Genomic DNA, 229,386 nt, shown 5'->3' on the forward strand with positions numbered 1-229,386 from the left:
TCGCCCTGGTCGAGGCCTATGCCAAGCAGCAGGGCTTCTGGATCGATCCGTCGGTCGAGCCGATCTTCACCGATACGCTGGAGCTGGACCTGTCCACCGTGGTGCCCAGCCTCGCCGGTCCCAAGCGCCCGCAGGACCGCGTTGCGCTGCCCGAAGTGGATGATGTGTTCAACGCCGACATGGTCAACACCTACAAGAAGGCGCAGACCCGCGTTCCGGTCGAGGGCAAGGATTATGACATTGGCGACGGCGACGTCACCATCGCCGCGATCACCAGCTGCACCAACACCTCCAACCCCAATGTGCTGATCGCCGCCGGCCTGGTCGCCAAGAAGGCGAACGAGCTGGGCTTGAAGCCCAAGCCCTGGGTCAAGACCTCGCTGGCGCCGGGTAGCCAGGTCGTCACCGACTATCTGGAAAAGGCGGGCCTTCAGGCGCATCTCGACGCGATCGGCTTTAACCTCGTCGGCTATGGCTGCACCACCTGCATCGGCAATTCCGGCCCGCTGGCCGAGCCGATCAGCAAGGCGATTAATGAAAATGGCCTGGTCGCGGCCGCCGTCATCTCGGGCAACCGCAATTTTGAAGGCCGCGTGTCGCCCGACGTGCGCGCCAATTTCCTCGCCTCGCCGCCGCTGGTCGTCGCCTATGCGCTCAAGGGCACGGTGATCGAGGATTTCATCACCACCCCGATCGGCACGAGCAAGGATGGCGAAGCGGTCTATCTCAAGGACATCTGGCCGACCAATGACGAGGTCGCGACCACCCTGGCGGGGGCGGTCGACCGGGAGATGTTCCGCGCCCGCTACGCCAATGTCTACAAGGGCGACGCCCATTGGCAGGCGATCGAGGTGACCGGGTCGGACACCTACAAGTGGCGTGCCGGGTCGACCTATGTCGCCAACCCGCCCTATTTCGAGGGGCTGACCATGACCCCGGCGCCGGTCACGGACATCATCGGCGCCATGCCGCTGGCGATCTTCGGCGACTCGATCACCACCGACCACATCTCGCCGGCCGGTTCGATCAAGGCGACCTCGCCCGCAGGCAAGTGGCTGAGCGAGCATCAGGTCGCCCAGGCCGACTATAACAGCTATGGCTCGCGCCGTGGCCATCATGAAGTCATGATGCGCGGCACCTTCGCCAATATCCGCATCAAGAATCTGATGCTCGACGGCGTCGAAGGCGGCATGACCAGCTATCAGGGCGAAGTCATGCCGATCTATGACGCGGCGATGAAGCACAAGGCCGACGGCACGCCGCTGGTCGTGATCGGCGGCAAGGAATATGGCACCGGATCGTCGCGCGACTGGGCGGCCAAGGGCACCAACCTGCTCGGCGTGCGCGCCGTGATCGTCGAAAGCTTCGAGCGCATCCACCGCTCGAACCTGGTCGGCATGGGCGTGTTGCCCCTGGTGTTCAAGGACGGCCAGACCCGCGACACGCTGGGCCTCAAGGGCGATGACAGCTTCACCATCACCGGCGTCGCCGACCTCAAGCCGCGCCAGGATGTCGAAGTGCAGGTCACCCGCGCCGACGGTTCGACCTTCAGCTTCACCGCGCTCTGCCGCATCGATACCGTCAACGAGCTGGAATATTTCCTCAATGGCGGCATCCTGCAATATGTGCTGCGCAAGCTCGCCGCCTGAGCGCTTGATCGGTTGACGCGCTGAGCTAAGGAATGAGGGCTCTCTCCGTGAGGAGGGAGCCCTTTTCATTTGGGGGTGGATGGTGGCGCTGTTCGTGGAGATCGTCGGCTGGGCCGGCGCGATATTGGTGCTGATCGCCTATGTCGGCGTCTCGACCGGGCGGCTGTCGGGCGGGTCGGCGACCTTTCAGTGGCTCAACGCCGTGGGCGCCGCCTTCTTCATCCTCAACACCTGGTGGCATGGCGCCTTTCCCTCGATGGTGCTCAACATCATCTGGGCGGTCGTCGGCTTTTCCACCCTGTGGCGCATCTTCCGTAGGAGAATGTCCCCGTCATGACCCGCTTCATCGATCTCAGCCACGCCATCGAACATGGCATGACCACCTATAAGGGCGTCGCCGCGCCGCATATCTGCGATTACTGGACCCGCGAACAGTCGCGCGCCAACTATGCCGATGGCAGCGCGTTTCAGATGGGGCGGATCGACATGGTGTCAAACACCGGCACCTATCTCGACGCGCCCTTCCACCGCTTCGAGGATGGCGATGATCTCTCGATGCTCGATCTCGACCGGCTGGCCAGCCTGTCGGCGATCGTGGTGCGCAGGCCGTTCGACGCTATGGGCCTGGCGACCGACGCCGCCGATCTCGACGGCATCGACGTCGCCGGCCGCGCGGTGCTGGTCCACACCGGCTGGGACCGGCACTGGCGCACGCCGGCCTATTATGAGGATCACCCCTTCCTGACCGAAGCGGCGGCGCAGATGCTGGTGTCGCGCGGCGCCCGGCTGGTCGGCATCGACAGCCATAATATCGACGATACCCGCCCCGGCACCGGTCGCCCGGTCCATCGCGAACTGCTCGGGGCCGGCGTGCTGATCTGCGAACATATGACCAATCTGGGCGCGCTGCCGGATGCGGGCTTCGCCTTCACTGCCGTGCCGCCCAAGATCGTCGGCATGGGCACATTCCCGGTGCGGGCCTTCGCGCAAGTCGATCCGGCATGATCTTGTGATGTCGCGCTGAAGCATGACATCGCTGTTAGGCTTCGGCTTTCACTTGAACTGAGAGGCGTTAGCGCCGATACTATGGCGATCGGCCGAGAAAGGCCGTCCAAGGAGATTTTACACATGGCCAATTGGTCCGACCCCCGTTCCGATATCGCAGGCTTTGGCAGTGCCAGCGCCGCGCGCAGCGAGGCGTTCGATGCCGGGCTGCGCAAATATATGCTGTCGGTCTATAATTATATGGCGAGCGGCGTGCTGCTGACGGGCATCGTCGCGCTGCTGTTCGCGCAGAGCGGCCTTGCCTATCAGGTGTTCGCCGGCCCCGGCATCCTGAAATATATCGTGATGTTCGCGCCGCTGGCCTTCGTCATGGTGCTGAGCTTCGGCATCAACAAGCTGTCGACCTTCGCCACCCAGGCGCTGTATTGGGCCTATGCGGCGGTGATGGGCGTGTCGCTGTCCTACATCTTCCTGGCCTATACCGGCACCTCGATCGCGCAGACCTTCTTCGCGACCGCTGCGGCCTTCGCCGGCCTCAGCCTGTTCGGCTACACCACCAAGAAGGATCTGTCGGGCTTCGGCACCTTCCTGATCATGGGCGTGGTCGGCCTGCTGGTCGCCAGCCTGATCAACATCTTCCTGCGGTCCAGCATGATGGATCTGGTGATCAGCGCCGTCGGCGTGCTGCTGTTTGCGGGCCTCACCGCCTATGACACGCAGAAGATCAAGAGCATCTATGCCTATGTCGCCGGCACGGAGATGATGGGCAAGTCGGTGGTGATGGGGGCGCTGAACCTCTATCTCGACTTCATCAACATGTTCCTGTTCCTGCTGCGCCTGTTCGGCGATCGTCGCTGATAGCGGTCGAACGGCAAGTCAAAAAAGGCCCGGCGGACATCTCCGCCGGGCCTTTTGCTTTGTGGGTAAGGGGCAGGCTCAGCCCTGTTTCTGCATCTCGGCGATCAGGGCGTTGTCGATCTCCTTCTGCCTCTTATAGGCTGGGCGTTCGCGCAACCGGGCGGCATAGGCCTCGAACGCCGGGCGGCTGGGGATGGTGCCGAAGGTGAGCCCCCAGTCGATCTGCGCGCCGACATAGACGTCCGCTGCGGTGAAGGTGCCGCCGCAGATCCAGCTGCGGCCGGTGACCGCCGTTTCCAGCGTGTCGAGCGTGTCATCGAGCGAGCCATAGCCCGCGCTGCGTTCGCGTCCCTCTGGCAGGACGAAGCCCATCGCCTTGTTGGTGACCGCGGCCTCCACCGGACCGGCGGCGAAGAAGAGCCAGCGATAATAGTCGGCCCGATCATCGGTCCCCGGCGCCAGGCCCGCGGCCGGGAAAGCATCGGCCAGATAGGCGCAGATGGCGGCGCATTCGGTCACCACCTTGCCGCCATGGACGATCGCCGGCACCTTGCCCATCGGGTTGATCGCGCGATAGTCGGCGGTCTTCATGCCGCCGGCATAATCCAGCACCACCGCCTCATAGGGCGTGCCGACCTCCTCCAGCATCCAGCGGGCAATCTGCCCGCGGGACATGGGGTTGGTATAGAGAAGAACCGGGTCCGCCATCATGCATTCTCCTTGGAAAGTGGCCGGAACATATCATGAACGATATGCTCCGGCCAGCCGGATCATTGGGCCGGTGCGGTGGCCGCCGCCGCAGGCTTGTCGCGATAGCGATCGAACCAGGCGATGATCGCCGCCGCCTTGGCCGCCGATTGCGACGGGCGGGCGGCGATGCCGCCATGGCTGGCGCCCGGCACCTTGACCAGCGCGGTCGGAACGCCCCGTATCTGCAACGCGCCATAATATTGCTCCGCTTCGCTGACCGGGGTGCGATAATCCTCGCTGCCCACGACCACCAGGGTCGGCGTCTTGACGTTGCCGACCAGGCTGAGCGGCGAGCGGTTCCAATAGCCCATCGGATCTTCCCAGGGCTTGGCCGGGAACCAGTAGCGCGAGGTGAAGAGGGTATTGTCCATGGTCAGCGCCTCGCTGATCCAGTTGATCACCGGCTTCTGCGTCGCGGCACCCTTGAACCGGTCGGTCTTGCCGATGATCCAGCTGGTGAGCACGCCGCCGCCCGAACCGCCGGTGACGAACAGATTGTCCGGATCGGCCACGCCGGCGGCGATCGCGGCGTCGACCGCGGCCATCAGGTCGCCATAGTCGTCGCCGGGATATTTGTGATGGATCAGCTGGGCGAATTCCTCGCCATAGGAGGTGGAGCCGCGTGGGTTGGTGTAGAGCACGGCGTAGCCGGCGGCGGCATAAAGCTGGTCGTCGGTCGAGAAATGCGGGCCATAGGCGGTGTGCGGACCGCCATGGATTTCCAGCAGCAACGGCACGCGGGTGCCGGGCTGATAGCCGGGCGGTGTGACGAGCCAGGCCGGCACGGTCCGGCCGTCGGGCGCGGTGACGGCCAGTTCCTTCACCTGTCCCAGCGCCTTGTGCCCCAGGAAATCCTCGTTGAGGCGGGTGAGCTGGCGGCTCTTGCCGCCGCTGCTGACCGACAGGTCGGCCGGGCGCAGCGCCGATCCGCTGGTGAAGGCCAGCGTGCCATTGGCCGCGACGCTGAAATCGCCGCCGCTATAGGGCCGGTCGAAGGCCGTGCCGGTGAGGCCGCCCGCCAGTTCGGTGACTTGGCCGTCGAGGCTGATACGGGCAAGGCGATTGACGCCGCGCTCGTCATATTGGGCATAGAGCGCCTTGCCGTCGGCCGCCCAATAAGCGCGATCGATGCTGCGGTCGAGACTGGCAGTGATCGCATGGGCGCCGCTGCCGTCGCGATTCATGACGTAGAGGTAAGTGTTCTGGTAGGACAGGCGCTTGTCGTCATAGCCGAGATAGGCGATCTTGCTGCCGTCGGGCGAGACGACCGGCGCGACATCGGGCCCGTCGCGGCTGGTGAGCGGGCTGATCGCGCCCGAAACGATATCGAGCACGTAGATTTCCGGATCGAATATCTTCTGCTGCCAGTCGGGCTTGCGCACCGCGCTGAACAGGATGGCGCGGCCATCGGGCGTCCAGCTCAGTGGGCCGCCATCCTGATAGTCGCCAAAGCTCAGCTGCCGGGCCGGGCCGCCATCGGCCGACACCAGGAAGATATGGTCATAGCCGGCCTGGACATAACCGCCGCCATCATTGCGATAATCGACCCGGTCGATCACCTCCAGCGGCTTGGCCCAGTCGGCGCCCTCCGGCTTGTCGGGCGCCTTGCCCAGCTTCATCGGGTCGGCGGGCACGCGCATGATATAGGCAAGGGACTTGCCGTCGGGCGACCAGGTGACCGACTGTGGGCCGTCGGGCAGGGTGGTGACGCGCACGGTGGCGCCGGTGTCGAGCCAGCGCACGAACAATTGCGGCTTGCCCGCATCGGCGGCGATATAGGCCATGCGCTTGCCATCGGGCGACCAGCGCGGCTGGCTGGCGTCGGTGATCAGCGGGCGCTGCGCGCCGGTGGCGGTGTCGACCAGCCAGATCGCGCCCTTCTGCCGGTCGGTCATGATGTCGCCCTGGCGGCGGACATAGGCGACGCTCTTGCCGTCGGGGCTGATCTGCGGATCGGTGGCGACCTGCAGCGCGAAGATGTCGCGCCCCTCGAACCTGGACGACGGGGCGGCCGACTGGGCGGCGAGCGGCAGGGGGGAGAGGGCGGCGCCGAGCAGCAGCGCGGCCAATAGCTTGTGTCGCATGAAAACCTCGAAACGGAAGAATGGCGCGAGACTTGCCGGATTTTCCTTTCGTTTCAAGTGCAAGTCGTGGCCGGGGCGCGACTGGTGTCGCGCCCCGACCGGAGCTTCAGCAGCCTGCGCCCATCGCGCCGGCCAGCATGCCGCCAAGGCCGCCCTTGCATTTCTTCTTCTTGGGTGGCGGATTGTCACCGGAGGCGTCGGCGCTGTCGTCACTGCCCTGGCTCATCATCGATCCCATGTCCGGGCCATTGAGCATCCACATGGTATTGGAGCGATAGCGCACGCGGGCGATCCATTCCGGTTTCCAGGCGATCTTGGGATCGGCCGGGCGCGGCGGATAGGCGAAATTGGCTTCCGGGCCATAGGCATAGAGGCTGCCCATCAGCATCTCGCCGCCGGACTGCACCACCTGCGACGGCACGGTGCAACTGGTCTGGCTGGGCGGCATGACGATCTTGTCGCCGATCAGCTTGCGCACGGCACCGGGCGAAAGCCAGTCCCACACCGGCCCGCCAAAGGCCTGACTGGCTGATGACGCCCACCACACCATGTCGCCGCCCTGCTTGGCCGCGAACACCCAGGCATAATAGCCGGTCGCATTGGGCACCGCGTTCCAGCTCAGCTGGGTGGCGCCGCCCGCCACCGGGCTGGCACGGCCCGTGATCGGCGGCATGAAGTCCTGGTTCAGCGCGAACTTGATCTCGGGCGAATAATTGCCGGCGATGCGATGGTCGCCGATCAGCGAGGAATTGCCCGACAGCGTCTTGCGCGTCTGGCCATTGGGCCATTCGCCATAGGTCTTGCTGTTGGTGAAGCGGACCTGCCATTCCTGCGGGATCGCCGCGCCGGTCATATAGAGGCCGGGCGGGAACTGGCCGCGCGCGACCTTGGCGAAATCGATCACCACCGGCTGGTTCGGCCCGGCGGTCGCGCCGCAGCCCCAATAGATGAGCAGCCGCCCCTTGGGCTTCTCGCCGGGCAGCGCCGGCTCGTCGCTCGGCGTGACCTTTGGCGTGACCAGCGGGACGGAGGCGCCCAGCCGGGCGCCGGCGGGCATATAATGCTCGGCCGCCGGCGAGCCGCTCGCGGCCTGGGTCGATCCCAGGCGCAGCACCAGTTCATGGATCGGCTGGTTGCCGCCGCCCATCATCATCGACATGGCCCCGCCCATGCCACCGCCGCCCGCCATTGCGGCCATGCCGGACATGGTGCCGGCATCCATCGAATAGCGGGCGATCGGTCCGCCGGCCTGTTGGCTGGCGCCGGGCGTGGCGAGAAGGACGAAGCTGAAGCTGAGCAGCGCGGCGCGTGGCGCGGCGGACCGCAGATGAAGCGAAGTGGACATGCATTCCCCTATGAAAGCGTGGAAGACATGCGACCTTTCTGTTCTGGAGTCGGCTTAGCAGAATTTGCGGGGGGCGGGGAGAGGGGGGGGCTAAGTGCGCGCGAATTGCCCATGGCGCAGGAAATGCACGACCTGATCGGCGACGGGGCGGGTGTAGATCATCGCGGTATGGGCGACGGGCAGGGTGATATGGTCGCTTTCGCCCGGACAATGGGTGGCGGCGACGCTGACCTTGCCGTCATTGGGTGCGCGGAAGATGCGGCTGGGGAGCAGGCCGTTCATCGGCCGGTCGCCCGCGATGATGCCGAGCGGATAGTCGACCTTGCCCAGCGCCGCCAGCGTGGCCGCATCGCGACGGGTGCGCAGCAGCGCGCCGGCCTGGTTCAGGATCAGCGGATGGAGGCGCAGGCGGTAGAGAAGGTCGGCAATCTCGCTGCCGCCATTGGGCGTGCCGAGCATGACGACGCGGCCGAGATGATCGGGGCGATGGCGCGCGAGCCAGGCGCGCAGTATCAGCCCGCCCATCGAATGGCCGACGCAATGGGCGGTCGTGGCGGCATAGGCCGGGCTGGCGATGATGCGGGCGTGGAGATGATCGATGACGCGGGCCAGCGGCCAGCGCCAGCTGGGATAGCCGATATTGGCGACATCATACCCCGCCCCGCGCAGCCGCCGGGCAAGCAGCGCGGTCTGCACCTGATGGCCGCCAAAGCCGTGGAGGAGGATGACGGATTGGGTGTGGGGCAGCATGGTGGCATGGGTGTCATGCAACGCTGACGCAGGCAAGGGCATGTGGGTGTAGGGGGAGGGGGCTGACCACCAGAAGCTACCTTCACCATCTTCGTCATCCCGGACTTGATCCGGGATCCATTCAGCGCTCCCCATCCGCCGTAGCGCAGAATGGATCCTGACTTCCGTCAGGATGACGGTGGCTGTGACTGGCAAGTAACGACCAACATTTGCCATCCACGCGGCTCTCGCGGTTCTCCATCTGCGGACATTGCAGTTTGCGGAAACCGATCTTAGCATCATCAACTATGTTCAATTGGTTGCGCGACAAGTTGAAATGCATTCGGCCCGTTTCATCGTGGATGGTTACAATCTCAGGTGAAGCGATCGTTACCACCGATGGGCAAGGCACTGAACGCCAGCTACCCATTGTCGATCTTAAACGCGTCGTTGTCGCGACTGACGACAGTGGACCTTGGGGCGACGATGTAGTGTTTCTGCTCTATTCTGATGGATCAGAGCCTGTCGGTATTTTCCCGCTTGAGGCCGGTGGATGCCAAGACTTTGTCGATTGGCTGAGTACGTTAGACGGCTACAAAGACCGCGAAATGGCCAAAGCCATGTCATCCACCGAAGTGGCAAGATTTGCCGTTTTTTCGGCTGAAAGCTGACAGTCTCCTAATCACCCAAGTTGGCCTTCCCTTTTCTTCTCCGCGCCTCCGCGTGATTCATTTTCGCGCGGAGCCGCGGCGGCACGGAGATAGTGGATGAGGGCTAACCGCCTGTGCGGCAATGACGGCAAAAGAGGGGGGAGTAGCGGCGCGGGGATGCGGCTCTTTGTGGCGCGTGCCCCTTCACACCGTGCTGCGTACGGTCCCCCTCCCCGTGCCGGGGAGGAATAAAAAAAAAAGGCGGCCCTCTCGAGCCGCCTTTCCCATGGGTTTGTGAAGCCGCTTATTTCGTGCCTTCCGGCGCCTTGGCCTTGCCGCCCTTCTTGCCGCCCTTCTTGGGCGCGGCGGGGGTGATCTGGAAGGCCAGGGCCTCATCCTTCATATGGACATGGACCTCGCCGCCATGGACCAGCTTGCCGAACAGCAATTCCTCGGCCAGCGGCTGCTTGATCTTTTCCTGCATCAGGCGGCCCATCGGGCGGGCACCATAGAGCTTGTCATAGCCCTTCTTGGTGAGCCAGGCCTTGGCGTCCTCGTCCAGGGTGATGTGGACGTCGCGGTCGGCCAGTTGCAGTTCCAGTTGCAGCACGAACTTGTCGATGACGCGGGCGACGATTTCCGGCGGCAGATAGCCGAACGGCACGATCGCATCGAGGCGGTTGCGGAATTCGGGGGTGAAGAGCTTCTTCACCGCGTCTTCCTGCACATCCTCGCGGGTCAGTTCGCCGAAACCGATCGATTCCTTGGCCATGTCCGACGCACCGGCATTGGTGGTCATGATGAGGATGGTGTTGCGGAAATCGACGGTCTTGCCGTGGTGATCGGTCAGGCGGCCATTGTCCATTACCTGCAACAGGATGTTGAACAGGTCGGGATGCGCCTTCTCGATCTCGTCGAGCAGCAGCACGCTGTGCGGCTGCTGGTCGACGGCGTCGGTCAAGAGGCCGCCCTGGTCATAGCCGACATAGCCCGGAGGGGCGCCGATCAGGCGGCTGACCGAATGGCGTTCCATATATTCCGACATGTCGAACCGCTGCAGCGGGATGCCGAGCAGGGTCGCGAGCTGGCGCGCCACCTCCGTCTTGCCGACACCGGTCGGGCCGGAGAAGAGATAGTTGCCGATCGGCTTGTCGGGGTCGCGCAGGCCCGCACGCGACAGCTTGATCGCGGACGACAGTACCTCGATCGCCTGATCCTGGCCGAAGACGACCCGTTTCAGATCGGTGGTCAGCGATTCCAGCACGCTCTTGTCGTCCGACGACACGGTCTTGGGCGGGATGCGCGCCATGGTGGCGATGACCGCCTCGATCTCCTTGGGCGTGATCGTCTTCTTGCGCTTGGAGGGCACCACCAGCATCTGCATCGCGCCGACTTCGTCGATCACGTCGATCGCCTTGTCGGGCAGCTTGCGGTCGTTGATGTAGCGGGCCGACAGCTCGACCGCCGCCTTGATCGCGTCCGGCGTATATTTGACGTGATGATGTTCCTCGAACGCGGTGCGCAGGCCGGTCAGGATCTTGATCGTATCCTCGACCGAAGGCTCGTTCACGTCGATCTTCTGGAAGCGACGCAGCAGCGCGCGGTCCTTCTCGAAATGATTGCGGAATTCCTTGTAGGTGGTCGAGCCGATGCAGCGGATCGTCCCGCCCGACAGGGCCGGCTTCAACAGGTTCGAGGCGTCCATCGCGCCGCCGCTGGTCGCGCCGGCACCGATCACGGTGTGGATCTCGTCGATGAAGAGGACGGCGTGCGGCATCTTCTCCAGTTCGGTGACGACCGCCTTCAGCCGCTCCTCGAAATCGCCGCGATAGCGGGTGCCGGCCAGCAGCGCGCCCATGTCGAGCGAATAGATGACCGCTTCCTTGAGCACGTCGGGCACTTCGCCCTCGACGATCTTGCGCGCCAGGCCTTCCGCGATCGCGGTCTTGCCGACGCCCGGATCACCGACATAGAGCGGGTTGTTCTTCGAACGGCGGCACAGGATCTGGATGGTGCGGTCGACTTCCGACGACCGGCCGATCAGCGGATCGACCTTGCCGCGTTCCGCCTTCTCGTTGAGGTTGACGGTGAACTGCTCCAAGGCACTGTCCTTCTTGCCCTTGCCGTCCTGCACCTTCTTTTCCTCCTCGGCTGCCCCCTTGGTCTCCTGACGCTCGGGCGTGGGCGTGCCCTTGCCGACGCCGTGGCTGATATAGCTGACGGCATCGAGGCGGCTCATGTCCTGCTGCTGCAGGAAATAGACGGCATAGGATTCGCGTTCGGAGAAGAGCGCGACGAGGACATTGGCGCCCGTCACCTCATCCTTGCCGGACGACTGGACATGGAGGATGGCGCGCTGCACGACGCGCTGGAAGCCGCTGGTGGGCGAGGGGTCGCTGGCGCCCTCTACCTTCAGGCTGTCAAGTTCGGTGTCGAGATACTGGGTGACGGCATCGGCCAGTTCGCCCAGTTCCACGCCGCACGCCTGCATCACCTTCGACGCATGTTCATCGTCGATCAGCGCGAGAAGCAGATGCTCCAGCGTCGCATATTCATGCTTGCGCTCCGACGCATGGGTCAGCGCATTGTGCAGGGTGGTTTCAAGGGCGGCTGCGAAAGATGGCATGTCTTTTCTACTCCTGGCCCCGGTTAGGGGCTGACTTGAACCTTATGTCGGCATTGCTCGACGACGGTTCAAGGGAGAGGCCCTGACCGCCGGAATTGCCAGACTGCCCATGCCCGGTGGAGCCCTTGGTCGGGCCGTCAGGGGCGAGGCGCGGGTTCATCGCTTGAATAACGCCTCGGCAGTTGCCTTATGGTTAACGGCGCTTTCAATTTTTGTTCGAGTGCGGGTGATTTCGGTTTCCAGCGCCCTGATGCGCGCTTCCAGTTCCGCAACGGACAGGGGACCCAGATCCTGTCGGAGCAGTTGGGCCAGCGGATCATCGGCCTTTCTCGGCAGATCATTGTCCATGTCCATAAAGGGTAATGTTGACCCTGTAGGCTAGTCTGTCAATAAGAAGCGAAGCTCCGTCCGTCGATTTTGGGTGCGGCGCAATATCTCTGGCCCGGGGGGGCGCATATGATCCTCGACAGTTTCACGATTCCATCGCAGATGACGGCCATCGGCATCCCGGTGCCGGGCGGTCCCGACGCCCTGGTGCCCGAACAGCGGCCGGTGCCGGTGCCGGGCGAGGATGAGGTGCTGATCCGCGTCGCCGCCGCCGGCGTCAACCGGCCCGACGTGCTGCAGCGGCAGGGCAAATATCCGCCGCCGCCCGGCGCCTCCGACGTTCCCGGACTCGAGGTGGCGGGCACGATCGTCGCCGCCGGCCGGTCCGCCGACATGCTGGTGGGCCAGCGCGTCTGTGCGCTGCTGCCGGGCGGGGGCTATGCCGAATATGCGATTGCCCCGGCCGGCCAGTGCCTGCCGGTGCCGGCGGACTATGACCTGGTCGAGGCGGCGGCGCTGCCCGAAACCCTGTTCACCGTGTGGACCAACCTGTTCGAGCGCGCCTATGTGGTCGGCGGCGACCGGGTGCTGGTCCATGGCGGCACCAGCGGCATCGGGACCATGGCGATCTCGCTCTGCCGCCTGTTCGACATAGAGATCATCGTTACCTGCGGCAGCGACGACAAATGCGCGCAGGCGCTCGAATGGGGTGCTGCCCATGCGATCAACTACAAGAGCCAGGACTATGTCGCCGAGGTGAAGCGCATCACCGGCGGGCAGGGGGTGCAGGCGGTGCTCGACATGGTCGGCGGCGACTATGTCCCACGCAACATCGAATGCATGGCGGAAGATGGCCGCCATGTGTCGATCGCGGTGCTGGGCGGGGCCAAGACCAGCATCTTCCTGCCGACGGTGATGTCCAGGCGACTGACCCTGACCGGATCGACGCTGCGGCCGCGCTCCTCGGGCTTCAAGAGCCTGGTCGCGGACGAGATCATGCGCACCGTCTGGCCCTTCGTCGAACAGGGCAGGCTGCGCCCGGCGATGGACCAGCGCTTTGCCCTCGCTGACGCGGCCAAGGCCCATGCCCGCATGGACGCCGGCGAACATTTCGGGAAGATCGTGCTGACGGTGTGAGGGGCGTTAGGTTGCGTCAACCGCGCCGATAGAGGGAGGCAAGCGGGCATGGGCAACCATCCGGCATAGAGGCCGGGCTGTTATTTTTGCAGCAGCAGTTTGATGCCCGCGATGCCCATCTCGCTCCAGCGAAGATGATCTGCATGTTCCGGAGGGCAAAAAGTGGGCGTCATTAACTCGACGCGCACAGCTCTGAAATTTGCGGCGAGGCATGCTCTTTGCAGGTCATCGATGGAGGTTCGCGCACAACTGTCGTAGGAGGCGTGAGCCTGCCAGATGCCCTCCCATCGGGAGAGGATTTCGCTGCGTGAGCGAACTAGGTGCTCCCAAGGGGCTTGTCGCTCGAACAGATGGGCGCCCCATTCGGAATGCCATAATGGCCAGATTTGAACGCAAAATGTTCCGCCTGGCTCGAGTACCCGGTGCACTGCTTTGAGTAATGTGACCGGATCGAAAACATGCTCGAAAACGTCGCGACTAAATGCATGGTCGAAATATGCATCGGGAAACTGAAGCAACCCATCTGCGGAAAGCGAAAAATCCAGTGATCCCCGATCGAGGGTGATGCCATGCTCTCTTGATCCGGCAATAAGAGCATCTCGATCTGTCATGATTATGTCGATGCCGAAAACACGGCTGCCGGTTCTTTGGGCGACGCCCAAATCAATGATCCCATCACCGCTACCGACATCCAGTAAGCGGCAATTGTCATAGGTGATTCCTGCTTCCGACGCAAAGGACAAGATGTCGTTCACGCAATCATCGTACCGTGCGTAAAAGCTGTCCCGCTCGAAAATTTGGCCATGTCTTACGATGCTTACGACATGTGACACCGGATTGCTCTCCCGGAGAATCAATATTATGATCAAGTATGTCGCTATTGAAATGCTCTGTCGATAGGGAAATTCGAGGCATTAAGTTCCGCCCGTTGACCACATTTGAATTTGCTGGAGAAAGTCGCGGTAAAGGTCTCAAGTCAATCGTTATGGTATGTTTTCTTGCTTGCAGGGGAGGTGTGGGCCGGCGGCAGGTCATTATTTTTGCCGCTTAGTCAATGTGTTTCGCAATGTGCGTTATGAATGAAACGTAGCATTTCCGTCATATTCGGTGCGGAGTTGTAACAGAGCGGCGCTAAGGATTCGGCCTCAAGGACAACAGCCCTTGAGGACGTAGACATGGACGCCATCACGCGCTTGCCCTTCCTGAGCGAACTGGAAGAGGGGGCTGACGACCGCTTCCACATCCCCGAACGGGACGGCGCGCGTCGCCGCTATCGCACCATCTGGATTTCCGACATCCATCTGGGCACGCGCGGCTGCAACGCGACGATGCTGATCGATTTCCTGGACAGCGTCGACAGTGACACCATCTATCTGGTCGGCGACATCATTGATGGCTGGCGGCTCAAGAAGCGCTTCTACTGGCCCGCCGCGCATAATGACGTGCTGTGGCGGATCATGAAGCGGGCCAAGCGCGGCACGCGCGTCGTCTATATTCCCGGCAATCATGACGAGATGTTCCGCCAGTTCACCGGCATGAACTTCGGCGGGGTCGAGATCCGCCGCAAGGCGATCCACGAGACCGCCGACGGGCGCAAGCTGCTGGTGCTGCATGGCGACGAGTTCGACACGATCATGCTGGCGCATCGCTGGCTCGCCTTCGTGGGGGACGCGGCATACACCACCCTGATGCGCCTCAACGTGGTGGTCAACGCGGTGCGCCGGCGCATGGGCCTGCCTTATTGGTCACTGTCCAAGATGGCCAAGCACAAGGTCAAGAATGCCGTGTCCTTCATCTCCCGCTTCGAGGAAGTGGTGGCGCATGAAGCTGGCGCGCGCGGCGTCGACGGCGTGGTGTGCGGCCATATTCACAATGCCGAGATGCGCGAGATTGAGGGCATCGAATATTATAATGATGGCGACTGGGTGGAGGGCTGCACCGCGCTGGTCGAACATGCCAGCGGGGCGATGGAGGTACTGCACTGGGCAGACGAGATCGCCAAGCGCGGCGAAAAGACGCCGGCGCTGATGGCGGCCTGACGCGGAGAGGGGCCATGCGGATCGCGATCGTCACCGACGCCTGGACGCCGCAGGTCAATGGCGTGGTGCGCACGCTGCAGACGATCCAGGCCGAACTGGAGCATATGGGCCATGAGGTGAAGGTGATCTCGCCCGATCTCTATGGCTCCATTCCCTGTCCGACCTATCCGGAAATCCGGCTGGCACTGGTGCGATCGGGCGTGGTGGGGCAGGCGATTACCGCCTTCCGTCCCGATGCCGTCCATCTGGCGACCGAAGGACCGCTCTGCTTTGCCGCCCGGCGCTGGTGCCTGCGCGGCAATGTGCCCTTCACCACCGCCTATCACACCCATTTCCCCGATTATGTGTCGCAGCGCACCGGCCTGCCGGCGGCCTGGTTCTGGCGCTATATTCGCTGGTTCCATGGCCCGGCGCAGGCGGTGCTGGTGTCGACCCGGTCGGTGCGGCAGCAATTGCGTGCCCATGGCGTCGCCAATGTCCGCAAATGGGGCAGGGGCGTGGACCTCAACACCTTTGCCGGGGATGTCGCCCCCTCGGCCCTGCTGGCGGACTTGCCGCGCCCGATCCAGCTCTATGTCGGCCGGGTCGCGGTCGAGAAGAATCTCGAGGCCTTTCTGGCCAGCGAGCATCCCGGAACCAAGGTGATCGTGGGCGACGGCCCGGCGCGCGGGGCGCTGGAACGGGCCTATCCCGATGCCCGTTTCCTGGGTGCGCAGTTCGGTGCCGATCTGGCGGCGATCTATGCCGGCGCGGATGTGTTCGTCTTCCCCAGCCGCACCGACACGTTCGGGCTGGTGATGATCGAGGCGCTGGCCGCCGGTACGCCGGTCGCGGCCTATCCGGTCACCGGGCCAATCGATATCGTCACGCCGGAAACCGGCGCGCTGTCGGAGCGGCTGGAAGATGCCATCGCCGCCGCGCTGCTGTGCGATCGGGCGGCCTGCGCCGCCTACGGCCGCAGCTTCAGTTGGGAACGCAGCGCGCAGGAATTCCTGGCCGGATTGCATCCGATCGATCCGGTGGTGATGGACAGCGCCGCCTGACGCTTTTCCTTGCCGCAAGCCCCGCGATGCTCTATCCCTGACATGTCGTGGCCGCCCTGCTTGGGCGGCCCTTATCGTTTTTAGAGCCGGAGAAGACCCCGTGTCCCAGCCCCTCATGCCCCATGCGACCGCCAGCTGGCTGGTCGACAATAGCGCTCTGAGCTTCGACCAGATCGCGGAATTTTGCGGGCTCCACATCCTGGAAGTCCAGGCCATCGCCGATGACACTGCCGGCATCAAATATACCGGCCGCGATCCGGTGCGCGCCCATGAAATCACCATGGACGAAATCCACAAGGGCGAGAGCAATCCCGACTATAAGCTCAAGATGCTGAAGGGCCCCGAGCCGGTCCGCCGCACCAAGGGCCCGCGCTACACCCCGGTCAGCAAGCGCCAGGACAAGCCCGATGGCATCGCCTGGATCCTGCGCAACCATCCGGAGATTTCGGACGGCGCGATCGGCAAGCTGATCGGCACCACCCGCACCACCATCGCCGCGATCCGCGATCGCAGCCACTGGAACATCAGCAACATCACGCCCAAGGATCCGGTGACGCTGGGCCTGTGCTCGCAGCGCGAACTGGATGCGCTGGTCAGCAAGGCGGCGAAGAAGGCCGGCATCGAGATGCCGACCGATTCGCGTCTGGATGGCGATCGCGAGGCGCTGATCGAGGAACTGCGCCGCGAGCGCGAGGACAATGCGCGCCGCATCGAGCAGGCGCTCAAGAGCGAGTCCGAGCTGATTTCGGGCGCCGCGACGATCCTCGATCCGTTCAGCAGCAACAAGGGCGAGGTCTGAAGACGTAGCGTCATCCGACGCTCTTTCTGACCCGCTGCAATGCAGCATTTTCAAGGGCCGCGCCGGCTTTCCGGCGCGGCCTTTTTGCTACAATCCAGACACAGGTTGACGCTTGCGTAAAGCGCTCGGGCCACTTACACTTCTGTAAATGGAGAGCAGAGAAAAGATCTGGCGCGAGCATTATCAGCACCCTACGCCGTGGGAGCAGACGTTCCCGCCGATGTCGATGGGGGACATGGTAACGCAGAGCGCCACCGCCCACCCGCAAGCCCACATGATCGACTTCATGGGGCGCAAGTTCAGCTATGGCGCGATGATGGACGACATCAGGCGCATCGCCTGTGGTTTGCAGGCCATGGGCGTGAAGAAGGGGGATCGGGTCGGTCTCTACCTGCCCAACACCCCCCATTATGTCGCGGCCTATTATGGCGCGCTGCTGGCCGGCGCGATCGTCGTCAACTTCTCCCCCCTCTACACCGCCGCCGAACTGGAGCACCAGGTCGAGGATAGCGGCACCAAGATCCTGTTCACCCTGTCGGCCAAGGCACTGCTGCCGACCGCGCTCAAGGTGCTGGACAATAGCAGCCTCGAAAAGCTGGTTGTCGGTTCGATCGCCGAGGTGCTGCCGACTGCCAAGAGCATCCTCTTCCGCCTGTTCAAGCGCGGCGAGACGACGCCGCTGCCGCATGATCCGCGCGTCATCCGCTACGACCGGCTGATCGCCAATTCCGGCGAATGCATCGTGGCCGACATCGATCCGGTCAATGACGTCGCGCTGCTGCAATATACCGGCGGCACCACCGGCACGCCCAAGGGCGCGATGCTGACCCACCAGAATCTGACCGCCAATGCGCGCCAGGCGCAAGGGATCGACCCGCATGCGGGCGAGGGTGACGACCGCATCATCGCGGTGCTGCCCTTCTTCCACGTCTTCGCCAATACCTGCACGCTGAACCGGACCGTGATGAATGGTGGCGAGATGGTGATGCTGCCCCGGTTCGAGGCGGTGCAGGTGCTCTCGGCCGTGCAGCGGACCAAGGCGACGTCGCTGCCCGGCGTGCCGACCATGTATCAGGCGCTGCTCGATCATCCGGCCCTGCCGAACATCGATTTCTCGTCGCTGCGCACCTGCATCTCGGGCGGCGCGCCGCTGCCGATGGAGGTGAAGCAGAAGTTCGAGGCGGTGACCGGCGCGCGCCTGATCGAGGGCTATGGCCTCACCGAAACCAGCCCGATCGTCTGCGCCAACCCCTATGAGGGGTTGAACAAGACCGGCACCGTCGGCCAGCCCGTGCCGGGCACCCGCGTCAAGATCGTCAGCCGCGAGGATCCGACCCAGCCCCCGCCAGAAGGCGAGCCGGGCGAACTGATGTTCGCTGGTCCGCAGATCATGAAGGGCTATTGGAACCGGCCGGATGCGGATGCGCAGGTGTTCGTGGGCGAGTTCCTGCGCACGGGTGACGTTGGCGAGGTTGATGACGACGGCTATGTGCGGATCGTCGATCGGCTCAAGGACATGATCGCCGTCGGTGGCTTCAAGGTCTTCCCGAGCCAGGTGGAATCGGTCCTCTATCATCATGAATCGGTGAAGGAGGCGTTGGTGATCGGCGTGCCCGACCGCTATCGCGGCGAGCAGCCCAAGGCGTTCGTGACCCTGAACGAAGGCGCGACGATCGACGGGCCGGGCCTCAAGGACTGGCTCAACCCGCAACTGGGCAAGCATGAGCGGGTCTGCGAGGTCGAGGTGCGGGCCAGCCTGCCCAAGACGCTGGTCGGCAAGCTGTCGCGCAAGGAACTGGTCGCCGAAGAACGGGCCAAGGCCGAACAGGCGATGGCGCAGAATGCGGCGCAGACTGGAACCGCGGCCTGATTGCGCCTATCTAGCGCGCCAAAGCTGGATAAGGATTATCGATATATGGCGCAGGAAATCGCAACGCTGGCTGGTGGCTGCTTCTGGTGTACGGAAGCAGTCTACCAGACGCTCAAGGGCGTGGAATCGGTCCAGAGCGGCTATATCGGGGGGACCAAGGTCGATCCGACCTATGAGGAGGTCTGCACCGGCAACACCGGCCATGCCGAAGCGATCCGCATCGCCTTCGACCCGGCCGTCATCAGCTATGCCGACCTGCTCGACATCTTCTTCGCCACCCACAATCCGACGACGCTGAACCGCCAGGGCAACGACATCGGGACGCAATATCGTTCGGCGATCTTCCCCCATTCGGCCGAGCAGCAGGCCGAGGCGCTGGCCGGCATCGCGCGGGCGCAGGTGGACCAGGTCGATCCGGTCGTGACCGCGATCGAGGCGGACGCCCCCTGGTATCCGGCCGAAGACTATCACCAGAAATATTGGGAGCGGGTCGGCGACCAGAATCCCTATTGCATGGCGGTGATCCCGCCCAAGCTGGCCAAGCTGCGCAAGGGTTTTGCCGCACGTATCGAGGAATAATCCTCGGCCTGGCCGATTTCCCGACGGCTCGTCCCGTTTCGCCGCGTTCTTAGCTTATGGTTAATGTCGACCATGGCAGATGCAGCGCAACGGATGAGTCGGGGGACTTTGAGAATGACCAGGACGATCATGCTGCTGGCGCCGGCGATGCTACTGATGCTGCCGGGCTGTATTGCCAGGACCGCGGTGGATATCGTGACCCTGCCGGTGCGCGCAGGCGCGCAGGCGGCCGACTGGGCGACGACCAGCCAGGACGAGGCCGACCGCAATTATGGCCGCAAGATGCGCAAGCAGGAGGCCGAGGAAGGCAAGGCGCGCAAGAAGGCCGACGAACAGCGCCGCCGCGAATGCCGCAAGGCCGGCTACGACAATTGCGACTGAGCCGGATCGATCGGTCAGGCCGCGGCGCGGCGTAACCGGTCGTTGATGGCGGTGCCGATCCCCTCGTCGGGGATGGGCGCGACCGCGATCCGCTCCTGGGTGCTGGCGTCGGCGACGTGCAGCGCCGCGAACAGATTGGCTGCCGCCTCGCGCAGATCCGCATCGACGCTCAGGTTCAGATGGCAGGGCATCAGCCCGAAGCCGATCAGATATTCATCCTTCTCCGCCCGCAGCGCGTTGAGCCGTACCGGCTTCGATGGCGCATAATGGCTTTCGAGCTGGCCGGGCGCTTCGATCTTCGCATTGTCCTTCCCCGTGATAACCGGCAGGCCGCTGGCCTCCTCCAGCATCGCGGCCGTGACCGGGCCGGGGCGGAGCAGGCGGATGCGGTCCGCTTCGGGGGCGGCGATGGTCGATTCCAGCCCTTCGCTGGTCGGGCCTTCGTCCAGGATCATGCGGATCTTGCCGTTGAGGCTCGCCAGCACATGCTCGGCCCGGCTGGGGCTGATCGATCCGCTGCGATTGGCCGAAGGCGCCGCCAGCGGCCGGCCACTCTCGCGGATCAGCGCGCGCATCGCGGGATGGGCCGGCAGGCGCAGCGCCACGGTCGGCAGGCCGGCCATCACCAGCGGCGACAGGCCGCTATCGGCCCGCACCGGCAGCACCATGGTCAGCGCGCCCGGCCAGAAGCGGGCGGCAAGCTGCTCCGCCTGGGGCGAGAAATCGGCCAGCCGCCGCGCCATCTCCATGTCGGCGACATGGACGATCAGCGGGTTGAAGCTGGGCCGCCCCTTGGCGCTGTAGATGCCCGCGACCGCCTGGGAATCGGTGGCATCGGCCGCCAGGCCATAGACGGTTTCGGTAGGAACGGCGACGGGCTCGCCGGCGCGGATCAGCAAGGCTGCCTCGCGAAGCGCTTCCGCGCCATAGCGGCAGACCCTGGTGGAAAAGGCTGGATTTGGGATAGTCACGACCCCCGCGATATAGACCCCGGAACGCTGCAGTAAAAGGCCATTGCGACAGTGACATGACATTGTTGGCAAAGCTTGCCGCAACGGCGCGGCCCGGCTAATCCCGCGCCATGAACGACGCCCTGCTGACCCGTATCGCCGAAGCGCTGGAACGGCTTGCGCCGCCGCCGGCTTCCTCTGCCGACCTTGCGGCTGCTCCTGCCTATGTGTGGGACGGAGTGGCGATCCGCGCGGTGGATGCGTTCGACCCGGTGGATTATGATCTGCTGACCGGCATCGATGCGCAGAAGAGCGCGCTGCTGGACAATAGCCGCCGCCATGCCGCCGGCCATGCCGCGCATGACGTGTTGCTGTGGGGCGCGCGCGGCACCGGCAAGTCGGCGACCGTGGCCTCGGTGGTCGGCAAGCTGCAGGCGGAAGGGCAGGACATCGCCCTGCTGCAATGCGCGATCGACGAACTGGCCAGCCTGCCGGCGCTCTTCACCCTGCTGCGCAGCACGACCCGGCCCTTCATCCTGTTCCTTGACGATCTGGGCTTTGACGAGGGCGTGGGCGATGCTCGTGCGTTGCGCTCGCTGCTCCAGGGCGGCACCGCCGCGCGTCCGGCCAATGTCCGCCTCTATGTGACGTCCAACCGCCGCCATATCGTGCCGCGCAACCTGTCGGAACAGGATGATCCGATCAATCCGCGCGACGTGGTCGATGACAAGATGGCGCTGTCGGACCGGTTCGGCCTCAGCCTCGGCTTCCATGCGCTCGACCAGGATGCCTATGTCGCCATTGTTGAGGGCTATGCCCAGGCGCTGGGTCTCAGTGTCGAGCCGCTCGACGCGATCCAGTGGGCGACGCAGCGGGGCAGCCGCTCGGGCCGTGTCGCCTGGCAATATGTGGTCGAACTCGCCGGCCGTCACGGCCTCTCGGTCTGATTCTCAGTCGCCATCCTTTTCGGCCAGGCTCAGAAATTCGTCGACCAGTCGGTCCAGTTCCTTGCGGCAACGCGGCGGATCGACGGCGGTGTCGCACAGCGGCGCGGCATCGGCCATCGTCTTGATGACGCGGGCCAGGCTCAGCGTGTCGCTGTGACGCTGTCGGTGGGCGAGCGCGGCGAAGGTGTTGAAATACATTTCCGCCAGCCGGCGGTCATGCTCCAGATCATAGCCTTGTCGTCGGTCCGGCTGGCCCAGCGCTTCCATGCGCAAGTGATGAAGGGATCGCCGCGCGCTGTCCGCCCGCAGCTGATATAGCTCCGCCGGTTCGATCGGTTTCATCTTGGACGCCTGTCGCATGACGCATCAGCGCGCGAACGGGGCAATATATCCCGGCTGTTGCCCGGCCGAAATTAAGCGTCTGGTCTTGCGAACAAGTTTTTTCGACGCATCGGCCGGGCGAGCCATGATTATTGTGCGCGGGTCACCCGCCAGACGACACCGCCGACATCGTCCGCCACCAGCAGTGCGCCCTTGGCGTCCACGGTCACGTCGACCGGGCGGCCACGCGCCGCGCCCTGCGCGTCCAGGAATCCGGTCAGCACGTCGGTCGGCTTGGCCTTGCCGACTTCGCCATTATCCTCGAACGGAATGAACACGACCTTGTAGCCGGCGGCCGGCTTGCGGTTCCAGCTGCCATGCAGGCCGACAAAGGCGCCATTGCCATAGGCGGCGCCAAGCTGCGCATCCTTGGAGAAGCTCAGGCCCAGCGGCGCGACATGATTGCCCAGCGCATAGTCGGGGCGCTTGGTATATTCGCGGATTTCCGGCCGCTGCGGCTGGACCCGGCGATCCTCATAGCCGCCCCAGTAATTCCACGGCCAGCCATAGAAGGCGCCGAATTCGACGCGGGTCAGATAGTCGGGGACCAGGTCGCCGCCCAGCATGTCGCGCTCATTGACCACGCCCCACAGCACACCGCTCCTGGGTTCGAACGCCAAGCCGACCGGGTTGCGCAGGCCCGACGCATAGATGCGATAGTCGCCGGTCTTGGGATTGACCTCCAGCACGGCGGCGCGGTTCGCTTCGCTTTCCAGGCCATTTTCGCCGATATTGCTGTTCGATCCGACGCCGACATAGAGCAGCCCGTTGGGGCCGACGGTCAGGCTGCGGGTCCAGTGCATGTTTGGCGCCTGGGCGGGCAGGTTCAGGATCTTGCGCCCCTTGTCGCTGATCTTGGTTTCGCCTTCCTTATAGGGAAAGGCCATCAGCGCATTGGTGTTGGCGACATAGAGGGTGTCGCCGATCAGCGCCATGCCATAGGGCGAATAGAGGCCGCTCAGGAACACCGTCTTGGTGTCCGCCTTGCCGTCGCCATCGGTGTCGCGCAGCAGGCTGATGCGGTCGGGCGAGGGGACGCCGGCGCCGGCCTTGTTCATCAGGAAATTCATCACCCGGCTGACGATGCCGGTCTGCGGGCGGGGCTGGCTGTTGGTCTCGGCCGTCAATATGTCGCCATTGGGCAGGCGCAGCAGCGATCGCGGATGGCTCAGCCCCTCGGCAAAGCGCTCGACCACCAGACCCTTGGCCGCGACCGGCTTCTCTCCAGCCTTCCACGGCTTGACCTCGGCGATGTTAACGGTCGGGAAAAACTCGTTGCGCGGCGTGGTGAAGCGCGGTTCCCGGCCGACATCGGCACCGGCCGGCAACTGGGCCGTGTCGCCCTGCGCGAAGTAGAGGAAGGCGCCGCCGGCAATGACCAGCGCGCCGAGGGGGATGGCGATGAAATGCTTCTTCATGTCGCCACATCTATGCGGCGATGCGACGCCCGGCAAGGCGCTCCGTTGCGCGGGTGGTTAGTTAAGCCTTTCGTTCGCGCAGCCACAGCAGCAGGGCGATCAGGATGCCGGCTCCGGTGCCGACCAGCAGGCCGATGCTGGGCTGTCCCAGCAGGCCGCCGCCGATCGCCCCGGCCATGATCAGCAATGCGATGATGGCGCCCGCGCCGGTCGGATTCTTCGCCTTGTTCATGGTCCATCCTTGCCATGGCCCGCCGCCCATGGCCAGTCGCTTGTCGCCTGCGTCTCCCCTGTCCCGGATCGGAACGGCGGGCGTCCCGAAATGGCGCGCCTGTCCCGCTGCGGGACTTGGCTAACCGGCTGTTCACCTTCGTTCTCGGCCTGCTGCGCCAAAGCACCAAACTGGCATAGGGGTTGATAGGGGAGGGGAAAGGGCGCGCAAAAATCGGGGGTCGCATGCACATGCCATATCTTTCGGATCGAAAGAGCTATGAGGATGCGACGGAACTGATCGCGACCTTCGGCGCCAATGCCGGCTATGAGGCGGCGGCGCGGGCCGATCGCAGCCGCGACCTCGGCAACCACATCCATTTCTGCCACTGGCGCCAGATCGAGCGGCTGATCGTGCTGCTCGCCCATCACCAGCCGCTCGGCACGATCCACTGATCGCCTGAACGCAAAAGGGCCGGAGCGTCATGGAACGCGCCGGCCCTTTTTGCTGTCTGGCTGAAGGCGCTTTAGAGCCGCATGCCGGCAGTTTCCGGCAGGCCGGCCAGGATATTGAGATTCTGCACGGCGGCGCCCGCCGCCCCCTTGCCCAGATTGTCGAGCGTTGCGACCAGGCGGGCCTGTCCGCTCTGCGCATTGCCGAACACCGACAGAGACAGGCTATCGGTCGCGCCGACATGCTCGACCTCAATCTGTGCCATGGCGCTGCTGTCGGCCAAGGGCGTCACGCTGACGATCGGCGATCCTTCATAGGCGGCGGCCAGCGCGGCATGGATGTCCGCCGGCGATGGCGTGCCGGGCATGGCGCGCAGCTGCAGCGGCACTTCCACCAGCATGCCGCGATAGGCATTGGCGACGGCCGGCGCGAACAGCGGCGGATGGGCCAGACCCGAATAGCGGGTCATTTCCGGCACATGTTTGTGCGCCAGGCTCAGGCCATAGGCGCGGAAGGCGGTCGGCGCGCCCTCGGCGCCCTCATATTCCGCGATCATCGCCTTGCCGCCGCCCGAATAGCCCGATGCGCCCGATACCGTCACCGGCCAGTCGGCCGGCAGCAGGCCGGCCAGCACCAGCGGACGGACCAGGCCCAGAAAGCCGGTCGGCCAGCAGCCTGGATTGGCGACGAAGCGGCTGTTGGCCAGTCGCTCGCGATGGCCCGGTTCCAGTTCGGGGAAGCCATAGGTCCAGCCGTCGGCGACGCGGTGCGCGGTCGATGCGTCGATCACGCGGGTGCGGTCATTGTCGATCATCGACACGGATTCGCGCGCGGCATCGTCGGGCAGGCACAGGATCACGATGTCGGCCGCGTTCAGCGCGTCGCGCCGGGCCGCCATGTTGCGGCGATCCTTTTCATCGACCGTGATCAGCGACAGTTCGGGCCGGTCGGCCAGCCGATCGGCAATCTCGATGCCGGTGGTGCCATGGCCGCCGTCGATGAAGATCTTCGTCGTCATGGGGCAATCCTCCGCCGCGCGATGATCGGCTGTTCATGGTCGGGCGCCAGCCGGGCGACGACATCGGCCAGCGGCTCGACCACCACGGCCATCCAATGGGCGTTGGCGTGCAGCATATGGGTGGCGTCGGTCATGATCCCGACATGGCCGGGGAAGAAGATCAGGTCGCCGCGCTGCAACGGCGCGCTCGCCTCGATCGGCGCGCCAATGCCCTCGCACTGCAGGTCGGTGTCGCGCGGCACGGCGATGCCGCATTCGCCCAGCGCAACCTGCACCAGGCCCGAACAGTCGATGCCGCGATGGCCACGGCCGCCCCAGACATAGGGCTGGCCCAGATAGCGCTGCGCCACCGCGACCCAGTCGCTTTCCCGCGAGTCGAGCGGGGCGGCATGGCGGCCATGGATGAAGCCGTCGCCGGTCGCGAGGAAGCTGTCCTCGGCCTCGCCGCCGAAGCGGGCGCCCAGCGGCCAGTGATCGGCGATCGGCGCCTTGATGTCCGCGCGGCTGAACAGCGGCGCGCTCTGGTTGACGATGCGGTGGCTGACCGCTTCCTTCACGTCCAGCGCGTCGCGGCGGATATAGCCGACATAGCCGTCATGCCCGCAAAAGCCCCAGGCCCAGTCGGTCGTGACGTCGAGCGCATGGAAGCTTTCGCCGCGCAGCAATTCGCTGACCGCCTCGGCATTGTGCGAGGGTTGGGACAGGATCGGCGCGCCGGGCGCCACGCAGGTCAGTTCGACCGCGCGTGCATAATGGGCGGAAAAGAGCACGCCGGCGAGCGAGATGTCCGCAAGGTCGCCACGCGCCGCATGGACGCGGTGGTCGAGCGCTACGGATCTGCCGTCCAGCTTGAACCGGGTTCTTTCAGGCGGTGCGTTCCGCGTGGTGTTGATCTGGCCTGTCATCGCGCGCGGTTCCTGCGATGAAATGGTGAAAGGCGTCAAGGAATTCCGCGCCCTTCGACGTGCGGGTGATGAAAATATTGCGCCGATCGGCCGCATCCCGCTCTCGTCGGAGATAGCCGAGCGCCGAAAGCTTGTTCAGCGCGCGAGTGATGACCGGCTTGGACACATGCAGCTGTTCGGCCAAGCCGCGCACGGTATGCGGGCCATCGCCGATATAGACGGTCAGCATCAGGGCCATCTGGCGGTTGGTGAGGTCGGGTTTTCCCGACCGCACATAATCCACCAGGGTCCGCATCCACTGGCTGAGCGGCTGTATGCCGGGACGGTCGATCTGGGCGGCCTGTTGCGGGGAAGCGAGCGCGTTCATGCCCCCCCTAACGCATGATAGCCAATCCGGTTGCGTAACGGATCGCAGGATATTGCAGTTTGGCTATCGTGCGCCGTCATAGCGTTGCTGGAGCAGGCGGAAGACCGCGCGCAGGCCCAGGGCCTCGCCGCCCTTGGGCCGGCCCGGACGGGCCGCCGGTCGCCAGGCGAAGGTGTCGAGGTGGATCCAGGCCGTGTCCTCGGGCACGAAGCGCTGCAGGAACAGGGCGGCAGTCACGGCGCCGGCAAAGCCACCTTCGCCGGCATTGTTCAGGTCGGCGATGTCGGACTTCAGCATGTCATAATAGCCGTCCCACAGCGGCAGGCGCCAGGTCGGGTCGTCGACCGCCGTGCCGGCCGCCGCGATGTCGGTCGCCAGCGCCTCGTCATTGGTGAACAGCGCCGGCAGGTCCGGGCCGACGGCGACGCGCGCCGCGCCGGTCAGGGTCGCGAAATCCACGATCAGCTCGGGCTTTTCCTCACCCGCGCGGGTCAGCGCGTCGCCCAGCACCAGCCGCCCCTCGGCGTCGGTATTGCCGATCTCCACCGTCAGCCCCTGCCGGCTGCGCAATATGTCGCCGGGGCGGAAGGCATTGCCGCTGATGGCATTTTCGGCGGTCGGCACCAGCAGGTGCAGCCGCACCGGCAGGCGCGCGCCGATGATCAGCCGGGCCAGCGCGATCGCATGGGCCGCGCCGCCCATATCCTTTTTCATCAGGCGCATGCCCGATGATGGCTTGATGTCGAGGCCGCCGCTGTCGAAGCAGATGCCCTTGCCGACCACGGCGATGCGCGGCGCACTGGGATCGCCCCAGCTCATTTCGATGAGGCGCGGGGCAAAGCTCTTGTCCGCCGCCTTGCCGACGGCGTGGATCATCGGGAAACCCTGCTCCAGCGCGTCGCCGCGCGTCACCTGCACGTCGCCGCCATGGGCCTGCGCCAGCTGGCGCACGGCATCTTCCAGATCCTGCGGCCCCATGTCGGCGGCCGGCGTGTTCACCAGGTCGCGGACCAGCGCGACCGCCTCGGCCTGCTGCACGATCGCCTCGATCCGGGCGACGTCGCCGGTCAGCAGCACGCGCGGCCCGGCCGCGCCCTCATCCTTGCGATAGCGTTCGAACCGATATTGCGCCGTCAGCCAGCCCAGCGCCGCCGCGCCGGTGCTGCCCTCGGCCAGGCGATAGTCGCCCTCTGGCAGGCTCTCGGCCAATCTGGCCAGGCACCAGCTGCCGAGCGCGTCGCGCTTGGCCACCCCGGCCACGACCGACCAGTCGCTCTGCCCCTCGCCGGGGACGATCGCATATTCGTTCGGCTTGGCGTGGAATTTCTGGGCGCTGATCAGGGCACGGACCCGCTCGGGCTGGGCAGTGAACCAGGCGTCCAGTTCGGCCGCTTCGATCAGCTGGATGGAACGGGCGGGCTGGCCATTATCGGCTTTGAGCAGGTCGGCAAATTCGGTCATGCACAGGGATGTAGGAGAAAGCGCTCCACATGGGAACGGGCCATTTTTTGCATCTTCTTTCGTCCCGGTGGAAACCCGGCCGGCCGTCAGGGCATTTGCCTATTGTGGCCCGAGTGCCTAGGTTTCAGATCATAACAGACGACAAGGAGAGTAGCCATGATCCGTTCCGACAATAGCGGCCTGCAGGCGCTGCGCGCCCGCGCCTACGCGCTGGCCGAAAGCGGCCAGTTCGCCAACGCCCATGCTGTCGAGCAGGCGCTGGTGGCCGAAGGCTGGCCCAATATCCATCGCGCGCTCGCCGGCGACTATGCGCGCAAGGCGATCAGCGAACGCTGCCTGACGGCCAAGCCGCACTGATGCGGGCAGGGTGGGGGAACGGGACGACGGGGCTGCTGCTCGCAGCCCTGTTGCTGTCCGGCTGCTCGAAATCGACTGAGGACGACACGCCCGGCGGCAACATGCCCGCCAATGCGACGATGCGCGCCTTCGTCGACCGCATGGCCGGGACCACGCGACCCGCTGTCCCACCCGCCAAACCATTTGAGCAGTCGGACAAGACCGAGCTGCTGGAATTTCTCTACGCCTATCCGGCGCAGGCGGCGGCAATCCCGACGCTGGTCGATCGCTTTGCCCGCGCCATGGCCGAGAACAAGGCCGATGCGCTCAAGATGGCGACGCAGGACCGGGACTCAGCCAGGAAGGCGGGCTTCCCTTTTCACGCCCATAGCCGCGAGACGCGCTGGAGCGTGATGGCCGATACGCCGCGCTTCTTGGCGCTCGAATCCGCCAATTACATGTATACCGGCGGCGCCCATGGCATGACCGGCTATGAAGCGCTGCTGTGGGACAGGGAGCGGCGGCGCGAAACCGATTTCGGCGCGCTGCTGACCTCCGAAGCGGCCTTTGCAGCGGCGATCCATGACAGTTTCTGCAAGGCGCTGGACCGGGCGCGGGCGGAAAAGCGCGGCGCGCCGATGGTGCCGGGCGATGACGACTTCACCAAATGCATCGATCCGATGAAGCAGGTGCTGGCGCCGACATCGCGCGACGGCAAGTTGATCGACGGCATCCAGGTGACGATCGGCCCCTATGGCGCCGGCCCTTATGCCGAGGGCAGCTATGACATCAAGCTGCCGGTCGATGCGGCGATCTACAAGGCGATCAAGACCGAATATCAGGACGCGTTCGTCAGGCCCTGAGAATAGCCGTCATTGCGAGGCGCGAAGCGCCCCGGCAATCCATGGATTGCGTCGCTGCGCTCGCAATGACGATCCTGTTCAGGCCGGCACGCCATACAGGTCGTGATCGTCGGCATCCTCGATCAGCACGTCGAACATGTCGCCCGCCTTGCGGCCTTCGCCGACGTCGCGCAGGAAGACATTGCCGTCGATTTCCGGCGCGTCGGCCTGGCTGCGCGCGGTGGCGCCGATGCTGCCATCTTCCTCGTCGGGCTCGCCGACCTCGTCGATGATCACCGGCATGACCCGGCCGACCTTGGCCTGCAGCTTGGCGGCGCTGATCGCGGCGGTCTTTTCCATGATCCGCTGATAGCGTTCTTCCTTGACCTCTTCGGGCACGGCGCCGGGCAGGTCATTGGCGGCAGCGCCCTCGACCGGCTCGAAGCGGAAGGCGCCGACGCGGTCGAGCTGTGCCTCGTCCAGCCAGTCGAGCAGATACTGGAAGTCTGCCTCGGTCTCGCCGGGGAAGCCGACGACGAAGCTGGAACGGATCGCGATGTCCGGGCAGATGTCGCGCCACTTGCGGATGCGATCCAGCACCTTGGCCTCATTGGCCGGGCGCTTCATTGCCTTCAGCACGCTCGGTGAAGCATGCTGGAAGGGAATGTCGAGATAGGGCGTCAGCAGCCCTTGCGCCATCAGCGGGATGACATGGTCGACATGGGGATAGGGATAGACATAGTGGAGGCGGACCCAGGGGGCGACGCCGTCCGCGGTGCGCAACTGGCCCAGTTCGCGCGCCATGTCGGTCATATGGGCGCGGACCTCATGGCCCTTCCACATGCGCGGTTCGTGGCGGGTGTCGACGCCATAGGCCGAGGTGTCCTGGCTGATGACCAGCAACTCCTTGGTGCCGGCCGCGACCAGCTTTTCCGCCTCGCGCAGCACCGCGTCGATCCGGCGCGACACCAGGTCGCCACGGATCGACGGGATGATGCAGAAGGAGCAGCGATGGTTGCAGCCCTCTGAAATCTTCAGATAGCTGTAATGGCGCGGGGTGAGCTTCAGCCCGCCTTCGGGCACCAGGTCGACAAAGGCGTTGGGGATGGGCGGCGATGCGTCATGCACCGCATTGACCACCTGCTCATATTGATGCGCGCCGGTGACGGCCAGCACCTGCGGGAATTTCGCACGGATCACGTCCGCTTCGTCACCCATGCAGCCAGTCACGATGACGCGGCCATTTTCGGCCATGGCCTCGCCGATCGCCTCGAGCGATTCCTCCTTGGCGGAATCGAGGAAGCCACAGGTGTTGACCAGCACGACGTCGGCGCCGGCATAGTCGGCGGACATCTGATAGCCGTCGGAACGCAGCTTGGTCAGGATACGTTCGGAGTCGACCAGATTCTTCGGACAGCCGAGCGAAACCATGCCGATCTTCGGCGCGTCTGGGATTTTGGTTGCCATGATCGGCGCGCACATAGGGATTTTTGCGCCAAATGTCACGGGGTAGCCGAAAAGACAAAGGGCGCGCCCGGATGGACGCGCCCTTCGCCATGGCTAAGCGACTAATCTATCACATCTTGTAGGACAGGCGGATGTAGCCGAACTGGCCCGGCACATCATAGGTGGTCGGGTCGAAATTGGCGCTGTCGCAGGTGAAGCAGGCCGGCGGATCCTTGTCGAACAGGTTGTTGACGCCGATCGTCAGCCGGGTGCGATGGTCGAGCCAGGCCGGCGAGAAATAGGCCTGCATGTCGCCATAGAAGGTCGATCCCATGACATGGCCGTCGCTCTCGGTCACCTTGCTGATATAGCGGCCGGTGAAGGAAACGCCCCAGGTATCGGCCGAATAGTCGAGCGTGGTGGTCGCCTTGAAGCGCGGATAGGCCTGGTCGACCGAACCGCAGCGTTCGGTGCCGGCGCATTTGATGGTCGGTGCATTCAGCTCGGCCGGAGCCTTGATGTCATAGCTCAGCAGATAGGCGGCATTGACCGTCAGGCCGACCGTGCCGTCGCCCACCGGCTTGGAGCGATAGATCAAAGATCCGTCGATGCCGTCGGTGTTGATGGCGTTGAGATTCTGCAGCGTGGCGTCGATGCCGGCGACCAGACCGCTGGGCGTGCGGCTGATCGATGCGCAACTGACCGGATCGGCATCGAAGGCGCAGCGGCGCAGCGTCAGCGTCGCAGGCACCGAGTCGATCGCGTTCTTTAGGCGGATATTATAATAATTGACCTCAAGGCTGAGTGCGCTGGCAAAGCCGTTGCGTGCCCAGGCCGGGCTGTAGACCATGCCGGCGGTCCAGGTCTTGGCGGTTTCCGGCTTCAGGTTGGTCGAGCCGCTGGAAAAGACGCCCAGCTGGCCACCGGTCGGCTCGTCATAGCTGCCATCGGCCGGCACGCCATTGGCGATGCAGTTGGCGCGCACGGTCGGATTGTCCCAGGATCCGCCCGCTGCGCTGGTGCAGGGGTCGTTGATCGTCTGATCGGTGCGCGACCGGCCGGCATGCATTTCGCCGATGCTGGGCGCACGCAGGCTCTCGGCATAGCCGCCGCGCAGCAGCAGGTCGCTGACCGGTTTCCACAGGCCCGACACGGTGAAGGTCGTGTTGCTGCCAAAGCTGCTATAGTTGGAATGGCGCACCGCGCCGTCCAGTTCCAGCTTCTGGAAGAAGGGCACGTCGGCGAGGATCGGGATGCGGATTTCGCCATAGACTTCATCGACATTGAAGCTGCCGGCGGCCGGGCTGGTCGGCACGTCGGCGCCCAGGCCCGCGGTGATGATCGGGTCGGGGGTGTAGCTGGCGCGCTGGTTGCGATGCTCGTAGCCGACGGCGAAGCCGACCGCGCCGCCCGGCAGGTCGAACAATTCGCCCGACAGGTTGGCGGTGGCGTCCCACAATTCCTGCGTGCTGCGATCCTTCTGGTCGAAGGTCACATAGTCGAGCATGGCCTGGGTGATCGACCCGGCCCCGCCGAAGATGTTGAACGGTACGCAATCGCCGGTGCAGCCCGCTACTGGCCCCAGCGCCTGGGCCAGCTTGGCGGCGTTCAGGTTGCCGGTGAACACCTGATGCGCGTCATTGCTGCCATACATGCCGTTGACGTCCCAATACCATGTCTTGTCGCCGACCCCGAAGGAGCCTTCGAGCGTCGATTGCATGGTGAAGGTGTCGACATCCTGGCTGAAGATACGCGGGCCGCCCTCGACGAAGCGACGGGCGATCAGCGAATAGGTCGCCGGCTCGCCATTGGCACCCGACGACAAGGTGAAGCCGAACGGATTATAGGGATTGGTCGCATCGATGCTGATCGTGTCGAGCAGATTGCCGTTGCCCGCATCCGGGCCGACGAACAGCGGCAGCGGCGCGGCCTGGGTGGTCGAACTGCGATGCTGATAGACCAGCCGCGTGCGCAGGCTGACATTGTCGGAAAATTCGAATTTGGCGTTGAGGAAGCCGCCATAGCGTTCCGACGGCGTCAGCAGATAATTTTCCGGCGCGAAATTATAGCGATCGGCCGAAGTGAAATTCTTGAAGTCCCCCGGATAGGTCGGGCGCCCGCTGACCGGCGCGATCAGCGTCAGATCCTCGTCGCCGATCATGAAGCGGCCGTTGGGCGTCGCACCGGAACAGCCGCCGATCGGGTCGGCGCAGCTCGTCTGGCCCGGATTGGGGAAGCGGGAGATGGAACGATCGGCGGTGCGGACGCTCTGCTGCTTCACATAATTGCCGCCAAAGACGATCGACACCCTATCGGACTGCAGGCCATAGCTGGCGTTGAGGTCATAGGTTTCGCCATCGCCCTGTTCATAGGTGCCGAACTGGGCGGACAGGTCGAGGCCCTTCTGCGACTGCTTGGTGATGATGTTGACGACGCCGGCAACCGCGTCGGAGCCATAAAGCGGGGAGGCGCCCGACTGCAGCACCTCGACCCGTTCGATCATGCTGGCAGGGATGGAGTTCAAGTCGACCGAGGCGGGAATGCCGCCGGCGGCCGATCCGTTCACATAGCGCATGCCGTCGACCAGGATCAGCGTGCGTTTGGCGCCCAGGTAACGCAGGTCGATTTCGGCCGAGCCGGAGCTGACGCCGGTGCCGTCGGGCGGACCGCCGATATTGCCCGCATTGTTGACCTTGGTGTTGAGGCCGCCGCCAGCGCTCGGGATGCGCTGCAGCACGTCGGCGATCGAGGAAAGGCCGGTCCGCGCGATCGCTTCCTGATCGACCGTGACGATCGGCTTGTCCTGGTCCAGCGGGCTCTGGCGGATGCGCGATCCGGTGACGATGATGGCCCCGGCATCCTCGGCCTGCGGCGCGGTGGATTGGGCGAAAGACGGTACATTATAAAGGAAGGCGGACAGCAGAACGCCGGTTTTCAGGACATTTTTCAAGCGCATATTCTACCCCTCAAAAATCAGACCTGAGGGGGAGTGTTGCCATTCTATGACAGCAAGGCAATTGGCCTCATGCTGCGCTGCACCGTGGGTAGCACGAATTTTGCCATATGTTGCTGTGACGCAACAAACATGTTCAGTCTGTCGCTGATTTGAACCTATTGATCGTCAGCGCGGGGCGTGGCGCCGGTTTCTTCCACGATCTCGATGATGCAGTCGCCGGTCTGGAGCGCTCGCGCGCCTTCCTCCCAGAAGCCGATCGGATGGTCGCCGCGATAGATGCGCACGCCAAGCCCGGTGCCGATCGCCGAAAGCGGCTGGCCGATTTCCTGCGGCAGCACTGGCCGTTCGTGCAGCTTCACCCGGCCGCCCGATGCGGCAAGATCGGCCATATAGTCGGCGATATGCTTGCCGCTGGTGCTGCCGGCCAGCAGCAGCCCGGCAAAGCTGACCGGGTTGATGACCGTGGTGGCGCCGGCCTGGCGCGCGGGCACTTCATTATCCTCGTTGCGCACGACGATGCTGATCGGCAGGCGCGGGGCCAGGTGGCGCGCGGTCAGCGTAATCAGGATCGACGTGTCGTCGCGCCCGGCCGACACGATCATCGTGCGGGCACGGTGGATGGCGACATCCTTCAGCGTCTTGTCGCGCGTGCTGTCACCGCACAGCACGTTGCAGCCCAGCGCCTCGGCATGGTCCAGCGCCTTTTCGCTGCCGTCGATCACCACGATCTCGCGCGGGTCGGTGCCGCGCGCCAGCAGTTCGTTCACCGCCTCCTGGCCGCTGGTGCCGAAACCGGTGACGACGATATGATTGTGCAGATCGGCCTGAATGCGTGCCATGCGCCACCTGTAGAGGATGTTGCGGAAGAAGAGATTATAGGCGGTGCCGAGGAAAATGATCCAGACGAACAGCCGGATCGGCGTGACGAAGATGGATTCGAACAGGCGCGCTTCGGGCGAGACTGGGACGATATCGCCATAGCCGACCGTGGTGACGGTGACCGTGGTGAAATAGAGCACGTCGATGAAGCTGATCTGGTCGTCATAATTGTCCTTGAGACCGTCGCGCCCGAACCAGTGGAGCGCCAGCACGATCGCGATCAGGCCAAAGACCAGCACCACTCGCCAGGCGAGGTCCGCCCAGACCGGCAGCGCCGATCGCCGCCTCAGAAAGCCGGCCATGGGCGATGCCGAAGGCGGCGGCGCGATCTTCATGGGGTGGGCAATTGGGTCATGGGATTGATCGGCACCCGGTCCTTGCGCAGCTCGAAATGCAGCTTCGGCTTGCTGGCATAGCCTGTGTCGCCGCTGAGGCCAATCACCTGGCCCTTCGTCACCTTCTGCCCGCGCACCACGTCGATCCGGTTGGCATGGCCATAGGCGCTGACCCAGCCGCTGCCATGGGTGATGAGTATGAGGCCGCCGAACACCGCGATGCTGTCGCCGGCATAGGCGACGACGCCGTCGGCCGCGGCCCGGATCGGCGTGCCGATCGGCGCGGCAATGTCGATGCCGTTATTCTTGGCGCCGCTTTCGCCGGGGCCGAAGCGCGAGATTATATTGCCCTTGAGCGGCCAGGCGAATTGGCCGGAAAAGCCGCCGGGCTGGGCGATCGGCACATTGGAGGGCAGGGGGCGGGGCTGGGCCTTGGCCACCGTGCGGGGCTTCTCCTCCGCGACGGCAGGCTGGCCGCCGGTCAGCACATCGTCGATATCGATGCGGAAGGCGGCGGCGCGCTGCTCCAGGCTGGATGCGGCCGGCCGCACCGGCTGCGCCGCCACCGGCGCGGCCGGCATCTCGCCATCGGGCAGCAGCAGTCGCTGCCCGCGCCGCAGCACATAGGGTTCGGTCAGGCCATTGATGTCGACAATGTCGCTCCAGCGCACGCCATAGGCCACGGCGATGGCGATGCCGGTCTCCCCCTCTGCCACCGCATGATAGCGCCCGCCGGGGATCGACAGGCTCTGCCCCGGCCGCAGCGCATAGGGCGGCGCCAGCCCATTGGCCCGCGCGATCGCGTCCGATCCCGCGCCGGTGCGGTTGCCGATGCCGCGCAGCGTGTCGCCCGGCTGCACGCTATAGGTGCTGGCGGCCACCGTCCGCGCATTCGCCGTCACCTGCTGCGCCGTCCAGACCGGTTTGCGCTCGATCATCTGCGGTTCGGGCTTGACCGGTTGCGGCGGCATGCTGGGCGATGGCGGAATGGCGGGCGCCGGCTGGGCCGGGGGCAGGGGGGCGGCATAGGGGGCGCTGTCCTGCACCGGGGCAGGGATGCAACCCGCCAGCAGCAGCGGCAGCGGCGCCATGGGCAGCCAGCGCCGCCCCCTTGAATGTCCAGCCATATGGTCTCCCCCCGGAGCGTAAGTCAGTCCGAAAATGCCTGCGCCGTCGCCGCCAGCGCGCCATCCTGCGTCAGATCATAATGGAGTGGCGTCACCGCGATATACTCATCTGCGATGGCCGCCAGATCGGTTCCCTCGGGCGCGGAATCGCTCCGCCCCAGGCCAAACCAGTAATAGCGATAGCCGCGCGGATCGGTGCCCTCGATGATCTTCGTCCGATCGATGTCATGGAAGCCCTGCCGCACCACGCGCACGCCCTTCACCCTGTCCGGGGCGATCGCGGGGAAATTGACGTTGAACAACAGACGCGGGCTGGCCGGCATCGCGATCAGCGGGCGCAGCACCCGCTCGCCCCAGGCTTCGGCGGCGGCAAAGGGCACGGCGTCGCCCATCGCCTCACGGGCATAGACCTGGCTCAGCGCGATCGACTTGATGCCCGATATCGCACCCTCCATCGCGGCGGCGACGGTGCCTGAATAGGTCACGTCCTCGGCCAGGTTGGCGCCGCGATTGACGCCCGACAGGACCAGGTCGGGCTTGGCGTCCTTCATCAGATGGCCGACCGCCATCATCACCGCGTCGGTCGGCGTGCCGGTGACGCTATAATGCTTCTCGCCATGCTTGCGGATGCGCAGCGGCCGGGTCAGCGTCAGGCTGTGGCCCGCGCCGGACTGCTCCTCGCTTGGCGCGACGATCCAGATATCGTCGGACAGGGTGCGGGCGATCGCCTCCAGCACCTTCAGCCCCGGCGCATGGACGCCATCGTCATTGGTGAGGAGGATGCGCATCGCCCGTTTCCTTGCTTGAGGCCTTTTCTTATCGCGGCTCCAGCTTGGTGATGCCGCCCATATAGGGGGCCAGCACCTCGGGAACGATCACGCTGCCGTCGGCCTGCTGGTAATTTTCCAGCACCGCGACCAGCGTGCGACCCACCGCCAGGCCCGATCCATTGAGGGTATGGAGGAAGCGTGTCGCCTTCTCTCCCTCCGGCTTGTAGCGGGCGTTCATCCGCCGCGCCTGGAAATCGCCGCAGTTGGATACGGAGCTGATCTCGCGATAGGTCGCCTGGCTCGGCAGCCAGACTTCCAGGTCATAGGTCTTGCGCGCGCTAAAGCCCATGTCGCCGCTGCACAGCAGCATCTTGCGATAGGGCAGGTTCAGCGCCTGGAGGATGCCTTCGGCCGCCTGCACCATCCGCTCATGCTCGGCGTCCGATTCCTCGGGCGCGCAGATCGCGACCAGTTCGACCTTCTCGAACTGATGCTGGCGGATGAAGCCGCGCGTGTCGCGCCCGGCCGACCCGGCCTCGGACCGGAAACAGGGGGTCAGCGCGGTCAGCCGCACCGGCAGGGCGTCGGTCGGCACGATCTGTTCGGCGACCAGATTGGTCAGCGACACTTCGGCGGTCGGGATCAGCCAGCGGCCATCGGTGGTGCGGAACAGATCCTCGGCGAATTTGGGCAACTGGCCGGTGCCAAACAGCGCCTCGTCGCGCACCAGCAGCGGCGGGTTGGTTTCCTCATAGCCGTTGGTCGCGCTCTGGGTATCCAGCATATATTGCGCCAGCGCCCGGTGCAGCCGCGCCATCTGGCCACGCAATGCGGTGAAGCGCGCGCCCGACAGCGCCGCGCCGCCCTCGAAATCCAGCCCCAGCGCCGGGCCGAAATCGGCATGGTCCTGCGGTGCGAAATCGAATGCGCGGATATTGCCCCAGCGGCTCAACTCGACATTGCCGGCTTCATCCTCGCCTTGCGGCACGTCGTCGGCGGGCAGGTTGGGGATCGCCGCCAGCATGGCGTTGAGCGCCGCACCGACCTCGGCCTCTTCCGCGTCCAGCGCGGGCGTGCCTTCCTTCAGCGCCGCGACCTCGGCCTTCAGCGCCTCGGCCTTTGCCATGTCCTTGGCCGCCATCGCCTGGCCGATCGCCTTGCTCGCTTCGTTGCGGCGGGCCTGCCCCTGCTGCAGCTCCGTCTTGAGCGCGCGGCTCTTTTCGTCCAGCGCCAATATGTCGGCGGACAGCGGGGCCAGGCCACGGCGCGCCAGGGCGGCGTCGAAAGCGGCGGGATTTTCGCGGATGAAGCGGATGTCGTGCATCGCTGCCCTATGCCGTCGTGAACGAGGCCACGCAACCCTGTGCGCCTTCGCCCGTTGGTGATGCATCCACAAAATGAAGGAGAAGGCGATGCAGATCGATCATGATGCGATGGTGCTGGTGGCGGACGGGCGCAAATTGCTCTTCTTCCGCAACAAGGGCGACCGCGCCTTTCCCCAGCTGGAGGCGGAAGAAGTGAAGGTGCAGGATAATCCGGCCGACCGGGACCAGGCATCGGACGCGCCCGGCCGCGCCTTCAATTCGGTTGGCAGCCATCGCAGCAGCATGGAACAGACCGATTTCCATGAACTGGAGGAGGCACGCTTCGCGGCGGAGGCGGCAGACCTGCTCAAGCGCCGCGCCTTTGCCCAGGATTATGAGAAGCTGATCATCGTCGCCCCGCCCACGGCATTGGGCGAGATGCGCAAACATTATCACAAGGAAGTGCAGGACCGGCTGGTCGGCGAGATCGCCAAGGATCTGGCCAATCATCCGGTCGGTGAGATCGAGAAGATCATCGCCCGCAGTTGAGCGGGAGAGCTTATCCGATAAAAGAAAAGGGCGGCCCCAGGGCCGCCCTTTTCTTTTATCAGATATTGCCGGTGCGGATGATCGGGATCGGCTTGGCCGGGCCGTGGCCCTCGATCGACAATTCCGTATTGCGATCGGCCAGGCGCTTGCGCATCAGCAGCGCGGCGGCACCGGCGCCGAACAGCAGCACCATTGGCGGCGCCGGCACATCGGTCGGCGGCGGCGGCGCGGGCGGCGGCGGCGTGCCCGAAGAGGTGCCCGACGACGTCGAGGTCGACGTGGAACTGCTGGTCGAGCTGCTCGACGACGTGCTGCCGAAGCTCGACGATCCGGTCGAGGTCGAACTGGACGTGGAAGTCGATGTCGCGCCCGACGAGGAAGAGGTAGACGTCGATGTGGACGTAGAGGTCGATGTCGATGTGGAGGTCGACGTCGAGGTCGTCGTGGTCGACGTCGTGCCGCTGGAGGTCGACGTCGGCGGGGTCGGCGAATCCGAACCGCTGGTCGTCGATGTCGGCGGCGTGGGCGAGTTGGAACCGCTCGAACCGGTCGAACCGGTGGTGGAGATCACCACCGTGCCGCCACCGCTGCTACCGCCACCAAAGAAGCCGCCGATGAAACCGCTGCTGCCGCCAAAGCCGCTGCTGCCGCCGATCGGTGCTGCGGTCGGGGTCGGCCCGCCAGCCATCAGGGGCAAAGCGGCCTGCACCGGCGGCGGGGGCAGCGGGATGGGCGGCGACGGCGTGGTCACGGTCAAGCGGATCGGGGCGGGCTTCTTGGCCGGCGGGCGCTTGGCCGTGGCCAGGACGCGCTGGCGCGGCTTGGCCTTCACACTCTTGGTGCTGTAGACCGTTGCCGGACGCGCATTTTCCGCCACATGGACGGCGCCCCCGCCAATGATGGCGCCGCCACAAGTGCAGGCGCACAATTTTGCCAAAGCCATCCGAACCGACATAGGATCTTCTCTAGTCCTGTTTACCCATTCGCGCCATCGGACCCTTCCGTAGCGTGAACCCTGCCATTCCCTACTGCATACCAACGCAAAATAAAGCGTTAACTGCAAGGGCATTAACCATCTTTGCGCCGTAAAAGGTCCGAAAAATCGGGCGTTTGAGTCAATTGGAAAGGTTAACGTGTCATTGTGGAACGTTAAGGATGGGCTGCGTGGACATCCCGATGGCCGGATCGGGGAAAACCCGGATGGAGTCGCGCCGTCCGTTCCGGGCGGGTTAGCCGACCTAGGGGATGCGCCGGAGTGCGCATTGTCCGCTTGTATCGCCTCGTCGCGGTGGCTATGAGGCCCGCTCAAACAAAAGTCATGGGCGCCCGGAACTTACAGCGCCGGGGCCTCTCGAGTCGGAGAGCCAGATGGCATCGGTACTGAATTCCGATAAAGACGGTGTGAAGCCGCCAAAATCGACCGTAACACTCCCGGACGATTATCGTCCGTCGGCTGACGAAGAATTCATGAACCCCCTGCAGCAGGAATATTTCCGGCAGCGTCTCTGGGACTGGAAGAAACAGATATTGTCGGAAGCGGAAGGCACGCTCGCCGTGCTGCAGAATGAGCCGCTGCGCGAACCCGACCTCAATGACCGCGCATCGAGTGAGACCGACTGGTCGATCGAACTGCGCACCCGCGACCGCCAGCGCAAGCTGATCTCCAAGATCGACGCGGCGCTCCGCCGTATCGATGAAGGCGAATATGGCTATTGCGAAGTCACCGGCGAGCCGATCTCGCTGGGCCGGCTGGAAGCCCGTCCGATCGCGACCATGACGGTCGAGGCACAGGAGCGGCACGAGCGTCAGGAAAAAGTCTCCCGCGACGATTAACCCCCTGTGGCGGTTAACCCTTTCTCCACGTCGCATGACTATCCTGTTGGCCAAGTGTCATTTTGCGGGAATAGTCATGGACAAGGAAACGGGAAATTCTGATCGGGGACCGGCTCGTTCCGCGCCGCGCGACAGCCTGTTCCTGCTCACCAGCCTCAGCACGCTGGATGGCGTCGATCTGGGAAAGGCGCGCGTGCGCAATCTGTCGGCCACCGGCCTGATGGCGGATTGCGAACGCGCCATCCCGGCCGGCACGCGGCTTCGTCTCGAACTGCGCGGCGTTGGTCTGGTCGAGGGTTCGGTCGCCTGGTCGCGTGATGACAAGATCGGCTTTGCCTTCGACGCGCCGATCGACCCGCAACTGGCGCGCAAGCCGGTCGCCAACGGCGTGTCGCGGCAGGCCCTGCCGGACTATCTGCGTTCCGCGACGATCACGCGCCGCTGATACCGATGATATAAATGGGCTGGCAAAAGGCCCCGCCGGTTCGCCGCGCGGGGCTTTTCATATGCGGCCTGTTCCACGCCGCCGCGACGCCTCCACTTGGGGCGAGCGCTAGGCGAAGGCTGCCACGCTGAACGCCTGTCATCGCCAGGTCATCTTCCCCGGCTAGGCGTCATCCGTTGCACTATGTCGAAAATCTGGCCGGCGTTCCGGCTGGACCGATGCTGTGCGTCCCGCTGGCAGGAAAATGGCCGGTCCGGTGATCCGGCCCCGGCCTTTTCCGTGCGGAACGGGCTTAATGTCGGCCCTGCATCTCTTCCTTGACCCGCAATTTCTGCTTCTTCAGCGAGGCGACGAGAATGTCGTCGGGCATCGGCCGACTCGACTCGGCCTTGATCCGGGCTTCGAGCCCGGCATGCTTTGCGGAAAGAGCTGAAACGTGGGAATTTTCCATGACATTCTCCTTACGAGGGTGATGGATGACGAAGTAGATCATGATTCGGCGGACCTGTCTCGCGATGATTCGCGCTTTGCGATGGGCCGTCGGTAAAATTGCGATGGCCCGCGCGTCCGCGCCGGGCTATCAGGAGAGGCTATGTTGGGTTCAGAAGGCGGGGGCTTGGTGAGCCGCGAAGACATTATGCGCCGGTTGGAGCTGCTGCGGGTCGAGCATCGCGATCTCGACGCTGCGATCGCGGCGCTGGTCGACGGCGGGGTGGGCGACCAGATGCAGGTCGCGCGCCTCAAGAAACGCAAGCTGCGGCTGCGTGATGAGATCGTTGCGCTCGAAGATGCGCTGGTCCCGGACATCATCGCCTGATGCGTCCGCCGCGTCGCAAAATTGCGGGACTGCGGCGTAAAGCGATCCCAAATGGGACAGGCGGGCTTCCGGCGCCATCCACGGCCCTGACAATCGCACCGCGATATGTCAGCTAGGCCTATGCGCAACGCAGCCGCCCTTGATCCCGGCCTTCATCGCCGCCTCGTCGATGGCCTCTATATGGAGGCGATGGTGATGGCGGATGAGGCGCGCTCCTATTTCGACGCGGAAGAGGCCGGGCAGTTTGCCGCCGACGATCCGCTGCGCCGCGTCTCCTTCGCCTGTGAATCGCTGAAGGTCACGACCCGGCTGATGCACATCATCGCCTGGTTGCTCAGCCAGCGCGCCTGGCAGCGCGGCGAGATTGGCGATGCGGACGTGGCCGATGAGAAATATCGGCTCGGCCGCGCCACCGCCACCGATCCGGGCATTGCCGGTGACTTCCCCTTCGCCGCCCGTTCGCTGATCGAGGCGAGCCAGGAGCTTTATGGCCGGGTCGCGCGGCTGGAGGAACGGATGCTGTCGCCGGACGCGCCGCTGGCCGACAGTCCGGCCCGTGCACTCATGGATCGGCTCAACACCGCCTTCTGACCATTGGGCCATCGCCATCTCTTGGCTGGCATAATCGCCCCGACTTGGTCTAGACCGGTCGCATGACCCATGGCTTGCGGACAGGGCGCCGCTTTCCCGTTGATCCGCGCGCCGCAGGGCTATGTCTCTTGTCCCTGGCGCTTTGCACCGCCGGCACTGCGTTCGCGCAGGCGGCCCAGCCTGCGCCTGATCCCGCTGCCGATCCCGCCAGCCCGCCGGTCGATCCCTCCGCATCGCTCGATGCCATGCCCGACATCGGCATCGACTGGCCCGACATGGGCCAGCCCGATACGGTCGCCCCGCTGCCGGAGGATCCGGTTGCAGCCAGCGAACCCGATACCCCCGATCAGCCGGCACAGCAGGCCGCCGACGCCGCCGATACAGGCCCGGCCGAGGAGGTCGTCACCTTCACCGACGCCGGGGAGGAGCGCAAATATGGCGTCACCCTGCGCGGTATCGACGCGATCGGCGACAATCAGATCGCGACCCGTTTCGACAGTCTCTCGGTGCTGCACCAGTCGGAGGGGAAGGCCGCCAACCTTGCCCAGATCAACCGCCGGGTGAAGGAGGACAGCGACCTGCTCGACCGGTTGCTGCGCGCCGACGGCTATTATGCCGCGCGGGTGCGCGGCAGCGTCGCGCCGCCGCCCGCCGGCAGCGACAAGCTGTCCGTCATCTTCGATGTCACGCCGGGCCCGCTCTATCTCCTCGACACGGTGGAGATTGCCGGCCTCGCCGAAACCGGCCCGCGGGAGGAGACGCTGCGCGGCGCCTTCACGATGAAGTCGGGCGATCCGATCAACGCCGACCGCATCCTGGCGGGCCAGACCGCGCTGGCGACGGCGCTGGGCGAAAATGGCTATCCCTTTGCCAGGGTGGACGAACCCGAAGTGCGGATCGACCATGAAGCGCGCAACGGCGATCTCGACATCATCGTCACGCCCGGCGGCTATCGCAGCTTCGGCCAGATATTGCTCGACAATGATGATGTGTTCAGCGCCCGCCATCTCCAGCGCATGGCCCGCTTCGAACCCGGCGAAACCTACCGCGCCACCGATGTGGAGGATCTGCGCCGCGCCATCGTCACCACCGGCCTCGTCTCCTCCGTCACCCTGACGCCGAAGGATGCGGGCGATGGCGAACATGTCGACCTGGATGTCGATCTGCGCCCGGCGCCGATGCGCACCATTGCGGGCGAACTGGGCTATGGCACGGGCGAAGGCTATCGCGCGGAGGTCAGCTGGCAGCATCGCAACCTCTTCCCGCCCGAAGGATCGCTCACCCTGCGCGGCGTTCTCGGCACCCAGGAACAGACGGCGCAGGCGACCTATCGCCGCAACAATTTCCGCGAGCGCGACCATGTGCTGACCGGGCTTGTTTCCTACAGCAATATCCGCCGCGACGCCTATGACGCGCGCACCATCACCCTGTCAGGCGGGCTGGAGCGGCAGACCAACATCCTGTTCCAGAAACATTGGGTCTGGCGCGTCGGTGCCGAACTCATCGCCTCGGACGAAGCCGACGCCTTTTCCGGCGGCAGCCGCCGTACCTTCTTCATCGGCGCGGTGCCGCTCAGCCTCACCTATGATGGCAGCGACGACCTGCTCAACCCCAGCAAGGGCTTCCGCCTCGGCGGCCGCCTCAGCCCCGAACTCTCCTTCCAGGGTTCGACCTTCGGCTATGCCAAGGCGCAGGTCGACGCCAGCGCCTATCAGCCGATCAATGATCGTGTCGTGCTCGCCGGGCGCACCCGGCTCGGCACCATCCTCGGCTCCACGGTCGATCGTATCGCGCCCTCGCGGCGCTTCTATGCCGGCGGCGGCGCGTCGGTACGCGGCTATGGCTATCAGGCGATCGGCCCGCGCTACGGCCCGGACGATGATCCGGTCGGCGGCAAGAGCCTGATCGAATTTTCCGCCGAAGCACGCATCCGCTTCGGCAATTTCGGCGTCGTGCCCTTCCTCGACGCGGGCAATATCTCCACCACCTTCCTGCCGCGCTTCCGCGACCTGCGCGTCGGCACGGGGCTTGGCGTGCGCTATTATAGCAGCTTCGGCCCGATCCGCGTCGATGTCGGCACGCCGATCAATCCGCAGCCGGGCGATGCCAAGGTCGCCGTCTATGTCTCGCTGGGGCAGGCCTTCTGATGGCCACGCCGCCGCCCGACAGCCAGCCGCCCGTGCCGCCGCCACCCGCCGCGCCGCCGCGCCGCCGCGCCTGGGACGGGCGCTGGCAGCGCTGGTTGGCTGGCGCACTGGCGCTCGCGCTGCTGGTCGTGGTGGCCACGCTGGCCTGGCTCGACAGCACGCCCGGACACCGCTTCCTCGTCTCGCGTATCGCCGCCGTCAGCCCGCCCTCGGGCCTGCGCATCCATGTCGACCGGATCGAGGGCAGCATCTATCGCAAGGCGGTGCTGCGCGGCCTCGTCCTGTCCGATCCCAAGGGCCGCTTCTTCGACGCGCCGCGGGTGGAGCTGGACTGGTGGCCCTTCGCCTGGCTTTCCAACCGGCTCGACATCGACCGGCTGGTGATCCCGCAGGCGACCCTGCACAAACTGCCCAAGCTCAATCCCAGCGAGCGGCAGGGGCCTATCCTGCCGGGCTTCGACATCCGCCTGATGCAGTTCTCGGTCGATCGGCTGACGGTCGCGCCCGCCGTCACCGGCAAGGTCGAACTGGCGACCCTGTCGGGCGATGCGGACATTCGCGGCGGCCGCGCGATCATCGACCTGTCGGCCCGCGTGATCGGTGCGGAGGATGCGCTGAACCTCACGCTCGACAGCCGGCCCGACGATGACAGGTTCAACCTAGCGGTCACCGTCAACGCGCCCAGGGGCGGCGTGCTGGCGGCGATGGCCGGCCTCAATCAGGACGGGAATCTGCGCATCAGCGGCAAGGGGCGCTGGACCAGATGGGATGGCCGCCTCGCCGCCACCCTGGCCGGCAACCCCGTCGCCGACCTGAAACTCGGCGCGCGCAGCGGCGCCTACACCATCCAGGGCACGATCGAGGGCAGTGCCATTCCCGGCAAGGGCCTGCTGCCGCGCCTCGCTTCGCCGCGCCTGACCATCGGTGCGCAGGGCACGCTCGCCGACCGGGTGGTCGATGGCAGGCTCACGCTGCGCTCGGCGGCGATCGACCTGATCGCCGACGGCGCCATCGACCTGCGCAACAACGCCTTCGACAATCTGCGCCTCGACATGAACCTCGCCCGGCCTGAAGCGCTGCTCAAGGATATGCGCGGCCGCGACGTGGTGGCGAAGGTCCGGCTCGACGGTCCGTTCGCTGGCTTTGGCTATGAATATCTGCTCACCGCGCGCCAGCTTGCCTTCGGCAAGACCCAGATCAACGATGTCCGCATCGACGGCAAGGGCCGTCAGGCAAAAAGCGGGCCGGTGCTGCTGCCGGTCCGGCTGCGCGCCCGCAGCCTCGACGGGCAGGGCGATCTGGTCGCCGGCATCGTCCGCAATTTCGCGCTCGACGGCGTGCTGCAACTCAAGGGGCAGCAGATCGTCAGCAACCCCATGCCCTTCCGGTCGGACCGCCTGAACGGCAAGCTGCTGGTCATGGCCGACCTCAAGAGCGGCCGTTATGATGTCGGCATCGACGGCCGGATCAGCGGTCTCTTCATCCGCGGCCTCGGCATCGTCGATCTGGACTCGAAACTGCGTGCGGCCCCCGGCGCCAATGGCGCCTTCGGCCTGTCGGGCAATGCCGTGGCCAAGGTCCGCCGGCTCGACAATGCCTTTCTCAGGGGGCTGGGCGGCGGCCTGCCCACGGTCCGCAGCGCGCTCGCCCTATTGCCCGGCGGCGAGATCGGCTTCTCCAACATGAAGCTCGACGCGCCGCTCATCAGCCTCAATGCCAAGGGCGTGCGCCACCGCGACGGCACCGTCCATCTCGAAGGCAATGGCAGCCACAAGCAATATGGCCCGGTCAATGTCGTGCTCGATGGCAAGATCGACCGGCCGATCGTTCATGTCCAGCTTGCGCGGCCGATGGATGCGCTCGGCCTGCGCGACGTGCGCGGCGAATTTCTGCCCGGCGCCGACGGCAATTACAGCTTCACCGCCAATGGCGGTTCGACGCTCGGCCCGTTCACCGGCGAAGGCCGCATCTTGCTGCCGCCCGGCGGTCAGGCGGTGGTCCGCGTCGCGCGCATCGCCGTCTCGGGCGTCACCGCCAGCGGCGACATCCGCCCCGTCACCGGCGGCCTCGACGGCCAGTTGCTGGTCGCCGGCCCGGTCAGCGGCACGATCGGCTTCCAGCCGGTCGGCGGTATCCAGCAGTTGAAGCTCGATCTCGACGCCAATGATGCCAGCTTCGACGGCCCTTCGACCATCGCCGTGCGGCGCGGCTCGCTCGACGCCACCATCCTGCTCGATCCTGATGGCACCTCGATCAACGCCACCGCCCAGGCACGCGGCCTTCACGTCGGCGGCATGCTGCTCGGTCGGCTCGACGCCACCGCCGCGCTGGTCGACGGGCGCGGCAAGGTCTCGGGCAATCTCTCGGGCCAGCGCGGCCGCCTGTTCGACCTCAAGGGCGAGGCCCAGGTCGATCTCGACCGGGTCCGCCTGTCGGCCAGCGGCACGATCGACAAGCGGCCGATCCGCCTGACCCGCGCGGCGCTCTTCACCCGTGCCGAGGATGGCTGGCGCCTGTCGCCCGCGACCATCAGCTATGCCGGCGGCACGCTGCAACTGGCGGGCGAACTGGGCGGCGAAACCACCCGGATCGAGGCGCGCGCGCAGAAGATGCCGCTCGCCCTGCTCGACATCGCCTATGACAATCTGGGGCTGGGCGGCATGGCCACCGGCACGCTGAGCTACAGCCGCCCGCGCGGTGGTCTGCCGACCGGCAAGGCGGAATTGCGCATCCGTGGCCTGTCCCGCTCGGGCCTGTCCTTGAGTTCCCGCCCGGTCGATGTCGGCGTCAACGCCGTCCTTACCCTCGACCGGCTCGCCACCCGCATGGTCTTCGTCGCCGACGGCCAGACCATCGGCCGTGGCCAGGCGCTGCTCACCCCGCTCATCTCGACCGGCAGCCTGGTCGAACGGCTCAACGGTGCGCCGCTGATCGCGCAGCTGCGCTTCAACGGCACCGCCGACACGCTCTGGCGCCTCACTGGCGTCGAGATTGTCGACATTGCCGGCCCGGTCAGCGTCACCGCCGACGCGCATGGCACGCTTGCCGATCCGGTCATCACCGGCTCGCTCGCGACCGACAATGCCGCACTCAACAGCCCGGTCACCGGCATGCGCCTGCGCAACGTCAAGGCGCGCGCCCGGTTCGCCGGGGCGCAACTGGTCTTCTCCAGCTTCACCGCCAATGCCCAGAATGGCGGCAGCGTGACCGGCACCGGCAATTTCACCTTCAACGGCATTGGCGGCGTCGGCATGGACCTCGCCTTCCAGGCGGACAATGCCGCGCTGCTGGAGCGCGACGATATCGCCGCCACCGTCACCGGCCCGCTCACCATCCGCTCCGACGGCAAGGGCGGGGAGATTGGCGGCGACGTCACCCTCAACAGGAGCCGCTTCACCATGGGTCGCGCCGCCGCCGTCGCCCAGATCCCCGAACTCAAGGTGATCGAGATCAACCGGCGCGGCGAGGAGATCGAACGGCCACGCACCACCGTCCCCTGGACCATGGCGGTCAAGGCGCGGGCGCGCAATCGCCTGACCGTGACCGGCCTGGGCCTCGACAGCGAATGGCGCGCTGATCTCAATATCGGCGGCACCGTCACCAATCCGGCGATCGCCGGCCGGGCCGAACTGGTGCGTGGCAATTATGAATTTGCCGGCCGCCGCTTCGAACTGCGCGAAGGCCGGATCCAGTTCGACGGCAAGACCCCGGTCAACCCGACGCTCGACATCGATGCGGAGGCGGACGTCAGTGATCTCACCGCCACCATCCATGTCGGCGGCACCGGCCTCAAGCCCGACATCAGCTTCAACTCCGTGCCCTCGCTGCCGCAGGACGAACTGCTCTCGCGCATCCTGTTCGGCACCTCGATCACCAACCTGTCCGCGCCCGAAGCGCTCCAGCTCGCCTCGGCGGTCGGCTCGCTTCAGGGCGAGGGCGGGCTTGATCCGATCAATGCGGTGCGCAAGGCGGCTGGCCTGGATCGTCTGCGCATCATCGCGGCCGATCCGACCCAGGGGCAGGGCACTTCGCTCGCCGCCGGCAAATATCTGACCCGCAAGACCTATGTCGAACTGATCAGCGACGGGCAGGGCTATAGCGCCACCCGGATGGAATATCAGGTGACACGCTGGCTGTCCCTGCTAGGCGCCATTTCCACCCTCGGCCGCCAGAGCGCCAACCTGCGTATTTCCAAGGATTATTGACGTGACCAAATCGCGCATCGACAGCGCCGCCGCGATCAGCGTGATGGACCTGTTCACCATCGGCATCGGCCCGTCCAGCTCGCACACGGTCGGGCCGATGCGCGCCGCGCTGATGTTCATGGATACGCTGCCCACCTGTCCGGTGCGGGTGCAGTGCGAACTTTACGGGTCGCTGGCGCTGACCGGCCGGGGCCATGCCACCGACAGCGCGATCCTGCTCGGCCTGTCGGGTCACAGCCCTGAAAATGTCGATCCCGATGCCATCCCCGCCATCCTTCAGGCGATCCGCGACGATGGCCGCATTCGCGCCGGCAGCGCCCATCTCGACTGGGTGCCGTTCGAGGAAGCGCGCGACCTCGTCTTCCGCATGGGCGAATTTCTGGAGGCGCACAGCAACGGCATGCGCTTCACCGCCTGGCTGCCGGGCCGGGACGAACCGCTGGTGCGCGACTATTATTCGATCGGCGGCGGCGCGGTGCTGCCTGGCGCCATTCCCGCCGACCCGGATATTCCGCTCGGCCATAATGTGGTTCAGCCCTTTCCCTTCTCGTCCGGCGCCGAACTGCTGGCGCAGGGGGAGGCGACCGGCCTTAGCATCGCCACGCTGGTTCTCCGCAACGAGGGCGCCTGGCGCGCCCAGGGAGAGACCGAGGCCTTCCTCGACAGCGTGATCGACGCCATGTCCGCCTCGATCGATCGCGGCCTGAAAGAAGAAGGCCTGCTGCCCGGCGGGCTCAAGGTGCGCCGCCGGGCCAAGGCGATCCATAACAAGCTGCGGTTGCAGGGCGCCAGCGTCGGCCCCGCCCAGATCTTCGAATGGGTCAGCCTGTTCGCACTCGCCGTGAATGAGGAAAATGCCGCCGGCGGCCGGGTCGTCACCGCACCCACCAACGGCGCGGCCGGCGTGATCCCGGCGGTGCTCCATTATTATCGCCGCTTCGTGCCCGGTGCCGATCGGGAAGGGGAACGCCGCTTCCTCCTCACCACCGCCGCCATGGGCTTCCTCTACAAGAAGCGCGCCTCCATCTCGGCCGCCGAAATGGGCTGCCAGGGCGAAGTCGGCGTCGCCTGCTCGATGGCGGCGGCTGGCCTCGCCGCCGTGCTGGGCGGCACCAACAGCCAGGTCGAAAATGCCGCCGAGATCGGCATGGAACATAATCTGGGCCTCACCTGCGATCCGATCGGCGGCCTCGTCCAGATCCCCTGCATCGAACGCAACACCATGGGCGCGGTGAAGGCGATCAACGCCGCCTATCTCGCCCTCCAGGGCGATGGCCGTCACATCGTCAGCCTCGACGCGGTGATCGAGACGATGCGCCAGACCGGTGAGGACATGGCCAGCCGTTACAAGGAGACATCGCTTGGCGGCCTGGCCGTCAATGTCGTGGAATGCTGAAGGAAGGCGGCCTCATTTCGTCGCTCCCGGCCCACGGGAACGCGCCGAACTGAGCGGGTTTCGTGGCATTAATGCCACATTATCAGCTGTTTATCTGAGGTTCATGAAACAAATATGACCGCTCCGGCTTGAGCGTCTCACCCCCAAGGGGAAGAGAAAGACAACGGAGTGATGTTTATGCGTAAGTTGATGGTCGCCACTTTGCTGGCCGGTGGTGCAGTCGCCGCGCCGGCGCTCGCACAGGATGCCACCCCGACCTTCACCGGCCCGCGCGTCGAAGCGATCCTGGGCTATGATCATACCGGGGCCGGCAGCTCGATCGACAATGACAATGGCAGCGACGATCAGAAGATCGACGGCCTGCTCTATGGTGTCGGCGCGGGCTATGACGTGAATGTCGGCGGCGCCGTCGTCGGCGTCGAGGGCGAGTTCACCGACTCCACCGCCAAGAGCAGCCGCAACGACTTCACCGACCAGTTCGGCTATGGCCGCGTCAAGCAGGGCCGCGATCTCTATATCGGTGCCCGCGCCGGTATCCTCGCCGATCCCTCGACCCTCATCTATGTGAAGGGCGGCTACACCAACACCAAGCTGGGCGTGCTCGCCGGTGACACCAACCAGGTCACCGACACCTCGTTCAAGCTGGACGGCTGGCGCGTCGGCGGCGGCGTGGAGCGCGCGCTCAACGCCAACACCTTCGCCAAGATCGAATATCGCTACTCCAAATATGACAGCGCCCATATCGACTTCATGGACGGCTCGACCAGCAGCGAATTCGACGTCGACACCGACCGCCATCAGGTCGTCGCCTCGGTCGGCTGGCGCTTCTAAAACGATACGGAAAAGGGGCCGGTCACCGATCGGCCCCTTTTTTGCAGCATCCGCCCATAGCCTCTATCAGCCGCCCTGCGGGGATGTTACTTACATGGTTGTGAGTAACGCGATTCCCCACCTGTACCCGGTTGGCATCCAGCCCGACGACATCGACTTCATGGGTCATGTCAACAATGCCAGCTATCTGAAGTGGGTGCAGGATGCCGTGCTCGACCATTGGCGCGCGCTCGCCCCGGCCGAGGCGGTGGCCCAGCATCTCTGGGTCGCGCTCAAGCATGAGATCACCTATCGCAAGCCCACCTTCCTGGATGATGAGGTGATCGCCACCGTCCTCCTCGAAAAGGTGCAGGGCGCCCGAGCCTTCTACGAAACGGTGATCCGCCGTGGCGAGGAAGTGCTGGCCGAGGTCAAGTCGAGCTGGTGCTGCGTCGATGCCTCCACCCTGCGCCCGGCCCGCATTGCCCGCGAAGTGATGCAGCATTTCTTCGCGCCCGACGACAGCGGCACCACCGCCGACTGATCCCATCCCATGAATGGCAGGGTTGCAGCGCGGGAACGCGCTTGACCCATGCGCGGATGTTTGCATTAGTCCGACAAATAAAGGGCCGGTGACGGGGCGGCGAAGAGCGCCGTCCGCTGCGGCCCTGTCGGCGAAGCGCGTCTGTCGATCATCATGCGCTCGCCCGATGGATGAGGGAGAGGGCGTTGATGCGGTGGCAGTCGGGAATGACATATCTGGGGTTTGGCCTGCTGCTGGGCAGCGCCACCATGGCGATCGCGGCCCCCGCCACGCCGCCGCGCCAGCTCGACATCGTCAAAAGCATCGCCAAGGGCAAGCCGGAAGCGAAGGACGAAGCCAGCGTCCGGACCTCCTATCTCCTCGTCTATTTCAAGGACGAGACCCACTCGCTGCATTTCGCGACCTCGGCAGACGGCTACAGTTTCACCGACGTTAATGACGGTGCGCCGGTCCTCAATGGCCGCGACGTCGCCGAACAGAAGGGTATCCGCGATCCCTATATCATGCGCGGCCCCGACAATGCCTTCTATCTCGCCATGACCGACCTGCATATTTTCGCCAGGCGCGAAGGGTTGCGCGATACCGACTGGCAGCGGCCGACCGACAGCTATGGCTGGGGCAATAACCGCTCGATGCTCTTCATGAAATCCTATGATCTCACCCACTGGACGCTCGCGTCCGTGACCATCGATCAGTTGTTCAAGTCGACCGCCAATGCCGGCACCGCCTGGGCGCCGGAAATGATCTACGATCCCGACAAGCGCAAGATCATGGTCTATTTCAGCACCCGCAACGGCAAGGAGACCGACCATATGGTCTATGCCTATGCGGACGACGCCTTCACCACGCTGACCAGCGAACCGCGCGACCTGTTCACCTATCCCAAGCCCGGCATCGGCACGATCGACGGCGACATCACCAAGGTCGGCGACCGCTACCGCCTCTTTTATGTCGCGCATGACAAGCCCGGCCATCTGCGCCAGGCGACCTCATCGCGCATGGATGGCGGCTATGTCTTCGATCCCGCCAAGATCGACCCGGAAACGGTCGGCACCGAAGCGCCCAATCTGTGGCGGCGCCACGGCACCGACACCTATGTGCTGATGTATGATGTGTTCGGTGCCAAGCCGGTCAACAATATGGGCTTTTCGGAGACGGAGGATTTCGTCCATTTCCGCGACATCGGCCATTTCAACGCGCCGGGATCGCCGATGAAGGCCACCAACTTCACCCAGCCCAAGCATGGCGCCGTCATCCCGATCACCCCGGCGGAAGCGGAGCGGCTGAAGACGTTTTTCCAGAAATAAGGGGCAGGGGAGGATCGCACCGGACCGGCGCAGCGCCGCCGGTGCGATCCGCCATCCCTACAGCGTCGCTTCGATCGCGCGCGCCGCCTGGTCGGGATCTTCGGCCTGGCTGATCGGGCGACCGATCACCAACATCGACGCCCCCCGGTCCAGCGCCTCGCGCGGGGTCACGGCGCGCTTCTGGTCGCCCATGGCGCCGCCCGCCGGGCGCACACCGGGCACGACGAAATAGCCGTCGGGCCAGATTTTCTTGACCAGCGCGACCTCCTCGCCGGAACAGACGATGCCGTCCAGGCCCGCGTCCCGCGCCAGTTCGGCGAGCCGCGTCACTTGCTCCTCCGCCGCGCCATTGACGCCGATGTCATTGAGGTCGCCATTGTCGAGGCTGGTGAGCACCGTCACCGCCACCACCTTGGTCTTGGTGCCGGCCGCCGCCTTGGCGTCCTCCAGCATCGCCCGGCCGCCGGCGGCATGGACCGTCAGCACCGCCGGCTCCAGCCCGTGCAGCGCCTGCACCGCCTTGGCCACCGTATTGGGAATGTCGTGCAGCTTGAGGTCGAGGAAGATCGGCAGGCCGAACTTCATCATCTCATGCACGCCATGATGGCCATTGGCGCAGAAGAACTCCAGCCCCAGCTTCAGCCCGCCGACATGGTTGCGGACCTGCCCGGCCAGATGCTGGGCCTTGGCAAGGTCGGGCGTGTCGATGGCGACATAGATCGGGCTGCTCATGCTTGTCCTGTAGGGGTAAGGGGCGACGGCGTGGCGTCGGGCAAGATCGGGGTTGTCACCGTCGCAGGCGTCACGGGTGTAGCCGGCGCGGCGGAAGCGGTCGCGGCGACCAGCGCACGCTCGGTGCTCTCCAGCCGGCGCTTCATGCGCCAGCGCGTTGCGCGGGCCATGATCCAGAAGGGCATGGCGCCCAGCAGGAATGCGCCGATCAGAAGCACCGGCAATTTGGTTTCCATCACCATGTCGCCCCACAGGCGCACGGTCACGGGGACATAGTTCGCCATGCAGAAGAAGGCGAGGGCGACGGCGATGACGACCCAGAAGGCAGTCCGCAGAAATTGCATCGGCGATCCTCTCGCTGCTGATAGGGCGGTCAGCCTAGGCGATTTTGGCGAAAGGCGAAAGCGCCTGTTCAGATTTCGCGGACGGCGACCATCATCGACAGGCTTTGCGTGGCGCCCGGCGCCAGCATCGCCATGCCTTCAGGTCCGTTGATCGCGTCCGGCATATGGCTGACCGGCTCCAGGCAGAAGAAGTCGCCAGCGGGTGGACGGAAGACATGCAGCCAGTCCGCACCCTCAGCCGTCAAGGTCAGGCGGATGCCGTCGCCGCGATCGACCACCGCCACATGATCCCAGCCGCCATGGACATTGTCGATCAGGCTGTCGCCGGTCACGCACGCACCCTGCGACCAGTCGCCCAGCGTATCGGCAGGCACTTCCCGTTCGGGCAGCATGTCGGGGGAGGAGAGCCAGAGCGTGTCGGCGTGGAAGCGCAGCATCGTGTCCGCGTCCAGCGCGAAATAGGGATGGAAGCCAAGGCCGCAGGGCATCGGGTTGTCGCCCAGATTCTGCACCAGCAGCGTGACCTCCAGCGCATCCTCGCTCAGCCGCACATGCTGCTGCGCGCGCCAGGCCCAGGGCCAGCCGGCTTCGCCTTCATGATCCTGTTCCAGCCTGACGTCATGGCCCGACTGCTCCAGCACATGCCAGGGCCGCTGCCAGCCAAAGCCATGGATGCTGTGGGGATGATCGCCGAAATTGAGCGGCAACTGATAGCTTTGCCCGTCCACGCTATAGCGCCCATGGGCGATGCGGTTGGCATAGGGCACCAGCGGGAAGCTGGCCATGTCCAGCGGATCATGGCTGTCCTGCGGCGCGCGGCGCAGCAGGGCCACGCCGTCGCGATCGAAGGACAGGATCGACCCGCCAATGTCCGGGGCGAGCGCGCAGTTGAGCGCGCCCGCCTTCAGGGTGACGATCTTGCTCAGCCGACCATGTCCTCAAGCTCGCGGCCCTTGGTCTCATGGACCATGGCGCGCACGAAGAAGAAGGAAATGGCGGCAAACAGGGCGTAGCCGGTATAGGTCACGACCAGGCCCGGCGACACGGCGAGCGAGGGGAAGCTGACCGAGATCGCGGCATTGGCGATCCACTGGGCAAAGCCGGCGACGGCCAGGCCCGAACCACGGATCTGGTTGGGGAACATCTCGCCCAGCATCACCCACATGATCGGACCCCAGCTCAGGTTGAAGAAGATCACGTAGAGGTTCGCCGCGATCAGCGCCATCAGGCCATTATGGCCCGGCAGCACCACGCCGCCATCCGCGCCGGTGACGGCGGTGGAGAAGGCATAGGCGACGATCGCCAGCGTCACCGCCATGCCGGCAGAGCCGATCAGCAGCAGCGGCTTGCGGCCGATCTTGTCGACCAGCATGATCGTGCCCAGGCACGCGCCGATCGACAGCACGCCCGACAGGATGTTGATCTGCAGCGCATTATCCTCGGAAAAGCCGACGGCTTCCCACAGGGTGGCGCCATAATAGAAGACGACGTTGATGCCGACCAGCTGCTGGAACACGGCGAGGCCAATGCCGGCCCACACGATCGGGCGCACCTTGCCGCTGGCCTTGTCGATCAGGTCGCTCAGCTTGGGGCGGTGATGATCGGCGGCCAGGCTGGCGCGGATCTCGGTAACCTTGCGATTGGCTTCCTCGGCACCGAACAGCTTGGTCAGGACCGCGCGGGCGCGTTCGTCCTGGCCGCGCGCGACCAGATAGCGGGGGCTTTCCGGGATCACCAGCAGCGCCAGGAAATAGATGGCGGCCGGGATCGCCTGCAACCAGAACATCCAGCGCCAGGCCGGGAAGTCGAGCCACAAGGGCGCGGTCGAACCGCCGGCATAGCGGGCCAGCACGAAATTGGCGACGAAGGCGCCGGTCAGGCCGGAAATGATCATCACCTGCTGCACGCTCGACAGCCGGCCGCGGATCGAGGCGGGGGTGACTTCGGAGATATAGACCGGCGAGATGACGCTCGCCGCGCCGACGCCCAGGCCGCCGATGATGCGGGCAATGATGAAGATGGCGGAGGAACCGGCGGCACCGGCCAGCAGCGCGCTCACCAGGAACAGGATCGCCGCCAGCATCATCACGCCGCGACGGCCGATGATGTCGGCCATGCGGCCCGCGCCGAACGCGCCGATCGACGACCCTACCAGGATCGCACCGACATTGACGCCGATGCCCAGCTTGCCCAGGTCGAAGGCGGCTTCCAGCCCCTTCTGGGTGCCGTTGATGACGCCCGAATCATAACCGAACATGAAACCGCCGATCGTGGCGACGGCCACGATCGCTGCGATGAAGGCCATATTGACCTTCCCGGCGCTCCCCTCACTCATCTGCTTGTCCTTCCAGCTCTCTATTTCTTCTATATCGTGGCGACATGGCCCGGCAGCCCCGCGACGCCGGCGTCGAAGGCGAACAGATCGCCTGCCAGGGGCTGTTCTGTCAACGCTGTCACATCCAGTCCCTTGCGCGCCGTCGTGGCATAGGCCGTCATCAGGTCCGGGCCGCCAAAGGCGATCTTGGTGATGTTGGCGACGGGGAAGCGGATTTCCCGCATCAGCCGCCCGGCGGGGTCATAGCGGCGCACCGCCCATCCGCCGAACAGTCCGGTCCACAGGCAGCCTTCGGCATCGACCGTGGGGCCGTCGGGATAGCCTGCGCCATCCTCGATCCGCGTGAACAGGGTGGCGGCGCCGGCGACGCCATCGACATCGACCGGGCATTGCCAGATGGCGCGGCCCAGCGTGTCGGTATGATAGAGGATGCGCCCGTCGGGCGAGAGGGCAGGGCCGTTGGTGATCGACACGGCGGCCAGCCCGCTTTCGACCAGATCGCCGCGATGCAGGCGATAGAAACGGCCGCTTTCCTCTGCCTCGGCATCGTCCATCGACCCGAACCACAGGGCACCGCCGGGCGCCACCGTGGCGTCGTTCAGCCGGTTGCCCGGCCGATGCGCCTCGGGCGCGTGGAGCAGGGTGAAGGCGCCGCTCTTCGGATCGAAGCGATGCACGCCCGATTGCAGGCCGACCGCGAACAGCCCGTCGTCGGTCGGCACGATCCAGCCGACCTGGCCCGGCGTGGTCCAGCTCTTGGACACGTCCAGCGCCGGGTCGAAGCGGTGGATCGCATGGCCCTTGATGTCGACGAACCACAAGGCCGCCTCGCGTTCGACCCAGATCGGCCCTTCGCCCAGTATCGCCCCGACCGACAGGACGCTGCGCGGTGCGGAGTCGCTCATCTCAGCGCCAGCCGGCGTCGATGAAATAGTCATGGCCGGTGCAGTAGCGCGCATCGTCCGACGACAGGAACATGGCCAGCGCGGCGACATCGACCGGCAGGATGCGGCCGTCCAGGCACTGGGCCGCGACGATCTCGGCCTCGCCTTCGGGCGTGTACCATTTTTCCTGGCGCAGCGTCTTCACATTGCCCGGAATGATGGTGTTGACGCGGATATTGTCGCGGCCAAGGTCGCGGGCCAGGCTGCGCGTCAGCCCCTCGATCGCCGCCTTGGCGGTCTGGTAGAGGATGAGGTCGGGCAGGGCCAGGTGCCAGCTGATCGAACCGAAGTTCAGGATCACGCCGCCGCCCGCGCGCTTCATCGCCGGGATCGCCGCCTGCGCCGCGAAGAACTGGTGGCGCAGATTGACCGCCATCCGCTCGTCCCAATAGGCCTGGGTCACGTCCTCGATCGTGTGGCGATCGTCATTGGCGGCGTTGTTGATCAGGATGTCGATCCCGCCCAGTTCGGCCTCGACCCGCGCCATCATTGCCTGCAGCGCGTCGATGTCGCGCAGGTCGCAGGCGTGGAAGATCGGGGTAAAGGCACAGCCGCTCAGCCGTGCGGCCAGCGCCTCGCTCTCGGGGATGGCGATGTCGCAGAAGGCGACATGCGCGCCCTGCATCGCATAGGCTTCGACCAGCCCTTCGCCGATGCCGCTGCCGCCGCCGCTGATGAAGACCCGCTTGCCCTTCAGGCTCGGGTAGATGGCGCGGCTCATGCAGTTTCTTTCTGGTCGACGGCCGAGAGCAGACCGCGCCCGGCAAGATTGGTCATCAGCGCGGTCAGGCCAAAGGTCCAGGGTGCGGCGTCCTTCGACGTCACCACCGGGTTGATCAGCTTGCCCAGGCGCGGGGTGGAGATGGCAACGATGTCACCGACCTTGTGCGTAAAGCCGCGGCCTTCCTCGTCACGGTCCTGCACGGGCGCGAACAGCGTGCCCAGGAACAGGGCGAAGCCATCGGGATATTGATGTTCCGACAGGGTCTGGCGCACCAGTTCCAGCGGATCGCGGCTGATCTGGTCCATCCGGCTCGTGCCTTCGAGCATATAGCCTTCCGGCCCCTCGATGGTCAGGCCGACTTCGGCATTGCGCACATCGTCGATGGTGAAATCGCCGTCGAACAGGCGAACCAGCGGGCCGAGCGAGCAGGACGCATTATTGTCCTTCGCCTTGCCCAGCAGCAGGGCGGAGCGGCCCTCGAAATCGCGCAGGTTGACGTCATTGCCCAGCGTCGCGCCCACGGCCTGGCCATCGGCATTGACCAGCAGCACGACTTCGGGCTCGGGATTGTTCCAGGTGGAATCGGACCGGATGCCGATTTCCGCCATCGGGCCGACCGTCGCCAGCACCGGCGCCTTGGTGAAGACTTCCGCGTCCGGGCCGATCGCGACTTCCAGATATTGCGACCACAGGCCGTCCTCGATCAGCGCGGCCTTGAGCGCTGCGGCTTCCTCGGTGCCCGGCACCACGGCGCGGATCGATCCGCCGACCCGCTCTTCCAGGCGACCACGGATTTCGGCGGCAGCGCCGGCGTCGCCGCGCGCCCGTTCTTCGATCACGCGCTCCAGCGCCGACAGGGCAAAGGTCACGCCACAGGCCTTGACGCATTGCAGGTCGACCGGGCTCAGCAGCGCCGCCTCGATCGCGCCCAGATCGCCGATCTTCTCGCCATCTGTGGCGGCGACGAAGGGCAGCTTCTCGACCAGCTGGGCGCTGGTCGGCGCGATCGCGCTCATGTCGTAAACGACGCCCTGCGACACCAGGATCGGGCTCGGGCCCGCGTTCGTCTGGATGCGGCCCAGGAAAAGCCCGGTCCGCCAGTCATGCGGCAGACAGTCAAGCAAGGCGGTATCCCCCGGCATCATCTTCTCCTATGCACCTGGTTGTTGATTGATAGCGCTACCAACATGGAAGGGCGGTGCAAGTCAAGACCCCCTGATGAAAATCGCTCGCAGCGACGGGGCGTCGGACCTTTGTTGGCCGCGGGCCAGGCGTCATGGCGTGCGCGTGGCACGGCGAATTTCCGGCCTTGCCGCTACGTCAGCCCTTTTCAGTCCCGCCGGGCTGCGGCATAGAAGGGGGACTATGAAGAAGAACCAAGAGAGCGTGCCGGACGCCGGCGCAGAAGCCCTCCAGCCAGAGGATAATGCCCCCGATCTCGCCGATGCGGCGCGCAAGTCCGCCGGAAAGGCCGTGTGGATGGGCACGGCCGTGGGCATCGGCTCGGCCGCGATCGTCGCTGCTTTGCTCTATACCAAGAAGCGTCGCTGAACCCGTCGGGGCCTCTTCCCGGCCCCGCGGCCATCCGCCATCAAAAAAAAGGAGGCGGCATGTTCTGTGACATGCCGCCCCGGTGCGACCCGCTTGGGGTTCTGTATTTTCCCTGCCTTCGTGACGGGAAGGGAAATATTTATGCGCCCGCGCTGCCGCTCAGATAGCTGATCAGTTCGGGCTTGCTGACCGATATGCTCTTGTCGGCATCGGCAGTGGTGAAGGCGCCGCTGGCCCAGGCGGTGACTTCGGCCGGCGGCAGCGTCTTGCCGGTGGCCTTCATCTCCTGATCCTTGAGGGCCACCATCCAGCGCGAAAACTCGCCCTGGTCCAACTGTCCGTCCTTGTTCGTGTCATAGGCCGGGAATTCCGACTCGACGATCGCGGCGACCGAATTGGCCGGGTTTGCCGGCTGCGCGGCCTGCGGTTCGGCCGGGCTCGCGGGCGCGGCCGGTTGTGCGGCCTGCGCTGCCGGATCGGCCGGCGCAGCCTGCTGCGCCAATGCGGGCGCTGCGACCAGCATGGCGCTCGTCAGAAGCAAGGTGCGGATCATGGCGACATCCTTTATATCATTGAAACGCGCAGGGCCTGCATTGGGCGCCTGCTTTGGCTTCATGCCTTAATTGCCATCACATAATACATGAAGACTAGGAAAAGTTCCTGAACATCGGTTCATCTACGCATTTGGACTTATGAAATGCTTCGGTTCGACTGTCTTTGCTTGGATAATTGCGGCCGGATGAGGCGCGCGCGGGGCAGGGGAGCCTCCTCAATTGCCCCAACGGGCGCGGGCTGCTAGGCGGCGCGGCAATATCCACCCTCCAGCCGCAGGATTCGCCCATGGTCCCCCGCTATTCCCGTCCCGCAATGACCGCCCTCTGGGAGCCGGAAGCCCGCTTCAAGATCTGGTTCGAGATCGAGGCGCACGCGACCGAGAAGCTGGGCGAACTGGGCGTCGTCCCGCCGTCGGCCGCCAAGGCGCTGTGGGACTGGTGGGCCACCAACCCCGCGATCGACGTGCCCGCGATCGACGCGATCGAAGCCGTCACCAAGCATGACGTCATCGCCTTCCTGACCTGGGTCGCCGAACAGGTGGGCGACGAAGCCCGCTTCATGCACCAGGGCATGACCAGCTCCGACGTGCTCGACACCTGCCTTGCCGTGCAGCTGACCCGCGCCGCCGACCTGCTGATCGAGGATCTCGACAAGCTGCTCGACGTCATCAAGCGCCGCGCCTTCGAGCATAAGCTGACCCCGACCATCGGCCGCAGCCACGGCATTCATGCCGAACCGGTCACCTTCGGCCTCAAGATGGCAGAAGCCTATGCCGAGTTCAGCCGCTGCAAGACCCGCCTGGTCGCGGCCCGCGAGGAAGTCGCCACCTGCGCCATTTCGGGCGCGGTCGGCACCTTCGCCAATATCGATCCGCGCGTCGAGGAGCATGTCGCGCAAAAGCTCGGCCTTGCGATCGAGCCGGTCTCGACCCAGGTGATCCCGCGCGATCGCCACGCCATGTTCTTCGCGACCCTGGGCGTCATCGCCTCCTCGATCGAGCGCCTCGCCGTCGAGGTCCGCCACCTGCAGCGCACCGAAGTGCTGGAGGCCGAGGAATATTTCTCGCCCGGCCAGAAGGGCTCGTCGGCGATGCCGCACAAGCGCAACCCGGTCCTCACCGAAAACCTCACCGGCCTCGCCCGCATGGTGCGCAGCTATGCGCTGCCCGCCATGGAAAATGTGGCGCTCTGGCATGAGCGCGACATCTCGCACTCCTCGGTCGAGCGCTATATTGGCCCCGACGCGACCATCACCCTCGACTTCGCGCTCGGCCGCCTGACCGGCGTGATCGACAAGCTGCTCGTCTACCCCGAGCGGATGATGAAGAATCTCGACAAGATGGGTGGCCTGGTCCACTCGCAGCGCGTGCTGCTGGCCCTGACCCAGGCCGGCGTCAGCCGCGAAGACAGCTATCGCTACGTCCAGCGCAACGCGATGAAGGTCTGGGAATCCGACGGCCAGCTCTCGCTGCTCGAACTGCTCAAGGCCGACGAAGACGTCGCCAAGGCATTGAGCGCGCAGGAAATCGAGGACAAGTTCAACCTCGACTATCATTTCCGCCAGGTCGACACCATCTTCGCCCGCGTCTTCGGCGAAGCCTGACCCGACGCGCGAACAGCGCCGCGCGACAGTAAAGAAGAGGGCGCCCGACCACCCGGTCCGGCGCCCTTTTGCTTCCTTGCGAGCATGGCGAAGTCACGACGATAACGGGTTTTGCCCGCTGACGACCATTCTTGGACATGAGATCGTCTGCACCCGATCTTACTTGCAGACATTTACTCGTATCGCCACAAAGCCATCATGACGGACAATGAAATTGAGGCCGCCACTGTCGCAAAAGGCACATGGCAATACGGGGGATCAGGCCTCATGCCGGTCCGCATCATCGGCCTCACGTTCGACTATGGCTACGCCATCGCGGAGGCAGACCAGCAACTTATCGAGGGCGAGCAGCCGGAACCGTTGGGCGAACAGGGGCTGCTCTATTATGCCTACTTCAGTCAGATTAGCGGACCAGCTTTCCCTACTGTCATTCAGGCCAAAGGGTTCGCGCAATCAATGGTGCGGTCTGAAATCAACTGGAGTTGAAGGCGCATAAGCGACGATTGCGGTCGAAAGCCGCCGTTCCCCTAACCACCCAAACCTGTCCTACACCCCGCACACCCTGCTACACCGGGCCAAGGCTCTTTCCCATCGTCCGCGCACCATCCATCCTCGCATGAAGATTTCCAACGTGCGCACGAAAATGTCGCAATGTGCAGGAAATATGCGAAGTTAAGCGCGGCCGTTCCTATTTTCGGCCCTTGTGCTTGGGGCGCAATCGCGGCGCCGCGTCGGACTGGCGGCGGACCAGTTCATAGTCCAGCAGCATGTGCGGCGGGCCATCCTCGCTCTGGGCGCGGCGGCCCTTGATATGGCGCACCAGCAGGTCGACCGCCGCCCGCGACATGGCGCTGATCGGCTGGCGGATGGTGGTCAGTTCCGGCCAGATCGTGGTGGCGAGCGAGGTGTCGTCGAAGCCGCAGACGGTAAGGTCGCCCGGCACGTCCAGCCCGTTGCGATGGGCGATCGCCACCGTCGCGGCGGCCATGTCGTCATTGCTGGCGAAGATGGCGGTCGGCGGATTGTCCCGCGCCAATATATGCTCGGCCGCGTCCAGGCCGGAACGGTAGGTGAAGAAACCCTGTTCCACCAGCGCATCGTCCAGCGCGATGCCGGCCTCGCCCAGCGCGCGGATATAGCCCTGATAACGTTCCTCGCTGGCGCTCAGGTTCGGATGCCCCTTGATGAAGCCGATGCGGTTATGGCCAAGGCCAATCAGGTGCCGGGTCATTTCATAGGCCGCGCCCCGGTCGTCGATGCTGACCGCGGCCAGGCTGGCCGGCGCATGGCCGGTCGCCACCACGACGGCGGGGATGCCCGCCTCGCGCAGGGCATCGATCATCGCTTCATGGTCGCACAGCGGCGGCGGCAGCACGACGCCGTCGATCCGGCCGCGCACCAGATGGTCGACCACCGCCTTGATCGCGGTCTGCTCGTCCCATTTCTCGACGACCAGGTCGATGCCGGCGCGGCTCGACTGGTCGAGGCTGCCGACCAGGAATTCCGACAGATAGGATGCCGACGGGTTGGAATAGAGCAGGCCGATCCGCGTCTCGTCGCCGCCCGCCAGGCTGCGCGCGGCGGCGCTGGGGGAGTAGTTGAGCGCAGCGATCGCCGCCTCCACCTTTTCCTTGGTCGCCGCCCGCACCACCTGTTCGCCATTGATCACCCGCGACACCGTCATCGGCGACACGCCGGCATGTTTCGCCACATCGTTGATGGTGGGCGCGTTGCGCTGGCGGCGGGAACTTCTGGCTTCCATCAGTTTTTCGGGGCCTTCGACATGGGACTAAACTTCTCTGCTAGCGGGATCATTGCGCAAGCTTAAGTAAAATCTCATTTCGGATGCCCCGGCGCATAGGGGAAGCTCAGCGCCTTGTACCAGTCGAGCGGATGGGCGGGCGCCGCGCTGCCGGCGGGCAGGGGGCGGCCGGACACCGACTGGAAATAGGCGATGCAGGCGTCGCGCCACCATATCGCTTCGCGATGCTGGATCGCCAGGAAGGTCTCGACCTGCGCGAAGCGCTCGGCATCGACCTGGGGCTTGAGCTTGGCCCAGTCCCGCTGCATCGCTGCCACCGTTTCGACACCCCGGTCATAATTGTGGATCAGCCCATCCCACAGCGTCTCGCCCGATTGCAGGCGATAGTCCCAGGGCAGATGATGGAACCACAGCAGCTCGCGCTCCGGCGTGGTCTTGGGATTGTCGAGCAGCTTCGCCAGCGCCGGCGCATATTGGCCGGTGGCATTGCTCCCCGTCCTGGTCCGGTCAAAGCCGATGCCCTGCTTGTCGGCCTTGTGATAATAAACCGGGTTCCATTCGGGCCGCGCCAGTTCGGACACCCAGGGGGCGGGGCCATAATGATGGCCAGTGCCCATGATATGCGCGAGGCCCAGCGGCGTCATATAATCGACCGCCGCCTCGCGCGATCCCATCATCATCGCGACGATCGGTGCAACCACCCTGGGATCGGGGGAGAAGGTCTGCGCCGCCCATTCGCGCGCGACAGCCTCGGCGGTCAGGTCGGTGTCCCACGCCATGCGACCGAACGCATACCAGTCTGCCTGGTTGAAGATCGACCCGCTCCAGTCGCGGTCGACGCCGATATTGGCGACCCCGGCGATGCCGGTCAGCTTGTGGCCTTCCAGCGATCCGTCGATCACCTTGGCGACGGTCGATCCCTTGCCCCTGGCCAGCGTATCGCTCTTCAGCGTCTCCTCGAACAGCGTGCCCAGATAGGTAAGGTGGGTCGACTGGCCCAGATATTCCTTGGTGATCTGGAATTCCATCATCAGCGGCGTCTTGGGCATCGCGCCGAACAGCGGGTGGAAGGGTTCGCGCGGCTGGAAGTCGATCGCGCCATTCTTCACCTGGACGATGACATTGTCGGCGAACTGGCCGTCGAGCGGCTTGAAGTCGCTATAGGCCTGCTTGGCGCGATCGTCGGGATTGTCATGGGCATAGACGAAGGCGCGCCACATCACGATGCCGCCATGCGGCTTGACCGCAGCCGCCAGCATGTTGGCGCCGTCGGCATGGGTGCGCTTGTAATCCTGCGGGCCGGGCTGGCCCTCGCTGTTCGCCTTCACCAGGAATCCACCGAAATCGGGGATCGCCTTGTAGATCTCGTCGGCCTTGGCCTTCCACCAGGCGGCAACCGCCGGGTCGAGCGGATCGGCGCTTTTCAGGCCATCCAGTTCCATCGGCGCGGTCCATTTGACCGACAGATAGACCTTGATGCCATAGGGGCGGAACAGGTCGGCCAGCGCCGCCGCCTTGGCGATATAGGCCGCGGTCAGGCTGTCCGACTTCGCATTCACATTGTTGAGCACCGTGCCGTTGATGCCCAGCGAGGCATTGGCGCGGGCATAGTCGGTATAGCGCGGCCCCTTATAATCGGGCAGGCGCCACCAATCCCAGATCGACTGGCCGGCATAGCCACGCTCCACCGTGCCATCCAGATTGTCCCAATGGTTGAGCAGGCGCAGACCGATGCGCGGCGCGCTGCGGATATCCAGCCGGTCGAGCGCCGCGCCGGTGCGGGCGAGCCGCAGCCAGGCATAGGCGCCGTGCAGCACGCCGACATCGGTTGCGCCGGCAATCACCGTTACCGGCTTGCCCGCGATCGTCATGGTGCGAATCGCATAGCCGTCAGGCCCTAGGCCGTCGGTAGGCACCGCTGGCTTGTCCTGCTGCGCGGCCGATTGCAGCAGGATCGCACCTTGCTGCACTGTTGCTGTCAGGGGTACGGTGGCGCCGGTCAGCCCGGCTATGCCGCGCTGCAATTCCCGCCGGGCGATCATCAGGGTAGGGCTGGCCCCGCCGACAATGCTGCGGGCGTTGGCCCCGATCCGCTGGGCGCCGGCGGCGTCGGCCGGCGCATTGCGCAGCCACAGATCATAACCGTCTTCCGCCAGCGCGCGCGGCGCGCCGATCAAAAGGGCGCTGGCCATGATCCAGCAAAATAGGCGCGCAAACATTCGGTCCTCTCCCCCTTGGCCCGCAGGCAATTTTTTGGTGCGCATTGCCAACGGTGGCATTGACAAGCTGCTCTTGGGTTGTGATGGTAACGCTATCAGTTGATCGGCGGCAAGCAAAAAGGAAAGCCGCGATAAAATTGGAGAGGGGCGTCGTGATCCGGTCAGTTCAGTTTTTGTGCGCAGCATCGGCGCTGTCGCTGGTGATGGCGGCGCCGCTCACGCCCGTTACGGCGGCGCCGGCAACCGGCCAGTCGGCCCGCCCGCTCTACAAGGATGCGTCCGCCCCGATCGAGGCGCGCGTCGATGATCTGCTGGCGCGCATGACGCTGGATGAAAAGATCGCCCAGATCACCACCGTCTGGACCGACAAGGTGAAGCTGCTGGACGCGCAGGGCGAACTGGACCCCAGCAAGCTCGGCCCGACCTTCCCCAACGGCATCGGTCATTTCACCCGTCCGTCGGACGGGCGCGGCAGTTTCAGCCCGCGCGTCGTGCCCGGTCGCGATCTGCGCCGCACCGTGGCGCTGGTCAACGGCCTGCAGAAATGGGCGATGACGCAGACCCGGCTCGGCATCCCGATCCTGTTCCATGAGGAAGGGCTGCACGGCTATGCCGCCGTCGGCGCGACCAGCTTCCCCCAGTCGATCGCCATGGCGTCGAGCTGGGATCCGGCCATGCTGCGCCAGGTCAATCAGGTGATCGCCCGCGAAATTCGCGCGCGCGGTGTGCCGATGGTGCTCTCGCCCGTGGTCGATATCGCCCGTGACCCGCGCTGGGGCCGGATTGAGGAAACCTATGGCGAGGATCCCTATCTGGTCGGCGAAATGGGCGTTGCGGCGGTGGAGGGGCTTCAGGGTATTGGCCGTTCGCGCACGCTCCAGCCCAATCATGTCTTCGCCACGCTCAAGCATCTGACCGGCCATGGCCAGCCCGAAAGCGGCACCAATATCGGCCCGGCGCCGGTGTCGGAACGCGAACTGCGCGAGAATTTCTTCCCGCCCTTCGAACAGGTGGTGACGCGCACCGGCATCGAGGCGGTGATGGCCAGCTATAACGAGATTGACGGCGTGCCCAGCCACGCCAATCGCTGGCTGCTGGAAAATATCCTGCGGGAAGAGTGGGGCTTTCGCGGCGCCGTCGTCTCCGATTATTCGGCCGTCGACCAGCTGATGAGCATCCACCATATCGCCGCCAATCTGGAAGAGGCGGCGATGCGCGCGCTCGATGCCGGCGTCGACGCCGACCTGCCCGAGGGCCTCTCCTACGCCACGCTCGGCAAGCTGGTGCGCGAGGGCAAGGTCAGCGAGGCGAAGGTCGATCTCGCCGTGCGGCGCATGCTGGAGCTGAAGTTCCGCGCCGGCCTGTTTGAAAATCCCTATGCCGACGCCAATGCGGCCGCCGCGGTCACCAATAATGAAGATGCCCGCGCGCTTGCCCGCACCGCGGCCCAGCGCTCCATCACCCTGCTCAAGAATGACGGCATGCTGCCGTTGAAGCCCGAAGGCACGATCGCGGTGATCGGCCCCAGCGCGGCGGTCGCGCGGCTGGGCGGCTATTATGGCCAGCCGCCGCACAGCGTCTCCATCCTCGAAGGGATCAAGGCGAGGGTCGGCACCAAGGCGAACATCGTCTTCGCCCAGGGCGTCAAGATCACCGAGGATGACGATTGGTGGGCCGACAGCGTTACCAAGTCGGACCCGGCCGAAAATCGCAAGCTGATCGCCCAGGCGGTCGAGGCGGCGCGCAATGTCGACCGCATCATCCTGACGCTCGGCGACACCGAACAGTCGAGCCGCGAGGGCTGGGCCGACAATCATCTGGGCGACCGCCCTAGCCTCGACCTGGTCGGCGAGCAGCAGGAGCTGTTCGATGCATTGAAGGCATTGGGCAAGCCGATCACCGTCGTCCTCATCAACGGCCGTCCCGCTTCCACGGTGAAGGTCAGCGAACAGGCCAACGCCATCCTCGAAGGCTGGTATCTGGGCGAGCAGGGCGGCAATGCCGTGGCCGACATCCTGTTCGGCGACGTCAATCCGGGCGGCAAGCTGCCCGTCACCGTGCCGCGTTCGGCCGGCCAGTTGCCGCTCTTCTACAATATGAAGCCCTCGGCCCGGCGCGGCTATCTGTTCGATACCACCGACCCGCTCTATCCCTTCGGCTTCGGCCTCAGTTACACCAGCTTCAGCCTGTCGGCGCCGCGCCTGTCCGCCACCAGGATCGGCACCGGCGGCAAGACCAGCGTTTCGGTCGATGTCCGCAACACCGGCGCGCGGGAAGGGGACGAGGTCGTCCAGCTCTATATCCGCGACAAGGTCAGCTCGGTCACCCGCCCGGTCAAGGAGTTGAAGGGCTTCCAGCGCGTGACGCTGAAACCCGGCGAGAGCCGCACCGTCACCTTCAGCGTCGGTCCCGAGGCGCTGCAGATGTGGAACGACCAGATGCACCGCGTCGTCGAACCCGGCGATTTCGAGATCATGACCGGCAACAGCTCGGTCGCGCTCCAGTCCACCACCCTGACGGTGCAATAAGCCATGATGACGACCCGTTTCGCCCGCCGCCAGGCGCTCGGCCTGCTCGCCTCTACCTCCGCGCTCGCCGCCGCCCCACTGGCGGCGAAGGGGAAGGGCGGTCCGCTCTACAAGGATGCTTCGGCCCCGATTGACCTGCGCGTGCGCGACCTGCTCGGCCGCATGACTCTGGAGGAAAAGGTCGGCCAGATCATCGCGCTCTGGGCAACCAAGGCCGACATCATGGATGATCTCACCTTCTCGCCTGCCAAGGCGAGCAAGGCCTATCCCGCCAGCTTCGGTCAGATCACCCGCCCGTCCGACCGGCGCGGCGCGCCCAATGGATCGACCCAGGCCGGCGGCGTCGGCGCGCGCTGGCGCACTCCGGCCGATACCGTCGCCTTCATCAACGCCGTCCAGAAATGGGCGGTAGAGGACACCCGCCTCGGCATCCCGATCCTCTTCCACGAGGAATCGCTGCACGGCTACATGGCGACCGACGCCACCATGTTCCCGATGGCGATCGGCCTTGCCGGCAGTTTCGACCGCCAGCTGATGACCGATGTCCAGTCGGTTATCGCTCGGGAGGTCCGCGCGCGCGGCATCCATCTCGCCCTTTCGCCGGTGGTCGACATCGCCCGCGACCCGCGCTGGGGCCGGATCGAGGAAACCTTTGGCGAAGATCCCTATCTCTGCGGCGAGATGGGCGTGGCCGCCGTGCTGGGCCTGCAGGGGGAGGGCAAGCAGATCGGCCCGGACAAGGTCATGGCCACGCTCAAGCATATGACCGGCCATGGCCAGCCGCAGGCGGGCGAGAATATCGCGCCCGCGCCGATCAGCGAGCGCGAACTGCGCGAGAATTTCTTCCCGCCCTTCCGTCAGGTGGTGAAGCGCACCGGCATCGCCGCCGTCATGCCCAGCTATAACGAGATTGACGGTGTCCCCAGTCACCAGAATAAATGGCTGCTCGGCGACATTTTGCGCGGCGAATGGCATTTCGATGGTGCCGTGGTCAGCGATTATGGCGCCGTCCCCGAACTCGACACCATCCACCATGTCCAGCCCGACCTGGAGGCGACGGCCCGTGCCGCGCTCCGCGCCGGGGTCGATTGCGAGCTGCCCGATGGCCTGGCCTATCGCACGCTCGTCGAACAGGTCCGCGCCGGAAAAGTGCCCCTTGAGGCCGTCAACCTCGCCTGCACGCGGATGTTGACGCTCAAGTTCCGCGCGGGCCTGTTCGAAAATCCCTGGCCACGCGCCGATTATGATGCGCTCACCGGCAATGCGGAGGCGCGCGCTCTGGCGCTCAAGGCGGCGCACAAGTCGATCGTTCTGCTGAAGAATGACGGTATCCTGCCGCTCAAGCCCGGCGCCCATCGCAAGGTGGCCGTGATCGGCCCCAATGCCGCGATCGCGCGGCTGGGCGGCTATTCCTCGATCCCGCGCCAGGCGGTTTCGCTGCTCGATGGCATCAGGGCGAAGCTCGGCAACCGGGCGGACATCGTCCATGCCCAGGGCGTCTTCATCACCCAGAGCGAGGATCGCTCGGTGGACGAAGTGCTGCTGGCCGATCCGGCGAAGAACCGCCAGCTGATCGCCGAAGCGGTCGAGGTCGCGAAGACCGCCGACATCATCCTGCTGGCCATCGGCGACACCGAACAGACCAGCCGCGAAGGCTTTGCCAAAAACCATCTGGGCGATCGCACCAGCCTCGATCTGGTCGGTGAGCAGAATGATCTGTTCGCCGCAATGAAGGCGACCGGAAAGCCGGTGGTGGTGTGCGCCATCAACGGCCGCCCGCCCAGCTATCCGGCCGTGGTCGATGGCGCCAATGCGCTGATCGAATGCTGGTATCCGGGGCAGGAGGGCGGCACGGCCATGGCCGACATATTGTTCGGCGACGTCAATCCGGGTGCCAAGCTGCCCGTCACCGTCGCGCGCGACGCCGGCCAGATCCCGATCTTCTACAACCGCAAGCCATCCTCGCGGCGCGGCTATCTCTTCGCCGACGCCAGCCCGCTTTTCCCGTTCGGCTTCGGCCTCAGCTACACCAAATTCGCCTTCGGCCCGCCGCGCCTGTCGGCCAGCCGCATCGGTGTGGGCGGCGACGTGACGGTGGAGGTCGATGTCCGCAATGTCGGCAATGTCGCGGGCGAGGAGGTGGTGCAGCTCTATGTCCATGACCAGACCGCCTCGGTCACCCGCCCGCTCAAGGAGTTGAAGGGCTTCGAGCGGATCGCGCTGGCGTCCGGCGAAAGCCGCACCGTGCGCCTGACCATCGGCCCGGAAGCCTTCGCGCTGTGGAATCTCGACATGCAGGAGGTGGTCGAGCCCGGCCTGTTCGACATCATGGTCGGGCCGGACAGCGCCACGCTTCAGACCGTCACATTGGAAATCGCCTGACGGTATTGGCCTGACCAATATCGTTGAAGGAATTTTGATTATCGCCTATGGCCATGATTGGTCATACCAGTTTTAGGGGAGCATCCATGCCCAAGATTACCGGCGCCAAGGTCATTGTTACCTGCCCTGGCCGCAATTTCGTCACCCTCAAGATCGAAACCGAAGAGGGCGTCTATGGTCTGGGCGATGCGACCCTCAACGGCCGCGAACTCTCCGTCGCCTCCTATCTGCAGGACCATGTCATTCCCTGCCTGATCGGCCGGGACGCGCACCAGATCGAGGATATCTGGCAATATCTCTACAAGGGCGCCTATTGGCGCCGCGGCCCGGTGACGATGTCGGCCATCGCCGCCGTTGACACCGCGCTCTGGGACATCAAGGGCAAGATTGCCGGCCTGCCGGTCTATCAGCTACTCGGTGGCGCCAGCCGCGAAAGCGTCATGGTCTATGGCCATGCCAATGGCACGACGATCGAGGATACGGTCAAGGTTGCGCTGGAATATCAGGCCCAGGGCTACAAGGCGATCCGCATCCAGTGCGGCGTCCCCGGCATGGCGTCGACCTATGGCGTGTCGAAGGACAAATATTTCTACGAACCCGCCGACGCCGACCTGCCGACCGAAAATGTCTGGAACACCAGCAAATATCTGCGCGTCGTGCCGGAACTGTTCAAGGCCGCGCGCGAAGCGCTGGGCTGGGACGTGCATCTGCTGCACGACATCCATCATCGCCTGACCCCGATCGAGGCCGGGCGTCTGGGCAAGGATCTGGAACAATATCGCCCCTTCTGGCTGGAAGATGCGACGCCTGCTGAAAATCAGGATGCGTTCAAGCTGATCCGCCAGCACACCACCACGCCGCTGGCCGTGGGCGAGATCTTCAACTCGATCCATGATTGCCGCGAACTGATCCAGAACCAGCTGATCGACTATATCCGCGCCACTGTGGTCCATGCCGGCGGCATCAGCCATCTGCGCAAGATCGCCAACCTCGCCGATCTCTATCAGGTCCGCACCGGCTGCCACGGTGCAACCGACCTGTCGCCGGTCTGCATGGCCGCTGCGCTGCACTTCGACCTGTCGGTGCCCAATTTCGGGGTGCAGGAATATATGCGCCACACGCCCGAGACCGATGCGGTCTTCCCCCATGCCTATACATTCGAAAACGGCGCCATGCATCCGGGCGACAAGCCGGGCCTGGGCGTCGACATCGACGAGGAACTGGCAGCGAAATATGAATATAATCGCGCCTTCCTGCCGGTGAACCGGCTCGAAGACGGCACCATGTTCAACTGGTGATCGCTTGACCTGCTTTGGCCACTCCACTCCGTCATCCCCGCGAAAGCGGGGATCCATCTCCTGTCATAGCCCCAATCGCGAGGTCCGGAGGTGGATTCCCGCGTTCGCGGGAATGACGAAACATTGTCGGAGTGGCCAATGACCACGATTCCCAAACCGTCCGGAAAGGTCCGCTGGATCGTCTGCGGCCTGCTCTTTGCGGCGGTGGTGCTGAGCTATATCGACCGGCTTGTCCTGCCGACGCTCAAGCCCGATCTGCAGGCCCGCTATGGCTGGAGCGAGAGCGGCTATGCCGATCTCGCCATCTGGTTCCAGGCCGGATACGGCATCGCCTATGTCGCCTTCGGCCGGCTGATCGACCGGATCGGCGCGCGGGCCGGCTATGCGCTGGCGGTCGGCCTGTGGACCGTCGGCCATGTCATGCACATCTTCTTCACCTCGACCGCCGGCATGCTGTTCGCCCGCATTCCGCTGGCGATCGGCGAGGCCGGCACCTTCCCGGCGGCGATCGCCGCCACCAATGAATGGTTCCCCAAGAAGGAACGGGCCTTCGCCATCGGCATCTTCAATGCCGGCTCCAATGTCGGTGCGATCCTGACGCCGCTGATCGTCCCGGTCATCGCCGTGACGCTGGGCTGGCGCTGGGCCTTCATCCTCACCGGCCTGCTGACGGTCTTCTGGCTCGCCGCCTGGCTGGGCTTCTACCGTCGCCCGCGCGAGAAGAAGGGGCTGAGCGCCGAGGAACTGGCCTGGATCGAGGCGGACCCGCAGGAACCGGCCCGCCCGGTCAAGTGGCGCACCCTGTTCCGCTATCGCCAGACCTGGGCCTATATGACCTCGCGCTTCCTGATCGATCCGGTCTGGTGGACCTTCCTCTTCTGGCTGCCCGATTTCTTCAACAAGCAATATGGCGTGAAGATGCTGGACTTCGGCCCGCCGCTGATCGCCGTCTATCTGCTTGCCGATGTCGGTTCGGTCGCGGGCGGCTGGCTGTCGTCGCGCCTGATGGGCCGGGGCATGGCCATCAATCGCGCCCGCAAGACGGCGATGTTCTGCGCCGGGCTTTGCGCCCTGCCGATCGCCTTCGCTGCGCAGGCGCCCAGCATGTGGATTGCGGTCGGCCTGATCGGCCTCGCCTGCGCCGGGCATCAGGGCTTCTCGGCCAATGTCTATGCGCTGCCGGGCGATCTCTTTCCGCGCTGGATGGCGGGGTCGGTGGTCGGCCTTGGCGGGCTGGCCGGCGCGATCGGCGGCATGCTGATGGCCAAGTTCGCCGGCATCATCCTGGAAACCGTCGGCAGCTTCCAGCCGATCTTCATCGTCGCATCCTGTGCCTATCTGCTGGCGCTGCTGGTGCTGCACCTTATCGTCCCGCGCTATGCGCCCGTGACTCTCTCGCAAGAGGCTGCCTGATCCTGTGACCCGTCTATCGTCCGCCACGCTCGCCGGCCTGCCCGCCGATATCGTCCGTCCCGGCTATGATCGCGCGGCGGTCCGTCCCGGCGTCGTCCATCTCGGCATCGGCGCCTTCAACCGCGCGCACCAGGCGGTCATCTTCGATGATGCCCTGACCGCCGGCGACCTGCGCTGGGGCGTGATCGCCGCGTCGCTGCGGTCGCCCGGCGTGCGCGACCAGATGATGCCGCAGGATTGCCTCTACACCATGCTGGTGCGCGATGGTTCGGCCGAGCAGGCGCGCATCATCGGCGTGGTCAGCCAGGTACTGGTCGCCCCGGAAGACCCGGCCGCATTGGTCGCCGCGCTCGCCGCGCCCGACACCCATATCGTCACCCTCACCGTGACCGAGAAGGGCTATAAGCTCGACCCTGCGACCGGCGCCCTGATCGAGGGCGATCCCCAGCTCGCCGCCGACCTCGCCTCGCTCGCCGCGCCACAGGCCGCGCCCGGCTTCCTCGTCGCCGCGCTCGCCGCGCGCCGGGCCGCGGGCCTGCCGCCCTTTACCGCGATCAGCTGCGACAATCTGCCGCACAATGGCACCCGGCTGCGCAACGCCGTGCTGGCGCTCGCTGCCCGGCACGATCCGGCGCTGGCCGACTGGATCGCGGCAGAAGGGGCCTTCCCCGAAACCATGGTCGACCGCATCGTCCCCGCCACCACTGACGCCGACATCGCCGCGCTCGCCGGCCGGCTCGGCGTCGAGGATCAGGCCATGGTCAAGACCGAACCCTTCCTGCAATGGGTGATCGAGGATAAATTCTGCGGTCCGCGCCCGGATTTCGGCGCCGGGGTTCAGGTGACCGCCGCCGTCGCCCCCTGGGAGGAGGCGAAGCTGCGCCTGCTCAACGGCGCGCATAGCGGCATCGCCTATCTCGGCGGCCTCGCCGGCATCGACCATGTCCATGAAGTGCTCGCGCTGCCCGAAGCCCGGCATTTTGTCGAAACCCTGTGGGACGAGGCGCAGACCACCCTGTCGCCGCCGCCCGAACTGGACGTCGCCGCCTATCGCCGCGAGCTGATGGCGCGTTTCGACAATCCGACCCTGCAGCATCGCACTCGCCAGATCGCGATGGACGGATCGCAAAAGCTGCCCCAGCGCCTGCTCGCCACCATCGCCGCGCGGCTGTCGGCAGGGCAGGGGATCGATGCCCTGTCGCTCGCCGTCGCCGCCTGGGTCCGCTGGCAGGCCGGCGTTGATGACCGGGGCGAAGCGCATGTCGTCGATGATCCGCTCGCCGCCGCCATCGCCGCCCGGCTGGCCGGTGCATCCTCTACGCCAGCACGGGTCGACGCGATCCTCGCCTTCGACGCCGTGGTGCCCGCCGACCTTGCCGGCAATGCCGCCTTCCGCGCCGCGCTGATCCGCTGGCTCGCCATCCTCGAAGCCGACGGCGCCCGCGCCGCGCTCGCCCAGCTCTGACGGAGCCCCTGATGAAGACCCTGCGCACCATCCTGCTCGCCACCTGCCTGCTCAGCCCCACGACGCTGCTGGCCGCGCCGCGCGACAGCGTCTCGATCAGCCGCGACTGGCGCTTCACCAAGGGCGATCCCGCCGGCCTGACCGAGGATTTGCGCTATGATGTCCGTCCGCCGATCGAGGATGCCGGCGACGGCAAGGTGGCCGACGCCCGTCCCGACGCGGCGGTGCAGGTGGACGACAGCGGCGCGCGGGTGCTCAAGCCCTGGATATTGCCCAGCGCCAATCCCTTCATCGCCGATCCCGCCAAACATCACACCCGTCCCGCCGGCAATCCGGGCGGCACCGTCTCCTATGTCCAGCCCGGCTTCGACGACAGCGGCTGGACCCATGTCGACCTGCCGCACGACTGGGCGATCGCTGGCCCCTTCATCAAGGACGGCCCCTATGGCGGCATGGGCCGCCTGCCCAGCTGGGGCATTGGCTGGTATCGCAAGGCGCTGACCATCCCCGCCAGCGACAAGGGCAAGTCGATCTTCCTCGATGTCGAAGGGGCGATGTCCTACGCCACCGTCTGGCTGAATGGTCGGCTCGTCGGCGGCTGGCCCTATGGCTATAACAGCTTCCGCCTCGACCTTACCCCCTATGCGGTGCCGGGCGGGCAGAACCAGCTGGTGATCCGGCTCGACAATCCCCAGGCGTCGGCGCGCTGGTATCCGGGCGGCGGCCTCTATCGCGACATCTATCTCACCACCACCAACAAGGTCCATGTCGGCCAGTGGGGCAGTATCGTCCGCACGCCGCAGGTCAGCAAGGCGCAGGCCAGCGTGGACCTCAGCCTCACCCTCGACAATGACGGCGACACCCCGGCGCAGGTCGAGGTGGCGACTGCCCTCTATGCGATCGACGCGACTGGCAAGCGCGTCGGCCGCCCGGTCGCCAGCATCGCCCGCCAGTCCACCAGCATTGCTCCCCATGGCAAGGCGGAGCTGAAGGGCAGCACGATCCTCAGCAACCCGCGCCTCTGGGGGCCGCCGCCGACGCAGGCGCCCAACCGCTATGTCGCCGTCTCCACCGTGACCCAGGGCGGCAAGCTGATCGACAGCTACGAGACCCGCTTCGGCGTGCGCGACATCAAGTTCGATCCCGACAAGGGCGTGATCGTCAATGGCGAGCAGATCCCGCTGCGCGGCGTCAACAATCATCATGATCTCGGCGCGATCGGCGCCGCCTTCAACGCCCGCGCGGCCGAGCGCCAGCTCGAAATATTGCGCGACATGGGCACCAACGCCGTGCGCATGAGCCATAATCCGCCCGCGCCCGAACTGCTCGAACTCACCGACCGCATGGGCTTCCTGGTGATGGACGAGGTGTTCGACAGCTGGGAGAAGAAGAAGACCCCGCACGACTTCCACCTGATCTTCCCGGATTGGCATGAGGCCGATGCGCGCGCCATGCTGCGCCGCGACCGCAACCATCCCTCGATCATCATCTGGAGCATCGGCAACGAGGTTGGCGAACAATATGATGGCGAGGCGGGGGCGAAGATCGGCCGCGAACTGGTCGCCATCGCCCATCAGGAAGACCCGACCCGTCCCGCCACCAGCGCGATGAACTATGCCAAGGCGGACATGCTGCTGCCGACCACCGTGGACGTCATCAGCCTCAATTATCAGGGCGCCGGCATTCGCGGCATCGTCGGCCAATATCCCGCCTTCCGCGCGAAATTCCCGGACAAGCTCATCCTGTCCACCGAAAGCGCCTCGGCCCTTTCCAGCCGCGGCGAATATATGTTCCCGGTCGCCGGCGCGATCAGCGGCCCGGTCCGTCCCTGGTCGGGCGGCAATCCCGACACGCATCAGGTGTCGGCCTATGAGATGCATGCCGCCGATTTCGGCTCCTCGCCCGACCGGGTCTGGGCCGCCGATGACCAGAACCCCTATGTCGCGGGCGAGTTCGTCTGGACCGGCTTCGACTATCTCGGCGAACCGACCCCCTATTACACGTCGCGCAGCAGCTATTCCGGCATCCTCGATCTCGCCGGTTTCCCCAAGGACCGCTTCTGGCTCTACCAGGCGCGCTGGCGGCCGGACCTCAAATTCGCGCATATCCTGCCGCACTGGACCTGGCCCGACCGCGTCGGCCAGATCACGCCCGTCCATGTCTTCTCCTCGGCCGACGAGGCGGAACTGTTCGTCAACGGCAAGTCGCAGGGCAAGGTCAAGAAGCGCGATTATGAATATCGCTTCCGCTGGGACTATGTCGTCTATGAACCGGGCGAGGTGAAGGTCGTCACCTGGAAGAAGGGCCAGCCCTGGGCGACCGAGACGATCCGCACCGTGGGCGAGGCGGCGAAACTGTCGCTGACCGCCGATCGCAGCGCCATCGCCGATGACGGTCGTGACCTCAGTTTCGTCACGCTCAAGATCCTCGACAAGGACGGCAATGTCGTCCCTGCCGCCAAGCAGGACATCCGCTTCTCGATCGAGGGACCGGGCGAGATCATTGCCACCGACAATGGCGACCCGACCGATCTGACCGCCTTTCCGTCGCATGATCGCAAGGCTTTCAACGGCTTGGCGCTAGTGATCGTGAAGGCCAAGCCGGGCGAGAAGGGGCGGGTAACCGTCCGCGCCAGCGCACCGGGCCTGACCGCGGCGCAGGCCGTCATCAGCACAAATGCCACAGTCCGCTGAAAATTAATAACGTTACCATTTTCGCCCGTCCCATATCTTGACAATTGGGACGGGCACTTTATTGGTCTGCATCTGATAGCGCTACCAGATACGCCCACCGGATAGTCGGGGGCAGCGCTCGGGGAGAGGTTGTATGAACGTTTCACGCCATCATAATATCCGTGCGGCCCTGTTCGCCGCATCCGCCTTCGGTGCGCTGGGCCTGGCCCAGGCCGCCGCTGCGCAGGATGCCGCCGCACCGGCCGAAACCGCCGCCGCGCCGCAGGACAGCGAAACCGCCGACATCGTCGTCACCGGTATCCGCGCCTCGCTGGAAAGCGCCACCAACGCCAAGAAGAATGCGGTTGCCTTCGGCGACTCGATCTTCGCGGAAGATATCGGCAAGCTGCCCGCCACCAACCTCGCTGAAACGTTGAACCGCATGCCCGGCGTGCGCCTCAACCGCGACATCAACGGTGAAGGCACCCAGGTCGCGATCCGCGGCCTTGGCCCCAGCTTCACTCGCGTGCTGCTCAACGGTTCGCAGCTTCAGGTCGCATCGGATGGCGGCACCAACGGCGGCAGCGCCAACCGCGAAGTCGATCTCGACTTCTTCCCGTCGGAACTCTTCACCCGCCTCGACCTCGCCAAGAGCCCGTCGCCCTCGACGCTCGAAGGCGGCATCGCCGGCACCGTCAACCTGCGCAACGCCCGTCCCTTCGACAAGGAAGGCACCCATGTCACCGTCGTGGCGCAGGGCCAATATACCGACAATAACGACAAGTTCAGCCCGCGCGGCGCGATCGTCGCCAGCCACACCACTGACACGTTCGGCATCCTCGTCGGCGTTGCCGGCGTGAAGACCAAGACCCGCGTCGATGGCTTTGAATCGGTCGGCTGGACCGACGGTAATCTCGGCACCGGCGACGCCGGCGGCAATAATTTCTCCTGGGCCTCGGTCGTTCCCAACAATACCGGCCATGGCCTGGTCGCCGGCCAGCCGGTCGATGTCGTCGCCACGTCGGGCCTCACCCGCGACCAGCTCAGCACCGCGCTGATCCCGCGTCTCGGCCGCAAGAGCCTGACCGAAGGCGATCGCTCGCGCATCTCGGCGCTGGCCTCGCTCGAATGGCGCCCGTCGGATGAGCTGCATTTCGCCCTGGACGGCATCTGGGCCAAGTCCAAGCGCGACTACAGCAAGGTCAACATGAACTGGCAGGTCCGCAACTCGGGGCCGGGCACCAGCGCCCAGTCGACCGGTGGCATGGTGCCGATCGACCTGACCGTCGATGACAATGGCGTCGTCACCAGCGGCACCTTCGCCAACTCCTCCTATTTCCTCGAAGCCAGCCTGTTCAAGCAGACGACCAAATTCTGGAACGTCAACCCGAGCGTCAGCTGGCAGCCGACCGAGGATCTGAAGGTCGACCTCAGCGCCAACTGGTCGAAGAGCCGCTTCTTCCGCGAACAGCCGACCTGGGCCTTCCAGACCACGCCGCAGTCGGGCGTCGAAACCTATTATGACAATACCGGTGGCGACTATCCGTCGATCACCAGCAATCTCGACCTCAACGATCCCAACAATGGCAGCTGGCAATGGTATCGCCAGAATATCCAGCTGGTCCGTCGCAAGACCGAGACCAAGGGCGCGCATCTCGACGTGACCTATGGCGATGACATGTTCAACGTGAAGGTCGGCGGCGCCTATGATCAGGCGACCCGGTCGATCCGCGCCTATGACAACAGCACCGCCTATCAGCTGTCGGTCTGCGGCACTGGCTGCACCGGCGCCGCCGGCACCGTGCCGACCAGCGCCATCGCCCAATATCTGCGCAGCTCCTCGACCGCCGGCTTCATCGTGCCGGACTTCGATGCGCTCAAGCAGGCCACCAACTATGCCAGCTATCGCGACAGCGCGCCCGAAGCACGCGGTGCTGTCACCGGCGGTGCGACCGGCGACATGGATGAAAAGGTCTGGGGTGCCTATTTCGAACTGAACGGCGTCACCACCATTGCCGGCCGCGACCTGCACATCAACACCGGCATGCGCTACGCCCACACCGACCAGCTGGTCGTCGGGCCGAGCCAGGTCGGCACGGAGATCGTCGACATCACCTCGTCCTCGACCTACGAGAATTTCCTGCCGTCGATCAACCTGACCTATGATGTCGCCGACAATGTGAAGCTGCGTGCGTCGGCCTCGCGGACGATGACCCGCCCGGATGCCGGCGCGATCCTGCCGGGCATCACCTTCTCCGATCCTTCGGCGCTGACCGCCACGGCGGGCAACCCGAACCTCAAGCCCTACACCTCGGACAATTATGACCTGGGCGGCGAAATCTACACCGGCGGCATCGGTTATGTCGGCGTGTCGCTGTTCATGAAGAATATCCAGGGCTTCACCGTCACCACCTCCGAACAGGTTGCCTTCGGGTCGCTCAACATTCCGTTCGACAGCCTGATCTCGACGCAGCAGAACGCCCTCAACGACCGGTCGCTCCAGACCGGCATCCCGGTCGCTCAGCTGCCGATCACCGTGAACCGTCCGGTCAACCTGCGCGATCTCAAGATCAAGGGTATCGAAGCGACCTGGGTGCAGCCGCTCGACTTCCTGGTGAAGGGCCTCGGCTTCTCGGCCAACGGCACCTATCTCAAGCAGTCCTCCTCGTCGGGTCTGGTCGCGACCGGCGTGTCGCCCTGGAGCTACAACCTGCAGGGCTTCTATGAAAATGGCGGTCTGTCGGTCAGCGTGAACTATGTCTGGAATGACGAGGCGATCGCCGTGAACGGTCCGCAGAACGGCATCAACGGCGCCGACCTCAAGTCCGACGCCCGTGGCCAGCTCGACATGTCGGCCGGCTATCAGCTGCCCTTCTTCAACAAGGCGCTGCGCCTGACGCTCGATGTGCTGAACATCACCGACGAGCCGATCCGCACCACCTTCGAATATTCGAACGCGGCCTATTCTGTCTATTATCCCGGCCGCACCGTGCTGGCCGGTATCCGGGCCAACTTCTGATCCTCCCCCAGGGATGCACTGACAGGGCCGGCGGCAACGCCGGCCCTTTTTCTTGGGAGTCGTTGGGAGCGCGGTTCGGCGTAGGGCAGGGCCTTCCAATGTTGGAGGATATTTGGTCTACCCTTGGCCATGAACCCGTCCTCGCTGATCCCTTTGCCATGACCTTGTCGTGACCCGGTCGTCGCGTCCCTGTCGCCTCATGGGTGCGTCACTGGCGCGTGGCCGTGACCCTGGTGTCGCGTCACCGGCGCGTCGCAGGTCGCGGCCGGCCCGGAAAGGCGCGGAAATGCGTCAACGCCTGCCGCACGACACTGTGAACTTCGATAGTGTGACCCTCATATGCCCATTTGGGGGACGTGCTGCTCGCCATCCCCGACCGAAAGGAAGCCGATGATCCGCCCCTTGTTCGCCAGCCTGCCGCTGGCCCTGCTGCTGGCCCAGCCCGCCATGGCAAAGACCTGCACGCCGACCTGGGTGTCGGGCTGGGCCTCCTCGCAATTCCGCCCGACCGGCGACGCCGCGCTGCCCGCCGGCACGCTCAAGGACCAGTCGCTGCGCCAGATCGTCCGCCCCTCGATCGCCGGCGAACGGCTGCGGGTGCGCATCTCCAACCTCGCCGGCACGGCGCCGCTCCATATTGCCGGCGTCAGCATCGCCCGTGCCACTACCAGCTCATCGCCGGCGATCGATCCCGGCACGCTCATTTCGCTGCGCTTCGATGGCAGCCCGGACCTGACCGTGCCCGCGGGTGCCGATTATCTCTCCGACCCGGTATCGCTCCCGGTTGCCGCGCTCGACAATATCGCCGTCACCATCCGCTATCAGGGCGAACCGGAACAGACATCGCATCCCGGCTCACGCGCCACCTCCTGGCATCTGCCCGGCGATCATCTGACCGACACGGTGATGGCAGGGGCGTCGAGTTTCGACCATTGGTTCAATCTAGCCGCGCTGGAGGTCGAGCGCTGCGCGCCCGCACGGCTGGTTGTGGCGCTGGGCGACTCCATCACCGATGGCAAGGGTTCGACCACCAACGGCAATGATCGCTGGACCGACCGGCTCGCCCAGCGGTTGCAGGCGGACCCCAAGCGCCGCGACATCGCCGTCGTCAATCAGGGGATCGGCGGCAACCGGCTGCTGAATGACGGGCTTGGCCCCAATGCGCTCGCCCGGCTCGACCGCGATGTGCTGGCCCAGCCCGGCGTCACCCACCTGATCCTGCTGGAAGGGGTCAATGATCTTGGCACCCTGACCCGCGATGCGCCCGTCAGTGGCGAGGACCACAAGGCCCATGTCGCCCGCATCATCGGCGCCTATCGCCAGATCATCGCCCGCGCCCATGCGCGCGGGATCAAGGTGATCGGCGCTACCATCATGCCCTTCGTCGGCAACGATTATTATCATGCCGATGCCCAGAATGAGGCGGACCGGCAGGCGGTCAATGCCTGGATACGCACGCCGGGTCATTTCGACGGGCTGGTCGATTTCGACCGCGCCACCCGCGATCCCGCGCGCCCCGACCGGCTGCTGCCCGCTTATGATGGCGGCGATGCGCTCCATCCCAATCCGGCCGGCTATCGCGCTATGGGCGACGCCGTGCCGCTGGCCCTGTTTGATTAACATGCCTTAACCGCGTGATCGCCATCACGCGGCTTTTACGTAAAATCCGCTACGTCTCCCGCGAAAGGGATGACGGGTGATCGAAAAAGCGCCGAGGAAATATCGTCTGCAGGACTATGCCAATGCAGAGGCTGACGTCGCGTTTCGCAGCGATCAGGACGTGCTGGAGATCTGGCGTTCGACCACCGACTATCAGCGGCTGACCCCGCATCAGAAGGCGGCGCGAGCCGAACTTCAGCGGCGCGGCATCCGGGTGGAAGGGGCTTCGGTCCCGCGTTAACGGCGCGGCCGCTTGCTGCCGGATTCCAGCACCGTCTCCATCGCCACGAAGGTCGATGTGCTGGCGACGTGGGGCAGGGCGGAAATCTTCTCGCCCAGCACCATGCGATAGCGGCGGATGTCGGACGTGCGGACCTTGAGCAGATAGTCGAAATTGCTCGCCAGCATATGGCATTCCTCGACCTCCGGGATGCGCCTTACCGCCGCATTGAACTCGCGCAGCGCGCTCTCCCGCGTGTCGCTCAGCTTCACCTCGGTAAAGGCGACATGGTCCATCCCCAGCTTGGCCGGATCGACGATCGCGCGAAAGCCGCGAATGACGCCACTCTCCTGCAACCGCTTCAACCGCACCTGGCAGGGCGTCTTGGACAGGCCGACGCTGGCGGCCAGATCGGTCACGGTCATGCGGCCATCCTCGACCAGCGCGGCGATGATACGGCGGTCGAACTCATCCATTTCGACCATGGCAGGCTTGTTGCTCATGCAATTTGCCTATCATGCCGCCATTAATAAGTCACTTTGGCATTTATCGGGGCATTCATAAGACGGAATGAAATGCGCCGATCGGATATTCTGGTCGCATGACCGACCAGCATCCCTTTGCCGCCTTCGCCCCCGCCATCCGCGACCAGTCGCCGCTGCGCCGGGCGATCACCGCCGCCTATCGCCGGGACGAGGCCGAGTGCCTTGCCCCGCTGCTCGACGCGGCGACCCTGCCCGACGCCACTCGCGCCGCCGTGGCGGACACGGCGCGCCATCTGGTCACTACCCTGCGCGCCAATCACAAGGGCACCGGGGTCGAAGGGCTGGTCCAGGAATATTCGCTCTCCAGTCAGGAGGGCGTGGCGCTGATGTGCCTTGCCGAAGCGCTGCTGCGCATTCCCGACAACGACACGCGCGACGCCCTCATTCGCGACAAGATCGCCGACGGCGACTGGAGTTCGCATCTGGGCGGCGGCAAGTCTTTGTTCGTCAACGCCGCGACCTGGGGCCTGGTCGTCACCGGCAAGCTGGTCGGCAGCGTCGACGATCGCGGCCTGGCGGCGGCGCTCGCTCGCCTGGTCGCCCGCGCTGGCGAACCGGTGATCCGGCGCGGCGTCGATCTCGCCATGCGGATGATGGGCGAACAGTTCGTCACTGGCGAGACGATCAAGGAAGCGGTCAAGCGCGCCAAGGAACTGGAGGCCAAGGGCTTCGCCTACAGCTATGACATGTTGGGCGAGGCGGCGACCACCGCCGCCGACGCCGCACGCTATTATGCCGATTATGAAAAGGCGATCCACGCCATCGGCAAGGCGTCGGCCGGTCGCGGCATCTATGCTGGCCCCGGCATCTCGATCAAGCTGTCGGCGCTCCATCCGCGCTATGTCCGGGCGCAGGCCGACCGGGTGATGGGCGAATTGCTGCCGGCGGTTAAGCAACTCGCGCAGCTGTCGAAGCGCTACGACATCGGCCTCAACATCGACGCGGAGGAAGCGGATCGCCTCGAACTCTCGCTCGACCTGCTCGAAAGCCTGGCGCTCGATCCCGACCTTGCCGGCTGGGATGGCCTGGGATTCGTCGTCCAGGGCTATGGCAAGCGCTGCCCCTTCGTCATCGACTGGATCATCGATCTCGCCCGTCGCGCCGATCGCCGGATGATGGTGCGTCTGGTCAAGGGCGCCTATTGGGATGCGGAGATCAAGCGCGCGCAGGTCGATGGCCTCGCCGATTTTCCGGTCTATACCCGCAAGGTCCATACCGACGTCGCCTATGTCGCCTGCGCGAAAAAGCTGCTGGCCGCGCCCGACGCCGTCTTCCCGCAATTCGCGACCCATAATGCCCAGACGCTCGCCACCATCTACCAGATGGCCGGGCCGGACTTCGCGATCGGCAAATATGAGTTCCAGTGCCTGCACGGCATGGGCGAGCCGCTCTATGAACAGGTCGTCGGCAAGGACAAGCTGGACCGCCCGTGCCGCATCTATGCGCCGGTCGGCACGCATGAGACCTTGCTCGCCTATCTCGTCCGCCGCCTGCTGGAAAATGGTGCGAACAGCAGCTTCGTCAACCGCATCGCCGACCCCGATGTCTCGATCGAGGAGATGATCGCCGACCCGGTCGAGATCGTTCGCGCCATGCCGCATCCCGGCGCCCGGCATGACCAGATCGCCGCGCCCGCCGGTCTCTATCCCGATCGCCGCAATTCCGATGGCATCGACCTCAGCGATGAAGGCGCGCTCGCCGCGTTGACGCAGGCGCTGCAGCATAGCGCCACCATCGCCTGGACCGCCGCGCCCGAGGGCGGGGAAGGGGAAGCCCGCCCGGTCTGCAACCCCGCCGACCATCGCGACATTGTCGGCACCGTCTGGGAAGCGAGCGCCGACCACGCCCGTGCCGCCGCGATCCGCGCCGCCAACGCCTGCTGGCCCAACACGGCCGTCGCCGATCGTGCCGTCCTGCTGGAGCGGGCGGCCGACGCGATGCAGGACCGGATGCCGGTGCTGCTCGGCCTCATCATGCGCGAAGCGGGCAAGTCGCTGCCCAACGCCATCGCCGAAGTGCGCGAGGCGATCGACTTCCTGCGCTATTATGCGGCGCAGGCACGCGGCACCTTCGGCCCGGATCAGGCGCCGCTGGGGCCGATTGTCTGCATCAGCCCGTGGAACTTCCCGCTCGCCATCTTCACCGGACAGGTCGCGGCGGCACTGGTCGCCGGCAATCCGGTGCTGGCCAAGCCCGCCGAGGAAACCCCGCTGATCGCGGCCGAAGCCGTGCGCCTGCTGCATGAAGCCGGCGTGCCCGGCGATGCGCTGCAACTGCTGCCCGGCGACGGCCGGATCGGCGCCGCGCTGGTCGCTGCGCCGGAAACGGCAGGCGTCATGTTCACCGGCTCGACCGAGGTCGCCCGGCTGATCCAGCGCCAGCTCGCCACCCGCCTCTCGCCCGCCGGCAAGCCGATCCCGCTGATCGCCGAGACCGGCGGCCAGAATGCGATGATCGTCGACAGTTCGGCGCTGGCGGAACAGGTGGTGGCCGACGTCATCGCCTCCGCCTTCGACAGCGCCGGCCAGCGCTGCTCGGCACTGCGCATATTGTGCCTGCAGGAGGACGTCGCCGATCGCACCCTTACCATGCTGAAGGGCGCGCTCAGGGAATTGCGCATCGGCCGCACCGATCGGCTCGCGGTCGACACCGGCCCGGTCATCACGGCCGAGGCGAAGGCGGGAATCGAACAGCATATCGCCGCGATGCGCGCGCTCGGCCGGAAGGTCGAGCAGCAGGAACTGCCCGAGGAGGCGGCGCACGGCACCTTCGTCGCGCCGACCATCATCGAACTCGACAGCATCGCCGACCTCACCCGCGAGATATTCGGCCCGGTGCTGCACGTCATCCGTTTCCGCCGCGAGCGGATGGATGCGCTGGTCGATGCGATCAACGCCACCGGCTATGGCCTGACCTTCGGCCTGCACACTCGTCTCGACGAGACGGTGGCGCGCGTCACCGCGCGGGTGAAGGCCGGCAATATCTATGTGAACCGCAACGTCATCGGCGCGATCGTCGGGGTTCAGCCGTTCGGCGGGCGCGGCCTGTCGGGCACCGGACCCAAGGCGGGCGGGCCGCTCTATCTCGGCCGCCTGACCCGCACCGCGCCGGTCTTTGCCGAGCGGGTCGGCTATCTCGCTTCGCCGATCCATGATTTCGTCAGCTGGCTGGAGGCGCAGGACGATCATGAGGCGGCGGCGGTCGCGCGCCATTATGGCGATGCGTCGGCGCTCGGCGTCGAACTGGCGCTGCCCGGCCCGGTCGGCGAGACCAACCTCTATGCGCTGCATCCGCGCGGCCTGCTGCTGCTGCGTCCCGGCACGCGGCGCGGCCTGCTGGCCCAGATGGCCGCCGTGCTGGCAACCGGCAATCGCGCTGTGATCGAAGGGGCGCCGCTGCCGCAGGGCCTGCCCGCCAGCGTCGCCGCTCATTTCCTCGCCCAGCCCGACGCGCCCTTTGCCGCGATGCTGGTGGAGGGGGATGCCGACCAGATCCTCGCCGCAACCCAGGCGGTGGCCGAACTGGACGGGCCGATCGTCACCGTCCATGCCGCCGCGCCCGGCGACGAGCGCGCCTGGCATCTCGACTGGCTGCTGGAGGAGGTATCGACCTCCATCAACACGACCGCCGCGGGCGGCAATGCCAGCCTGATGATGATCGGCTGATAATGAAAAGGGCGGCCCGCAAAGGCCGCCCTTTTTCTTTGTGCCGGATTGCCGCGCGTCAGGCGACGCTCAGGCGCACCTCGATATTGCCGCGCGTGGCGTGCGAATAGGGGCAGATCGTGTCCGCTTCGGTGACCAGCGCCTCGGCAGCACCCTTGTCGACGCCCGGCAGGCTGATTTCCAGCGCGACGTCCAGGCCAAAGCCCTTGTCGCTGCGCGGGCCGATGCCGACCGTGGCGGTGACGCTGGCGTCGGCGGGCACGCGGGGCAGGTCCTTGTCCTGGCTGGCGGCGAACTTCATCGCGCCCAGGAAGCAGGCGGCATAGCCCGACGCGAACAGCTGTTCGGGATTATTGCCCTGGCCATTGCCGCCCAGTTCCTTGGGCGTGCCCAGCGTCACCGCGAAGCTGCCGTCGGTGGTTGCGGCCTTGCCGTCACGGCCGCCGGTTGCGGTGGCGCTGGTGGAATAGAGGATCTTGCTGCTCATCGATCGGTCCTTTCATTTAATCATCTACGATTAAATCGTGTGCGATATATATGTGCCTGCCGATGTGAGTCGTCAACCCTTGCGATCATATCGCGTGCGATTTATATTTCCGGGCAAGGAGCATCGCCATGACCACCCCCGCCATGACTACCCAAGATGCCGCGCGCGGCGCGCTCGATGATTTTCTCTGCTTCGGCGTCTATTCGACCGGGCTCGCCTTCAACCGGCTCTACAAGCCGCTGCTCGATCGCTACAGCCTCACCTATCCCCAATATCTGGTGATGGTGGCGCTGGCCCGGCGCGACGATCAGACGGTCGGCGAACTGGGCGGTCAGCTCTTCCTCGAATCCAATACGCTGACCCCGCTGATCAAGCGGCTGGAGGCGTCGGGCCTCGTCACCCGCCAGCGCGACATCACCGACGAACGAGTGGTCCGCGTGCGCCTGACGCAGCAGGGTCAGTCGGTGGCGCAGGACGTGTCAACCTGCGTCCCGGCCGAACTGATGGAGGCCGTCGGCATCTCGATCGAGGAAATCGCTGCGCTCAACCAGTCGCTGGTAACGCTGCGGGAGAAGCTGCAGCGCGCGGCCTGACCGGGCGCGCTATGCCCTCGGACACTGGGCGTTATCGAACATCGCCAGATATTGCTCGATGGTCTGTGACATGCCGATCGCCTGGCGGCGCGTATTCACCGCATCGGGGGCTTCCAGGTCGGTCGGCTGCCATCGGCCGTCGACACAATTGACCTGGGTGCCATAGCGCTGCGGCTTCTTGTCGAATGTCATCGCCACCCGATCATAGAGCATCGCATAGGCCTGGCCCTCGGCCTCGCCGTCCGGCAGCAAGGCCTCCATCCGGTTCAGTGTCCCGCGCATCAGCGCCGGATCGTCGACGGCATGCTGGACGATCAGGAAGGCGGCGCGGGCCGCTTCCTTGCCGTAGACGCTGATCCGGAACCATCCTTCTTTCGGGATCATCGTTTTCAGCCGTTCCTGATTCAGCCTGTCATGGCGACTGATCTCGGCCAATATGGCTCCGCGCCATTTCGGTTGCTGGTCGGCGGGCACCGACGACCAGTCCAGTTTCATCATGGCGATGCGACCGACCTGATCCAGCGTGCCCAGCCGGATGATCTTCTCGGCGTCGTCCTTCGCCGGTGGCAATGCGGCCTGTCGCGCCTCCTCCTGGCGATAGGCATCGGTCACCTGCTGGCGCATGGCGTCCATCGTCGGGGCCGGGGCGACGGCGCCGGTGGCGGCCTGCAGGAAAAGAAGCGCTGCCTTCATGCTTCACCCATTCACATGACTCCAGATGCGCGAGATCACGACCGATCCTTCGCCCACGGCCGAAGCGACGCGCTTCACCGATCCGGCGCGCACGTCGCCGACCGCGAAGATGCCGGCGCGGGAGGTTTCATAGGGGGAGGGGGCCTCGACCGCATCGCCGGTCAGCACGAACCCCTTGTCGTCCAGCGCCACCAGTCCCGACAGCCAGCCGGTATTGGGCGCCGCGCCGACCATGATGAACAGGGCGCAGCAGGCGATCTCGCGCGCGCTGCCGTCGGCGTGACGGATGGTCACCGCATCGAGCTGCGCATCGCCATGCAGACTGCCAATTTCGGTGTCATAATGGATGGTGATCGCCGGGTCGGCCTCCAGCCGGCTGGACAGGTAACTGGACATCGACAAGGCGAGCGAAGGCCCGCGCACCAGCAGATGGACATGGCGCGCGCTGCGGCTGAGGAACATCGCCGCCTGGCCGGCGCTGTTGCCGCCGCCGACCACGACGGCTTCGGCCTGGCGGCAATAGCGGGCCTCATTCTCGGTCGCGGCATAATAGATGCCGGCCCCCTCCAGATCGGCGAGCCGCGCGATCGGCAGGCGGCGATATTCCACGCCGGTCGCGACCAGCACCGCGCGGGCGCAGATGCGCTGGCCATTGTCGAAGACGCCGCAATAATGGCCGTCGCCGGTTTCCTCCAGCGCCGTCACCCGGCGGGGCATCAGGAAACGGGTGCCGAATTTCATCGCCTGCACCTCGCCGCGCCAGACCAGATCGGCGCCCGAAATGCCGGTGGGAAAGCCCATATAATTTTCGATCCGGCTCGACGTGCCGGCCTGGCCACCGATCGCGATATCCTCCACCACCAGCGCATTGAGCCCTTCGGCCCCGGCATAGACGGCGGCCGCCACGCCGGCCGGCCCACCGCCCACGATCAGCAGGTCGACCGTCTCATTCTCGGTAAAGCCGCGATCGAGGCCGAACAGCCGGGCGACCTTCTCGGGCGTGGGATCGGCAACGACATTGTCGCGACCGAAGATCACGGCAGGCTGGTCCGCCTGCGCCCCGCAACTGGCCGCCACCCGCCGGGCATCGTCGCTGCCCAGCGCATGGGATGTGTAGGGCAGGCGGTTGCGGCTGGCGAATTCGGCGATGCAGCGCACCGCCCGATCCTCATCCTCGCCGATCAGCACCAATGTGCTGTCGCCCATGTCGAGCTGCCGCCGGCGCCGCGCCGCCAGCACGGTGATGATGATGTCCGACATTTCCGGAATCGCCGCCATCAGCCGCAGCATCGCCGGGCGCGGCACTTCCAGCACGCGGGTGTCACGCGCCGCCCGCATCGGGATCGACCAGCTGCTGCCGCTCAGGAAGGATATCTCGCCCATGAACTGGGTCGGGCCGATGGTGGAGGGGACATGCCGTTCCTCGCCGAACGGATTGACCACCTCGATCTCGCCATCCTCGACATAGATGAAGCGGTCGACCGGGTCGCCGGGCCGGACGATATAGGTGCCGGCGGGATAGATGGCCTCGCTGCCTTCGGCGCGCAGCGCCGCGACATGCTCGGCCGTCAGCGGCACACGCTGCATCTCCCGCAGATCGCGCCCGATCGTCTCCATCCCCGGCCTCCCGCCACTCCGTGTCGCGCGATGATGGCGATGGTGCAGCCTGTGCGCAATGGTCGCGGGCGCTCGGGATGCGATCAGGCGCATCAATAGGTTGATCTCGATCAGCCCTGGCGCTCCGGCGCAAGGTGGCGCTTGCTTTCGTGCGGAAATGCCCCTTAGTCGGCACCTCCGTCACGGCAACGACAACAGGATGATAATGGGCAAGGCGAAATTTGGCTCCGTCAGCGGGCGCACGGATGCATGGGCGGCGCTGGGCCTGTTCCTCGGGATTGCCTTCTTCCTGGTAAGCGGCGCTGTCGCCTATCTCAATATTCAGGGCCTGGGCGAGAGCGACCGGGCGATCCGCCATACCCATAATGTGCTGATCGCGCTCGACGAACTGCTTTCGACCGCGCAGGATGCCGAGACCGGCCAGCGCGGCTATCTGCTGACGAGCGACCGCGGCTATCTGGAGCCTTATGAGAATGCGGTGGCGACCATGCCCGGCCGGCTCGATGCGCTGGCCAGGCTGACCCGCGACAACCCGACCCAGCAGAATAATCTCGCCCGCCTGCGGCGTCATGTCGATGCCAAGTTTGCCGAACTCAGGGAAACGATCGAGGCACGGCGCAACCAGAGCATCATCCAGGCGCTGACGATCGTCAACACGGGCCGCGGCAAGCAGGAAATGGACGCCGTCCGGGCCCAGCTCGACACGATGGCCCGTGAGGAATTGCGACTGCGGGAAATCCGCCTCGCCGACATGGCTTCGGCCTCGCAGACCGCGATCATGTCGGGCCTTGTCACCGGCCTTCTGGGCGTGGTGCTGACCATCGCCGTCTATCTGCTGGTGCGCCGCAACAGCAAGGCGCGTGCGCGCCAGGCCTGGTTGCAAGCAGGACATCTGGGGTTGGCCGACGCGATGCGCGGCGACCAGAGCGTCGAGCAGCTGGGGGAGGCGATCCTCGCCTTCCTCGCGCGCTATCTCGGTTTCCAGGGCGGGGCGCTGTTCAAGGGGGAGGAAGGCCAGTTCAACCGCGTCGCGACGCTCGGCGTGCCGGCCGATGCCGACTTGCCGCAGCGCTTCGTCGCCAAGGAAGGCCTGCTGGGTCAGGTCGCGGCCGAAGGGCGGGCGCAACTGCTGCATGATGTACCCGATCATTATCTGACGATCGGCTCGGCCTTTGGCCGCGATCGTCCCCGCCATCTGCTGATCGTGCCGACCGTGACCGACGGCGTCGTCAATGCGGTGCTCGAACTGGGCGCCTTCGATCCGGTCGACGACCGCGTGCTCGAACTGCTGGAGGAAGCAAGCGCCGGCATGGGCATCGCGCTGCGCTCGGCCCGTTTCCGCGCCCGGCTGCAGGACGCGCTGGAGGAAACCCAGCGCCAGGCCGAGGAATTGCAGGCCCAGGGCGAGGAACTGCGCGCCAATAATGACGAGCTGGAAACCCAGAGCCGCCAGCTTCAGGACTCCGCCTCCCGCCTGGAGGCGCAGCAGAGCGAACTGGAACAGACCAATGTCCAGCTGGAGGAGCAGGCCCGCCATATGCAGGCGCAGCGCGACGATCTCGCCCGCGCCCAGCTGTCGCTCCAGCAACAGGCCGCCGAGCTGGATCAGGCCAGCCGCTACAAGTCCGAATTCCTCGCCAATATGAGCCATGAGCTGCGCACGCCGCTCAACTCGCTGCTCATCATGGCACGCCTGCTGGCGGAAAATCGTGCCGGCAATCTCAGCGCTGATCAGGTGCGCCATGCCGAAACGATCGAGACGTCGGGCAATGATCTGCTGACCCTGATCAACGACATTCTCGACATTTCCAAGATCGAGGCGGGCAAGCTGGAATTGCAGCCGCGTTCGGTGCGGATCGCGCCGATGCTGGACAAGCTGCAGGCGATCTTCGCGCCTTCGGCCCAGGCCAAGGGCCTGTCCTTCCGCCTCGCCGCCGGCGCCGATCCGGTCGAGATCGAAACCGATCCGCAGCGCGTCGAGCAGGTGCTGAAGAATTTCCTGTCCAATGCGATCAAGTTCACCGATCGGGGCGAGGTCGCGCTGACCGTCGGCCGGCATGCGGATGGCCGGGTGGCCTTCACCGTGCAGGACAGCGGCGTCGGTATTGCGGAAGCACAGCAGAAGCTGATCTTCGAACCTTTCCGCCAGGCCGATGGCACGATCAGCCGCAAATATGGCGGCACCGGCCTTGGCCTCTCCATCTCGCGCGAACTGGCGCGGCTGCTCGGCGGCGAACTGCGCGTCGAAAGCCAGCCGGGTGAGGGCAGTGCCTTCTCGCTGCTGCTGCCCGATCGCTTCGATCCCGCGCTCAGTCATCTGCCTTCGATCAGCCTGGCCGAAGCGCCGCGGCCCCAGCCGGTGGCGCCCGCGCGCCAGCGTGTCGCCAGCCTGGTCGATACCCAGGATGATCGCGAAACCCTGTCCGGGGATTCGCGCCTGATCCTGATCGTAGAGGATGATCCGGTCTTTGCCCGCATCCTGTGCGACATCGCGCATGAACAGGGCTTCCAGTGCCTGATCGCCGGCACCGCCGACGAAGGCGCGCTGATGGCCCGGCAATATCTGCCCCATGCCGTGATCCTCGACATGAACCTGCCCGACCATACCGGCCTGTCGGTGCTCGACCGGATCAAGCGCGACATGCGCACCCGCCACATCCCGGTCCATGTCGTGTCGGTCGATGATGACAGTCAGGCGGCGCTGGCCAGCGGCGCGATCGGCTATCTGTTCAAGCCGGTGAAGCGTGACGCGCTGATCGACATGCTCGAAGGGCTCGAAGCGCGCATGGCCCAGCGCATGCGCCGGGTTCTGGTGGTCGAGGATGACGCCCAGCAGGCCGAGAGCATCAAGCTGCTGCTCGCCTCACGCGAGGTGGAGACGCTGGAGGCCCATTCGGCCGCCCAATGTTTCGAGATGCTGGGCCGCGAGACCTTCGACTGCATGGTGCTCGATCTCAACCTGCCCGACGCGTCCGGTTTCGACCTGCTCGAACGGTTGAGCGCGGACGACAGCGTCGGCTTCCCGCCGGTCATCGTCTACACCGGCCGCGACCTTGGCGCGGAGGAGGAACTGCGCCTGCGCCGCTATTCCAAGTCGATCATCGTCAAGGGCGCCAAGTCGCCCGAACGGCTGCTCGATGAAGTGACGCTGTTCCTGCATCAGGTGGTGTCGGAACTGCCCGAACCCCAGCAGCAGCTGATCGCTCGTTCGCTCAGCCGCGACGAGGCGCTGGAAGGCAAAAATATTCTGGTTGTCGAGGACGATATACGGAACGTTTATGCCCTCACGAGCATTTTCGAACCCCATGGGGTTCATGTCCGTATCGCACGCAATGGCCGCGAGGCGCTTGTCGCGCTCGAAGAGGCTGCGCGCGCCGATGCGCCCAAGGTCGATCTTGTGCTGATGGACGTGATGATGCCCGAAATGGACGGGCTGACTGCGATGCGCGAAATCCGCAAGCAGGGCTGGGGCGTGGGCCTGCCGATCATCGCGCTCACGGCCAAGGCGATGGCGCAGGACCAGCAGGAATGCCTGGCCGCCGGTGCCAACGACTATCTCGCCAAGCCACTCGACGTCGACAAGCTGCTCAGCCTGGTGCGTGTATGGATGCCGCGCTGATGGAGGAGCATTTCGGGCCGCGGGACGAGCTGGAGCTTGACCTGCTACTCGAAGCGATCTTCCGCCATTATCATTACGACTTTCGCGGCTATTCGCGCGGATCGCTGCATCGCCGGCTGGCCCGTGCCCAGCATCAGCATGGCTGCGACAGCCTGTCCCAGCTTCAGCATCTGCTGCTGCGCGATCCTGCCGTGTTCGCCGACCTGATGGGCTTCCTCACCATCCAGGTGAGCGAGATGTTCCGTGATCCCGCCTATTTCCGGGCATTGCGTGAACAGGTCGTGCCGCATCTCAAGACCTATCCCTCGCTCAAGATATGGATCGCCGGCTGCGCCAATGGCGAGGAATTCTACTCGCTCGCGATCCTGTTCCGCGAGGAAGGGCTGGAGGATCGCACGATCTTCTACTGCACCGACATCAGTCCGGCCGCGCTCGAAAAGGCGGAAGCGGGCATCTACGCGATCGATCGCCTGCCGCAATTCAGCGAAAATCATCGGCTTGCGGGCGGGAAGGCCTCGCTGTCCGATTATTATACTGCCGCCTATGGCGCTGCCGTCTTCGACAAGACGCTGCGTCGCCGCGCGGTCTTTGCACAACATAATCTGGCGAGCGACCAGGTCTTCGGGGAGGTACAGCTGGTGTCCAGCCGTAATGTGCTCATCTATTTCGATCGCGAATTGCAGGACCGCGCGCTCGGCCTGTTCGGGGAATCGCTGGTCCGCGGCGGCTTCCTCGGGCTGGGCTCGAAGGAAACGCTGCGCTTCTCGCGTTATTCCGATGGCTTTGCCGATTTCGACGAGGGCGAGAAAATCTATCGCCGCAACCTTCAGGATCTGAAGGCGCTCGACCATGCAGCCTGAACCCACCAAGATCCTGGCGGTCGACGATGTCGAGGAAAATCTGACCGCGCTCGAAGCGCTGCTGGCGGACGAGGGCGTGACCCTCATCAAGGCGCGGTCGGGCATGCAGGCGCTCGAACTGCTGCTGGTGGAGGATGTCGCGCTGGCGCTGCTCGACGTGCAGATGCCGGGCATGGACGGGTTCGAGCTGGCCGAACTGATGCGCGGCACGGAACGGACCCGGCGTGTGCCGATCATCTTCCTGACCGCAGTTGCGACCGACGAGCGACGCCAGTTTCGCGGCTATGAAAGCGGTGCGATCGACTATCTGTTCAAGCCGGTCGACCCCCATATCCTGCGGCACAAGGTCGCCTTGTTCGTCGAACTGTTCCAGCAGCGGCAGGAACTGGCGCGGGAACGTGACAGCCATGCTGCGGCCCTGGCCCGCATCCAGGCCCATGGCGACAACAGCCCGTTGGCGATCGTCGAAATCGACGCCCAGCGCCATGTCGTCGCCTGGTCCAAGGGAGCGGAGCGGCTGTTCGGCTGGCGTGCGGCAGAGGTGGCGGGTTTTGGCGCGTCCGAACTCAAATGGCTGGACGACAGCCAGCGTGGCGACTTTGCCGGCCTGATGGACGAAATGATCGCCGGCACCGTGCCGCGTACCAACCGCCTGCTGCGCTTCCACACGGCCGAGGGGCTGACCCTCGATTGCGAATGCTATTGCTCGGCGCTGCGCGATGCCGCCGGCCGGCTCTTCTCGATCAGCCTGCAGATCCTCGACGTGACCGACCGCAAGCGGGCGGAAGCAACGCAGAAGCTGCTGATCGGCGAACTTAACCACCGGGTGAAGAACACGCTGGCGTCGGTCCAGGCGATCGCCACCCAGACCTTGCGCCATTCGTCCGGCCCGTCCGATTTCGCCCCGACCTTCATCGGTCGCATCCATGCGCTGGCCAGCGCCCATTCGCTGCTGAGCGGCGAAACCTGGCAGGCCGCGCGGCTGGGCGATCTGATCGAGGGGCAGGTGACGATCGGCGCGATCGACGGAGAACGCTTCCATTGGAACGGGCCGGAGGTCGACCTGCGGCCCGAACCGGCGCTGCACCTGGCGCTGGTGCTGCACGAACTGGTGACGAACGCCCATAAATATGGAGCGCTGTCGGCGCCGGCCGGCCGTGTCGAGCTGGAATGGCGTCTGACCAATGACCAACTGGTTCTGGATTGGCGCGAACGCGGCGGCCCACCGGTTGCGCCGCCCAGCCGTCGCGGTTTCGGCACCGCGCTGATCGAGCGCAGCCTGCGTTCCGACGGCGGCAGTGCCCAGCCCCATTACGGCCCTGATGGCATGGGATGGACGCTGACGCTGCCCTATGCCTCCAGCCCGCGCCTGCGCAAGAAGGCGCGTCCGGTGCCCCGCGAACAGGGCGCGAGCGCCAGTGGCAGTGACGGCAAGGCGCATCTGGGCGGCCGCCGCCTCCTGCTGATCGAGGATGAGCCGCTGGTCGCCTTCGAACTGGCCGCGACGCTGGAGGATGCGGGCGGCCATATCGTCGGGCAGGCTGCGACCGTGGCCGATGCGCTGGCCCTGATCGATCAGGCGGAGTGCGATTTGGTGCTGCTTGACGGCAATCTCCAGGGTGAGGGCGTGGAGCAGGTTGCGCGCGTCCTGGCGGACCGGGCCATGCCCTTCCTGTTCGTCAGCGGCTATGGGCGCGATCATCTGCCCGAGGCGTTCGATGCGGTGCCGGTGATCGAAAAGCCCTTCAAGGTAGCCGACCTGATCGACGCGATTGCCAAATTGGCGGTGCCGGCAACCCAGAGGTGATAGGCTCTTGAAGTCAGGACAGGGGGCGTACCGAACCGGGTTCGTTATGCCCTCGGTCGGTCCGCGGTCCGAAGGGCATGCAAGGAAACAGAACGCAAAAACCCCGGACTTCCGATGGAAGTCCGGGGTTTTTCTGCTTATCGTCCCGAACCGAAGTCCAGGCGAATAAGTTGGTCGGGGAAAGAGGATTCGAACCTCCGGCCCCTGCCTCCCGAAGACAGTGCTCTACCAGGCTGAGCTATTCCCCGACCGGTGCCGAAGCCGCTTTTGGGGCGGCCCCGTAAGGCAGGAGTGCGCCTATAGAGAGGGGTTTGAGGGCTGGCAAGCCACCTGATGCGCTTTTTTGAAAATTCTACAAAAGACCCGCATCGCGGAAGCTGAAACAGCCGGTTGGCGTGTCGATCCGATGGTCGGCCAGGTGGATGTCGAGCGCTCGCAGCCGGCGGTGCAGGCTACGGGTCAGGGCGATATCGACCGGCTGCGGCGCCGCAGTGTGCCGCCGCTGGTGCAGGATGACCCGTCGCGCATCGCTGGCCAGCAGATGCGCGACCAGGCAGGGCCAGTTGCCATCGGGGTGCAGCCGGTCGCGCGGCTGGCCGTCCTCGTCGAGAATCACCAATGTCAGCATTGCACCCCCTGGGCACGCAGCCTGTCAGCAATGGGCAGGGATCGGAGGTGAGGAATGATCCGTAGTGGCGGAACGGGGCAGGCCCGGCGGGCAGTCGCATCCGTTATGGCGCGACCTTTGGTCGGGACAGCGGGGCAGGGGGGATGCTACATGGACGGGACGCCCAGATTCATTCCCATCCCAGGATCATTGACCTTGCACGCCATGTCGCCGCAGCCGCCCCATTATGAAGAGCAATATCTCGACCTGATGCGCCATATCTGGCGCCATGGCGACGAGCGGATCGACCGCACCGGCGTTGGCACCCGATCGATCCTGGGCGCGACCCTGCGATTCTCGCTGGCCGACGATGCGGTGCCGCTGCTCACCACCAAGCGGGTCTATTGGAAGGTCGCCGCGCGCGAGATGCTGTGGTTCCTGACCGGCGACACCAATATCCGCGAACTAGTGAAGCAGAATGTCCATATCTGGACCGACTGGCCGCTCGACAGCTACCGCAAGGCGACCGGCGAGGATATCGACCGCGACGCGTTCGAGGCGCGAATCATCGAGGATGAAGCCTTTGCCCGGCAATGGGGTGATCTCGGTCCGGTCTATGGCGCCCAATGGGTGAACTGGCCGCGCTACGAGCCGGCCGGCGACGGCCTGTTTCGCCGGGCAGCACAGGGCCACAACCAGATCGCCGCGCTGGTCGATGCGATTCGCACCAACCCCGGTTCGCGCCGCCTGCTCTTCACCGGTTGGAATGTCGCGGAAGTCGCGCAGATGGCCTTGCCGCCCTGCCACATGACCTATCAGTTCCAGGTGTCCGATGGCCGCCTCAACGGCCTGCTCTTCCAGCGCAGCTGCGACCTGGGATTGGGCTTTGCCTTCAACATCTTCGGCCTGTCGATGATCACCCGGATGCTGGCCCAGCAATGTGATCTGGAGCCGGGCGAGGCGGTCTGGCAGGGCGGCGACGTCCATCTCTACCTCAACCATGCCGATCTGGTGGAGGAGCAGATCAGCCGCACCCCGGCTGGCGCGCCGAAGCTGCGGATCAATCGCCGGCCTTCGAGCATTTTCGACTATAAGATCGAGGATTTCGAGGTGCAGGATTATGCGCCGCAGGCCCATATTTCCGCGCCCGTTGCCGTCTGAGGTGACAGCGAAGGCGACAGGCGAAAAGGAATTGGGTCAGTAAGGCTTGCCTTGCGCGGCGTTGAAATATAATAATTGCCACAAGCAATATTATTGCAACGCACAATAGGAGGCAGGATGACCGATTCGATCGAATCCGGCGCTGTGACGGACGGGCAGGGACGCAACCTGCCGCCGCTGCAGCTGCATGTGCCCGAGCCGCCCGCGCGGCCCGGTGAGAGCGCGGACTTCACCCATTTCGACATTCCCGCGGCCGACGCGGCGCCGCGCCCGGACGAGGCGACCCACCCGTCGCAGATGCGCGACTTCGCCTATGGGCTGGTCCGCGTTCTGGACGAGGATGGCCATGCGGTCGGCGCCTGGGATCCCAAGCTGCCGGCGGACACGCTGCTGCGGATGCTGCGCTACATGGCGCTGACCCGCGCCTTCGACGGCCGCATGTTCCGCGCCCAGCGCCAGGGCAAGACCAGCTTCTACATGAAGTCGACCGGCGAGGAGGCGGTATCGATCGGCGCCGCGCTTGCCCTGTCGCGCGACGACATGTGCTTTCCCTCCTATCGCCAGCAGGGCATATTGATCGCGCGGGACTGGTCCATCGTCGACATGATGAACCAGATCTACTCGAACAAGGGCGACCGGATGAAGGGCCGCCAGCTGCCGATCATGTATTCGGCGCGCGAGGCGGGCTTCTTCTCCATCTCCGGCAACCTCACCACCCAATATCCCCAGGCCGTGGGCTGGGCGATGGCAAGCGCGGCCAAGGGCGACACCCGCATCGCCGCCACCTGGTGCGGCGAGGGCTCGACCGCAGAGGGCGACTTCCATTCGGCCTGCACCTTCGCCAGCGTCTATCGCGCGCCCGTCATCATGAATGTGGTGAACAACCAGTGGGCGATCAGCAGCTTCTCCGGCTTTGCCGGGGCGGAAGCGACCACCTTCGCCGCGCGCGCGATCGGCTATGGCATTGCCGGGCTGCGCGTCGACGGCAATGACGTGCTGGCCGTCTATGCCGCCACCCGCTGGGCCGCCGATCGCGCCCGCGCCAATGGCGGTCCGACCCTGATCGAGCATTTCACCTATCGCGTCGAAGGACACAGCACGTCCGACGATCCGACCGCCTATCGCTCGGCCGAGGAAAGCAGCAAATGGCCGCTCGGCGATCCGATCGCGCGGCTGAAGCAGCATTGCATCACGCTGGGCATCTGGGACGAGGAGCGGCACGCCGCGATGGACCAGGAACTGGCCGAGATGGTCCGTGACGCCGCGCGCGAGGCCGAAAAGAACGGCATATTGGGCCATGGCCTCCACCATCCGATGGAAAGCATGTTCCAGGACGTGTTCGAGGACATGCCCTGGCACCTGAAAGAACAGCAGCAGCAGATGCTCGACGAATGGAAGGCGGCAGGGCTGTGAACGACATGCGCATGGAAACGGTCGCCGCCGGCGGCCAGGACGAACCCGTCCAGATGAACATGATCCAGGCGATCAACAGCGCGCTGGACGTGATGATGGGCCGCGACCCCGATGTCGTGGTGATGGGCGAGGATGTCGGCTATTTCGGCGGCGTGTTCCGCGCCACCGCCGGCCTCCAGCAGAAATATGGCAAGAACCGCGTGTTCGACACGCCGATCACCGAATGCGGCATCATCGGCGTCGCGGTCGGCATGGGCGCCTATGGCCTGCGGCCGGTGCCCGAAATCCAGTTCGCCGACTATATCTACCCCGCGCTCGACCAGTTGGTGAGCGAGGCGGCGCGGTTGCGCTATCGTTCGGCCGGCGAGTTCATCTCGCCGATGACGGTGCGCTCGCCCTTTGGCGGCGGCATCTTCGGCGGCCAGACCCACAGCCAGAGCCCGGAAGGCATCTTCACCCATGTGTCCGGGGTCAAGACGGTGATCCCGTCCACCCCCTATGATGCCAAGGGCCTGCTGATCGCGGCGATCGAGGATAATGACCCGGTCATCTTCTTCGAGCCCAAGCGCATCTATAACGGCCCGTTCGATGGCCATTATGACACGCCGGCCAAGAGCTGGGCGGGCCATGCCGATGCGCAGGTGCCGCAGGGCTATTATCGCATCGACCTGGGCAAGGCGCGGATCGCCCGTCCCGGCGAGGCGCTGACCATCCTCTGTTATGGCACGATGGTCCATGTCGTCGAAAATACCGTGGCGAAGCTGGGCATCGATGCCGAGATTGTCGACCTGCGCACGCTGGTGCCGCTCGACATCGACACGATCGAGGCGTCGGTCAGGAAGACCGGCCGCTGCCTGATCGTGCATGAAGCGACGCGGACGTCCGGCTTTGGCGCCGAACTGTCGGCGCTGGTGCAGGAACGCTGCTTCTACCATCTCGAAGCGCCGATCGAGCGCGTCACCGGCTTCGACACGCCTTATCCGCACAGTCTGGAATGGGCCTATTTTCCCGGCCCCGTGCGCATCCGCGAAGCCATCAACAAGATCATGAAGGACTGAGGGCTATGGTCGTTACACCTCCCTGTTCCGTTCGTGCCAAGCACGACATTTGCCAGATCATTCCTACGCCCCTGCACGAACGGGGGAGGATGTAATGGCTCTTTTTACATTCAAGCTGCCGGACATCGGCGAAGGCATTGCGCAGGCCGAAATCGTTGGTTGGCACGTCCAGGTCGGCGATCGGGTCGAGGAAGACCAGCCGATCGCCGACATGATGACCGACAAGGCGACGGTCGAGATGGAAAGCCCGGTCGCGGGCACGGTCGTCCGCCTGGCGGGAGAGCCGGGCGATCAGGTGTCGATCGGATCGATGCTGGTGGAGATCGAGACGGAAGGCGAGGGGGCTGCTGCCGCGCCCGCGCCGTCGGTCGAAACGGTCGAGGCCTCCACTGATACTCCCCTCCCTTCCAGGGAGGGGCCGGGAGTGGGTGGCGAGCAAAGCGAGCTGCCTGCCGTTGAGCCAGAGGCACCGGCTTCGCCGGTACCCACCCCTAACCCCTCCCTGGAAGGGAGGGGGACGGATGTTGCCGCGCCCATCCTCGCCTCCCCCGCCGTCCGTGCGCGCGCCAGGGAACTGGGCGTCGACCTCGCGCTGGTGAAGCCCAATGGCGACCATATCCGCCACGCCGATCTCGACGCCTATCTGCTCTACGGTGCGGGGCAGGGCTATCGCCCGGCCGGCCGCACGGCACCGCGCGCCGACGAGCAGGTGAAGGTGATCGGCATGCGCCGCCGCATTGCCGAGAATATGGCCGCGTCAAAGCGTCACATTCCCCACTTCACCTATGTCGAGGAAATCGATGTCACCGCGCTGGAGGAAGCGCGGGCACAGCTCAACGCGCATCGCGGCGATCGGCCCAAGCTCACCATGCTGCCGCTACTGATCGTGGCGATCTGCAGGACGCTGCCCGACTTCCCCATGCTCAACGCCCGTTATGATGACGAGGCGGGCGTGGTGACGCGTCATGGCGCCGTCCACCTCGGCATGGCGACGCAGACCGATGCGGGGCTGATGGTGCCGGTGATCCGCGACGCGCAGGACAGGAATGTCTGGCAGCTGGCGACTGAGATCCGTCGCCTCGCCGACGCCGCGCGCAGCGGCAAGGCGACCTCGGCCGAACTGTCGGGTTCCACCCTGACCCTGACCTCGCTCGGGCCCTTGGGCGGCATCGCCACCACCCCGGTCATCAACCGGCCCGAAGTGGCGATCATCGGCCCCAACCGCGTGATCGAGCGTCCGATGTTCCGGGGGAAGGAGATCGTCGCGGCAAAGCTGATGAACCTGTCGATCAGCTGCGACCATCGCGTCGTCGACGGCTGGGATGCGGCCAGCTTCGTCCAGGCCGTGCGCAAGCTGCTGGAAACGCCGGTCCTGCTGTTCGAGGGCTGAGCATGATGGGGTCGGGCGGACCGCCGCCCGGCCCTATTTCGTCAGGACGACGATCGCCCCGCGCCGCAGGTCGGGGCGAAAGATCAGCCGCAATATGCGGCCGACCCGGCGCCAGTAGCGCTGGCTCAGTCGCTGCCGCAGATAGCGATTATCCTCGTAGAACAACTGATGGAGATATTCGGGCAGGGGCAGCACCCGCGACCGGGTGAAGCCAGCCTCTTTGCCCCGCGCAATGATCAGGTGCGGTGGCATGTCGCGTTCGGTGACGCCATAAAGGCGCATCGCCTCGATCGAATCGGGATGGGTGGCATGGCCTTCGCCCGGCTCATGGGTGATCAGCAGGCCGCCCGGCTTCAGCGCTGCCCAGGCCGCCCGGATCGCCAGCGCCTCATCCTCGGCATGATGCAGGGAATCGAAGAAGATCGCGGCGTCGAACTGGCCCTGGTCGCCGATCTGCTCGAAATCGCCGCAGACGAAATCCAGCCGATCGTCCAGGCCATGGCGCGCGGCATTTTCCCGCGCCAGATCGATCATGTCGGGGGCAATATCCTGCCCCGTGACGCGATAGCCATGTTTGGCGAGGAAGATGCTGGTCCAGCCGCCGCCACAGCCCAGGTCGAGGATGCGGGCAGGGGCCGGCGGTAACAGCGACATGACATAGCCGATGGAGGCCAGGTTCAGGCCGCATTGTGGGTCGGAAAAGGGCTTTTCCAGTGAATGCTGGCGGCCGATGTCGCCGGTATTGGCGAGATAGGCGAGTTCCCCTTCTTTGGGCACTATGATGTCTCCGTTCCTCCCCGTCTCTATGGGGATGCACGGATCAACTCAAGCCTTTGCCGGATCAGGGATTTAGCGGGCTATCAGGCGATAGCTCAGCCGGCCGCTCTCGCCCGGCGGGATTTCGTTGGCGAGCAGCCAGCGTATATGGGTGATGTCGGCCGCAATCGCGCGGCGCGAGCCGCCCAGGGGTGTCGGCAGCCAGAGCTGGTCGATCCGGCCCCAATGTTCGCCGCCATCGGCCGAAACCAGCATGGTCGGATCGGACAGGTCGAGCATGGTGCCGCGGGGCACGGCCCGGACCAGGCTATAGCCGCGCACCGGTCGTGGGCCGGTGTTGCGCCAGTCGACGATGAAAATCATCTGGTCGCCGGGCTGACGGCGATCGGGGCTGGCGACGATGCGCCGGGCGCGGCCGTTGATGTCGGTCTGCACCCGCTCCACGAACATGCGGCTGTCCAGCCGCATGTCGGGATGCTGGGCGATCAGGGCGGACGGCGTCGTCCATGCCGCCAGCAAACCGATCCAGGCCAGGCGTCCCAATGCCATGCGATATCCCCCTTATCGTCTGGGTCGCTATCTTGGCTGGCATCGCCGAATATTTGGTTAAGGCGTCATTTGCTGTCTCTGGCAGCTTGTCGGTCGATGTCATTTGACCCGTCATGGCCTCGGGTGCAGAGCAACATGGCGAATGCACAGGGGACGGATCGGGCGTGACCACCAACGAGGAACTGGAAGTCAATCGGCGGCGCGACCGTTTGCTGGCATCGATCGCCTTGTCCTCGGGCGTCGGTCTGTTGCTGGCCTTGCCCTTCGCCCTGCGTGCGGGCGCCGAATTTTTCCTGCCGCTGACGGCTGCTCTGGTGATCGCGATCGCGCTGGTGCCGCTGCTCGAATGGCTGGAGCGGCGCGGGCTGCCCTCGGGCCTGTCGGCGCTGCTGGCGGTCGTCGCCTTCCTCAGCGTCGCCAATACCGCGCTGGTGCTGATCGTGGTGCCGGCGACCGACTGGTTCCGTATTCTGCCCCAGCGCCTGCCCAAGATTCAGGCGACGCTGGCGCCGCTCATCGATTTCTATTCCCAGGCCCAGCGATTCGTCGACGAAACCGTCCAGATGCTGGTCGCGGGTCCGGCATCGGTCGCGCATCGGGCGGCGGTGGAAACGCCCGGATCGCTGCTGCAGTTCGCGGCTGCCTCCGCCCCGTCGGCGATCATCCAGATGGTGTTCGCGCTGCTCATCATCTATTTCTTCCTGGCCGGCTGGACCCGGCTGCGCCGCCGCACGATCAACAGCCGGGGCAGTTTCGACGGCGCCATGGCGGTCGCGCGGGTGATCCAGAATGTGGTCGACGCAACCTCTGCCTATGTGATGACGATCGCCACCATCAACCTGTGCCTCGGCCTCGCCGTGGCGCTGGCGCTCTGGCTGATCGGCATGCCATCGCCCTGGATGTGGGGCGGCATCGTCGCCTTGCTCAACTTCATTCCCTATTTCGGGCCGATGCTGGCCGCCGTGCTGCTGGCGCTGGGCGGCCTCATGGTGTTCGACGATGTCTGGACGGCGCTGCTGCCCGCCTTTCTCCAGATCGGTTTCCATCTGGTGGAGGCCAATGTCATCACGCCCACCATCCTTGGCCGTCGCCTGACGATGAACCCGCTGCTGATTCTCGTCTCGCTGACCTTCTGGGGCTGGGTCTGGGGCACGCCCGGTGCGCTGCTCGGCGTCCCGTTGCTCATCATCGTGCAGACCGTTGTGGCCGCCGCCGGCACGCCCGACATCGCCGGTTTCCTGTTCGAACAGGGAACGCTGACGGTCAGCCGTCGCAAAGAAAATGCAACAAGTGAAGAAACTGATGGCGAGGACGGTTGACAGCTTGGCCGGACCCGCATAGACGGCCGCCCACACCGAACGCGGGTGTAGCTCAGTTGGTTAGAGCGCCGGCCTGTCACGCCGGAGGTCGCGGGTTCGAGCCCCGTCACTCGCGCCACTTTCCTTGACCGGAAAGTCGGAAGGTAGACAGATTTGCATCATCTGGTGACCATGGGTCACGATAGGATGCCGCCCTGCGCGGGTGTAGCTCAGTTGGTTAGAGCGCCGGCCTGTCACGCCGGAGGTCGCGGGTTCGAGCCCCGTCACTCGCGCCACTTCATCCCCGAAGTGATCCGATCGCCAAGCGATCCTTTACCCCTCACATCGATACAGGCCAGCGGGCCGACACCAGCGGCATCGACCCGTGACGATTCGTGTCAGAGATGCTCGCCCGTCACATGCGGCGGCAGCGGTTCGTTGGCGAGCCAGCGATAGACGCCGCCGGCAGCCAGCGCACCGATGATCGGCGCCACCCAGAACAGCCAGAGCTGATGCAGCGCCAACCCGCCGACCAGCAGGGCAGGACCGGTGCTGCGCGCCGGATTGACCGACGTGTTGGTGACCGGGATGCTGATCAGGTGGATCAGCGTCAACGCCAGGCCGATCGCGATCGGGGCAAAGCCCGCCGGCGCGCGGCTGTCGGTCGCGCCTAGGATGACGCTCAGGAAGCCGAAGGTCAGCACCATCTCGATCGCCAGCCCTGATTCGAGCGTGTAGCCGCCCGGCGAATGCAGGCCATAGCCATTGACCGCCAGGCCGTTGGGCGCCAACTCATAGCCCGGCTGGCCGCTGGCGATGAACAGCAGCAGGGCGGCTGCGATCACCGCGCCCACCAGTTGCACGACGATATAGGGGGCGATGTCGCGGGCCGGGAAGCGTCCGCCGGCCCACAGGCCGATCGTTACCGCCGGATTGAGGTGGCAGCCCGAAATATGGCCGATCGAAAAGGCCATGGTCAGCACCGTGAGGCCGAAGGCCAGGGCCACGCCCAGCAGGCCGATGCCGACATCGGGAAAGGCCGCCGCCAGCACGGCGCTGCCGCACCCGCCAAACACCAGCCAGAATGTGCCGAAACATTCGGCAAACAACCGCTTGCTCAATGGAACCATCAACGCCTCCTGTTGCACTGTGCGCCTGCCACCGGACATGGCTTGGGACCGGTGCGGGGTGGCGCCGCCCGGAGAATGCAGGATGATCGAAGGGAGCGGTCCGCGGCATGGGCGGCCGATGCTGGTGACTGGCGCATGGACATGCCGTTGCCCCCGTTTCCGGCGAGCCGCCGGCATCGCGCATGGCCGCGATGCGTCCGCTATGGTCGCCTAACGCTCAGGGATAAGGCGAAACACCATGGGCTGGGCATCGGGATTAACCCTGACGCCAGCGCCCCGTTTCCATCCAGGCGAGCAGCCGCCGCAGCGGCAGGATCCAGATCCAGATCAGGCCCAGGACAATATAGACCGGCACCTGGCCCCACATCGGCAACTGGCCGATCAGCGGCGACAGGCTGCCGACCAGCACGGCCCAGCCCAGGATCAGCCCCAGGATCGCGAACATGCCAGCGGGCTTGCGCCAGCTGGGCTGATGATAATGGCGCGGGTCGATGCTCATCGGGGTCAGGCTGCCTCGATCACGGCGGTTTCGGTCAGGATCATGTCGAGCGGCAGATCCCATGGGTCGGCCGGCACATCATCCAGTTCCTGCGCCGACCAGGCAAGGCCGACGCGCAAGGCGTCGGGATGGCGGGCAAAGGCGCGGTCATAATAGCCGCCACCCTGGCCAAGGCGGTTCATCCGCTGGTCGAAACCCAGCAGCGGCGCGATGATGACATCCGGCACCACCGCACCGCCTGACGGCTCGGGGTGGCTGGTGCCGAACAGGCCGGGGAACAGCTGGTCCTCGGGACGCCAGAGCAGGAAATCCATGCTGCCCAGTCGATCGAGCACGCGCGGCAACGCCACCTGCTTGCCCATCACGCCCAGTTGCGGGGCCAGACGCTGCGCCGGCGCCTCGTCATCCAGCGCCATGTAGAGCGCGATCACCTGCGCGTCGGCGATGCGTTGGGCGAGCGGGGAGGGGACGGCCTTGAACGCCAGCCTGTGGGTCAGCGCGTCGAGCGAGGCGACGAAGTTGCGCCGCCGCTGCCGGGCGATCGCGCGCAGGGTCGACTTGTCGGCGGCATCACTGTCGTCGGGCATGGGGTGCCTTTGCTGGTAGGGGCAGGGTGACGGGACCGCCTTGGCCGTTTGCTGGAATATCCTCTGACGCCTCAACGTCAGGTGGGGACCATGTAGATCGGGCCAGAGCCCGCCCAGGGACAGCCCCCGTGGATGTGATTATCGCCTCAGGGATGTTCGCTAAAGCTCGCACCAGGCAGTGCCCGTCGCCGCCAATCTAGGCGTCGGCGGCGCGGGCGGCAAGAGCCTCGCTCAGCTTTTCTACGCGGGCGGCCAATGCCTCGACCGCGCGGGCGGCCGGCTCGTCATCGCCATCCAGCGCCAGTTGCTCTTGTCGGCCCGCCGCGGCGCGCTTCAGTTCGTTGAGTTCGTCCGCCATGAACAGCGCCGCGAACAGCAGCGTGCGCACCTCGGTCAGGCCCGGCGTGCTGCGCTGCGCCTGATAGGCCTTGTCCTCGATGATCTGGGCCAGATGCGCCATATGCGCTTCCTCGCCATCGCGGCAGCGCAGCTGATAGGGGCGGCCGGCGATCTGCAACATGATTTCAGCCATCGGCGCGCCCTCGCAATTCTCCGATGAGATCGTCCAGCGATTGCAATGCCGCCTGGGCGGCCATCTGGTCGATGCCGGAATTGGCGTGGGGGACAGCCTGCGAAAGGCTGGCCACATTCTGTTCAAGCCGACTGATCGCGCGCTCCAGCGTGCCGATCGCCTGCATCATGCGGTCGCTTGCCATATTTTCTGCATAGCCAATGTTTTCGCCTTGCAAAAGCGCTGTTTGGACGGCTTGCCGCGCGCCACGCCCCGCCTGCGGTTGACGCATGGGGATTGACGCGACAAAGGGAACCCAAATCGACTCGCCCGTTCGCGCGGGCCGTTCCATGCCAGTCATGAAAGACATCTTCCCGCTATGACCGTTTCCGACACGCAGCTCGCCAACGCCATCCGGGCGCTTTCCATGGACGCCGTGCAGGCTGCCAATAGCGGCCATCCCGGCATGCCGATGGGCATGGCTGACGTCGCCACTGTGCTGTTCAAGGATTATGTGAAGTTCGATCCGGCCGCGCCGAAATGGGCCGATCGCGACCGTTTCGTGCTGTCGGCCGGCCATGGCTCGATGCTGATCTACTCGCTGCTGAACCTGACCGGCTATGCCCGTCCGACGATGGACGACATCCGCAACTTCCGCCAGCTCGGTTCGCCCTGCGCCGGCCACCCGGAGAATTTCGAGCTGGCAGGGGTCGAAGCGACCACCGGCCCGCTGGGTTCGGGCCTTGCCACCGCCGTCGGCATGGCGATTGCCGAGCGTCACCTGAATGCCGAGTTCGGCGACGATCTGGTCGATCACCGCACCTGGGTGATCGCCGGCGACGGCTGCCTGATGGAAGGCATCAACCATGAGGCGATCGGCCTTGCCGGTCACCTCAACCTCTCGCGCCTGATCGTGCTGTGGGACGACAACAAGATCACCATCGACGGCGCCGTCGACCTGTCGAGCAACGAAGATGTCCGCGCCCGCTATGCCGCCACCGGCTGGCATGTCGTGTCGTGCGACGGCCATGACGTTGCCGACGTGCGCCGCGCCATCGACGAAGCACTGGCCGATCCGCGTCCCTCGCTGATCGCCTGCGCCACCAAGATCGGTTATGGCGCGCCGAACAAGGCCGGCACTTCGGGCGTCCATGGTTCGGCGCTGGGCGAGGCCGAAGTCGCCGCCGCCCGCGAGTTCCTCGGCTGGACCGCCGAACCCTTCGTGGTTCCCGCCGACATCGACGCCGCCTGGAAGGCAATCGGCGCCAAGGGCGGCGATGTTCGCGCCGCTTGGGAAGGTCGCCTGGCAAATGCTTCGGAGGGCGCTGAATTTTCGCGCCGCATGGCGGGCGAACTGCCGGCCGGCTTCTCGCTGGACGCCTATATCGACAGCCTGATCGCCAACCCGCAGAAGGTCGCCACCCGCAAGGCTAGCGAACTGGCGCTGGGCGCGATTAACGATCTGCTGCCCGAAACCGTCGGCGGCTCGGCCGACCTTACCGGCTCGAACAATACCAAGACCAAGTCTACCGGTCCGCTGACCCGCGACGATTATGCGGGCCGCTATGTCTATTATGGCATCCGCGAATTCGGCATGGCCTGCGCGATGAACGGCATGGCGCTGCATGGCGGCGTGATCCCCTATGGCGGCACCTTCCTGGTCTTCTCCGACTATATGCGCGCCGGCATCCGCCTCGCCGCGCTGCAGGAACAGCGCGTGATCCACGTCCTTACCCATGACTCGATCGGTCTGGGCGAAGACGGCCCGACCCACCAGCCGATCGAGCATGTCATGTCGATGCGCATGATCCCGAACCTCGACGTCTATCGCCCGGCCGACATCGTCGAGACGGCGGAATGCTGGGAACTGGCACTGAAGGATGCAACCGGTCCGTCGGTGCTGGCGCTGACCCGCCAGAACCTGCCGCAGCTGCGCCTCGAAAAAGCTGAGAATCTGTCGGCCAAGGGCGCCTATCGCCTGGTCGCCGCGACCGCCGATCGCAAGGTCGTGCTGCTCGCCACCGGTTCGGAAGTCGAGATCGCCGTCGCCACCGCAAAGGCGCTGGAAGAACAGGGCATCGGCGCCGACGTCGTCTCGATGCCCAGCTGGGCCCATTTCGACGCGCAGGACGCCGCCTACAAGGCCGACATCCTGCCCGCCGGCGTGCTGCGCGCTTCGATCGAGGCCGGCACCACCTTTGGCTGGGAACGCTATACCGGCCTTGACGGCCTGCGCTTCGGCATCGACAGCTTCGGCGCGTCGGCCCCCGCCGAAGTGCTTTACGACCATTTCGGCCTGACCGCCGCCAAGATCGCTCCGCAGATCAAGGCCGCGCTCGGCGCCTGAGCCCAAGACCTACACGCAAACCGGGAGACAAGTGCAGTGGCAACGAAGGTAGCAATCAACGGTTTCGGCCGCATCGGTCGTCTGGTGGCGCGCGCCATCCTCTCGCGCACCGACCATGATCTGGAACTGGTGAGCATCAACGACCTGGGCGATGCCAAGGCCAATGCCCTGCTGTTCAAGCGCGACTCGGTCCATGGCAACTGGGCTGGCGAAGTCAGCGTCGACGGCGATTTCCTGGTGGTCGACGGCAAGAAGATCAAGGTGACGGCGGAGCGCGATCCCGCCAACCTGCCGCACGCCGAACTGGGCGTCGAAATCGCCCTGGAATGCACCGGCATCTTCACCAGCAAGGACAAGGCCGGCGTCCACCTGACCGCCGGCGCCAAGCGCGTCGTCATCTCGGCACCGGGCACCAACGTCGACAAGACTGTCGTCTTCGGTGTCAACCATGACGAACTGACCGCCGACGACATCATCATCTCGAACGCCAGCTGCACCACCAACTGCCTGGCGCCGCTCGCCAAGGTGCTGAACGATTCGATCGGCATCGAACGCGGCTTCATGACCACGATCCACAGCTACACCAACGACCAGAACACGCTGGACCAGATCCACAAGGACATGCGTCGCGCCCGCGCCGCTGCCCTGTCGATGATCCCGACCACCACCGGTGCCGCCCGCGCCGTGGGTGAGGTTCTGCCCGCGCTCAAGGGCAAGCTGGACGGTTCGTCGGTCCGCGTGCCGACCCCGAACGTCTCGGTCGTCGACCTGAAGTTCATCCCCAGCCGCGCCACCACGGTCGAGGAAGTCAACGGCCTGCTCAAGGCTGCGTCGGAATCCGGCCCGCTCAAGGGTATCCTCGGCTATTCGGACGAGCCGCTGGTCTCGATCGATTATAATGGCGATCCGCGCAGCTCGACCGTCGACAGCCTGGAAACGGCCGTGATCGAGGGCAACCTGGTCCGCGTGCTCAGCTGGTACGACAATGAATGGGGCTTCTCGAACCGCATGATCGACACCTCGGGTGTCATGGCGAAGTTCCTCTAAGCCTTCTCAGCCCCGCCGGATCAACCGGCGGGGTTTTTCTTCTGACATAATTCCAAATTCTAGGAGCGATCATGGCAAAGCCGTTCAAGACACTCGACGACATGGGCGACATCACCGGCAAGGTGGTGCTGGTGCGCGAGGATCTGAACGTGCCGATGCAGGACGGTTCGGTCAGCGACGACACCCGTCTGCGCGCGGCGATGCCGACCATCCTGGAACTGGCCGATCGCGGTGCCAAGGTGCTGATCCTCGCTCATTTCGGCCGGCCCAAGGGTCAGAAGAACCCGGAATTTTCGCTGAGCAAGATCACCCGTCCGCTGACCCAGGTGCTCGGCCGCGAGGTGCAGTTCATTCCCGACTGCCAGGGTGAGGCCGCGACCGACGGTATCAAGGTGATGCGCAACGGCGACATCGCCATCCTCGAAAACACCCGCTTCCATGCCGGCGAGGAAAAGAACGATCCCGCGCTGGTCGATGCGATCGCCGCGATCGGCGATCTCTATGTCAATGACGCCTTTTCCGCCGCGCACCGCGCCCATGCCTCGACCGAGGGGCTGGCCCACAAGCTGCCCGCCTTTGCCGGCCGCTCGATGGAGAAGGAACTGGACGCGCTCGAAGCTGCGCTCGGTGCCCCGGTCAAGCCGGTCGCGGCCGTCGTCGGCGGCGCCAAGGTGTCGACCAAGCTCGACGTGCTCAACAATCTCGTCACCAAGGTCGATCATCTGATCATCGGCGGCGGCATGGCCAACACCTTCCTCCACGCCCGCGGCGTCGATGTCGGCAAGTCGCTGTGCGAAAAGGATCTGGCTGATACGGCCGACGCCATCTTCGACAAGGCGGAAGAAGCCGGCTGCATCATCCATCTGCCCTATGACGTGGTCGTGGCGAAGGAATTTGCCGCCAACCCGCCGTCGGTCCGGACCTGCAACGTCCATGAAGTCGCCGAGGACGAGATGATCCTCGACGTCGGTCCGGCCGCGGTCGAGGCGCTGGGCGATGCGCTCAAGAATTGCCGCACCCTGGTGTGGAACGGCCCGCTCGGTGCGTTCGAGATCGCGCCCTTCGACGCGGCGACCGTCGCCCTCGCCAAGACCGCAGCGGCGCTCACCAAGGAAGGCCAGCTGGTCTCGGTCGCGGGCGGTGGCGACACCGTCGCCGCGCTCAACCATGCCGGCGCGGCCGCCGACTTCACCTTCATCTCGACCGCCGGCGGCGCCTTCCTCGAATGGATGGAAGGCAAGGAACTGCCGGGCGTGAAGGCCCTCTACGCCTAAGCCTTTTGACGGCAGGGGCGTCAGCGCGTGGCGCTGGCGCCCCGGTCGAACAGGATGAAGACCAGCGCGGCCACGCCGCCGATCGCCGCACCGGCGATCGCGCTCAGGCTCCAGCCGCCCGCTTCATAGGTGGTCGATCCGATCACCGATCCCAGCGCGCCGACCACGAACATCACCGTCATATAGGCCGCGTTGATCCGGCCGCGGGCATGGGGATCGAGCGAGAAGATCAGCTTCTGCCCGGTGATCTGGCTGACCTGCACTGCCGCATCGATTAGCACCGCCATGATGGTGAAGCCGATCAGGCTGCCGGCCGCCACCGTCCAGTCCGCCAGCAGGAAACCGATCGAAAGTGCGATCAGCGCGCCGAGCGAGGCCGGGCCTGTCAGGCGCCGGTCGGCCAGCCAGCCCGCCACCGGCGCCACCAGTGCGCCGCCCGCACCCGCCAGCGCAAAGGCGCCGATGCCATTATGGCTCAGGCCAAAGTCATGGATCAGGCTCAGCGGCGCAGCGGTCCAGAACAGGTTGAACGCCGCGAACATCGACGCCTGGTAGAAGGCGCGCATCCGCACGACGCGATATTTGCCGAGCTGCGAGAAGGTCGAGGCCAGCACTTCGCCATAATGCATGCCGCCCTTGGGCCGGCGCTGCGGACAGGCGATCAGCAGCGCGATCGCGACCAGCGCGATCACCCCGGCCGACAGCAGGAAGGTCGCACGCCAGCCCATCGAACCAGCAAGGAAGCTGGCGATCGGCCGCGACAGCATGATGCCGAACAGCAACCCGCTCATCACCGTGCCGACCACGCGCCCCTGCCGCTCGGGTGGGGCGAGGTGAGAGGCCAGCGGGATCAGCACCTGCACGCCGGTCGCGCCGACGCCGGTCATGACCGACGCGATCAGGAAGGTCGCGGGACCATTGGACAGGGCGATGGCGATACAGCCCAGCACCGTCGCCACCGCCGATATCAGCACGATCCGCCGGTTCTCGAACAGGTCGGCCAGCGGCACCACCAGGATGATGCCCAGGCCATAGCCAAGCTGCGTCAGCGTGGTGATAAGGCCCGCGACCCCTGCCGACATGCCGATTTCCGGCCCGATCACGTCGATCAGCGTCTGGGCATAATAGAGGTTGGCGACCATCGTCCCGCACGCGACCGCCATCAGCAATATGGCAAAGCGGGACAGGGGCGCATCATCGCGCGGCAGGGGCAGGGCGGCGGAACTAGTCATGCCGCCCTAATGGTCCCGCCATGGCCGGCTTTCAACCGGATGACGGAAATTTCATTGTGCAATGCAACGGAAATCGGCCTCAGGCGGGCGGCTGCTCGTTGAGCAAGGGCACCAGCAGCGCGTTGAGATCATCCAGTTCGAACGCGCCGGACTTGGCGTAGCGCAGCCGGCCCGCCCGATCGATGACGAAATTGGTCGGCACTCCGGTCAGCGGGCCATAGGGGCCCTTGATCCTTTTGGCCGACGGGATGTGCATCGCCGCGAACAATTTCTTCAACTGCGCGACCGGCACCGATCCCTCGGTCGTTATCGCAAATACCCTCAGCCCATGTTTTCGGTTGATGCCATAATAGCTGTCGAGCGTCGGCAATTCCTTGCGGCATGGTACGCACCAGGTTGCCCAGAAATTGAGCAGCACCACCTGGCCCTTCAGTTCCGCCAGTGACACCGTGCTGCCGTCGATCAGCGTCAGCTCGAAATCCGGCGCCATCTCGCCCACGACCGGCTTGGTCGCCGCCTGCGCCACCCCGATGTCGAGCAGCCCCAGCATCAGCGCGGCCGCCATGACGGTCCGCATCGTTCCGATCCCCATTCATCCCCCAATTCAGACCTTTGGCCAACAGCCTATCAGCCGCCGTCCCACGCGCCAACGATATTGGCGGCCGTCCCGTCGCCGTAACGATCCAAGCATCTTGCGGTGCGACATGGGACTAGCTAACAGCCCGGATACCGGCGGGCCTGACAGCCCGCTACAGTCATGCCCTCGGGTTTGCCCGATGGCTTCCATCTTTCCGCGCTGCCGAGGGGGTGGCGCGCCCCAAGAGAAGGTATGTGCAGATGCTGGATCAGGACATGGTCAAGAAGGTTTCCGAAGGTCAGGGCTTCATCGCCGCGCTTGACCAGAGCGGCGGTTCCACGCCCAAGGCGCTCAAGGGCTATGGCGTCGAGGAAAGCGCCTGGAGCAATGACGAGGAGATGTTCGGCCTGATCCATGGCATGCGCAGCCGTGTCATGACCTCGCCCGCCTTCACCGGCGACAAGGTGCTGGGCGCGATCCTGTTTGAGCGCACCATGGACGGCACCGTCGACGGCAAGCCGACCCCGACCGCGCTGATCGAACGCGGCGTGGTGCCCTTCATCAAGATCGACAAGGGGCTGGAGGATGAGGCGAACGGCGTGCAGCTGATGAAGCCGATGCCCGAACTCGACGCGCTGCTCGCCCGCGCCAAGGGCCTGGGCGTGTTCGGCACCAAGGAACGCTCGGTCGTCAACCTCGCCAACCGCGAGGGCATTGCCGCCGTGGTCGCGCAGCAGTTCGAAGTTGGCAAGCAGGTGCTGGCCGGTGGTCTGATGCCGATCATCGAACCCGAAGTGAACATCAAGTCGCCCGAACGCGCCGAGGCCGACCAGATCCTGCTGGAGGAAATCCTCAAGCAGCTCGACGCCCTGCCCGAAGGCGAGCAGGTGATGCTCAAGCTCTCGCTGCCCGCCAAGGCCGGCCTGTTCGATCCGCTGGTCAATCATCCCAAGGTGCTGCGCGTCGTCGCCCTGTCGGGTGGCTTCAGCCGCACCGAAGCCTGCGCCGAACTGGCCAAGAATCGCGGCATCATCGCCAGCTTCAGCCGCGCGCTGCTCAACGACCTGCGTCACCAGATGAGCGACGACGAATTCAACGCGTCGCTGGGCGGTGCGATCGACGAAATCTACGCCGCTTCGGCCACCAAGACCCCGGTCGCGGCCTGACGCATATGGACGGCGCCGGGCAGGGGGAAGTCCCGCCGGCGCCGCCTTTTCCATTTGACACCCGCACCCCGGCCCGTTCGCTTCGAGCCTGTCGAGAAGCGGATAGCGCGGCACTCCCGCTTTACGGCCGGGCCTTCAGCATAGGCAGCACCTTGTCGAGCGGCAGGGCGTCCACCGTGCCGCGATTGCCGACCACCGTCTGCGCCTTGAACAGCGCGTTCAACACCGCTTCCTCGGTCGCCTCGATGGTCGCCTGGAACAGCGGCGAGATGCGGTCATTGGGCAGGTCGTCAACCGCTGCCACCGCATTGCGCTTCGCCGCCGTGCGCCGCACTGCGTCGCTGGTCGAGAAAGCGATGGCATAGTCGCCAGACCCGTTGGAGAAGCTGGACCCGGTCCGCGCAATGCCGCCAAAGGCGCGCTCGGCGACGCGGCGCAGATTGCGGTCGGACAGCGGCGCGTCGGTCGCAATGACGATCACGACCGATCCGTCCGCCTTCTTTTCCTCGACCTGCTGGCGATAGTCGTAGCGGCCAAGCTTCACCCCCACCGGCACGCCCGCGATCGTCAGCACGCCACCATAATTGGCCTGCACCAGCACGCCCACCGTCCAGCCGCCGAGCGATACGGGCAGCTTGCGGGAGGATGTGCCGATCCCTGCCTTGAAACCAAAGGCCACCGTGCCGGTGCCCGCGCCCACCCCGCCTTCCTCGACCGGGCCGGCCCTGGCGCTCTCGATCGCGCGCCGCGCGTCGGCGATGGTGACATGCCGGCCGCGAATGTCGTTGAGCATGCCGTCATTGGTCTCGCCGACCACGGCATTGACCGACCGCACCTCCTCATTGCCGGCCTGCGCCAGCGTCCATTCGACCGAGGCCGCGCCGGCCTCCGCCACGTTCAGCGTATTGGTCAGCAGGATCGGCGTCTCGATCTCGCCCAGTTCGGCCACCTGGGTCGATCCCATGAACTTGCCGAACGCATTATAGGCGACGAAGCCGGCCGGCACCTTGTCCTGGAACAGGTTGCCGCCGTGGGGCAGGATCGCGGTGACGCCGGTGTTGACGTCCTTGCTGCGCGGCAGCGTCACCTGGCCCACCTTCACCCCCGCGACATCGGTGATCGCGTTGAGCGGGCCGGGCTGGAGGATGCCGACGGTCACGCCAGCCTCCCGCGCACGCGGCCGCGGCGCCTCCTGCGCCAGCACGGGCGCGGCGGACAGGAGCAGCAGGGCGGCGAAAGCGTGGCGCATGGAATATCCTTCGGTTCTTTGCTTGCGGTCATAGCCGCACTTGGCGCGGCCGCGCGAGCGGCTATAAGGCGCGCATGACCGATTTCACTGACGAAGAACTGGCGCTCGACCCCCATTTTGCCGAGCAGTTCGAAAAGGGCTTTCGCCCGGCCTGCCAACTTTACCTCATTTCGCCGCCGGCGATCGACGAGACTTTCGTCGATCAGCTCGCCCAGGCGTTCGACGGCGGCAAGGTGGCCGCCTTCCAGCTGCGCCTGAAGGGGATCGACGATCATGCCATCGCGGCGCTCGCCGGGCCGATCCAGGCGCTCTGTGCCGAGCGCGAGGTCGCCTTCATCATCAATGACAGCATCGGCCTTGCCAAGCGGCTGAACGCCGATGGGGTCCATCTGGGGCAGGAAGATGGCGACCCGCGCGAGGCGCGCAAGCAGCTTGGTCCCAAGGTGCAGATCGGCGTGACCTGTCACGACAGCCGCCATCTGGCGATGGAAGCGGGCGAGGCGGGGGCCGACTATGTCGCCTTCGGCGCCTTCTACCCGACCACGACCAAGGAAACGACGCACCGCGCCGAACCGTCGATCCTGGGCTGGTGGACCACCCTGTTCGAACTGCCCTGCGTCGCGATCGGCGGCATCACGCCGGACAATGCCGCCCCCCTGATTGCGGCAGGTGCCGACTTCCTGGCGGTCAGCGGAACGGTGTGGAATCACCCCGAAGGGCCCAAGGCCGGCGTCGCCGCCTTCGCGTCGGTGCTGGGCGGGGCCTAATCGCGGGTTTATCCCGATAGGCAAAGGGCCGCCACCGGGCCAGCATCCCCGCAATCGGGCAAGGGGTGCTGGGCATGGTGTTGGAAGAATTCGTCCATCAGTTGGCGGAATATGTCGCGCTGCTGGTCAATCTGCTGGCGATCCTGGCGATCGCCATCGGTTCGGTTCAGGGCGCGATCGGCCTGACGGGGCTGCTATTGTTCAAGGCGGACGAATCGAAGCTCATGCCGGTCTGGATGAGCTTTGGCCGCTGGGCGGTCGCCGGGCTGAGTTTCCAGCTTGCGGCCGATATCGTCGAAACCAGCATCGCCCCGACCTGGGCGGAAATCGGCAAGCTCGGGGCGATCGCGGCCATCCGCACCTTCCTCAACTATTTCCTCGATCGGGATCTGGAGGGGATACGCGAGCGCGAGAAGGCCAAGGCGGAGGCCGAAGCTATCTGATCGCAGCGGCACAGGCAGCTTTCCGCCGCCTGCTGCGTTGTCTCTTCCATGATGTGGGAGAGTATCGCCTTGAAATATCGTCTTCTCGGCCTGCCGCTGCTGTGCGCGGCCTGCAATGTGTCGACCACCGACGCCAATGAAAGCCAGCCAGCCGCTCCAACCAACCAGGCACCGATCAACCAGACACAGGCCGCGCCCGATCCCTCGGCCGCCTATGCTTTCCAGGTCGTGGAGGAACCCGGCGGCAAGCCCTGGCAGCCCAACCAGATATTGCAGGCGCAGGTGGCGCTCGATCGCTGGGGCTTCTCGCCCGGCGTGATCGACGGCAAGGACGGGATGAGCTTCAAGGCGGCCTTGCGTGGCTTCCAGGAGGCGAACAAGCTGCCGGTCACCGGCGATTATGACCAGAAGACCGCGGCCGCACTGCTGGAGGGGGAGGCGAAGCCGACCACCTGGCTGGTGCGCATTCCTGATGGTTTTGCCCGCGGGCCCTTTTTCGACATTCCCAAGGGGCTGAACAATCAGGCGAGCCTGCCCGCGCTCACCTATCGCAACCTGCTCGAAAAGCTGGCGGAGCGCTTCCACACCACGCCCGAAGTGCTGACCGGCATGAACCCGCCCGATACGAAGGTCGCCGCTGGCGCGACCATCCGCGTGCCGGCGATCGCCAATCAGCCGGTGGCACGGATCGAGGGCGACGAGCGTGGCTGGGGCGAAACGCTCGCCAGCCTCGGCGTCGCCAGGGACCAGCCACAGGCCGACCATCTGGTGGTCGACAAGTCGGAAGGGCTGCTCAAGGTCTACGGCGCGGACAACCGCCTGATCGCGCAATTCCCGGTCACCACCGGGTCACAGCATGATCCGCTGCCGCTGGGCGAATGGACGATCAAGGGCGTCAGCCGCAATCCCGACTTCCATTATAATCCCGACCTCTTCTGGGATGCCGCGTCGAAGGATCAGAAGGCGGTGCTGAAACCCGGTCCCAACGGCCCGGTCGGCGTCGTGTGGATCGATCTGTCCAAGGATCATTATGGCATCCATGGCACGCCCGAGCCGCAACTGATCGGCCGCACCGAAAGTCATGGCTGCATCCGCCTTACCAACTGGGATGCGGCGCGGCTGGCGCAGATGGTGAAGAGCGGCGTCAAGGCGAAGTTCCAGGCATGAACGTCCGGTTGTGGGGCGGTGTCGCGGTCGCGCTGCTGCTCTGCATCGCCTTCGCCCGCTATTGCGTGCGGATCGTCCCGGCCGATGCGCCGGTGCGATCCGCTGCATCCGCGCCGCCAACCGTCAGCGACGGTGCGCTGCTGATCCCGGTGGAGGGTGTGCCGGCCTCCGCGCTCACCGACACCTTCACCCAGGCGCGGGCAGGCGGCGCCCGCCCGCATGATGCGATCGACATCATGGCGGCGCGGGGCAGGGCGGTGCTGGCCGCTGCCGACGGCCGGATCGAGAAGATCTTCTGGAGCGAGGCGGGTGGCCGCACCCTTTATGAACGCGCGCCCGACGGGCACACCCTCTATTATTATGCCCATCTCGACAGCTATGCGCCGGGCCTGCACGAAGGGCAGGCGATCAGGCGCGGGCAGCGCATCGCGACCGTGGGCAGCACCGGCAATGCCGATCCCGCCGCGCCGCACCTCCATTTCGCCGTCAACCGCATGGCGCCCGCTGATCCCTGGTATGGTGGCCAGCCGGTCAATCCCTATCCGCTGCTGGTCGGCCAATGACCTGTCCTATCGGCCCGCGATCGGTTATCATCGGGGCCAGCCGCGATCGAAAATTGCTCAAGTAGGAAAGCGAATTTCAAAATGTGCGGGAAATGTGCGAAGTTAAGCGGAAACGCCGCCCTCTTGCCCTTGGCGCCGTCTCGCGGTAAAGGCGCGGCCAGCCTCGCAGAGGCCGGCTCTTTTCCACATTCAGACATATAGGCAGGCTCTTCCCATGAAGATCAGCGGCGTGGACATTCGTCCCGGCAACAATATCGAATATGAGGGTGGCCTGTGGCGCGCCGTCAAGATTCAGCACACCCAGCCCGGCAAGGGCGGCGCCTATATGCAGGTGGAGCTGAAGAACCTGATCGATGGCCGCAAGAACAATGTCCGCTTCCGCTCGGCCGAGAGCGTCGAGCGCATCCGCCTCGACACCAAGGATTTCCAGTATCTCTACCCCGAGGGTGACATGCTGGTGTTCATGGACACCGAAACCTATGACCAGATCAACCTGCCGATGGACCTGGTCGGCGATGCCGCCGCCTTCCTGCAGGACGGCATGATGGTCATGCTGGAAATGTATGAAGAACGTCCGATCAGCGTCCAGCTGCCCGAGACGGTCGAAGCGACCATCGTCGAAGCCGACGCCGTGGTGAAGGGCCAGACCGCATCGGCCAGCTACAAGCCGGCGATCCTCGACAATGGCGTCCGCGTCATGGTTCCGCCGCACATCGTCACCGGCACGCGCATCGTGGTCGATGTCTATGAGCGCGAATATGTGAAGCGGGCCGACTGATGCGGTTCGGGCGCAGCACGGCATTGGCCGCCATCCTCGCGATCGGCGCCCTGCCGGCTGCGCTCCCTGCCCAGACGGTCAACAAGCCGTCAAAGGCGCAGATCGACAGTGCGGCCTATGTGCTGCAGGTCATCAGCAGCGCGCTGGAGTCGAAGGACGTCGAACAGCCGGTCAAGACCGCGCTGTTCGAATGCCTCTACAGCAATTCGCTGTCGCAGATCAGTGCGGCGACCGACAAGGTGATCGCGGGCAATCCGGGCAAGGTGAACCGCAAGGATCCCTCGCAGATGCTGGCGGTGATCGCCGGCACCTGTGGCTATCGTCCGGCCGCCGCCAAGCCCGCCCCCAAGAAATAAAGCAAAGGCCGCCCACCGGGGCGGCGGAGATTTTACATGGTATCCCATTCCGGCCTTCTCACCGTCATGGAACGCGCCGCCCGCAAGGCCGGCTCCAAGCTGCGCCGCGACTTCGGCGAGGTCGAGCATCTGCAGGTGTCGCGCAAGGGGCCGGCGGACTTCGTGTCCAAGGCCGACAAGCAGGCCGAACAGACGCTGGTCGAGGAACTGCAGAAGGCGCGTCCCGACTGGGGCTTCCTGCTGGAAGAGGGCGGGGTGATCGAGGGCGATCCCAACAAGCCGCGCTGGATCATCGATCCGCTCGACGGCACCACCAACTTCCTGCACGGCATCCCGCACTTCGCCATCTCGATCGCGGTCGAGGAGCCGCTGTTCGGCGGCAAGCGCGAAGTGACCTCGGGCCTGATCTACCAGCCGGTCACCGACGAAAGCTATTGGGCGGAAAAGAATCGCGGCGCCTGGCGTCATGATCAGCGTCTGCGTGTCTCAGCCCGCCGTGATCTCGCCGACTGCCTGATCGCCACCGGCATTCCGTTCATGGGCCATGGCAATATGGCCGAATGGACCCGAATCTTCGGTGCGGTGGCGCCTTCGGTCGCTGGCCTGCGTCGCTTCGGTGCCGCCTCGCTCGACCTCGCCCATGTCGCTTCGGGCCGCTATGACGGCTTCTGGGAAAGCGGCCTCCAGCCCTGGGACGTGGCGGCCGGCATCCTGATGGTGCGCGAGGCCGGCGGCTTCGTCAGCGACTTCCGTGGCGGCGACCAGATGATCGACCGCAAGGAAGTGATCGCGGGCAATGACGCGACCCACAGCAAGCTGCACAAGCTGGTGGCAGGCGCGCTGCGCTAAGAGCCTAGTCGCTATTGGTGGTGGCGCGCGGCACTTCCGCTGATGGCGTGAATCAGGCTCGGCTAAGCTTCTGATTTAAGAGCAAAGGGCGTCGGCCCACCGCGGCGAGTCTTCGGGCTTCCAAAGGTGGTCCGGCGCCTGTTTTTTTGTGTCTGCGGCAATCGTCTCTTGCGCTTTTGGTAACGCGATCAAGCCTTTGCAATTGTTGCGAATCATTCTCATAGGTTCGCCCCTTGCTTCGCATATGCAGCAGGCCTAAAGGCCCCCCAGAACAATTTTCGCCCAGGGGATTCCATTGGTCGATCTCAGCCAATATCTGCCGATCCTGATCTTTCTCGGGATCGCTCTGCTGCTCTCCAGCACCTTCGTCTTCTTGCCGATGCTGGTTGGCCGCCTGACCGGTGCGCACAAGCCCGATCCTGCAAAGCTGTCCGAATATGAATGCGGCTTCCCCGCATTTGAAGAGCCGCGCAGCCAGTTCGACGTGCGTTTCTACCTTGTCGCCATCCTGTTCATCATTTTCGACCTGGAAGCGGCATTCCTCTTTCCCTGGGCGGTGAGCCTTGACCAGATCGGCTGGGCCGGCTGGGCGACGATGATGATCTTCATAGCGGAGCTGGTGCTCGGCCTCGTCTATGCGTGGAAGAAGGGAGCACTCGATTGGGAGTAGAACTGACCAGCCCCATTCCCGGCACCATGCCGCCGATGGGGACGCAGCCCGACCAGGACTTCTTCAACGCGCTCAGCAGTGAAGTCAGCGACAAGGGTTTCCTTGTCACCTCGACCGAGGAACTGTTCCAGTGGGCCCGTACGGGTTCGCTGTGGTGGATGACCTTCGGTTTGGCCTGCTGCGCCGTGGAGATGATCCACGTCAACATGCCGCGCTACGACATGGAGCGTTTCGGCGCTGCGCCGCGCGCATCTCCGCGCCAGTCGGACGTGATGATCGTCGCGGGCACGCTGTGCAACAAGATGGCTCCGGCGCTCCGCAAGGTCTATGACCAGATGTCCAACCCGAAATATGTGATTTCGATGGGCAGCTGCGCCAATGGCGGTGGTTACTACCACTATAGCTATTCGGTCGTCCGTGGCTGTGACCGCATCGTGCCGGTCGACATCTATGTGCCGGGCTGCCCGCCCACTGCCGAAGCTCTGCTTTACGGCATCATGCAGCTGCAGCGGAAGATCCGCCGGATCGGGACGATTGAGCGTTAATATGGGCCATTCTGCACCCAAGATCGTGAACCCCGAAGGGATCGCCGAGGAAATCGGCGCCCTCTTGGGTTCGATGCTGATCGAAACCATCGATCATGCCGACGAGCTGACCTTCGTTGTCGCGCGCGACGACCTGGCTAATGCCATGGTCGCGCTGCGCGACATGGCGCATTACCAGCAGCTGATGGAAATCGCCGGCGTCGACTATCCGGAACGTCCGGACCGGTTCGAGGTCGCCTATCACCTGCTCAGCGTCACGCGGAACCACCGCGTCCGCGTCAAGGTTTCGACCGATGAGGATACGCCGGTGCCGACTGTCACGCACCTCTGGCCGGTCGCCGGCTGGCTGGAGCGTGAAGTGTTCGACATGTATGGCGTCATCTTCGACGGCAATACCGACCTGCGTCGCATCCTGACCGACTATGGCTTCAAGGGCCATCCGCAGCGCAAGGACTTCCCGCTGACCGGCTATGTCGAGCTGCGCTATTCCGAAGAAGACAAGCGCGTCGTCTATGAGCCGGTGAAGCTGGCCCAGGACTTCCGCAGCTTCGACTTCATGTCGCCCTGGGAAGGTGCGCAATATGTGCTGCCCGGCGACGAGAAGGCGGCGGCACCTGCTGCTGCGCCCGCAGCCGCACCCACGCCCAAGGCGACGGAAAGCAAGGCCGACACCGGTGCTGGCGATGCCGCCAACAAGAAGGCCGAGGAAAAGTCGGCCGACGCGCCGGCCAAGCCCGCCGCCGAAACCGATGAAGGCAAGGGGGCTGCCAAGCCCGAAGGTAAGGCCTGATGTCCGACTATCTCGAAAAGATGGATCATGTCACCGATGCGGCCGACCCGGCCTATGGTGACACGGAAATCCAGAACTACACGATCAACTTCGGCCCGCAGCACCCTGCGGCGCACGGCGTTCTGCGTCTGGTCATGGAGCTGGACGGCGAAATCGTCGAACGCTGCGACCCGCATGTCGGCCTGCTGCATCGCGGCACCGAAAAGCTGATCGAGCACAAGACCTATATGCAGGCGCTGCCCTATTTCGACCGGCTGGACTATTGTTCGCCGCTCGGCATGGAGCATAGCTATGTGCTGGCGGTCGAAAAGCTGCTGAACCTGGAAGTGCCGCTGCGCGCGCAATATCTGCGCGTGTTCTTCGCGGAACTGACCCGCATCTGCAATCACATGCTGAACCTGGGTTCGCACGTCATGGACGTTGGCGCGATGACGCCGAACCTGTGGCTGTTCGAAATCCGCGAGGACTGCCTCAACTTCTTCGAGCGCGCTTCTGGTGCGCGTATGCACAGCGCCTATTTCCGGCCGGGCGGCGTGCATCAGGACGTGCCACTCAAGCTGCTGACGGACATCGCCGACTGGCTCGACACCCGTCTGCCGCGCCTGTTCGAGGACGCGATGAGCCTGGTCGTCGACAACCGCATCTTCAAGCAGCGCAATGTCGACATCTCGATCGTCAGCAAGGAAGACGCGCTGAAGTGGGGCTTCTCCGGCCCGATGCTGCGTGGTTCGGGCATCGCCTGGGATATCCGCAAGGCGCAGCCCTACGACGTCTATGACCGCATGGAATTCGACGTTCCGGTCGGCACCGCGTTCGACTGCTATGACCGTTTCATGGTCCGCGTCGAGGAAGTGCGCCAGTCCGCGCGCATCATGAAGCAGTGCCTCAACGAGATGCCGGAAGGGCCGATCGCCAGCTTCGACCGCAAGGTCTCCCCGCCCAAGCGCGGCGAGATGAAGAAGTCGATGGAAGCGCTGATCCACCACTTCAAGCTCTATACCGAGGGCTTTCACGTCCCCGCGGGCGAAGTCTATGTGGCGACCGAAAGCCCGAAGGGTGAATTCGGCGTCTATCTGGTCAGCGACGGCTCCAACAAGCCCTATCGCTGCAAGATCCGCCCGACCGCCTTCAGCCATCTGCAGGCGATGGACTTCATGATGAAGGGCCACATGCTGGCCGATACAACCGCTGTACTGGGCGCGATGGACATCGTGTTCGGAGAATGTGACCGATAATGGCTGACGCAGTTCATATCCCCGATGAGGCCGAAACCCGCGCGCGCTGGGGCGCGTTCGAGTGGACGCCCGAAAATGCCGAGCAGGCCAAGAAGGTCATCGCGCGCTATCCCGCCGGTCGCCAGCAGTCGGCGGTGATGCCGCTGCTCGATCTGGCCCAGCGTCAGGTCGGTGCGGAAACGCAGACCAATGGCTGGCTGCCGGTTCCGGTCATGGAATATATCGGGCGTCAGCTCGATATGCCGTACATGCGCGTCTATGAGGTCGCGACCTTCTACACCATGTACAATCTGGCGCCGGTCGGTCGTTATCATGTGCAGGTCTGCGGCACGACGCCGTGCATGCTGCGCGGGTCGGACGATGTCTTTGCCGCGTGCAAGAACAAGGGCCTGGTCAAGGGCGGCACGACCCCCGACGGCCTGTTCACCCTCAATGAGGTCGAATGCCTTGGTGCCTGCGCCAACGCGCCGATGGTCCAGATCAACGACGATAATTTCGAAGATCTGACCTATGACAGCACCATCGCCATCCTGGAAACGCTGGCCGCCGGCGGCCAGCCCAAGATCGGCCCGCAGATCGATCGTCAGACCAGCGCGCCGGAAGGTGGCCCGACCACCCTCAAGGAGATGGTCGGCGAAAACCACGACTATCGCGGTCAATGGAACGAAGGAGCGACGGCATGACCGATGCACCCGCAGCAGCTCCGACTCCGGCCCCCTTCGTCGGGCCGCTGTCCGACAAGGACCGCATCTTCACCAACGTCCACGGCTTCCAGGATTGGGGCGTCGACGCCGCGATGAAGCGTGGCGATTGGGACAATACCAAGAAGCTGATGGAAATCGGCCAGGACGCGATCATCGACACCATCAAGGCGTCGAACCTGCGCGGCCGTGGTGGCGCCGGTTTCCCGACCGGCATGAAGTGGAGCTTCATGCCCAAGGAAAGCAAGGACGGCCGTCCCAGCTTCCTCGTCATCAACGCTGACGAATCCGAACCGGGTTCGTGCAAGGACCGCGAAATCATCCGCCACGATCCGCACAAGCTGATCGAAGGCGCGCTGATCGCCGGTTTCGCGATGCGGGCGCGTGCCGCCTACATCTATATCCGCGGCGAGTTCATCTATGAGGCGAAGGTGCTCTTCGCCGCCGTCGAGCAGGCCTATGAAAAGGGCTTCATCGGCAAGAATGCCTGCGGTTCGGGCTATGATTTCGACGTGTTCGTCCATCGTGGCGCCGGCGCCTATATCTGCGGCGAGGAAACCGCCCAGATCGAAAGCATCGAGGGCAAGAAGGGCCAGCCCCGCCTGAAGCCGCCTTTCCCGGCCGGCGCGGGCCTTTATGGCTGCCCGACCACGGTGAACAACGTGGAATCGATCGCGGTTGCGCCGACGATCCTGCGTCGCGGCGCCGCCTGGTTCAACGGCTTCGGCCGTGAGAACAACCGCGGCACCAAGCTGTTCCAGATCAGCGGTCATGTGAACAAGCCTTGCGTCGTCGAGGAATCGATGTCGATCCCGTTCCGCGAACTGATCGATCGCCATTGCGGCGGCATCCGTGGCGGCTGGGACAATCTGCTCGCGGTCATTCCGGGCGGGTCGTCGGTGCCGCTGGTTCCTGCGAAGGAAATCATGGATGCACCGATGGACTTTGACGGTCTGCGCGCGCTGGGCTCGGGCCTGGGCACCGCCGCCGTCATCGTCATGGACAAGTCGACCGACATCGTCCGCGCCATTTCGCGTCTCTCCTACTTCTACAAGCATGAGAGCTGCGGCCAGTGTACGCCGTGCCGCGAAGGCACGGGCTGGATGTGGCGCGTCATGGAGCGTCTGCGCACCGGCGACGCGGACCAGAGCGAAATCGACATGCTGTTCCAGGTGACCAAGCAGGTTGAAGGCCACACCATCTGCGCGCTTGGCGACGCAGCGGCATGGCCGATCCAGGGGCTGATCCGGCACTTCCGTCCGGAAATCGAGCGCCGGATCAACGAGAACAAGGGTAGTGCCCCCGTAATGGAGGCAGCGGAGTAACCATGCCGAAGGTCAAAGTAGACGGCGTAGAACTCGAAGTCCCGGCGGGCGCCACAGTCCTCCAGGCTTGCGAGCAGGCGGGGAAGGAAATCCCCCGTTTCTGCTATCATGAGCGCCTTTCCATCGCCGGCAATTGCCGCATGTGCCTGGTCGAGGTGAAGCCCGGACCGCCCAAGCCGCAGGCGTCGTGCGCGCTTCCGGCCACCGAAGGCCAGGAAATCCGCACCGACAGCGAAATGGTCAAGAAGGCCCGCGAAGGGGTGATGGAGTTCCTGCTCATCAACCACCCGCTGGATTGCCCGATCTGTGACCAGGGTGGCGAGTGCGATCTTCAGGACCAGTCGGTCGCCTATGGCCGTGGTTCGTCGCGCTATGACGAGAATAAGCGCGCCGTCACCGAGAAGAATATGGGGCCGATCGTCAAGACGGTCATGACCCGCTGCATCCAGTGTACCCGTTGTGTGCGCTTTGCAGAGGAAGTCGCGGGCGTGCCGGAAATCGGCGCCATCTATCGCGGCGAGAATATGCAGATCACCACCTATCTCGAACATGCCGCCAAGAGCGAACTGTCGGGCAATGTGGTCGACCTGTGCCCGGTCGGCGCGCTGACCGCCAAGCCCTATGCTTTCGAAGCGCGTCCGTGGGAACTCAAGAAGACCCATGCGATCGACGTGATGGACGCGCTCGGCACCAACATCCGCCTCGACAGCCGTGGTCGTCAGGTGCTGCGCGCCGTGCCGCGCATCAATGACGACGTGAACGAGGAGTGGGCGTCAGACAAGACCCGTCACAATGTCGACGGTCTGGTCCGCAAGCGTCTCGACAAGCCGTTCGTCCGCAAGGATGGCAAGCTGGTGCCGGCGACCTGGGCGGAAGCCTTTGCTGCCGTCGCCGCCGTCCAGCATGGCGGCAGCGTCGCGGCGATCGCCGGCGACCTGCTCGACTGCGAAACCATGTTCGCTGGCAAGGCGCTGGTCGAAAAGCTCGGCGGTTCGCTGCTGGAAGGCCGCCAGACCGGCCTGTCCTACGATGTGTCGAGCCTGTCGTCGGTCGTGTTCAACACGCCGCTCGCCGATCTCGAAACCGCCGACGTCATCCTGCTGGTCGGCACCAACCTGCGCTGGGAAGCGCCGCTGGTGAACACCCGCATCCGCAAGGCGATCAAGAAGGGCGCGAAGGTCTTCGCCGTCGGTCCCGAATTCGACCTGACCTACAAGGTCGAATGGCTGGGCAATGACGCGTCGCTGCTGGCCAAGCTGCCGGACGCCGTGGTCGAAGCCTTCAAGGGCGCTGCCCGTCCGGCGATGATCGTCGGTGGCGGCGTGCTGGCCAAGGACGGCGCGCATGGCGACACGCTGGCGCTGGTCGAGACGCTGGGCCTGATCAAGGATGGCTGGAACGGCTACAATGTCCTGCACTTCGCGGCGGCCCGCATGGGCGGCCTGATGCTGGGCTATGCGACCAAGGGCGGCATCAAGGCGGTGGCTGCGGCCGCGCCGAAGCTGCTCTTCTCGCTGGGCGCCGACGAGGTCGACTATTCGGCCTTCGAAAACAGCTTCAAGGTCTATGTCGGCCATCATGGCGACAAGGGCGCGCACGCGGCGGACGTGATCCTGCCGGGCGCAAGCTATGCCGAAAAGGCCGGCACCTACGTCAACCTGGAAGGCCGGGTGCAGTTTGGTGAAAAGGCCGTGTTCGCGCCGGGCGACGCCCGCGAGGACTGGTCGATCCTGCGCGCCCTGTCGGAAGCGCTGGGTGCCAAGCTGCCGTTCGACAGCTTCGACGCGCTGCGCGCCGAAATGGTCAAGGCGGTTCCCGCGCTCGGCGTCGAAGGTATCGCCAACTATGGTTGGTCGGTGCCGTCGCTGCCGACCGGTGCGACCGGCGAGCTGGGTTCGCCGATCAAGGATTTCTACCTCACCAACGCGATCTGCCGCGCCAGCCCGACGATGCAGCAATGCTCGGCCGAGCTGATCCATGGTGAAAGCTTCGCGGAGGCCGCAGAGTGACCGCTTTCTTCCAAGGCCTTGGCCTGCCTTTCGAGGGCGCCTGGCTGCTTTCGACCATTATCGGTATCCTGGTCATCGCGCTGCCGCTGATGCTGGCCGTCGCCATGATCATCTATGCCGACCGCAAGATCTGGGCGGCCATGGCGCTGCGCCGTGGTCCCAACGTCGTCGGCCCGCTGGGCCTGCTTCAGTCCTTCGCGGACGGCCTCAAGGTCTTCCTGCAGGAAACCATCGTTCCCTCGGCATCGAACAAGGCGCTGTTCCTGATCGCGCCGATCATCACCTTCACCGTGGCGCTGATGGCCTGGGCCGTCATTCCCTTCGGCGTCGGCGTGATGGTGTCGAACGTCAATGTCGGCCTGCTCTACATCCTCGCCATCTCGTCGCTCGGCGTCTATGGCGTGGTTCTGGCGGGGTGGGCGTCCAACTCCAAATATCCCTTCTATTCCGCGATCCGCGCCAGCGCGCAGATGATCTCCTATGAAGTCTCGATCGGCTTCATCCTGATCACCGTCGTGCTGTGGGCCGGCAGCTTCAACATGTCGGCGATCGTGGAAAGCCAGAAGGGCTATTACGGCTTCCTCAACGGCAACGGCTTCAACCCGCTGCTGTTCCCGATGGCGATCATGTTCCTGATTTCGGCCATGGCGGAAACGGCGCGCGCGCCGTTCGACCTGACCGAAGCGGAATCCGAACTGGTCGCGGGTTACCAGACCGAATATTCGTCGATGGCCTTCGCCCTGTTCTGGCTCGGCGAATATGCCAACGTCATCCTGATGTGCGGCCTCAACGCGATCCTGTTCTGGGGTGGCTATCTGCCGCCGTTCGACTGGGCGCCGCTGTACATGGTGCCGGGCATCATCTGGTTCCTGCTCAAGATCGCCTTCTTCTTCTTCGTCTTCTCCTGGGTGAAGGCGACGGTGCCCCGCTACCGTTATGACCAGCTGATGCGGCTGGGCTGGAAGATCTTCCTGCCGACCTCGCTCTTCTTCGTCTTCCTGGTTTCGGGCTTCCTCATGCTGACGCGCTATGGAGGCGCACAATGAGCCTCGGTTACTACGTCAAAAGCTTCACCCTCTGGGAGTTCGTGAAGGCGCACTGGCTGACCTTGAAGTATTTCTTCAAGCCCAAGGCGACGATCAACTACCCGTACGAGAAGAACCCGATTTCGCCGCGTTTCCGTGGTGAACATGCGCTGCGCCGCTACCCCAACGGGGAAGAGCGCTGCATCGCGTGCAAGCTGTGCGAGGCCATCTGTCCGGCGCAGGCGATCACCATCGAGGCGCAGCCGCGCGACGATGGCAGCCGCCGCACCACGCGCTACGACATCGACATGACCAAGTGCATCTATTGCGGCTTCTGCCAGGAAGCCTGCCCGGTCGATGCGATTGTCGAGGGCCCGAACTTCGAGTTCGCGACCGAAACCCGCGAGGAGCTGATCTACGACAAGGCCAAGCTCCTGGAAAACGGTGACAAGTGGGAGCGTGCCATCGCTGCCAATCTTGCTGCCGATGCCCCCTATCGTTAAGCCGCCGGCGTCAAAGGGAATATGAACCTGTGATCCACGTCCTCGCCTTTTACCTGTTCGCCATTCTGGTGGTGAGCAGCGGCGCGCTCACGATATTGTCGCGCAACCCGGTCCACTCGGTCCTCTGGCTGATCCTGGCCTTCTTCAACGCTGCCGGTCTGATGATCCTGCTCGGCGCCGAATTCATCGCGATGCTGCTTGTCATCGTCTATGTCGGCGCGGTCGCGGTGCTGTTCCTGTTCGTCGTCATGATGCTCGACATCGACTTCGCCGAACTGCGTGCCGGCTTCGTCAGCTATCTGCCGTTCGGCCTGCTGATCGCGCTCGTGCTGCTGGCCGAAATCGTCCTCGGCATCGGCCTGTGGAGCGCCGGTCCGATCGAGCTTGCGCAGCGTGCGGCCCCGGCCAATCCGGAACTTTCCAACATCCAGGCGATCGGCGGCATTCTCTACACCCGCTACATCTTCCTGTTCGAGGCGGCGGGTATCGTCCTGCTGGTCGCGATGATCGGCGCCATCGTGCTGACCCATCGTGCCCGTGGCGGCGTCCGTGGTCAGAATGTTGCCAAGCAGAACCGCCGTCGTCCGCAGGACGCCGTGCGCAACATCAATCAGCCCGTGGGGCAGGGGGTGGAGCTGTGATCGGCCTTCAACATTATATGGTGGTCAGCGCCATCCTCTTCGTGATGGGGGTGCTCGGCATCTTCATCAATCGCAAGAATGTCATCATCATCCTGATGGCGATCGAGCTGATCCTCCTCAGCGTGAACATCAACCTCGTCGCCTTCAGCGCCTTCCTGGGCGATCTGGTGGGCCAGGTCTTCTCGATGTTCGTGCTGACCGTCGCGGCGGGTGAAGCGGCCATCGGCCTCGCCATCCTCGTCATTTACTTCCGTGGTCGCGGCACCATCGCCGTCGACGATGTCAACCGGATGAAGGGCTGAGCCAAATCCCATGATCCAGCTTATCGTCCTTCTCCCGCTGCTCGCCGCAGCCATCGCCGGCCTTGGCAACAAGGCCCTGGGCAAGATCCCGGCGAAGATCGTCACGACCGGCGCACTGTTCGCAGCCTGCGCCATGTCCTGGCCGATCTTCATCAGCTTCCTGACCGGCCACGCCGAACCCTATGTCGCGCCCGTCTTCACCTGGATCGAAAGCGGCAGCTTCGACGCCCAGTGGGCGCTGCGGGTCGACACCATGACGGCGGTCATGCTGGTGGTCATCACCAGCGTGTCCAGCCTGGTCCACCTCTATAGCTGGGGCTATATGGATGAAGAGCCGGATCAGCCGCGCTTCTTCGCCTATCTCTCGCTCTTCACCTTCGCGATGCTGATGCTCGTGACCGCGAACAATCTGCTGCAGATGTTCTTCGGTTGGGAAGGCGTGGGTCTGGCCTCCTACCTGCTGATCGGTTTCTGGTTCCGTAAGCCTTCGGCCAATGCGGCTGCGATCAAGGCGTTCGTCGTCAACCGCGTTGGCGACCTTGGCTTCATGATGGGCATTTTCGGCACCTATCTGGTGTTCAATACCATCTCGATCCCGGAAATCCTGGAAATGGCCCCGTCGATGGCGGGTTCGACCATCGGCTTCCTGGGTCACCGCTTCGACACCATGACCGTGCTCTGCCTGCTGCTGTTCATCGGCGCGATGGGCAAGTCGGCGCAGCTCGGCCTTCACACCTGGCTTCCCGACGCGATGGAAGGCCCGACCCCGGTGTCGGCGCTGATCCACGCGGCCACCATGGTCACCGCCGGCGTCTTCATGGTCTGCCGCCTGTCGCCGATGTTCGAAATGTCGCCGACCGCGCTGACCGTGGTCACCTATGTCGGTGCCGCCACCTGTCTGTTCGCGGCCACCGTCGGCACCGTGCAGACCGACATCAAGCGCGTCATCGCCTATTCGACCTGTTCGCAGCTGGGCTACATGTTCTTTGCGGCCGGTTGCGGCGCCTATGGCGCGGCGATGTTCCACCTCTTCACCCACGCCTTCTTCAAGGCGCTGCTGTTCCTGGGCGCCGGCTCGGTCATCCATGCGATGCACCATGAGCAGGACATGCGTTACTATGGCGGCCTGCGTAAGAAGATCCCCGTGACCTTCTGGACCATGACGCTCGGCACTCTCGCCATCACGGGCGTCGGCCTGCCGCTCGTCGGCGTCGGTTTCGCCGGCTTCTATTCGAAGGACGGCATCCTCGAAGCGGCCTTCGCTTCGGGCGGTGCGGGCATCGGTGCCTATTATGTCGGCGTGTTCGCCGCGCTGCTGACCAGCTTCTACAGCTGGCGCCTGGTCTTCCTGACCTTCTTCGGCAAGCCGCGCTGGACCCAGTCCGAGCATATCCAGCATGCCCTCCATGACTCCCATGGTCATGACGATCATGCCCACGCCCACGCCGATCATGGCCATGACCATCATGCCCATGACGCTGGTGACGGCACCGGTGGCTACCATCCGCATGAAAGCGGCCTGGTCATGCTGATCCCGCTGCTGGTGCTCAGCTTGGGCGCCGTGTTCGCAGGCTTCGTCTTCCACGACCAGTTCATTGGTCCGGAAGGGGGCATCGAGTTCTGGAAGGGCGCCCTGGCGTTCGACAGCCACCTGATGCACGCCGCGCATGAAGTGCCGACCTGGGTCAAGTTCGGTCCGTTCACCGTGATGCTGACCGGCCTGGTCATTGCCTGGCTCGCCTACATCAAGAACACCGACTGGCCGCAGCGCTTCGTCGCCACCTTCGGCGCCCTGCACCAGTTCCTGCTGAACAAGTGGTATTTTGACGAGCTGTACAACTTCCTGTTCGTCAAGCCCGCCTTCGCCATCGGCCGCTTCTTCTGGCAGTTCGGTGACGTCGGCTTCATCGACCGCTTCGGCCCCAACGGGCTGGCTGCTCTGGTCGTGCAGGGCAACAAGATCACCCGTCGGCTTCAGTCCGGCTACCTCTACACCTATGCGCTGGTGATGCTGATTGGCCTCGCCGCGGCTGCAACCTGGGCGATGACACGATAATGGACGGCTTCCCCATCCTCTCCCTGATGATGGCAGTGCCGATGGCTGGTGCCATCGCCTGCCTCTTCGCTGGCGCCAATAATGCGCGCTGGATTGCGCTGATCGCCACGCTGGTCGATCTGGTCCTGGGCATCGTCCTGTGGGTCAATTTCGATCAGTCGGGCGCAGGCGCCCAGTGGCAGTTCACCGAATATGCGCCGATCTTCGGCCGCTTCGCGTGGGCGCTCGGGATCGACGGCATCGCCTTGCTGCTGATCGCGCTGACCGTGTTCCTGATGCCGATCTGCATCGGCGCCAGCTGGAACGCGATCAACAAGCGCGTCGGCGAATATATGGCGGCGTTCCTGTTCATGGAGGTGCTGATGATCGGCGTCTTCACCGCGCAGGATCTCTACCTCTTCTACATCATGTTTGAAGCCGGCCTGATCCCGATGTATCTGATCATCGGTATCTGGGGTGGTGCGAACCGTATCTACGCCTCGTACAAATTCTTCCTCTACACGCTGCTCGGCTCGGTCCTGATGCTGATCGCGATGATGTGGATGGTGCATGAGGCCGGCACGACCCGCATCCCCGACCTGATGGCCTACAACTTCGATCCGAAGATCCAGATCTGGCTGTTCCTGGCCTTCTTCGCCAGCTTTGCGGTGAAGATGCCGATGTGGCCGGTCCACACCTGGCTGCCCGACGCGCACGTTCAGGCGCCGACCGCCGGTTCGGTCATCCTGGCAGGCGTGCTGCTGAAGATGGGTGGCTATGGCTTCATCCGCTTCTCGCTGCCGATGTTCCCGGAAGCCTCGGCGCAGCTCGCGCCCTGGGTCTGGGGCCTGTCGATGGTCGCCGTTGTTTATACCAGCCTCATCGCGCTGGTTCAGTCGGACATGAAGAAGCTGATCGCCTATTCGTCGGTCGCGCACATGGCGATCGTCACCATCGGCCTGTTCGCCTTTAACCAGGCGGGCCTGGAAGGCGCGATGATGGTCATGCTGGGCCACGGCCTCGTCTCGGGCGCGCTGTTCCTCTGCGTCGGCGTCATCTATGACCGCCTGCACACCCGTGAGATCAACCGCTATGGTGGCCTGGCGATCAACATGCCGCGCTACGCCGTGCTGTTCCTGCTCTTCACCATGGCTTCGGTCGGTCTGCCGGGCACCAGCAACTTCGTCGGCGAATTCCTGTCGCTGATGGGCATCTACCAGGTCTCGACCTGGGCAGCGCTGATCTGCACCACCGGCATCATCCTGGGTGCGGCCTATATGCTCTACCTCTATCGCCGCATCTGCTACGGCGATCAGGTGAACGCCGATGCCGCCGCCATGCCTGACCTGTCGGCGCGTGAAATCTGGCTGCTCGCCCCGATTGCCGCGGCGGTGCTCTGGATGGGCGTCTATCCGGAAAGCTTCCTGGCCCCGATGCGTCCCGACATCCGCGCGCTCGAAGCGCGTCTCGCCCCTGCGGCTCCCGCAGGAGATTCCCAGATCAAGATGGGTGCGCCCAAGCCGGTAGGCGAGGGCCATCATGAAGAAGCCGCTGCGCACGGGGAGGCGCACTAATGATCGAAACCGCTTCCCTTCTGGCCGTACTGCCGGAACTCATCCTCACCGGCTCCGGCCTGGTGCTGATGCTGATCGCCGCCTTCGGTGGTGACCGCTCGACCCATGCCGTCAACTGGCTGGCAGTGCTTGCGCTGCTCGCCGCCGGCCTCAGCCTCTGCACATCGATGGCGCATGGCCCGGTCGCATTCGACGGCCTGGTCCGGGCCGACGCCTTCTCGGTCTATGCCAAGGCGCTGATCTATGGCGCGGCCGGTGCGGCCATCCTGCTGGCGCCGCGCTTCTTCGCCACCGGCGGCGCGCTGCGTCCCGAATATGCCGTCCTGATCGTCTTTGCCGCCATCGGCATGGGCATGATGGTCTCGGCCGGCGACATGCTGACGCTCTATGTCGGCCTGGAAATGAACAGCCTCGCATCCTACGTGCTGGCCAGCTTCATGCGCCAGGACGAAAAGTCGTCGGAAGCGGGCCTGAAATATTTCGTGCTCGGTTCGCTGGCCAGCGGCATCCTGCTCTACGGCATCTCGCTGCTCTACGGTTTCACCGGTTCGACCGCGTTTGACGGCATTGCCATTGCCATGGGTGACGGCGTGTCGAAGGGCGAGCTGTTCGGTCTGGTCTTCGTGCTCGCAGGCCTCGCCTTCAAGATCAGCGCCGTGCCGTTCCACATGTGGACGCCCGACGTCTATGAAGGTGCGCCGACCCCGGTCACCGCCTTCTTCGGCAGCGCGCCCAAGGTCGCCGCGATGGGCCTGATGGTCCGCGTCGCGATCGAAGCGCTCGGCCCGGCCGGCCTCGACTGGCAGCAGATCATCATCTTCGTTGCGCTCGCCTCGATCCTGTTCGGTGCGGTCGCAGCGATCGGCCAAACCAGCATCAAGCGTCTGATGGCCTATTCGTCGATCAACAATGTCGGCTTCGCGCTGGTCGGCCTCGCCGCCGGCACGCCCGCCGGTGTTGCCGCGACGATGAGCTACATGGCGATCTACGTCGTCATGACCATCGGCGCCTTCGCCTGCATCCTCCAGATGCGAACCGCCGATGGCAAGCCGGTCGACACGATCGCCAGCCTTGCTGGCCTGTCGCAGTCGCGCAAGGGCCTTTCGGCTGCCTTCGCGATCTTCATGTTCTCGATGGCCGGTATCCCGCCGCTGTTCGGCTTCTGGGCGAAGTTCCTGGTGTTCGATGCCGCGGTTGCCGCCAACCTGACCGCGCTCGCCGCCTTCGGCATCGCCATGTCGGTGATCGGCGCCTTCTATTATCTCAAGATCATCAAGACGATCTATTTCGACGAACCGGCCGCGCCCTATGAGGCGAAGGGCGGGGCGGTCGAGAATATCATCATGGCCGCCTGCGCCATCGTGATCGTCTTCGGTTATCTGCTCAACCCGCTGCTGGACAAGGCCAGCGCGGCTGCGGCGGCTTCGCTGTTCTGACGCAGTTTCGCACCGTAGAAGAAACCGGCTCCACCAATGCCGACATGCTGGCATTGGCGGAGCAGGGTGAAACCGAGGGCCTCTGGCTGCGCGCAAAGCGACAGTCCGGAGGCCGCGGTCGTTTGGGCCGGGCGTGGGAAAGCCCGGTCGGCAATCTCTATTGCTCCACCCTGATCCGGCTGCAGCCGGGCGATCCGATGGCGCACACGCTGGCGCTGGTCGCGGCGAACGCCGTCCATGCGCTGGTCGCGCCGCTCTGTGCCGGACAGGCGCGGATCAAATGGCCCAATGACATATTGGTCGACGGCGCAAAGATCGCCGGCATCCTGTTGGAACGCACGAGCGATGCCGTGGTCGTCGGCATCGGCATCAACGTCACCCATTTCCCGCAAGGGCTCGACCGTCCGGTCACCAGCCTCGTCGCGCAAGGCGCGGACGGGGAGGGGGCGGACGCCGCCGCGCTGCTGGAGCGTCTCGCCCAGCTTTTCGCCCATTGGCTGGCGATCTGGCGGGCCCTGGGGCTTGGTCCGGTGCGCGCCCACTGGCTGCTCAATGCCCATCCGACCGGCACGCCGATGCGTGTCGTCCAGCCCGACGGCGACGTGGTGGAGGGCGGCTTCGGCACGCTCGACAGCCAGGGCATGTTGATCCTGCGCTTGGCGAATGGCGACACCCGTGCCATTCATGCCGGCGATATCTTTCTCATCTGAGGGTTCGGCCATGCTTCTCGCGATCGACGCGGGCAACACCAATGTCGTTTTCGCGCTGCTCGACGGGCGTGAGATCAAGACGCGCTGGCGCATCGCCACCGACCCGCGCCGCACCGCCGACGAATATGCCGTGTGGCTGAACCAGCTCTTGATGCTGGAAGGCTATGCCATGGCCGATGTCGACGCGGTGATCGTCGCCACGGTCGTGCCGCGTGCGCTGCATAATCTTCAGGTGCTGGCCGACAAATATTTCAAGACGACCGCGCTTGTCGCCGGCCAGGGGCTGGTCGACTGGGGCATCGAACTGGACGTGGCCGAACCGGCCTCGGTCGGCGCCGACCGGGTTGTAAACGCGATCGCGGCCCACCATCTTTATGATGGCGACCTGATCGTCATCGACTTCGGCACGGCGACCACCTTCGACGTGGTGGATTATCGCGGTGCCTATAAGGGCGGCATCATCGCGCCGGGCATCAACCTGTCGCTCGATGCGCTGGTGGCGGCCGCGGCCAAGCTGCCCCGCATCGCGATCGCCCCGCCGGAGAACCGATCAGTTATCGGTCGGACTACCGCCGACGCCATGCTGATCGGCGTCTTCTGGGGCTATGTGGCGATGATGGAGGGGCTGGTCGCCCGGATGCGCGCCGAGATCGGCCGTCCGACCAAAGTGATTTCGACCGGAGGACTCGCTGTCCTCTTCAATGACAATAGCGATATTTTCGATGCGATCGCGCCCGACCTGACGATCCAGGGCCTCGCATTGCTGTACGAACGGAGTTTACAGACAGAATGACACCCAAGGACGAGCTGCTCTTCCTGGCCCTCGGCGGCTCGGGCGAGATCGGCATGAACGTCAATCTTTATGGTTGCCAGGGCAAATGGGTCATGGTGGACCTCGGCCTGACCTTTGCCGATCCGCTTTATCCCGGCGTGGAGCTGGTGCTGCCCGACCTTGCCTTCATCGAGGAGCGCAAGGACGACCTACTCGGCATCGTGCTGACCCATGGCCATGAAGACCATATCGGCGCCATCCCCTATCTGGCGGCGGACCTGGGCGTGCCGCTCTATGCCACGCCCTTCACCGCGGGCCTGATCCGGCTGAAGCTGGAGGAAGAGGGCCTGACCAAGGAGGTGAAGCTCCACGTCATCGAGAATGAGGGCAGCTTCAATCTCGGTCCGTTCGGCTTCCGCTACGTGCCGCTGGCCCACTCGATTCCGGAGGGCAATGCCGTCCTGATCGACACGCCGCATGGCCGCATCTTCCACACCGGCGACTGGAAGCTGGACGCCGCCCCGCTGCTCGGCCAGCCTTCCACGCCGGAGGAACTGACCGCGATCGGCGACGAAGGCGTGCTGGCGCTGGTGTGCGACAGCACCAATGTCTTCAATCCAGAACCGTCGGGTTCTGAAAGCACGGTGCGCGATGGCCTGATGCAGACCGTCGCGGCGGCCAAGGGCCGGGTGCTGGTCACCACCTTCGCGTCGAACGCCGCACGCGTGCAGACGCTGGGCGAGGTCGCGGCCGCCACCGGGCGAAAGCTGTGCGTCGCCGGCCGCTCGCTCGACCGCATCATCAGCACCGCCAAGGCCGCCGGTTATCTCAAGGATTTCCCGCCGCTGGTCGACTGGGACGATGCGATGGACCTGCCGCGTTCGGAAGTGATGTTCATCGCCACCGGCGGCCAGGGCGAGGCGCGCGCCGCCCTGTCGCGCATCGCCTTTGACAGCCACCCGATCAAGCTGGCCGAGGGCGATACGGTCGTCTTCTCGTCCAAACAGATTCCGGGCAATGAAATCGCGATCGGCCGCATCCAGAATGCGCTGGCGACCAAGGGCATCATCATGGTGACCGACCGCCAGGCCGAGGTCCATGTCTCGGGCCATCCGGGCCGCCCGGAACTGGAATCCATGTATCGCTGGATCCGCCCCGCCATCCTGCTGCCGGTCCATGGCGAGCGTCGCCACATGGCGGAGCAGGCGCGGCTTGGCCTCGCCACCGGCATCCCCGATGCCGTGGTCCAGTCGAACGGCGACCTGCTGCGCCTGGCACCGGGCAAGCCGACGATCATCGGTCATGAGGATACCGGCCGTCTGGTGCTTGACGGCGACGTCATCCTGCCCGCCGACGGCGCGACCATGAACGAACGGCGCAAGCTCGGCCTGCACGGCCAGATCAGCGTCGCCGTGGCGCTCGACGCCAAGAACCGCCTGATCGGCGAACCCGTGCTGCGCACCCAGGGCGTGCCGGTGGAGGAAGACAAGGAGGCCTTCCTCGCCGAAGCGGCCGAGGAGGCTGCGGCGGCCGTCGCCAAGGGATCGATGGAGCAGGAAGCCCTGCGCGAACGCCTGCGGCTCGCCGTGCGCCGCACCGCGACCCGCTGGACCGGCAAGAAGCCGATCGTCGACGTGCTGCTGATCCGCGCATGATATAGGCCAGAGCGCCGTTCTCGTCCGACCTTCGGTCAGATGCGGACGGCGCTTTCGCGCGTAGCCGGAAACATCTGGAGCGAGATGACATCAGGGGGACTCGTCATTGCGAGCGTAGCGAAGCAATCCACCGGCGCGAGAAGGATTGCTTCGCTACGCTCGCAATGACGGCATGGGTTGATCTCATGTCATCTCGCTCTAGGCTCGGGCCGATCAAGATTGAATCGTCATGGCGAGCGAAGAAGCGACGCCATGACGGGAGAGGATAGGGGCATGCGCTGCAATAACGGGCGGGCCGGATGAACTGGTACGCCATCTTCGCCATCTATGTGCTGTTCTGGGTGATCAGCGCCTTCCTCGTCCTGCCCTTCGGCCTGCGCACGCCCGACGAAACGGGCGAGGTGCTGCTGAAAGGCCAGGCGGACAGCGCCCCCAGCAACTTCCGCCCCGGCCGCGTCATGCTGCGCGCCACCCTGCTCTCGGCCGTTCTGTTCGGCCTCTATTACGCCAATTATGTCCAGGGCTGGGTGACGATCGACAACATCCCCGGCCTCCATCCGCCACGCTGAGCGGGGGTGCTAGAGTTGAGTGGGAAGCGCACGGTCTGCTGGTGAGCCCTTCAACCACGAACTCAGATATTCAATCGGCTCGAAAGGCCTCAAACGCGAGGTCACCAAGGTCTGCATATTCAGACGGCGAGATAGGCTGCCCCATTTCGTCTGACAGCCTATATACCTGCTGCTGCCCTCCAAGAGAGGCTTCGCCAGCAAGGCCCATCAACAAAGTGTAGAAGGTGTCGGTAAGAGCCACGTCGAGCGCGGCAATCACATTGCGACGCTGTTCCGAATTCAATTGTGCTGCGTCGAGGTGCTGCCCGACAGTTGTGCCTGCGGATGCATCGCTGAACATGGCGAGCATTGCATCTCGCTCTTCCTTGCAGGCCCTGACAAATTCGCTAGCGGCCAACTGCAATCTCCCCATGACCTCTGAATTTACGACCGTTTTAAGGCATAAGAGAAATGGCTTGGGAATGACAAAAAATGGTCGTTTGCTGACCGACCAAATTTGCACACGCGGCCTAGCGCTTGAAGCCCTTCAAATTCTTCGCTGTTTTCCGACCCGCTTCAATCAAGGGTGAGATCGCGATGTTGCGATGAATGGGGATCTCCATGTCGAGGCCGATATCAATAACAAGCGTTCGTGCGGCGCTAACACCGGCCACAAAGCTATCGAAAGCAACGAGCAGGGCGCCGTCTATCCCGCTTATGCCGGCATGCGCATTCGCCGTGATACGGTCTATTTCGTCCAGCTGTCGGATTAATATCGATCGCGTCCCGGTTGAAAAAACAGGCTGCGGAGGAGTATTTAGCCGTTTAACGAGGCTATCCATGCGTTCAACGCTGTATTCTATAGTAGAAATAATGAGATCGATGTTCCGATTATAAGAATTCCTTTCAGTGCGATGCGCTAGGAATACGGATGACGCGAATGCACCAACCACCCCGATAATTGCGCCTCCGAAGCCTAGCCAGTCGCTTGCCTTTGCACCCTCTGGGGTGATCCCCATTCCTGTGAACGTCCAACCGCAAAGGGCGCCGATAAAAGTGCATGAGATCGCAGTAATGCCTGCGCGGGCGCTGTCATTCATGAAACCGTCTCTTCTATAGTGCGGGAGCGTATGTATCTGGTCCTACGCTTTGACCGGTCACGCTACTGATAAACCAGCAACTATAACATTTAATCTGGATTGACCTCTAGCTGACCGCAACAAACGCTTTCGAGCATAATCATCCACCGGCGCGACATGGATTGCTTCGCTACGCTCGCAATGACGGGAGATGGTCGCTATCTTCCATCCCCATCCCGTCATTGACCCGGCATCCCGCTTTTCTTGCTTTGCGAGCGCGACCCGACCAAGGCCGCACCCGGTCTGTCCTATTCGCCCCGTTCATGATCTACTCCGGCCATGAACAACCGTCCCCTCACGCAAGCATGTCCAGAATTGTCGCGCCGCTGTCGCCTCCCTGTCGCCTGACAGTCGCGTCGATGGTGCGGGACGGTGACGCTGATCGTGACCCAAGTGTCGCGTCACAGGCGCTTGGGTGTCGCGTCGCCGGCGCGTGACAGGTGCAAAAGGCCCGAAATGGCCCGACGACACTGTGAACTTCGGGCCGAAACAAACTGTCGCGTCATCCGCCCCGACACGCTGACCCTCAAGGCGGCGAATTCGCGCTGTCCTACACCGCACCCCTCCGCCACTATGCGGACGGCTCTTTGACCTGTCGGATATACCCGCGCGCCGCGGAGGCCAGCCCTAGGGGCGATCGACATTCAGATGATGACGTGACGAAAATGGTGGTTTTCCGTGACCCGGAGCGCAGCGTACTTAAAGTACGTGAGCACCGGAAGCGCGGGAAACCGCCATTTGCAGGCCGTCAGGGCTGGATGTCGATCGCCCCTACCGCTTGCGCGTCAGTTCCCGCATCGCCTCGTCCAGCCCCTCCAGCGTCAGCGGATACATGCGCTCGTTCATCAGGTCGCGGATGATGCGGGTCGACTGGCTATAGCCCCAATGTTCCGCCGGCGCGGGGTTCAGCCACACGGTCGCGGGATAGGTATGGGCAACCCGCTGCAGCCAGACGGCACCGGCTTCCTCGTTCATATGCTCCACCGACCCGCCGGGATGGCTGATCTCATAGGGGCTCATCGCCGCGTCGCCGACGAAGATCACCTTATAATCATGGCCATATTTGTGCAGCACGTCCCAGGTCGGCGTGCGTTCGGCAAAGCGGCGGCGATTATCCTTCCACACGCCTTCATAGAGGCAGTTATGGAAGTAGAAGAATTCCATATTCTTGAATTCGCTGGTCGCGGCCGAAAACAGCTCCTCACACAGCTTGATATGCGGGTCCATCGATCCGCCCACGTCCAGGAACAGCAGCAGCTTGACCGCATTGTGCCGCTCGGGCCGCATCCGGATGTCGAGCCAGCCCTGCCGCGCGGTGCCGCGGATCGTGGCGTCCAGGTCCAGTTCGTCGGCCGCGCCCTCCCGCGCGAAGCGCCGCAGCCGGCGCAGCGCCACCTTGATGTTGCGGGTGCCGATCTCGCGATTGCTGTCCAGATTGGCGAATTCGCGCTTTTCCCACACCTTGATGGCGCGCTTGTGCCGACTTTCCCCACCGATCCGCACGCCCTCGGGATTATAGCCGCCATGGCCGAAGGGGGATGTGCCGCCGGTGCCGATCCACTTGCTGCCGCCCTGGTGGCGCTCCTTCTGTTCCTCCAGCCGCTCCTTGAGCGTCTTCATGATCTCGTCCCAGTCGCCCAGCGACTTGATCTTCTCCATCTCTTCGGGGCTGAGGAACTTCTCCGCGACCAGGCGCAGCCATTCCTCGGGTATCTCCGCCTCGACCCCGTCCTGGCCCAGCAGCCCCTTGAACACCTTGGCAAAGACCTGATCGAACCGGTCGATCAGCCCCTCATCCTTCACATAGGTGGCGCGAGCGAGATAATAGAAATCCTCCGGTCGCCGCTCGATCACGTCGCGGTCCAGCGCTTCGAGGAGCAGCAGATGCTCCTCGATGCTGGCGGGGATGCCGGCGGCGCGCAGCGCGTCGAGGAAATTGAGCATCATGGTGCCGATCTTGTCGGCCAGCGCGCCGGGCGATGCAAGCGCCGGGCGGATCGCATTGGCGAAATATTAAGTGTTGCGCCGCACGGTAAACAGTTCAGTATTCATTGTGACAGTTAAGTTGCGGGGGCGGCTTGGAAAACGGAGAATTGTTGGCTGACCTGGGGGAACGGTCGGGCGACATAGCATTGCAATGCAGCGAAACCGCTGGATTTCTGGGCGAGGTGAACCGCCGGATCCAGGGCGATTCGGCGCGCCTGTCGGACTTGCAGGCAAACATGCAGACGCTGACCGCCAGCCAGAATGAGAGCGTGGCGGCGGCCCAGGAGTTGAGCCTCACCGCCGGACGCGCCGGGCGCATCATTGCCGAGGGGCATGATGTCATCACCCTGTCGCTGGGCGAGGTGGCGGGACTGGTCGAACATGTCACCGGCCTCGAAGGCCATTTGCGCCAGTTCCTGCAGGTGATCGAGGCGGTGGGCGGCATTTCCGACCAGCTTGGCACGATCGCCCGCCAGACCCGCCTGCTGGGCGTCAACGCCGCGATCGAGGCGGCGCGCGGCGGCGAGGCGACGATGGGCTTTGCCGTGGTGGCGGAGGAAATCCGCCGGCTCGCCGAGCAGGCGGCCGAATCCTCGGCCTCGGTCGGCAGCAAGCTAGGCCAGCTCGACCGCGATGCCCGCCATCTGATTGGCGGGGTGGAGGCGAATATCCAGCGCGGCCGCGACGTCGGCACCCATATCGACCAACTGCGCCTGTCGATGGCCGAAATCGCCTCGCTGGTGACCCAGTTCGGCGAGCGCTCTAGCGCGATCGTTGCCTGCACCGACGAGGCGGACGCCCATGTCGCGGCGCTGGATCAGGGGCTGGCACTGTTCGGCCGCTCCTCGACCGAAAGCGCGGGACGTGTCGACATGGCCCGCGACAAGATCGAGACGCTGGAGAGCCTGGCCAATGACATGCTCAACACCGCGGCGCAGAGCAGGCTGCGCACCCGCAACAGCCATTATATCGCGCTGGCCGAGGATGGCGCGGCCGAGGTTACGGCGCTGATCGAGGATGCGCTGGCCCGTGGCGAACTGTCGCAACAGGCGCTGTTCGATCGCAGCCATCGACCGATCGCGGGGTCTGAGCCGACCCAATATCAGACTGGTTTCACCGCCTATGCCGATCTGCGGGTGCGGCCGCTGCTCGACCGCCATACCGCGAAGGACGCGACGATCATCGGCTGCTGCCTGATCGACATGGACGGCTATCTGCCCACCCATATCAGCGCGCGCAGCCAGCCGCAGCGCATCGGCGACCCGCGCTGGAACATGGAGCATGCCCGCAACCGGCAAATCTTCATGGACGCCCAGACCCGCCGCGCGCTCGACGGCGACGATGATTTCTACCTCTTCACCTATCGCCAGAATCTGGGGGAGGGGCGCTACCGGGCGTTGCGCAGCGTGTTCGTACCGCTGCGCTTCGCCGGGCGCCGCTGGGGCCTCTATGAGGTCGGCTATCTGATCTGATCCACCCGCCTTATCCCGTGGATCAGCGAGACCAGCACGAAGGAGATGATCATCAGCAGATACCAGGCGCCCAGCTTCATCAGGCTGACCATCTCCCAACCATGGCGCTGGCTCGGGTAGGTCCAGGCATTGGCGAAGGTGCCGATATTTTCCGCCAGCCAGATGAACAGCGCCACCAGGAAGAAGCCGAGCAGCAGCGGCATCCGCCGTGGCTCGCGCCAGGGCGTGAACCAGATCCAGCTGCGCCCGAACAACAGGATGGCGGCGGCGAACAGGGCGATCCGGACATCGGGCAGCCAGTGATGGGCGAAGAAATTGACATAGATGGCGCTCGCCAGCAGCACCGTCGCCCAGACCGGTGGATAGCGGCTGAAACCGAAGTCGAAGATACGCCAGACCCGCGCGATATAGCTGCCGACGGCGGCATACATGAAGCCGGAAAAGAGCGGCACCGGGCCGATATGGAGCAGGCTGGCCTCCGGATAGACCCAGCTTCCCGCATGGGTCTTGAACAATTCCATGATCGTGCCGATCAGGTGGAAGGCGCAGATCACCAGCGCCTCGCGCGGACTTTCCAGCCTGAGGGCCAGCATCGCGATCTGGATCGCGATCGCCGACAGGGTCAGGAAATCATAGCGATGCAGCGGCGCGCCGGCAGGATAGAAAAGATGGGTCGCGAGCAGCAGGGCCAGCATCAGTCCGCCGAACAGGCAGGCCCAGCCCTGTTTGAAGCCGAACAGCAGGAACTCATAGGTCCAGGCGCGTGGCCCCGCCGCGACGCGGACCGATTCCAGATGGGCGCGTATCCGCGCAAAGCGGGTCGCGCCCGTAGGGTCGTTCATGCCCCCATGTCTAGCGCGCCATGGCCCGGCCGCCAATCATTCCGGTCCCGATGAAAAAGCTTTGCAGTGCGCGCATGATCGTTAAGCTGGCGGAACGACAGAAGAATGAGGAGAGGCTGCCGATGGCGGGACGGCGATGGACGCGGGGTGTGGCCTTGGCGCTGCTCGGCGCGTCGGGCGCGGCGCTGGGGACCGATACGCCCCAGCAGGCCGAGGACGAGATCGTCGTGATCGCCGCCCGGATGAAGATCATCAACATCGAATATGCGCTTCGTGGCCCCTGGCTCAAGGCCTGCAATCTCGACGGGACGACCGGCACGCCGGCCGCCGACCGGGCGATCTGCATGTTGCTGCAGCAATGCCTGCTTGACGGGAAGACAAGGCGCGAAGAGGCCAAGCAATGCGTCAATGCCCGGATCGATGATCTCGCCAGTCATCGTGGAACATTGCCGGCGCTGGTGAGCGAAGCCGCGCTTGAAACCGCCGCTGCCGGACAGGATGCGCAAGCGGACGAAGGCGGAAAATCCGACGCGATCATCGTCACCGGCGCGCGCCATGCCATCAATCCTGGCCTGTGGCGCTTTACCGAGATCGGGACCTATGTAAGCAGCATATCCGGACATCATCCTCCCGGCACCCGCCAGTGGGAGGCGTGCATCCCCGATCGCCGCGATGATCTGGCGATCCGCTATGCCGTGGAGGGGCCACCTCTGCCGGCTGGGGCCGGTGGCCCGCATGGATGCCGCCAATGGCGGGTCACTGTGTCAGGGCGAAAATTCGAGGGGCGACTATATTGCGGCCGTGCGCATGGCGGCTTTTCCTATGGCAGGATGAACGGAACGGTCACGGGCGACGCGTTGGAGGCATCTGCCGAACACAAGACTGTTGGCGGACGGGGGCCGCGCGGCAAGGGCCCCGAGAAGCCGCGCTTCTTCGGCAGCCTGAAGACCGAATTGTCGGGGGAACGCGTCGGCGTGTGCCCCGGCCGCTGATCGGAAGCGAAAGGGCGCTCCGGATAATGTCCGGAGCGCCCAGGATTTTCTAAAACCGCCTCAGTTGGGCTTGCGCGCGCCCTGGCTGATCGTAACCTCGCCATTGGCGGCATAAAGTGCCGTGGCTTCGGCCTGGGCGGTCTGGGGATCCTTGCCGTCCAGGATCGCGGCGATCTGGCGGCCGCTCGGCACCTTGTCATAGACGCCGTAAAGGTCGGTCTGGCCGACCATATGGATCGACAGTTGATAGCCAAGGTCGCGGGTGGCGGGATCGAAGGCGAGGACAGTGCCGCTATCGTCGACCGGCACGATGATCGCGCCATCGCTGCGCCCCGTCTGCTGCAGCATGTCATAGCTGCCCTGTGCGGTCTGGACGGTGCCGCGAATGCACAGATTATCCTTGCCCTCGCGCGGGATGCGGACCTCCTGCGGCACGGGCTGGCCGGCGGTGCCGCTGGGCACGGCCTTGGTCAGGCGGGCGTCGCTGCCATCGCCGGCCGGGCAGGCGCCGAAGCTGGCCGGGCTGGTCGCGTGCAGGCTTGTCGCATCGTCGAATTTCAGGCCGGCCAGCATGCCGTCCAACCCGGCCAGCACTTCGGCGCGGCGTTCGGTCGGCCCGGTGACGCGCAGCTTCACCATCCAGCGCCCGACATGGGCGAAGGCGGCCGCCGTCGTCAGCGCGCCATCGGCGGCATCGTCATAGACGGCGCGGATCGCCGTGCCCGCGCGGCCGCCCGCGGCGACGCTGTCATAGGCGGTGCGATGGGTCTTGCCGCCGAACCGCTCCATCACCGCCTTGTCGGTCATGTATGCCGCAAGCGAAGCGTCGGCATAGGCGGGCAGATAGACATAAAGGGTCGCCTGGACGGCGCCATCCTGCGAAATATATTGGGCGTAATTGTCGATGCCCTTGCCGCCGTTCGATACTTCGCCGCTCTTGGTCAGCGACAGGCTGGCGACCGTCTGCGGCAGGCTGATGCCAGCGGCGGTGGCACGTATGGCAGTATCACTGGGCGTCCATGCCTCGATATCGTCCGCAGCCTGCGCCAGCGAGGGCAGGGCCAGGCAGAGGGCCATCGAACATAGGAACAACGCACGTCGGGGCATTGGCATCCTCTCTCTCGATCCAGACCGTCTTGGCGCGGCCTTGAATGACAGAGGATCAGGAAATCACGGATTCCGCAGGGGCGCAAGCCGCCTTCACGCTGCCGGTGCTATTTGCCCCGGAAATTGCCACAATTGCGGGCCGTGACAGGCCTATTGCGGCGCAGCATCGGTCCGGATGACGCCTTCGGCCACGACCGGGCCGGGTGCGGTCAATGTCAGGATCGCGATTCGGCAAGGCTGGCGGGTGGCCTCAGCGCCCCTGGCGTCGCGCCATGAAGGCCAGGCGCTCGAACATCATGATGTCCTGCTCATTCTTGAGCAGCGCGCCGTGCAACGGCGGGATCGCCTTGGTCGGGTCGGCATTCTGCAACACGTCGAGCGGCATATCCTCGTTCAGCAGCAGCTTCAGCCAGTCGAGCAATTCACTGGTGCTGGGCTTCTTCTTGAGGCCGGGCACTTCACGAATGTCGTAAAAAATGTCCATTGCCCGGCTGACCAGCATCTTCTGGATGCCGGGGAAATGGACATCGACGATCGCCTGCATCGTCTCGCGATCCGGGAACTTGATATAGTGGAAGAAACAGCGACGCAGGAAGGCGTCGGGCAATTCCTTCTCGTTGTTCGAGGTGATGATGACGACCGGCCGTTCCTTGGCCGCGACCGTCTCGCCGGTCTCATAGACATGGAAGGCCATGCGATCGAGTTCCTGCAACAGGTCGTTGGGAAATTCGATATCGGCCTTGTCGATCTCGTCGATCAGCAGGACGGGCAGGGTGGGGGAGGTGAAGGCCTCCCACAGCTTGCCCTTGCGGATATAGTTGGCGATGTCATGGACCCGCTCGTCGCCCAGCTGGCCGTCGCGCAGGCGGGCGACCGCATCATATTCATAGAGGCCCTGATGCGCCTTGGTCGTCGACTTGACGTTCCATTCGATGAGGGGGGCGTCGATGGCCTTGGCGATTTCCTGGGCCAGCACGGTCTTGCCGGTGCCCGGTTCGCCCTTCACCAGCAGCGGCCGGCGCAGCAGCACGGCGGCATTGACCGCGACCTTCAGATCGTCGGTGGCGACATAATCCTGGGTGCCCTCAAAGCGCATGGCTTTCTTCCGCTCCATCATTGCTGGAGGACCGGACTAGGCAAAGCGGGATTGGGGCGCAACGCGTTTGTGCATTGCGGCAAGCGGCGGGGCGATGGATCAGGCCGGTTGCTGGCGACGGATGGCGGCGCGCGCCTCCAGCACGTCCCACAGGCCGCGATGCTGGGCCAGGAGCTGGCGCATGCCGAACTGGATCGCGCGATCAACGGCCGGATCGCCACCAATGGCGCGCGCCACGTCCAGCGTTGCCCGATGATCGGGCAAAGAGCAGGGAACCGGTTCGATGCCCGCACGAAGCGCGGCAATGTCCAGCAGCTTGCGCACGGCGCGCCAGTCCAGCACCAGCGCGATCGCTGCGCCCATGGCGCAACCGCGCCGGTCGGACTGGGCCAGCATGTCGAGCGCATGGCGCTGCTGACTGACGATGGTTTCGCAACTGCTCTGGCCCGCCGTGCTGGGGGCGGGGCCAGCAGCCACGGTGACCTGGGTCAGATAGGCGCGCTCCCGCGCAAAGGCGTCGGCGGCCTCGATCAGCCAGCGGCGCGCGGCATTGTCGACCGAGCGGGTGGCGGCATGGTCGATCACGCCGGGATGGCGACCATGGAGCAGGCAGAGATAATAAGCGGCATCGGCAAGGTCGGGCAGGCCAAGGCCATCGCGCGAGCGGGCATCCTGGCTCGCCTGGGCCAGATAGCTGTGGCTATAGCTGCCATCGGCCCGAACCAGCATGTCCAGGATTTGCGCAATATCGTCGCCCCGGCGCAGCGCCGTCACTTCGCTCATAGAAATTTCCCTGTGGCAACGGCGTAAGGGGCGCCGCTGGGCACAATCTAGGGCAAGGTGCGTAAACGCCGGGTTAAACTTGTCGCTTCGGCTGGTCGCAAATGTGGCACCAATGGTCTAGGCCGTTATGGTTAACAAATGATGCTATCGTCTTGAAAAACAAAAGGCCCGGCTGGAATGTCCGGCCGGGCCCTTGTTTGAAGCGATAATCTGACCGGATTTACTGGTCGAGGAAGCTGCGCATCTTGCGGCTGCGGCTGGGGTGCTTCAGCTTGCGCAGCGCCTTCGCCTCGATCTGGCGGATACGCTCGCGGGTCACGCTGAACTGCTGGCCCACTTCCTCCAGCGTATGGTCGGTGTTCATGCCGATGCCGAAGCGCATGCGCAGCACGCGTTCCTCGCGCGGGGTCAGGCTGGCAAGGACGCGGGTGACCGTTTCCTTGAGGTTCGCCTGGATCGCGGCATCCACCGGGATGATCGCATTCTTGTCTTCGATGAAATCGCCCAGATGGCTGTCTTCCTCGTCGCCGATCGGCGTTTCGAGCGAGATCGGCTCCTTGGCGATCTTCATCACCTTGCGCACCTTCTCCAGCGGCATGGAGAGGCGTTCCGCCATTTCCTCCGGCGTGGGCTCGCGGCCCTGCTCGTGCAGGAACTGACGGCTGGTGCGGACCAGCTTGTTGATCGTCTCGATCATGTGGACCGGGATACGGATGGTCCGCGCCTGGTCCGCGATCGAACGGGTGATCGCCTGACGGATCCACCAGGTGGCGTAGGTGCTGAACTTGTAGCCGCGGCGATATTCGAACTTATCGACCGCCTTCATCAGGCCGATATTGCCTTCCTGGATAAGATCCAGGAACTGCAGGCCGCGGTTCGTGTACTTCTTCGCGATGGAGATAACGAGGCGCAGGTTCGCCTCGACCATTTCCTTCTTGGCGATGCGGGCCTCACGCTCGCCCTTCTGCACCATGTTCACGATGCGGCGGAATTCGCTGAGCGACATGCCGGTCGCCTGGGCGATCTCGCTCACTTCGTTACGGATGCGCTCGACCGCGCGGCCTTCGGCAGCGGCAAAGGCAGCCCATTTCTTGTCGAGGCCCTGAACCTTTTCCAGCCAGGCATCGTCCAGCTCATGGCCCATATAGCGCTCAAGGAAGTCCTTGCGGCTGACCTTGTGGCGCTCGGCCAGGCGCAGCATCTGGCCACCCAGCGCGGTCAGGCGCCGGTTATAGGCATAGAGCTGGTCGACCAAATATTCGATCTTCTGCTGGTGGAACTGAACGCTCTCGACCTCGGCGGTCAGCTGCTCGCGCAGCTCATGATAGCTGTCCTCGGCCTTCTGGCTCAGGCTCTCGCCATTGGCCATGGCGACCATGCGCGATTCCTGGGCCTTGGAGAAGGCGCGGAAGATTTCGGTGATGGTCGCGAACTTCTCCAGCGCCATCGGCTTCAAGGTTTCTTCCATCTGGGCGAGGGACAGGGTGTTGTCCTCTTCCTCGTCCTCTTCGCGGCGGGCGCGGGGCGCACCATCCTCGTCCTCGTCGCCGTCGGCGGATTCCTCCTCCGGCTCTTCCTCTTCCTTGAAGCTGGGACCGGCGGTCTTCTCGCTGATCTCGCCATCATCATCCTCGGCGCCTTCCTCCATATTTTCAGGAGCAGGATCCTTGGACAGCATGGCGTCGAGATCGAGGATCTCGCGCAGCTGCATCTCGCCATTATTGAGCGCGGTCGACCATTCAATGATCGCGTTGAAGGTGGTCGGGCTTTCGCACAGACCCAGGATCATCGTGTCGCGGCCGGCCTCGATGCGCTTGGCAATGGCGATTTCGCCCTCGCGGCTGAGCAGTTCGACGGCGCCCATCTCGCGCAGATACATGCGCACGGGATCGTCGGTGCGATCGACCGTTTCCTTCTTCTTCTCGGTGACGAGCTTGGGGCCGTCATCGTCGCTCGAATCATCGTCGGCGTCGTCGGCTTCCTCGCGCTCGCGCTGCTCGTCGCCGTCTTCGCTCGCCTCTTCATTCTCGACGATGTTGACGCCCATTTCGTTGAGCGCCGACATGATGTCCTCGATCTGCTCGGAGGACATCTGGTCCTGCGGCAGGGCGTCGTTCAGTTCGTCATAGGTGATGTAGCCGCGCTTCTTCGCGCGGGCGATCAGCTTCTTGACGGACGCTTCGTTGAGGTCGAGCAGGGGGGCATCGCCATCCTCGCCATCGCCCATCCCGCCATTCTTGCTGTTCGCCTTGGTCGCCATCTATTCGCCTTAACTCCGTCGTCCCGACAGGAACGAGCCTCAATCAAACAATGTCTTCGGACTGCGCCAGTTCCGCCAGGCGGCTGTCGTGATCGGCTTTCAGCGCGCGGACGCGCTGCTGTTCAGCGAAATTCTCTTCGCTGAAGTCGCTCTCGAACCGTCTAGTAGCCTCCGCCAGCGCCGTTTCCAGCTCCGGTCCTTGCGCCATCACCCGGATGGCCTCGTCCAGGTCGCGTTGCACGCGACTGGGGTCGGTTGTCATCCTATGTGGGGTGAATGTGAACGTATCGGCCCGGAGCATCCCCTTAGCCATATTATACAAGTCACCTTGCCCCAATATGGTAAGGAGGGCCTGCGTTTCAACTGTTTCTTTGCGGAAGGATGCGGCGATCATCGCATCCAGCAATCGCGCCAGCGCGGGATCGCCGATTCGCAGGCCTGACAGCGTCTCGCGGTGCAGGATAATCTGCTCCGGATCGCGCAGCAGGCTGGCCAATATCGCCCGCAGCAGCCGATGTTCCATGCCGCTCGCGCCGATCTCCCGCGCCTCGTTGCCGGCGGGCGGGACGGGGGGCTTCCAATTGCCCTTCTTGTCGCGCTGCCAGCCGGCGCGGGCGCCACCGCCGCCTGCGCCGCGCGGGGCACGCTGGCCGCCGCCAAAGCGATCGGGCCGGGCAAAGAAGAGCGCATCATAACGCTCCCGGAATGCCTGGGCATAGAGCGCGCGGACGTCGGGATGCTGGATCGAGTCGCTATGGGCGGCCAGCCGCTGCTTGAGCGCCGCCTTCTGTTCGGGCGTGTCGAGCGGACCGACCTTCTGCTCATGCTCCCACAGCCGATCGACCAGCGGCTGTGCGCCAGCCAGCACGGTGTCCATCGCGCGCGGCCCCTCGGCACGGAGCAGGTCGTCGGGGTCTTGCCCGGCGGGCAGGGTGGCGAAGGCCAGGCTGTGACCAGGGCGCAGCAGGGGGAGGGCGCGGGTCGCCGCGCGGATCGCCGCCTTCTGCCCGGCGGCATCGCCGTCGAAGCACAATATCGGCACCTCGACCATCTTCCACAGTCGTTCGATCTGATGCTCGGTCAGCGCCGTGCCGAGCGGCGCGACCGCATCGCCGAAACCGGCCTGGGCCAGCGCGATCACATCCATATAGCCCTCGACCACGATCACCCGGCCGCTCTGCCGGCTGGCGGGGGAGGCGCGGTCGATATTGTAGAGGGTGCGCCCCTTGTCGAAGAGCGGCGTGTCGGGCGAGTTCAGATATTTGGGTTCGCCCTGGCCGATGATGCGGCCGCCAAAGGCGATCACCCGCCCGCGAATGTCGCGGATCGGCAGCATGAGGCGACCGCGGAAACGGTCATATGTGTCACGTTCGCCGTCAGGGTCGATGAGCAAGCCGGCCTCGACCAGCATCGGCTCGCCAAAATCGCGCAGCGATGTCTTGAGCTTGCCACGCGAATCCGGCGAATAACCAAAGCCGAACGTGCGCCGGGTCGCGTCGGTGATGCCGCGCTTGGCGAGGTAGGCGCGGGCGTCGCCGCCGTCGATGCCGCCAAGCTGGTCCTCGAAGAAGTTCTGCGCCGCTGCCATCGCGTCATGCAGCCCCTTGGCCTGCTCGGCGCGCTTGGCTGCGCGCGGATCGGCGGCGGGCACTTCCATACCGGCGGTTGCCGCCAGTTCCTTCACGGCCTCCATGAAGGGCAGGCCGCGCTGGTCGGTCATCCAGCGGATCGCATCGCCATGCGCGCCGCAGCCGAAGCAGTGATAAAAGCCCTTCTCGTCGTTGATCGTGAAGCTGGGCGTCTTCTCGTTATGGAAGGGGCAGCAGGCCTTATACTCGCGGCCCGCCTTCTGCACCTTCACGGTCTTGCCGATCAACGTCGAAAGCGACGTCCGCGCGCGCAGCTCGTCCAGCCATTGGGGCGTGAGGGTCAAAATCTCCCCTCCCGCATGCGGGAGGGGCTGGGGGAGGGCATGTCCGCAATCACCCGTTCAATTTCCTCAGTCACGCCTTCGATATTGCCAAGAACATCATTGTTCCAGAAACGGATCACGCGAAAGCCTCGTGCTTCGATATGGCGCGTCCGATCAGCGTCGACGGCATCATTGTGCTGTCCGCCATCCACCTCAATCACCAGGCCGATCGCGCGGGCTACGAAATCGCAGATGAAAGGACCGATTGGCACCTGACGGTTGAAGCGGATGCCGGAAATCTTGCGGGCGCTGATAACCTGCCACAGAACGCGCTCGGCTTCCGTGGCATTATTGCGCAGTGCGCGGGCTTTCGCGGTAGGGCGAGCATAGCCTTTGTCCATCGGTCATGAACATGCCCTCCCCTGACCCCTCCCGCAAGCGGGAGGGGAAGTTACGAGCGAAAGGTCAGCTCAGCGCCGCCTTCACCAGCCCGCTTGCCTTGCTCATGTCGATCACGGCGCCATGGCGTTCCTTGAGCACGGCCATCACCTTGCCCATGTCCTTGACGTTTTCCGCGCCGATCTCGGCCTTGATGCCTTCGATCGCGGCGCGGGTCTCGTCCTCGCTCAGCTGCGCGGGCAGGAAGGTTTCGATCACGTCCAACTCGGCCTGTTCCTTGGCTGCCAGTTCGTCGCGGCCGCCGCTCTTGAACATGTCGATCGATTCGCGACGCTGCTTCACCATCTTCTGCAACACTTCCACGACGACGGTGTCGTCGTCGGGCACGCTGCTGGCAGTGCGCAGTTCGATGTCGCGATCCTTGAGCTTGGCCAGGATCAGGCGCACGGCAGCCAGGCGATCCTTGTCGCCGGCCTTCATGGACTCCACTTGGGCGCTCTTGATGGTGTCGCGAATCATGGGCGAATTAATCCTGTTTCTCGGGAAAGGAGTAGATATAATGCGAAAAGAGATTTTTAACAGACGTTGACCTTCACGCGTTGCGGGAATAGGTGACCGGCCGTTTAACCCGCACCAGACGGGTTCCCGCAAAAGCATAAAGGACCGCAGACCATGGCTGACGCCAAGACCCTCATTGTGCCCAAAGGAGCGACAGGGGTATTGGTTTTTGCCGATGGCTCCGCCGTCTTCGGTCGCGGCTTCGGCGCGGTCGGCGACGCGGTCGGCGAACTCTGCTTCAACACCTCGATCACCGGCTATCAGGAGATCATGACCGATCCCTCCTATGCCGGGCAGATCATCACCTTCACCTTCCCGCATATCGGCAATGTCGGCACCAATCTCGACGACGTCGAAGCCGACAGCCCCTATGCGCTGGGTTGCATCGTGCGCCAGGACGTCACCGCGCCCAGCAATTTCCGCAATGTCGAACCGTTCGACCAGTGGATGAAGGACAAGGGCCGCATCGGCCTCGCCGGTGTCGACACCCGCGCGCTGACTAGGCTGATCCGCGAGAAGGGCGCGCCCAACGTCGTCATCGCTTATGATCCCGACGGCAATTTCGACATCGCCGCGCTCGCGGCCAAGGCGGCCGCCTGGCCGGGCCTTGAAGGCATGGACCTCGCCATCGAAGTCACGGGCAAGGAAAGCCGCCTGTGGAAGGACGGCATCTGGACCATCGGCCATGGCTATGGCCTCAATGAAGCGGGCGAGGAACGCCCCCATGTCGTCGCCATCGATTATGGTGCGAAGAACAACATCTTCCGTAATCTGGTGAAGGCCGGCGCGCGCGTCACCGTGCTGCCCGCTACCGCGACCTTTGACCAGGTCAAGGCGCTCAATCCCGATGGCGTGTTCCTGTCGAACGGTCCTGGCGATCCGGCCGCGACCGGCGAATATGCCGTGCCGGTGATTCAGCAGGTATTGGCCGCCGACATTCCCGTCTTCGGCATTTGCCTTGGCCACCAGCTTCTGGGCCTCGCCGTCGGCGCCAAGACGATCAAGATGCATCAGGGCCATCGCGGCGCCAATCATCCGGTCAAGCGCCTGTCGGACGGTCTGGTCGAGATCACCAGCATGAACCATGGCTTCGCCGTCGATGTCGACACGCTGCCGGCCAATGCGCGCTCGACCCATGTCTCGCTGTTCGACGGCAGCAATTGCGGCATCGAACTCACCGACAAGAATGCCTTCTCGGTCCAGTATCACCCCGAAGCCTCGCCCGGCCCGCAGGACAGCTTCTACCTGTTCAAGAAGTTCGTCGATGGCCTCAAGGGTGCGGTCGCCGCGTGAGCCAGAATCTGCCCCCGGTTGACGAAGCGCGCCTCGCCGCAGAGTGGGAGGCGGACAGGCAAGTCCTCGCCAATCTCAAGCGCAATGGCGACGTCGCGCGTCTCGCGCGGCCCGTGGATGTCAGCTTCCGGGGCAGCGAGAAGGATTTCGAGCGCGTCCTGACCATCGCCAGCCAGTTCGGCTTCGTCGAACTGGACCGGGAGGAAGATGAGGAAGGCGACCTGTTCCTGTTCCTGGAATGCGTGCAGCCGGTCGACGAAGCCTCGATCCGCGCGCTGACGCGCAAATGCCTCCAGATCGAAATCCTCTGCGGCGTCGAATATGACGGCTGGGGCTGCGAGGCGCAGGCGGGGGGCGTGCATTGACCGCCATTATTCAAATTGTGCGCGTGAGCGCCTTCAACTGTAAATCAGAGGCCAAATAATGCCCAAGCGCACAGACATCTCCTCCATCCTCATCATCGGTGCCGGCCCGATCATCATCGGCCAGGCGTGCGAGTTCGATTATTCGGGCACGCAGGCGGTCAAGGCGCTGAAGGAAGAGGGCTATCGCATCATCCTGGTGAATTCCAACCCGGCCACCATCATGACCGATCCGGAATTTGCCGACGCGACCTATGTCGAGCCGATCACGCCCGAAATCGTGGCGAAGATCATCGAGAAGGAGCGGCCCGATGCGGTGCTGCCGACGATGGGCGGCCAGACCGCGCTGAACACGGCGCTGGCGCTGTTCAACGACGGCACGCTGGAGAAGTTCGGTGTCCAGATGATCGGCGCCGACGCCGAAGCGATCGACAAGGCGGAGGACCGGATCAAGTTCCGCGACGCCATGGACAAGATCGGCCTGGAATCGGCCCGCTCGCGCATCGCCCACACCATGGAAGAGGCGATGGAAGCGCTGGAGTTCACCGGCCTTCCCTCGATCATCCGCCCCAGCTTCACCATGGGCGGCACCGGCGGCGGCATCGCCTATAATCGCGACGAGTTCATGAACATCGTCCGTGGCGGCCTGGATGCCTCGCCGACCACCGAAGTCCTGATCGAGGAATCGCTCCTCGGCTGGAAGGAATATGAGATGGAAGTCGTGCGCGATCGCAACGACAATTCCATCATCATCTGCTCGATCGAGAATGTCGATCCGATGGGCGTCCATACCGGCGACTCCATCACCGTCGCGCCGGCGCTGACGCTGACCGACAAGGAATATCAGATCATGCGCAACGCCAGCCTGGCGGTGCTGCGCGAGATCGGCGTCGAAACCGGCGGGTCGAACGTCCAGTTCGCGGTCAATCCCAAGGACGGCCGCCTGGTCGTCATCGAGATGAACCCGCGCGTGTCGCGCTCCTCGGCGCTGGCGTCGAAGGCGACCGGCTTCCCGATCGCCAAGGTCGCGGCGAAGCTGGCCGTCGGCTACACGCTCGACGAGATCGAGAATGACATTACCGGCGCGACCCCGGCTTCGTTCGAACCGACGATCGACTATGTCGTGACCAAGATCCCGCGCTTCGCCTTCGAAAAGTTCAAGGGCGCCGAGCCGCTGCTGGGCACCGCCATGAAGTCGGTTGGCGAAGTCATGGCGATCGGCCGCAACATCCATGAATCGATGCAGAAGGCGCTGCGCGGTCTGGAAACCGGCCTGTCCGGCTTCAACCAGGTCGATCATCTGGTCGGCGCGCCCAAGGACGACATCATCGCCGCCCTGGCACAGCCGACGCCCGATCGCCTGCTGGTCGCTGCGCAAGCCCTTCGTGAAGGGCTGACCGTCGCGGAAATCCACAATATCGCCAAATTCGATCCCTGGTTCCTGGAGCGCCTCAAGGAAATCGTCGAGGCCGAGAATGAGGTGCTGGAACATGGCCTGCCGCGCGACGCGGACGGCATGCGCCGCCTCAAGGCCATGGGCTTTTCCGACAAGCGTCTTGCCTGGCTGGCGCTCAAGTCCGCCAATCTGCGCGGCAATGAGCGCGGCGTCGCCCGCGGCAGCGGCCTGATCCACGATGCCGTCGTCGCCATGACCGGCGGCGTGACCGAGGATGAAGTGCGTAGCCTGCGCCACAAGCTGGACGTGCGTCCGGTGTTCAAGCGCATCGACACCTGCGCCGCCGAGTTCGAGGCGAAGACGCCCTACATGTATTCGACCTATGAAGCCCCGATCTTCGGCGAGCCGGAGAATGAGGCGCAGCCCAGCGACCGCAAGAAGGTCGTCATCCTGGGCGGTGGTCCCAACCGCATCGGCCAGGGCATCGAGTTCGACTATTGCTGCGTCCATGCCTGCTTCGCGCTAAGCGAAGCCGGCTATGAGACGATCATGGTCAACTGCAACCCGGAAACCGTGTCGACCGACTATGACACGTCTGATCGCCTCTATTTCGAGCCGCTGACGGCCGAAGACGTGCTGGAGATCCTGCATGTCGAAATGTCGAAGGGGACGCTGGCCGGCGTGCTGGTGCAGTTTGGCGGCCAGACGCCGCTCAAGCTCGCGCAGGCGCTGGAAGATGCCGGCATCCCGATCCTGGGCACCAGCCCGGACGCGATCGACCTTGCCGAGGATCGCGAGCGTTTCGCCGCGCTGATCGACAAGCTGAAGCTGCGCCAGCCGGCCAACGGCATTGCCCGCAGCCGCGAAGAGGCGATCGCGGTCGCCAACCGCATCGGCTATCCGGTGCTGATGCGTCCGTCCTATGTCCTTGGCGGTCGCGCCATGGAAATCGTCGATGGTCAGGCCCAGCTCGAAGAATATATCACCACCGCCGTGCAGGTGTCGGGCGACTCCCCGGTGCTGATCGACCAGTATCTGCGTGATGCGGTCGAGGTGGACGTGGACGCGCTGTGTGACGGCGACGATGTGGTCGTCGCCGGCGTGCTGCAGCATATCGAGGAAGCGGGCGTTCACTCCGGTGACTCCGCCTGCTCGCTGCCGCCCTACAGCCTGTCGGACGAGGTGATTGCCGAGATCGAGCGCCAGACCGAAGTGCTGGCCCGTGCCCTGTCGGTCCGTGGCCTGATGAACATCCAGTTCGCGGTCAAGGATGGCATCGTCTATCTGATCGAGGTCAATCCGCGCGCCAGCCGGACCGTGCCCTTCGTCGCCAAGGCGATCGGCACTCCGATCGCCAAGATCGCCTCGCGCGTCATGGCCGGTGAAAAGATCAAGGATCTGCCCAAGATCGATCGCAACGCGATCGACCATGTCGCGGTCAAGGAAGCCGTCTTCCCGTTCAACCGCTTCCCCGGCGTCGACCCCGTGCTCTCGCCGGAAATGAAGAGCACCGGCGAAGTCATGGGCATCGACAGCAATTTCGCGACCGCCTTTGCCAAGGCGCAGCTGGGCGCGGGCACCGTGCTGCCGACCAGCGGCACCGTCTTCGTCTCGGTCAAGGACAGCGACAAGCCGGTGATCTTGCCGGCGGTGCAGAAGCTGGCGGGCATGGGCTTCACCATCATTGCGACCGGCGGCACTGCCACTTATCTGGAAGGTCAGGGGATCGCCGTCGAGCATGTGAACAAGGTGGCCGAAGGGCGCCCGCACATCGTCGACCGGATCACCGATGGCGACGTGCAGCTGATCTTCAACACCACCGAAGGCTGGCAGTCCCTGAAGGACAGCAAGGCGATCCGCACCAGTGCTCTACGCGCAAAGATTGCAAGTTTCACCACCGCGACCGCCAGCGTCGCTGCGGCGGACGCAATCGAGGCTTTGCGGGACCGCGCCCTTGAAGTGCGCTCGCTCCAGTCCTATTATCCTGCGTCGCACGCCTGATCCCCTTCACCAGGAAGCATGCTGCGGGTGGCGCCACGTTCGGCGCCGCCAAAGGGAAGTTTTGACGAAGGATTTGCAATAATGGCGACCGTCGAGAAGATGCCGATGCTGCAGGTGGGCTATGACAAGCTCAATGCGCAGCTCCGTGAACTGAAGGCCGAGCGCCCTCTGATCGTGGACGCCATCGAGGAAGCTCGTGCCCACGGCGACCTGTCGGAAAATGCCGAGTATCACGCCGCCAAGGAACGGCAGGGGCAGGTCGAGGCAACGATTTCCGACCTGGAAGACAAGTTGTCGCGCGCCCAGATCATCGATCCGACCACCTTGTCGGGTAACAAGATCGTGTTCGGCGCGACCGTGACCCTGCTGGACGAGGATGACAAGCCGGTCAAATATCAGATCGTGGGCCAGGCCGAGGCGGACGCCAAGGCGGGCATGATCAGCTATAACAGCCCGCTGGGCCGTGCGCTGATCGGCCGCGAGGTCGGTGACGAGGTGGAAGTGTCGGTCCCGTCGGGCGACAAATTCTACCTGGTCGACAAGATCGCGTTCATCTGATCCCGTGAAACTGCCTGCCGGACGCACGACCAACGCGATCGCGCTGGTCACGTTCGTCCTGTTCCTGTTGCTGCTGGCAACCGGGCAGATCGACAATGCGGCCTTGCTGGGCGGGTTCATGCCCGCCCGCATTGGCAATCCCGGCCTGCTGGACGGCATGGCGGCGGTGCCCTGGTGGCTGACGCCGCTCAGTTGCACCTTCGTCCATGCCGGCTGGCTGCATATCGCCTTCAACCTGCTGATGCTGCTTTTCTGCGGGCGGCAGGTCGAGCATGTGCTGGGCCGCACCGGCACGCTGATCCTCTATGTCGTCGGTGCCTATGCCGCCTGCTTCGCGCAATGGGCGATCACGCCGGAATCGATCAATCCGATGGTCGGGGCGAGCGGCGCCATTTCTGCTATCATTGCTACCTATGCGCTGCTCTACAGCCAGCAACAGGTGCGGCGGATCGGGCCGTTGTCGGCCAATTTCGTGCGGGTGCTGTGGCTGGCGGCCGCGTGGATCGCGATCCAGCTGATGATCGGCGTGGCGACGGCGGGGGGATTGGGCGATCTGGGTCAGATCGCGATTGCCGCGCATATCGGCGGCTTCCTGGCAGGGCTGGCCTTGACCCGGCCCTTGCTGCGCTGGCGCTTCCGCAAACGGCCCCAGGCTATCAATTGATCATTCGATAAACTGTGTTCGGGCGAAACCGGGGCATGATCCGGTCTCGCCCGAAACGGGCCATCAGGCTGCCGGCAGCTCAGGCTCCAGCAGGCGGTGCAGATGGACGATCACATAACGCATTTCGGCGTCATCGACGGTGCGCTGCGCCGCGCCGCGCCAGGCCTTTTCGGCCGAGGCATAGTCGGGGAAGACGCCAACCAGGTCGACCTTGCTCAGGTCCTGGAATTCCAGCGTCTGCGGGTTGGTTACGCGGCCGCCCATCACCAGATGCATCTTGCTCATGGCGTTATATGTTCTCCTTTGACTGATCGCGGTGCCTTAGCATCGTCCCTGCGATCCGCCAAGGAAAGCGGCCTGTGTGTCGATTGCGTTTGCGGCAATCGCGATTAGCTTTTCGGCAATCGCGCCTTGATCGCGTCGCCCAGCGCCTCGACGCGGGTGGAGACGAGCGCGACCAGTTCGTCCGCGAGCTTCGATGCCTTGCCGCCAAGATCGGCGGATGCCGCAGCGTCACGCGCCGCTGCAGCGGTGTCGCTGGCACTTTCCTTGGCGCTCGACAGCGCATGGCTTGCCGTCTCGCGGGCCTTGCTGAGCACTTCACCGGCATTGTCCCGCGCACTGGCCAGCGCTTCGCCCGCATTGTGGCGCAGCGACTCGCTATTCTCGCTCGCAGCCGTGCGCGCGGTGGCGGCGGCTTCCAGCACGCGTGCCCCGGCGGTGGCGGCCAGACCCGGCAGCGCCTTCATCACCTTCCGGCTCTTGGGGAACATCCAGGCGATGACCGCGCCTGCCGCCACCGCGCCGGCCACAGCCGCAACCGGATGCTCCTGAATGATCTCGTTGGCGCGGGCAGCGACCCGCTGGCCCCGATCGCGCGCGTCGCCATAGGCTTCACTCGCCTTGTCCTTGCCGGTCTGGATCAGTTCGCCGGCGCTCTCGCGCGCCTTGCCGGTGCTGTCCTTGATCATGTCGGTTGCGCTGCCGGCGGCGTCATTGGCCGCTTCGCGGACGCGGGTCAGTTGGGCGCGGATGTCAGCCATCATCAATCTCCGAAATTTCCGTGTTACGGTTCCTCAGTCGAACGAACAGGCGTCCGAAAAGTGCCGTGAGGGGGCGGCGGAAGAGAAACAGGACGATGCCGGTTGCGGCCGCGCCGGTGGCAACCGGCCGCTGGCGCACCTTGGCACCGACATAGGCGACGCCGTCGAGCGCAGTCGCCGTGATCTTCGCCTCGACATCGGCCTTCAGCCGATCGGGTGCGATCCGCGCCTGGGCATCGGCTAGGCTCAGGACCGCCTTGCTACGCAGATGCACCGCGCGTTCGGTCGCTTCGAGATAGGCCTGTTCCCGGCTCATGACTTGATCGTCTTCAACATATGGCTGATCTGTCCCTTGGCCAGCAGCAGCAGCAGGACGGCGATCAGTACGGCGCCGCCGAACACCGCCAGCGTTGCCCAGAGCGGCCCGATCATCGCGGACAGCGCAATCACCAACCCGATCAACAGGGTCACGATCGCGGCGAACAGCAGCATCAGGGCTACGATCCCCAGGATCGCGGCATTACGGATGCCGGCGCCGGCAATGCCGGCGCGCAGCTTCTGGCGCTCGACCTCCGCCTGCACATAGGCACGGCCATCGGTGTAGAGGCGGGCGAATGTCGCGCGGACAGACTCCTCATTCCCCTCGGTCTGCGGCGTTGCCACCGTATCCGCTGGTTCCTGCGTCAATTGCCCCTCCGCCCCGTGAACCGGGGCCTGCGGTTAGCCGTCACGATAATCCTGTCTTGCGTCCGTCAGGCGTCGCTGTCGGACGATCCCTTGGCAAGGCGCATCAGCACGAAGCCGACCACGGCGGCAGCGCCGATGGCAACGGCCGGGCTCTTGCGCACGAAATCACGCGCCTCGGTCATCAACTGGTCGACGTCCTTGCTATCCAGCGTATCTGCGGCACTGGCCACCGATTCCGCTGCCTGGCGGGCATAGTCGCCATATTGCGGGCCCAGCTTCGCATCGACCGTGCCGGCGGTATCCGCAATCAGCTTCGACAGGCTCTGCATGGCCGAGCCGGTCTTGTCCTTGGCACTGCTCGCCGCAGACTTTGCGGTCTTGCCGGCCTGTTCCTTGATCGGGTCGATATGCGCCTTCCAGTCGACCGAATTGATCTTGTCGGTTGCGGCCTTGGCGGCCTTTTCGGCCTGCGCCTTGATCGGCGCAATCTGTGCGGACCAGCCATGGGCTGCCCCGTTTCCGGGCTTTGCGGGCGCCTTGCGGGTGGCGGCCTTCTTCACCGGCGCGGCCTTGACGGCCGGGGTGGAGGCCTTGGTCGACGCCGGCTTCGCCTTGGCGGCAACCGCCTTCTTCGCGCGCTTGACGGGCGGGGTTTCCGGGGTGTCGGCCATTGTCCAAAGTCTCCCTAAAGCTCAACCTCATGGTCCCGCGCGGAGCGGGCTGTCATGATCCTAATGCTTGGCGGCGGCCTACAGTTCCGGCGCCGTTACTATTTTGAGCATCGGCATTTTTTGTCCCATGGCAAGTCCCCCGGATTGCCAAGTTTGGGGCTGCTGGCTAAGCGGGGCCGCGAAAAGGCCGCCCGGCGCGTGTCCGGGCCCAGATCAGGGAGCGATCATGACCGCCATTCTCGATATCCACGCCCGCCAGATTCTCGACAGCCGCGGCAATCCGACCGTCGAAGTCGACGTGATGCTGGAAGATGGCAGCTTCGGCCGCGCCGCTGTGCCCTCGGGCGCGTCGACCGGTGCCTATGAGGCGGTCGAAAAGCGCGACGGCGACAAGAGTAAATATCTGGGCAAGGGCGTGCTGGCCGCTGTCGCCGCCGTCAATGACGAGATTGCCGAGCAGCTCATCGGCCTCGATGCCGAGGACCAGGGCGAAGTCGATGCCGCGATGATCGCGCTCGACGGCACCGAGAACAAGTCGCGTCTGGGCGCCAACGCGATCCTGGGCGTGTCGCTGGCCACAGCTAAGGCAGCCGCCGACGCGCGCGGCCTGCCGCTCTATCGCTATGTCGGCGGCGTCTCCTCGCATGTCCTGCCGGTGCCGATGATGAACATCATCAACGGCGGCGAGCATGCCGACAACCCGATCGACTTCCAGGAATTCATGATCATGCCGGTCGGTGCGGAGAGCATCGCCGACGCCGTGCGCATCGGTTCGGAAATCTTCCACACCCTCAAGAAGGGCCTGCACGACAAGGGCCTGGCGACCTCGGTTGGTGACGAGGGCGGCTTTGCCCCCAACATCGCCTCGACCCGCGATGCGCTCGACTTCATCATGCTGTCGGTCGAAAAGGCCGGCTACAAGCCCGGTGACGATGTCGTGCTGGCGCTGGACTGCGCCGCGACCGAATTCTTCAAGAACGGCAAGTACGAGATTTCGGGCGAAGGCCTGTCGCTTTCGCCGGTCGAAATGGCCGATTATCTCGCCGCGCTGGCCGCCGACTATCCGATCAAGTCGATCGAGGATGGCATGAGCGAGGATGATTTTGAGGGCTGGAAGGCGCTGACCGACAAGATCGGTGACAAGGTCCAGTTGGTCGGCGACGATCTGTTCGTCACCAACCCGGCCCGCCTGTCGATGGGCATCGGCAAGGGGCTGGCCAACTCGCTGCTGGTGAAGGTCAACCAGATCGGCACGCTGTCGGAAACGCTCGCCGCCGTCGATATGGCGCATCGTGCCCGCTACACGGCGGTCATGTCGCACCGTTCGGGCGAGACCGAGGATTCGACCATTGCCGACCTCGCCGTCGCCACCAATTGCGGTCAGATCAAGACCGGCTCGCTCGCTCGTTCGGACCGGCTTGCCAAGTATAATCAGCTGATCCGTATCGAGGAGGAACTGGGCGACATGGCCGTCTATGCCGGTCGTTCGATCTTCCGCTGATCCACGGCTGATTTAAGGTTAGGGATTCGGCTGGTCGCATAGGGCATGTTTTTGCTTGCGACCGGCCGAATCCTGTGATTCAAGCATTTCATGGCGCATATCGCGAAGCTCCGCATGCTATTGATGTCGGCCCTCGGGCCGGCAATCGCGGTGCTGTTGCTGCTTTTCTTCGCTGGCTATGTGGTGCTCGGCTCCAATGGCGTGCTCGCCTGGGGCGATTATTCGCGCCAACTGCGCGATGCGAAGGCTGAGCTCAAGATCGTCCAGCTGCATCGGCAGGAGTTGCGCAACCGGGTGGACCTACTCAATCCGCGCCGCGTCGATCCCGATCTGTCTGACGAACTGATCCGTCGCCAGCTCGGCGTGATTCACCATGATGAAGTGATCGTTCCGCTCAACTGATCCGCGCGTCGATAGGGTGCGCTTTCCATTTATTTGGTAAAATCCTGTCGCGGCAACATTTTGTTGCCAGCCGTTCGTGGCCCGTTTTCGACAGCGTTGTCATGGATTGTCGTTTTTGCACTCGGGACATTCATTATGCCGGGATTCCGTGGGGTCCGCCGTTGCAATCTATGCAACTCTGACGCATATCGGGCTTCCTTCCATCCTACCCACGCAAAAGGATAATAGCCTTGGCGAAACCAACCACGCCGCGCGCCGACAGCGCAAAGGCAAAGGCCGCAGTGCCGGCCGGTGCGGACCATAATCGTCCGCGCCCCGAAACGCCCACCGACTACAAGGCCAGCAAGGAAGAGCTGCTGGAATTCTATCGGCAGATGGTTCTGATCCGCCGCTTCGAGGAAAAGGCCGGCCAGCTTTATGGTCTGGGTTTCATCGGCGGCTTCTGTCACCTCTATATCGGCCAGGAAGCGGTTGCGGTCGGCATCCAGTCGGCATTGAAGCCCGGCAAGGACAGCGTGATCACCGGCTATCGCGACCATGGTCACATGCTCGCCTATGGCATCGATCCCAAGGTCATCATGGCCGAACTGACCGGCCGCGAAGCCGGCATTTCGCGCGGCAAGGGCGGTTCGATGCACATGTTCAGCGTCGAGCATAAATTCTATGGCGGCCACGGCATCGTCGGCGCCCAGGTGTCGCTCGGCGCGGGCCTCGCCTTCGCCCACAAATATAATGACGATGGCGGCGTGTGCGTTGCCTATTTCGGCGACGGCGCGGCCAACCAGGGCCAGGTCTACGAATCGTTCAACATGGCCGAACTGTGGAAGCTTCCGATCATCTTCGTGATCGAGAACAACCAATATGCCATGGGCACCAGCGTCAATCGCGCCTCGTCGGAAGACCAGCTTTATCGCCGTGGCGAGAGCTTCCGCATCCCCGGCATCCAGGTCGACGGCATGGACGTTCTGGCGGTGCGCGGTGCGACCGAGGAAGCGCTCAAGTGGGTCCAGGGCGGCAATGGCCCGATCCTGCTGGAAATGAAGACCTACCGCTATCGCGGCCACTCCATGTCCGATCCGGCCAAATATCGTTCGCGTGACGAGGTCCAGGCGGTGCGCGACAACAGCGACCCGATCGAGGGCGTGAAGAAATATCTGATCGACGCCGGCGTCAGCGAGGACGAGATCAAGGTCATCGACCAGGATATCCGCAAGATCGTCGCCGAAGCGGCCGATTTCGCCGAAACCTCGCCCGAACCTGAGATGCATGAACTCTATACCGACGTGCTGGTGGAGCAATATTAATGGGTATCGAAATCAAGATGCCGGCGCTCTCGCCGACGATGGAAGAGGGCACGCTGGCCAAGTGGCTGGTGAAGGAAGGCGATGAAGTGAAGTCCGGCGACATCCTCGCCGAGATCGAGACCGACAAGGCGACGATGGAATTCGAAGCCGTCGACGAAGGCAAGATCGGCCAGATCGTGATTGCCGAAGGCACCGAGGGCGTGAAGGTCGGCACTGTCATCGCGACGATGGCGGGCGAGGGCGGCGAAGCGGTCCCGGCACCTGCGCCGAAGACCGAAGCGCCCAAGGCCGAAGAAGCCCCCAAGAAGGCGGAAAGCGGCACTTCCAAGCTGGCGTCGGAAGCCAAGGCGACCGTGCAGGATCCGGATCTCCCGGCCGGCACCGAGTTCGTCAAGACGACGGTGCGTGAAGCGCTGCGCGACGCCATGGCCGAGGAAATGCGGTCGGACCCGCGCGTCTTCGTGATGGGCGAGGAAGTCGCCGAATATCAGGGCGCCTACAAGGTGACCCAGGGCCTGCTCGACGAATTCGGTCCCAAGCGCGTCATCGACACGCCGATCACCGAATATGGCTTTGCCGGCATCGGTTCGGGCGCGGCCATGGGTGGCCTGCGTCCGGTGATCGAGTTCATGACGTTCAACTTCGCCATGCAGGCGATCGACCACATCATCAACTCGGCGGCCAAGACGAACTATATGTCCGGCGGCCAGATGCGCTGCCCGATCGTGTTCCGTGGTCCCAACGGCGCGGCCAGCCGCGTCGGCGCACAGCACTCGCAGAACTACGGCCCCTGGTACGCCGCGGTTCCCGGCCTGATCGTGATCGCGCCCTATGACGCGGCCGATGCCAAGGGCCTGCTGAAGGCCGCGATCCGCTCGACCGACCCGGTCGTGTTCCTGGAGAATGAACTTCTCTATGGTCGCAGCTTCGACGTGCCCAAGGTCGACGATTATGTCCTGCCGATCGGCAAGGCGCGCATCATGCGTCCGGGCAAGGACGTGACCCTGGTCAGCTACTCGATCGGCGTGGGCCTGGCGCTCGACGCGGCCGAGCAGCTTGCTGCAGAAGGCATCGATGCGGAAGTGATCGACCTGCGCACGCTGCGTCCGCTCGATACCGCGACGGTTCTGGAGAGCCTCAAGAAGACCAACCGCCTGGTGGTGGTGGAAGAAGGCTGGCCGACCTGCTCGATCGCGTCGGAAATCGCCGCGGTCGTCATGGAAAAGGGCTTCGACGATCTCGACGCCCCGGTGCTGCGCGTCACCAACGAGGATGTGCCGCTGCCTTATGCCGCAAACCTCGAAAAGCTGGCACTGATCGACGCGGCTCGCGTCGTCGAAGCGGCCAAGAAGGTCTGCTACAAGTAAGAATGAAAAGGGGCGGTCCGATCGGATCGCCCCTTTTTCTATTCACGCTGTTTCTGCCGATTTTCAGGTGGGACAGGCTGCTGTCTGAGCGGTCGTCAGCTTGCCCGCATTCTTCATTTGTTGATCCGTGCGTTCACGGACGTTGAAGGCGCTGGTGTAGCGGATCGTCTTCTCGCCGAAGATGCTGTTCGAAATGAGCGGCTGATATTTATAGGCGACTTCGACGAACATCACCGCGGTGCCGTTGCCTGCTTTGATTTGGCGGCCGGCTGGTCCCATGCCGTCGACCATGCTGGCGTCGGTCTTGCCATTGTCGGTCGTGCCATAGGTAGATGTGAAATTGCCGCTGCCATAGCAGCGCTGCCAGCGGATATATTGGCCTGTATTGGGCGCATCCTGCTTGTTGGGTTCCAGGTCCGACAGGAAAATCTTTCCATTGGCGGCGAAATTGAGTCCATTGGCGGACAGAGCAGCACCACTGAATATCTCGTTGATATCGGCCTCGTCGATCGAGGCGCGCACGCGTGAGGCATTGTCGGCGACCAGCATGGCAAGCTGGCTCAATTTCATATGAGTGATGGCCAGATTGGCGACTTCCAGCCCGCCCAGCGTCAACGCCAGCAGGACAGGCAGCGAATAGGCGAACTCGATCAGGGCCAGACCTGATTGATCTTGCCGCAGTCGGCGCAAAAGGGGGAGCGAAGGCATGCGCATGTCAGGTGCAGACTTTCGTCGGGCTGATCTGGTTGGACCAGGGCTGGTTGCGAAGAATGACCGATGACGTGGCGGTCTGCGTCGCTGACCAGCCAAGGATTTTCGCCATGGGAAATAGGCGGGGCATGGTGACCGTGACCTGATAATAGACGACGTCGTCGGCGCTGCCGAGGCCGGTCGCACCGGCGCTCGTGTCATAGATGCCGTTGCCGTTGCTGTCTTCGAAGCAGTCGCCTGCGTTATAGGTGCCCAATGGCGCGGTATCGGTCAGGATCTTTTCGGGCTTCCCGATCCGCGAGAAATTATAATAGCTGGTCTTGGTGATATCCACGCTGCCCTTTTTCGATACGATGGGGGCCATACGCTGATTGATATAGGTATCGATCTGGGCCGAGGTCATCGTGCCGACCGAGGCTGCGCGGGCAGCCTGGTCCAGAACGCCCTTGGTGACGGCGTTGAGATAGCTTTGATAGCCCAGGTCGGCGATGCCCATGATGATGAGGCAGAGCGGCCCTATGACGAAGCCGAACTCGACCAGCGTCGCACCGCGGCTATCAGCCGCAAGGTTGCGGACAGGCAGGAGGCGCGCGATCATTGCGACAACCTCAACCCGCCGATATTCTGGGCAATGGTCGTGAACTGTGTGGTCAATGCGGCCGCATTGGTGGACACGGCGACATGGTCGCTGCTCGAAGCGCAACTGTCGAGCGTGGTGTTGGAGGCGCTGGCGAAGACGATCACCCAGATGGTGATGCCCTTGCGCTTGGCGGCTTCGCAGGCAATCGAGAAGCGCTTGTTCTGGATCGTCACCAGATCAGAGGTGCTGGTGCCGGTCGGCGCAAGTCGGCCGTCCAGCTTGTTGATGCCCCAGCCGTCATAATTGCCTTCCGATGCAGTCATCGCACCGTCCGTCATGAAGATGACGTGGCGCGAAATGGTGAAGCCATTGGGCGCCGCGCCGTTATTGGCGGCGAAAATCCCGTTGGGCGACATCATACGGGCACCCCAGATCATCCCGGTTGTGTGGTTGGTGAAGCCCCAAGGCTCCAGCGAGTTGACATAGGTGTTGAAGGAGGAGGCGCTGGGATCGTTGCTGGGCGCCGCATCCCGCGATGCATATTCTGCCAGTGGCCGAGCTGCTGTGGGGCAGGCCGCCTGATCACCGCCCCAGGTCGTCCAAGCGGGGGCGGTAGCAGGGGTCGAGTATCGGTGCCAGGAGACGTCCGGCCAGAGCGGCCGCCAGCGCGTCGCATTGGAATCAGGGATCAGGTCGATGTTCAGATCGTTCGCGCCAGCGGGGACGGAACTGGACGAGGTGCTCGAATCGATCGTGCTGATCGTATCGGGTTCCTCGATGCAGCCGGCCCAAGTCGACTTCGTGCCGTCGTCATAGGCGGGGTTTGTGATCTCGGTCCCGGCGACATAAGCGGATACGGGCTGCGCAAGCGCCTGATATTGCCAAAAAGCGCTCCATCCGGAACCGCTGGTCAGGCTGGCAGTATGGGTTGTCGTGACTTCCTTGCGGATGCAGGATCTACTGCCATTGCCCGAGAAATTGCTGGTGCTCCCGTTCCAGCTATATGTGCTGTAGGTGATTTTCGTGATCGTGCCGGGCGCAGAGCCGCTCAGTGCAGGGCTGCTGCTGCCCCATGATGTGCAGTCGCTCGACGAAATGGTCGTGTTATTGCTATTCGTCGCCGACGATGAATTCGTATAGCAGGAATTGCTGTTATATCTGCGGTAGCATGTCGTGGCGGCCGTAGAGCTGGTATCCTGATAATAGGCCTTGCGCCGCGTATTATAGGTCCATGTGTCCCCCGAATTTCCGCCCACAAGAGCCGTCTTGGGGAGCAGATATCCGACATTGACGTTGCTGGCATAGGGCATGAAGCCATAGCGCACCCGCCCGGTATTGGTGTTGCCGGGGCCAAGCGTGTCGTAGAAGGCGCGCACAGCCTGGCGCAGGGCTGCAATACGCGTCGTCGTTCCGTTATTGCCGTCGCTGATATTGCTGCTCATCGAACCGGTGGTGTCCAGCACCAGCATTACATCGGTATTGCCGATGTCGAATTTCGAGCTGCAGGACACCGACAGATTGAGATATTGGAAGCCCAATATCCGCATGATCGTGGTCGGGATGCGCGTGTCGGCGGAGACCAGCACGGTGGTCGTCAGGCTCGGATCGCTGCGGATGTTCGGATCAAATTCGTCAGTCTGAAAGGTTTTTTGCGGGAAGTTGAAATCGAAGAATTTCTTCGCTTCCGCAATGTCCGTGGACGTCATGGACGAGGTCGTCATGGAGCGTCGGCCAGCCAGCGCGCCAGCGTCACAGGCTTGCTGCAGACGGGCCTTAGCCATATAGGCGCGGCTCATGTCGACGCCGCCGCCGATCAGCGCTGCGAGCGGAATGACGGCTGCGGCCACCATGGCGAGCGTATTGCCCGCCTGGTTGCGCCGAAGCCGGCCGAGGAATGTCATCGCGCGCTTGATCTGCTTGCCCATGTTCCGCATTCACCCATGTCGCCCGTTTCCCCCCAGAAATCTGGACAGGGCCATCGTCGGCCATGCAACGGGACTGGTTAGGGTCTCTATGCGAAGTCTGGTTAAAGGATTGATAAGCCATTTTTAGATCGGGATCGAAATGATGGATCGCACGGACGATCTGGCGCCGCTGGCGCGCCTGCTTTCCGGGCATGCCGGGCGCTTTGCCGAGCGGCATCGGGCGCTCTGGGCGCTGGATCAGCGCTTTGCGCAAATTGCGCGAACCACCAGCGATGCGGCGATCGGGCAGATGCGCCTCGCCTGGTGGCTGGGCCTCGTCAGTGACGAGGCGGGAGTCAAGGGGCAGGGCGAACCGGTGGTCGACTGGCTCCGCGCGATCGGCGCGCTGGCCGCGCCCGGTATCCCGGCGATTCTAGATGGCTGGGAAGTGCTGGTGGTGGAGCCGGAGATCGATCTCACCGGCTTGCGCGACTATGCTGCCGGCCGCGGCGGCGGGCTGTTCCAGGCGCTGGCCGATGTGGCTGATGCGCCCGACTGGCTGATCGCGGCGGGCAAAGTCTGGGCGCTGTGGGATCTGTCCGCCCATAGCGGCGACGAGGCACTGGCGGATGCGGCCATCGGTCTGGCCCGCGACCTGTTGCCGCAGGTGGGCGATCCGGCGTGGCCCAGGGCGTGGAAGCCGCTGCGCATCGCCTATTTGCTGGCGCGGCATGATGTCGAGCGAGGACAGCGGGCGCCGGTCGGGCTGACGCGGAGCATGGTCTGGCGGCTGATGCGGATCGCGCTTGTCGGGCGCTAGTCGATCGCGATAGGTTCGCTGCCGTCACGAACGGGGGAGCGGGCGATGGGACGGTTGCTGGCAGGTGGCATGGGGGCGTTGCTGCTGGTCGCGGCCGGCCTGTTCTGGTGGCAGGGGCGGGCGACCAACGAGCCGCCGCCCAAGGCTTTGCTCGCGCCGCCGCCACCGCCAGCCAACGAAGCCTTGCCAGAGGGCGATCCCGATGCGGTCGGGGAGGCGCCGCCGATGCCCGGCGAGGCCAGCCCGCAGAGCCGCGAGGAAAAGCGCTTCGCCCGTTATGACCGCAATCGCGACGGCATCATCAGCCGGATCGAGATGCTGGGCAGCCGAACCGCCGCGTTCAAACAGCTCGATACGAACAAGGATAATCTCCTGTCGTTCGAGGAATGGGCGGTGGCCACCGCGGATCGTTTTGCCGGGGCCGATGCCGACAAGAACGGCAAGCTGACTCCGGCCGAGTTCGCCACCACCGCGCCGAAGCGGGCGGCGAAACCGCGCTGCAAATGCTGAGCCTGTGCCTGACGGATCAGGCCGGTTCCACCACCTCACCCAGCCAGCGACCGAAGGAGGCGCGGGCGCGGGCGGTATAGGCTTCCTTGCGCTGCTTCTTCTTGACGTCGTCGAGCGTCGGGAACAGGCCGAAATTGACGTTCATCGGCTGATAGTCGGCGGTCTCGACATTGCCGGTGACATGGCCGAGCAGCGCGCCGAGTGCCGTGTCGGCGGGCGGCGGCGCCAATTCCTGGCCCAATATCTCGGCCGCAGCGAAACGCCCGGCGATGAGGCCGATGGCGGCGCTTTCGACATAGCCCTCGCACCCGGTCATCTGCCCGGCGAAGCGGATATGTGGCGCGCTTTTCAGACGCAGCGTCGGGTCGAGCAGCTTGGGGCTCTGGATGAAGGTGTTGCGGTGCAGCCCACCCAGTCGCGCGAACTCGGCCTTTTCCAGGCCCGGAATGGTGCGGAACAGCTCGACCTGGGCGCCATGCTTCAGCTTGGTCTGGAACCCGACCATGTTCCACAGCGTGCCCGACGCATTGTCCTGGCGCAACTGGACCACGGCATAGGGCCAGCGGCCGGTCTTGGGATTGTCCAGCCCCATCGGCTTCATCGGGCCGTGGCGCAGCGTTTCCGGTCCGCGCGAGGCCATCACCTCGATCGGCATGCAGCCTTCGAAATAGGGGGTGCTGGACTCCCATTCCTTGAACTCGGTCTTTTCGCCGTCGAGCAACCCCTGGACGAAGGCCTGATACTGCTCCTTGTTCATCGGGCAGTTGATATAGTCCTTGCCCTCGCCACCGCCGGGACCGATCTTGTCCCAGCGATTGGCCATCCAGCATTCTTCCATGTCGATGCTGTCGAAATGGATGACCGGCGCGATCGCGTCGAAAAAGGCGAGATGCTCCATGCCGGCGGCTTCGCCGATGCTGCTGGCCAGCGCGGCGGCGGTCAGCGGCCCGGTGGCGACGATGGTCATGCCCTCCGTCGGCAGCGTGTCGATCCGCTCGCGCACGATCTCGACATTGGGATGTTCGGCGAGTGCGCGGGTAACGCCGTCGGAAAAGACATGGCGGTCGACCGCCAGGGCAGAACCGGCCGGCACCTTGGCCGGTTCGGCGCGGTCCATGATCAGCGAGCCGAGGCGGCGCATTTCCTGATGCAGCAGGCCCACGGCATTCTTGTCCGCATCATCGGACCGGAAGCTGTTGGAGCAGACCAGTTCCGCCAGCCCGTCGGTCTGGTGCGCCGGGGTCATCTCTCCGGTGCCGCGCATTTCCGACAGGCGGACCTTGATACCGGCCTGGGCGAGCTGCCAGGCGGCTTCCGAACCGGCGAGACCGCCGCCGATGACATGGATCTGATGATTGGACATAATTCGCTTAACTTCGCACTTTTCCCGCACATTCGGCAATTTCCGAACGCCAGTGGGACATATTGTTATGAGATGCAATCAGTATAGCGGGGCATGGTTCAATAGGACAGGGGCGCGGAAATACTATTCCGGCGTGTAGGCCAGCCAGCCGCTGAGGCCGCTGGTGGCGATCAGGGCAAAGCTCAAATCGGGGACTTCCCCCAGTAGGTCGCAGCCATAAGCCACGCCGAAGCCGATGGCGGCGCCGGCGAGCAACCAGAAGGCGCGGGCGGCAAAAAGGGGACAATGATATGCCAGGACGCGCATCGATGTCGTCCCGATGATGATCGGGATGGCGGCAACCAAGGGGCCGAAGATCAACGCGAAGAGCAATATGAGGGGCAGGATGATGAAGATGCCCAGATCCACCGTAATGGCATCGGGTATGCGGCGATAGAGATCGGCGGCCAGATAGAGTGTCATGAACAACGGGCCGGCGGTCAGGATCGCGCGGGCGGCGCCGCGCAGATGGGCAGGATCGGCATGGGACATCGGAACCTCCCGGAAAAGGGGAAGGGTGGGCGCACCCTTCCGGCTGGTGATCAGGCGACCTGGGGATGGCCGTCATGCAGCCAGCCATTCACCTTGCGACCGAAATGGGCGATCGCGCCCATGTTGAAGAAATGCATGCCGCCCAGCACGAGCACGGCGAGGCCGATCTTGGCACTGAGGAAGCGGATCGTTTCGGCATAGCTGGTCGGTTCCTTCCCCAGGCTGAGCGTCAGGGTGATGAAGCCGATATTGACGAGGTAGAAGCCGACGACGAGCAGATGGTTGGTCGACCGGGCCAGTTGCGCATCATGACCGAAACATTGGATCAGGAAGACCTCGCCATTTTTCGACAGGGTGCGCGCGACCCAGATGGTGATGGCGAGCGTGATGACCAGATAGAGGGCATAGGCGGTTTCAACCATGGTTCATCTCCTTTTGGCAATCAGAGGATGGCGGGCGCGACCGGTCGTTCGGCGCGCTGCTTGATGAGGGCGAGCAGGTTTTTTTCGATGTCGCCCAGGAAGAGTTCGCCCCACAGCCGGGAATAGCCATTGACCGGGGTCTGCATCCAATAATGGGTGTCGATGATGACGCGGGTGCGGCCGGAGCCGGCCGGCTCCATGCGATAGCCGCCGGTGGTCACCTTGAAATAGGCGCTGTCGGGCATCAGGTGCCGGTCGGTGAACTGCCAGGCGTCGAGCCCGCGAAAATCGAAGCGCCACCCGATGCTGCGGCCCGGTTGCCAGTCGATGATATGTTCGCGGAACCGCACCTGCCGGCCCCAGTCGGCCATGCGGACCGCGCCGATCCCTTCGCCCAGCATATGGGCGCCGAGCGGCCGGGGTACGCCCAGCACATCCTGGGTGAAGGTCCATGTGCCATCGCCCGGCCGGACATCGGGAATGCCGCGCAGCAGCGGCCAGATCCGGTTCGGGCTGGCCTCGACGATGATCGAGCGGCTGACCGTGGCGGTGGCGTCGGGCAGGGGGATCATCGGTTCGACCTGCATCGCGATCAGCGGCATGGCGAGCACCGCCATGCAATAGCTGGTGCCGCGATCGCCGGCCCGGCCGCGCAGCCGGTAGGTGGCATAGGCGCCTGCCAGACCGCTGACGATCCACAGCGGGGCGAGCATGACGATGCAGATCACCCCTTCCTTCAGCACCGGGACGGACAGGAGGATGGTCGCGCCCAGCAGCCAGAGCGGCATCGTCATATAATAGCGGCGCGACCGCTCTGCCCATGGATCGCCGACATAGGCAACGAAAGCGGTGAGCGCGGCCGGCAGGAGCAGCAGGAAGGTGAAGCTGACAAGGCCGTTCACGCGGGTAGCGTCGAGCAGCAGGTAGACGGTGATCGCAAAGGCCATGGCCAGCGCGACGGCTGACGCGATGCGCAACGGGGCCGATCCGGTGCGGGTGGGCGGGGCAATGGGATCGGGGTTTTCGTTGTTCATATCAGACATTTCTGTAAACTCCGAAACTGGCGGGCGCGATCGGGCGTCAGGGTGCATCGATCAGCAGCGACTAGTCCTTGCTCTTGCCGGTGGGGATGAAGCGGGCGACCTTGTTGCCGAGCTTCATGAGGGCGATCAGGGTCGACTTGGGCAGCTTGTTGACCTGCTCATACCAGTTGCCGAGCGTCGACATGAATTCATGCATGCGGGTGATGCGCTCGCGCACATGGGGCGGGCAGGTTTCATCCCTGGCTAGGCGCTGGGCGAGATCGTTCAGCAGGGCAATGGTCGGGTCGATCTCCCGCCGCTTGCGCTCCGCAGCGATGCGGGTGAGCATTTCCCACAGATCGGTTTCCGCGACGAAATGGTCGCGCCGGTCGCCCTCGACATGGACGCGGCGGACGATCGCATAGGATTGCAGTTCCTTGAGCGCGGTCGAGACATTGGAGCGGGCAAGGCCGAGCTGATCGACAATCTCGTCGGCGGGCAGAGGATGGTCGGACAGATAGAGCAGCGCATGGACCTGGCTGACCGACCGGTTGACGCCCCATTGGGTGCCCATCTCGCCCCAGTGGAGCAGGAACGCCTTGGCATCGGGATGGTCGAGAAGTGGCATGACGTTCCTTTCTGTAAAAACAGAAATAACGGAAAAAAATGAGTCGGGCAAGGGGCTGCGGCGGAGGAGGAAAAATTGCCGAAATCCGTCGAGCCCGTTGAAAAGCCGCCGCATCTCGGCAATCTGCGGGTCAGCAACGGAGCCTCTTATGTCAGCCCTTTCCGACGATCCCGCCTCGCTCGATACCTTGCCAACACCCTGCCTTGTGCTGGATGCCGACCGGATGGATCGCAACATTACGCGGCTGCGCGCGCATCTGGACGGGCTGGGCGTGGGGATGCGGCCGCATCTCAAGACCGCCAAGTCGGTCGAGGTTGCGCAGCAGCTGATGCCGACGGCGCAGGGGCCGGCGACGGTATCGACCCTGCAGGAGGCGCGCCGCTTTGCGGCGGCCGGGGTGCGCGACATTCTCTATGCGGTCGGCATCAGCCCGGCCAAGTTGCCCGAGATACTGGCGCTTCGGGCGCAGGGCGTGGACCTGGCGATCGTGCTGGATTCGGTCGAGCAGGCGGAGGCGGTCGCGGCCGCATCGCGCGCGGCGGGCACGGCCATTCCGGCCCTGATCGAGATTGATTGCGACGGCCATCGGTCGGGCGTGAAGCCCGGCGATGCGGCGCGGCTGCGGGCGATCGGCGCGGCGCTGGCGCAGGGCGGCGCATTGCGCGGTGTGATGACCCATGCCGGCGGCAGCTATGGCGCAAGGGGCGATGCCGAACTGCGCGCCTGCGCCGATGCCGAACGGGATGCCGTGCTGGCGGCGGCGCGGACCTTGCGGGCGGCGGGACATGATTGCCCGGTGATCAGCGTCGGATCGACCCCGACCGCCCATCATGCCACGGACTTGAGCGGCGTGACCGAGGTACGCGCCGGCGTCTTCGTCTTTTTCGATCTGGTGATGGCCGGGATCGGCATCTGTTCGGTGGACGACATCGCCCTGTCGGTGCTGGCGACGGTGATCGGGCATCAGCGGGACAAGGGCTGGATCTTGGTCGATGCCGGCTGGATGGCGATGTCGCGCGATCGCGGCACGGCGAAACAGGATGTCGATCAGGGCTATGGCCTGGTCTGCGACCGGGACGGGCGGCCCTATGGCGATCTGGTCCTGGTCGATGCCAATCAGGAACATGGCATCATCGCGCTGCGGCCGGGGGCATCGGGCGCGCTGCCGGACCTGGCGGTGGGTGATCGGGTGCGGATATTGCCCAATCATGCCTGTGCCACCGGGGCGCAGCATGATCGCTATCATGTGGTGCGGGGCGGTAGCGATGCGGCGGAAGCGGTCTGGCCGCGATTTGGAGGATGGTGATGGACGTGACGCGGATCGAGACCGACAAGGCGCCGGCACCCGCCGGCCATTATGCGCAGGCGACGATTGCGAATGGCTTTATCTTCGTGTCGGGGCAATTGCCGGTGGTGGCGGGGCAGGGGCCGCGCAGCGACCTGTCGTTTGAGGATCAGGCACGGCTGGCGATCGGCAATATGCTGGCGATCCTGGCAGAGGCAGGATGCGGGACGGAGCGGATCGCGCGCGTCACCGCCTATATCGTGGGCGTCGAGAATTGGCCGCGTTTCAACGGCATCTATGCCGAGATGATGGGGGATGCCCGGCCGGCGCGCACGGTAGTGCCGGCGCCCGAACTTCATCATGACTGCCTGGTCGAAGTGGACGCGATCGGCCTGCTGCCGGGCTGACTACGACCATGGGAGCGCTATCTTTCCGTCGCCGGCTGTCCTAGCGATAGGCGAGCGAAGGAGACAGGCGGATGAGAAACAAGGCCGGGGCGCTCATCGCCCTGATGGCGCTCTCGGTGCCCGCAGCGGTGCAGGCGGAGGACCAGTATAAGCTGCTCGTCCTCGCCATCCCGAACAAATATCATTATGAATATATACCGATCGCGCGCGACAGCCTGGAGCATCTGGGCAAGCTGCATGATTTCAGCTTCACCTGGGCCAACAACACGTCCGTCTTCGATGGCGATCTCAGCCAATATGCGGCGGTGATGTTCCTCAACACGCCGGGCGAGGAACTGAACCCGGCGCAGCGCGCCAGGTTCGAGGCCTATATGCGGGCGGGTGGCAATGCCATCGTCGTGCATCGGGCGCTCATCACCCCGCCGGGCGAGTGGGCCTGGTACGAGAAGATGGTCGGGCGCAGTTTCGTCATCCATCCGATGGTGCAGACGGCGGTGGTGACGCCGACCGACAAGGGTTTTCCCGCCACCTATGGCCTGCCCGATCGCTGGATCTGGACCGACGAATATTATGTCACCGCCAACCCCTATAAGGTGACGATCCATCCGGTGCTGAATGTCGAGGAAAGCAGTTACGATCCGACCAAAATCTGGCCGGGACAGGTGGCAAAACCGATGGGGCGGGAGCATCCCGTCGCCTGGTATCATGCCTATGAGAAGGGGCGGGTGTTCGTCACCACGCTGGGTCATAATGGCGAGATGTATCGCGATCCGCGCTATCTCGACCATCTGATGGGCGGCATCTACTGGACGGCGACCGGGCGCGGCCAACTGCCCTGACGGCGGCGCGGAACGCCCGCGCCGCCCGGTTTTCGATCAGGCGGCGACCAGTTCGCCCTCGCCATAATAGGCGCTCTCGTCGAGAATGCCCTCGCGCTTGGCGACGATCACGCCGACCAGCACCTGGCCCGCAACGTTGACGGCGGTGCGGCCCATGTCGAGGATCGGGTCGATCGCCAGCAGCAGGCCGGCGCCTTCCAGCGGCAGGCCGAGCGTCGAGAGGGTGAGGGTCAGCATCACGATCGCGCCGGTCAGGCCAGCCGTGGCGGCCGAGCCGATGACCGATACGAAGACGATCAGCACATAGTCGATGAAATGCAGCGGGATGCCATAGAAGCCCGCAACGAAGATCGCTGCCAGTGCCGGATAGATGGAGGCGCAGCCATCCATCTTGGTGGTCGAGGCGAGCGGGATCGCGAAGGCGGCATAGCCCTTGTCGACACCCAGCCGCTCGGTCACGGTCTCGGTCACTGGCAGGGTGCCGACCGACGAGCGCGAGACGAAGGCGAGCTGGATCGCCGGCCAGGCCTTGGCGAAGAAGGGGCCGGGCTTCAGGCCATTGGCGATCAGCAGCAGCGGATAGACCACCAGCAGGACGAGGCCGAGGCCGAGATAGATGGCGGCGGTGAAGGTGCCGAGCTGCGCCAGCGCGCTCCAGCCATAGGTGGCGATCGCGGTGCCGATCAGCGCGGCCGAGCCGATCGGCGTCAGGCGGATGACCCAGCCCAGGATCGCACGGACGACGGCGAGCAGCGAGCGGACGAAGGAGAGGAAGGGCTCCGCCTTGTCGCCGACCTTGAGCGTGGCGAGGCCGACTGCGATCGAGATGACCAGCAATTGCAGGATGTTGAACGAGATGCTGGTGCTGGCGCTGCCGTCGCTGATCTTGGTGCTGCCCGACAGGGCCAGGCTGTTGCCGGGGACCAGGCCTTTCAGGAAATCGAGCCAGCCGCCGACCGAATCCGCCTTGCCCATGGCGAGCGCGGTGCCGTGCAGGCCCGCGCCCGGCTGGACGATCAGGCCGATGGCAAGGCCGATGCTGACCGCGATCAGCGCGGTGATCGCGAACCACAGCAGGGTCTGGCCGGCGAGACGGGCGGCATTGTCGAGTGCGCGCAGATTGGCGATCGACGCGACGATCGCGGCGAACACCAGAGGCGGCACGATCGCCTTCAAGAGCGAGACGAAGATCGATCCGACCGTCTTGAGCGTGGTCGCCAGCCAGTTGAGGTCGCCATCGGGGCCTGCGCCGATCTGGCGCGCGACGAGACCAAGGGCAAGGCCCACGACCATGCCGAGCAGAACCTGGAAGCCGAAGCTGCGATAATTGAGGGCCATGATGGCATTTTTCCTTTGGACGACCGGCGCGCTATATCGGATGGCATCTGTCCGATTGCGCGCAAGCAATTCTTTCAAGGGGTTCAGTGCGGATAAGGTGGCCCTCTTTCCGCGCGCCGTCCGATCAAACGCATGGAACGGCGCGATCCGCTATGCCACAATCGTCGCTCGGGTCCATCAGGGAGTATAAATATATGCAATTGCGGGGGATATTGCTGGCAGGGGCGATGCTGGGATTAGGGGGGCTGGCAATGCCAGTCGGGGCGCAGGCGGCAGCGGATGCCGGTGTGGCCAAGGAAATTCTGAAGAAGTCGGTTGCGTTCAAGACGGTCGAGGGCTCGGGGCAGGTGCCCGCGCTCGCCGCTTATTATGCGTCGGTGCTGAAGCAGGCGGGCTTTGCCGATGCCGATATCGTCATCACCCCGATGGGCGAGACTGCGACGCTGGCGGCGGCGATCAAGGGGCGCGACCCCAGCCTCAAGCCGATGCTGATGATCGGTCATATGGATGTGGTGGCCGCCAATCGGGCCGACTGGACGCGCGATCCCTTCGTCCCGGTCGAGGAGGATGGCTATATTTTCGGGCGCGGATCGGAAGACAATAAATATGATGTGGCGATGATGGTCGCGACGCTGGCGCAGCTCAAGAAGGAGGGCTGGACCCCGCGCCGCACCGTCATCCTGCTCTTGTCGGGCGACGAGGAGACCAACATGGTCACCACCAAGGCGCTGGCGGCCAAGTATAAGGATGCCGAGCTGTTGCTGAACGGCGATGGCGGCGGCGGCCTGCTCGACGAGACGGGCAAGCCTGTCCTCTACCAGTTGCAGGCGGGCGAGAAGACCTATGCCGATTTCGAGATCGGCTTCACCGATCCGGGCGGCCATTCGAGCGCACCGACGCCGGGCAACCCGATCTATCGGCTGGCCAAGGCGATAGATCGGATCGCGGCCTATCAGTTCCCGCCGATGATCAACGAGCTGACCAAGGCGTCGCTCAGCCTGTCGGCGCAGCGGATCGGTGGCGATGTGGGGGAAGCGATGCGTCTCTATGCCGCGACCCAGGATCCGGCCTCGGCAGAACTTTTGTCGAGCCGGCCCGAATTTGTCGGGCAGGTGCGCACCACCTGCGTTGCGACCATGCTGGCGGGCGGTCATGCGCTCAATGCCCTGCCGCAAAGTGCCAAGGTCAGCGTCAATTGCCGCATCTTCCCCGGCGTGAAGATCGACGACGTGAAGGCGCAGCTGGTCAAGGTGGTGGATGATCAAAGCGCGACCTTCACCACGCTCAATGACCCGACCGGCAGCGATGCCTCGCCATTGCGGGACGACGTGGTGAAGGCAGTGGCCGCCGCGATCAAGGCGCGCTCGCCCGCGATCACGGTCATGCCGGGCATGTCGGCCGGCGCAACCGACAGCCTCTATTTCCGCGCGCTGGGCGTGCCCAGCTATGGCGTCTCCAGCCTGTTCATGAAGGCCGAGGACGGCTTTGCCCATGGCCTGAATGAACGGGTGCCGGTGGCGGGCATCGCCGCATCACTGGCCCAGTGGGACAGCGTGGTGCGGGCGCTGGCGAAGTAACGGCTATCTTTAATCCGTTCGGGCTGAGCGAAGTCGAAGCCCGACACTGAGCGAAGCGAAGTGGCCTCCCGATGGTCGGCCGTGCCCTTCGACTTCGCTCAGGGCGAACGGATGGATATCAGCCTCGCACAGCCACCGCATTGGCGGCCGAGAGGACGGCCTTGACCGATGCGGTCGCGACGTCGCTGTCGGTGCCGATGCCGAACACGGTGCGGCCGTCGGCAGTGCGGCATTCGACATAGGCGGCGGCGTTCACGTCGGTGCCGGCGCCGATGGCGTGTTCATTATAGTCGGCAACCTCCAGCACCACGCCCAGTTCGTCGCGCAGCGCAGCCAGCACCGACGAGATGAGGCCGTTGCCGCGACCCGAGATCGAGCGTTCGCCGCCTTCATGGACGATCTTGCCGGTGAAGATGCGGTCGCCCGCGCTGCCGCTCTCATGATAGTCGATCAGGCTGTAGGCCTGGTCGCCGGTCTGATGATAATAGTCGTCGAACGCGGCCGAGATGTCGGCGGCATTGAGTTCGCGGCTCGACTGGTCGGCCAGCGCCTGCACCACCTTCGAGAAGTCGGCCTGCATCCGCTTGGGCAGCTTATAGCCCTTGTCCTGCTGCAGCACCCAGGCGACGCCGCCCTTGCCCGACTGCGAATTGACGCGGATCACCGCTTCATAGTCGCGGCCCAGATCCTTGGGGTCGATCGGCAGATAGGGGACGTTCCAGAACAGGTCGTTGCGCGCTTCCTGCGCGGCAAAGCCCTTCTTGATCGCGTCCTGGTGGCTGCCCGAAAAGGCGGTGAACACCAGTTCGCCGGCATAGGGGTGACGCGGGTGGACGGGCAGCTGGTTGCAATATTCGACGGTCTGGATGACCTCGTCGATGTCGCTGAAGTCCAGTTCGGGGTCGATGCCCTGCGTGTACATGTTGAGCGCGACGGTCACCAGGTCGCAATTGCCGGTGCGCTCGCCATTGCCGAACAGACAGCCTTCGACGCGGTCGGCGCCGGCCATGATGCCCAGTTCCGCGGCGGCGACGCCGGTGCCCCGGTCATTATGGGTGTGCAGCGAGATCACCACGCTGTCACGGCGCGAGATGTTGCGGCAGATCCATTCGATCTGGTCGGCATAGATGTTGGGGGTCGCGCACTCGACGGTGGCGGGCAGGTTCAGGATCAGCGGCCGTTCCGGCGTCGGCTGCAGGATGTCCATCACCGCCTCGCAGCATTCCAGGCTGAAATCCAGCTCGGCGGTCGAGAAGGTTTCGGGGCTATATTCGAAATGCCAGTCGGTGTCGGGCATGCGCGCCGCATTGTCGCGCAGCAGCTTGGCGGCGTTGATCGCGATCTGCTTGATTTCCGGGCGTTCCATTTGGAACACGATGTTGCGCCAGGCCGGCGAGATCGCGTTATAGACATGGACGATGGCTTGCTTCGCTCCGCGCAGGCTTTCGAAGGTGGTGGCGATCAGGTCTTCGCGCGCCTGGGTCAGCACCTGGGGCATGACATCGTCGGGGATGGCGCCTTCCTTGACCAGGCCCGAGATGAAGTCGAACTCGGTCGCGCCGGCGGCGGGGAAGCCGACCTCGATCTCCTTGACGCCGACCTTGACCAGCAGGTCGAAGAAGCGGCGCTTCTTTTCCGCATTCATCGGGTCGATCAGCGACTGGTTGCCGTCGCGCATGTCGGTCGACAGCCAGCGGGGCGCCTTGGTGATGACCTTGGACGGCCATTGGCGATTGGGCAGGTCCACCTGGGGGAAGGGGCGGTATTTCTGCGAAGGATCGGTCAGCATCATGGGATCAAACTACTTCCTGGCTCGGGACGCTATGGCGCGCTCCGGGGTACGACTTGACTGTGATGAATGCCCTTAGGCGGATCGACGCTGCCCTTAGCCGGAAGGCAGCACAAAAGCCACGCCTAAGGGCGTGTAAGTCGTAGCAGGGTAAGAAGCGCGACGCTCTGCATGATGCTGTCCCCATAAACGCGGACGGGAGGAGCGTAAAGCCGTTTCTTGCGAAAGGGGCGTCAGGCGCGACGGAAAATTGCGTCGATGGCCAGGTCGACCTTGTCCGACACGAAGGGGCGGCCAAAGCCCATGCCATAATGGCTGCGCTCGACGGTCATGCTGCCGGTGAAGTGAAGGGTGGCGATCCCAGGCGCTTCGTGGGGCGTGACGCCGGTCAGCCGGACCGACAGGGTGACCGCGCGGGTCTGGCCATGCATGGTGAGTTCGCCCGGAATGATCGTCGCGCTGTCGCTGCCGACGAGGGGCGCGTCCCTGGCGGTAAAGCGCACGGTTGGGAAATGGGCCATGTCGAAAAAGCTGTCGCCTTTCAGCATGGCGTCGGTCGAAGCATCGCCCGTGGTCATCTTCTCGACCGGGAAGCTGATGTCGACGTCGGCCCGCTCGGGCCGGGCGGGGTCGATCATCACCATGCCTTCGGGCTGGGTGAAATCCCCCTCATAGCCGCCGATCAGGGCCTTCACATGGAAGTGGACCCTGGTCGCTGCGCCATCCACGAGATAGCGGCCCGGCGCATAGACCGCAGGGCCGCCAGCAGGACTGGCCGCCGCCGGCCCACACGCGATCAGGCTCAGAAGCAGGATCGCGCGGGCCGAGCGGGGGATCATCGCATCACTTCTGGAAGGCGACGATGATCTTCAGTTCGACATTGTCGCCGACGACGGGAACGAAGCCGCCCATGCCGAAATCGCTGCGCTTGATCGTGCCGGTCGCGACGAAGCCGACATTTTCCTTCTTGTTCATCGGGTTCGCACCGGCGCCATAGAATTCGGCATCCAGCGTCACCGGCTTGGTGATGCCCTTGATGGTCAGGTTGCCGGTGATATCCGCGCCGGTCGCGCCATCGGGCTTCACGCCGGTCGACACGAAGGTCGCGGTCGGGAACTTGGCGGCGTCGAAAAATTCGGGCTTGGCGAGATGCTCGTTCAGCGCCGGGATGCCGGTGGTGAGGTTGGCGATCGGCAGGGTGATCGACACCTTCGAAGCCGAGAGATTGGCCTTGTCCAGTGTCAGCGTGCCGGTTGGCTGGGTGATGACGCCCATATTGTTGGTGAAGCCCATATGGTCATAGGCGAAGACGATCTGGGTGTGGCTGGGTTCGACGCTGTAGGTGCCGCCGGTGACCTTGGCGACATCCTTGCTGCCGGGGACGGCCATCGGGGCCTGGGCGATGACAACAGTGCCGCCGGCGACCGCGATCAGGGCAGCGGCAGAGATCAGATATTTGCGCATGGGAAACGCTCTCCAAAAGCATTCAAGGGACGCAGCACAGAATATGCCACGTCCCTCGATTGTTCCAGAGGCGTAACCGGAAACGGATCGTTCCGTTTCCGGTGCGCGAAAGGACTTAGTTCTTGTCCTTGTTGACCAGCTTGTTGGCGCCGATCCAGGGCATCATGGCGCGCAGCTGCGAACCGGTCTTTTCGATCTGGTGGGCGGCAGCCTGCTTGCGGCTGGCCTTGAGTTCGGGCTGACCGGCGCGGTTGTCGAGGATGAAGTCCTTGACGAAGCGGCCCGACTGGATGTCGGCCAGAACGCGCTTCATTTCCTTCTTGGTTTCCTCGGTGATGATGCGCGGGCCGGTCTTGATGTCGCCATATTCGGCGGTGTTCGAGATCGAGTAGCGCATGTCGGCGATACCGCCTTCATACATCAGGTCGACGATCAGCTTCAGTTCGTGCAGGCACTCGAAATAGGCCATTTCCGGGGCATAGCCGGCTTCGACCAGGGTTTCGAAACCGGCCTGGACCAGCGCGGTGGCGCCGCCGCACAGAACGGCCTGCTCACCGAACAGGTCGGTTTCGCATTCCTCGCGGAAGTTGGTTTCGATGATGCCGCTGCGGCCGCCGCCGACGCCCGAGGCGTAGGACAGGGCGATGTCATGGGCGTTGCCGGTCGCGTCCTGATGGACGGCGATCAGGCAGGGGACGCCGCCGCCGCGCTGATATTCGCCGCGCACGGTGTGGCCGGGGCCCTTGGGCGCGATCATGATGACGTCGATGTCGGCGGGGACTTCGATCAGGCCGAAATGGATGTTCAGGCCATGGGCGAAGGCGAGCGCGGCGCCGGGGCGCAGATTGCCCTTGATGTCGGCTTCATAGATGGCGGCCTGATGCTCGTCGGGCGCCAGGATCATCAGCACGTCGGCCCACTGGGCGGCTTCCTTGTTCGGCAGCACCTTGAAACCGGCGCCTTCGGCCTTCTTTGCGCTGGGCGAACCGGGGCGCAGGGCGATGGCGACTTCGGCAACGCCGGAGTCGCGCAGGTTCTGCGCATGGGCGTGGCCCTGCGAGCCATAGCCCAGAATGGCGACCTTCTTGCCCTTGATCAGGCCGATGTCCGCGTCGCGATCGTAATAAACCTTCATTGGAAAACCCCTTCTCGTCCCCCCATGCAGGGGGCGTTAGACAATAGTGGTGGAAAGAAACGCCGCCTGTGACGGCGCGGAATGGAATATCAGGCCGGCTCCTTGCCGCGGATCAGGCCGGCAACGCCGGTGCGACCGACCTCGACCAGGCCGATCTGGCGCATCAGGCCGACGAAATTGTCGATCTTTTCGGTCGTGCCGGTGATCTCGAAGATGAAGCTCTCGATCGTAGTGTCGACCACCTTGGCACGGAACACGTCGGCCAGGCGCAGCGCCTCGATCCGGTCCTCGCCGGTGCCGGCGACCTTGACCAGCGCCAGCTCGCGTTCGACGAACGGGCCAGCGTCGGTCAGGTCGGTGACCTTGTGGACCGGCACCAGCCGGTCGAGCTGGGCGATGATCTGGTCGATCACCTTGGGCGGGCCGTTGGTGACGATGGTGATGCGGCTGATCGCATGGTCGTCGGTAATGTCGGCCACGGTCAGGCTGTCGATATTATAGCCGCGCGCGGTGAACAGGCCGGCGATGCGGGCCAGGATGCCCGCCTCGTTCGACACCGTCAGCGACAGGACGTGCCGCTCGCTCTGTTCTTCGTGGATATGCATCAGATGCTGTTCCCGTCTTCCATTTCTTCGCGCTCGGGGCGCGGCGAGATCATGCCGATAAAGGCATAGTGCCAATCATCGTCCTGCGGGTGGGCGAGGCGGACCGGGAAGGCCGTCACCGCGTCGAACATCCGCAGAAGATGTTCGCCCACATAGCGTGGGCCGGCCAGCAGCCGATCGACCTGCAGGCCATGATATTCGAACCCGCTATCCAGATGCACTTCCCATTCCTCATTGTCGGGGTCAGCATGGTCGCTGGTCCAGCCGGTGAGTTCGGTCGTGCCTGTGATCCGTTCGAAATCCCAGGGTTCGGTCACGAAAATGCGGACCTTGGCGGGGGTGGTCACACCAGTGCCTTTGCCTCGTCCGACATGACGCCTTCGATCTGGTTGGGATCGAGCAGCATTTCGGTATGGGCCGCGCCCGACGGGATCATTGGGAAGCAGTTGGACAGCTTTGCCACGCGGCAATCGACGATCACGGGGCCGTCGGTTTCCAGCATCTGGCGGATGCCGGCCTCCAGTTCCTGCGGTCCTTCGATGCGGATGCCGGTCCAGCCATAGGCCTCGCCCAGCTTCACGAAGTCGGGCAGGCTGTCGGAATAGCTGTTGGAATAGCGACTTTCATAGGTCAGTTCCTGCCACTGGCGGACCATGCCCATATATTCATTGTTCAGGATGAAGATCTTGACCGGCAGCCGATACTGGCTGGCCGTCCCCATTTCCTGGATGTTCATCTGGATCGAGGCGTCACCGGCGATGCAGATGCTGATGCTGTCGGGATTGCCCATCTGCGCGCCGATGGCGGCCGGGAAGCCATAGCCCATCGTGCCCAGGCCGCCCGAGGTCAGCCATTTATTGGGCTCTTCAAAGCCGAAATGCTGGGCCGCCCACATCTGGTGCTGGCCGACTTCGGTGGTGATGATGATGTCCTTGCCGGTCGCGCGGGTGGCCTTGTAGAGGTCTGCGATCGCCTTTTGCGGCATGATCTCGCTGCCGCTTTCGGGGTAGGACAGGCTCTTCTTGGCGCGCCATTCGGCAATCCGCGCCCACCAGGCCGACAGGTCCGCCTTTTCATGGCCGCGCTGCTTCCACAGGGCGATCATGTCTTCCAGCGCGCTGCCGACATCGGCGACGACCGCGACATCGACGTCGACGATCTTGTTGATCGAACTGCGGTCGATATCGATATGCACCTTGCGGCTGTTGGGGGCGAAGGCGTCCAGCCGGCCGGTGACGCGATCGTCGAAACGCGCGCCGATGCACAGGATCAGGTCCGCCTGGTTCATCGCCCAATTGGCTTCATAGGTGCCGTGCATGCCCAGCATGCCGACCCACTGGTCGGACGATGCGGGGAAGGCGCCCAGGCCCATCAGGGTCGAGGTGACGGGCGCGCCGGTCATCGCCGCCAGTTCGCGCAGCAGCGCGCTGGCCTGCGGACCCGAATTGATAACGCCGCCGCCGGTGTAGAAGATCGGCCGTTCCGCCGCAGCCAGCATCTCGACCGCCGTATCGATCGCGGCGGCATCCGCCTTGGTCTGCGGATGATAGCTGGCATGGACCTTGAGTTCCGGCCGGGCATAGGGCGCGGTCGCGATCTGGACATTCTTGGGAATGTCGACGACGACCGGGCCGGGGCGGCCGGTGGTGGCGATATGGAACGCCTCATGGACGATGCCGGCCAGCTTGGCCGGATCCTTCACCAGATAATTATGCTTGGTGCAGTGGCGCGTGATGCCGACCGTGTCCGCCTCCTGGAAGGCGTCGGTGCCGATCAGTTGCGTGGGCACCTGACCCGTGATGACGATCATCGGGATCGAATCCAGCAGCGCGTCGGTGATGCCGGTGACGGCATTGGTCGCGCCGGGGCCGGAGGTGACTAGGACGACGCCCGGCTTGCCGGTCGAACGGGCATAGCCCTCGGCCATGTGGGTCGCGCCCTGCTCGTGGCGCACTAGGACATGCTTGATCGTGGGGTGATTATAGAGCGCGTCATAGATGGGCAGCACGGCGCCGCCCGGATAGCCGAACACAACTTCGACGCCCAGATCAACCAGGCACTCGACCAAAATGTCCGCGCCGCTCTTTTCGGCCACGATGAAACTCCTCTTTTTTAAGATGCTGGCTCGCGGGTCTGCGCCGTCGCGCCCGCATTGGCAAGGCGCCAGCGTCTAGAGGACATAAAATGCGTGGTCAACCCCTATTGTTGTAATTTAATTGCTAATTCATTGGCAATTTCAGCATCAATAGATCTCTTTTCGCGGTGCCAGTCCTGCGGCGGCTGGTTGGAGAACCAGGTATATTGGCGTTTGGCATATTGGCGCGTGGCGAGCTGGCCACGCGCCATCATCGTGTCACGATCGATGTCAGCTTTGAGCCAGGCGGCGATTTCCGGCACACCGATCGCCCGCATCACCGGCAGGTCGGGATTGAGGTTGCGGGGCAGCAGCGCCTCCACTTCGGCGACGGCGCCCTGATCGACCATCAGCTCGAACCGCCGGTCGCAGCGTTCGATCAGCCAGTCGCGCGGCGGCAGCAGGATCATGGGTGAAATACTGATGCGGTCGGCGATGCCGCCCTGCTTGTGCTGCTGCCATAGCTTCAGCGGCTTGCCGGTCGATCGCACTACTTCCAGCGCGCGGGCGACGCGGGTGGTGTCGGCCGGGGCGAGGCGGGCAGCGGCCTCCGGGTCTTCGCTGCGCAATGCTTCATGCGCCTGCGCCACCGGCATGGCGCGCACGGCGGCGCGGATATCCGCGTCTATCTCCGGCACTGGCGCGATGCCGTCGAGCAAGGTCCGTATATACAGGCCGGTGCCGCCAACCAGCACTGGCAGCTTGCCGGCTTCATGGGCGGCGTCGATCTCCGCCCTGGCCTCGGCGGCCCAGCGCGCGGCGGAGCAGGCTTCGGCCCCGTCAATATGGCCGAACAGGCGATGGGGCACGCCGCCCATTTCTTCTTGCGACGGGCGGGCGGACAGGATGGCGAGGTCGGCATAGACCTGGCTGGCATCGGCATTGATGACGATGCCGTCGGCGATCTGGGCCAGGCGGACGGCGAGCGCGCTCTTGCCGCTGGCGGTTGGCCCGGCAATAAGCGCGACCGGTGGGCGGGATTCGCCCGGCATATGTGCGGGAGTGTTCATGTTCGTCGCGACCTTAGTGGCAGTTGAGACCCTGAAACAGGCGGATATTGCCGAAGCGGCCGGACGACTGGCCACTGCCGGCTGCGCCCCGGTCGATAGCGTCTGGCTGGACGAGGGCAAGGCGGCCGATATTTTCTTCGGCAGCGATCCCGTCACTGCCCGCGCGGCGCTGACCGATATTGGCGACCGGGTCGACGTGATCGTGCAGATGGCGGCGGGCCGCGAGAAGAAGCTGCTGATCGCCGACATGGATTCGACCATGATCACCGTCGAGTGCATCGACGAACTGGCCGACTATGCCGGGATCAAGCCGCAGATTGCCGAGATCACCGAACGGGCGATGCGCGGCGAACTGGATTTCGAGGGCGCGCTGCATGGCCGCGTCGCCCTGTTGAAAGGCCTGCCAGACAGCGCGATCGACCAGTGCCGCGAGGAGCGGGTGGTGATCATGGGCGGTGCGCGCGAACTGGTGCGCACGATGAAGGCGCGCGGCGCACGCACCTTGCTGGTTTCTGGCGGCTTCACCCGCTTCACCGGGCCGGTCGCGGCGGAAATCGGCTTCGATGTGCATGTCGCCAATGTGCTGGAAATTGCCGATGGCGCGCTGCTCGGCACCGTCACCGTGCCGATCGTGGATGCCGCGCGCAAGCGCACCGAGTTGGAGGCCGCGATCGAAGGCGGGATCGACCGCGCGCTGACGCTGGCGGTGGGCGACGGCGCCAATGACATTCCGATGATCGAGGGGGCGGGGCTGGGCGTTGCCTATCATGCCAAGCCTAAGACCCGCGAAGCGGCAGCGGCCGAGATCGTCCATGGCGACCTGTCGGTGCTGCTCTATGCGCAGGGTATCGCCTCGGCCGACTGGGTCCGCGACTGATCCCATATGCTTAACGGCTGGGCGCGCTTGAGGCACGTCCTGCCGTCATTGCACAAGGGTAATGGATTCCATTTCACCCCTGAACCGTTGTCGTCGCACTGCATCCCGGCAGTGGGTCCAATTGGCGTTGCGACAGGATCGTGGCGCACAGGGAGATGGTATGAAAATCCAGACAATGGCGCTGGTCGCCGGTAGTTTGCTGGCGCTGAGCGCCTGCTCGAAAAATGACGCGCCGGTGACCAGCGCGCCGCCGCTGGGGCCGGGCGCGATTGCCGGCACGGTGGCCGCAGACCGCAACGGCGATGGCTATGTCGACGGCTATTACACGTCGGATGGCATCTATCACCCGGTCCAGGGGCCGCCCTGTCCGCCGCCCCCGCCGCCGCCGGCACCGCCTCGTTCCGGAGAACGCGGCTGAGCAATCTTCCTTTCCGGGCGCGGCATTTCCGCCGCGCCCCCCGACATCCTGTTTCCCTGATCCTCGCCATGCTGATCGCCGGTTCCGCGCCGGGGATGGCGGCTGCGCAGCCGGCCGCCAGCGACACGGCGGCGCGGTCGAGCGTGGCTGCTGAAATCCGGTCGGCGGCAAGCGGCAAGCTGCGCGATTTCTATGGCACGCGCGGCTATTGGCCGCTGTGGAGCGACAAGGGCAAGGTCCGCGCCGAACCGGCGCAAGCGCTGCTGGCGCTGCTCGACAGTGCCGATCAGGACGGGCTGCGATCGCGCGACTATGATGCCAGGGGATTGTTACGGGCGATCAAGGAGGCCGATGCCTCAGGCGATCCCAAGGCGTTGGCGCGGGTCGATGTCGCCCTGTCGAAGGCGCTGGCCACTTATGTCGCCGATGTGCGCCGCCCGTCCAAGGCGGTGAAGATGCGCTATCTTGACCCCGAGGTGGAACCGCAGGCGCCCGATGCTGCCGAGGTGCTGCGCGCGGCGGCGGTGGCGCCGTCGCTGGCCACCTATGTCGAGAAGGCGGGCTGGATGAGCCCGCTCTACATGAAGTTGCGCGCGGCAAGCGGTGCCTATGCAACGCGCTGGGGTGGCCTGCCGGCGGTGAACGTGCCGACCGACGTCAAGCTGCGGCCGGGCGGATCGAGCGGCGAGATCGCGATCCTGCGCCATCGTCTGGGGCTGCCCGACGGGGTCGATTATGACAAGGCGCTGGCGGCCAAGGTCAAGCTGTTCCAGGCCGATCACGGGCTGGATGCGGACGGCATTGCCGGCGCGCAGACGATCGAGGCGCTCAATCGTGGTCCGGGCTATTATGCCCGGATATTGCAGCTCAATCTGGAGCGGGCGCGGCTGCTGCCTGGCCCATGGGTGCGGCATGTCGAGGTCGATGCGGCATCGGCGCGGCTCTATTATTATAGCGGCGGCGAATTGGACGGATCGATGAAGGTCGTGGCCGGCGCCAAGGAAAGCCAGACGCCGATGATGGCGGGCATGATCCGCTATGCGACACTCAATCCCTATTGGAATGTCCCGCCCGACCTGGTCGAGCGCAAGATCGCGCCCAAGATCCTGGACGGGGCGACGCTCAGGAAGATGCGCTATGAAGCGCTGAGCGACTGGACCGCCGATGCGCAGACGCTGAACCAGAGCGAGATCGACTGGCAGGCGGTGGCAGCGGGGCAGCGCGAATTGCGCGTGCGCCAGTTGCCCGGCGGCAATAATGCCATGGGGAAGATCAAGTTCATGTTTCCCAATGATCTGGGCATCTATCTGCACGACACGCCCGACCGGGCGCTGTTCGCCAAGCCGGTGCGCCATTTCAGCAATGGCTGCGTCCGGCTGGAGGATGCGCAGCGTCTGGGCCGCTGGTTCTTCGGCAAGGCGCCGGCCGCAGAGAGCGACGCGCCCGAACAATATGTGCCGCTGCCCCGGCCGGTGCCGGTCTATCTTACCTATCTGACGGTGGTGCCGACGGCGGACGGGGTGCAGTTCCTGCCCGACGACTATGGACGGGACGGGGAGTAGTCTCCCCGTCCAACCGGCTCAATGGATGCCGGCAACCATCCGCGTTGTTGGATCAGTGGATGCCTGCCAGCATCCACAGGGCCATGGCGACCATCATGACATTCTCGGTCAGCGAGACGAAGCCGAGCGGCACGTTGCTGCTGCCGCCGACGCAGGCGCATTTCAGTTCGCGCTTCTCGATATAGACTGCCTTGAACACCGACACGGCGCCGATGCCGCCGATGAACAGGGCGACCGGGATCGACAGCCAGGGGGCGAGGCCGGTCAGCATCAGCGCGCCCGCGCCCAGTTCCAGGAAGGGATAGATGCGGCCATAGGGAATGACGCGGCGGGCGAGCAGGTCGTAGTTCAGGAACATGGTCGCGAACCGTTCCACATCCTGCAGCTTCAGCATGGCAAGCAGCATCATGGCGATGGCGATGAACCGCTCGAGCGTCAGCAAGCCTATGAGCGGCGCCAAGGTCAGCCAGTTGATCGCCAGCGCCAGCAGCGCGGCGACGGCGAAGACGGCCAGCACCGGCACATAGCTGGTCGCGCCGGGCACCGGCACCTTGAGCCCCAGGAAGCGGCGCAGATCGTCATGGCCGCCGATACGCTGGCCATCGATGAAGATCTGGGGCGTCGTCTTCACGTCATGCTGCGCCTTGAAGGCGTCGGTCTCGGCCCGGCTGGTAAGGGCATGATCCTCGACCCGATAGCCATGGCGGCGCAGCAGCCAGCGCGCCTTGAGGCCATAGGGACAGACATGGCCGGGCATCACCATACGGTAGAGTTGAGCGACCTTTTCCGGTCCTTGGGGCATTGCATCGTCCTTGTGTCAGGCTTGTATCGAGTGCGATGCCCCTCATATAGGGTCTGTACCATGGTACGGAGTCAAGGCATGAGCATGACAATTTCCGCACTGGCCCGTGCGGGCGATGTCGGGGTGGAGACGGTGCGCTTCTACCAGCGGCGCGGCCTGCTGGATGCGCCCGATCGGCCGGAGGGCGGCGTGCGGCGCTATGGCGAGGGCGATGTGCGCCGGCTGCGCTTCATCCGGTCGGCGCAGGCGGCGGGCTTCACGCTGGAACAGATTGGCGAACTGCTGCAACTCGATGCCGGGCAGGATCGCAAGCGGGCGCGCGAGCTGGCGGCCGATCGGATCGCGGCGCTGGATGTGAAGATCGCGGAACTGGAGGCGGCGCGGGCGGCGCTGACGCGACTGGCCCGGCAATGCCATGCCTCCGATGAAGGGCCATGCCCGATCATCGCGGCGTTCGAGGACGGCGTTCAGACGTCCTGCGTCTGATCGTCCTGCTTCTGCGCCATCTGCCGGCGCGACATTTCCCGACGCACCGAGTAGCTGGTGGGATCACGGCGAAAATGGTCGCGCATCATGCGCCGCTGTTCGCTGATGATGTGCCAGATATCTTCCGGACTCTTGCCTTCGGTCATTGATCCGTCCGCCCTTTTCCGTTCGACTGCAGGGCAGGGAATATCGCTTTCGCACCGATCAATCCGTGAGCGCGATCACGTAAACGGCGCTTTAACGCTGTTACTTCAGATATATGCAACTCCGGCAGCGCGCGCTGGGCGGGATGACTGTTGGAAATCGCACGCTTAACTTCGCATATTTCCCGCACATTCTGACATTATGTTACGTTCCGCTGATCCTATCGGAAAGCGGCGGGGGATCAGGATGGGAAAGAGCCGCCGGGAATGTAGCCGGGCGGCACGCTGTAGGACAGGCGTGCCTATTCCAGTCCGGCGACGAGGCCGTCGATCGCGCCCTGGAGGATGTAGCTGGCGGCGAGTTTGTCGACCAGTTCGTCGCGGCGGGCGCGGCTGGCGTCGGCCTCCAGCAGGGTGCGGGTGACGGCCTGGGTCGACCAGCGCTCGTCCCAGAGCAGCACCGGCAGGCCGATGTCCGCGACATTATGGGCGAAGGCGCGGCTCGCCTGGCTGCGCGGGCTGTTGGTGCCGTCGAGGTTGAGCGGCAGGCCGATGACGATGCCCTTGACCTGCTGCTGCGCCATGAAGGCTTCGAGCGCCGGCTTGTCCTTGCTGAACTTGCCGCGATTGACGGTGTAGGCGGGGCTGGCGATCGACCATTGCGCGTCGCACAGGGCCAGGCCGATCGTCTTCGTGCCCACGTCCATGCCGATCAGGCGGCCACCCTCGGGCAGGGCTGCGCGAAATTCCGCGCGGTCAGTCGTGACAAGTTTCATTACGTCCCCTGAACCTGATCGTTTGAGGTGGAAGCGCGCGGCGCTTCCGCCGATAACGTGGATCAGGTTCTCTTCTTTGTTCCTGGGCCTTGATTCATGCTTCAAGCCGGTTCGGCTTGCAGCGATCAAGGTCTAGTGTGTCTTGGTAAAGGCCGCCAGTCGCTGGCGGGCGTCGTCGCGCACATTGCCCCAGAACAGGCTATAATCATAGACGTGATAATTATTGCCGGGCAGCGTGTAGGGGCCCATGTCGACCGGCTCGCCGATCATCAGCACGCCGCTGGTGTCACAGCGGGCAGGGACGATGCCGGCCACCAGATGAGCCGGCTTGTCGGCGGCGCGGGCGTCGAGCGTGCCGATATTGGCGCTGGCAGGCGCATTGCCGTTGAAGGTGCCGGTGATCGGATTGGTGCAGAGCATGTGCGTGCCCTTGCGCGGCTGGCCATTGAGGCCCTGCTTGCGCTCGAAGCTTTCGACCACGGCGGACGGATCGGCCGGTTCGGCATAGCTTTGCCAGCTGACGATGCAGTGCGATTGATCCCGCCTGGCACAGGCGGGGAAGCCCAATGCAGGCAGGTCCGCCTCGACCGAGATCGGCCAGCCCACGGCATAGATGGCGGCGATCCGGTCGGCGACCGGCTTGCCCGCCACCTGTTCGCGCACCAGTTGCAGCAGGTGGCGTGACCCCTGGCTGTGGCCGGCGAGGATCAGCGGGCCGGTGGGATTGGCCTTGAGGAAGGCGGCGAAGGCCTGGGTCACGTCGCGATAGGCGGCGGCGAGCGCCTGGTCGCCCTCCGCTCCGGTGGTGAGGAAGGCGCCATAATTGGCCTGGCGATAACGCGGCGCCCAGACATTGCCGGCGGCGCTAAAGGCGCTGGCCTGGCTCAGCACGAAGCGGCGCGCGGTCGCGTTGCTTTCCGCGTCGTCCAGCGGCGCGTTCCAATGGGCATTGCCAAGCGGCGTCACATAGCTGGTCGGATGGATGAAGAAGACGGCGGCCTGCTGCGCGGGCGGCGCAAGCCTGGCCGCGCCCTGGGGCGTCCAGAGCGCGGGGTTGTCCTTGGACAGGTCTGGGCGGGCGATCCACATTTTCGGATCGTCATAGGCGTTGGCGGGCAGGGGCTGGAGCGGCTGGAACGCCTCGCGCGGGACCATGACCGCCCGCATGATATGCATCCCCCAGATGCGATAGGCAAGCAGCATCGCAAGCACCAGCACGACCAGGCCGGCGACGACATAGAGGAATTTGCGGGCCACTTGCTCTCGTCTCCATCCCTGTGCGGGGATCGCCCCGCCTTCGTGCGGCCTGTCTGGCCCATGCGCGGCAGTCATGCAAGATGGGGGCACGCAAGATGGCAGATGGTGCAGCAGGACACTTGAAGCGGACTGGTGCGGGTGCTAGCGGCTTGGCCCATGTCGATAGACCTTCAGACCGTGAAAAAGATCGCCAGCCTTTCGCGCATTTCGGTGACGGATGCGGAAGCGGAAGCCATGGTGCCCGAACTCAACAATATCCTTGGCTGGGTGGAGCAGCTGGGCGAGGTGGACGTGACCGGCGTGCAGCCGATGACGGCCGTCATCCCCAACCATCAACGCCTGCGCGACGATGTCGTCACTGACGGCAATGTGCGTGACAAGGTGCTGGCCAATGCGCCGCAGGCTGAACATGGCTTCTTCGCGGTGCCCAAGGTGATCGAATAATGACCAATTTGACTGATCTGACGGTCGCGGAAATCCGCGACGGCTTCCGCGCGGGCGATTTTTCGGCGCGCGAAGTGGCTGAAGGCTTCAACGCCAATGTCGCCGCTGCCAAGGCATTGAACGCCTTCATCGTCGAGACGCCCGAAAAGGCGCTGGCAGCAGCCGACGCGGCCGACAAGGCCAAGGCTGCCGGCGAGACGCTGGGCCAGCTTGCCGGCGTGCCGATCGGCATGAAGGACCTGTTCTGCACCGAAGGCACGCAGACGACCGCCGCGAGCCACATGCTGGAAGGCTTCGTGCCGACCTATGAATCGACCGTTTCGGGCAAGCTGTGGGCGGCCGGCGCCGGCATGCTGGGCAAGCTCAACCTCGACCAGTTCGCCATGGGTTCGTCCAACGAGACCAGCTATTATGGCAATGTGATCTCGCCCTGGCGGCGCGGCGGCGGTGATAATGCCGCACTGGCGCCCGGTGGTTCGTCGGGCGGTTCCTCCTCGGCCATCTCCGCGCGGCTCTGCCCGGCGGCGACCGGCACCGACACTGGTGGCTCGATCCGCCAGCCTGCCGCCTTCACCGGCATTTCGGGTATCAAGCCGACCTATGGCCGCTGCTCGCGCTTCGGTATCGTCGCCTTCGCCAGCTCGCTGGATCAGGCCGGGCCGATGGCGCGCACCGTGCGCGACAATGCGATCCTGCTGGAAGTCATGTCGGGCTTCGATCCCAAGGATTCGACCAGCCTCGATCTGGCCGTGCCCCAGTGGGAAGCCAATCTGTCGAGCGATCTCAAGGGCAAGAAGGTCGGTATTCCCAAGGAATATCGCCCCGATGGCCTGAACGCCGAAATCTCCGCCATGTGGGATCGCGGCATCGAATGGCTCAAGGACGCGGGTGCCGAAGTGGTCGAAGTGTCGCTGCCGCATACCCAATATGCACTGCCGACCTATTATATCATCGCGCCTGCCGAAGCCTCGTCGAATCTCGCCCGCTATGACGGCGTGCGTTATGGCCAGCGCGACCTGCCTGATGGCGCAGGTTTGCAGGACATGTATGCCGCGACCCGCGCCGCCGGCTTCGGCCCGGAAGTGAAGCGCCGCATCATGATCGGCACTTACGTGCTGTCGGCCGGCTTCTACGACGCCTATTATACCCAGGCGCAGAAGGTGCGGGCGCTGATCGCGCGCGATTTCGAACTGGCGTTCGAAAAGTGCGACCTGCTGCTGACGCCGACCGCGCCGAGCGCCTCCTTCGCGCTGGGCGAGAAGCAGGCCGATCCGCTGGCCATGTATCTGAACGACGTCTTCACCGTGCCGGCCTCGCTGGCCGGGTTGCCGGCGATGGCGATTCCGGGCGGGCTGGATTCGGCCGGTCTTCCGATCGGCCTGCAGGTCATCGGCAAGGCGCTGGACGAACAGACCGTGCTGAACGCATCGCTCGCAATTGAAGAACGCGCTGGCTTCAGCGCACGCCCTGATAAGTGGTGGTAATATGACTGAATCAACCTATCGCATCCAGGGCGCAACCGGCGAATGGGAGGTCGTGATCGGCCTGGAAGTCCATGCGCAGGTGACGTCGAACGCGAAGCTCTTTTCCGGCGCCGCGACGGCGTTCGGCGCGGAGCCCAATACGCAGGTCAGCCTGATCGATGCGGCCATGCCCGGCATGCTGCCCGTGCCCAACCGCGAGTGCATCCGCCAGGCGGTGCGCACCGGCATGGCGATCGACGCGCAGATCAACAAATGGTCGCGTTTCGACCGCAAGAATTATTTCTATGCGGATCTGCCGCAGGGCTATCAGATCAGCCAGCTCTATCACCCGATCGTGGGCGAGGGGCAGATCGAGATCGTCCTCGACGAGAAGAACCCCGAAGCCAGCACCAAGGTGATCGGCGTCGAGCGTATCCATGTCGAGCAGGATGCCGGCAAGCTGATGCATGACCAGCATCCGACCAGCTCCTATGTCGACCTCAACCGGTCGGGCGTGGCGCTGATGGAAATCGTGTCGAAGCCGGATATGCGTTCGCCTGCTGAGGCAGGAGCTTATCTCTCGAAGCTGCGAACCATTCTTCGCTATGTCGGTTCGTGCGACGGCAATATGGACCAGGGTTCGATGCGCGCGGACGTCAACGTCTCCGTGCGTCGTCCGGGCGAGGAGTTCGGCACCCGCACCGAGACGAAGAATGTGAACTCGGTCCGTTTCGTCATGGCCGTGGTCGAGCATGAGGCGAACCGCCAGGTCGACGTGCTGGAAGCCGGTGGCAAGATCGTGCAGGAAACGCGCCTCTATGACCCGGATCGCAACGAGACCCGTTCGATGCGGTCGAAGGAAGATGCGCACGACTATCGCTACTTCCCCGATCCCGACCTGCTGCCGCTGGAACTGGACGATGCCTTCCTGGAGGAATGCCGCCAGTCGCTGCCGGAACTGCCGGACGCGAAGCTGCGCCGCTATGCGCAGGATCTGGGCCTGTCCGCCTATAATGCCGCGACCCTGACCGCCGACGCCGACACGGCGCGCTGGTTCGAGGCGCTGCTGGCGGAGGGCGCGCGCATCCAGAAGAAGAGCGAGGGCGAGGTCGCCAAGGCATCGGCCAACTGGCTGCTGTCGGAACTGTATGGTGCCCTCAACCGGATTGGTAAGAGCCTTGAAGAAAGCCCGGTAAGCCCCGAGGAAGGCGCCGAATTGCTGGCGCTGGTGGCCGATGGCACGATCAGCGGCACGATCGCCAAGCAGGTGTTCGAGATCATGCTGGAAACGGGCGACAAGCCTGGCAAGATCGTCGAGGAAAAGGGTCTGAAGCAGACCAGCGACACCGGCGCGATCGAGGCGGCGGTGGCCGATGTCCTCGCCAAGAATGGCGACAAGGTCGAGCAGTATCGCGGCGGCAAGGAAGCGCTGTTCGGCTTCTTCGTCGGCCAGACGATGAAGGCGATGCAGGGCAAGGCCAACCCCCAGGTCGTCAACGAACTGGTCAAGAAGGCGCTCGCCGGCTGACAGGAAAACAGAAAGGGCGGTGGCTTGAGGTCATCGCCCTTTTCTTTTGGGGGACCGCCTTGGGGAAGGCGGGCTGGCGGGCAATGCCGTCGGCATGATGGGGGGAATGGATGACATTAAGGGGAAGGGCGGCCTCGGCCGCCATGCTGGCATGGTGCCTGATAGCCATGCCGGCGAGGGCGCAGGACGGGATTGAAGCGCCAAAGCCGGCCGGCGTGGTGCTGGAAGACAGCGCATCGCCCTTTGGTCCGGTGGACCTTAGCGACAAGGATATTCGGCTGATCATCCTGCCGGCGGTCAAGGGGCCATTCAGTGCGTCGGATGCGGCCGATTTCGAGAAATATTATTATTTCCGGCGCGATAATACCGATGTGCGCACCGCTTTTGCCGATATCAGCGAATGCGATGGCTATGCCCGTGGCCTGCGGTCGAACCTGCCGAACAATTATACCTATTATTATGGGGTTGGCGGGCTTGTTGGTGGTGCGATCGGTAGCCTGATGAGCGAGGCCATCGTCGGTTCAGCCATCAAGCGCGAAGCGCGGCGCAAGACGATGCGGACCTGCATGGCTTTCAAGGGTTATGACCGGCACGGCGTGTCGAAGAAGGTCTGGCAATATTTCAATTTCGAGGAAGGGCTGACCGCCGTGCCGGACGGCGAACGGCGACGGCGACTGTTGCAGCAGGCAGCGGTGGCAGCGCGAACGCCCGCCATCGGGGAGGTGCTGGCGCCATGAAGTCGATGCTGCCCATGCTGGCGCTGCTTGCGGTGATGCCGTCCCTCGCGATGGCAAAGGATCAGGTCTATGCGACCAGCAAATCGGTCGATAACCAGCCGGCGGTGACGCAGGATCTGGCCAAGGCCTATGTCCTGCTGCGCTCCGACGATCCCAGCAGCCTGATGCTAATGAGGATCGCCGATGCGGCCGATCAGGCCCGATACGATGCCGCGCGCACAGAAGCGCTGGCGGAGGAGCATGAGAAATATCTGGGACGCCTCAAGGTCTATGAGCGCGACAATAAGGGCGGCACGATAGAACGTCCGGTCGAACCCACCGAAGCCAATTTCGTCTATCCCAGTTTCGGCGAGGCCGCGACGGTCACGCTGGGCGGTGGTGGCCGCTTTGCCAAGGGCAGCAATGGCTATTCGGTCTATCTGCAGGAGATTACGCCCGGCAGCTATCGCATCTATGGCATGGGGCCGATCATGCAGGGGCTGGGCGCCTGCTATTGCATGGGCAGCGTCCGGTTCGAGGCGAAGGCGGGCGAGGTGACGGACCTGGGCACGCTGACCGGCGTCAATGCCCTGACCCCGGTGACTGCGGAGGTCGCGACCGATCCACGCCTCGCGCAATGGACGATCCGCCCAGCCCGCTATCGCGCGGTGGGCAAGCTGCCGAATTTCCATGGCGTCCCGGTCACGCGGATCATGCCGATCGCCGGCGTCCTCGCCTATGATCGCGACCGGATTATCGATCTGGCGGCGACGCCCGCCGAATAGGCGCCAAACTGTCTAGAGCATGATCCGTTCATACTGGATCGGATCATGCTCTGTTTATCTTTTGTTTTCCGCATTTTTCGAGCCAGCAGATGAGGCCATCTGCTTCGAAAATGCTCTACCCCATGAAAAAGGGGCGCCGCTCGGGTGAAACCCATGCGACGCCCCTCTTTTTTGCCTTGGCGTCCCTTGGGGAGGAACATCATGCCGTGGCGCAACTGGCGGACCGGGAGGGTCTGTGGGGTGTGGCCCGCCAATTCCTTATTCAGACGTCACAGGACGAAGTTAACCGTCGCCCGGAATGAGATTGCGACGTGATTTTGTTGTTCTTCCGCACCGAATTCGCCGCCGACGCGGAACGTGTCGGTGCCGCCATAGAGGCGGGCCCGGCCGGTCCAGCCGCTGGTGCGTTTGTCGGCGACCAGGACGAAGTCATCGCCATCCTTGAAATGGGCGACCGTGTCGCCGAGCGACCCGCCGATCAACTGGCGGCGACCGCCTTCCAGTTCGAACCGTGCCCAGCCATCCTCGCGATTGAGGCTGCCGAAATCATAGCCGGCGGCGATCGTGCCGTTGGCGGTCATTTCGTCGCTGGTACGACCATCGACGGTCAGGTTGAACGCGTCGCCACCGCCGCTTTCGCTATAGCCGCCTTCCTTCAGGCGGTAATAGTCGATGCCAATGCCCGGACGCAGGCTGAAGCGGTTGAACTGGAGCTGATAGGAAGCCCCGGCCGTGGCCGAATAGAGCTTGCCCGACCAGTCGCCGGTCGCCTTGCGCACGACATCGTCGAGCGCGAAGTTGCGGGTGCCGTCAAAGTCGATATGCGCCGCCGACACGCGCGCGAAGGCCTGGAGCGGACCCCAGCTGCCGCGCCAGTGCGCCGCCAGTTCGAACTGGTCGGAATCCGCCGAGCTGTTGGAGCTGTCGCTGGTGTCCCGGCCATGGATATAGGCGAAGGAACCACCGAAGGCGCCAAGATCGGTCAGATATTCGACGCCGCCGCCTGCGCCCCAGCCATTGATGTCGTAGGAGGCGGTGTCGCCGATGCTCTTGGAACTGCCGAACGCCACCTGCTGCAGCCAGAAGCCGAGCTTGCCGTCCTTGGTGCGGTAGATGCCGTTGGGATCCGACAGGATGCGCGCGGTCGCCCGCGAGCCGGCGGTGACGGCTTCGAAGGTGCTGCCGGAATGTTCGGGCAGCATCTGGCGCAGCGCACCGTTCAGCGTCTGGCCGTCGGTCACGTCCAGATAGGCCGATGCCATCGAGCTGTCATTGTCGAGCGCGTTGAAGATCGCCGAATAGGCCCTTGAAAGCGAACCGGTCAGGCCCAGTTCCGACGTGGTCTTGGCGGCGATCGACAGGGTCACGTCGCCGGTCGTCGTGTCGCTGCTGACACTGCCCTTGAACATATAGGGCAGCAGGGTCGCGCTATCGAGCGCCGGGGTGCCCGACAGCGATGCCGCGCGGACGATGACATAGTCGCCTTCCGATCCGCCGACCTGGGTTAGCGCCACCTTCACCTTGGAACCGCTGGCGAAGCTGGCGGCGCCGGCGACGTCATAGACGGTGTTGGTGCCGTCGGCGCCGTTGATGGTGATGCCCAGCGCCGAACCGGAGGAGGCGCTGAGCGAGGCGAGCGCGATCGAACCGGTGTTGCTGGCTGCCAGCGTGCCGCCGTTCAGCACCAGCGCCATGTTGCCGCTGTTGCTGATCGCGCCGGTATAGCTAGAGGTGCCGTTCAGCGTCATCGTGCCGCTGGCGCCGCCAAAGTCGAGCGCGCCGGTGACGCTGGCGGTATCGGCCAGGGTCAGGGTGGCGCCGGTGCCAGCATAGCTGAGATCGCCGGTCAGGGTCGAACTGCCCGAGAGCGACAGGCTGTTATTGCCCGCGCCCAGGCTGACATCGCCGACGATCCGGCCGGCCGATACCGTCATGACGTCATCGCCCGAGCCGAGCTTGACGTCGCCGACGATGCTGGGCGCGGTCGTGGTCGAGGAGGCGAGCGCCTGGGTCAGCGTCACGCCGCTGCTGTTGGCGCTGAGGTCGATGGCGGTGTTGGTGAGGCCGCCGGTCGCCGAGATGGTGCCGGTGTTGCTGAGGCTGGAGACGGTGCCCGAGGAATCGAGGATCGCGATCGCGCGGCCCTTTTCATCATCGGCGGCGACGGCCGCGACGGTGCCGCTGACCTTGACCGAATTCACCTGTGCCCCGGCGTCGATCACCAGGCCGCGCGACGTGGTGTTCGCGAGCGCCGCGCCCGATGCGGCGACGGTGCCCGAAATCTCGATCGCGTCGCTGGTAGCGCCCGAACCCAGGCGCAGCGCGGTGGCGTTGCTGTCATAGGAGATGGCGGTGATCGATCCGGCGACCAGGACGCCCTTGGCAATGTCGACATCGCCGCCCAGGCCGCCGATCACCATCGCATTGGCATCGACACCGTCATAGATGCCATAGCCCGCGATCGCGCCGCGCACGACCACGCCATAGCCCGAACTGTCGCCCTGGACCACGCCGATGCTGGTGTCGGCGCTGGCCGAGCCGATCTGCACCGCAGCCGCCGAGCCATAGTTGATGACCGTGGCGGTGGTTTCGGTGCTGTCGAGCAGGCCGTCATCATCGATGTCGGTGTCATCTTCGTCGTCATCATCGCTGGCGGTCGGCGCGATGTCGAACACGATGCCGCCGCTGACATTGCCGGCGATGACGAGGGCGGGGCCACCCTGCAGCAGGTCGTCGGCATCGAGCTTGGTGACGTCGCTCGGGCGGGTAGTGGAGCGATAGCCGGTGCTGACGATCGTGCCCTGGATCTTCACTGCTCCATCGACATCGCCCAGCAGGGCGACGGCGGTGCTGTTCGCGCCCTTGGTGCTGATCGAACCGCGGATCGTGGCGTTGCCGTCGATGTCGTTGGCGACCACGCCATAGCTGTTGTCGCCGACGACGGAGATGGTGCCATAGGTCGACAGATTACCGATCAGCGTCGAGTTGACGCGGATGCCGGCGCTGTTGTTGCCTTCGATCGAGATCGTGCCGGTGGTGTCGATATTGCCGGTGTGGGCCGCGCCGGATTCGACCAGAATGCCATTGCGGTTCGTCCCTTTGGCGAACGTGCCGTCAATGTCGCCGTCACTGTCCGTGTCGGTCGCGGTATAATCTTCCGTCAGCGTGATCGTGCCGCTGTTGGTGATGTTGCCGGTGGTGCCGGCCTTGACCAGAATGCCGGTCGCATTGTCGGCATCGTTGATGGTCAGCGAACCCGCGTTGCTGACATTGTTGTTGCTGTCCATCGTGATCGCGGTGCCGCTGGTCAGCGTGATGCTGCCAGCCGAGCTGACCGTGATCGCATCGGCCGCGCCGGAGGCGACGGTGGAGGTCTTGACGGCGGTGGTGGTGGATGAACCGATCGTGGTTTCCGCCGCGGCATGGGTTGCGGTCATCGCAACCAGAACCGGGGCGATGGCCGTGCAGGCCAGCAAATGTCGCATGATATCTCCTCTGAATGCCGCGCCGTTTGATGGGCACGTACATGCGGGAGGGACGTCGCCGCCGGGCCGGTTCCGTCAGGAAAAATGCCGTCCGGCGTGATTTTAGAAGGCGAAATCCAGGCCGATGCGCACGGTGCGGGGGCGCAGCGGCGTATAATAGTCGGTGCTCAGGTCGAACGGCGTGCCGAGCGAGAAACGATTGCCGTCGCTGTCGAACAGGTTGGTGAGCGAAAGCGAGAGTTCGACCGGGCCGCGGGTGACGGCGGCGGACAGGGCCGTATCGACATAATCGCCCTGTTCCCGGCCCAATATCGGTCCGACGCCCAGGCGCGACTTGCCGACATAGCGGGCCGAGGCCGAAAGGTGCAGGCGCATATCGTCGCCCAGCGGCGCGCGATAGTCGGCGGCGACGCGGCCACCCAGATTGGCGACGTTGGGCAGGGTCAGCGAGCGCCCTTCATAGGAAAGAGCGCGCACGAACTGGGTCGGCTGGGTCAGGCGGCTGTCATTGTAGATGATCGAGCCATCCAGCGTCAGCGGCGGGATCGGGCGGATCACGATCCGGCCTTCCACCGTATAGATGCGTCCATCGCCGATATTGGCGGTGGTCGGCAAGCCGATGCGGTCGGTGACGTCGGCCTGGATGTCGCGCCAGTCGGTATAGGCGACATTGCCGCTGAGCGCGACCGTGTCGCGGCCCGGCACGCCCTTACGGAAGCCCAGTTCCATGGTCGAGATGCGATCATTGCGGAAGCTGCGCGCGCGCTGATCGTCGACCGCCAGGCCGCCGGGCCGGAAGCCCTGTTCGAACCGGGCATAAAGCGTCAGCCCCTTCACCGCATCGCTGAGCAGCGAGAAGGAGGGGAGGAAGATGGTTTCGGAGCGATCGGCCTGCGCCTCGACGCGGGCTAGATCAGCGACGGCCGAGAGCATTGCTACCGGATCGATCGCCTCGCCGCTGAGGCGGCTGTTGGTGAGGCGTCCGCCCATGGTGGCGACCAGCCCCTGGAGCGGCTCGAACGAGGCTTCGCCGAACAGGGTCGCTTCCTTGATCCGGTTGCGCACGCCGGTGGCCGTGGCAGGACGTCCGCGACCATAGACCGGGACGCCCGGCAAAATCTCGATCGCCGGTGCGCTCAGCGGGCCATAGCCGGTCAGCGACCGCTGGATGGTCGAGGTGCTTTCCAGATAGGAAACGCCCAGCAGCCAGCCCAGGCCATTGTCGAGGTCGCGCACGAGCCGGTTCTCGGTCGAGAAAAGTTCGACCTTGTTGCGCTGGCGGAACAGGGCCGGCGCGCCGCCCGGCTGGGTCGCGTCATAGCTTTCGGCCAGGACGTTGCGGACATAGCCGGTCGATGAGACGAGGCGCAGATCGTCCCACTGATGCTCGATCCGCGCATTGGCCAGGATATAGTCGGAATGATAGGGCTGGGCGACGCTGGAGGCGCGTTCCAGCCGGCCGACCTCGCGGCTGGCATATTGGGCGTCGTCACCCTCGATATGCTGGTAGGCGGTGCTGAGATCGATCGTCCAGTCGTCCGCCGGTGCGATCCGCAGCGTGGCGCGGCCGCCATAGGTGCGGGTGCGATTGACGTCATCCTTGTCGCGCAAAACATCGTCGATATAGCCGCCTTCCTGCACGCCATAGCCGACGACCCGCAGCGCCACCTTCTCGGGCACGATCGGCAGGTTGAGGATGGCCGACAGGTCGCCGCCCGGATCGCCATGCTGGGTCGCCGACACGCCGGTCGAGATCTGGCCGCCAAACTGCGCGAGATTGGGAGCGTTGGGGATGATGCGGATGATGCCGCCGAGCGATCCGGCGCCATAGAGCGTGCCCTGTGGCCCTTCCAGCACCTCGACCCCGCCGACGTCATAGAGGCGCAGGTCGGGATCGGGCGCGGCATAGTTGAGGCGCATGTCGCCCAGATATTGGCCGGTCGTCGCCTGGGTCGGCCCGGCGACGCCGGAATCGGCGATGGCGCGGATGAACAGCTTGTTGCGACCGGCACCGGCATGGGTGGAACTCAGACTTGCTACGCGCGAGAGCAGCGCGGCCGTGCCCTGTGCTGCGTCGGCGGTCTCGAACAGGCCGCCGGTCACGGTTTCGACCATGCCGGCATAGCGGGGCAGGGGAATGTCGCGCTTGGACGCAGTGACGATGATGTCGGCCGGCGGTTCCTGCGCAACCGGCGCGAGTTGCACGGCTGCGGCTGGCGTCGGCGATGGGGGCGGCGCGGCCTTGCGCGCGCGGACGATGCGCCAGGTGCTGGCGTCGATCTGTCTGGCTTTGGCGCCGCTGCCGCGCAGCAGCTGGGAAAGGGCGCTTGCGGTCGACATCCGGCCCCTGATCGCGGGGGTCGCGATGCCGGCCAGTGACTGGTCCGACATGCCGATGCTGGCGCCGGTTTGACGGCCGAGCGCCACCACCGCCTCGCCCAGGCGTCCCGGAGCGAGGTCGATCGACTGTCTGTCCGCCGCTCGCGCAGGCGATGCGGCCGCTATGGCGAAGGCGGTGACGAAAAGGACGTCAGTTTTGCGACCCATCCCCTTCCTTCAGCAGCCATCCATTCCCCTGTCGGATGGCGGACAGCCCCATCAGGGGCGCGGCAGCGGCGAAGAAGCGGGACGGATCCCGTTCAAGCCGGATCGTGCCGGTAAAGCGCATGGCCTGCGCGCCGGGTGTCGCGGCCAGCGTCACGCCCAGCGAACGGGCGATATCCTGGGTCACGTCGCCGACCGGCGCATTGGCATAGATGAGCTGGCCCTGGCGCCAGCTGGCGACGGCCTGGGGCGCGACGTCCATCACGCGCAGCCCTTCGGCGCCGTCGCTGAGTGCGCGGCCGGCGGGCAGCGAGATGGCTTCGGCCTGCGGATTGTAGATGACCTTGCCCTCGGACACGCCGATGCGGGTGGCGTTGCCGCTATGGACGATGTTGAAGACGGTGCCGGCATCCTCGAACACGGCGTCGCCCACGGTCACGCGGAACGGATCGGCGGCATCATGGCGCACGGTGAAGGCGGCTTCGCCCGCGTCGAGCGCGGCGAAGCGCGCATTCTTGCGGTCGAGGCGCAGGGTGGTGCCGCCGTTCAGTTCGATCCTGGTGCCATCGTCCAGCGCGATGCTGCGGGTTTCGCCGGGGCGGGTGGTGATGCTGTAGATGTCGCTGCGGTTGAGCAGGCCGACCGAGACGGCAGCCACCAGCGCGGCAGCGATCGCGCCGCCGCCGATCCAGCGCAGCGGGCGGCGGTGACGTTCGCCGGCATCATTGGCGGCAACAGGCATGACGACGGATTCTGCCGGAACCATGTCCGCCAGATCTGCGTCGGCCGCCATCAGCGCATCATAGGCGGTCGCTCGGGCGGGATCGCCCTCCAGCCAGATGGTGAAGGCGTCCCAGTCGTCAAATTCGGGATCGCGCGTGCGGATCACCCACCCGAGCGCCTCCTCGTTCATCATGGCCTGTGCCCTGTTCATTTCTTGCCCCTTGAAGAGCCAGACGCCGCCGATCCGCTCATTCCGTATCCAGACTTTGCTTGAGCGCAAGCATCGCCCGATAGGCCTTTTGCAGATCCTTCTCGACCGTGGTCAGGCTGACCCCCAATTCTTCCGCAATCAGCCGCTGGCCGACCCCCTCTATGCGGAAACGGCGGAACACCAGTTCGACGCGGGGGCCAAGATCGGCCAATATGCCGCGCGCCTGTTCCAGCCGCTGATTGAGGATCATGCGTTCGTCGACTGCCAGATCGTCATTCGGATCGGCCATCACCCCTCCGGCGCCTTCGGCCCAGTCCTGCTCGCGTCGTTCGCGCCGGGTGGCGGAGCGATAGCGGTCGAGCATCAGATTGTTGGCCATGCGATAGAGATAGGGCAGGGGATCGGCGACCGGCCCCAGATCCTTGGCCTCCAGCTTCATCCACATGTCCTGCAGCAGATCTTCCGCATCCTCGCCCGCACCGCGCGCGCGCAGGAAGCGCAGCAGGGCAGCGCGATTCTGGAAGAAGATAGCAGAAAGGCCCGTGGCCATGCCTGTGGTGCGTCCGGTATTGGCGATCAGGCGGGTTGCCATAGAGGCAGGGGTGGGGTCTTGGCAATGGCAAGGCGTGGATCGACCGGTCATGGCCTGAAATCATTTACCTAGTGCGCGGCTTGCTCTAGCCCGTTTCGGATATGGCAGGAGCGGACATGGCGACAGCGAAGGTGGCGGATGCAGCAGCAGCGCGGGCGGCGGGGATGGACCCTAACCGGCTGGACGCGCTGGTCGATCATCTGGACCGGACCTATGTGCAGAGCGGCAAATTGCCGCATATGCAGATGCTGGTGTCGCGCGACGAGGTGCCGTTGCTGTCGGTCAGCCGGGGGCAGGCGCGCGCGACCGGCGAGCCGTTGCAGGCCGACGCGCTGTTCCGCATCGCGTCTATGACCAAGCCGGTCACCAGCGTTGCCTTCATGCGGCTGGTCGAACAGGGCAAGGTGGCGCTCGACGATCCGGTGACCGACGTGCTGCCCGAATTTGCCGACCTGCGCGTCGGCGCGGACGGGCGCGGGCGGATGACGCGGCCGATGCAGATGATCGACCTGCTGCGCCACACGTCGGGCCTGACCTATGGGCTGCAACGGCAGACGCCGATTGATGCGCGCTATCGCGAACTGGGGCTGGACGAGTTCCAGCAGAAGCGATCATCGGACGAATTCATCGCCGCGCTGGCCAGCCTGCCGCTGGAATTTTCGCCGGGCGAGCGCTGGAATTACGGCGTTTCGACCGATGTTCTGGGCGTGATCGTCGAGCGACTGTCGGGGCAGGATCTGGAACGCCATTTTCGCGAACATATCTTTGCGCCGCTCGGAATGACGGATACATTCTTCACCATCCCGGTGGATCGGATCGATCGTCTGACCGACGCCTGGCGGCTGGAGGATGACCGGTTGAAGCTCAAGGATCGCGGCGCGCGCAGCAGTTGGCGGCGCAAGCTGCGGTTTCGATCGGGCGGGGGCGGGCTGATTTCCTCGACCGCCGACTATCATCGCTTTGCCCGGATGCTGCTGCGCGGTGGCGAGCTGGATGGGGCACGACTGTTGCAGCCCGAAACGGTGGCGCAGATGCGGACCAATCACCTGCCCGGCGGCGGCGATCTTGCCAGCATGTCGCAGGCGATGTTCAGCGAAGCGGATTATGCCGGCGTGGGTTTCGGCCTGGGCTTCGCGATGACGCTGGCGAACCAGCAATTTTACTGGGGCGGGGTATTCTCGACCTATTTCTTCATCGATCCGGTCGAGCGGCTGATCGGCCTGTTCATGACCCAGCATCTGCCGTCCAGCACCTATCCGGTGCGGGCGGAATTGCGGGCCGGCATCGGGGCCGCCATCGTCGAGCGGCGCGGCGCGAGCTGACGACGGCCAAGCCCGCAGAAAGAGGCGGGAATAGTCCATGCTGCGCTGCAAAAAATGAATTGGCATGGCGAAGCGCGCTGTGCCATCATCCCGGTGACTCATAGAGGGAGATCCCGGCCATGAATCTCAAGGGCGAGACGCAGCTTCCCAAGCCGGCACCCCGGCAGGTTGATCCGCAGATTCTGGCCCATGAGATTGTCGAGCGATTGACCTATCGCATCGGCAAGGATGCCAAGGCAGCCAAGCCGCATGACTGGCTGCATGCGGTCATCCTCTCGATCCGCGACCGGGTGATCGACGCCTGGATCGAGTCCACCCACAAGACCTATGAGGAACAGGGGCGCCGGGTCTATTATCTGAGCCTGGAATTCCTGATCGGCCGGCTGATGCGCGATGCCGCATCCAATATGGAGATGCTGGACGATTTGCAGGCCGCGCTCGACTCGCTGGGCGTCGACCTGGACCTGATCGCCGCGCTGGAGCCGGATGCGGCGCTGGGCAATGGCGGCCTGGGGCGCCTCGCCGCCTGCTTCATGGAGAGCATGGCGACGGTCGACATCCCCGCTTATGGCTATGGCATCCGTTATGTGAACGGCATGTTCCGGCAGGAGATCAGCGACGGCTGGCAGGTGGAACTGCCGGAAAACTGGCTGGCGCACGGCAACCCCTGGGAGTTCGAGCGGCGCGAGGCGAGTTACGAGGTCGGGTTCGGTGGGCGCGTCGATCCGGCCGAGTGCGAGAATTGCGGCCCCTATCAGATGAGCTGGCGTCCGGCCGAACGGGTGATCGCCACCCCCTATGACACGCCGATCGCCGGCTGGCGCGGCAAGCGGGTCAATACGCTGCGCCTGTGGGAGGCGCAGCCGATCGACCCGATCCTGCTCGACAAGTTCAATGCCGGCGACCATCTGGGCGCGCTGTCCGAAAGCAACCGGGCCGAGGCGCTGACCCGCGTTCTCTATCCCGCCGACTCTTCACCGGCGGGGCAGGAATTGCGGCTGCGGCAGGAATATTTCTTCTCCTCCGCCTCGCTGCAGGACATTGTCCGGCGGCATATCCAATATTTCGGCGATGTCCGCACCCTGCCGGACAAGGCGGCGATCCAGCTCAACGATACCCATCCGGCGGTGTCTGTGGCGGAGTTGATGCGCATCCTGGTCGACGAGCATGGGCTGGATTTCGACGAGGGCTGGGACATTGTCCGTCGCACCTTCGGCTATACCAACCACACCTTGCTGCCCGAGGCGCTGGAAAGCTGGCCGGTGCCCTTGTTCGAGCGGTTGCTGCCACGGCACATGCAGATCGTCTATGCGATCAACAGCCGCTTGCTAGGCGAGGCGCGTAAGTCCGGCCAGTTCGACGATCATGCGATCGGCACCATCTCGCTGATCGACGAGGGCGGCGAGCGGCGGGTACGGATGGGCAATCTGGCCTTTGCCGGATCGCACAGCGTCAACGGCGTGTCGGCGCTGCATACCGACCTGATGAAGGTCACGGTCTTTGCCGACCTGCACAAGCTCTATCCCGCGCGGATCAACAACAAGACCAACGGCGTCACCTTCCGCCGCTGGCTGATGCAGTGCAACCATGGCCTGTTCGAGCTGATCCGCGAGGCGATCGGCGACCGCTTCATGGACGATGCCGAGGCGCTGCGCGAGCTTGACAATTTCGCCGACGACACCGCCTTCCAGGAACGGTTCCTGGCGGTGAAGCGCTTCAACAAGGTCGCGCTGGCCGACCTGCTGCGCAAGCGCATCAATGCGCGGATCGACGCCGACGCGCTGTTCGACATCCAGATCAAGCGCATCCATGAATATAAGCGGCAATTGCTCAACATCATCGAGGCAGTGGCGCTCTATGACCAGATCCGTTCTCACCCGGAAAAGGACTGGGTACCGCGGGTCAAGCTGTTCGGCGGCAAGGCGGCGCCCAGCTATCATAATGCCAAGCTGATCATAAAGCTGGCGGGCGACGTGGCCCGCGCGATCAATCATGACCCGTCGGTGCAGGGGCTGCTGAAGGTGCAGTTCGTGCCCAATTACAATGTCTCCATGGCCGAGATGATGATCCCGGCCGCCGATCTGTCGGAACAGATTTCGACCGCCGGCATGGAGGCGTCGGGCACCGGCAACATGAAGTTCGCGGTCAATGGCGCGCTGACCATCGGCACGCTGGACGGCGCCAATGTCGAGATGCGCGACCATGTCGGCGAGGATAATATCGTGATCTTCGGCCTGACCGCGGCCGAGGTGAACCAGCGCCGGGCCGAGGGCTATAATCCGCGCGCGGTGATCGAACAGAGCCGGGAACTGGGGCAGGCGCTCAATGCCATTGCCAGCGGCGTCTTCTCGCCCGACGACCCCAATCGCTACAAGGATCTGATCCAGGGTATCTACGACCATGACTGGTTCATGGTGGCGGCCGATTTCGACAGCTATGCCGCCGCCCAGCGCCGGGTCGATGGCATCTGGCAGGATCAGGCATTGTGGGCGAAGAAGGCGATTCACAATGTCGCGCGCATGGGCTGGTTCTCGTCCGACCGGACGATCCGCGAATATGCCGCCGACATCTGGAAGATGGGATGATAAGAATGGCCGCTATCGGCGGAGACGGGAGATAGGAGCGTGCTGACGCCGGAGCAGATCGACCGGCTGGTCGAAGGGCGGGATGCCGATCCCTTCGCGACGCTTGGCGTGCATCCGGTCGATCCTGACAGCGGCAAGACCGGTTTTACCGCCTGTGTGCTGCTGCCCGACGCCGTCAGCGTCAGCGCGCACACGCTGGATGGCAAGGCGGTCGGCGAACTGGCGCTGATCCACCCGGCCGGACTGTTCGAGGGCAAGGTCAAGATCCGCAAGCGCCAGCCGCTGCGCTATGAAGCGCAATATGCCGATGGCGGCCGCTATGCGACGATCGACCCCTATGGCTTTGGCCCGGTGCTGGGGCCGATGGACGATTATTATTTCGCCGAAGGATCGCACAAGCGGCTGTTCGAGAAGCTGGGCGCGCATCCGATGGAGCATGAAGGGATTGCCGGCACCCATTTCGCGGTCTGGGCGCCCAATGCCCGGCGCGTGTCGGTGGTCGGCGACTTCAATCGCTGGGACGGGCGGCGCGCGGCGATGCGGCACCGGCAGGATGCGGGCGTATGGGAAATCTTCCTGCCCGAAGTCGGCATCGGCCAGCCCTACAAGTTCGAGATTGTCGGGCCGGACGGCGTGGTGCTGCCGCTCAAGGCTGATCCCTTCGCCTTTCGCTCGGAACTGCGCCCGTCGACCGCGTCGATCGTCAACGGTCCGCCGGCGCATATATGGGGCGATGCGGATCACCGCGACCATTGGCAGAAGGCGGATGCGCGGAGGCAGCCCATCTCCATCTACGAGGTGCATGCCGGATCATGGCAGCGCGACGAAAATGGCGATTTCCTGCACTGGGATGCGCTGGCCGAGCGGCTGATCCCCTATGTCGTGGGCATGGGTTTCACCCATATCGAGTTCTTGCCGATCAGCGAATTTCCCTATGATCCAAGCTGGGGCTACCAGACGCTGGGCCTTTATGCGCCGACTGCGCGTTTTGGCGATCCGGCGGGCTTTGCCCGCTTCGTCGATGGCGCGCACCGGGCGGGGATCGGCGTCCTCCTTGATTGGGTGCCGGCGCATTTCCCGACCGACGAGCATGGCCTGGCCCGGTTCGACGGCACCGCGCTTTATGAACATGCCGATCCGCGCAAGGGGTTCCAGCCGGACTGGAACACGGCGATCTACAATTTCGGCCGGCGCGAGGTCGCGGAATATCTGACCAACAATGCGCTCTTCTGGGCCGAGCGCTATCATGTCGACGGGCTGCGGGTCGATGCAGTCGCGTCGATGCTCTACCTCGATTATTCGCGCAAGCCTGGCGAATGGATCCCCAACGACCATGGCGGGCGGGAAAATGTGGAGGCAGTCGCCTTCCTCCAGGGGATGAACAAGGCGCTCTATGCGGAGTCGCCCGGCGTGATGACGATCGCGGAAGAATCGACCAGCTGGCCGCAGGTGTCGGCGCCGGTGCATCAGGGTGGTCTGGGCTTCGGCTTCAAATGGAATATGGGCTTCATGCACGACACGCTGCGCTATCTGGCGCGCGAGCCGGTGCATCGGCAGCATCATCATGACGACATCACCTTCGGCTTGCTCTACGCCTTCAGCGAGAATTTCGTGCTGGCGCTGAGCCATGACGAGGTGGTGCATGGCAAGTCGTCGCTGCTGCACAAGATGGCGGGCGACGACTGGCAGAAATTCGCGACGCTGCGGGCTTATTATGCCTTCATGTGGGGCTATCCCGGCAAGAAGCTGCTGTTCATGGGGCAGGAATTTGCCCAGCGCGCCGAGTGGAGCGAGCAGCGGGCGCTCGACTGGAACCTGGTCGATCATGCGCCCCATCAGGGCGTGCAAATGCTGGTCGGCGACCTCAACCGCCTCTATCGCTCGCGGCCGGCATTGCATGCGCGCGATTGCGAGGCGGAAGGGTTTGAATGGGTGCTGGTCGACGGCGCGGCGGACAGCGTCTTTGCCTGGCAACGGCGGGCGCCCGGCCACAAGCCGATCGTCGTCATCAGCCATTTCACGCCGGTGCTGCGCCATGGCTATCGCATGCGGCTGCCCGTGGGTGGTCGCTGGCGCGAGATACTCAATAGCGATGCGTGTGAATATGGCGGCAGCGGAGCCGGCAATATGGGCGTGGTCGAGGCCGATGAGAGCGGATGGGCGAACATAACCATCCCGCCCTTCGGAACCTTGATGCTGGAACTGGACTATTGATACCGAGGAACGCGTGCAGGCGGTCGCGGGCATGAGAGAGGAGCCCTAATGCAACAACGCAATCAGCCGATCGCGCGCGACGCCATGGCCTATGTGCTGGCCGGCGGTCGCGGCAGTCGCCTTGCCGAGCTGACCGACCGGCGGGCCAAGCCGGCGGTGCATTTCGGCGGCAAGGCGCGGATCATCGACTTTGCCCTGTCCAACGCGCTCAACAGCGGTATTCGCCGCATCGGCGTCGCGACCCAGTATAAGGCCCATTCGCTGATCCGCCATTTGCAGCGCGGGTGGAACTTCCTGCGGCCCGAGCGCAACGAGAGCTTCGACATATTGCCCGCCAGCCAGCGTATTTCCGAAAGCCAATGGTATGAGGGCACGGCCGACGCGGTGTTCCAGAATATCGACATCATCGAAAGCTATGCGCCGGAATATATGGTCATCCTGGCCGGCGATCATGTCTACAAGATGGACTATGAGCTGATGCTGCAGCAGCATGTCGACAGTGGCGCGGACGTCACGGTCGGCTGTCTGGAGGTGCCGCGTCAGGAGGCGGTAGGCTTTGGTGTGATGCATGTCGACGAGGCGGACGTCATCACCGCCTTTGTTGAAAAGCCCAAGGATCCGCCCGCCATTCCCGGCCAGCCCGACATGGCGCTGGCATCGATGGGCATCTATGTGTTTCGCACCCGCTTCCTGATCGAGCAATTGTGGCGGGACGCCGACGACAAGAACAGCAAGCGTGATTTCGGTGGCGATATCATCCCCTATATCGTCAAGCACGGGAAGGCGGTGGCGCATCGCTTCTCCAGCAGCTGTGTGCGGGCGGAAAGCGAGCTGGTGCCCTATTGGCGCGATGTCGGCACGATCGACGCCTATTGGCAGGCCAATATCGACCTGACCGACGTCGTGCCGAGCCTGGACCTTTACGACCGCAGCTGGCCGCTCTGGACCTATTCGGAGGTCACGCCGCCGGCCAAGTTCGTCCATAATGAGGATGGCCGGCGCGGATCGGCGACCAGTTCGCTGGTGGCGGGCGGTTGCATCGTGTCGGGCTCCTCGCTGCATCGCAGCCTGCTCTTTTCCGAAGTGCGCACCCACAGCTTCTCTTCCATTACAGAGAGCGTCATCATGCCCAACTGCGTGATCGGGCGCGGCGCGCGGCTGCACAAATGCGTGGTGGATTCCGGGATCAGCATCCCGCCGGGCCTGATCATCGGCGAAGACCCGGCCTTTGACGCGCAGCATTTCCGCCGCACCGACAGCGGCATATGCCTGGTGACGCAGCCGATGATCGATCGGCTGGTGGCCTGAAACGAAGGATGATGATGAAGCTTCTGTCGGTTGCGTCCGAAATCTATCCGCTGATCAAGACCGGGGGGCTGGCCGATGTCGTCGGCGCGCTGCCCGGCGCGCTGGCCGGCCATGATGTCGAGACCCGGACCTTGGTGCCGGGCTATCCGTCGGTGCTGTCGAAGCTGGGTAAGGCCAAGGCGGTGCGTCGCTATGACAAGCTGTTCGGCGCCCCGGCGACGGTGCTGGCGGGCAAGGTCGGCGACCTCGACCTGCTGGTGCTGGATGCGCCCGATTTCTTCGCGCGCGAAGGCGGGCCCTATGGCGACCATGGCGGCAATGACTGGGGCGACAATTGGCGGCGCTTTGCCGCGCTGGCGCGGGTCGGGGCGGACATTGCGGCGGAGGGCGTGAAGGGCTGGGTGCCCGACATCGTCCATGTCCATGACTGGCAGGCGGCGATGACGGCGGCCTATATGCGCTTTGGCCCGGCCCATGCCGTGCCGCGCGTCGTGACCATCCATAACCTGGCCTTTCAGGGGCGGTTCGGCCCGGAGATATTCGCTCAGTTGGGCCTGCCGGCCGAAGCCTGGGGCATGGATGGCGTCGAATATTATGGCGGCACCGGCTTCCTGAAGGCGGGGTTGGTGTCGGCCGATGCGATCACTACGGTCAGCCCGACCTATGCCGAGGAAATCCGCTCGCCGGTCCATGGCATGGGGCTGGACGGGCTGATCAACGGGCGCAGCGACAAGCTGCACGGCATATTGAACGGAGTCGATACCGATATCTGGAACCCGGCCGAGGATGAACTGATCGCGCGGCGCTACAGCGCGCGCGCGCTGAGCGGGCGCAGCGCCAACCGGCGGGCGCTGGAAAAGCGCTTCGGCCTGCAGCGCGACGATGCGCCGATCTTCGTCATCATCAGCCGCCTGACCTGGCAAAAGGGCATGGACCTGATGATGGGGGCGATCGACCATCTGGTCGGGCTGGGCGCGAAGCTGGCGGTGCTGGGATCGGGCGATCATGCGCTGGAGGGCGGTTTTCTGGCGGCGGCGGACCGCCATCGCGGCCGGGTGGGCGTGCAGATCGGCTATGACGAGCCGATGTCGCATCTGTTGCAGGCGGGCGGCGACGCGATCCTGATCCCGTCGCGGTTCGAGCCATGCGGCCTGACCCAGCTTTATGGCCTGCGCTATGGCTGCGTGCCGGTGGTGGCGCGGGTCGGTGGCCTGGCCGATACGGTGATCGACGCCAATGAGGCGGCGGTGAGCGCGGGCGTGGCGACCGGCATCCTGTTCGCTGGCGATGATCCGCTGGCGCTGCACGGCGCGATTGCGCGGACGGTGCGCCTGCATGGCGAGCCGGAGGCCTGGCAGGCGATGCAGCGCGCGGGGATGCGCGCCGATTTCAGCTGGACCCATAGCGCGGCGCGCTATGCGGCCCTTTATCGCAGCCTGCTGGGGCGCGAAGCGGCATGAGCGCGGGCGGGTTCGGGCCGGTGATCGATGCCGGCGGAACCCGCTTTGCCGTCTGGGCGCCGGAGGCGACGCAGCTCTGGCTCTGCCTGTTCGATCAGGGCGACCGGGAGACCCGCCTGCCGATGACGCGGGGAGAGGAGGGCGTCTGGCAGGTCCATGCGCCGGGCGTCGGCGTCGGGCGCCGCTATGGCCTGCGCGCCGACGGCCCATATGATCCCGATAGCGGCCTATGGTTCGATCCCGACAAACTGCTGCTCGATCCCTATGCGCCGGCGCTCGACCGGGCCTTCGTCCATGACCCGATGCTGGCCGCACCGCGCGGGCAGGGGGAGGATACGGCGCCGCTGATGCCCAAAGGGGTTGTGAGCGCGCCTCTGCCGCCGGTCGCGCCGGCGCCGCCATGCTTCCAGCCAGGCGGGCTGATCTATGAATTGCAGGTGCGCAGCTTCTCGCTGTTGCATCCTGACGTTCCCGAGGCGCGGCGCGGCACGATCGCGGCGCTGGCGCATCCGGTGGTGATCGATCATCTGCAGAAGCTGGGCGTTGGGGCGGTCGAACTGATGCCGATCAACGCCTGGATCGACGAGCGACATTTGCCGCCGCTCGGCCTGCGCAATGCCTGGGGCTATAATCCGGTCAGCTATTTCGCGCTCGATCCGCGACTGGCGCCCGGCGGCCTAACCGAACTGCGCGATACGGTGGCGGCGCTGCACGATGCGGGGATCGGCGTGATCATGGACATGGTCTATAATCATGACGGCGAAAGCGACAGGCTGGGGCCGACCTTGTCGCTGCGCGGCCTCAATGCCCGCGCCTATTTCCGGCATGAGGCGGACGGGCGGCTGATCAACGATACCGGCACCGGCAACAGCGTGGATTGCAACCAGCCGATGGTGCGCCGGCTGATCCTGGAATCGCTGCGCCATTTCGTGGTGCAGGCGGGGATCGACGGCTTCCGTTTCGATCTGGCGCCGGCGCTGGGGCGGCTGCCGGACGGGTTCGACCGTGATGCGCCGCTGCTGGCGGAGATGCGCGCTGATCCGGTGCTGGGCGACCGCATTCTGATCGCCGAGCCATGGGATATCGGGCCGGGGGGCTATCAACTGGGCCGGTTCGGGCCGCCCTGGCTGGAATGGAATGACCGTTATCGTGACGATATGCGGCGATTCTGGCGGGGCGACGCTGGTACGATCGGTGCCTTTGCCACGCGGCTGGCAGGATCATCGGATATTTTCGAGGGGATGACCCGCAGCGTCAATTTCCTCGCCGCCCATGACGGCTTCACTTTGGCCGACTGCACCGCTTATGCGGCCAAGCATAACCTCGCCAATGGCGAGGATAATCGCGACGGGCATGGCGAGAATTTCAGCTGGAACAATGGCGTGGAGGGGGCGAGCGACGATCCGGCGGTGAACGCGGCGCGGCGGCGCGACATCAAGGCGCTGCTCTCCACCCTCTTCTGCTCGCGCGGGACGATCATGCTGACGGCGGGCGACGAGTTCGGACGCAGCCAGATGGGCAATAACAATGCCTATGCGCAGGATAATGGCATCAGTTGGATCGAGTGGGACGCGCGCGACCGGGAGATCGAGGCCCATGCCTTTGCGCTGGGGGAGTGGCGGCGGCGTTGCGCCGAATTGACCGACGTGGCGCTGCTGGGCGAGGGCGATGTCGTCTGGCTGGACGAGGGCGGTCAGCCGCTGAGCGTCGCCCAATGGGAGGATCCTGCGCGGCGGCGGCTGGTGCTGCATTTTCGGGCGTCGGGCCTAAGCCTGTGCATCAATGGCGCGGAGGGAGATTTTCTTTTCGATCTGCCTGACGGTCCCCTGATGGTGCCGGGGCGCAGCGTCATGCCGCAACGCCGTAGCGTTATCCCGGAAGGTGCAGCCGCGCCCGATTGATGCGCGGCGATCCACCCGGCATCCTGCCCGCCGATCGGGGGCTTCCTTCGCCCGCCAAAGCATGGCTAAGCAGGGGCAAAGGGAGCAGGACGACAGATGACGGAAGCAGGATCGGCGGCAGGACCGGGAGCGGACGAGGAACGGGATCTGTTGGGCGGGCGCTGGCTGACGGGCGATACGCCCTATGGCGCGATGATCGACCGGCTGCGCGATTTTCTGGACCATGTCGCCGCGGCCAAGCTGGACGACGCTACGGCGCAGGCACTGGACGCGGACCTGGCCGCCTGGACGCAGCGGCTGACGCCGATGGTGGCGGACGAAGCGCATCGCATGTTCGGCCGGGTGCGCGATGCGCCGGGCCATGGCCAGGTGTTCGCACCGGCCTTCATCCCCGATCAGATGGGCGATGATTCGCTCCATGCCCGCGTTACCTTTGGCGCCTTCCATCTGGGCGCCAATTATGCCGCCCATGGCGGGGCGGTGGCTTTGCTGTTCGACGAAATATTGGGGCTGCCGGCGAATATGAGCGCGCAGCGCATGGCGCGCACCGCCTATCTGCACGTCAATTATCGCGCGATCACGCCGATCGACAAGGAATTGCAGGTCAGTGCCTGGGTCACGAAGGTCGAGGGGCGCAAGCGTTTCGTGCGGGGTGAGTTGCGGGATGGGGATGTTCTGTGTGCCGACGCCGAGGGGCTGTTCATCGAATTGCTGCCGCATCAGCAATAAGGCGGGAACCATCGCCGCACTGGCCCGTTCTGTTGCATGAGGCCGCCGCACTTCCCCCCGCTCGGGCGGTCTCGCAGATCGGGTCCGTCGACATCCCCCCGTCGACGGGCCTTCTCTTTTTTCAGGCCATTTTGATGAGCGCGCCATCCTGCGCGGCGGAGCGGCGGATCGCGTCGAGTATCGCCATCGCCGCGACGCCATCATGGAAGGTCGGGACCGGGACGCCATCGGGCATGGGCCGACCTTCGACACCGGCGCGCAGCGCTTCGTACAGGCGGATGAAGGGGGCGAGTTCGAACAGCATTGCCGCTTTGCGCGGATCGTCGGCTTCGATCGGCGGCAGGCCAAGGTCGGCATCGACGGGCATGTCGCGCACGCCATCCCGGTCGGCGATCCTGACCACGCCTTTGTCGACCCAGAGCGTGCCATGGGTGCCGGCGACGCGGCTCACATTCTCGGACGGTCCCCAGACCCCGGCGCTGTGCTGGAGAATGCCCTGTGCGCCATTCTTCATGCGGAAGCGGACGATATAGCTGTCCTCCGCCGCGTCGGCCGGGCGGTCCGAGACGGTGGGGAGGGTAGCGCTGAGGCTGTCGACCTCACCCAACCAGACGCGCAACTGGTCGACCAGATGCGAGCCATGGGCGCCGAGCCAGCCGCCGCCCGCGCCGGCATCGAACCACCAGCGCGGCATGCGGGCGGCGGGATCGGCGACGATCGGCAGGACGCTGGATAGCGTCACATAGCGCGGATCGCCGATCAGCCCGTTGGCGATGGCGCGGCCGATCATCGCGCGATCGGGCGCCCAGCGGAACTCATTGCCGATCAGGTGCGTGACGCCCGCCTGTTCCGCCGCCGCCAGCATCGCGCGGGCCTCGGCCAGGTCGGCGGCCATCGGCTTTTCGCAAAGTATATGACAGCCGCGCTCGATCGCGGTCAGGGCGAGCGCGGCATGGGTGGCGGGCGGCGTGGCGATCGTTACCGCAACGGCGCCGGTGCGCTCGATCGCTTCGCCCAGATCCGTAAAGATGTCAGCGATGGTGACACTGTCGGCGCGGCGGCGGGTGCGGTCGGGGTCGGTGCCGACGAGGCCCGCTACCTCGAACCCGGCAGCGCGCAGCGCGGGCACATGGATGCGGCAGCCAAAGCCGGTGCCGACGACGATCGCGCGGGGGGCAGGGGGCATGGTTGGTCCTTTCGGGCGGGTCAGGTGGCGGGAACGGCGGCGAAGAAGTCGATCCCGGCCTGGGTCGGGAAAATATATTCGAGATAATGGCCCAGCTCCGGCGCATCGACGAAGCAACTGTCCATGAAGCCCTGATTATGGCTGACATGGGGGACGGGCAGGCCGTCGGCTTGCGCGCGGGCGAGCAGCGCCTGCCACTGCGCGGCGTCGTGGATCAGATAGCCCAGATGATGATTGCGCATCTGGAAAGCATCGCCGGGGGCGAGCCGGTCCATGTAGATGGCCGACCCCGGCCCGGAGGCGGTCAGCAATTCATACATGACGGGGCCGACCCAGGTCAGTTCGACGCGGATCTGGCCGCCGGCCGCCAGCGGCCCTTCGAGCCGGCGAAAGGCGCCTATGCCATAGCGATCGGCCAGGATCGTCTGGGCGCGGTCGATATCGTTGGTCGCATAGGCGATCTGGAAATGTTCGGCGCGCAGCACGCCCGATGCCGGGTCGACAAGCGGCGATGGTCGGCGCAACAACATGGGCGCTATCCTCTCGGCATGATCCCGTTCGCGGGATTCGGGGTGAAGATAGTATGTGCTATCTTATTGGGGCAAGGCGCGGGCGCCCTGATCCGCCCCGGCGATATGGGACGATGATGATGCAGGAAATCGGTGTGGGCCTGATCGGCTATGGGCTTGGCGGGCGGGCCTTCCACGCGCCCTATGTGCTGGCGACGCCGGGCATGGCGCTGCGCGCGGTGGTGTCGCGCGACCCGGCCAAGGTCCATGCCGGCCTGCCCGACATGCAGGTGGTGCCTGATGTCGATGCGCTGCTGGCGTTGCCGGGGATCGATCTGGTGATCGTGTGCAGTCCGGACGAGCTGCATGCCGATCATGCGATCGCGGCGCTGCGGGCGGGCAAGCATGTGCTGGTGGACAAGCCCTTTGCCACCACGCTGGCCGATGCGCGCCGGGTCGCGGCCGAGGCGGAAGGCGCGGGCAGGTTGCTGGCGATCTTCCAGAACCGGCGCTGGGACGCGGATTTCCGCACCTTGCGCCGGCTGATCGCCGAGGGGCGGTTGGGCGAGATCATCCAGTTCGAAAGCCATTTCGACCGTTGGCGACCGACCCCGGCGACGACCTGGAAGGATGCGCGGGCGGCGGGCATCTGGCAGGATCTGGGGCCGCATCTGGTCGATCAGGCGCTGTGCCTGTTCGGCAAGCCCGAAGGGGTGAGCGCGGACATTGCCGCGCTGCGCGAGGGGGCAGCGTCGCCCGACTATTTCCATGTGACGCTGCGCTATTCGCGCCATCGCGTGCTGCTGCATGCGACCAAGCAGGCGGCGGCGCATGGATTGCGCTTCGTCGTCCATGGCACGGGCGGCAGCTGGATCAAGAATGGGACCGACGGGCAGGAGGCGGCGACGGTCGCCGGGCAGCGGCCCGAGGGGGCGGACTGGGGCGTCGATCCGCAGCCGGGCCATCTGACCGATGCGGCGGGCGACATGCATCCGGTCGTGAATGAGCGCGGCGATTATCGGCTGTTCTGGCAGGCGCTGGCTGATGCGATCCGGGGCGAGGGCGCCAATCCGGTGCCGGCGGACGAGGCGATCGCGGTGATGGAAATATTGGAAGCAGGCCTGCGCAGCAGCGCGGAAAGGCGCGAAATCCGACCCTGACCTCCGATCGGGGAAAGCCCCGATACATGGTCTGGAAATAATTTGGTAGAAAGGGGGATTAAAGCCGCCACTGAGGCGTAAGTGACGTATGAAACCCACGTCGCCCAAGGTCGTCGACCTGCTGCCTGCGCTGATGCGCTACGCCCGTCGACTGACCGGCAATGAAAGCGATGCCGAAGACCTGGTCCAGGATGCGCTGGTGCGTGCCTATGCCAATGCCGACAGCTATCAGCGCGGCCGGCCATTGCGCGTCTGGCTGTTTTCCATCCTGCACAATGTCTTCGTCAGTGGCACCCGCCGGGCGGCCGTGCGCGAACGATTCCGCGCCGACGCCGTGGCGCAGGCCGAGCCGGTGGCGGCGCCGGCGCAGGAACAGATGGTCCGGCTGCACCAGATTGAGGCGGCGCTGAGCGCCTTGCCGGAGGAGCAGCAGACCGTGCTGCATCTCGTCGCGGTCGAGGGGCTTTCCTATCAGGATGCGGCCGACGCGATCGGCATTCCCATCGGCACGCTGATTTCGCGCCTGTCCCGCGCCCGCGCTAAGCTGCGCGCGCTGGAGGAGGGGGCGCCCGCCGTGCGCCCCGGCCATCTGCGCATCGTGAGGGATTGAGCCATGGCGGAACTCACCATCACCGAATGCGAACTGCATGCCTATGTCGACGACCAGCTCGACGCTATGGGGCGGCTGGAAGTGGCCGATTATCTCGTGCGCAATCCCGATGTCGCCGCGCGCGTGCTGGCCGATCTGTCGGTGCGGGACGCGATGCGGGCACTAGCGGAGCGCGATGATCAGCCGGTGCCGCAACGTCTGCATGACAACGCCCGCAAGGTGGAAGGCGCGCTGCACCGCAGCCGCCTGTTTCGGCGGCTGAGCGGCGGGCTGGCGATGGCGGCGGGCATCGTCGCCGCGGTGGCGCTGGGCGTGGGCAAGCTGAACATGGGCGTGGCGCCGACGGCGCAGGCGATGCCGGTGTTCATCGAGGAGGCCTTGATGTCGCACAAGACCGCGCTGGTGCGGTCGCACATGAAGTCGCAGCCCGAAATCCCGCATTTCGACCCGGCCGATGTCCGGTCGGCCACCCATATCAACGTGCCGGTGCTGCCGGCGGGCTGGCGGGTGCTGGACGTGCAGCTGTTCCCGTCCGACTATGGGCCGAGCCTGCAACTGGTGATCGATGCAGGCGAAAAGGCGCCGGTGTCGCTGTTCGCGGCGCGGGCCGTCACCGGCCTGCCGGAAACGCCGCGCACCCAGGTCGTCGACGGCGAGACCATCGCCTACTGGGCCCGCAAGGGCACCGTCTATGTGCTGACCGGCGTGGAATCCCAGGATTTCCTGCAGAAGCACGCGGCCGATCTGGCCAATAATCAGGACGCATGAATGAGCATTGATCTCTCGCAACAGACCGGCGCGCTGCGCCGGCAGGCAGATGTCTGCGTCATCGGCGCGGGCGCGGCCGGCATCACCACCGCGCGCCGGCTGCTGGCGGCCGGGCATCAGGTGCTGCTGCTGGAAAGCGGCGGGCTGGACTATGAGCGGGAAACCGCCGACCTCAACGCCGGCAAGAATGTTGGCCAGGCCTATTATGATCTGGACGATGCGCGGCTGCGCTTCTTTGGCGGCACGACGGCGATCTGGGGCGGGCGCTGTGCTACGTTGGACCTGATCGACCTCCAGCGCCGCGACTGGGTGGCGGGATCAGGCTGGCCGCTGTCCTGGGACGAACTGCAGGATTATTATGGCCAGGCGCGCGGCATATTCGAGATTGGCGACGAGCCGGCGAGCGCGGAGGCGCTGAGCGCCCATGGCGTACCGCTGCCGGGGTTCGACCGGTCGGAACTGCACATGCCGGTGTGGAATTTCGATCCGCGTTTCAACCGCTTCACCTTCGACGCGTGCCAGGATCTGCGCGACCATCCACGCTGCGAGATCATCACCCATGCGAGCGTCACACGGATCGTGACGAAGGATGGCGCGATCAGCCGGATCGAGGCGAAGGCGCTGGCCGGCGCGCATCTGCATGTCGAGGCCCGCGCCTTCGTGCTGGCGGCGGGCGGGATCGAGAATGCCCGGCTGCTGCTGGCGTCGAATATCGGCAATGAGCGCGACCAGGTCGGCCGCCACTTCATGGAGCATCCCCATGCGCGCGGCGGGCGGATCGTCGATGCCAGGGCCTGGCCGCTGCTCAAGGCGTTCGGCCGGCGGCACCGGATCGGCGGGCATGACATGGCGGCGCTGATCACACCCTCGGCCGATCTGCAGCAGCGCGAGGGGCTGCTCAACAGTTCGTTGACGATCGTCGGGCGGCAACCGGCGCGGGCGTCGCAATTCTGGGGCATGCGGGCCTATGGATCGCTCAAGCATGACATGTCGCCGACGCGCAGCGGCCGGCGGCTATGGATGATGACCAAGAAGGCGGCGACCTGGGCCCAGCGCCATGTCGATCCGCTGCGCCCCTGGCTGCTGCACAAGGCGGGCAAGCTGGAGATCGCGCTGCTGGTGCGGGCGGAGCAGGCGCCCAATCCCGACAGCCGGGTGCTGCTGACGAAGGAACGTGATGCGTTGGGCGTGCCGCGCGTGGCGCTGGATTGGCGCTTGTCGGCGATCGACAAGCATAGCGTGACGGGACTGGTCGATGGTCTGGGCCGCGAACTCAAGCGGCTGGGCATGGGCCGGGTCGAGCGTGCCGACTGGCTGGACGAGCCGGGCGAATTGTGGCGCAACGATCCGCTCATCTCCTCCCACGCGATCGGCGGCTATCATCATATGGGCACGACCCGCATGGCGACCGATCCGCGCCAGGGCGTGGTGGATGCCGATGGCCGGGTGCATGGCCAGGCCAATCTCTATGTCGTGGGATCGTCGACTTTCCCGACGTCAAGCTGGGCCAACCCGACGCTGACCATTGCCGCGCTGGCGTTGCGCACGGCCGATCGGCTGTCGGTCGCCCTCAACCGGCCAGTGGCGCAGCCAGTGCGGGTGCCGGGACTGGCGAAGGCATCGTAGCGCTTACTTTGAGGTTCGCCGAACGGTGGTGATGGGTGGGAACAAGACATTCCTCCCCGGCACGGGGAGGGGGACCACTCGCGCAGCGAGTGGTGGAGGGGCACAGGCCCAATAGCGCAGCACTAATAGGCACCTGCCCCTCCGTCAGCGCTTCGCGCTGCCACCTCCCCGTTCCGGGGAGGAATGTCCATTTCTGGTCGTTTCTCGACAGGCTCGAAACGAACGGATGTGGGAGCGTGCAGGCTGAGGGTGTCAGTCGACCGGGCCGTGGAATTCGGCTTCGACGATGCCCAGGTGCCAGCCGGGCGGGACGGCGTCGGCGCCGGTGTCGCCGGCCTGGCGGGCGCTGGCGAGTTCCACCACCTTGCCGAAGGCGTCCCTGTCCTGCACCGGGCCGGTCTGGCGGATGCGCAGCGTCTGGCCGGTCGTGGCGGGGAAGCGCAGCGTGGTATAGCCAAGCTGTCGTTCGGTCTCGCCGCGCCAGACGCTTTTGCCGTCGATCGTCAGTTCGAGCGGATAGGCGCGCGAGCGCCAGCCGACCAGCTTCAGGTCGATTTCGCTGAGGCGTACCGGCGTGGCGAAACGATATTCGATCCAGCCATTGTCTGGCTTGCCGTCGCTCGCCCAGCGGGTGAGTTCATTGTCGTCGACGGTGGCACCCGCATCGGCCTGTCCTGACCCGGCGCGGATGTCCTGCGCGAGGAATGTGGTGCGGTGCGGGGTGAAGCTGGGGGTGGCGGGTGTCGGGCCGCGCACCAGACTGCCGGGCTGGAAGGCGTCGGCGAAATCGGTGGACAGGCCGCCCTTGGTGGCGGCGGGCAGCTTGGTCGCGATCGACAGGCTGGCGGATTTGAGGCCTGGCGCGGTCGCGGTGAGCGATACGGTGCCGGCCTTCGTCCCCGCGCGGATCAGGACGCGATTGATCCCGCCCTCCAGCGGCAGGTCGGGCGAGAGGATATAATTATCCTCCTCGCGCGCGGTGCCGGCATAGGAGGTGGTGCCGTCCGCGCCATGCGCCTTGGTCACGACCGCTTCGCCTTCGGTCTGGCCGGCGCGGACCTTGCCCTGGCTGTCGCCCTGGGCAATGCCGCCGCGCCAGAGCGCCGGCCCCTTGAGATCGAAATGGACCTTGCTGGCGTCGACCGGCATGCGGCGGCCCTGGGCATCGACCGCCTCGACATCGACCAGTGCGATGTCGGCGCCGTCCATCACGAAGCCGCGCGGCGAGACATGGGGGGTGAGTTTGAGCGCGACCGCCGGGCCGGTGGTCGAGAGGCTGAACTCCGAGGTCTTGCCATCGGCGTGGGTGGCGACGGCGCGCAGCATGCCGGGGGCAAAGGCGATAGCCTTCCAGCTGAAGAGGAAACTATCGCTGCGCTGGCCCTTGCCGAGCGAGCGGCCGTTGAGGAACAGCTCGACGCTATCCCCATTGGACACGACGCTCATGTCCTTGACCGTGCCGGGCGCATAGTTCCAGTGGCCGATAATGTGGGTGGCGGGGGTGACGCTGTCGACCCAGTCATCCCACATCACCTGATGCGCGAAAAAGCCCTGCTTGGGGATGCGCACGGCGTCGACTTCGCCCGAGCGGCGGTAATTATTGTCGCCGCGATAATGGGTGTTGCTGTCCGACCAGATGATGTTGACCCCGCCCGAGCTGACGCGGGTGCCGGTGCCCGGCCGCATGACATAATAGTCGTTCCAGCGCTTCACATCCTCGATGGCATGGCTGTCCTGGTTGCGATTATAGGCGGGCGCATCTTTGTGGAAGGGCGGGGTGAAATTGTCCTGATAGGCGCGGGCGGCTTCGTCGCGGCTATATTCCATCGACCACATCGGATGCTTCGCGCTCTTGTTGATATACATCATCTCGCCGCCATATTCGGCGACTTTGCTGTCCAGCATTTCGCGCGATCCGATGGCGCGGCCGCCATGGGGATCATATTGATCGCGGATCGCCTTCATCTCCGCCATATGCGCTTCGCTGATATTCTCGTTCCCGCTTTCGTAGAAGAGGATCGAGGGATTGTTGCGATTATAGATGATCGCGTCGCGCATCACTTCCTTGCGCTGGTCCCAGCGGCGGCCGGTGACGTCACTTTCGGCGTCGCCCGCCGGCATCGCCTGCATCAGGCCGACGCGATCGGCGGATTCGATGTCCTGCTTGGACGGGGTGACGTGCATCCAGCGGACCAGATTGCCGCCGCTCTCCACCATCAGCGCGTTGGAAAAGTCGCTGATCCAGGGCGGGATGGAGGTGCCGACGGCGGGCCATTCGTTGGAGGTGCGCTGGGCATAGCCATGGACCATGATGGTACGGCCGTTGAGGTCGACCTTGCCATCGCCGAAGCGGGTCTGGCGGAAGCCGGTCCTGGTGTCGACGCTGTCGATCACCTTGCCAGCATTTTTTGGCCCCTTGTCGATCAGGCTGGTCGTGACGGTGTAGAGATAGCCATAGCCCCAGCTCCAATAATGGAGGTCGGCGACCGGCGCGGCGGCGGCGAGGGTGGCGGTCTGGCCGGGTGCGATCGAGGTGGCGGCGCTGTCGAAGCGGGCGATGCGGCGACCGGCGGGATCGCGCACTTCGACGCGGAGCGACAAGGCGCGCGCGGCGGCGCTGTCGTTGCGGACCTGGCTTTCGGCATGAATATTGGCGCGGCGGCCGGCGATGTCGAAACCGTCGGCCCAGATATATTGGCCGGTGGTGCCCAGCGTCGAATAGAGCGGCAGCGTCTGATAGACCGGGCCGGTCAGGTGGAGCCGGACATTCTTGGTAATGCCGCCATAATTGACGTTGAAATTGTCATTGTTCCACTGGAAGCCGCTGCCGGTGGCGCGTTCCTTATATTTCCAGTCATTGTCGACGCGCACGGCGATGACATTGTCGCCGGGACGGAGCGCAGCACTGATGTCGGCGCCAAAGGCCATCACGCCATGTTCGGAGAGGGCGACCGAGCGGCCATTGACCCAGATTTCGGCGGCCTGGCGCACGCCCTCGAACTCCAGGAAGGCCCTGCCGCGTGTGGCATCGGCCGGGAGCGTGATGTGCTTGCGATACCAGATGATGCCGGTGGACAGCGCCTTGATGTCGCGGGCGAAGGCCTGCGTCTCGTTGAAGGCGTTGGGCAGGGTGACGCTCTGCCAGTCCTTGTCGTCAAAGCCGGGCTGCTGCGCACCGGCCTGATCGCCGGTGGTCATCAGCCAGCCGGGATTGAGATTATAGGTCTGGCGCGGCGAGGCGGTGACGGTGGAGGCGTCATGGGCGGCGGCGGGGAGCGCGGGAAGGAGCGGCGCCAGCGCCAGCAGGGCCAGGCCACCCCGCAACTGACGCACCCGCGCGCCGACAGCCGATTTCCGCTTCATGCCCTTGCCCTCTCCGAATATTGGTCAGGCCACTTTGGGCGATGCCGGGCGAAGGGTCAATAGATATCCCTAAAAATGGATATGTGATCCATATATTGGTCAGTCAGGTGGATAGCGCATGTAGCGCCACCCACCCGATCGAGGGTCAGCGTTCGCCCTGCTTGCCGGCGCCCAGATAGAAGCTGGCGTGCGGCGGCTGATTATAGGCGGTGTTCTGCCAGGCGACGCCGAGGCGATAGACCGGATCCTGCATCAGCGTGACGAAGCGGTGCGTGGTCGGATAGGGGGTGGTGTAGATGCGCACTTCGCGATTGTCGGCGCTGCGCCACACCACTTCCTCGCGCCAGTCGCCGATCAGGTCCGCCTGCAACGCCGGTGTCGCCTTGGTGCCGTTGTTGGACGACAGGCCCTCGGGCGAGAGCAGGGGGATTTCCCTGCCATTTTCCCAGTCCCATTTGGAAATGGTCGTCTTGTCGAGTAGTTCGCGCAGCAGGTCGCCGTCCCACCAGATGGCGAAGTTCGTCTGGCGCGGGCGCGGGCCGATCGGCTTGCCGGCGACGTCGAACAGTTCGGCCGAACTGGAATTCCAGAATTCGGCGCCCCAGTGGCGCGGATCGATATCGGCGGCGACGCCGCGGCCGGTATCCTTTTCGGCCGGGGTGGACCAGAGCATCTCGCCGGTGCGCGCGTCGAGCAGGGCGGAGCCGATCATGCCATTCTGGCGCTGATCCTCGAACACGCCGAATTTTTCCAGGCCAGGGC

At 64.8% G+C, this 229,386-nt stretch carries 208 protein-coding genes, 3 tRNA genes and 1 other RNA gene (2 of these 212 running past the window's edge); 118 read left to right on the forward strand and 94 right to left on the reverse strand.

From position 1 onward, the window contains the following. From acnA to VHN57_RS03650, 4 genes are all read left to right on the forward strand, one after another. On the forward strand, positions 1-1,649 hold the 3' portion of the coding sequence (gene acnA / locus VHN57_RS03635; protein ID WP_004211346.1) for an aconitate hydratase AcnA. Its footprint begins 1,021 nt before the window's first position; only the last 1,649 of its 2,670 coding nucleotides appear in the window; its start codon lies beyond the left edge, outside the window; it ends in the stop codon at positions 1,647-1,649. Positions 1,650-1,728: 79 nt separating this feature from the next. Beyond that, positions 1,729-1,986 carry a CBU_0592 family membrane protein gene (locus tag VHN57_RS03640; RefSeq protein ID WP_037515777.1) on the forward strand — a complete coding sequence of 86 codons (258 nt, stop codon included), beginning with the start codon at positions 1,729-1,731 and terminating at the stop codon, positions 1,984-1,986. Then, positions 1,983-2,654, forward strand: coding sequence for a cyclase family protein (locus VHN57_RS03645; protein ID WP_278988341.1), 672 nt, complete (start codon positions 1,983-1,985; stop codon positions 2,652-2,654). Before VHN57_RS03640 ends, VHN57_RS03645 begins: the two co-directional genes overlap by 4 nt. Before the next feature lie 123 nt (positions 2,655-2,777). Continuing rightward, a complete protein-coding gene (locus tag VHN57_RS03650) occupies positions 2,778-3,512 on the forward strand; it encodes a Bax inhibitor-1/YccA family protein (RefSeq protein WP_125998333.1) in 735 nt (244 codons plus the stop codon). A 78-nt stretch (positions 3,513-3,590) separates the two neighbouring features. Here VHN57_RS03650 and VHN57_RS03655 read toward each other — a convergent pair whose 3' ends face one another. The 4 genes from VHN57_RS03655 to VHN57_RS03670 form a co-directional block, all read right to left on the reverse strand. Further along, the gene (locus VHN57_RS03655; protein ID WP_423285968.1) at positions 3,591-4,220 is read right to left on the reverse strand and encodes a glutathione S-transferase family protein; all 630 of its coding nucleotides are present in this window, start codon (positions 4,218-4,220) and stop codon (positions 3,591-3,593) included. A 62-nt stretch (positions 4,221-4,282) separates the two neighbouring features. Then, complete coding sequence (locus VHN57_RS03660) at positions 4,283-6,346, reverse strand: prolyl oligopeptidase family serine peptidase (RefSeq protein ID WP_423282805.1); 2,064 nt, start codon at positions 6,344-6,346, stop codon at positions 4,283-4,285. 106 nt (positions 6,347-6,452) lie between these two features. Next, on the reverse strand, positions 6,453-7,691 hold the full coding sequence (locus tag VHN57_RS03665) for a hypothetical protein (protein ID WP_278988458.1): 1,239 nt from the start codon (positions 7,689-7,691) through the stop codon (positions 6,453-6,455). A gap of 90 nt (positions 7,692-7,781) precedes the next feature. After that, positions 7,782-8,462 carry an esterase/lipase family protein gene (locus tag VHN57_RS03670; RefSeq protein WP_423282807.1) on the reverse strand — a complete coding sequence of 227 codons (681 nt, stop codon included), beginning with the start codon at positions 8,460-8,462 and terminating at the stop codon, positions 7,782-7,784. A gap of 266 nt (positions 8,463-8,728) precedes the next feature. On the opposite strand from VHN57_RS03670, the gene VHN57_RS03675 reads away from it, so the two are divergent. Then, positions 8,729-9,091, forward strand: a complete 363-nt coding sequence (locus tag VHN57_RS03675; protein WP_048937823.1) for a hypothetical protein — start codon at positions 8,729-8,731, stop codon at positions 9,089-9,091. Between the two features lie 283 nt (positions 9,092-9,374). On the opposite strand, the gene clpA is transcribed toward VHN57_RS03675, so the two are convergent. Together clpA and VHN57_RS03685 are read right to left on the reverse strand one after the other, a co-directional pair. After that, positions 9,375-11,696: an ATP-dependent Clp protease ATP-binding subunit ClpA gene (clpA, locus tag VHN57_RS03680; protein WP_004211360.1), complete on the reverse strand. Its 2,322-nt coding sequence runs from the start codon at positions 11,694-11,696 to the stop codon at positions 9,375-9,377. A 156-nt stretch (positions 11,697-11,852) separates the two neighbouring features. Next, positions 11,853-12,050, reverse strand: a complete 198-nt coding sequence (locus tag VHN57_RS03685; RefSeq protein WP_004211362.1) for a DUF1192 domain-containing protein — start codon at positions 12,048-12,050, stop codon at positions 11,853-11,855. Between the two features lie 102 nt (positions 12,051-12,152). On the opposite strand from VHN57_RS03685, the gene VHN57_RS03690 reads away from it, so the two are divergent. Continuing rightward, entirely contained in the window at positions 12,153-13,160 is a 1,008-nt protein-coding gene (locus VHN57_RS03690) for an NAD(P)H-quinone oxidoreductase (RefSeq protein ID WP_423282810.1), read from the forward strand. Between the two features lie 80 nt (positions 13,161-13,240). On the opposite strand, the gene VHN57_RS03695 is transcribed toward VHN57_RS03690, so the two are convergent. After that, positions 13,241-13,915, reverse strand: coding sequence for a class I SAM-dependent methyltransferase (locus VHN57_RS03695; RefSeq protein ID WP_278986537.1), 675 nt, complete (start codon positions 13,913-13,915; stop codon positions 13,241-13,243). A gap of 420 nt (positions 13,916-14,335) precedes the next feature. Here VHN57_RS03695 and VHN57_RS03700 point away from each other — a divergent pair, with 420 nt between their 5' ends. The 6 genes from VHN57_RS03700 (at position 14,336) to VHN57_RS03725 (ending at position 19,871) form a co-directional block, all read left to right on the forward strand. Next, on the forward strand, positions 14,336-15,199 hold the full coding sequence (locus VHN57_RS03700) for a UDP-2,3-diacylglucosamine diphosphatase (RefSeq protein WP_278986539.1): 864 nt from the start codon (positions 14,336-14,338) through the stop codon (positions 15,197-15,199). A gap of 14 nt (positions 15,200-15,213) precedes the next feature. After that, positions 15,214-16,242, forward strand: a complete 1,029-nt coding sequence (locus VHN57_RS03705; protein ID WP_278986540.1) for a glycosyltransferase family 4 protein — start codon at positions 15,214-15,216, stop codon at positions 16,240-16,242. A 115-nt stretch (positions 16,243-16,357) separates the two neighbouring features. Next, the gene (locus tag VHN57_RS03710) at positions 16,358-17,041 is read left to right on the forward strand and encodes a DUF1013 domain-containing protein (protein WP_010337928.1); all 684 of its coding nucleotides are present in this window, start codon (positions 16,358-16,360) and stop codon (positions 17,039-17,041) included. Between the two features lie 148 nt (positions 17,042-17,189). Next, the gene (locus VHN57_RS03715) at positions 17,190-18,911 is read left to right on the forward strand and encodes a long-chain-fatty-acid--CoA ligase (protein ID WP_026109646.1); all 1,722 of its coding nucleotides are present in this window, start codon (positions 17,190-17,192) and stop codon (positions 18,909-18,911) included. A 45-nt stretch (positions 18,912-18,956) separates the two neighbouring features. Continuing rightward, positions 18,957-19,490, forward strand: coding sequence for a peptide-methionine (S)-S-oxide reductase MsrA (gene msrA, locus VHN57_RS03720; RefSeq protein WP_004211369.1), 534 nt, complete (start codon positions 18,957-18,959; stop codon positions 19,488-19,490). A gap of 114 nt (positions 19,491-19,604) precedes the next feature. Beyond that, complete coding sequence (locus VHN57_RS03725) at positions 19,605-19,871, forward strand: hypothetical protein (RefSeq protein ID WP_278986541.1); 267 nt, start codon at positions 19,605-19,607, stop codon at positions 19,869-19,871. 14 nt (positions 19,872-19,885) lie between these two features. On the opposite strand, the gene VHN57_RS03730 is transcribed toward VHN57_RS03725, so the two are convergent. Further along, complete coding sequence (locus tag VHN57_RS03730) at positions 19,886-20,842, reverse strand: L-threonylcarbamoyladenylate synthase (protein ID WP_029547760.1); 957 nt, start codon at positions 20,840-20,842, stop codon at positions 19,886-19,888. A gap of 110 nt (positions 20,843-20,952) precedes the next feature. On the opposite strand from VHN57_RS03730, the gene VHN57_RS03735 reads away from it, so the two are divergent. Continuing rightward, the gene (locus VHN57_RS03735) at positions 20,953-21,768 is read left to right on the forward strand and encodes an ATP-binding protein (protein WP_004211373.1); all 816 of its coding nucleotides are present in this window, start codon (positions 20,953-20,955) and stop codon (positions 21,766-21,768) included. Between the two features lie 3 nt (positions 21,769-21,771). On the opposite strand, the gene VHN57_RS03740 is transcribed toward VHN57_RS03735, so the two are convergent. The 3 genes from VHN57_RS03740 to VHN57_RS03750 all read right to left on the reverse strand — a co-directional run bounded on the left by VHN57_RS03740 (position 21,772) and on the right by VHN57_RS03750 (position 23,799). Beyond that, positions 21,772-22,110 carry a hypothetical protein gene (locus VHN57_RS03740; RefSeq protein ID WP_230588606.1) on the reverse strand — a complete coding sequence of 113 codons (339 nt, stop codon included), beginning with the start codon at positions 22,108-22,110 and terminating at the stop codon, positions 21,772-21,774. 128 nt (positions 22,111-22,238) lie between these two features. Next, positions 22,239-23,567 carry a PQQ-dependent sugar dehydrogenase gene (locus VHN57_RS03745; protein ID WP_423282815.1) on the reverse strand — a complete coding sequence of 443 codons (1,329 nt, stop codon included), beginning with the start codon at positions 23,565-23,567 and terminating at the stop codon, positions 22,239-22,241. Between the two features lie 61 nt (positions 23,568-23,628). Next, positions 23,629-23,799: a hypothetical protein gene (locus VHN57_RS03750; protein WP_010337933.1), complete on the reverse strand. Its 171-nt coding sequence runs from the start codon at positions 23,797-23,799 to the stop codon at positions 23,629-23,631. Between the two features lie 230 nt (positions 23,800-24,029). Here VHN57_RS03750 and VHN57_RS03755 point away from each other — a divergent pair, with 230 nt between their 5' ends. Beyond that, positions 24,030-24,233 carry a hypothetical protein gene (locus tag VHN57_RS03755; protein WP_004211380.1) on the forward strand — a complete coding sequence of 68 codons (204 nt, stop codon included), beginning with the start codon at positions 24,030-24,032 and terminating at the stop codon, positions 24,231-24,233. 71 nt (positions 24,234-24,304) lie between these two features. On the opposite strand, the gene argC is transcribed toward VHN57_RS03755, so the two are convergent. From argC to VHN57_RS03775, 4 genes are all read right to left on the reverse strand, one after another. Continuing rightward, complete coding sequence (argC, locus tag VHN57_RS03760; RefSeq protein ID WP_423282817.1) at positions 24,305-25,249, reverse strand: N-acetyl-gamma-glutamyl-phosphate reductase; 945 nt, start codon at positions 25,247-25,249, stop codon at positions 24,305-24,307. Continuing rightward, complete coding sequence (locus VHN57_RS03765) at positions 25,246-26,154, reverse strand: C40 family peptidase (RefSeq protein WP_125998313.1); 909 nt, start codon at positions 26,152-26,154, stop codon at positions 25,246-25,248. Before VHN57_RS03765 ends, argC begins: the two co-directional genes overlap by 4 nt. Beyond that, a complete protein-coding gene (locus tag VHN57_RS03770) occupies positions 26,114-26,521 on the reverse strand; it encodes a MarR family transcriptional regulator (protein WP_004211384.1) in 408 nt (135 codons plus the stop codon). Before VHN57_RS03770 ends, VHN57_RS03765 begins: the two co-directional genes overlap by 41 nt. 63 nt (positions 26,522-26,584) lie before the next feature. Next, positions 26,585-27,982, reverse strand: a complete 1,398-nt coding sequence (locus VHN57_RS03775) for a leucyl aminopeptidase family protein (protein WP_423282820.1) — start codon at positions 27,980-27,982, stop codon at positions 26,585-26,587. A gap of 156 nt (positions 27,983-28,138) precedes the next feature. Between VHN57_RS03775 and VHN57_RS03780 the strand changes: the two genes are divergently transcribed. Both VHN57_RS03780 and VHN57_RS03785 read left to right on the forward strand, forming a co-directional pair. Then, positions 28,139-28,339: a hypothetical protein gene (locus tag VHN57_RS03780; RefSeq protein ID WP_004211387.1), complete on the forward strand. Its 201-nt coding sequence runs from the start codon at positions 28,139-28,141 to the stop codon at positions 28,337-28,339. Then, a complete protein-coding gene (locus tag VHN57_RS03785) occupies positions 28,339-29,181 on the forward strand; it encodes a DUF4163 domain-containing protein (RefSeq protein ID WP_278987745.1) in 843 nt (280 codons plus the stop codon). Before VHN57_RS03780 ends, VHN57_RS03785 begins: the two co-directional genes overlap by 1 nt. 78 nt (positions 29,182-29,259) lie before the next feature. Here the strand turns inward: VHN57_RS03785 and rimO are convergent, their stop codons facing one another. The 6 genes from rimO to serS form a co-directional block, all read right to left on the reverse strand. Then, positions 29,260-30,642 carry a 30S ribosomal protein S12 methylthiotransferase RimO gene (gene rimO, locus VHN57_RS03790; RefSeq protein WP_423282822.1) on the reverse strand — a complete coding sequence of 461 codons (1,383 nt, stop codon included), beginning with the start codon at positions 30,640-30,642 and terminating at the stop codon, positions 29,260-29,262. 94 nt (positions 30,643-30,736) lie between these two features. Continuing rightward, positions 30,737-33,562 (reverse strand): TonB-dependent receptor domain-containing protein, encoded by a 2,826-nt coding sequence (locus VHN57_RS03795; RefSeq protein WP_278986850.1) that lies wholly within the window; start codon positions 33,560-33,562, stop codon positions 30,737-30,739. 155 nt (positions 33,563-33,717) lie between these two features. Next, a complete protein-coding gene (locus VHN57_RS03800) occupies positions 33,718-34,776 on the reverse strand; it encodes a potassium channel family protein (protein WP_017501577.1) in 1,059 nt (352 codons plus the stop codon). Next, positions 34,773-35,903: a peptidoglycan DD-metalloendopeptidase family protein gene (locus tag VHN57_RS03805; protein WP_423282825.1), complete on the reverse strand. Its 1,131-nt coding sequence runs from the start codon at positions 35,901-35,903 to the stop codon at positions 34,773-34,775. The genes VHN57_RS03800 and VHN57_RS03805 overlap by 4 nt, the downstream gene beginning before the upstream one ends. A 23-nt stretch (positions 35,904-35,926) precedes the next feature. After that, the gene (gene surE / locus VHN57_RS03810; RefSeq protein ID WP_278986847.1) at positions 35,927-36,691 is read right to left on the reverse strand and encodes a 5'/3'-nucleotidase SurE; all 765 of its coding nucleotides are present in this window, start codon (positions 36,689-36,691) and stop codon (positions 35,927-35,929) included. A gap of 28 nt (positions 36,692-36,719) precedes the next feature. Further along, on the reverse strand, positions 36,720-37,997 hold the full coding sequence (gene serS, locus VHN57_RS03815; RefSeq protein WP_423282827.1) for a serine--tRNA ligase: 1,278 nt from the start codon (positions 37,995-37,997) through the stop codon (positions 36,720-36,722). A gap of 88 nt (positions 37,998-38,085) precedes the next feature. Between serS and VHN57_RS03820 the strand changes: the two genes are divergently transcribed. The 4 genes from VHN57_RS03820 (at position 38,086) to VHN57_RS03835 (ending at position 40,804) form a co-directional block, all read left to right on the forward strand. Then, positions 38,086-38,526 carry a host attachment family protein gene (locus VHN57_RS03820; protein ID WP_029547763.1) on the forward strand — a complete coding sequence of 147 codons (441 nt, stop codon included), beginning with the start codon at positions 38,086-38,088 and terminating at the stop codon, positions 38,524-38,526. Next, positions 38,523-39,374 carry a hypothetical protein gene (locus VHN57_RS03825; protein WP_423282829.1) on the forward strand — a complete coding sequence of 284 codons (852 nt, stop codon included), beginning with the start codon at positions 38,523-38,525 and terminating at the stop codon, positions 39,372-39,374. The genes VHN57_RS03820 and VHN57_RS03825 overlap by 4 nt, the downstream gene beginning before the upstream one ends. 520 nt (positions 39,375-39,894) lie before the next feature. Next, entirely contained in the window at positions 39,895-40,359 is a 465-nt protein-coding gene (dksA, locus tag VHN57_RS03830; protein ID WP_004211401.1) for an RNA polymerase-binding protein DksA, read from the forward strand. Positions 40,360-40,435: 76 nt separating this feature from the next. Next, positions 40,436-40,804: a PilZ domain-containing protein gene (locus VHN57_RS03835; RefSeq protein ID WP_037521331.1), complete on the forward strand. Its 369-nt coding sequence runs from the start codon at positions 40,436-40,438 to the stop codon at positions 40,802-40,804. Positions 40,805-41,096: 292 nt separating this feature from the next. Here VHN57_RS03835 and VHN57_RS03840 read toward each other — a convergent pair whose 3' ends face one another. Then, entirely contained in the window at positions 41,097-41,255 is a 159-nt protein-coding gene (locus VHN57_RS03840; RefSeq protein ID WP_010337949.1) for a YdcH family protein, read from the reverse strand. Positions 41,256-41,441: 186 nt separating this feature from the next. Between VHN57_RS03840 and VHN57_RS03845 the strand changes: the two genes are divergently transcribed. From VHN57_RS03845 to VHN57_RS03880, 8 genes are all read left to right on the forward strand, one after another. Next, positions 41,442-41,621 carry a YdcH family protein gene (locus tag VHN57_RS03845; protein ID WP_037492086.1) on the forward strand — a complete coding sequence of 60 codons (180 nt, stop codon included), beginning with the start codon at positions 41,442-41,444 and terminating at the stop codon, positions 41,619-41,621. A 120-nt stretch (positions 41,622-41,741) separates the two neighbouring features. Further along, complete coding sequence (locus tag VHN57_RS03850; RefSeq protein WP_159365644.1) at positions 41,742-42,212, forward strand: DUF1465 family protein; 471 nt, start codon at positions 41,742-41,744, stop codon at positions 42,210-42,212. A gap of 128 nt (positions 42,213-42,340) precedes the next feature. Further along, positions 42,341-44,359 carry an autotransporter assembly complex protein TamA gene (locus VHN57_RS03855; RefSeq protein WP_423282832.1) on the forward strand — a complete coding sequence of 673 codons (2,019 nt, stop codon included), beginning with the start codon at positions 42,341-42,343 and terminating at the stop codon, positions 44,357-44,359. Beyond that, the gene (locus VHN57_RS03860; RefSeq protein WP_423282834.1) at positions 44,359-48,564 is read left to right on the forward strand and encodes a translocation/assembly module TamB domain-containing protein; all 4,206 of its coding nucleotides are present in this window, start codon (positions 44,359-44,361) and stop codon (positions 48,562-48,564) included. Before VHN57_RS03855 ends, VHN57_RS03860 begins: the two co-directional genes overlap by 1 nt. A 1-nt stretch (position 48,565) precedes the next feature. Next, entirely contained in the window at positions 48,566-49,960 is a 1,395-nt protein-coding gene (locus tag VHN57_RS03865; RefSeq protein ID WP_278986226.1) for an L-serine ammonia-lyase, read from the forward strand. 177 nt (positions 49,961-50,137) lie between these two features. Next, a complete protein-coding gene (locus VHN57_RS03870) occupies positions 50,138-50,791 on the forward strand; it encodes an outer membrane protein (protein ID WP_004211411.1) in 654 nt (217 codons plus the stop codon). Between the two features lie 94 nt (positions 50,792-50,885). After that, on the forward strand, positions 50,886-51,314 hold the full coding sequence (locus VHN57_RS03875) for an acyl-CoA thioesterase (RefSeq protein WP_004211412.1): 429 nt from the start codon (positions 50,886-50,888) through the stop codon (positions 51,312-51,314). A 206-nt stretch (positions 51,315-51,520) separates the two neighbouring features. Further along, positions 51,521-52,621 (forward strand): glycoside hydrolase family 43 protein, encoded by a 1,101-nt coding sequence (locus VHN57_RS03880; protein ID WP_278986224.1) that lies wholly within the window; start codon positions 51,521-51,523, stop codon positions 52,619-52,621. Positions 52,622-52,678: 57 nt separating this feature from the next. Here VHN57_RS03880 and pyrF read toward each other — a convergent pair whose 3' ends face one another. From pyrF to VHN57_RS03915, 7 genes are all read right to left on the reverse strand, one after another. Continuing rightward, a complete protein-coding gene (gene pyrF / locus VHN57_RS03885) occupies positions 52,679-53,353 on the reverse strand; it encodes an orotidine-5'-phosphate decarboxylase (RefSeq protein WP_010337957.1) in 675 nt (224 codons plus the stop codon). Further along, on the reverse strand, positions 53,350-53,697 hold the full coding sequence (locus VHN57_RS03890; protein ID WP_004211415.1) for a lipopolysaccharide assembly protein LapA domain-containing protein: 348 nt from the start codon (positions 53,695-53,697) through the stop codon (positions 53,350-53,352). Before VHN57_RS03890 ends, pyrF begins: the two co-directional genes overlap by 4 nt. A 68-nt stretch (positions 53,698-53,765) precedes the next feature. Then, a complete protein-coding gene (locus VHN57_RS03895) occupies positions 53,766-54,623 on the reverse strand; it encodes an aldose 1-epimerase (RefSeq protein ID WP_459116286.1) in 858 nt (285 codons plus the stop codon). Further along, positions 54,620-56,032, reverse strand: a complete 1,413-nt coding sequence (locus tag VHN57_RS03900; protein ID WP_017501562.1) for a sugar porter family MFS transporter — start codon at positions 56,030-56,032, stop codon at positions 54,620-54,622. The genes VHN57_RS03895 and VHN57_RS03900 overlap by 4 nt, the downstream gene beginning before the upstream one ends. A 29-nt stretch (positions 56,033-56,061) precedes the next feature. Further along, positions 56,062-56,937: an SMP-30/gluconolactonase/LRE family protein gene (locus VHN57_RS03905; RefSeq protein ID WP_278986222.1), complete on the reverse strand. Its 876-nt coding sequence runs from the start codon at positions 56,935-56,937 to the stop codon at positions 56,062-56,064. Position 56,938: 1 nt separating this feature from the next. Further along, entirely contained in the window at positions 56,939-57,697 is a 759-nt protein-coding gene (locus tag VHN57_RS03910) for an SDR family NAD(P)-dependent oxidoreductase (protein ID WP_048937366.1), read from the reverse strand. Beyond that, positions 57,694-58,842: a fumarylacetoacetate hydrolase family protein gene (locus tag VHN57_RS03915; RefSeq protein WP_278391677.1), complete on the reverse strand. Its 1,149-nt coding sequence runs from the start codon at positions 58,840-58,842 to the stop codon at positions 57,694-57,696. Before VHN57_RS03915 ends, VHN57_RS03910 begins: the two co-directional genes overlap by 4 nt. Before the next feature lie 223 nt (positions 58,843-59,065). Between VHN57_RS03915 and VHN57_RS03920 the strand changes: the two genes are divergently transcribed. Then, the gene (locus tag VHN57_RS03920) at positions 59,066-59,251 is read left to right on the forward strand and encodes a hypothetical protein (RefSeq protein WP_004211421.1); all 186 of its coding nucleotides are present in this window, start codon (positions 59,066-59,068) and stop codon (positions 59,249-59,251) included. Between the two features lie 139 nt (positions 59,252-59,390). Here the strand turns inward: VHN57_RS03920 and VHN57_RS03925 are convergent, their stop codons facing one another. Further along, positions 59,391-59,804: an EF-hand domain-containing protein gene (locus tag VHN57_RS03925; protein ID WP_026109251.1), complete on the reverse strand. Its 414-nt coding sequence runs from the start codon at positions 59,802-59,804 to the stop codon at positions 59,391-59,393. 287 nt (positions 59,805-60,091) lie between these two features. On the opposite strand from VHN57_RS03925, the gene purB reads away from it, so the two are divergent. Continuing rightward, positions 60,092-61,408 (forward strand): adenylosuccinate lyase, encoded by a 1,317-nt coding sequence (gene purB / locus VHN57_RS03930; RefSeq protein ID WP_048937364.1) that lies wholly within the window; start codon positions 60,092-60,094, stop codon positions 61,406-61,408. Between the two features lie 198 nt (positions 61,409-61,606). Beyond that, positions 61,607-61,894, forward strand: coding sequence for a hypothetical protein (locus VHN57_RS03935; protein WP_161733508.1), 288 nt, complete (start codon positions 61,607-61,609; stop codon positions 61,892-61,894). A 202-nt stretch (positions 61,895-62,096) separates the two neighbouring features. Here VHN57_RS03935 and VHN57_RS03940 read toward each other — a convergent pair whose 3' ends face one another. Continuing rightward, entirely contained in the window at positions 62,097-63,170 is a 1,074-nt protein-coding gene (locus tag VHN57_RS03940) for a LacI family DNA-binding transcriptional regulator (RefSeq protein ID WP_017503410.1), read from the reverse strand. A gap of 74 nt (positions 63,171-63,244) precedes the next feature. Further along, the gene (locus VHN57_RS03945; protein WP_278985642.1) at positions 63,245-65,389 is read right to left on the reverse strand and encodes an alpha-glucuronidase family glycosyl hydrolase; all 2,145 of its coding nucleotides are present in this window, start codon (positions 65,387-65,389) and stop codon (positions 63,245-63,247) included. Positions 65,390-65,592: 203 nt separating this feature from the next. Between VHN57_RS03945 and VHN57_RS03950 the strand changes: the two genes are divergently transcribed. The 9 genes from VHN57_RS03950 (at position 65,593) to VHN57_RS03990 (ending at position 82,066) form a co-directional block, all read left to right on the forward strand. Further along, a complete protein-coding gene (locus VHN57_RS03950) occupies positions 65,593-67,917 on the forward strand; it encodes a glycoside hydrolase family 3 N-terminal domain-containing protein (RefSeq protein ID WP_278985644.1) in 2,325 nt (774 codons plus the stop codon). A gap of 3 nt (positions 67,918-67,920) precedes the next feature. Continuing rightward, positions 67,921-70,299: a glycoside hydrolase family 3 N-terminal domain-containing protein gene (locus VHN57_RS03955; RefSeq protein WP_278985641.1), complete on the forward strand. Its 2,379-nt coding sequence runs from the start codon at positions 67,921-67,923 to the stop codon at positions 70,297-70,299. A gap of 86 nt (positions 70,300-70,385) precedes the next feature. Further along, entirely contained in the window at positions 70,386-71,597 is a 1,212-nt protein-coding gene (manD, locus tag VHN57_RS03960) for a D-mannonate dehydratase ManD (RefSeq protein WP_136187742.1), read from the forward strand. Positions 71,598-71,735: 138 nt separating this feature from the next. Further along, on the forward strand, positions 71,736-73,010 hold the full coding sequence (locus VHN57_RS03965; protein ID WP_017502191.1) for an MFS transporter: 1,275 nt from the start codon (positions 71,736-71,738) through the stop codon (positions 73,008-73,010). A gap of 4 nt (positions 73,011-73,014) precedes the next feature. Further along, positions 73,015-74,475: a mannitol dehydrogenase family protein gene (locus tag VHN57_RS03970; protein WP_423282842.1), complete on the forward strand. Its 1,461-nt coding sequence runs from the start codon at positions 73,015-73,017 to the stop codon at positions 74,473-74,475. Between the two features lie 11 nt (positions 74,476-74,486). After that, a complete protein-coding gene (galB, locus tag VHN57_RS03975; RefSeq protein ID WP_278985639.1) occupies positions 74,487-77,168 on the forward strand; it encodes a beta-galactosidase GalB in 2,682 nt (893 codons plus the stop codon). Positions 77,169-77,301: 133 nt separating this feature from the next. Further along, positions 77,302-80,166, forward strand: a complete 2,865-nt coding sequence (locus VHN57_RS03980) for a TonB-dependent receptor (RefSeq protein WP_423282844.1) — start codon at positions 77,302-77,304, stop codon at positions 80,164-80,166. A 390-nt stretch (positions 80,167-80,556) separates the two neighbouring features. Continuing rightward, entirely contained in the window at positions 80,557-81,786 is a 1,230-nt protein-coding gene (locus VHN57_RS03985) for an SGNH/GDSL hydrolase family protein (RefSeq protein ID WP_278985638.1), read from the forward strand. Between the two features lie 76 nt (positions 81,787-81,862). Continuing rightward, positions 81,863-82,066 carry a hypothetical protein gene (locus VHN57_RS03990; protein ID WP_010337253.1) on the forward strand — a complete coding sequence of 68 codons (204 nt, stop codon included), beginning with the start codon at positions 81,863-81,865 and terminating at the stop codon, positions 82,064-82,066. Here the strand turns inward: VHN57_RS03990 and VHN57_RS03995 are convergent. Then, the gene (locus tag VHN57_RS03995; protein ID WP_004211443.1) at positions 82,063-82,548 is read right to left on the reverse strand and encodes an Lrp/AsnC family transcriptional regulator; all 486 of its coding nucleotides are present in this window, start codon (positions 82,546-82,548) and stop codon (positions 82,063-82,065) included. The genes VHN57_RS03990 and VHN57_RS03995 overlap by 4 nt on opposite strands. Before the next feature lie 98 nt (positions 82,549-82,646). On the opposite strand from VHN57_RS03995, the gene putA reads away from it, so the two are divergent. Next, positions 82,647-86,255: a trifunctional transcriptional regulator/proline dehydrogenase/L-glutamate gamma-semialdehyde dehydrogenase gene (gene putA, locus VHN57_RS04000; RefSeq protein WP_423282847.1), complete on the forward strand. Its 3,609-nt coding sequence runs from the start codon at positions 82,647-82,649 to the stop codon at positions 86,253-86,255. Between the two features lie 58 nt (positions 86,256-86,313). On the opposite strand, the gene VHN57_RS04005 is transcribed toward putA, so the two are convergent. Next, positions 86,314-86,742, reverse strand: a complete 429-nt coding sequence (locus VHN57_RS04005; RefSeq protein ID WP_278987973.1) for an organic hydroperoxide resistance protein — start codon at positions 86,740-86,742, stop codon at positions 86,314-86,316. Positions 86,743-86,870: 128 nt separating this feature from the next. Here VHN57_RS04005 and VHN57_RS04010 point away from each other — a divergent pair, with 128 nt between their 5' ends. Then, the gene (locus VHN57_RS04010; protein WP_278987975.1) at positions 86,871-87,335 is read left to right on the forward strand and encodes a MarR family winged helix-turn-helix transcriptional regulator; all 465 of its coding nucleotides are present in this window, start codon (positions 86,871-86,873) and stop codon (positions 87,333-87,335) included. 9 nt (positions 87,336-87,344) lie between these two features. On the opposite strand, the gene VHN57_RS04015 is transcribed toward VHN57_RS04010, so the two are convergent. Together VHN57_RS04015 and VHN57_RS04020 are read right to left on the reverse strand one after the other, a co-directional pair. Beyond that, positions 87,345-88,028: a DUF6624 domain-containing protein gene (locus VHN57_RS04015; protein WP_278987977.1), complete on the reverse strand. Its 684-nt coding sequence runs from the start codon at positions 88,026-88,028 to the stop codon at positions 87,345-87,347. Positions 88,029-88,031: 3 nt separating this feature from the next. Continuing rightward, a complete protein-coding gene (locus tag VHN57_RS04020) occupies positions 88,032-89,645 on the reverse strand; it encodes an FAD-dependent oxidoreductase (RefSeq protein WP_423282850.1) in 1,614 nt (537 codons plus the stop codon). Between the two features lie 205 nt (positions 89,646-89,850). Between VHN57_RS04020 and VHN57_RS04025 the strand changes: the two genes are divergently transcribed. Genes VHN57_RS04025 through VHN57_RS04035 form a run of 3 tightly spaced genes read left to right on the forward strand, consistent with a single transcriptional unit; the run spans position 89,851 to position 95,931 of the window. Continuing rightward, positions 89,851-93,264, forward strand: a complete 3,414-nt coding sequence (locus VHN57_RS04025) for a response regulator (protein ID WP_278986667.1) — start codon at positions 89,851-89,853, stop codon at positions 93,262-93,264. Continuing rightward, positions 93,249-94,124, forward strand: a complete 876-nt coding sequence (locus VHN57_RS04030; RefSeq protein WP_099231441.1) for a CheR family methyltransferase — start codon at positions 93,249-93,251, stop codon at positions 94,122-94,124. The genes VHN57_RS04025 and VHN57_RS04030 overlap by 16 nt, the downstream gene beginning before the upstream one ends. After that, positions 94,114-95,931 (forward strand): response regulator, encoded by a 1,818-nt coding sequence (locus VHN57_RS04035; RefSeq protein ID WP_278986670.1) that lies wholly within the window; start codon positions 94,114-94,116, stop codon positions 95,929-95,931. The genes VHN57_RS04030 and VHN57_RS04035 overlap by 11 nt, the downstream gene beginning before the upstream one ends. 171 nt (positions 95,932-96,102) lie before the next feature. Here VHN57_RS04035 and VHN57_RS04040 read toward each other — a convergent pair. After that, positions 96,103-96,179 (reverse strand) — tRNA-Pro (locus tag VHN57_RS04040). A 104-nt stretch (positions 96,180-96,283) separates the two neighbouring features. Beyond that, positions 96,284-96,559 (reverse strand): JAB domain-containing protein, encoded by a 276-nt coding sequence (locus VHN57_RS04045; protein WP_010337243.1) that lies wholly within the window; start codon positions 96,557-96,559, stop codon positions 96,284-96,286. 204 nt (positions 96,560-96,763) lie between these two features. On the opposite strand from VHN57_RS04045, the gene thyA reads away from it, so the two are divergent. The 4 genes from thyA to VHN57_RS04065 all read left to right on the forward strand — a co-directional run bounded on the left by thyA (position 96,764) and on the right by VHN57_RS04065 (position 101,560). Continuing rightward, complete coding sequence (gene thyA / locus VHN57_RS04050; RefSeq protein WP_278986672.1) at positions 96,764-97,699, forward strand: thymidylate synthase; 936 nt, start codon at positions 96,764-96,766, stop codon at positions 97,697-97,699. Between the two features lie 117 nt (positions 97,700-97,816). Further along, on the forward strand, positions 97,817-99,112 hold the full coding sequence (locus VHN57_RS04055; protein ID WP_069335794.1) for a 3-methyl-2-oxobutanoate dehydrogenase (2-methylpropanoyl-transferring) subunit alpha: 1,296 nt from the start codon (positions 97,817-97,819) through the stop codon (positions 99,110-99,112). A 53-nt stretch (positions 99,113-99,165) separates the two neighbouring features. Beyond that, positions 99,166-100,170, forward strand: a complete 1,005-nt coding sequence (locus tag VHN57_RS04060; RefSeq protein WP_423285974.1) for an alpha-ketoacid dehydrogenase subunit beta — start codon at positions 99,166-99,168, stop codon at positions 100,168-100,170. A gap of 94 nt (positions 100,171-100,264) precedes the next feature. Next, positions 100,265-101,560: a dihydrolipoamide acetyltransferase family protein gene (locus VHN57_RS04065; protein WP_278986591.1), complete on the forward strand. Its 1,296-nt coding sequence runs from the start codon at positions 100,265-100,267 to the stop codon at positions 101,558-101,560. 33 nt (positions 101,561-101,593) lie between these two features. Here the strand turns inward: VHN57_RS04065 and VHN57_RS04070 are convergent, their stop codons facing one another. Together VHN57_RS04070 and VHN57_RS04075 are read right to left on the reverse strand one after the other, a co-directional pair. Continuing rightward, positions 101,594-102,337 carry a class I SAM-dependent methyltransferase gene (locus tag VHN57_RS04070; RefSeq protein WP_278986592.1) on the reverse strand — a complete coding sequence of 248 codons (744 nt, stop codon included), beginning with the start codon at positions 102,335-102,337 and terminating at the stop codon, positions 101,594-101,596. Between the two features lie 72 nt (positions 102,338-102,409). Then, the gene (locus tag VHN57_RS04075) at positions 102,410-102,886 is read right to left on the reverse strand and encodes a hypothetical protein (protein WP_278986593.1); all 477 of its coding nucleotides are present in this window, start codon (positions 102,884-102,886) and stop codon (positions 102,410-102,412) included. 164 nt (positions 102,887-103,050) lie between these two features. Here VHN57_RS04075 and VHN57_RS04080 point away from each other — a divergent pair, with 164 nt between their 5' ends. The 3 genes from VHN57_RS04080 (at position 103,051) to VHN57_RS04090 (ending at position 104,480) form a co-directional block, all read left to right on the forward strand. Beyond that, positions 103,051-104,205: an AI-2E family transporter gene (locus VHN57_RS04080; RefSeq protein WP_004211703.1), complete on the forward strand. Its 1,155-nt coding sequence runs from the start codon at positions 103,051-103,053 to the stop codon at positions 104,203-104,205. A 41-nt stretch (positions 104,206-104,246) separates the two neighbouring features. Next, positions 104,247-104,323, forward strand: a tRNA-Asp gene (locus VHN57_RS04085). Between the two features lie 80 nt (positions 104,324-104,403). Next, positions 104,404-104,480, forward strand: a tRNA-Asp gene (locus tag VHN57_RS04090). A 102-nt stretch (positions 104,481-104,582) separates the two neighbouring features. Here VHN57_RS04090 and aqpZ read toward each other — a convergent pair. The 6 genes from aqpZ to VHN57_RS04120 all read right to left on the reverse strand — a co-directional run bounded on the left by aqpZ (position 104,583) and on the right by VHN57_RS04120 (position 107,272). Next, positions 104,583-105,314, reverse strand: a complete 732-nt coding sequence (gene aqpZ, locus VHN57_RS04095; RefSeq protein WP_026109314.1) for an aquaporin Z — start codon at positions 105,312-105,314, stop codon at positions 104,583-104,585. 256 nt (positions 105,315-105,570) lie between these two features. Continuing rightward, on the reverse strand, positions 105,571-105,813 hold the full coding sequence (locus tag VHN57_RS04100) for a DUF2842 domain-containing protein (protein WP_004211705.1): 243 nt from the start codon (positions 105,811-105,813) through the stop codon (positions 105,571-105,573). Between the two features lie 5 nt (positions 105,814-105,818). Further along, positions 105,819-106,400 carry a 5-formyltetrahydrofolate cyclo-ligase gene (locus tag VHN57_RS04105; RefSeq protein ID WP_004211706.1) on the reverse strand — a complete coding sequence of 194 codons (582 nt, stop codon included), beginning with the start codon at positions 106,398-106,400 and terminating at the stop codon, positions 105,819-105,821. Between the two features lie 28 nt (positions 106,401-106,428). Continuing rightward, a non-coding RNA gene (ssrS, locus tag VHN57_RS04110) (6S RNA) lies at positions 106,429-106,585 on the reverse strand. Between the two features lie 11 nt (positions 106,586-106,596). Beyond that, positions 106,597-106,932, reverse strand: coding sequence for a cell division protein ZapA (locus VHN57_RS04115; protein WP_004211707.1), 336 nt, complete (start codon positions 106,930-106,932; stop codon positions 106,597-106,599). Continuing rightward, positions 106,925-107,272 (reverse strand): hypothetical protein, encoded by a 348-nt coding sequence (locus tag VHN57_RS04120; RefSeq protein ID WP_125998270.1) that lies wholly within the window; start codon positions 107,270-107,272, stop codon positions 106,925-106,927. The genes VHN57_RS04115 and VHN57_RS04120 overlap by 8 nt, the downstream gene beginning before the upstream one ends. 18 nt (positions 107,273-107,290) lie before the next feature. Here VHN57_RS04120 and tkt point away from each other — a divergent pair, with 18 nt between their 5' ends. The 3 genes from tkt to VHN57_RS04135 all read left to right on the forward strand — a co-directional run bounded on the left by tkt (position 107,291) and on the right by VHN57_RS04135 (position 111,579). Continuing rightward, the gene (tkt, locus tag VHN57_RS04125; RefSeq protein WP_278986596.1) at positions 107,291-109,258 is read left to right on the forward strand and encodes a transketolase; all 1,968 of its coding nucleotides are present in this window, start codon (positions 107,291-107,293) and stop codon (positions 109,256-109,258) included. A 36-nt stretch (positions 109,259-109,294) separates the two neighbouring features. Then, a complete protein-coding gene (gene gap, locus VHN57_RS04130) occupies positions 109,295-110,305 on the forward strand; it encodes a type I glyceraldehyde-3-phosphate dehydrogenase (RefSeq protein ID WP_423282857.1) in 1,011 nt (336 codons plus the stop codon). A gap of 71 nt (positions 110,306-110,376) precedes the next feature. Then, a complete protein-coding gene (locus tag VHN57_RS04135) occupies positions 110,377-111,579 on the forward strand; it encodes a phosphoglycerate kinase (protein WP_037507546.1) in 1,203 nt (400 codons plus the stop codon). 20 nt (positions 111,580-111,599) lie between these two features. On the opposite strand, the gene VHN57_RS04140 is transcribed toward VHN57_RS04135, so the two are convergent. Both VHN57_RS04140 and VHN57_RS04145 read right to left on the reverse strand, forming a co-directional pair. Beyond that, a complete protein-coding gene (locus tag VHN57_RS04140) occupies positions 111,600-112,811 on the reverse strand; it encodes an MFS transporter (protein ID WP_037507545.1) in 1,212 nt (403 codons plus the stop codon). 79 nt (positions 112,812-112,890) lie between these two features. Beyond that, positions 112,891-113,388 carry a TlpA family protein disulfide reductase gene (locus tag VHN57_RS04145; RefSeq protein WP_423282860.1) on the reverse strand — a complete coding sequence of 166 codons (498 nt, stop codon included), beginning with the start codon at positions 113,386-113,388 and terminating at the stop codon, positions 112,891-112,893. Positions 113,389-113,648: 260 nt separating this feature from the next. Between VHN57_RS04145 and VHN57_RS04150 the strand changes: the two genes are divergently transcribed. Further along, positions 113,649-114,554: a fructose bisphosphate aldolase gene (locus tag VHN57_RS04150; RefSeq protein ID WP_278988478.1), complete on the forward strand. Its 906-nt coding sequence runs from the start codon at positions 113,649-113,651 to the stop codon at positions 114,552-114,554. 121 nt (positions 114,555-114,675) lie between these two features. On the opposite strand, the gene VHN57_RS04155 is transcribed toward VHN57_RS04150, so the two are convergent. Beyond that, positions 114,676-115,803 (reverse strand): DmpA family aminopeptidase, encoded by a 1,128-nt coding sequence (locus VHN57_RS04155; protein ID WP_423282862.1) that lies wholly within the window; start codon positions 115,801-115,803, stop codon positions 114,676-114,678. Between the two features lie 74 nt (positions 115,804-115,877). Here VHN57_RS04155 and thiE point away from each other — a divergent pair, with 74 nt between their 5' ends. The 25 genes from thiE to VHN57_RS04280 all read left to right on the forward strand — a co-directional run bounded on the left by thiE (position 115,878) and on the right by VHN57_RS04280 (position 139,223). After that, on the forward strand, positions 115,878-116,570 hold the full coding sequence (thiE, locus tag VHN57_RS04160; protein WP_010337227.1) for a thiamine phosphate synthase: 693 nt from the start codon (positions 115,878-115,880) through the stop codon (positions 116,568-116,570). 74 nt (positions 116,571-116,644) lie between these two features. Then, the gene (locus VHN57_RS04165) at positions 116,645-117,013 is read left to right on the forward strand and encodes a DUF1622 domain-containing protein (protein WP_278986751.1); all 369 of its coding nucleotides are present in this window, start codon (positions 116,645-116,647) and stop codon (positions 117,011-117,013) included. Between the two features lie 48 nt (positions 117,014-117,061). Beyond that, positions 117,062-118,180 carry a L,D-transpeptidase family protein gene (locus VHN57_RS04170; protein WP_278986753.1) on the forward strand — a complete coding sequence of 373 codons (1,119 nt, stop codon included), beginning with the start codon at positions 117,062-117,064 and terminating at the stop codon, positions 118,178-118,180. Then, on the forward strand, positions 118,177-118,743 hold the full coding sequence (locus tag VHN57_RS04175) for a M23 family metallopeptidase (RefSeq protein ID WP_278986754.1): 567 nt from the start codon (positions 118,177-118,179) through the stop codon (positions 118,741-118,743). The genes VHN57_RS04170 and VHN57_RS04175 overlap by 4 nt, the downstream gene beginning before the upstream one ends. 214 nt (positions 118,744-118,957) lie before the next feature. Further along, positions 118,958-119,521, forward strand: a complete 564-nt coding sequence (efp, locus tag VHN57_RS04180) for an elongation factor P (RefSeq protein ID WP_004211725.1) — start codon at positions 118,958-118,960, stop codon at positions 119,519-119,521. Then, complete coding sequence (locus VHN57_RS04185) at positions 119,521-119,877, forward strand: hypothetical protein (protein ID WP_099232399.1); 357 nt, start codon at positions 119,521-119,523, stop codon at positions 119,875-119,877. The genes efp and VHN57_RS04185 overlap by 1 nt, the downstream gene beginning before the upstream one ends. A gap of 36 nt (positions 119,878-119,913) precedes the next feature. Continuing rightward, a complete protein-coding gene (locus tag VHN57_RS04190; protein ID WP_004211727.1) occupies positions 119,914-120,726 on the forward strand; it encodes an inositol monophosphatase family protein in 813 nt (270 codons plus the stop codon). A 295-nt stretch (positions 120,727-121,021) separates the two neighbouring features. Then, positions 121,022-121,396: an NADH-quinone oxidoreductase subunit A gene (locus tag VHN57_RS04195; RefSeq protein WP_004211729.1), complete on the forward strand. Its 375-nt coding sequence runs from the start codon at positions 121,022-121,024 to the stop codon at positions 121,394-121,396. Further along, a complete protein-coding gene (locus VHN57_RS04200) occupies positions 121,387-121,941 on the forward strand; it encodes a NuoB/complex I 20 kDa subunit family protein (protein WP_004211730.1) in 555 nt (184 codons plus the stop codon). Before VHN57_RS04195 ends, VHN57_RS04200 begins: the two co-directional genes overlap by 10 nt. Before the next feature lies 1 nt (position 121,942). Beyond that, positions 121,943-122,731, forward strand: coding sequence for an NADH-quinone oxidoreductase subunit C (locus tag VHN57_RS04205; RefSeq protein WP_125998261.1), 789 nt, complete (start codon positions 121,943-121,945; stop codon positions 122,729-122,731). Further along, complete coding sequence (locus tag VHN57_RS04210) at positions 122,731-123,966, forward strand: NADH-quinone oxidoreductase subunit D (RefSeq protein ID WP_010337221.1); 1,236 nt, start codon at positions 122,731-122,733, stop codon at positions 123,964-123,966. Before VHN57_RS04205 ends, VHN57_RS04210 begins: the two co-directional genes overlap by 1 nt. Further along, complete coding sequence (locus VHN57_RS04215) at positions 123,966-124,649, forward strand: complex I 24 kDa subunit family protein (RefSeq protein WP_004211734.1); 684 nt, start codon at positions 123,966-123,968, stop codon at positions 124,647-124,649. The genes VHN57_RS04210 and VHN57_RS04215 overlap by 1 nt, the downstream gene beginning before the upstream one ends. Next, positions 124,646-125,992 (forward strand): NADH-quinone oxidoreductase subunit NuoF, encoded by a 1,347-nt coding sequence (gene nuoF / locus VHN57_RS04220; RefSeq protein ID WP_017501783.1) that lies wholly within the window; start codon positions 124,646-124,648, stop codon positions 125,990-125,992. The genes VHN57_RS04215 and nuoF overlap by 4 nt, the downstream gene beginning before the upstream one ends. Positions 125,993-125,994: 2 nt before the next feature. Next, complete coding sequence (nuoG, locus tag VHN57_RS04225; protein WP_423282868.1) at positions 125,995-128,001, forward strand: NADH-quinone oxidoreductase subunit NuoG; 2,007 nt, start codon at positions 125,995-125,997, stop codon at positions 127,999-128,001. Further along, on the forward strand, positions 127,998-129,047 hold the full coding sequence (nuoH, locus tag VHN57_RS04230; RefSeq protein ID WP_099232403.1) for an NADH-quinone oxidoreductase subunit NuoH: 1,050 nt from the start codon (positions 127,998-128,000) through the stop codon (positions 129,045-129,047). The genes nuoG and nuoH overlap by 4 nt, the downstream gene beginning before the upstream one ends. Next, on the forward strand, positions 129,044-129,529 hold the full coding sequence (nuoI, locus tag VHN57_RS04235) for an NADH-quinone oxidoreductase subunit NuoI (RefSeq protein ID WP_004211738.1): 486 nt from the start codon (positions 129,044-129,046) through the stop codon (positions 129,527-129,529). Before nuoH ends, nuoI begins: the two co-directional genes overlap by 4 nt. Positions 129,530-129,558: 29 nt before the next feature. Then, positions 129,559-130,170: an NADH-quinone oxidoreductase subunit J gene (locus VHN57_RS04240; protein WP_004211740.1), complete on the forward strand. Its 612-nt coding sequence runs from the start codon at positions 129,559-129,561 to the stop codon at positions 130,168-130,170. Next, positions 130,167-130,472 carry an NADH-quinone oxidoreductase subunit NuoK gene (nuoK, locus tag VHN57_RS04245; protein WP_004211745.1) on the forward strand — a complete coding sequence of 102 codons (306 nt, stop codon included), beginning with the start codon at positions 130,167-130,169 and terminating at the stop codon, positions 130,470-130,472. The genes VHN57_RS04240 and nuoK overlap by 4 nt, the downstream gene beginning before the upstream one ends. A gap of 10 nt (positions 130,473-130,482) precedes the next feature. Further along, entirely contained in the window at positions 130,483-132,528 is a 2,046-nt protein-coding gene (gene nuoL, locus VHN57_RS04250; protein WP_423282872.1) for an NADH-quinone oxidoreductase subunit L, read from the forward strand. Then, on the forward strand, positions 132,528-134,081 hold the full coding sequence (locus VHN57_RS04255; protein ID WP_007714750.1) for an NADH-quinone oxidoreductase subunit M: 1,554 nt from the start codon (positions 132,528-132,530) through the stop codon (positions 134,079-134,081). The genes nuoL and VHN57_RS04255 overlap by 1 nt, the downstream gene beginning before the upstream one ends. Beyond that, positions 134,081-135,517, forward strand: a complete 1,437-nt coding sequence (gene nuoN, locus VHN57_RS04260; RefSeq protein WP_278986969.1) for an NADH-quinone oxidoreductase subunit NuoN — start codon at positions 134,081-134,083, stop codon at positions 135,515-135,517. Before VHN57_RS04255 ends, nuoN begins: the two co-directional genes overlap by 1 nt. Next, the gene (locus VHN57_RS04265; protein ID WP_278986982.1) at positions 135,514-136,227 is read left to right on the forward strand and encodes a biotin--[acetyl-CoA-carboxylase] ligase; all 714 of its coding nucleotides are present in this window, start codon (positions 135,514-135,516) and stop codon (positions 136,225-136,227) included. Before nuoN ends, VHN57_RS04265 begins: the two co-directional genes overlap by 4 nt. A gap of 10 nt (positions 136,228-136,237) precedes the next feature. Further along, positions 136,238-137,020: a type III pantothenate kinase gene (locus tag VHN57_RS04270; protein ID WP_278986972.1), complete on the forward strand. Its 783-nt coding sequence runs from the start codon at positions 136,238-136,240 to the stop codon at positions 137,018-137,020. After that, positions 137,017-138,654: a ribonuclease J gene (locus VHN57_RS04275; protein WP_278986975.1), complete on the forward strand. Its 1,638-nt coding sequence runs from the start codon at positions 137,017-137,019 to the stop codon at positions 138,652-138,654. The genes VHN57_RS04270 and VHN57_RS04275 overlap by 4 nt, the downstream gene beginning before the upstream one ends. A gap of 299 nt (positions 138,655-138,953) precedes the next feature. Next, positions 138,954-139,223: a DUF1467 family protein gene (locus tag VHN57_RS04280; protein WP_136187685.1), complete on the forward strand. Its 270-nt coding sequence runs from the start codon at positions 138,954-138,956 to the stop codon at positions 139,221-139,223. 70 nt (positions 139,224-139,293) lie between these two features. On the opposite strand, the gene VHN57_RS04285 is transcribed toward VHN57_RS04280, so the two are convergent. From VHN57_RS04285 to VHN57_RS04295, 3 genes are all read right to left on the reverse strand, one after another. Further along, positions 139,294-139,620: a hypothetical protein gene (locus tag VHN57_RS04285; protein WP_161730327.1), complete on the reverse strand. Its 327-nt coding sequence runs from the start codon at positions 139,618-139,620 to the stop codon at positions 139,294-139,296. 112 nt (positions 139,621-139,732) lie between these two features. Then, positions 139,733-140,302: a hypothetical protein gene (locus VHN57_RS04290; protein WP_161730328.1), complete on the reverse strand. Its 570-nt coding sequence runs from the start codon at positions 140,300-140,302 to the stop codon at positions 139,733-139,735. A gap of 810 nt (positions 140,303-141,112) precedes the next feature. Then, the gene (locus tag VHN57_RS04295; RefSeq protein ID WP_423282876.1) at positions 141,113-142,288 is read right to left on the reverse strand and encodes a vWA domain-containing protein; all 1,176 of its coding nucleotides are present in this window, start codon (positions 142,286-142,288) and stop codon (positions 141,113-141,115) included. A gap of 146 nt (positions 142,289-142,434) precedes the next feature. Here VHN57_RS04295 and VHN57_RS04300 point away from each other — a divergent pair, with 146 nt between their 5' ends. Beyond that, the gene (locus tag VHN57_RS04300) at positions 142,435-143,799 is read left to right on the forward strand and encodes a methyl-accepting chemotaxis protein (RefSeq protein WP_172438601.1); all 1,365 of its coding nucleotides are present in this window, start codon (positions 142,435-142,437) and stop codon (positions 143,797-143,799) included. Here VHN57_RS04300 and VHN57_RS04305 read toward each other — a convergent pair. Continuing rightward, positions 143,787-144,641, reverse strand: coding sequence for a DUF817 domain-containing protein (locus VHN57_RS04305; protein ID WP_278986461.1), 855 nt, complete (start codon positions 144,639-144,641; stop codon positions 143,787-143,789). The two genes, VHN57_RS04300 and VHN57_RS04305, sit on opposite strands and share 13 nt — an antisense overlap. 74 nt (positions 144,642-144,715) lie before the next feature. Here VHN57_RS04305 and VHN57_RS04310 point away from each other — a divergent pair, with 74 nt between their 5' ends. Then, complete coding sequence (locus VHN57_RS04310; RefSeq protein WP_278986460.1) at positions 144,716-145,633, forward strand: DUF3617 domain-containing protein; 918 nt, start codon at positions 144,716-144,718, stop codon at positions 145,631-145,633. A gap of 60 nt (positions 145,634-145,693) precedes the next feature. Here the strand turns inward: VHN57_RS04310 and VHN57_RS04315 are convergent, their stop codons facing one another. From VHN57_RS04315 to VHN57_RS04345, 7 genes are all read right to left on the reverse strand, one after another. Then, on the reverse strand, positions 145,694-146,740 hold the full coding sequence (locus tag VHN57_RS04315) for a hypothetical protein (protein ID WP_278986458.1): 1,047 nt from the start codon (positions 146,738-146,740) through the stop codon (positions 145,694-145,696). Positions 146,741-146,990: 250 nt separating this feature from the next. Next, a complete protein-coding gene (locus VHN57_RS04320) occupies positions 146,991-147,836 on the reverse strand; it encodes an AAA family ATPase (RefSeq protein WP_097382627.1) in 846 nt (281 codons plus the stop codon). A gap of 99 nt (positions 147,837-147,935) precedes the next feature. Next, on the reverse strand, positions 147,936-148,619 hold the full coding sequence (locus VHN57_RS04325; RefSeq protein ID WP_004211764.1) for a DUF6975 family protein: 684 nt from the start codon (positions 148,617-148,619) through the stop codon (positions 147,936-147,938). Between the two features lie 220 nt (positions 148,620-148,839). Continuing rightward, a complete protein-coding gene (gene rpoD, locus VHN57_RS04330) occupies positions 148,840-150,879 on the reverse strand; it encodes an RNA polymerase sigma factor RpoD (protein WP_004211766.1) in 2,040 nt (679 codons plus the stop codon). A gap of 43 nt (positions 150,880-150,922) precedes the next feature. Continuing rightward, a complete protein-coding gene (gene dnaG, locus VHN57_RS04335; protein WP_278986456.1) occupies positions 150,923-152,812 on the reverse strand; it encodes a DNA primase in 1,890 nt (629 codons plus the stop codon). Next, positions 152,809-153,192: an endonuclease domain-containing protein gene (locus tag VHN57_RS04340; protein WP_278986455.1), complete on the reverse strand. Its 384-nt coding sequence runs from the start codon at positions 153,190-153,192 to the stop codon at positions 152,809-152,811. The genes dnaG and VHN57_RS04340 overlap by 4 nt, the downstream gene beginning before the upstream one ends. A gap of 64 nt (positions 153,193-153,256) precedes the next feature. Continuing rightward, on the reverse strand, positions 153,257-153,709 hold the full coding sequence (locus tag VHN57_RS04345; protein WP_423282880.1) for a GatB/YqeY domain-containing protein: 453 nt from the start codon (positions 153,707-153,709) through the stop codon (positions 153,257-153,259). Between the two features lie 153 nt (positions 153,710-153,862). On the opposite strand from VHN57_RS04345, the gene carA reads away from it, so the two are divergent. From carA to VHN57_RS04370, 5 genes are all read left to right on the forward strand, one after another. Further along, positions 153,863-155,041, forward strand: coding sequence for a glutamine-hydrolyzing carbamoyl-phosphate synthase small subunit (gene carA, locus VHN57_RS04350; RefSeq protein ID WP_278986529.1), 1,179 nt, complete (start codon positions 153,863-153,865; stop codon positions 155,039-155,041). Continuing rightward, on the forward strand, positions 155,038-155,406 hold the full coding sequence (locus VHN57_RS04355) for a ribonuclease E inhibitor RraB (RefSeq protein ID WP_017501335.1): 369 nt from the start codon (positions 155,038-155,040) through the stop codon (positions 155,404-155,406). Before carA ends, VHN57_RS04355 begins: the two co-directional genes overlap by 4 nt. 58 nt (positions 155,407-155,464) lie before the next feature. Next, entirely contained in the window at positions 155,465-158,800 is a 3,336-nt protein-coding gene (carB, locus tag VHN57_RS04360; protein ID WP_278986528.1) for a carbamoyl-phosphate synthase large subunit, read from the forward strand. Positions 158,801-158,881: 81 nt separating this feature from the next. Continuing rightward, entirely contained in the window at positions 158,882-159,358 is a 477-nt protein-coding gene (gene greA, locus VHN57_RS04365) for a transcription elongation factor GreA (protein ID WP_004211784.1), read from the forward strand. Positions 159,359-159,362: 4 nt separating this feature from the next. Further along, positions 159,363-160,022 carry a rhomboid family intramembrane serine protease gene (locus tag VHN57_RS04370; protein ID WP_069335868.1) on the forward strand — a complete coding sequence of 220 codons (660 nt, stop codon included), beginning with the start codon at positions 159,363-159,365 and terminating at the stop codon, positions 160,020-160,022. A 63-nt stretch (positions 160,023-160,085) separates the two neighbouring features. Here the strand turns inward: VHN57_RS04370 and VHN57_RS04375 are convergent, their stop codons facing one another. The 5 genes from VHN57_RS04375 to VHN57_RS04395 all read right to left on the reverse strand — a co-directional run bounded on the left by VHN57_RS04375 (position 160,086) and on the right by VHN57_RS04395 (position 162,423). Next, positions 160,086-160,307 carry a DUF4170 domain-containing protein gene (locus VHN57_RS04375; protein ID WP_004211788.1) on the reverse strand — a complete coding sequence of 74 codons (222 nt, stop codon included), beginning with the start codon at positions 160,305-160,307 and terminating at the stop codon, positions 160,086-160,088. A gap of 104 nt (positions 160,308-160,411) precedes the next feature. Next, positions 160,412-161,065: a hypothetical protein gene (locus VHN57_RS04380; protein WP_004211790.1), complete on the reverse strand. Its 654-nt coding sequence runs from the start codon at positions 161,063-161,065 to the stop codon at positions 160,412-160,414. Then, positions 161,058-161,381, reverse strand: a complete 324-nt coding sequence (locus VHN57_RS04385) for a hypothetical protein (protein WP_278986524.1) — start codon at positions 161,379-161,381, stop codon at positions 161,058-161,060. Before VHN57_RS04385 ends, VHN57_RS04380 begins: the two co-directional genes overlap by 8 nt. After that, positions 161,378-161,752, reverse strand: a complete 375-nt coding sequence (locus tag VHN57_RS04390) for a phage holin family protein (RefSeq protein ID WP_136187674.1) — start codon at positions 161,750-161,752, stop codon at positions 161,378-161,380. The genes VHN57_RS04385 and VHN57_RS04390 overlap by 4 nt, the downstream gene beginning before the upstream one ends. Before the next feature lie 65 nt (positions 161,753-161,817). Next, positions 161,818-162,423 carry a hypothetical protein gene (locus VHN57_RS04395; RefSeq protein ID WP_037507498.1) on the reverse strand — a complete coding sequence of 202 codons (606 nt, stop codon included), beginning with the start codon at positions 162,421-162,423 and terminating at the stop codon, positions 161,818-161,820. 226 nt (positions 162,424-162,649) lie between these two features. Here VHN57_RS04395 and eno point away from each other — a divergent pair, with 226 nt between their 5' ends. The 4 genes from eno to VHN57_RS04415 all read left to right on the forward strand — a co-directional run bounded on the left by eno (position 162,650) and on the right by VHN57_RS04415 (position 166,997). After that, on the forward strand, positions 162,650-163,924 hold the full coding sequence (eno, locus tag VHN57_RS04400; RefSeq protein WP_004211794.1) for a phosphopyruvate hydratase: 1,275 nt from the start codon (positions 162,650-162,652) through the stop codon (positions 163,922-163,924). 90 nt (positions 163,925-164,014) lie between these two features. After that, positions 164,015-164,326, forward strand: a complete 312-nt coding sequence (locus VHN57_RS04405; protein WP_004211795.1) for an FtsB family cell division protein — start codon at positions 164,015-164,017, stop codon at positions 164,324-164,326. Positions 164,327-164,556: 230 nt separating this feature from the next. Next, positions 164,557-165,630 (forward strand): pyruvate dehydrogenase (acetyl-transferring) E1 component subunit alpha, encoded by a 1,074-nt coding sequence (gene pdhA, locus VHN57_RS04410; protein WP_004211796.1) that lies wholly within the window; start codon positions 164,557-164,559, stop codon positions 165,628-165,630. Further along, on the forward strand, positions 165,630-166,997 hold the full coding sequence (locus VHN57_RS04415; protein WP_037521019.1) for a pyruvate dehydrogenase complex E1 component subunit beta: 1,368 nt from the start codon (positions 165,630-165,632) through the stop codon (positions 166,995-166,997). The genes pdhA and VHN57_RS04415 overlap by 1 nt, the downstream gene beginning before the upstream one ends. 63 nt (positions 166,998-167,060) lie before the next feature. Here VHN57_RS04415 and VHN57_RS04420 read toward each other — a convergent pair whose 3' ends face one another. Genes VHN57_RS04420 through VHN57_RS04430 form a run of 3 tightly spaced genes read right to left on the reverse strand, consistent with a single transcriptional unit; the run spans position 167,061 to position 170,213 of the window. After that, complete coding sequence (locus VHN57_RS04420; RefSeq protein WP_278988257.1) at positions 167,061-167,711, reverse strand: TadE/TadG family type IV pilus assembly protein; 651 nt, start codon at positions 167,709-167,711, stop codon at positions 167,061-167,063. 1 nt (position 167,712) lies between these two features. Next, positions 167,713-168,306, reverse strand: a complete 594-nt coding sequence (locus VHN57_RS04425; protein WP_278988256.1) for a TadE/TadG family type IV pilus assembly protein — start codon at positions 168,304-168,306, stop codon at positions 167,713-167,715. Continuing rightward, on the reverse strand, positions 168,303-170,213 hold the full coding sequence (locus VHN57_RS04430) for a TadE/TadG family type IV pilus assembly protein (protein ID WP_423282887.1): 1,911 nt from the start codon (positions 170,211-170,213) through the stop codon (positions 168,303-168,305). Before VHN57_RS04430 ends, VHN57_RS04425 begins: the two co-directional genes overlap by 4 nt. A 139-nt stretch (positions 170,214-170,352) precedes the next feature. Between VHN57_RS04430 and VHN57_RS04435 the strand changes: the two genes are divergently transcribed. Together VHN57_RS04435 and VHN57_RS04440 are read left to right on the forward strand one after the other, a co-directional pair. Next, the gene (locus VHN57_RS04435; protein ID WP_423282889.1) at positions 170,353-171,012 is read left to right on the forward strand and encodes a hypothetical protein; all 660 of its coding nucleotides are present in this window, start codon (positions 170,353-170,355) and stop codon (positions 171,010-171,012) included. 45 nt (positions 171,013-171,057) lie between these two features. After that, positions 171,058-171,522, forward strand: a complete 465-nt coding sequence (locus VHN57_RS04440) for an EF-hand domain-containing protein (RefSeq protein WP_423282891.1) — start codon at positions 171,058-171,060, stop codon at positions 171,520-171,522. A gap of 16 nt (positions 171,523-171,538) precedes the next feature. Here the strand turns inward: VHN57_RS04440 and trmFO are convergent, their stop codons facing one another. From trmFO to VHN57_RS04465, 5 genes are all read right to left on the reverse strand, one after another. Then, positions 171,539-172,885: a methylenetetrahydrofolate--tRNA-(uracil(54)-C(5))-methyltransferase (FADH(2)-oxidizing) TrmFO gene (trmFO, locus tag VHN57_RS04445; protein WP_278988387.1), complete on the reverse strand. Its 1,347-nt coding sequence runs from the start codon at positions 172,883-172,885 to the stop codon at positions 171,539-171,541. A gap of 123 nt (positions 172,886-173,008) precedes the next feature. Then, on the reverse strand, positions 173,009-173,416 hold the full coding sequence (locus VHN57_RS04450; protein WP_278988385.1) for a hypothetical protein: 408 nt from the start codon (positions 173,414-173,416) through the stop codon (positions 173,009-173,011). Positions 173,417-173,466: 50 nt separating this feature from the next. Continuing rightward, a complete protein-coding gene (locus VHN57_RS04455; protein WP_278988384.1) occupies positions 173,467-173,838 on the reverse strand; it encodes a hypothetical protein in 372 nt (123 codons plus the stop codon). A gap of 20 nt (positions 173,839-173,858) precedes the next feature. After that, complete coding sequence (locus tag VHN57_RS04460) at positions 173,859-174,872, reverse strand: SRPBCC family protein (protein WP_423282894.1); 1,014 nt, start codon at positions 174,870-174,872, stop codon at positions 173,859-173,861. A gap of 70 nt (positions 174,873-174,942) precedes the next feature. Beyond that, entirely contained in the window at positions 174,943-175,488 is a 546-nt protein-coding gene (locus VHN57_RS04465) for a GbsR/MarR family transcriptional regulator (RefSeq protein ID WP_423282896.1), read from the reverse strand. Between the two features lie 148 nt (positions 175,489-175,636). Between VHN57_RS04465 and VHN57_RS04470 the strand changes: the two genes are divergently transcribed. The 3 genes from VHN57_RS04470 (at position 175,637) to VHN57_RS04480 (ending at position 178,019) form a co-directional block, all read left to right on the forward strand. Then, positions 175,637-176,794 carry an alanine racemase gene (locus VHN57_RS04470; protein WP_278985708.1) on the forward strand — a complete coding sequence of 386 codons (1,158 nt, stop codon included), beginning with the start codon at positions 175,637-175,639 and terminating at the stop codon, positions 176,792-176,794. Next, positions 176,794-177,180: a RidA family protein gene (locus VHN57_RS04475; protein ID WP_278985707.1), complete on the forward strand. Its 387-nt coding sequence runs from the start codon at positions 176,794-176,796 to the stop codon at positions 177,178-177,180. The genes VHN57_RS04470 and VHN57_RS04475 overlap by 1 nt, the downstream gene beginning before the upstream one ends. A gap of 71 nt (positions 177,181-177,251) precedes the next feature. Beyond that, complete coding sequence (locus VHN57_RS04480; RefSeq protein WP_278985706.1) at positions 177,252-178,019, forward strand: ThuA domain-containing protein; 768 nt, start codon at positions 177,252-177,254, stop codon at positions 178,017-178,019. Positions 178,020-178,055: 36 nt separating this feature from the next. On the opposite strand, the gene VHN57_RS04485 is transcribed toward VHN57_RS04480, so the two are convergent. Next, positions 178,056-179,357 (reverse strand): dicarboxylate/amino acid:cation symporter, encoded by a 1,302-nt coding sequence (locus tag VHN57_RS04485; protein WP_026109219.1) that lies wholly within the window; start codon positions 179,355-179,357, stop codon positions 178,056-178,058. 194 nt (positions 179,358-179,551) lie between these two features. Between VHN57_RS04485 and VHN57_RS04490 the strand changes: the two genes are divergently transcribed. Further along, positions 179,552-180,934 (forward strand): M20/M25/M40 family metallo-hydrolase, encoded by a 1,383-nt coding sequence (locus VHN57_RS04490; protein ID WP_278985704.1) that lies wholly within the window; start codon positions 179,552-179,554, stop codon positions 180,932-180,934. Between the two features lie 118 nt (positions 180,935-181,052). Here VHN57_RS04490 and leuA read toward each other — a convergent pair whose 3' ends face one another. The 8 genes from leuA to miaA form a co-directional block, all read right to left on the reverse strand. Then, entirely contained in the window at positions 181,053-182,726 is a 1,674-nt protein-coding gene (leuA, locus tag VHN57_RS04495) for a 2-isopropylmalate synthase (RefSeq protein ID WP_097382649.1), read from the reverse strand. Positions 182,727-182,956: 230 nt separating this feature from the next. Then, entirely contained in the window at positions 182,957-183,562 is a 606-nt protein-coding gene (locus tag VHN57_RS04500) for a YceI family protein (RefSeq protein WP_423282900.1), read from the reverse strand. Between the two features lie 4 nt (positions 183,563-183,566). After that, positions 183,567-184,187: a YceI family protein gene (locus VHN57_RS04505; protein WP_037507477.1), complete on the reverse strand. Its 621-nt coding sequence runs from the start codon at positions 184,185-184,187 to the stop codon at positions 183,567-183,569. A 115-nt stretch (positions 184,188-184,302) separates the two neighbouring features. Continuing rightward, positions 184,303-185,322 carry a ketol-acid reductoisomerase gene (gene ilvC, locus VHN57_RS04510; RefSeq protein ID WP_004211826.1) on the reverse strand — a complete coding sequence of 340 codons (1,020 nt, stop codon included), beginning with the start codon at positions 185,320-185,322 and terminating at the stop codon, positions 184,303-184,305. Between the two features lie 89 nt (positions 185,323-185,411). Beyond that, positions 185,412-185,927 (reverse strand): acetolactate synthase small subunit, encoded by a 516-nt coding sequence (ilvN, locus tag VHN57_RS04515; RefSeq protein WP_004211828.1) that lies wholly within the window; start codon positions 185,925-185,927, stop codon positions 185,412-185,414. Then, positions 185,927-186,274 carry a hypothetical protein gene (locus tag VHN57_RS04520; protein WP_010337168.1) on the reverse strand — a complete coding sequence of 116 codons (348 nt, stop codon included), beginning with the start codon at positions 186,272-186,274 and terminating at the stop codon, positions 185,927-185,929. Before VHN57_RS04520 ends, ilvN begins: the two co-directional genes overlap by 1 nt. Further along, on the reverse strand, positions 186,271-188,022 hold the full coding sequence (locus VHN57_RS04525) for an acetolactate synthase 3 large subunit (RefSeq protein WP_278985702.1): 1,752 nt from the start codon (positions 188,020-188,022) through the stop codon (positions 186,271-186,273). Before VHN57_RS04525 ends, VHN57_RS04520 begins: the two co-directional genes overlap by 4 nt. Before the next feature lie 104 nt (positions 188,023-188,126). Further along, positions 188,127-189,071, reverse strand: coding sequence for a tRNA (adenosine(37)-N6)-dimethylallyltransferase MiaA (miaA, locus tag VHN57_RS04530; RefSeq protein ID WP_278985701.1), 945 nt, complete (start codon positions 189,069-189,071; stop codon positions 188,127-188,129). On the opposite strand from miaA, the gene serB reads away from it, so the two are divergent. The 3 genes from serB to VHN57_RS04545 all read left to right on the forward strand — a co-directional run bounded on the left by serB (position 189,070) and on the right by VHN57_RS04545 (position 191,928). Next, on the forward strand, positions 189,070-189,948 hold the full coding sequence (gene serB, locus VHN57_RS04535) for a phosphoserine phosphatase SerB (RefSeq protein ID WP_278985700.1): 879 nt from the start codon (positions 189,070-189,072) through the stop codon (positions 189,946-189,948). The genes miaA and serB overlap by 2 nt on opposite strands. 160 nt (positions 189,949-190,108) lie before the next feature. Beyond that, on the forward strand, positions 190,109-190,366 hold the full coding sequence (locus VHN57_RS04540; RefSeq protein ID WP_010337163.1) for a hypothetical protein: 258 nt from the start codon (positions 190,109-190,111) through the stop codon (positions 190,364-190,366). Between the two features lie 68 nt (positions 190,367-190,434). After that, positions 190,435-191,928: a L,D-transpeptidase family protein gene (locus VHN57_RS04545; RefSeq protein ID WP_278985699.1), complete on the forward strand. Its 1,494-nt coding sequence runs from the start codon at positions 190,435-190,437 to the stop codon at positions 191,926-191,928. A 52-nt stretch (positions 191,929-191,980) separates the two neighbouring features. On the opposite strand, the gene VHN57_RS04550 is transcribed toward VHN57_RS04545, so the two are convergent. Continuing rightward, positions 191,981-192,730, reverse strand: coding sequence for a MauE/DoxX family redox-associated membrane protein (locus tag VHN57_RS04550; RefSeq protein ID WP_278985698.1), 750 nt, complete (start codon positions 192,728-192,730; stop codon positions 191,981-191,983). A gap of 78 nt (positions 192,731-192,808) precedes the next feature. Here VHN57_RS04550 and VHN57_RS04555 point away from each other — a divergent pair, with 78 nt between their 5' ends. After that, positions 192,809-193,216: a MerR family transcriptional regulator gene (locus VHN57_RS04555; protein ID WP_169861402.1), complete on the forward strand. Its 408-nt coding sequence runs from the start codon at positions 192,809-192,811 to the stop codon at positions 193,214-193,216. On the opposite strand, the gene VHN57_RS04560 is transcribed toward VHN57_RS04555, so the two are convergent. The 3 genes from VHN57_RS04560 to VHN57_RS04570 form a co-directional block, all read right to left on the reverse strand. Further along, entirely contained in the window at positions 193,198-193,362 is a 165-nt protein-coding gene (locus VHN57_RS04560; protein WP_004211842.1) for a hypothetical protein, read from the reverse strand. The two genes, VHN57_RS04555 and VHN57_RS04560, sit on opposite strands and share 19 nt — an antisense overlap. Positions 193,363-193,661: 299 nt before the next feature. After that, complete coding sequence (ruvX, locus tag VHN57_RS04565; RefSeq protein WP_004211843.1) at positions 193,662-194,135, reverse strand: Holliday junction resolvase RuvX; 474 nt, start codon at positions 194,133-194,135, stop codon at positions 193,662-193,664. Between the two features lie 132 nt (positions 194,136-194,267). After that, positions 194,268-195,392, reverse strand: coding sequence for a DUF3089 domain-containing protein (locus VHN57_RS04570; RefSeq protein WP_423282906.1), 1,125 nt, complete (start codon positions 195,390-195,392; stop codon positions 194,268-194,270). Between the two features lie 156 nt (positions 195,393-195,548). Between VHN57_RS04570 and gatC the strand changes: the two genes are divergently transcribed. From gatC to VHN57_RS04595, 5 genes are all read left to right on the forward strand, one after another. Further along, complete coding sequence (gene gatC, locus VHN57_RS04575; protein WP_004211845.1) at positions 195,549-195,836, forward strand: Asp-tRNA(Asn)/Glu-tRNA(Gln) amidotransferase subunit GatC; 288 nt, start codon at positions 195,549-195,551, stop codon at positions 195,834-195,836. Then, entirely contained in the window at positions 195,836-197,320 is a 1,485-nt protein-coding gene (gatA, locus tag VHN57_RS04580; RefSeq protein ID WP_125998607.1) for an Asp-tRNA(Asn)/Glu-tRNA(Gln) amidotransferase subunit GatA, read from the forward strand. The genes gatC and gatA overlap by 1 nt, the downstream gene beginning before the upstream one ends. A gap of 1 nt (position 197,321) precedes the next feature. Next, positions 197,322-198,827 carry an Asp-tRNA(Asn)/Glu-tRNA(Gln) amidotransferase subunit GatB gene (gene gatB / locus VHN57_RS04585; RefSeq protein ID WP_010337156.1) on the forward strand — a complete coding sequence of 502 codons (1,506 nt, stop codon included), beginning with the start codon at positions 197,322-197,324 and terminating at the stop codon, positions 198,825-198,827. Positions 198,828-198,937: 110 nt separating this feature from the next. After that, entirely contained in the window at positions 198,938-199,564 is a 627-nt protein-coding gene (locus tag VHN57_RS04590; RefSeq protein WP_423282909.1) for a hypothetical protein, read from the forward strand. Next, positions 199,561-200,328, forward strand: coding sequence for a hypothetical protein (locus tag VHN57_RS04595; RefSeq protein WP_278987072.1), 768 nt, complete (start codon positions 199,561-199,563; stop codon positions 200,326-200,328). Before VHN57_RS04590 ends, VHN57_RS04595 begins: the two co-directional genes overlap by 4 nt. Positions 200,329-200,597: 269 nt before the next feature. Here the strand turns inward: VHN57_RS04595 and VHN57_RS04600 are convergent, their stop codons facing one another. The 4 genes from VHN57_RS04600 to VHN57_RS04615 all read right to left on the reverse strand — a co-directional run bounded on the left by VHN57_RS04600 (position 200,598) and on the right by VHN57_RS04615 (position 207,841). Continuing rightward, positions 200,598-203,813 (reverse strand): autotransporter domain-containing protein, encoded by a 3,216-nt coding sequence (locus VHN57_RS04600; RefSeq protein ID WP_278987073.1) that lies wholly within the window; start codon positions 203,811-203,813, stop codon positions 200,598-200,600. 102 nt (positions 203,814-203,915) lie between these two features. Continuing rightward, complete coding sequence (locus VHN57_RS04605) at positions 203,916-206,360, reverse strand: TonB-dependent receptor (RefSeq protein ID WP_278987074.1); 2,445 nt, start codon at positions 206,358-206,360, stop codon at positions 203,916-203,918. Then, entirely contained in the window at positions 206,344-207,273 is a 930-nt protein-coding gene (locus VHN57_RS04610; protein ID WP_423285977.1) for a FecR family protein, read from the reverse strand. Before VHN57_RS04610 ends, VHN57_RS04605 begins: the two co-directional genes overlap by 17 nt. 55 nt (positions 207,274-207,328) lie before the next feature. Next, the gene (locus VHN57_RS04615; protein WP_029547652.1) at positions 207,329-207,841 is read right to left on the reverse strand and encodes an RNA polymerase sigma factor; all 513 of its coding nucleotides are present in this window, start codon (positions 207,839-207,841) and stop codon (positions 207,329-207,331) included. A 158-nt stretch (positions 207,842-207,999) separates the two neighbouring features. Here VHN57_RS04615 and VHN57_RS04620 point away from each other — a divergent pair, with 158 nt between their 5' ends. The 7 genes from VHN57_RS04620 to VHN57_RS04650 all read left to right on the forward strand — a co-directional run bounded on the left by VHN57_RS04620 (position 208,000) and on the right by VHN57_RS04650 (position 219,402). After that, positions 208,000-209,205, forward strand: a complete 1,206-nt coding sequence (locus VHN57_RS04620) for a serine hydrolase domain-containing protein (protein ID WP_278987228.1) — start codon at positions 208,000-208,002, stop codon at positions 209,203-209,205. A gap of 119 nt (positions 209,206-209,324) precedes the next feature. Next, positions 209,325-211,790 carry a glycogen/starch/alpha-glucan phosphorylase gene (locus VHN57_RS04625; protein ID WP_099231761.1) on the forward strand — a complete coding sequence of 822 codons (2,466 nt, stop codon included), beginning with the start codon at positions 209,325-209,327 and terminating at the stop codon, positions 211,788-211,790. A gap of 39 nt (positions 211,791-211,829) precedes the next feature. Next, positions 211,830-214,004, forward strand: coding sequence for a 1,4-alpha-glucan branching protein GlgB (glgB, locus tag VHN57_RS04630; RefSeq protein WP_278987229.1), 2,175 nt, complete (start codon positions 211,830-211,832; stop codon positions 214,002-214,004). Positions 214,005-214,052: 48 nt separating this feature from the next. Then, positions 214,053-215,312: a glucose-1-phosphate adenylyltransferase gene (glgC, locus tag VHN57_RS04635; RefSeq protein WP_069336317.1), complete on the forward strand. Its 1,260-nt coding sequence runs from the start codon at positions 214,053-214,055 to the stop codon at positions 215,310-215,312. A gap of 8 nt (positions 215,313-215,320) precedes the next feature. Then, the gene (gene glgA / locus VHN57_RS04640) at positions 215,321-216,772 is read left to right on the forward strand and encodes a glycogen synthase GlgA (RefSeq protein ID WP_423282914.1); all 1,452 of its coding nucleotides are present in this window, start codon (positions 215,321-215,323) and stop codon (positions 216,770-216,772) included. Continuing rightward, positions 216,769-218,673 (forward strand): glycogen debranching protein GlgX, encoded by a 1,905-nt coding sequence (gene glgX / locus VHN57_RS04645; protein WP_423282916.1) that lies wholly within the window; start codon positions 216,769-216,771, stop codon positions 218,671-218,673. Before glgA ends, glgX begins: the two co-directional genes overlap by 4 nt. Before the next feature lie 96 nt (positions 218,674-218,769). Further along, positions 218,770-219,402 (forward strand): PaaI family thioesterase, encoded by a 633-nt coding sequence (locus VHN57_RS04650; RefSeq protein ID WP_159365733.1) that lies wholly within the window; start codon positions 218,770-218,772, stop codon positions 219,400-219,402. Between the two features lie 121 nt (positions 219,403-219,523). On the opposite strand, the gene VHN57_RS04655 is transcribed toward VHN57_RS04650, so the two are convergent. Together VHN57_RS04655 and VHN57_RS04660 are read right to left on the reverse strand one after the other, a co-directional pair. Next, positions 219,524-220,588 carry a Gfo/Idh/MocA family protein gene (locus tag VHN57_RS04655; protein ID WP_278988824.1) on the reverse strand — a complete coding sequence of 355 codons (1,065 nt, stop codon included), beginning with the start codon at positions 220,586-220,588 and terminating at the stop codon, positions 219,524-219,526. Between the two features lie 20 nt (positions 220,589-220,608). After that, positions 220,609-221,118, reverse strand: a complete 510-nt coding sequence (locus tag VHN57_RS04660) for a hypothetical protein (protein WP_423282918.1) — start codon at positions 221,116-221,118, stop codon at positions 220,609-220,611. A gap of 113 nt (positions 221,119-221,231) precedes the next feature. Here VHN57_RS04660 and VHN57_RS04665 point away from each other — a divergent pair, with 113 nt between their 5' ends. From VHN57_RS04665 to VHN57_RS04680, 4 genes are all read left to right on the forward strand, one after another. After that, positions 221,232-222,257, forward strand: a complete 1,026-nt coding sequence (locus VHN57_RS04665) for an oxidoreductase (protein ID WP_278988839.1) — start codon at positions 221,232-221,234, stop codon at positions 222,255-222,257. Between the two features lie 88 nt (positions 222,258-222,345). Beyond that, the gene (locus VHN57_RS04670) at positions 222,346-222,867 is read left to right on the forward strand and encodes a sigma-70 family RNA polymerase sigma factor (RefSeq protein WP_037507440.1); all 522 of its coding nucleotides are present in this window, start codon (positions 222,346-222,348) and stop codon (positions 222,865-222,867) included. Positions 222,868-222,870: 3 nt separating this feature from the next. Beyond that, the gene (locus VHN57_RS04675; protein ID WP_278988659.1) at positions 222,871-223,635 is read left to right on the forward strand and encodes an anti-sigma factor family protein; all 765 of its coding nucleotides are present in this window, start codon (positions 222,871-222,873) and stop codon (positions 223,633-223,635) included. Then, the gene (locus VHN57_RS04680) at positions 223,636-225,261 is read left to right on the forward strand and encodes an FAD-dependent oxidoreductase (protein ID WP_423282921.1); all 1,626 of its coding nucleotides are present in this window, start codon (positions 223,636-223,638) and stop codon (positions 225,259-225,261) included. Positions 225,262-225,513: 252 nt separating this feature from the next. On the opposite strand, the gene VHN57_RS04685 is transcribed toward VHN57_RS04680, so the two are convergent. Continuing rightward, positions 225,514-228,624, reverse strand: a complete 3,111-nt coding sequence (locus VHN57_RS04685; RefSeq protein ID WP_423282923.1) for a DUF4982 domain-containing protein — start codon at positions 228,622-228,624, stop codon at positions 225,514-225,516. Between the two features lie 145 nt (positions 228,625-228,769). Continuing rightward, positions 228,770-229,386, reverse strand: the final stretch of a protein-coding gene (locus tag VHN57_RS04690; protein ID WP_459115394.1) for a rhamnogalacturonan lyase. The gene runs 1,297 nt beyond the window's last position; 617 of the gene's 1,914 nt are visible here — the last part of the coding sequence; its start codon lies beyond the right edge, outside the window — the gene reads right to left on this strand; the stop codon is at positions 228,770-228,772.

Source organism: Sphingobium salicis subsp. salicis, assembly GCF_049472635.1.
Lineage (GTDB): Bacteria > Pseudomonadota > Alphaproteobacteria > Sphingomonadales > Sphingomonadaceae > Sphingobium > Sphingobium yanoikuyae_A.

Excerpts from the sequence above, each read along its gene's own strand:
- VHN57_RS04315 (WP_278986458.1), bottom strand. The coding sequence starts at position 146,740 with ATGCCCCGACGTGCGTTGTTCCTATGTTCGATGGCCCTCTGCCTGGCC.
- argC (WP_423282817.1), bottom strand. The coding sequence starts at position 25,249 with ATGACGACGAAGATCTTCATCGACGGCGGCCATGGCACCACCGGCATC.
- VHN57_RS04545 (WP_278985699.1), top strand. The coding sequence starts at position 190,435 with ATGCTGATCGCCGGTTCCGCGCCGGGGATGGCGGCTGCGCAGCCGGCC.
- VHN57_RS04450 (WP_278988385.1), bottom strand. The coding sequence starts at position 173,416 with ATGTCCCATGCCGATCCTGCCCATCTGCGCGGCGCCGCCCGCGCGATC.
- VHN57_RS04485 (WP_026109219.1), bottom strand. The coding sequence starts at position 179,357 with ATGGCCCTCAATTATCGCAGCTTCGGCTTCCAGGTTCTGCTCGGCATG.
- VHN57_RS04045 (WP_010337243.1), bottom strand. The coding sequence starts at position 96,559 with ATGCTGACATTGGTGATTCTCGACGAGGACGGCCAGCCGCGCGACCGG.
- VHN57_RS03740 (WP_230588606.1), bottom strand. The coding sequence starts at position 22,110 with ATGAAACCGATCGAACCGGCGGAGCTATATCAGCTGCGGGCGGACAGC.
- VHN57_RS03890 (WP_004211415.1), bottom strand. The coding sequence starts at position 53,697 with ATGCAATTTCTGCGGACTGCCTTCTGGGTCGTCATCGCCGTCGCCCTC.
- VHN57_RS03780 (WP_004211387.1), top strand. The coding sequence starts at position 28,139 with ATGATCCGTTCCGACAATAGCGGCCTGCAGGCGCTGCGCGCCCGCGCC.
- VHN57_RS04675 (WP_278988659.1), top strand. The coding sequence starts at position 222,871 with ATGGCGGAACTCACCATCACCGAATGCGAACTGCATGCCTATGTCGAC.
- VHN57_RS04030 (WP_099231441.1), top strand. The coding sequence starts at position 93,249 with ATGGATGCCGCGCTGATGGAGGAGCATTTCGGGCCGCGGGACGAGCTG.
- VHN57_RS03785 (WP_278987745.1), top strand. The coding sequence starts at position 28,339 with ATGCGGGCAGGGTGGGGGAACGGGACGACGGGGCTGCTGCTCGCAGCC.
- rimO (WP_423282822.1), bottom strand. The coding sequence starts at position 30,642 with ATGTGCGCGCCGATCATGGCAACCAAAATCCCAGACGCGCCGAAGATC.
- VHN57_RS03945 (WP_278985642.1), bottom strand. The coding sequence starts at position 65,389 with ATGTTTGCGCGCCTATTTTGCTGGATCATGGCCAGCGCCCTTTTGATC.
- VHN57_RS03710 (WP_010337928.1), top strand. The coding sequence starts at position 16,358 with ATGCCCCATGCGACCGCCAGCTGGCTGGTCGACAATAGCGCTCTGAGC.
- VHN57_RS04320 (WP_097382627.1), bottom strand. The coding sequence starts at position 147,836 with ATGCGCTTTGAGGGCACCCAGGATTATGTCGCCACCGACGATCTGAAG.
- VHN57_RS04165 (WP_278986751.1), top strand. The coding sequence starts at position 116,645 with ATGGTGTTGGAAGAATTCGTCCATCAGTTGGCGGAATATGTCGCGCTG.
- VHN57_RS03850 (WP_159365644.1), top strand. The coding sequence starts at position 41,742 with ATGCGCAACGCAGCCGCCCTTGATCCCGGCCTTCATCGCCGCCTCGTC.
- VHN57_RS04060 (WP_423285974.1), top strand. The coding sequence starts at position 99,166 with ATGAACATGATCCAGGCGATCAACAGCGCGCTGGACGTGATGATGGGC.
- VHN57_RS03995 (WP_004211443.1), bottom strand. The coding sequence starts at position 82,548 with ATGAGCAACAAGCCTGCCATGGTCGAAATGGATGAGTTCGACCGCCGT.
- VHN57_RS04480 (WP_278985706.1), top strand. The coding sequence starts at position 177,252 with ATGAGAAACAAGGCCGGGGCGCTCATCGCCCTGATGGCGCTCTCGGTG.
- thyA (WP_278986672.1), top strand. The coding sequence starts at position 96,764 with ATGTCGCCGCAGCCGCCCCATTATGAAGAGCAATATCTCGACCTGATG.
- surE (WP_278986847.1), bottom strand. The coding sequence starts at position 36,691 with ATGCGCATCCTCCTCACCAATGACGATGGCGTCCATGCGCCGGGGCTG.
- VHN57_RS04270 (WP_278986972.1), top strand. The coding sequence starts at position 136,238 with ATGCTTCTCGCGATCGACGCGGGCAACACCAATGTCGTTTTCGCGCTG.
- VHN57_RS03915 (WP_278391677.1), bottom strand. The coding sequence starts at position 58,842 with ATGCCGGGGGATACCGCCTTGCTTGACTGTCTGCCGCATGACTGGCGG.
- VHN57_RS04540 (WP_010337163.1), top strand. The coding sequence starts at position 190,109 with ATGAAAATCCAGACAATGGCGCTGGTCGCCGGTAGTTTGCTGGCGCTG.
- VHN57_RS03980 (WP_423282844.1), top strand. The coding sequence starts at position 77,302 with ATGAACGTTTCACGCCATCATAATATCCGTGCGGCCCTGTTCGCCGCA.
- VHN57_RS04420 (WP_278988257.1), bottom strand. The coding sequence starts at position 167,711 with ATGCGCATGCCTTCGCTCCCCCTTTTGCGCCGACTGCGGCAAGATCAA.
- VHN57_RS03870 (WP_004211411.1), top strand. The coding sequence starts at position 50,138 with ATGCGTAAGTTGATGGTCGCCACTTTGCTGGCCGGTGGTGCAGTCGCC.
- VHN57_RS03940 (WP_017503410.1), bottom strand. The coding sequence starts at position 63,170 with ATGGAAGCCAGAAGTTCCCGCCGCCAGCGCAACGCGCCCACCATCAAC.
- VHN57_RS04075 (WP_278986593.1), bottom strand. The coding sequence starts at position 102,886 with ATGGCATTGGGACGCCTGGCCTGGATCGGTTTGCTGGCGGCATGGACG.
- VHN57_RS04140 (WP_037507545.1), bottom strand. The coding sequence starts at position 112,811 with ATGACTAGTTCCGCCGCCCTGCCCCTGCCGCGCGATGATGCGCCCCTG.
- dksA (WP_004211401.1), top strand. The coding sequence starts at position 39,895 with ATGGCATCGGTACTGAATTCCGATAAAGACGGTGTGAAGCCGCCAAAA.
- VHN57_RS03650 (WP_125998333.1), top strand. The coding sequence starts at position 2,778 with ATGGCCAATTGGTCCGACCCCCGTTCCGATATCGCAGGCTTTGGCAGT.
- VHN57_RS04020 (WP_423282850.1), bottom strand. The coding sequence starts at position 89,645 with ATGGAGACGATCGGGCGCGATCTGCGGGAGATGCAGCGTGTGCCGCTG.
- VHN57_RS04135 (WP_037507546.1), top strand. The coding sequence starts at position 110,377 with ATGGCAAAGCCGTTCAAGACACTCGACGACATGGGCGACATCACCGGC.
- galB (WP_278985639.1), top strand. The coding sequence starts at position 74,487 with ATGAAGACCCTGCGCACCATCCTGCTCGCCACCTGCCTGCTCAGCCCC.
- VHN57_RS03860 (WP_423282834.1), top strand. The coding sequence starts at position 44,359 with ATGGCCACGCCGCCGCCCGACAGCCAGCCGCCCGTGCCGCCGCCACCC.
- VHN57_RS03725 (WP_278986541.1), top strand. The coding sequence starts at position 19,605 with ATGACCAGGACGATCATGCTGCTGGCGCCGGCGATGCTACTGATGCTG.
- VHN57_RS04465 (WP_423282896.1), bottom strand. The coding sequence starts at position 175,488 with ATGCCACTTCTCGACCATCCCGATGCCAAGGCGTTCCTGCTCCACTGG.
- VHN57_RS04595 (WP_278987072.1), top strand. The coding sequence starts at position 199,561 with ATGAAGTCGATGCTGCCCATGCTGGCGCTGCTTGCGGTGATGCCGTCC.
- VHN57_RS04325 (WP_004211764.1), bottom strand. The coding sequence starts at position 148,619 with ATGAGCGAAGTGACGGCGCTGCGCCGGGGCGACGATATTGCGCAAATC.
- VHN57_RS04605 (WP_278987074.1), bottom strand. The coding sequence starts at position 206,360 with ATGGGTCGCAAAACTGACGTCCTTTTCGTCACCGCCTTCGCCATAGCG.
- msrA (WP_004211369.1), top strand. The coding sequence starts at position 18,957 with ATGGCGCAGGAAATCGCAACGCTGGCTGGTGGCTGCTTCTGGTGTACG.
- VHN57_RS04255 (WP_007714750.1), top strand. The coding sequence starts at position 132,528 with ATGGACGGCTTCCCCATCCTCTCCCTGATGATGGCAGTGCCGATGGCT.
- VHN57_RS03835 (WP_037521331.1), top strand. The coding sequence starts at position 40,436 with ATGGACAAGGAAACGGGAAATTCTGATCGGGGACCGGCTCGTTCCGCG.
- VHN57_RS04670 (WP_037507440.1), top strand. The coding sequence starts at position 222,346 with ATGAAACCCACGTCGCCCAAGGTCGTCGACCTGCTGCCTGCGCTGATG.
- VHN57_RS04310 (WP_278986460.1), top strand. The coding sequence starts at position 144,716 with ATGATCGTTAAGCTGGCGGAACGACAGAAGAATGAGGAGAGGCTGCCG.
- VHN57_RS04610 (WP_423285977.1), bottom strand. The coding sequence starts at position 207,273 with ATGATGAACGAGGAGGCGCTCGGGTGGGTGATCCGCACGCGCGATCCC.
- trmFO (WP_278988387.1), bottom strand. The coding sequence starts at position 172,885 with ATGTCCAATCATCAGATCCATGTCATCGGCGGCGGTCTCGCCGGTTCG.
- VHN57_RS04620 (WP_278987228.1), top strand. The coding sequence starts at position 208,000 with ATGGCGACAGCGAAGGTGGCGGATGCAGCAGCAGCGCGGGCGGCGGGG.
- VHN57_RS03910 (WP_048937366.1), bottom strand. The coding sequence starts at position 57,697 with ATGAGCCGCGCCATCTACCCGAGCCTGAAGGGCAAGCGGGTCTTCATC.
- VHN57_RS04100 (WP_004211705.1), bottom strand. The coding sequence starts at position 105,813 with ATGAGCATCGACCCGCGCCATTATCATCAGCCCAGCTGGCGCAAGCCC.
- VHN57_RS03665 (WP_278988458.1), bottom strand. The coding sequence starts at position 7,691 with ATGTCCACTTCGCTTCATCTGCGGTCCGCCGCGCCACGCGCCGCGCTG.
- VHN57_RS04660 (WP_423282918.1), bottom strand. The coding sequence starts at position 221,118 with ATGTTGTTGCGCCGACCATCGCCGCTTGTCGACCCGGCATCGGGCGTG.
- VHN57_RS04275 (WP_278986975.1), top strand. The coding sequence starts at position 137,017 with ATGACACCCAAGGACGAGCTGCTCTTCCTGGCCCTCGGCGGCTCGGGC.
- VHN57_RS04555 (WP_169861402.1), top strand. The coding sequence starts at position 192,809 with ATGAGCATGACAATTTCCGCACTGGCCCGTGCGGGCGATGTCGGGGTG.
- VHN57_RS04290 (WP_161730328.1), bottom strand. The coding sequence starts at position 140,302 with ATGAATGACAGCGCCCGCGCAGGCATTACTGCGATCTCATGCACTTTT.
- VHN57_RS04115 (WP_004211707.1), bottom strand. The coding sequence starts at position 106,932 with ATGGCTGAAATCATGTTGCAGATCGCCGGCCGCCCCTATCAGCTGCGC.
- VHN57_RS04305 (WP_278986461.1), bottom strand. The coding sequence starts at position 144,641 with ATGAACGACCCTACGGGCGCGACCCGCTTTGCGCGGATACGCGCCCAT.
- VHN57_RS03800 (WP_017501577.1), bottom strand. The coding sequence starts at position 34,776 with ATGAAGATCGCGCCGCCGCCTTCGGCATCGCCCATGGCCGGCTTTCTG.
- pyrF (WP_010337957.1), bottom strand. The coding sequence starts at position 53,353 with ATGAGCAGCCCGATCTATGTCGCCATCGACACGCCCGACCTTGCCAAG.
- nuoG (WP_423282868.1), top strand. The coding sequence starts at position 125,995 with ATGCCGAAGGTCAAAGTAGACGGCGTAGAACTCGAAGTCCCGGCGGGC.
- VHN57_RS04600 (WP_278987073.1), bottom strand. The coding sequence starts at position 203,813 with ATGCGACATTTGCTGGCCTGCACGGCCATCGCCCCGGTTCTGGTTGCG.
- VHN57_RS04010 (WP_278987975.1), top strand. The coding sequence starts at position 86,871 with ATGACCACCCCCGCCATGACTACCCAAGATGCCGCGCGCGGCGCGCTC.
- VHN57_RS04435 (WP_423282889.1), top strand. The coding sequence starts at position 170,353 with ATGATGGATCGCACGGACGATCTGGCGCCGCTGGCGCGCCTGCTTTCC.
- VHN57_RS03770 (WP_004211384.1), bottom strand. The coding sequence starts at position 26,521 with ATGAACGCGCTCGCTTCCCCGCAACAGGCCGCCCAGATCGACCGTCCC.
- VHN57_RS03750 (WP_010337933.1), bottom strand. The coding sequence starts at position 23,799 with ATGAACAAGGCGAAGAATCCGACCGGCGCGGGCGCCATCATCGCATTG.
- VHN57_RS03645 (WP_278988341.1), top strand. The coding sequence starts at position 1,983 with ATGACCCGCTTCATCGATCTCAGCCACGCCATCGAACATGGCATGACC.
- VHN57_RS03880 (WP_278986224.1), top strand. The coding sequence starts at position 51,521 with ATGACATATCTGGGGTTTGGCCTGCTGCTGGGCAGCGCCACCATGGCG.
- VHN57_RS04665 (WP_278988839.1), top strand. The coding sequence starts at position 221,232 with ATGATGATGCAGGAAATCGGTGTGGGCCTGATCGGCTATGGGCTTGGC.
- greA (WP_004211784.1), top strand. The coding sequence starts at position 158,882 with ATGGCGACCGTCGAGAAGATGCCGATGCTGCAGGTGGGCTATGACAAG.
- VHN57_RS04380 (WP_004211790.1), bottom strand. The coding sequence starts at position 161,065 with ATGGCTGACATCCGCGCCCAACTGACCCGCGTCCGCGAAGCGGCCAAT.
- VHN57_RS03840 (WP_010337949.1), bottom strand. The coding sequence starts at position 41,255 with ATGGAAAATTCCCACGTTTCAGCTCTTTCCGCAAAGCATGCCGGGCTC.
- VHN57_RS04385 (WP_278986524.1), bottom strand. The coding sequence starts at position 161,381 with ATGAGCCGGGAACAGGCCTATCTCGAAGCGACCGAACGCGCGGTGCAT.
- VHN57_RS04440 (WP_423282891.1), top strand. The coding sequence starts at position 171,058 with ATGGGACGGTTGCTGGCAGGTGGCATGGGGGCGTTGCTGCTGGTCGCG.
- VHN57_RS03965 (WP_017502191.1), top strand. The coding sequence starts at position 71,736 with ATGACCACGATTCCCAAACCGTCCGGAAAGGTCCGCTGGATCGTCTGC.
- VHN57_RS04035 (WP_278986670.1), top strand. The coding sequence starts at position 94,114 with ATGCAGCCTGAACCCACCAAGATCCTGGCGGTCGACGATGTCGAGGAA.
- glgA (WP_423282914.1), top strand. The coding sequence starts at position 215,321 with ATGATGATGAAGCTTCTGTCGGTTGCGTCCGAAATCTATCCGCTGATC.
- VHN57_RS04015 (WP_278987977.1), bottom strand. The coding sequence starts at position 88,028 with ATGAAGGCAGCGCTTCTTTTCCTGCAGGCCGCCACCGGCGCCGTCGCC.
- VHN57_RS03920 (WP_004211421.1), top strand. The coding sequence starts at position 59,066 with ATGAAGAAGAACCAAGAGAGCGTGCCGGACGCCGGCGCAGAAGCCCTC.
- ilvN (WP_004211828.1), bottom strand. The coding sequence starts at position 185,927 with ATGCATATCCACGAAGAACAGAGCGAGCGGCACGTCCTGTCGCTGACG.
- VHN57_RS03795 (WP_278986850.1), bottom strand. The coding sequence starts at position 33,562 with ATGCGCTTGAAAAATGTCCTGAAAACCGGCGTTCTGCTGTCCGCCTTC.
- VHN57_RS04475 (WP_278985707.1), top strand. The coding sequence starts at position 176,794 with ATGGACGTGACGCGGATCGAGACCGACAAGGCGCCGGCACCCGCCGGC.
- VHN57_RS04625 (WP_099231761.1), top strand. The coding sequence starts at position 209,325 with ATGAATCTCAAGGGCGAGACGCAGCTTCCCAAGCCGGCACCCCGGCAG.
- VHN57_RS03905 (WP_278986222.1), bottom strand. The coding sequence starts at position 56,937 with ATGAGCGACTCCGCACCGCGCAGCGTCCTGTCGGTCGGGGCGATACTG.
- thiE (WP_010337227.1), top strand. The coding sequence starts at position 115,878 with ATGACCGATTTCACTGACGAAGAACTGGCGCTCGACCCCCATTTTGCC.
- VHN57_RS04345 (WP_423282880.1), bottom strand. The coding sequence starts at position 153,709 with ATGATTCGCGACACCATCAAGAGCGCCCAAGTGGAGTCCATGAAGGCC.
- VHN57_RS03950 (WP_278985644.1), top strand. The coding sequence starts at position 65,593 with ATGGCGGCGCCGCTCACGCCCGTTACGGCGGCGCCGGCAACCGGCCAG.
- VHN57_RS04155 (WP_423282862.1), bottom strand. The coding sequence starts at position 115,803 with ATGCGCCACGCTTTCGCCGCCCTGCTGCTCCTGTCCGCCGCGCCCGTG.
- VHN57_RS04205 (WP_125998261.1), top strand. The coding sequence starts at position 121,943 with ATGGGCCATTCTGCACCCAAGATCGTGAACCCCGAAGGGATCGCCGAG.
- VHN57_RS04175 (WP_278986754.1), top strand. The coding sequence starts at position 118,177 with ATGAACGTCCGGTTGTGGGGCGGTGTCGCGGTCGCGCTGCTGCTCTGC.
- VHN57_RS03640 (WP_037515777.1), top strand. The coding sequence starts at position 1,729 with ATGGTGGCGCTGTTCGTGGAGATCGTCGGCTGGGCCGGCGCGATATTG.
- VHN57_RS04590 (WP_423282909.1), top strand. The coding sequence starts at position 198,938 with ATGACATTAAGGGGAAGGGCGGCCTCGGCCGCCATGCTGGCATGGTGC.
- VHN57_RS03955 (WP_278985641.1), top strand. The coding sequence starts at position 67,921 with ATGATGACGACCCGTTTCGCCCGCCGCCAGGCGCTCGGCCTGCTCGCC.
- VHN57_RS04455 (WP_278988384.1), bottom strand. The coding sequence starts at position 173,838 with ATGGTTGAAACCGCCTATGCCCTCTATCTGGTCATCACGCTCGCCATC.
- glgC (WP_069336317.1), top strand. The coding sequence starts at position 214,053 with ATGCAACAACGCAATCAGCCGATCGCGCGCGACGCCATGGCCTATGTG.
- VHN57_RS03735 (WP_004211373.1), top strand. The coding sequence starts at position 20,953 with ATGAACGACGCCCTGCTGACCCGTATCGCCGAAGCGCTGGAACGGCTT.
- VHN57_RS04460 (WP_423282894.1), bottom strand. The coding sequence starts at position 174,872 with ATGAACAACGAAAACCCCGATCCCATTGCCCCGCCCACCCGCACCGGA.
- VHN57_RS04505 (WP_037507477.1), bottom strand. The coding sequence starts at position 184,187 with ATGCGCAAATATCTGATCTCTGCCGCTGCCCTGATCGCGGTCGCCGGC.
- VHN57_RS04055 (WP_069335794.1), top strand. The coding sequence starts at position 97,817 with ATGACCGATTCGATCGAATCCGGCGCTGTGACGGACGGGCAGGGACGC.
- VHN57_RS04490 (WP_278985704.1), top strand. The coding sequence starts at position 179,552 with ATGCAATTGCGGGGGATATTGCTGGCAGGGGCGATGCTGGGATTAGGG.
- VHN57_RS04185 (WP_099232399.1), top strand. The coding sequence starts at position 119,521 with ATGCGGTTCGGGCGCAGCACGGCATTGGCCGCCATCCTCGCGATCGGC.
- carB (WP_278986528.1), top strand. The coding sequence starts at position 155,465 with ATGCCCAAGCGCACAGACATCTCCTCCATCCTCATCATCGGTGCCGGC.
- VHN57_RS04145 (WP_423282860.1), bottom strand. The coding sequence starts at position 113,388 with ATGCGGACCGTCATGGCGGCCGCGCTGATGCTGGGGCTGCTCGACATC.
- aqpZ (WP_026109314.1), bottom strand. The coding sequence starts at position 105,314 with ATGGTTCCATTGAGCAAGCGGTTGTTTGCCGAATGTTTCGGCACATTC.
- VHN57_RS03755 (WP_004211380.1), top strand. The coding sequence starts at position 24,030 with ATGCCATATCTTTCGGATCGAAAGAGCTATGAGGATGCGACGGAACTG.
- VHN57_RS03690 (WP_423282810.1), top strand. The coding sequence starts at position 12,153 with ATGATCCTCGACAGTTTCACGATTCCATCGCAGATGACGGCCATCGGC.
- rpoD (WP_004211766.1), bottom strand. The coding sequence starts at position 150,879 with ATGGCGACCAAGGCGAACAGCAAGAATGGCGGGATGGGCGATGGCGAG.
- VHN57_RS04430 (WP_423282887.1), bottom strand. The coding sequence starts at position 170,213 with ATGGGCAAGCAGATCAAGCGCGCGATGACATTCCTCGGCCGGCTTCGG.
- nuoI (WP_004211738.1), top strand. The coding sequence starts at position 129,044 with ATGAGCCTCGGTTACTACGTCAAAAGCTTCACCCTCTGGGAGTTCGTG.
- VHN57_RS04065 (WP_278986591.1), top strand. The coding sequence starts at position 100,265 with ATGGCTCTTTTTACATTCAAGCTGCCGGACATCGGCGAAGGCATTGCG.
- ilvC (WP_004211826.1), bottom strand. The coding sequence starts at position 185,322 with ATGAAGGTTTATTACGATCGCGACGCGGACATCGGCCTGATCAAGGGC.
- VHN57_RS04550 (WP_278985698.1), bottom strand. The coding sequence starts at position 192,730 with ATGCCCCAAGGACCGGAAAAGGTCGCTCAACTCTACCGTATGGTGATG.
- nuoL (WP_423282872.1), top strand. The coding sequence starts at position 130,483 with ATGATCCAGCTTATCGTCCTTCTCCCGCTGCTCGCCGCAGCCATCGCC.
- VHN57_RS04120 (WP_125998270.1), bottom strand. The coding sequence starts at position 107,272 with ATGACTGGCATGGAACGGCCCGCGCGAACGGGCGAGTCGATTTGGGTT.
- VHN57_RS04415 (WP_037521019.1), top strand. The coding sequence starts at position 165,630 with ATGGGTATCGAAATCAAGATGCCGGCGCTCTCGCCGACGATGGAAGAG.
- VHN57_RS03745 (WP_423282815.1), bottom strand. The coding sequence starts at position 23,567 with ATGAAGAAGCATTTCATCGCCATCCCCCTCGGCGCGCTGGTCATTGCC.
- VHN57_RS03820 (WP_029547763.1), top strand. The coding sequence starts at position 38,086 with ATGCAGATCGATCATGATGCGATGGTGCTGGTGGCGGACGGGCGCAAA.
- VHN57_RS04105 (WP_004211706.1), bottom strand. The coding sequence starts at position 106,400 with ATGCCCGACGACAGTGATGCCGCCGACAAGTCGACCCTGCGCGCGATC.
- serS (WP_423282827.1), bottom strand. The coding sequence starts at position 37,997 with ATGCACGACATCCGCTTCATCCGCGAAAATCCCGCCGCTTTCGACGCC.
- VHN57_RS04655 (WP_278988824.1), bottom strand. The coding sequence starts at position 220,588 with ATGCCCCCTGCCCCCCGCGCGATCGTCGTCGGCACCGGCTTTGGCTGC.
- efp (WP_004211725.1), top strand. The coding sequence starts at position 118,958 with ATGAAGATCAGCGGCGTGGACATTCGTCCCGGCAACAATATCGAATAT.
- eno (WP_004211794.1), top strand. The coding sequence starts at position 162,650 with ATGACCGCCATTCTCGATATCCACGCCCGCCAGATTCTCGACAGCCGC.
- VHN57_RS04150 (WP_278988478.1), top strand. The coding sequence starts at position 113,649 with ATGCTGGATCAGGACATGGTCAAGAAGGTTTCCGAAGGTCAGGGCTTC.
- VHN57_RS04215 (WP_004211734.1), top strand. The coding sequence starts at position 123,966 with ATGGCTGACGCAGTTCATATCCCCGATGAGGCCGAAACCCGCGCGCGC.
- gatA (WP_125998607.1), top strand. The coding sequence starts at position 195,836 with ATGACCAATTTGACTGATCTGACGGTCGCGGAAATCCGCGACGGCTTC.
- VHN57_RS03845 (WP_037492086.1), top strand. The coding sequence starts at position 41,442 with ATGCGCCGGTTGGAGCTGCTGCGGGTCGAGCATCGCGATCTCGACGCT.
- VHN57_RS03705 (WP_278986540.1), top strand. The coding sequence starts at position 15,214 with ATGCGGATCGCGATCGTCACCGACGCCTGGACGCCGCAGGTCAATGGC.
- VHN57_RS04500 (WP_423282900.1), bottom strand. The coding sequence starts at position 183,562 with ATGATCCCCCGCTCGGCCCGCGCGATCCTGCTTCTGAGCCTGATCGCG.
- VHN57_RS04280 (WP_136187685.1), top strand. The coding sequence starts at position 138,954 with ATGAACTGGTACGCCATCTTCGCCATCTATGTGCTGTTCTGGGTGATC.
- VHN57_RS03775 (WP_423282820.1), bottom strand. The coding sequence starts at position 27,982 with ATGACCGAATTTGCCGACCTGCTCAAAGCCGATAATGGCCAGCCCGCC.
- VHN57_RS04470 (WP_278985708.1), top strand. The coding sequence starts at position 175,637 with ATGTCAGCCCTTTCCGACGATCCCGCCTCGCTCGATACCTTGCCAACA.
- VHN57_RS03715 (WP_026109646.1), top strand. The coding sequence starts at position 17,190 with ATGGAGAGCAGAGAAAAGATCTGGCGCGAGCATTATCAGCACCCTACG.
- gatC (WP_004211845.1), top strand. The coding sequence starts at position 195,549 with ATGTCGATAGACCTTCAGACCGTGAAAAAGATCGCCAGCCTTTCGCGC.
- gatB (WP_010337156.1), top strand. The coding sequence starts at position 197,322 with ATGACTGAATCAACCTATCGCATCCAGGGCGCAACCGGCGAATGGGAG.
- VHN57_RS03805 (WP_423282825.1), bottom strand. The coding sequence starts at position 35,903 with ATGGCTGGACATTCAAGGGGGCGGCGCTGGCTGCCCATGGCGCCGCTG.
- VHN57_RS04680 (WP_423282921.1), top strand. The coding sequence starts at position 223,636 with ATGAGCATTGATCTCTCGCAACAGACCGGCGCGCTGCGCCGGCAGGCA.
- VHN57_RS04295 (WP_423282876.1), bottom strand. The coding sequence starts at position 142,288 with ATGATGCTCAATTTCCTCGACGCGCTGCGCGCCGCCGGCATCCCCGCC.
- leuA (WP_097382649.1), bottom strand. The coding sequence starts at position 182,726 with ATGATGCTGACCGATCCTTCGCAGAAATACCGCCCCTTCCCCCAGGTG.
- VHN57_RS04425 (WP_278988256.1), bottom strand. The coding sequence starts at position 168,306 with ATGATCGCGCGCCTCCTGCCTGTCCGCAACCTTGCGGCTGATAGCCGC.
- VHN57_RS04190 (WP_004211727.1), top strand. The coding sequence starts at position 119,914 with ATGGTATCCCATTCCGGCCTTCTCACCGTCATGGAACGCGCCGCCCGC.
- glgX (WP_423282916.1), top strand. The coding sequence starts at position 216,769 with ATGAGCGCGGGCGGGTTCGGGCCGGTGATCGATGCCGGCGGAACCCGC.
- ruvX (WP_004211843.1), bottom strand. The coding sequence starts at position 194,135 with ATGAAACTTGTCACGACTGACCGCGCGGAATTTCGCGCAGCCCTGCCC.
- VHN57_RS03700 (WP_278986539.1), top strand. The coding sequence starts at position 14,336 with ATGGACGCCATCACGCGCTTGCCCTTCCTGAGCGAACTGGAAGAGGGG.
- VHN57_RS03875 (WP_004211412.1), top strand. The coding sequence starts at position 50,886 with ATGGTTGTGAGTAACGCGATTCCCCACCTGTACCCGGTTGGCATCCAG.
- nuoF (WP_017501783.1), top strand. The coding sequence starts at position 124,646 with ATGACCGATGCACCCGCAGCAGCTCCGACTCCGGCCCCCTTCGTCGGG.
- VHN57_RS03925 (WP_026109251.1), bottom strand. The coding sequence starts at position 59,804 with ATGATCCGCACCTTGCTTCTGACGAGCGCCATGCTGGTCGCAGCGCCC.
- VHN57_RS04395 (WP_037507498.1), bottom strand. The coding sequence starts at position 162,423 with ATGGCCGACACCCCGGAAACCCCGCCCGTCAAGCGCGCGAAGAAGGCG.
- clpA (WP_004211360.1), bottom strand. The coding sequence starts at position 11,696 with ATGCCATCTTTCGCAGCCGCCCTTGAAACCACCCTGCACAATGCGCTG.
- VHN57_RS04375 (WP_004211788.1), bottom strand. The coding sequence starts at position 160,307 with ATGAGCAAGATGCATCTGGTGATGGGCGGCCGCGTAACCAACCCGCAG.
- VHN57_RS04685 (WP_423282923.1), bottom strand. The coding sequence starts at position 228,624 with ATGAAGCGGAAATCGGCTGTCGGCGCGCGGGTGCGTCAGTTGCGGGGT.
- VHN57_RS04025 (WP_278986667.1), top strand. The coding sequence starts at position 89,851 with ATGGGCAAGGCGAAATTTGGCTCCGTCAGCGGGCGCACGGATGCATGG.
- VHN57_RS03655 (WP_423285968.1), bottom strand. The coding sequence starts at position 4,220 with ATGGCGGACCCGGTTCTTCTCTATACCAACCCCATGTCCCGCGGGCAG.
- VHN57_RS04170 (WP_278986753.1), top strand. The coding sequence starts at position 117,062 with ATGATGTGGGAGAGTATCGCCTTGAAATATCGTCTTCTCGGCCTGCCG.
- VHN57_RS04560 (WP_004211842.1), bottom strand. The coding sequence starts at position 193,362 with ATGACCGAAGGCAAGAGTCCGGAAGATATCTGGCACATCATCAGCGAA.
- tkt (WP_278986596.1), top strand. The coding sequence starts at position 107,291 with ATGACCGTTTCCGACACGCAGCTCGCCAACGCCATCCGGGCGCTTTCC.
- manD (WP_136187742.1), top strand. The coding sequence starts at position 70,386 with ATGCCCAAGATTACCGGCGCCAAGGTCATTGTTACCTGCCCTGGCCGC.
- VHN57_RS04340 (WP_278986455.1), bottom strand. The coding sequence starts at position 153,192 with ATGGACAAAGGCTATGCTCGCCCTACCGCGAAAGCCCGCGCACTGCGC.
- VHN57_RS03935 (WP_161733508.1), top strand. The coding sequence starts at position 61,607 with ATGACGGACAATGAAATTGAGGCCGCCACTGTCGCAAAAGGCACATGG.
- nuoN (WP_278986969.1), top strand. The coding sequence starts at position 134,081 with ATGATCGAAACCGCTTCCCTTCTGGCCGTACTGCCGGAACTCATCCTC.
- carA (WP_278986529.1), top strand. The coding sequence starts at position 153,863 with ATGGCTGACGCCAAGACCCTCATTGTGCCCAAAGGAGCGACAGGGGTA.
- putA (WP_423282847.1), top strand. The coding sequence starts at position 82,647 with ATGACCGACCAGCATCCCTTTGCCGCCTTCGCCCCCGCCATCCGCGAC.
- VHN57_RS03765 (WP_125998313.1), bottom strand. The coding sequence starts at position 26,154 with ATGACAGGCCAGATCAACACCACGCGGAACGCACCGCCTGAAAGAACC.
- VHN57_RS04005 (WP_278987973.1), bottom strand. The coding sequence starts at position 86,742 with ATGAGCAGCAAGATCCTCTATTCCACCAGCGCCACCGCAACCGGCGGC.
- VHN57_RS04650 (WP_159365733.1), top strand. The coding sequence starts at position 218,770 with ATGACGGAAGCAGGATCGGCGGCAGGACCGGGAGCGGACGAGGAACGG.
- VHN57_RS03660 (WP_423282805.1), bottom strand. The coding sequence starts at position 6,346 with ATGCGACACAAGCTATTGGCCGCGCTGCTGCTCGGCGCCGCCCTCTCC.
- VHN57_RS04210 (WP_010337221.1), top strand. The coding sequence starts at position 122,731 with ATGTCCGACTATCTCGAAAAGATGGATCATGTCACCGATGCGGCCGAC.
- serB (WP_278985700.1), top strand. The coding sequence starts at position 189,070 with ATGTTCGTCGCGACCTTAGTGGCAGTTGAGACCCTGAAACAGGCGGAT.
- VHN57_RS04615 (WP_029547652.1), bottom strand. The coding sequence starts at position 207,841 with ATGGCCACGGGCCTTTCTGCTATCTTCTTCCAGAATCGCGCTGCCCTG.
- VHN57_RS03985 (WP_278985638.1), top strand. The coding sequence starts at position 80,557 with ATGATCCGCCCCTTGTTCGCCAGCCTGCCGCTGGCCCTGCTGCTGGCC.
- VHN57_RS04405 (WP_004211795.1), top strand. The coding sequence starts at position 164,015 with ATGGCGCATATCGCGAAGCTCCGCATGCTATTGATGTCGGCCCTCGGG.
- purB (WP_048937364.1), top strand. The coding sequence starts at position 60,092 with ATGGTCCCCCGCTATTCCCGTCCCGCAATGACCGCCCTCTGGGAGCCG.
- miaA (WP_278985701.1), bottom strand. The coding sequence starts at position 189,071 with ATGAACACTCCCGCACATATGCCGGGCGAATCCCGCCCACCGGTCGCG.
- VHN57_RS03685 (WP_004211362.1), bottom strand. The coding sequence starts at position 12,050 with ATGGACATGGACAATGATCTGCCGAGAAAGGCCGATGATCCGCTGGCC.
- VHN57_RS03675 (WP_048937823.1), top strand. The coding sequence starts at position 8,729 with ATGTTCAATTGGTTGCGCGACAAGTTGAAATGCATTCGGCCCGTTTCA.
- VHN57_RS03900 (WP_017501562.1), bottom strand. The coding sequence starts at position 56,032 with ATGAGTGAGGGGAGCGCCGGGAAGGTCAATATGGCCTTCATCGCAGCG.